164 protein-coding genes and 6 pseudogenes (1 of these 170 only partly in view) are annotated in these 175,130 nt (G+C 58.3%); 77 read left to right on the top strand and 93 right to left on the bottom strand.

The window, feature by feature from the left end; translation table 11 throughout:
• A pseudogene (locus tag ACI77H_RS26135) lies at nucleotides 1-126 on the bottom strand (integrase); the annotation flags it as partial.
• Nucleotides 127-256: 130 nt separating this feature from the next.
• Between ACI77H_RS26135 and ACI77H_RS26130 the strand changes: the two are divergent.
• Together ACI77H_RS26130 and ACI77H_RS26125 are read left to right on the top strand one after the other, a co-directional pair.
• Nucleotides 257-670, top strand: coding sequence for a hypothetical protein (locus ACI77H_RS26130; protein ID WP_407014531.1), 414 nt, complete (start codon nucleotides 257-259; stop codon nucleotides 668-670).
• Between the two features lie 225 nt (nucleotides 671-895).
• Nucleotides 896-1,807 carry a YeeE/YedE thiosulfate transporter family protein gene (locus ACI77H_RS26125; protein WP_407014529.1) on the top strand — a complete coding sequence of 304 codons (912 nt, stop codon included), beginning with the start codon at nucleotides 896-898 and terminating at the stop codon, nucleotides 1,805-1,807.
• 74 nt (nucleotides 1,808-1,881) lie between these two features.
• Here ACI77H_RS26125 and ACI77H_RS26120 read toward each other — a convergent pair whose 3' ends face one another.
• Nucleotides 1,882-2,808, bottom strand: a complete 927-nt coding sequence (locus ACI77H_RS26120) for a LysR substrate-binding domain-containing protein (protein ID WP_407014528.1) — start codon at nucleotides 2,806-2,808, stop codon at nucleotides 1,882-1,884.
• 153 nt (nucleotides 2,809-2,961) lie between these two features.
• Between ACI77H_RS26120 and ACI77H_RS26115 the strand changes: the two genes are divergently transcribed.
• The 3 genes and pseudogenes from ACI77H_RS26115 (at nucleotide 2,962) to ACI77H_RS26105 (ending at nucleotide 5,658) form a co-directional block, all read left to right on the top strand.
• Entirely contained in the window at nucleotides 2,962-4,167 is a 1,206-nt protein-coding gene (locus ACI77H_RS26115) for an MFS transporter (protein WP_407014526.1), read from the top strand.
• 626 nt (nucleotides 4,168-4,793) lie between these two features.
• Nucleotides 4,794-5,109: pseudogene (locus ACI77H_RS26110) on the top strand (DUF3077 domain-containing protein).
• Between the two features lie 180 nt (nucleotides 5,110-5,289).
• The gene (locus ACI77H_RS26105; RefSeq protein ID WP_407014525.1) at nucleotides 5,290-5,658 is read left to right on the top strand and encodes a hypothetical protein; all 369 of its coding nucleotides are present in this window, start codon (nucleotides 5,290-5,292) and stop codon (nucleotides 5,656-5,658) included.
• Nucleotides 5,659-5,763: 105 nt separating this feature from the next.
• On the opposite strand, the gene ACI77H_RS26100 is transcribed toward ACI77H_RS26105, so the two are convergent.
• Together ACI77H_RS26100 and ACI77H_RS26095 are read right to left on the bottom strand one after the other, a co-directional pair.
• A complete protein-coding gene (locus tag ACI77H_RS26100) occupies nucleotides 5,764-6,132 on the bottom strand; it encodes a PH domain-containing protein (protein WP_008025469.1) in 369 nt (122 codons plus the stop codon).
• A 36-nt stretch (nucleotides 6,133-6,168) separates the two neighbouring features.
• Entirely contained in the window at nucleotides 6,169-6,915 is a 747-nt protein-coding gene (locus ACI77H_RS26095) for a hypothetical protein (RefSeq protein ID WP_407014523.1), read from the bottom strand.
• 408 nt (nucleotides 6,916-7,323) lie between these two features.
• Here ACI77H_RS26095 and ACI77H_RS26090 point away from each other — a divergent pair, with 408 nt between their 5' ends.
• The 4 genes from ACI77H_RS26090 to ACI77H_RS26075 are packed head-to-tail and all read left to right on the top strand — an operon-like array spanning nucleotide 7,324 to nucleotide 12,456.
• Complete coding sequence (locus tag ACI77H_RS26090; RefSeq protein WP_407014522.1) at nucleotides 7,324-7,800, top strand: formate dehydrogenase subunit gamma; 477 nt, start codon at nucleotides 7,324-7,326, stop codon at nucleotides 7,798-7,800.
• Complete coding sequence (locus ACI77H_RS26085; RefSeq protein WP_407014520.1) at nucleotides 7,797-9,359, top strand: formate dehydrogenase beta subunit; 1,563 nt, start codon at nucleotides 7,797-7,799, stop codon at nucleotides 9,357-9,359. Before ACI77H_RS26090 ends, ACI77H_RS26085 begins: the two co-directional genes overlap by 4 nt.
• Complete coding sequence (gene fdhF, locus ACI77H_RS26080) at nucleotides 9,356-12,238, top strand: formate dehydrogenase subunit alpha (RefSeq protein WP_407014518.1); 2,883 nt, start codon at nucleotides 9,356-9,358, stop codon at nucleotides 12,236-12,238. Before ACI77H_RS26085 ends, fdhF begins: the two co-directional genes overlap by 4 nt.
• Nucleotides 12,235-12,456 carry a formate dehydrogenase subunit delta gene (locus ACI77H_RS26075; RefSeq protein WP_407014517.1) on the top strand — a complete coding sequence of 74 codons (222 nt, stop codon included), beginning with the start codon at nucleotides 12,235-12,237 and terminating at the stop codon, nucleotides 12,454-12,456. Before fdhF ends, ACI77H_RS26075 begins: the two co-directional genes overlap by 4 nt.
• Nucleotides 12,457-12,633: 177 nt before the next feature.
• Here the strand turns inward: ACI77H_RS26075 and ACI77H_RS26070 are convergent, their stop codons facing one another.
• Nucleotides 12,634-13,086 (bottom strand): hypothetical protein, encoded by a 453-nt coding sequence (locus ACI77H_RS26070; protein ID WP_407014515.1) that lies wholly within the window; start codon nucleotides 13,084-13,086, stop codon nucleotides 12,634-12,636.
• A 184-nt stretch (nucleotides 13,087-13,270) separates the two neighbouring features.
• Here ACI77H_RS26070 and ACI77H_RS26065 point away from each other — a divergent pair, with 184 nt between their 5' ends.
• Nucleotides 13,271-15,187: an alkaline phosphatase D family protein gene (locus ACI77H_RS26065; protein ID WP_407014513.1), complete on the top strand. Its 1,917-nt coding sequence runs from the start codon at nucleotides 13,271-13,273 to the stop codon at nucleotides 15,185-15,187.
• A gap of 85 nt (nucleotides 15,188-15,272) precedes the next feature.
• Here ACI77H_RS26065 and ACI77H_RS26060 read toward each other — a convergent pair whose 3' ends face one another.
• Entirely contained in the window at nucleotides 15,273-16,463 is a 1,191-nt protein-coding gene (locus ACI77H_RS26060) for an aspartate aminotransferase family protein (protein ID WP_407014512.1), read from the bottom strand.
• A 102-nt stretch (nucleotides 16,464-16,565) separates the two neighbouring features.
• Between ACI77H_RS26060 and ACI77H_RS26055 the strand changes: the two are divergent.
• Nucleotides 16,566-17,471 (top strand): annotated as a pseudogene (locus tag ACI77H_RS26055) (LysR family transcriptional regulator).
• Nucleotides 17,472-17,536: 65 nt separating this feature from the next.
• The gene (locus tag ACI77H_RS26050; protein ID WP_407014511.1) at nucleotides 17,537-18,550 is read left to right on the top strand and encodes a diguanylate cyclase domain-containing protein; all 1,014 of its coding nucleotides are present in this window, start codon (nucleotides 17,537-17,539) and stop codon (nucleotides 18,548-18,550) included.
• Nucleotides 18,551-18,566: 16 nt separating this feature from the next.
• Here the strand turns inward: ACI77H_RS26050 and msrA are convergent, their stop codons facing one another.
• Genes msrA through msrB form a run of 3 tightly spaced genes read right to left on the bottom strand, consistent with a single transcriptional unit; the run spans nucleotide 18,567 to nucleotide 21,634 of the window.
• Nucleotides 18,567-19,274: a peptide-methionine (S)-S-oxide reductase MsrA gene (gene msrA, locus ACI77H_RS26045; RefSeq protein WP_407014510.1), complete on the bottom strand. Its 708-nt coding sequence runs from the start codon at nucleotides 19,272-19,274 to the stop codon at nucleotides 18,567-18,569.
• Between the two features lie 31 nt (nucleotides 19,275-19,305).
• The gene (locus ACI77H_RS26040; protein WP_407014508.1) at nucleotides 19,306-21,081 is read right to left on the bottom strand and encodes a cytochrome c biogenesis protein DipZ; all 1,776 of its coding nucleotides are present in this window, start codon (nucleotides 21,079-21,081) and stop codon (nucleotides 19,306-19,308) included.
• A gap of 34 nt (nucleotides 21,082-21,115) precedes the next feature.
• On the bottom strand, nucleotides 21,116-21,634 hold the full coding sequence (gene msrB / locus ACI77H_RS26035) for a peptide-methionine (R)-S-oxide reductase MsrB (RefSeq protein WP_407014506.1): 519 nt from the start codon (nucleotides 21,632-21,634) through the stop codon (nucleotides 21,116-21,118).
• Between the two features lie 150 nt (nucleotides 21,635-21,784).
• Here msrB and ACI77H_RS26030 point away from each other — a divergent pair, with 150 nt between their 5' ends.
• Nucleotides 21,785-22,501: a response regulator transcription factor gene (locus ACI77H_RS26030; RefSeq protein WP_008025429.1), complete on the top strand. Its 717-nt coding sequence runs from the start codon at nucleotides 21,785-21,787 to the stop codon at nucleotides 22,499-22,501.
• Nucleotides 22,498-24,018, top strand: a complete 1,521-nt coding sequence (locus ACI77H_RS26025) for a sensor histidine kinase (protein WP_407014504.1) — start codon at nucleotides 22,498-22,500, stop codon at nucleotides 24,016-24,018. The genes ACI77H_RS26030 and ACI77H_RS26025 overlap by 4 nt, the downstream gene beginning before the upstream one ends.
• 257 nt (nucleotides 24,019-24,275) lie before the next feature.
• Here ACI77H_RS26025 and ACI77H_RS26020 read toward each other — a convergent pair whose 3' ends face one another.
• From ACI77H_RS26020 to ACI77H_RS26005, 4 genes are all read right to left on the bottom strand, one after another.
• On the bottom strand, nucleotides 24,276-25,031 hold the full coding sequence (locus ACI77H_RS26020) for a class II aldolase/adducin family protein (protein WP_407014502.1): 756 nt from the start codon (nucleotides 25,029-25,031) through the stop codon (nucleotides 24,276-24,278).
• The gene (locus ACI77H_RS26015) at nucleotides 25,028-25,978 is read right to left on the bottom strand and encodes a CobW family GTP-binding protein (RefSeq protein ID WP_407014500.1); all 951 of its coding nucleotides are present in this window, start codon (nucleotides 25,976-25,978) and stop codon (nucleotides 25,028-25,030) included. The genes ACI77H_RS26020 and ACI77H_RS26015 overlap by 4 nt, the downstream gene beginning before the upstream one ends.
• Complete coding sequence (locus ACI77H_RS26010; protein WP_407014499.1) at nucleotides 25,975-27,723, bottom strand: amidohydrolase; 1,749 nt, start codon at nucleotides 27,721-27,723, stop codon at nucleotides 25,975-25,977. Before ACI77H_RS26010 ends, ACI77H_RS26015 begins: the two co-directional genes overlap by 4 nt.
• 97 nt (nucleotides 27,724-27,820) lie before the next feature.
• Nucleotides 27,821-29,425, bottom strand: a complete 1,605-nt coding sequence (locus ACI77H_RS26005; protein WP_407014497.1) for a 5-guanidino-2-oxopentanoate decarboxylase — start codon at nucleotides 29,423-29,425, stop codon at nucleotides 27,821-27,823.
• Nucleotides 29,426-29,601: 176 nt separating this feature from the next.
• Between ACI77H_RS26005 and ACI77H_RS26000 the strand changes: the two genes are divergently transcribed.
• The 8 genes from ACI77H_RS26000 (at nucleotide 29,602) to ACI77H_RS25965 (ending at nucleotide 37,833) form a co-directional block, all read left to right on the top strand.
• Nucleotides 29,602-30,507: a LysR substrate-binding domain-containing protein gene (locus ACI77H_RS26000; RefSeq protein WP_407014495.1), complete on the top strand. Its 906-nt coding sequence runs from the start codon at nucleotides 29,602-29,604 to the stop codon at nucleotides 30,505-30,507.
• 188 nt (nucleotides 30,508-30,695) lie between these two features.
• A complete protein-coding gene (locus ACI77H_RS25995) occupies nucleotides 30,696-31,787 on the top strand; it encodes an ABC transporter ATP-binding protein (protein ID WP_407014494.1) in 1,092 nt (363 codons plus the stop codon).
• 89 nt (nucleotides 31,788-31,876) lie between these two features.
• Nucleotides 31,877-32,989 carry an ABC transporter substrate-binding protein gene (locus tag ACI77H_RS25990; RefSeq protein WP_407014492.1) on the top strand — a complete coding sequence of 371 codons (1,113 nt, stop codon included), beginning with the start codon at nucleotides 31,877-31,879 and terminating at the stop codon, nucleotides 32,987-32,989.
• Between the two features lie 10 nt (nucleotides 32,990-32,999).
• Nucleotides 33,000-33,872, top strand: coding sequence for an ABC transporter permease (locus tag ACI77H_RS25985; RefSeq protein WP_407014491.1), 873 nt, complete (start codon nucleotides 33,000-33,002; stop codon nucleotides 33,870-33,872).
• 8 nt (nucleotides 33,873-33,880) lie between these two features.
• Complete coding sequence (locus ACI77H_RS25980) at nucleotides 33,881-34,708, top strand: ABC transporter permease (protein WP_407014490.1); 828 nt, start codon at nucleotides 33,881-33,883, stop codon at nucleotides 34,706-34,708.
• 124 nt (nucleotides 34,709-34,832) lie between these two features.
• Nucleotides 34,833-35,333, top strand: coding sequence for a DUF6622 family protein (locus tag ACI77H_RS25975; protein ID WP_407014489.1), 501 nt, complete (start codon nucleotides 34,833-34,835; stop codon nucleotides 35,331-35,333).
• Nucleotides 35,334-35,476: 143 nt separating this feature from the next.
• Nucleotides 35,477-36,181 carry a hypothetical protein gene (locus ACI77H_RS25970; protein WP_407014487.1) on the top strand — a complete coding sequence of 235 codons (705 nt, stop codon included), beginning with the start codon at nucleotides 35,477-35,479 and terminating at the stop codon, nucleotides 36,179-36,181.
• 221 nt (nucleotides 36,182-36,402) lie between these two features.
• A complete protein-coding gene (locus ACI77H_RS25965) occupies nucleotides 36,403-37,833 on the top strand; it encodes a PLP-dependent aminotransferase family protein (protein ID WP_407014486.1) in 1,431 nt (476 codons plus the stop codon).
• A gap of 33 nt (nucleotides 37,834-37,866) precedes the next feature.
• Here the strand turns inward: ACI77H_RS25965 and ACI77H_RS25960 are convergent, their stop codons facing one another.
• The 10 genes from ACI77H_RS25960 to ACI77H_RS25915 form a co-directional block, all read right to left on the bottom strand.
• Nucleotides 37,867-38,667, bottom strand: a complete 801-nt coding sequence (locus ACI77H_RS25960; RefSeq protein ID WP_407014484.1) for an N-acyl homoserine lactonase family protein — start codon at nucleotides 38,665-38,667, stop codon at nucleotides 37,867-37,869.
• Nucleotides 38,668-38,680: 13 nt separating this feature from the next.
• Nucleotides 38,681-39,640: a diiron oxygenase gene (locus tag ACI77H_RS25955; RefSeq protein WP_407014482.1), complete on the bottom strand. Its 960-nt coding sequence runs from the start codon at nucleotides 39,638-39,640 to the stop codon at nucleotides 38,681-38,683.
• 67 nt (nucleotides 39,641-39,707) lie between these two features.
• Nucleotides 39,708-40,466 carry a TauD/TfdA family dioxygenase gene (locus tag ACI77H_RS25950; RefSeq protein WP_407014480.1) on the bottom strand — a complete coding sequence of 253 codons (759 nt, stop codon included), beginning with the start codon at nucleotides 40,464-40,466 and terminating at the stop codon, nucleotides 39,708-39,710.
• Nucleotides 40,467-40,487: 21 nt separating this feature from the next.
• Complete coding sequence (locus tag ACI77H_RS25945; protein WP_407014478.1) at nucleotides 40,488-41,360, bottom strand: branched-chain amino acid aminotransferase; 873 nt, start codon at nucleotides 41,358-41,360, stop codon at nucleotides 40,488-40,490.
• A gap of 24 nt (nucleotides 41,361-41,384) precedes the next feature.
• Nucleotides 41,385-42,725 (bottom strand): KamA family radical SAM protein, encoded by a 1,341-nt coding sequence (locus tag ACI77H_RS25940; protein ID WP_407014477.1) that lies wholly within the window; start codon nucleotides 42,723-42,725, stop codon nucleotides 41,385-41,387.
• Nucleotides 42,726-42,756: 31 nt separating this feature from the next.
• On the bottom strand, nucleotides 42,757-43,401 hold the full coding sequence (gene yfcF, locus ACI77H_RS25935) for a glutathione transferase (protein ID WP_407014475.1): 645 nt from the start codon (nucleotides 43,399-43,401) through the stop codon (nucleotides 42,757-42,759).
• Between the two features lie 207 nt (nucleotides 43,402-43,608).
• On the bottom strand, nucleotides 43,609-44,076 hold the full coding sequence (locus ACI77H_RS25930) for a cupin domain-containing protein (RefSeq protein ID WP_407014473.1): 468 nt from the start codon (nucleotides 44,074-44,076) through the stop codon (nucleotides 43,609-43,611).
• Between the two features lie 82 nt (nucleotides 44,077-44,158).
• Complete coding sequence (locus ACI77H_RS25925; protein ID WP_191623688.1) at nucleotides 44,159-44,656, bottom strand: RidA family protein; 498 nt, start codon at nucleotides 44,654-44,656, stop codon at nucleotides 44,159-44,161.
• Nucleotides 44,657-44,705: 49 nt separating this feature from the next.
• A complete protein-coding gene (locus ACI77H_RS25920) occupies nucleotides 44,706-45,986 on the bottom strand; it encodes a biotin carboxylase (protein WP_407014472.1) in 1,281 nt (426 codons plus the stop codon).
• A 42-nt stretch (nucleotides 45,987-46,028) separates the two neighbouring features.
• Complete coding sequence (locus ACI77H_RS25915; RefSeq protein ID WP_214380774.1) at nucleotides 46,029-47,129, bottom strand: hypothetical protein; 1,101 nt, start codon at nucleotides 47,127-47,129, stop codon at nucleotides 46,029-46,031.
• Nucleotides 47,130-47,277: 148 nt separating this feature from the next.
• Here ACI77H_RS25915 and ACI77H_RS25910 point away from each other — a divergent pair, with 148 nt between their 5' ends.
• Nucleotides 47,278-48,696, top strand: coding sequence for a PLP-dependent aminotransferase family protein (locus ACI77H_RS25910; protein ID WP_407014470.1), 1,419 nt, complete (start codon nucleotides 47,278-47,280; stop codon nucleotides 48,694-48,696).
• A 192-nt stretch (nucleotides 48,697-48,888) separates the two neighbouring features.
• Here ACI77H_RS25910 and cyoE read toward each other — a convergent pair whose 3' ends face one another.
• The 12 genes from cyoE to ACI77H_RS25850 form a co-directional block, all read right to left on the bottom strand.
• On the bottom strand, nucleotides 48,889-49,776 hold the full coding sequence (gene cyoE, locus ACI77H_RS25905; protein WP_407014469.1) for a heme o synthase: 888 nt from the start codon (nucleotides 49,774-49,776) through the stop codon (nucleotides 48,889-48,891).
• 11 nt (nucleotides 49,777-49,787) lie between these two features.
• On the bottom strand, nucleotides 49,788-50,123 hold the full coding sequence (cyoD, locus tag ACI77H_RS25900) for a cytochrome o ubiquinol oxidase subunit IV (protein WP_008025399.1): 336 nt from the start codon (nucleotides 50,121-50,123) through the stop codon (nucleotides 49,788-49,790).
• Nucleotides 50,124-50,750: a cytochrome o ubiquinol oxidase subunit III gene (locus ACI77H_RS25895; RefSeq protein ID WP_192346092.1), complete on the bottom strand. Its 627-nt coding sequence runs from the start codon at nucleotides 50,748-50,750 to the stop codon at nucleotides 50,124-50,126. It lies immediately after the preceding gene.
• Between the two features lie 3 nt (nucleotides 50,751-50,753).
• Nucleotides 50,754-52,784: a cytochrome o ubiquinol oxidase subunit I gene (gene cyoB / locus ACI77H_RS25890; RefSeq protein WP_407014467.1), complete on the bottom strand. Its 2,031-nt coding sequence runs from the start codon at nucleotides 52,782-52,784 to the stop codon at nucleotides 50,754-50,756.
• 3 nt (nucleotides 52,785-52,787) lie between these two features.
• Entirely contained in the window at nucleotides 52,788-53,732 is a 945-nt protein-coding gene (gene cyoA / locus ACI77H_RS25885) for a ubiquinol oxidase subunit II (RefSeq protein WP_407014466.1), read from the bottom strand.
• Between the two features lie 830 nt (nucleotides 53,733-54,562).
• On the bottom strand, nucleotides 54,563-55,072 hold the full coding sequence (locus tag ACI77H_RS25880) for a disulfide bond formation protein B (protein ID WP_407014465.1): 510 nt from the start codon (nucleotides 55,070-55,072) through the stop codon (nucleotides 54,563-54,565).
• Between the two features lie 235 nt (nucleotides 55,073-55,307).
• Nucleotides 55,308-56,084 (bottom strand): ABC transporter substrate-binding protein, encoded by a 777-nt coding sequence (locus ACI77H_RS25875; protein ID WP_407014464.1) that lies wholly within the window; start codon nucleotides 56,082-56,084, stop codon nucleotides 55,308-55,310.
• Between the two features lie 298 nt (nucleotides 56,085-56,382).
• Entirely contained in the window at nucleotides 56,383-56,835 is a 453-nt protein-coding gene (gene moaE / locus ACI77H_RS25870; RefSeq protein ID WP_150798856.1) for a molybdopterin synthase catalytic subunit MoaE, read from the bottom strand.
• 3 nt (nucleotides 56,836-56,838) lie between these two features.
• Nucleotides 56,839-57,081 carry a molybdopterin converting factor subunit 1 gene (gene moaD / locus ACI77H_RS25865; protein WP_407014462.1) on the bottom strand — a complete coding sequence of 81 codons (243 nt, stop codon included), beginning with the start codon at nucleotides 57,079-57,081 and terminating at the stop codon, nucleotides 56,839-56,841.
• Entirely contained in the window at nucleotides 57,078-57,551 is a 474-nt protein-coding gene (moaC, locus tag ACI77H_RS25860; protein WP_407014461.1) for a cyclic pyranopterin monophosphate synthase MoaC, read from the bottom strand. Before moaC ends, moaD begins: the two co-directional genes overlap by 4 nt.
• Before the next feature lie 228 nt (nucleotides 57,552-57,779).
• Nucleotides 57,780-59,174 (bottom strand): PhoH family protein, encoded by a 1,395-nt coding sequence (locus tag ACI77H_RS25855; protein WP_407014460.1) that lies wholly within the window; start codon nucleotides 59,172-59,174, stop codon nucleotides 57,780-57,782.
• Between the two features lie 336 nt (nucleotides 59,175-59,510).
• On the bottom strand, nucleotides 59,511-60,635 hold the full coding sequence (locus ACI77H_RS25850; protein ID WP_407014458.1) for a polysaccharide deacetylase family protein: 1,125 nt from the start codon (nucleotides 60,633-60,635) through the stop codon (nucleotides 59,511-59,513).
• A 255-nt stretch (nucleotides 60,636-60,890) separates the two neighbouring features.
• Here ACI77H_RS25850 and yaaA point away from each other — a divergent pair, with 255 nt between their 5' ends.
• The 13 genes from yaaA (at nucleotide 60,891) to ACI77H_RS25785 (ending at nucleotide 79,110) form a co-directional block, all read left to right on the top strand.
• On the top strand, nucleotides 60,891-61,670 hold the full coding sequence (yaaA, locus tag ACI77H_RS25845; RefSeq protein WP_407014457.1) for a peroxide stress protein YaaA: 780 nt from the start codon (nucleotides 60,891-60,893) through the stop codon (nucleotides 61,668-61,670).
• A gap of 823 nt (nucleotides 61,671-62,493) precedes the next feature.
• Nucleotides 62,494-63,810, top strand: a complete 1,317-nt coding sequence (locus ACI77H_RS25840; RefSeq protein ID WP_150639249.1) for a nucleotide sugar dehydrogenase — start codon at nucleotides 62,494-62,496, stop codon at nucleotides 63,808-63,810.
• Between the two features lie 122 nt (nucleotides 63,811-63,932).
• Nucleotides 63,933-65,414 carry a mannuronan synthase gene (gene alg8, locus ACI77H_RS25835; protein ID WP_407014456.1) on the top strand — a complete coding sequence of 494 codons (1,482 nt, stop codon included), beginning with the start codon at nucleotides 63,933-63,935 and terminating at the stop codon, nucleotides 65,412-65,414.
• Between the two features lie 36 nt (nucleotides 65,415-65,450).
• Nucleotides 65,451-66,620 carry a PilZ domain-containing protein gene (locus ACI77H_RS25830; RefSeq protein ID WP_407014454.1) on the top strand — a complete coding sequence of 390 codons (1,170 nt, stop codon included), beginning with the start codon at nucleotides 65,451-65,453 and terminating at the stop codon, nucleotides 66,618-66,620.
• A 15-nt stretch (nucleotides 66,621-66,635) separates the two neighbouring features.
• Nucleotides 66,636-68,141 carry an alginate biosynthesis TPR repeat lipoprotein AlgK gene (gene algK, locus ACI77H_RS25825; RefSeq protein ID WP_407014452.1) on the top strand — a complete coding sequence of 502 codons (1,506 nt, stop codon included), beginning with the start codon at nucleotides 66,636-66,638 and terminating at the stop codon, nucleotides 68,139-68,141.
• The gene (locus tag ACI77H_RS25820) at nucleotides 68,138-69,622 is read left to right on the top strand and encodes an alginate export family protein (protein WP_407014451.1); all 1,485 of its coding nucleotides are present in this window, start codon (nucleotides 68,138-68,140) and stop codon (nucleotides 69,620-69,622) included. Before algK ends, ACI77H_RS25820 begins: the two co-directional genes overlap by 4 nt.
• A gap of 26 nt (nucleotides 69,623-69,648) precedes the next feature.
• On the top strand, nucleotides 69,649-71,220 hold the full coding sequence (gene algG / locus ACI77H_RS25815) for a mannuronan 5-epimerase AlgG (RefSeq protein ID WP_407014449.1): 1,572 nt from the start codon (nucleotides 69,649-69,651) through the stop codon (nucleotides 71,218-71,220).
• Between the two features lie 10 nt (nucleotides 71,221-71,230).
• On the top strand, nucleotides 71,231-72,679 hold the full coding sequence (locus ACI77H_RS25810; protein ID WP_407014448.1) for an alginate O-acetyltransferase: 1,449 nt from the start codon (nucleotides 71,231-71,233) through the stop codon (nucleotides 72,677-72,679).
• A 7-nt stretch (nucleotides 72,680-72,686) separates the two neighbouring features.
• A complete protein-coding gene (locus ACI77H_RS25805; protein WP_407014446.1) occupies nucleotides 72,687-73,808 on the top strand; it encodes a mannuronate-specific alginate lyase in 1,122 nt (373 codons plus the stop codon).
• A 213-nt stretch (nucleotides 73,809-74,021) separates the two neighbouring features.
• Entirely contained in the window at nucleotides 74,022-75,587 is a 1,566-nt protein-coding gene (locus ACI77H_RS25800; protein WP_407014444.1) for an MBOAT family O-acyltransferase, read from the top strand.
• Nucleotides 75,588-75,598: 11 nt separating this feature from the next.
• Nucleotides 75,599-76,774: an alginate O-acetyltransferase gene (locus ACI77H_RS25795; RefSeq protein WP_407014442.1), complete on the top strand. Its 1,176-nt coding sequence runs from the start codon at nucleotides 75,599-75,601 to the stop codon at nucleotides 76,772-76,774.
• Nucleotides 76,775-76,791: 17 nt separating this feature from the next.
• Nucleotides 76,792-77,445 (top strand): alginate O-acetyltransferase AlgF, encoded by a 654-nt coding sequence (locus tag ACI77H_RS25790; RefSeq protein ID WP_214380748.1) that lies wholly within the window; start codon nucleotides 76,792-76,794, stop codon nucleotides 77,443-77,445.
• A 213-nt stretch (nucleotides 77,446-77,658) separates the two neighbouring features.
• Entirely contained in the window at nucleotides 77,659-79,110 is a 1,452-nt protein-coding gene (locus ACI77H_RS25785; RefSeq protein ID WP_407014441.1) for a mannose-1-phosphate guanylyltransferase/mannose-6-phosphate isomerase, read from the top strand.
• Nucleotides 79,111-79,181: 71 nt separating this feature from the next.
• Here the strand turns inward: ACI77H_RS25785 and ACI77H_RS25780 are convergent, their stop codons facing one another.
• Together ACI77H_RS25780 and ACI77H_RS25775 are read right to left on the bottom strand one after the other, a co-directional pair.
• On the bottom strand, nucleotides 79,182-81,830 hold the full coding sequence (locus ACI77H_RS25780; RefSeq protein ID WP_407014440.1) for an RHS repeat domain-containing protein: 2,649 nt from the start codon (nucleotides 81,828-81,830) through the stop codon (nucleotides 79,182-79,184).
• Between the two features lie 61 nt (nucleotides 81,831-81,891).
• Nucleotides 81,892-84,735, bottom strand: a complete 2,844-nt coding sequence (locus ACI77H_RS25775; RefSeq protein ID WP_407014439.1) for an RHS repeat domain-containing protein — start codon at nucleotides 84,733-84,735, stop codon at nucleotides 81,892-81,894.
• 160 nt (nucleotides 84,736-84,895) lie between these two features.
• Here ACI77H_RS25775 and ACI77H_RS25770 point away from each other — a divergent pair, with 160 nt between their 5' ends.
• The 3 genes from ACI77H_RS25770 (at nucleotide 84,896) to ACI77H_RS25760 (ending at nucleotide 86,761) form a co-directional block, all read left to right on the top strand.
• Complete coding sequence (locus ACI77H_RS25770; protein WP_407014438.1) at nucleotides 84,896-85,360, top strand: multidrug transporter; 465 nt, start codon at nucleotides 84,896-84,898, stop codon at nucleotides 85,358-85,360.
• Between the two features lie 33 nt (nucleotides 85,361-85,393).
• Entirely contained in the window at nucleotides 85,394-86,218 is an 825-nt protein-coding gene (locus ACI77H_RS25765) for an SDR family oxidoreductase (RefSeq protein ID WP_407014437.1), read from the top strand.
• A gap of 144 nt (nucleotides 86,219-86,362) precedes the next feature.
• Entirely contained in the window at nucleotides 86,363-86,761 is a 399-nt protein-coding gene (locus ACI77H_RS25760) for a DUF4440 domain-containing protein (protein ID WP_407014435.1), read from the top strand.
• A 137-nt stretch (nucleotides 86,762-86,898) separates the two neighbouring features.
• On the opposite strand, the gene ACI77H_RS25755 is transcribed toward ACI77H_RS25760, so the two are convergent.
• From ACI77H_RS25755 to ACI77H_RS25740, 4 genes are read right to left on the bottom strand one after another with little or no spacing between them, the layout of a single operon-like run.
• Nucleotides 86,899-87,747 (bottom strand): efflux RND transporter periplasmic adaptor subunit, encoded by an 849-nt coding sequence (locus ACI77H_RS25755; RefSeq protein WP_407014433.1) that lies wholly within the window; start codon nucleotides 87,745-87,747, stop codon nucleotides 86,899-86,901.
• A 10-nt stretch (nucleotides 87,748-87,757) separates the two neighbouring features.
• The gene (locus ACI77H_RS25750) at nucleotides 87,758-87,958 is read right to left on the bottom strand and encodes a DUF1656 domain-containing protein (RefSeq protein ID WP_192420812.1); all 201 of its coding nucleotides are present in this window, start codon (nucleotides 87,956-87,958) and stop codon (nucleotides 87,758-87,760) included.
• On the bottom strand, nucleotides 87,948-90,140 hold the full coding sequence (locus ACI77H_RS25745) for an FUSC family protein (RefSeq protein WP_407014432.1): 2,193 nt from the start codon (nucleotides 90,138-90,140) through the stop codon (nucleotides 87,948-87,950). Before ACI77H_RS25745 ends, ACI77H_RS25750 begins: the two co-directional genes overlap by 11 nt.
• A 44-nt stretch (nucleotides 90,141-90,184) precedes the next feature.
• Nucleotides 90,185-91,696 carry an efflux transporter outer membrane subunit gene (locus ACI77H_RS25740; RefSeq protein WP_407014430.1) on the bottom strand — a complete coding sequence of 504 codons (1,512 nt, stop codon included), beginning with the start codon at nucleotides 91,694-91,696 and terminating at the stop codon, nucleotides 90,185-90,187.
• A gap of 204 nt (nucleotides 91,697-91,900) precedes the next feature.
• Between ACI77H_RS25740 and ACI77H_RS25735 the strand changes: the two genes are divergently transcribed.
• The 3 genes from ACI77H_RS25735 to ACI77H_RS25725 all read left to right on the top strand — a co-directional run bounded on the left by ACI77H_RS25735 (nucleotide 91,901) and on the right by ACI77H_RS25725 (nucleotide 94,815).
• A complete protein-coding gene (locus ACI77H_RS25735; RefSeq protein WP_407014429.1) occupies nucleotides 91,901-92,869 on the top strand; it encodes a LysR family transcriptional regulator in 969 nt (322 codons plus the stop codon).
• Nucleotides 92,870-93,286: 417 nt separating this feature from the next.
• The gene (locus ACI77H_RS25730; RefSeq protein ID WP_407014427.1) at nucleotides 93,287-93,592 is read left to right on the top strand and encodes a DUF6124 family protein; all 306 of its coding nucleotides are present in this window, start codon (nucleotides 93,287-93,289) and stop codon (nucleotides 93,590-93,592) included.
• 248 nt (nucleotides 93,593-93,840) lie between these two features.
• A complete protein-coding gene (locus ACI77H_RS25725) occupies nucleotides 93,841-94,815 on the top strand; it encodes a 2-hydroxyacid dehydrogenase (RefSeq protein WP_407014425.1) in 975 nt (324 codons plus the stop codon).
• A 38-nt stretch (nucleotides 94,816-94,853) separates the two neighbouring features.
• On the opposite strand, the gene ACI77H_RS25720 is transcribed toward ACI77H_RS25725, so the two are convergent.
• Nucleotides 94,854-95,756: a DMT family transporter gene (locus ACI77H_RS25720; protein WP_407014423.1), complete on the bottom strand. Its 903-nt coding sequence runs from the start codon at nucleotides 95,754-95,756 to the stop codon at nucleotides 94,854-94,856.
• A gap of 136 nt (nucleotides 95,757-95,892) precedes the next feature.
• Here ACI77H_RS25720 and ACI77H_RS25715 point away from each other — a divergent pair, with 136 nt between their 5' ends.
• Complete coding sequence (locus ACI77H_RS25715) at nucleotides 95,893-96,768, top strand: helix-turn-helix domain-containing protein (protein WP_407014422.1); 876 nt, start codon at nucleotides 95,893-95,895, stop codon at nucleotides 96,766-96,768.
• A 123-nt stretch (nucleotides 96,769-96,891) separates the two neighbouring features.
• On the opposite strand, the gene ACI77H_RS25710 is transcribed toward ACI77H_RS25715, so the two are convergent.
• The 8 genes from ACI77H_RS25710 to ACI77H_RS25675 all read right to left on the bottom strand — a co-directional run bounded on the left by ACI77H_RS25710 (nucleotide 96,892) and on the right by ACI77H_RS25675 (nucleotide 105,124).
• Nucleotides 96,892-99,321: a TonB-dependent siderophore receptor gene (locus tag ACI77H_RS25710; protein WP_407014420.1), complete on the bottom strand. Its 2,430-nt coding sequence runs from the start codon at nucleotides 99,319-99,321 to the stop codon at nucleotides 96,892-96,894.
• Between the two features lie 232 nt (nucleotides 99,322-99,553).
• Complete coding sequence (locus tag ACI77H_RS25705) at nucleotides 99,554-100,540, bottom strand: FecR family protein (RefSeq protein WP_407014418.1); 987 nt, start codon at nucleotides 100,538-100,540, stop codon at nucleotides 99,554-99,556.
• The gene (locus ACI77H_RS25700; protein WP_407014417.1) at nucleotides 100,537-101,100 is read right to left on the bottom strand and encodes an RNA polymerase sigma factor; all 564 of its coding nucleotides are present in this window, start codon (nucleotides 101,098-101,100) and stop codon (nucleotides 100,537-100,539) included. Before ACI77H_RS25700 ends, ACI77H_RS25705 begins: the two co-directional genes overlap by 4 nt.
• A gap of 4 nt (nucleotides 101,101-101,104) precedes the next feature.
• Nucleotides 101,105-101,431, bottom strand: coding sequence for a DUF3325 domain-containing protein (locus tag ACI77H_RS25695; RefSeq protein WP_407014416.1), 327 nt, complete (start codon nucleotides 101,429-101,431; stop codon nucleotides 101,105-101,107).
• On the bottom strand, nucleotides 101,432-103,012 hold the full coding sequence (locus ACI77H_RS25690) for a PepSY-associated TM helix domain-containing protein (protein WP_407014415.1): 1,581 nt from the start codon (nucleotides 103,010-103,012) through the stop codon (nucleotides 101,432-101,434).
• On the bottom strand, nucleotides 103,009-103,302 hold the full coding sequence (locus tag ACI77H_RS25685) for a DUF3649 domain-containing protein (protein WP_407014414.1): 294 nt from the start codon (nucleotides 103,300-103,302) through the stop codon (nucleotides 103,009-103,011). Before ACI77H_RS25685 ends, ACI77H_RS25690 begins: the two co-directional genes overlap by 4 nt.
• A gap of 253 nt (nucleotides 103,303-103,555) precedes the next feature.
• Nucleotides 103,556-103,963, bottom strand: coding sequence for an HPF/RaiA family ribosome-associated protein (locus tag ACI77H_RS25680; protein WP_407014413.1), 408 nt, complete (start codon nucleotides 103,961-103,963; stop codon nucleotides 103,556-103,558).
• Between the two features lie 213 nt (nucleotides 103,964-104,176).
• Entirely contained in the window at nucleotides 104,177-105,124 is a 948-nt protein-coding gene (locus tag ACI77H_RS25675; protein WP_407014411.1) for a LysR substrate-binding domain-containing protein, read from the bottom strand.
• A gap of 135 nt (nucleotides 105,125-105,259) precedes the next feature.
• On the opposite strand from ACI77H_RS25675, the gene ACI77H_RS25670 reads away from it, so the two are divergent.
• From ACI77H_RS25670 to ACI77H_RS25660, 3 genes are all read left to right on the top strand, one after another.
• Entirely contained in the window at nucleotides 105,260-106,636 is a 1,377-nt protein-coding gene (locus ACI77H_RS25670; RefSeq protein WP_407014410.1) for an L-serine ammonia-lyase, read from the top strand.
• Nucleotides 106,637-106,699: 63 nt separating this feature from the next.
• The gene (locus tag ACI77H_RS25665) at nucleotides 106,700-108,001 is read left to right on the top strand and encodes an HAAAP family serine/threonine permease (RefSeq protein ID WP_407014409.1); all 1,302 of its coding nucleotides are present in this window, start codon (nucleotides 106,700-106,702) and stop codon (nucleotides 107,999-108,001) included.
• A gap of 218 nt (nucleotides 108,002-108,219) precedes the next feature.
• Entirely contained in the window at nucleotides 108,220-108,537 is a 318-nt protein-coding gene (locus tag ACI77H_RS25660) for a DUF3509 domain-containing protein (protein ID WP_407014408.1), read from the top strand.
• On the opposite strand, the gene ACI77H_RS25655 is transcribed toward ACI77H_RS25660, so the two are convergent.
• On the bottom strand, nucleotides 108,534-109,034 hold the full coding sequence (locus ACI77H_RS25655; protein ID WP_407014407.1) for a phosphate-starvation-inducible protein PsiE: 501 nt from the start codon (nucleotides 109,032-109,034) through the stop codon (nucleotides 108,534-108,536). The two genes, ACI77H_RS25660 and ACI77H_RS25655, sit on opposite strands and share 4 nt — an antisense overlap.
• Before the next feature lie 300 nt (nucleotides 109,035-109,334).
• On the opposite strand from ACI77H_RS25655, the pseudogene ACI77H_RS25650 reads away from it, so the two are divergent.
• Nucleotides 109,335-109,574, top strand: a pseudogene (locus ACI77H_RS25650) (YebG family protein); the annotation flags it as partial.
• Between the two features lie 166 nt (nucleotides 109,575-109,740).
• Here the strand turns inward: ACI77H_RS25650 and ACI77H_RS25645 are convergent.
• Nucleotides 109,741-110,760 carry a Glu/Leu/Phe/Val dehydrogenase dimerization domain-containing protein gene (locus ACI77H_RS25645; protein ID WP_407014406.1) on the bottom strand — a complete coding sequence of 340 codons (1,020 nt, stop codon included), beginning with the start codon at nucleotides 110,758-110,760 and terminating at the stop codon, nucleotides 109,741-109,743.
• A 172-nt stretch (nucleotides 110,761-110,932) separates the two neighbouring features.
• Between ACI77H_RS25645 and ACI77H_RS25640 the strand changes: the two genes are divergently transcribed.
• The 9 genes from ACI77H_RS25640 to ACI77H_RS25600 all read left to right on the top strand — a co-directional run bounded on the left by ACI77H_RS25640 (nucleotide 110,933) and on the right by ACI77H_RS25600 (nucleotide 118,563).
• Entirely contained in the window at nucleotides 110,933-111,736 is an 804-nt protein-coding gene (locus ACI77H_RS25640) for a SirB1 family protein (RefSeq protein WP_407014405.1), read from the top strand.
• Nucleotides 111,737-112,050: 314 nt separating this feature from the next.
• Nucleotides 112,051-112,242, top strand: a complete 192-nt coding sequence (locus ACI77H_RS25635) for a hypothetical protein (RefSeq protein WP_407014404.1) — start codon at nucleotides 112,051-112,053, stop codon at nucleotides 112,240-112,242.
• 88 nt (nucleotides 112,243-112,330) lie between these two features.
• Entirely contained in the window at nucleotides 112,331-113,545 is a 1,215-nt protein-coding gene (locus tag ACI77H_RS25630; RefSeq protein ID WP_407014403.1) for a YcaO-like family protein, read from the top strand.
• 55 nt (nucleotides 113,546-113,600) lie between these two features.
• Entirely contained in the window at nucleotides 113,601-114,203 is a 603-nt protein-coding gene (locus tag ACI77H_RS25625; RefSeq protein ID WP_407014402.1) for a TfuA-like protein, read from the top strand.
• Nucleotides 114,203-114,469: a hypothetical protein gene (locus ACI77H_RS25620; RefSeq protein WP_407014401.1), complete on the top strand. Its 267-nt coding sequence runs from the start codon at nucleotides 114,203-114,205 to the stop codon at nucleotides 114,467-114,469. The genes ACI77H_RS25625 and ACI77H_RS25620 overlap by 1 nt, the downstream gene beginning before the upstream one ends.
• A 514-nt stretch (nucleotides 114,470-114,983) precedes the next feature.
• Complete coding sequence (locus ACI77H_RS25615; protein ID WP_407014400.1) at nucleotides 114,984-115,256, top strand: MoaD/ThiS family protein; 273 nt, start codon at nucleotides 114,984-114,986, stop codon at nucleotides 115,254-115,256.
• 1 nt (nucleotide 115,257) lies between these two features.
• Nucleotides 115,258-116,415, top strand: a complete 1,158-nt coding sequence (gene moeB / locus ACI77H_RS25610) for a molybdopterin-synthase adenylyltransferase MoeB (RefSeq protein WP_407014399.1) — start codon at nucleotides 115,258-115,260, stop codon at nucleotides 116,413-116,415.
• Nucleotides 116,416-116,468: 53 nt separating this feature from the next.
• The gene (locus ACI77H_RS25605; RefSeq protein ID WP_407014398.1) at nucleotides 116,469-117,770 is read left to right on the top strand and encodes an MFS transporter; all 1,302 of its coding nucleotides are present in this window, start codon (nucleotides 116,469-116,471) and stop codon (nucleotides 117,768-117,770) included.
• 16 nt (nucleotides 117,771-117,786) lie between these two features.
• Complete coding sequence (locus tag ACI77H_RS25600) at nucleotides 117,787-118,563, top strand: class I SAM-dependent methyltransferase (RefSeq protein WP_407014397.1); 777 nt, start codon at nucleotides 117,787-117,789, stop codon at nucleotides 118,561-118,563.
• Between the two features lie 213 nt (nucleotides 118,564-118,776).
• Here ACI77H_RS25600 and maiA read toward each other — a convergent pair whose 3' ends face one another.
• From maiA to hmgA, 3 genes are read right to left on the bottom strand one after another with little or no spacing between them, the layout of a single operon-like run.
• Entirely contained in the window at nucleotides 118,777-119,412 is a 636-nt protein-coding gene (maiA, locus tag ACI77H_RS25595) for a maleylacetoacetate isomerase (RefSeq protein WP_407014396.1), read from the bottom strand.
• 12 nt (nucleotides 119,413-119,424) lie between these two features.
• Nucleotides 119,425-120,729, bottom strand: a complete 1,305-nt coding sequence (gene fahA / locus ACI77H_RS25590; RefSeq protein WP_407014395.1) for a fumarylacetoacetase — start codon at nucleotides 120,727-120,729, stop codon at nucleotides 119,425-119,427.
• A gap of 3 nt (nucleotides 120,730-120,732) precedes the next feature.
• Nucleotides 120,733-122,037, bottom strand: coding sequence for a homogentisate 1,2-dioxygenase (gene hmgA / locus ACI77H_RS25585; RefSeq protein ID WP_407014394.1), 1,305 nt, complete (start codon nucleotides 122,035-122,037; stop codon nucleotides 120,733-120,735).
• A gap of 165 nt (nucleotides 122,038-122,202) precedes the next feature.
• On the opposite strand from hmgA, the gene ACI77H_RS25580 reads away from it, so the two are divergent.
• On the top strand, nucleotides 122,203-122,997 hold the full coding sequence (locus ACI77H_RS25580; protein WP_407014393.1) for an IclR family transcriptional regulator: 795 nt from the start codon (nucleotides 122,203-122,205) through the stop codon (nucleotides 122,995-122,997).
• A 25-nt stretch (nucleotides 122,998-123,022) separates the two neighbouring features.
• On the opposite strand, the gene ACI77H_RS25575 is transcribed toward ACI77H_RS25580, so the two are convergent.
• The 4 genes from ACI77H_RS25575 to ACI77H_RS25560 all read right to left on the bottom strand — a co-directional run bounded on the left by ACI77H_RS25575 (nucleotide 123,023) and on the right by ACI77H_RS25560 (nucleotide 129,380).
• Nucleotides 123,023-123,358, bottom strand: coding sequence for a hypothetical protein (locus tag ACI77H_RS25575; RefSeq protein WP_407014537.1), 336 nt, complete (start codon nucleotides 123,356-123,358; stop codon nucleotides 123,023-123,025).
• Between the two features lie 141 nt (nucleotides 123,359-123,499).
• Nucleotides 123,500-126,055 carry a LuxR C-terminal-related transcriptional regulator gene (locus tag ACI77H_RS25570; RefSeq protein ID WP_407014392.1) on the bottom strand — a complete coding sequence of 852 codons (2,556 nt, stop codon included), beginning with the start codon at nucleotides 126,053-126,055 and terminating at the stop codon, nucleotides 123,500-123,502.
• Between the two features lie 140 nt (nucleotides 126,056-126,195).
• Entirely contained in the window at nucleotides 126,196-127,563 is a 1,368-nt protein-coding gene (locus tag ACI77H_RS25565; RefSeq protein ID WP_407014391.1) for a DUF1329 domain-containing protein, read from the bottom strand.
• Between the two features lie 23 nt (nucleotides 127,564-127,586).
• A complete protein-coding gene (locus tag ACI77H_RS25560) occupies nucleotides 127,587-129,380 on the bottom strand; it encodes a DUF1302 domain-containing protein (RefSeq protein WP_407014390.1) in 1,794 nt (597 codons plus the stop codon).
• Nucleotides 129,381-129,967: 587 nt separating this feature from the next.
• On the opposite strand from ACI77H_RS25560, the gene ACI77H_RS25555 reads away from it, so the two are divergent.
• Entirely contained in the window at nucleotides 129,968-130,735 is a 768-nt protein-coding gene (locus ACI77H_RS25555; RefSeq protein WP_407014389.1) for an N-acetylmuramoyl-L-alanine amidase, read from the top strand.
• A gap of 74 nt (nucleotides 130,736-130,809) precedes the next feature.
• Here the strand turns inward: ACI77H_RS25555 and ACI77H_RS25550 are convergent, their stop codons facing one another.
• The 5 genes from ACI77H_RS25550 to ACI77H_RS25530 all read right to left on the bottom strand — a co-directional run bounded on the left by ACI77H_RS25550 (nucleotide 130,810) and on the right by ACI77H_RS25530 (nucleotide 134,864).
• Nucleotides 130,810-131,721, bottom strand: a complete 912-nt coding sequence (locus ACI77H_RS25550; protein WP_407014388.1) for an SDR family oxidoreductase — start codon at nucleotides 131,719-131,721, stop codon at nucleotides 130,810-130,812.
• 264 nt (nucleotides 131,722-131,985) lie between these two features.
• The gene (locus tag ACI77H_RS25545) at nucleotides 131,986-132,888 is read right to left on the bottom strand and encodes an alpha/beta fold hydrolase (RefSeq protein ID WP_407014387.1); all 903 of its coding nucleotides are present in this window, start codon (nucleotides 132,886-132,888) and stop codon (nucleotides 131,986-131,988) included.
• Nucleotides 132,888-133,670, bottom strand: coding sequence for a class II aldolase/adducin family protein (locus tag ACI77H_RS25540; RefSeq protein WP_407014386.1), 783 nt, complete (start codon nucleotides 133,668-133,670; stop codon nucleotides 132,888-132,890). Before ACI77H_RS25540 ends, ACI77H_RS25545 begins: the two co-directional genes overlap by 1 nt.
• A 131-nt stretch (nucleotides 133,671-133,801) precedes the next feature.
• Nucleotides 133,802-134,488, bottom strand: a complete 687-nt coding sequence (locus ACI77H_RS25535) for an LrgB family protein (protein WP_407014385.1) — start codon at nucleotides 134,486-134,488, stop codon at nucleotides 133,802-133,804.
• Nucleotides 134,478-134,864, bottom strand: a complete 387-nt coding sequence (locus ACI77H_RS25530) for a CidA/LrgA family protein (RefSeq protein WP_407014384.1) — start codon at nucleotides 134,862-134,864, stop codon at nucleotides 134,478-134,480. The genes ACI77H_RS25535 and ACI77H_RS25530 overlap by 11 nt, the downstream gene beginning before the upstream one ends.
• A 96-nt stretch (nucleotides 134,865-134,960) precedes the next feature.
• On the opposite strand from ACI77H_RS25530, the gene ACI77H_RS25525 reads away from it, so the two are divergent.
• Nucleotides 134,961-135,857: a LysR family transcriptional regulator gene (locus ACI77H_RS25525; protein ID WP_407014383.1), complete on the top strand. Its 897-nt coding sequence runs from the start codon at nucleotides 134,961-134,963 to the stop codon at nucleotides 135,855-135,857.
• Here the strand turns inward: ACI77H_RS25525 and ACI77H_RS25520 are convergent.
• On the bottom strand, nucleotides 135,838-136,293 hold the full coding sequence (locus ACI77H_RS25520; protein ID WP_407014382.1) for a flavodoxin: 456 nt from the start codon (nucleotides 136,291-136,293) through the stop codon (nucleotides 135,838-135,840). The two genes, ACI77H_RS25525 and ACI77H_RS25520, sit on opposite strands and share 20 nt — an antisense overlap.
• Nucleotides 136,294-136,436: 143 nt before the next feature.
• On the opposite strand from ACI77H_RS25520, the gene ACI77H_RS25515 reads away from it, so the two are divergent.
• Entirely contained in the window at nucleotides 136,437-136,913 is a 477-nt protein-coding gene (locus ACI77H_RS25515; RefSeq protein ID WP_407014381.1) for a PAS domain-containing protein, read from the top strand.
• Between the two features lie 54 nt (nucleotides 136,914-136,967).
• On the top strand, nucleotides 136,968-137,573 hold the full coding sequence (locus ACI77H_RS25510; protein WP_407014380.1) for a hypothetical protein: 606 nt from the start codon (nucleotides 136,968-136,970) through the stop codon (nucleotides 137,571-137,573).
• Nucleotide 137,574: 1 nt separating this feature from the next.
• Here the strand turns inward: ACI77H_RS25510 and ACI77H_RS25505 are convergent, their stop codons facing one another.
• Nucleotides 137,575-138,534: a MerR family transcriptional regulator gene (locus ACI77H_RS25505; RefSeq protein ID WP_407014379.1), complete on the bottom strand. Its 960-nt coding sequence runs from the start codon at nucleotides 138,532-138,534 to the stop codon at nucleotides 137,575-137,577.
• Between the two features lie 210 nt (nucleotides 138,535-138,744).
• Here ACI77H_RS25505 and ACI77H_RS25500 point away from each other — a divergent pair, with 210 nt between their 5' ends.
• From ACI77H_RS25500 to ACI77H_RS25470, 7 genes and pseudogenes are all read left to right on the top strand, one after another.
• Nucleotides 138,745-139,308, top strand: a complete 564-nt coding sequence (locus tag ACI77H_RS25500; RefSeq protein WP_407014378.1) for an antibiotic biosynthesis monooxygenase — start codon at nucleotides 138,745-138,747, stop codon at nucleotides 139,306-139,308.
• Nucleotides 139,309-139,449: 141 nt separating this feature from the next.
• The gene (gene folM / locus ACI77H_RS25495; RefSeq protein WP_407014377.1) at nucleotides 139,450-140,160 is read left to right on the top strand and encodes a dihydromonapterin reductase; all 711 of its coding nucleotides are present in this window, start codon (nucleotides 139,450-139,452) and stop codon (nucleotides 140,158-140,160) included.
• Between the two features lie 21 nt (nucleotides 140,161-140,181).
• A complete protein-coding gene (folE, locus tag ACI77H_RS25490) occupies nucleotides 140,182-140,757 on the top strand; it encodes a GTP cyclohydrolase I FolE (protein ID WP_407014376.1) in 576 nt (191 codons plus the stop codon).
• Between the two features lie 2 nt (nucleotides 140,758-140,759).
• Nucleotides 140,760-141,131, top strand: coding sequence for a dihydroneopterin triphosphate 2'-epimerase (gene folX, locus ACI77H_RS25485; RefSeq protein WP_407014375.1), 372 nt, complete (start codon nucleotides 140,760-140,762; stop codon nucleotides 141,129-141,131).
• A gap of 68 nt (nucleotides 141,132-141,199) precedes the next feature.
• A complete protein-coding gene (locus tag ACI77H_RS25480; RefSeq protein WP_017336573.1) occupies nucleotides 141,200-141,496 on the top strand; it encodes a DUF1244 domain-containing protein in 297 nt (98 codons plus the stop codon).
• The gene (locus ACI77H_RS25475; RefSeq protein ID WP_407014374.1) at nucleotides 141,489-141,827 is read left to right on the top strand and encodes a HopJ type III effector protein; all 339 of its coding nucleotides are present in this window, start codon (nucleotides 141,489-141,491) and stop codon (nucleotides 141,825-141,827) included. Before ACI77H_RS25480 ends, ACI77H_RS25475 begins: the two co-directional genes overlap by 8 nt.
• A gap of 254 nt (nucleotides 141,828-142,081) precedes the next feature.
• A pseudogene (locus ACI77H_RS25470) lies at nucleotides 142,082-143,330 on the top strand (aspartate aminotransferase family protein).
• A 118-nt stretch (nucleotides 143,331-143,448) separates the two neighbouring features.
• Here ACI77H_RS25470 and trxB read toward each other — a convergent pair.
• Nucleotides 143,449-144,411, bottom strand: a complete 963-nt coding sequence (gene trxB, locus ACI77H_RS25465; protein ID WP_150639274.1) for a thioredoxin-disulfide reductase — start codon at nucleotides 144,409-144,411, stop codon at nucleotides 143,449-143,451.
• Between the two features lie 315 nt (nucleotides 144,412-144,726).
• On the opposite strand from trxB, the gene cysZ reads away from it, so the two are divergent.
• Nucleotides 144,727-145,482, top strand: a complete 756-nt coding sequence (gene cysZ, locus ACI77H_RS25460) for a sulfate transporter CysZ (protein WP_407014373.1) — start codon at nucleotides 144,727-144,729, stop codon at nucleotides 145,480-145,482.
• A gap of 17 nt (nucleotides 145,483-145,499) precedes the next feature.
• Here the strand turns inward: cysZ and ACI77H_RS25455 are convergent, their stop codons facing one another.
• From ACI77H_RS25455 to ACI77H_RS25425, 7 genes are read right to left on the bottom strand one after another with little or no spacing between them, the layout of a single operon-like run.
• Nucleotides 145,500-145,874, bottom strand: coding sequence for an EamA family transporter (locus ACI77H_RS25455; protein WP_407014372.1), 375 nt, complete (start codon nucleotides 145,872-145,874; stop codon nucleotides 145,500-145,502).
• Nucleotides 145,874-146,260, bottom strand: a complete 387-nt coding sequence (locus ACI77H_RS25450) for a hypothetical protein (protein WP_407014371.1) — start codon at nucleotides 146,258-146,260, stop codon at nucleotides 145,874-145,876. Before ACI77H_RS25450 ends, ACI77H_RS25455 begins: the two co-directional genes overlap by 1 nt.
• Nucleotides 146,261-146,797 (bottom strand): hypothetical protein, encoded by a 537-nt coding sequence (locus tag ACI77H_RS25445; RefSeq protein ID WP_407014370.1) that lies wholly within the window; start codon nucleotides 146,795-146,797, stop codon nucleotides 146,261-146,263.
• Complete coding sequence (locus ACI77H_RS25440) at nucleotides 146,794-147,459, bottom strand: acetyltransferase (RefSeq protein ID WP_407014369.1); 666 nt, start codon at nucleotides 147,457-147,459, stop codon at nucleotides 146,794-146,796. The genes ACI77H_RS25445 and ACI77H_RS25440 overlap by 4 nt, the downstream gene beginning before the upstream one ends.
• A complete protein-coding gene (locus ACI77H_RS25435; protein WP_407014368.1) occupies nucleotides 147,459-148,091 on the bottom strand; it encodes a class I SAM-dependent methyltransferase in 633 nt (210 codons plus the stop codon). Before ACI77H_RS25435 ends, ACI77H_RS25440 begins: the two co-directional genes overlap by 1 nt.
• On the bottom strand, nucleotides 148,072-149,001 hold the full coding sequence (locus ACI77H_RS25430) for a glycosyltransferase family 2 protein (RefSeq protein ID WP_407014367.1): 930 nt from the start codon (nucleotides 148,999-149,001) through the stop codon (nucleotides 148,072-148,074). The genes ACI77H_RS25435 and ACI77H_RS25430 overlap by 20 nt, the downstream gene beginning before the upstream one ends.
• The gene (locus tag ACI77H_RS25425) at nucleotides 148,998-149,693 is read right to left on the bottom strand and encodes a WbqC family protein (RefSeq protein ID WP_407014366.1); all 696 of its coding nucleotides are present in this window, start codon (nucleotides 149,691-149,693) and stop codon (nucleotides 148,998-149,000) included. The genes ACI77H_RS25430 and ACI77H_RS25425 overlap by 4 nt, the downstream gene beginning before the upstream one ends.
• Nucleotides 149,694-149,981: 288 nt before the next feature.
• Here ACI77H_RS25425 and ACI77H_RS25420 point away from each other — a divergent pair, with 288 nt between their 5' ends.
• Nucleotides 149,982-151,181, top strand: a complete 1,200-nt coding sequence (locus ACI77H_RS25420; protein ID WP_407014365.1) for a glycosyltransferase family 4 protein — start codon at nucleotides 149,982-149,984, stop codon at nucleotides 151,179-151,181.
• A 135-nt stretch (nucleotides 151,182-151,316) separates the two neighbouring features.
• Here ACI77H_RS25420 and ACI77H_RS25415 read toward each other — a convergent pair whose 3' ends face one another.
• From ACI77H_RS25415 to ACI77H_RS25405, 3 genes are all read right to left on the bottom strand, one after another.
• Nucleotides 151,317-152,420 (bottom strand): NADH:flavin oxidoreductase, encoded by a 1,104-nt coding sequence (locus ACI77H_RS25415; RefSeq protein ID WP_407014364.1) that lies wholly within the window; start codon nucleotides 152,418-152,420, stop codon nucleotides 151,317-151,319.
• 143 nt (nucleotides 152,421-152,563) lie between these two features.
• Nucleotides 152,564-153,046 carry a glutathione peroxidase gene (locus ACI77H_RS25410; RefSeq protein ID WP_407014363.1) on the bottom strand — a complete coding sequence of 161 codons (483 nt, stop codon included), beginning with the start codon at nucleotides 153,044-153,046 and terminating at the stop codon, nucleotides 152,564-152,566.
• Between the two features lie 122 nt (nucleotides 153,047-153,168).
• The gene (locus tag ACI77H_RS25405) at nucleotides 153,169-153,654 is read right to left on the bottom strand and encodes a peptidylprolyl isomerase (protein ID WP_045061434.1); all 486 of its coding nucleotides are present in this window, start codon (nucleotides 153,652-153,654) and stop codon (nucleotides 153,169-153,171) included.
• On the opposite strand from ACI77H_RS25405, the gene ACI77H_RS25400 reads away from it, so the two are divergent.
• Genes ACI77H_RS25400 through ACI77H_RS25390 form a run of 3 tightly spaced genes read left to right on the top strand, consistent with a single transcriptional unit; the run spans nucleotide 153,623 to nucleotide 157,027 of the window.
• Entirely contained in the window at nucleotides 153,623-153,961 is a 339-nt protein-coding gene (locus ACI77H_RS25400) for a DUF3565 domain-containing protein (protein WP_407014362.1), read from the top strand. The two genes, ACI77H_RS25405 and ACI77H_RS25400, sit on opposite strands and share 32 nt — an antisense overlap.
• Before the next feature lie 60 nt (nucleotides 153,962-154,021).
• A complete protein-coding gene (pta, locus tag ACI77H_RS25395; protein WP_407014361.1) occupies nucleotides 154,022-156,121 on the top strand; it encodes a phosphate acetyltransferase in 2,100 nt (699 codons plus the stop codon).
• On the top strand, nucleotides 156,122-157,027 hold the full coding sequence (locus ACI77H_RS25390; RefSeq protein ID WP_407014360.1) for an acyltransferase: 906 nt from the start codon (nucleotides 156,122-156,124) through the stop codon (nucleotides 157,025-157,027). It abuts the gene before it with no gap.
• A 245-nt stretch (nucleotides 157,028-157,272) separates the two neighbouring features.
• On the opposite strand, the gene ACI77H_RS25385 is transcribed toward ACI77H_RS25390, so the two are convergent.
• From ACI77H_RS25385 to ACI77H_RS25375, 3 genes are read right to left on the bottom strand one after another with little or no spacing between them, the layout of a single operon-like run.
• Nucleotides 157,273-158,190, bottom strand: a complete 918-nt coding sequence (locus ACI77H_RS25385) for a hypothetical protein (protein WP_407014359.1) — start codon at nucleotides 158,188-158,190, stop codon at nucleotides 157,273-157,275.
• A 3-nt stretch (nucleotides 158,191-158,193) separates the two neighbouring features.
• Nucleotides 158,194-158,778 (bottom strand): 2OG-Fe(II) oxygenase, encoded by a 585-nt coding sequence (locus tag ACI77H_RS25380; protein ID WP_407014358.1) that lies wholly within the window; start codon nucleotides 158,776-158,778, stop codon nucleotides 158,194-158,196.
• On the bottom strand, nucleotides 158,759-159,313 hold the full coding sequence (locus ACI77H_RS25375) for a hypothetical protein (RefSeq protein ID WP_407014357.1): 555 nt from the start codon (nucleotides 159,311-159,313) through the stop codon (nucleotides 158,759-158,761). The genes ACI77H_RS25380 and ACI77H_RS25375 overlap by 20 nt, the downstream gene beginning before the upstream one ends.
• 221 nt (nucleotides 159,314-159,534) lie before the next feature.
• Here ACI77H_RS25375 and ACI77H_RS25370 point away from each other — a divergent pair.
• A pseudogene (locus ACI77H_RS25370) lies at nucleotides 159,535-159,636 on the top strand (acyltransferase); the annotation flags it as partial.
• Between the two features lie 150 nt (nucleotides 159,637-159,786).
• Here ACI77H_RS25370 and cysN read toward each other — a convergent pair.
• The 3 genes from cysN to ACI77H_RS25355 all read right to left on the bottom strand — a co-directional run bounded on the left by cysN (nucleotide 159,787) and on the right by ACI77H_RS25355 (nucleotide 163,624).
• Nucleotides 159,787-161,685, bottom strand: coding sequence for a sulfate adenylyltransferase subunit CysN (gene cysN, locus ACI77H_RS25365; RefSeq protein ID WP_407014356.1), 1,899 nt, complete (start codon nucleotides 161,683-161,685; stop codon nucleotides 159,787-159,789).
• Between the two features lie 9 nt (nucleotides 161,686-161,694).
• A complete protein-coding gene (gene cysD / locus ACI77H_RS25360) occupies nucleotides 161,695-162,612 on the bottom strand; it encodes a sulfate adenylyltransferase subunit CysD (RefSeq protein ID WP_090175435.1) in 918 nt (305 codons plus the stop codon).
• Nucleotides 162,613-162,865: 253 nt separating this feature from the next.
• Nucleotides 162,866-163,624 (bottom strand): Nif3-like dinuclear metal center hexameric protein, encoded by a 759-nt coding sequence (locus ACI77H_RS25355; RefSeq protein ID WP_407014355.1) that lies wholly within the window; start codon nucleotides 163,622-163,624, stop codon nucleotides 162,866-162,868.
• 102 nt (nucleotides 163,625-163,726) lie between these two features.
• On the opposite strand from ACI77H_RS25355, the gene algW reads away from it, so the two are divergent.
• The 3 genes from algW (at nucleotide 163,727) to ACI77H_RS25340 (ending at nucleotide 167,824) form a co-directional block, all read left to right on the top strand.
• Nucleotides 163,727-164,887, top strand: coding sequence for a Do family serine endopeptidase AlgW (gene algW / locus ACI77H_RS25350; protein ID WP_407014354.1), 1,161 nt, complete (start codon nucleotides 163,727-163,729; stop codon nucleotides 164,885-164,887).
• 87 nt (nucleotides 164,888-164,974) lie between these two features.
• Entirely contained in the window at nucleotides 164,975-167,092 is a 2,118-nt protein-coding gene (locus tag ACI77H_RS25345) for a TonB-dependent siderophore receptor (protein WP_407014353.1), read from the top strand.
• Between the two features lie 12 nt (nucleotides 167,093-167,104).
• Nucleotides 167,105-167,824 carry a DUF4198 domain-containing protein gene (locus tag ACI77H_RS25340; protein WP_407014352.1) on the top strand — a complete coding sequence of 240 codons (720 nt, stop codon included), beginning with the start codon at nucleotides 167,105-167,107 and terminating at the stop codon, nucleotides 167,822-167,824.
• Nucleotides 167,825-167,927: 103 nt separating this feature from the next.
• Here ACI77H_RS25340 and hisC read toward each other — a convergent pair whose 3' ends face one another.
• The 10 genes from hisC to ACI77H_RS25290 form a co-directional block, all read right to left on the bottom strand.
• Nucleotides 167,928-168,980 carry a histidinol-phosphate transaminase gene (gene hisC / locus ACI77H_RS25335; protein ID WP_407014351.1) on the bottom strand — a complete coding sequence of 351 codons (1,053 nt, stop codon included), beginning with the start codon at nucleotides 168,978-168,980 and terminating at the stop codon, nucleotides 167,928-167,930.
• Between the two features lie 2 nt (nucleotides 168,981-168,982).
• Nucleotides 168,983-170,320, bottom strand: coding sequence for a histidinol dehydrogenase (hisD, locus tag ACI77H_RS25330; RefSeq protein WP_407014350.1), 1,338 nt, complete (start codon nucleotides 170,318-170,320; stop codon nucleotides 168,983-168,985).
• Between the two features lie 125 nt (nucleotides 170,321-170,445).
• Nucleotides 170,446-171,081 (bottom strand): ATP phosphoribosyltransferase, encoded by a 636-nt coding sequence (gene hisG / locus ACI77H_RS25325; protein ID WP_007942738.1) that lies wholly within the window; start codon nucleotides 171,079-171,081, stop codon nucleotides 170,446-170,448.
• 144 nt (nucleotides 171,082-171,225) lie between these two features.
• The gene (gene murA, locus ACI77H_RS25320; protein WP_150633264.1) at nucleotides 171,226-172,491 is read right to left on the bottom strand and encodes a UDP-N-acetylglucosamine 1-carboxyvinyltransferase; all 1,266 of its coding nucleotides are present in this window, start codon (nucleotides 172,489-172,491) and stop codon (nucleotides 171,226-171,228) included.
• 22 nt (nucleotides 172,492-172,513) lie between these two features.
• The gene (locus ACI77H_RS25315; protein ID WP_131061198.1) at nucleotides 172,514-172,753 is read right to left on the bottom strand and encodes a BolA family protein; all 240 of its coding nucleotides are present in this window, start codon (nucleotides 172,751-172,753) and stop codon (nucleotides 172,514-172,516) included.
• 113 nt (nucleotides 172,754-172,866) lie between these two features.
• Nucleotides 172,867-173,172, bottom strand: a complete 306-nt coding sequence (locus tag ACI77H_RS25310; RefSeq protein ID WP_407014349.1) for a lipid asymmetry maintenance protein MlaB — start codon at nucleotides 173,170-173,172, stop codon at nucleotides 172,867-172,869.
• Nucleotides 173,169-173,810: a phospholipid-binding protein MlaC gene (locus ACI77H_RS25305; RefSeq protein ID WP_407014348.1), complete on the bottom strand. Its 642-nt coding sequence runs from the start codon at nucleotides 173,808-173,810 to the stop codon at nucleotides 173,169-173,171. Before ACI77H_RS25305 ends, ACI77H_RS25310 begins: the two co-directional genes overlap by 4 nt.
• A gap of 11 nt (nucleotides 173,811-173,821) precedes the next feature.
• The gene (gene mlaD / locus ACI77H_RS25300) at nucleotides 173,822-174,289 is read right to left on the bottom strand and encodes an outer membrane lipid asymmetry maintenance protein MlaD (protein ID WP_407014347.1); all 468 of its coding nucleotides are present in this window, start codon (nucleotides 174,287-174,289) and stop codon (nucleotides 173,822-173,824) included.
• Nucleotides 174,289-175,086 carry a lipid asymmetry maintenance ABC transporter permease subunit MlaE gene (mlaE, locus tag ACI77H_RS25295; protein ID WP_407014346.1) on the bottom strand — a complete coding sequence of 266 codons (798 nt, stop codon included), beginning with the start codon at nucleotides 175,084-175,086 and terminating at the stop codon, nucleotides 174,289-174,291. The genes mlaD and mlaE overlap by 1 nt, the downstream gene beginning before the upstream one ends.
• Nucleotides 175,086-175,130, bottom strand: the final stretch of a protein-coding gene (locus tag ACI77H_RS25290; protein ID WP_017336546.1) for an ATP-binding cassette domain-containing protein. The gene runs 765 nt beyond the window's last position; 45 of the gene's 810 nt are visible here — the last part of the coding sequence; the start codon falls outside the window, past its right edge — the gene reads right to left on this strand; its stop codon occupies nucleotides 175,086-175,088. The genes mlaE and ACI77H_RS25290 overlap by 1 nt, the downstream gene beginning before the upstream one ends.

Here is a 175,130-nt window from a genome sequence, read left to right as displayed (position 1 = left end):
TGTCTTCTCAGCAAGGTGGAGTCTTACTCGGATTGCCCAGATATCCCTGACTCGGAGCGGGGCTTTCTGCCCGACAATCTTTCCCTTGCTCCAAGGCTGATGGCTGTATGTAGCAATAGTGTTCATGGCTTGTCCTCCACGTTCAGGGAGGAAAAGGGTGGATCAGTCACAATGAGTGGTGGTCGCTATTCGGCCGGAGGCCATTGCGACGATGCAGTACGATGCACGCCTACCGGTAGATCATTAGGGCTAATCCATGCAATTTCATGGTTTCGTGTTCGGGCATATCGAGGTTGAGATTCACGACCGTACGTATGATCTGCATAACTTCTACCAAGCCAGCGCCATCAATTACGACATCGCGGGTCGGTCGGCAGTACTTAGCTTTACTCGACGGACTGAAGCTTGGGTGCCTACCGGGGAACCACGCAAGATTACTATCAGCTTCCATGAGGTCGACTACTTTTCAGCGAATGGGCGGGATGAAAACCCAGATGACGGCGACGGTAGTGTTGTTCATTCGATTGGTGCGGTGGAGTCCGACGCCGAGACACAAGCCTTCTACCTCACGGATAAGATTCAACCAGATCATCACCTTGTCATGCGCTTCGAGTCTGGTCTGACATTACGATTACAGGCCGTTGAAGCAAGATGCGAAATCGTTTTCTGAGCGGCATAAAACTATAGCCCTCGACGTCTTCTTTGGGTCCGTTTTCTACCCCTCGCAACAGGCAGAAATCGGCCAGGAGCAGTCATTCAACCTCTACGAAACCAGAGGGCGATACAAAGCGACCGTCAGCTTACGACTGTGTCCGATACACAGGTAGCCTGATCGAGGGCTACGCTAATACTTGGTGAGGGCCCGGTCCATCCAAATCAGCGGTGGCGCACGAACATGGTTTTCTCTTTATTGATGGCGTTGGTATTAGCGTTCCTGATTGGCTGGGTTTCGCAGCGCATGGGCATGTGCCTTGTCAAAGCGAGCGAACAATTGCTGGCGGGGCGCCCGACGTTGTTTGTGGCACTGACATCGTGTGGATTGTTCGGGTTGCTGCTGGCCCCGCTCTATCGTTTCTCCGAGGTCAGCCTGCCGCTGTACTCGCCGGGTATTTCCTATCCTTTACTGGTTTCGGGAGGCTTGTTGTTCGGGGTGGCATCGGTGCTGAACAACGGTTGCAGCGTAGGTACGCTGACCAGGTTTGCCTGTGGCAATTTCAATAAACTGTTCACAATGATCGGCTGGGTCCTGGGGATCGTGCTCTGGTATTACATGCGCATGATGCCCGAACAGAAGACCATTTTGATGCCGGAAATTTCCAGCCGCCATTACTGGCTGTTGATCGGTGTAGTGGCGCTGGTGCTGATTTTTTTGGTCTGCATACATGGTAATAAGCACCTGGTTTTCTCCAGCATGCTGCTGGGTGCGTTGACGAGTGCGCTCTATACGTTCGAGCCGTTATGGACACCGAGTGTGTTCTTTTACAATGTTTCGCAGTTGTTCTGGCAAGCCGATATGGCAATCAGCGCCCGGCGTATTGCTGTGTTTGTCATGTTGCTGGCGGGCATGCTGAGTTTTACCGTGTACAGGAAAATGTTCCGTTTCGAGGCCTTTACCCCATCAAAGGCTGGCGTTCATTTGTTGGCGGGTATTTTGATGGGGATTGGGGCTTCGATGATGCTCGGCGGTAACGACTCGCAAATACTGTTGGTGTTTCCAACACTGAGCGTTGCTTCAAGCATTCCAATGGTGTCGATTGCCACAGGCATTCTGGTGTCATTGTGGTGCAAAAAACGCTTTACGAATTGAACACCCTCAAGATGGTTCCGCTTTCGACTCAATAATATAGACAGTGATGACAGACAGAAATCGGCCCAAAGCGGTCATTGGATTTTGCTAGCAGACGGCACCAAACCAGCGGCAAGTGCCTCCAATAATGCACTGACCTTGGGAAGCGCCTGACGGCTCTTTAGCCAAATCAGATTGATCGCCAGGCCATCGGTTGCCAAGTGGGGAAGCACTTCAACCAATGTACCCTCTTCGAGCTGACGTTTGATCAACCATGAAGGTAACTGCGCGATCCCGCATCCCGCCGATACCGCGATCACCAGACCTTCGCCATCTCCCACAACGAACTTTGCGGCTATCGCCCTGCGTTCAATTTCGCCCGGGTGCTTTCCTGAAAAACGCCAAGGGCTAATCGTTCCATCCGCCCAGCCGTAAGCGACGCACTGATGCTGCTCCAGATCGCGATAGGCCACGGGTGTACCGTGCTTACTCAAATATGCGGGAGATGCACAGAAGATATGCCACTCACTGCCCAGGTAACGGTGTTCCAATGCGGCGGGCCAAACGTCCGAACCACCGATGCGTACGACGATGTCGACACCTTCCTCGATAGGGTCGATGAAACGGTCGGAAAACGAAATGTGCGGGAGCAGCAGCGCATGTTCCTGGGAAAATCGCAGAATAACCGGAAGCGCTTGCAGGCGGCCGAATGCACCTGGAAGGTCAATGCGAATCCTGCCACGAGGCTCAGTGTTTTCGGCAAGTAGGGACAGCTCAGCCTCTTCGAGGTCAGCCAGCACACCTGTGCATGTGCGATAGAATGCAACCCCCGCATCAGTCAGTGACAAGCTTCGAGTTGTTCGGTGGAACAACCGAGTCCCAAGCCTGCTCTCTAATCGAGCTATCCCTTTACTGATTGCCGAAGCCGTCAGACTCATCCGCTCGGCAGCGCCTTTGAAGCTCCCGGAGTCGGCGACGCAGACAAATACATCAATGCCCTTTAATCGTTCGGAGGAAAACATGGACGCCCCGCATTCATGAACTGAGTTCTGTCAATCCGATAAAAAACATCATAAATCAGAACACAATTCCCCAGTAAGCTTGATTCGCGCATCAATCAACACTTTGCGACTGACGAACACTATAAAAATAACCTGCTGAACGATGAGGCAAGGATGCTGACCACGCTAAAAAACTATCCGACAACAATAAATTTGCTGCTGTCGGCGTCCCTGATATTGACCCTGGCGCGAGCAATCACCCTGCCCTATCTGGTCATTTACCTTTCCGGCAGTTTCAGTTTGAGCGTCGCCGATATCGGCCTGGTTATTGGCAGCACACTGATCATCGGGTCGTTATTGAGTCTTTACGGTGGCTTTCTGGTCGACAAGATGTCGGGTTACCGGCTGATCCTGGCCTTCAGTGGCGTGTTCACGCTGGGGTTTCTCGGGACGTTTCTGGCTCGCGATCTTTGGCTGTTCTACAGCTGCCTGGTACTGATCAACCTGGCTTATGCGGTCATTGATATCGCGGTTAAATCAGGATTTGGCAGCCTGCTTCCCGTCACTGATCGCAGCGAAGTTTTCTCGATCAAATATACGCTGACCAATATCGGGTATGCCGTCGGCCCGTTTCTTGGCGCCGGGATGGCCAAACTGGATATCAGCTTGCCATTCCTGTTATCAGCCGGGCTTGGAGCAGGATTCATCTTCATCTATTTGGTTTGGGGCAATAGAGACCTGGACGCCACCGATTCAGCTCAGAAACCTATACCGTTTCTGGCCGTGGGAAAACTGTTACTCCAGGATTATCGGTTGGTGTGTTTCACCCTTGGTGGGCTGCTCAGTGCGGTGGTCTTTGGCCAATTTACCGCTTACCTCTCGCAGTATCTGGTGGTCACTACTACGCCAGAATCCACCTACCAGATCATCAGTACCGTTGTGGCGACCAACGCGCTGATGGTGATCGGGTTGCAATATTCCATAGGCAGAAAGATCTCCCACAGACACTTGAATGTATGGTTGGCCGCTGGACTGAGCATGTTCATGTTGGGGTTGGCGGGTTTTGCCCTATCGACCTCTATTCTGCTCTGGGTCATTTCCATGGCCATCTTCACGGTCGGCGAGATCATCGTATTCCCCGCCGAGTACATGTTCATCGACAAAATCGCTCCGGACAACCTGCGCGGCATGTATTACGGAGCACAAAACCTGTCCAACCTCGGCGCGGCGCTGGGGCCGGTGCTTTGCGGAGTCGTATTGGCGACTCGGCCTCCCCACTTCATCTTCTACATGCTGGCGCTCTTCATTGTTGCAGGTGGAATGTTTTACCTCCTGGGAGCTTCCAATTTGAGCGCTACAACGGATACGGATGCTGATTGAAGGGCAGCAATGAGAAAGACGATGAGGAATCAAAAAATCACCTTAAAAATTTCCGCTTTGGGTCCAGGCTGTGTGTGAACGCACTGAATACGTCGAAAACTGAGAGTTGCGTGCGTTGCCTGAGAAACCAGCAGGCGAAAGCGCAAATTGCCCTAGTTCAGCTAGATAGGCGTTCGTAATGCTGTTTGGGTCGCGTCAGCGGCCAAAACAGCCACTCACGGACGATCAAGCGGCTGGTTACACGCCCTGATCGCTTCAAGCAGTCCTGCGATGCCAAAGATGCTCATCATTCGTTTGAGGTTGTAGGCGAGCACATGAAGGCTCATCTCAGTGCTCACAGCGCCCCCATCACGTCTGCCGGCGCTTTTTTTATGCCTGCGGCGTGAGTTATGGCGGCTGTGCGTGGGGCGTCTTCGGGCGTGCCGGTTTCCTTGATTCCCGGTTTTCCACCCTGCGCACAGCTGTCACCCATTCGTGTGGTAACGAACGTGGCAGCTCCCCATATCAAGGAGTCTGATAATGCGCAGCATCAATCCGTACACAATTTGGCTTTCCCCTCTATACAATCCCCAATCGCGTAACACTTCCCCCCTCCCCCATCGCCTCCCCGTTACCGGAGGCGGCCAATGACCAACCAACCCGAACTCAAAACCATCGGCCTGACCCCCGCCATCTATTGCGGCGATCAACCCCTATTCCACGTCACCCGCGACGTCCCGCTCGGCGAAGCGTTGTCCATGGCTTCCGATTTCCTGTTCCTCGCCAAGACGCTCACTGAATGAATATGCTGCCTACGCCAAAGACACTGACCGCCACGCCTGGGCTGCGCATTATTTGACGTTGATGAGTAAGGCACTGGTGGATGATGCTGTGAAGGTGCTGACGCGGGATCGGGATTCTTTGTCGGGGTCCAAGCGGGCGGGGGCGAAGGCTGAGGGGTAGTAGCCGTCAGTCGATAAGGTAGGAAGGCTGTGGGGGCGGGTTGCTTGCGATGGTGGCAGTCGTTCGGTGGTGATGTTGGCTGGTCTGGCGCTATCGCCAGTTCAAGCTGGCTCCTACAGGGGTTGGGGTTGTCTGGAGGGGGGTGTTGGCCCTGATTTTTTTAGCCAAGGAGTGGAGTGAATGATGTTGTTCTACTGGCTGGCTATTAACGGTGCATTTTTTGGGATGTGGGTTTGGGTGGTGCGCTGTCGTGGCACCCTGAATGTGTGGTTGGCGAATCTGGCGGGGTTGGGGTGCGGCAGTATTGTCGGGCTGGTGGTGGAGCAATTGACCCATATCGCCCGCGGGACTTGGACGCCGGACGAGCCATTTATGTTGTATTCGATTATGGCTGGGTTTGGCACGTTGGTTGGGACATGGATGTGGCTTATTGCGAGGCTTGAGCAGCCGGAGGATCTGTTTCTGCGGCATTTGTTTGCCGGGGCGGTGAGTGTTTTTGTTGGCGCGGTTGTGCTTGGGCAGGCTTGGTCGTATTTGGTTTCTGGGTGAGTGCCTTTGGGTTGGTGGTGGCTGGTTTGGCGCTATCGCGAGCAGGCTCGCTCCTACAGGGGTTGTGGGTTAGCCCCGGGGTTTCGGGGCTTTTGAGCATTGGGACTAGAGGAGGTGTTGGGAGATCAGTTTGGAGATTTCTACCATTGATGTCCGGCCGGTGAATTCGAATTTCACTTTGCCCAGTGACGAGAAGTAGATTTCCAGTTCCGAGTCCAGGTCGAACGTACCGGAGGTTTCCACCGAGTACGCGACGATGTTTTTGTAGGGCAGCGAGGTGAAGTCTTTTTTGCTGCCGGTGATGCCCTGGACGTTGACGGCGATGATGCGTTTGTTGGTGAAGACGACGCCGTCGCGCATGGATTTGTACGAGTCGATGACGTGCTCGCCTTCCAGCAACAGTGCACTGACGCGTTCTGCGTATTCTTCGTTTTGCTTGAGTTTGAAGAAGCCTTTGTTGTTGAAGTCGATCATCTGCCCATCCTCCGTTCGAAGAAAAATCCCTGCGGATTACTTCACCACTTTCACGACTCGAATGTTGACGGGGAATCCATCCTGACCAGGCAGTTTCTTCCATCCCACGTACTGATAAACCACTTCGTCATCAATGTACTCACCCCACTCCGGGACTTTGCCACCCAGCACGGCGACGTTCCGGTTAATGCCGCAGCCATCATCAGGACCGACGGTGTAGATCACATAAGGTTTGACGTATTTCGCGGCGCGGAAATTTCCGCCGCAACCAGAATCGACTCTGATCATCAAGGTCTTCAGATTCGCTTCACCATCCGCCTCGGCGTGCCGGTCGAGTTGCCCGATTTCGCCGACGTCGGTGAAGCCCAGAGAGCGAGCGCGCTTGTATGCCGGGGAGGCCAGGTGTTTGGTCTGGGCTTGCGCGAGATACTCGTCCACGTCTTTGCTGTATTCAATTTCGCCCTTGTCCGCGATCTCTTTCGCTATGGGAACGCCGCTCTCACAACGAGCGTATTCGGGGGAGCCAAGGCTTGACTGGGATAGGTAGGAGCGATGTAACTCAAAGGTACTCAGATACGCCTTGATAGCGGGAGTAGCTTCTTTGGGCGTCTGGCGCCCGGCCTGCACCTCGGCCACCACCTGCAGAAATTTCTGGCAATCGGAGAGGTAGCCGTCCCAGGCGTATGTCGGGGTTTCACTCGACAGGCCGGCGAGCGCCGGGGTCATCACGACGGCGAAAGTGATTGCGCAGAACAGGCGCGAGGCTCGAGCGACAGTGGCCATGTGTAGTCCGTTACAAAGTTGATGAAAGTGGCGCAACGCTACTGTTTTGCCGCCTTGCCGTCCACTGGCAGAGAAGGGGAAAGCCGATATTCCCTGCGACGATCCGCTGTGCATGCATCCTGAAACCTCCACGCCGGCCACATTCTTCTAGACTCAATAAGAGGTCGTGGATAGAACCGAACACGTCGCATTGGTGCAGTCAATTCAACAGCCGCGTGGCAATCTGCCTTTTATGCCCTTATTGAGGTGCGGCGAAGACCGTGCCGGGTACAACAAGATGCCCATTCAGGGTGCCCTGGCCACCGGCCTGAAAATGCCACGATACCGTGACGTGGTGTGAGTGCCGCAGCCGACACTTTCGGACGAACGACGACCGCCTGGTTTGTCCGTGACCGTGAGGATTGCTGAATGCCTGATGAGAGTTTGCACCTGCCTTTGGTCAACAGCCTGCTGGAGCGCCACAAAGGCTCTGCGGGTGCACTATTGCCCATCCTTCACGATATTCAGGAACGCATCGGTTACATCCCCGATGTGGCCGTCCCCGAGATTGCTCATGCCCTCAATCTGAGTCAGGCCGAGGTTCGCGGGGTGATCAGCTTTTACCATGACTTCCGTACCTCGCCACCGGCCAAGCATATCCTGCGGCTGTGCCGGGCTGAGTCCTGCAAAAGCCGTGGTGCCGAAGAGCTTGCCGCGCAGTTGCGCGAACGTCTGCAACTGGATGACCACGGCAGCAGCGCCGACGGCAGCATCAGTTTGCGCCCGGTGTATTGCCTCGGTGCCTGCGCCTGTTCGCCCGCTCTGGAGCTGGATGGCCGGGTGCATGCGCGGCTCAGCGCTGAGCGTCTGGATGCCTTGCTCGACGCTTGCCGGGAGGACGCATGATGCCAACTCTGTATCTGCCCACTGATTCGCTGGCCCGTGCCGTGGGTGCCGATGAGGTGGCGGTGGCCCTGATCACTGCGGCCAAGGAACGCAATCGGCCGCTGGAATTGCAGCGCACCAGTTCGCGCGGTCTGTATTGGCTGGAACCGCTGCTGGAAGTGGACAGCCCGCAAGGCCGGATCGGTTTCGGGCCATTGACCGCTGCCGATGTGCCGTCGGTGCTCGATGACTTAAAAGGCGATCCATCCGCTCACCCACTGGCCCTGGGTCTGGTGGAAGAGCTGCCTTATCTCAAATCGCAACAACGCCTGCTGTTCGCCCGCGCCGGCATCACCCGGCCGCTGTCGCTGGACGATTACCGCGCCCATGGCGGTTTCGAGGGTTTAACGAGGGCCGTGAGCGTTGGTGGTGAGCAAACCGCAACGGAAGTGTTCGATTCGGGCCTGCGTGGCCGTGGCGGCGCAGCCTTCCCCGCCGGGATCAAATGGCGCACGGTGCGCGCCACCCAGGCTGAGCAGAAATACATTGTGTGCAACGCAGACGAAGGCGACTCCGGGACCTTCGCCGACCGCATGTTGATGGAAGGCGACCCCTTCCTGCTGATCGAAGGCATGGCGATTGCCGGCATTACCGTCGGCGCCACTTACGGCTACATCTATGTACGCTCGGAATACCCGGACGCCGTCGCCATTTTGCGTCAGGCGCTGAACCTTGCCCGATCCGCCGGTTACCTGGGCGCCAATGTCGGCGGCAGCGGTCAGGCCTTCGATATGGAAGTGCGAGTCGGTGCCGGCGCGTACATCTGCGGTGAGGAAACCGCATTGCTGGATTCCCTCGAAGGCAAGCGCGGGGTTGTCCGCGCCAAGCCGCCGATCCCGGCGTTGAAGGGGCTGTTTGGTCTGCCGACGCTGGTGCACAACGTGCTGACTTTGGCCTCGGTGCCACTGATTCTGGCCAAAGGTGCGCAGTTCTATCGCGATTACGGCATGGGCCGTTCTCTGGGCACCATGCCCTTCCAGTTGGCCGGCAATATCCGCCACGGCGGCCTGGTGGAACGCGCCTTCGGCCTGACCCTGCGCGAACTGGTGGAAGACTACGGCGGCGGCACCGCCAGTGGCCGGCCGCTGAAAGCCGCTCAGGTCGGTGGCCCGCTCGGCGCCTGGGTGCCACCGTCGCAATTCGACACGCCGCTGGACTACGAAGCATTCGCCGGCATCGGCGCGATGGTCGGTCACGGTGGCGTGGTGGTGGCGGACGACACGCTGGACATGGCCCACATGGCGCGCTTCGCCCTGCAATTCTGCGCCGAGGAATCCTGTGGCAAATGCACGCCATGCCGCATCGGCTCGACGCGCGGCGTTGAGGTCATCGATCGCTTGCTGGCCGCGCCAGATCAGGACGGTCGCGATGAACAGGCGATCATCCTCAAGGACCTGTGCGACACGATGCAATACGGTTCGTTGTGCGCCTTGGGCGGCATGGCCCCATTCCCGGTGGCCAGCGCCCTCAAGTACTTCCCCGCCGACTTCGGTCTGCAGCCCTCGGAGGCCGAGCAATGATTACTCTCTTCGACCCGAAAACCGATATCGACCTGGGCACCCCGCACCGCGACAGCGACGTGCAAGTCACCCTGAACATCGACGGCCGCAGCATCAGCGTGCCCGAGGGCACTTCGGTGATGCGCGCCGCCGCGCTGCTCGGCACCACGATTCCGAAACTGTGCGCCACCGACAGCCTCGAAGCCTTCGGTTCCTGCCGCATGTGTCTGGTGGAGATCGACGGCATGCGCGGCTACCCCGCGTCCTGCACCACGCCGGTCACCGAAGGCATGACCGTGCACACGCAGACGCCGAAGCTCGCGACCCTGCGGCGCAACGTCATGGAGTTGTACATCTCCGATCACCCGCTGGACTGCCTGACCTGCTCGGCCAACGGCAATTGCGAGCTGCAAACTGTCGCCGGTCAGGTCGGCCTGCGCGAGGTGCGTTACGGCTATGAAGGCGAGAACCATCTGGACGACAAGAAAGACACGTCCAACCCCTACTTCGACTACGACCCGAGCAAGTGCATCGTCTGCAACCGCTGCGTGCGCGCCTGCGAAGAAACCCAGGGCACCTTTGCGCTGACCATTACCGGGCGTGGCTTTGAGTCCCGCGTGGCTGCCGCCGGTGGCGATAACTTCCTCGATTCGGAATGCGTATCCTGCGGCGCCTGTGTGCAGGCTTGCCCGACCGCGACGCTGATGGAAAAAAGCGTGGTCGAACTGGGTCAGCCGGAGCGCAGCGTGATCACCACCTGCGCCTATTGCGGCGTGGGCTGCTCGTTCCGCGCCGAGATGAAAGGCGACACGCTGGTGCGCATGGTTCCGGACAAGAACGGCCAGGCCAACCATGGCCACTCGTGCGTCAAAGGGCGCTTTGCCTGGGGCTACGCCACTCACCCGGATCGCATCACCAAACCGATGATCCGCAGTCACATCAACGACCCGTGGCAGGAAGTCAGTTGGGATGAAGCGGTGACCTACGCCGCCAGCGAATTCCGTCGGTTGCAGCAAAAATATGGCCGCGACTCCATTGGTGGCATCACCTCCAGCCGCTGCACCAACGAAGAAACCTATCTGGTGCAGAAACTGGTGCGCGCCGCGTTCGGCAACAACAACGTCGACACCTGTGCTCGGGTCTGCCACTCGCCGACCGGTTATGGCTTGAAACAAACCTTGGGCGAGTCCGCCGGCACCCAGAGTTTCGACTCGGTGATGCAGGCCGACGTGATTCTGGTGATGGGCGCCAACCCAAGTGACGCCCACCCGGTGTTCGCCTCGCAGCTCAAACGCCGTTTGCGCGAAGGTGCGCGGCTGATCGTTATCGACCCACGGCGCATTGATCTGGTGGACTCGGTGCATGCCCGCGCCGCGCTGCACCTGGCCCTGCGGCCGGGCACCAACGTCGCCATGCTCAACGCCTTGGCCCATGTGATCATCACCGAAGGCCTGCAAGACCAGGCCTTTATCGACGCCCGTTGCGAGGGCAGCGATTTCGCCCGCTGGAGCGAGTTCGTCAGCCGCGCCGAAAACGCGCCGGAAGTGCTTGGCCCGATCTGCGGTGTACCCGCTGCCGATATCCGTGCGGCGGCCCGTCTGTACGCCAACGGCGGCAACGCAGCGATCTATTACGGCCTGGGTATCACCGAGCACAGCCAGGGCAGCACCGCTGTCATGGGCATCGCCAACCTGGCCATGGCCACCGGCAACATCGGCCGCGAAGGCGTGGGCGTGAACCCGCTGCGTGGACAGAACAACGTGCAGGGTTCCTGCGACATGGGCTCCTTCCCCCACGAGTTACCCGGCTACCGGCACATTTCCAACGAGGTGGTACGGACCCAGTTTGAGCAGGCGTGGAACGTCACCTTGCAACCCGATCCGGGCCTGCGCATTCCGAACATGTTCGAGTCGGCGCTGGCCGGCAGTTTCAAAGGTTTGTATTGCCAGGGCGAGGACATAGCCCAGAGCGATCCGAATACCCAGCACGTCACGGCGGCGCTGTCGGCCATGGAGTGCGTGGTGGTGCAGGACATTTTCCTCAACGAAACCGCCAGGTTCGCCCATGTGTTCCTGCCGGGCGCTTCGTTCCTGGAGAAGGACGGCACCTTCACCAACGCCGAGCGTCGCATCTCGCGGGTACGCAAGGTTATGGATCCGCTGGGCGGCAAGGCCGACTGGGAAGGCACCGTGGCCCTGGCCAACGCCCTCGGCTACCCGATGCACTACAAACACCCATCAGAAATCATGGATGAAATCGCCAGCCTGACGCCGACGTTCACCAACGTCAGCTACGCCGAACTGGACCGCCACGGCAGCCTGCAATGGCCGTGCAACGCCGCCGCACCGGACGGCACGCCGACCATGCACATCGAGCAATTCGTGCGTGGCAAGGGGCGCTTCATGCTCACCGGCTACGTGCCCACCGAGGAGAAGGTCAACAATCGCTATCCGCTGCTGCTGACCACCGGGCGCATCCTCAGCCAGTACAACGTCGGGGCGCAAACCCGGCGCACCGAGAACGTCGCCTGGCATGACGAAGACCGTCTGGAAATCCACCCGACCGACGCCGAAAGCCGTGGCATCAACGAAGGCGACTGGGTCGGCATCGGCAGCCGCGCCGGCCAGACCGTGCTGCGGGCGCGGGTCACCGAACGGGTCGCGCCGGGCGTGGTGTACACCACCTTCCACTTCCCTGAATCGGGGGCCAACGTGATCACCACCGACAACTCCGACTGGGCCACCAACTGTCCGGAGTACAAGGTCACCGCCGTGGAGGTCAGCCGCGTCTACCACCCTTCCGAGTGGCAAAAACGCTATCAGGCCTTCAGCGACGAACAGGACCGCTTGCTCAAGGAGCGCCGTCAGGCCCGTGGCGCTAAAGCGGAGGTGCGCCGATGAGCACTGACAACCTGATCAAGATGGTCAACCAGATCGCCCAGTATTTCGCCACTGAACCGGACCAGAAAGTGGCCGTGCTCGGTGTGCGTAATCATCTGCAGATGTACTGGACGCCGGGCATGCGCAAGGAATTGCTGGCCTGGCAGACGGAACATCACGGGGCGGATTTGCATCCGTTGGCGCAAGCGGCGGTCAGTGGGGCGGGTTGGGAGGCTTAGGTTCGCACGATCCCTTGGGATTGCTCCTTGGCCTGTTGGCTGAAACCTGTAGGAGCAAGCTTGCTCGCGATAGCGCCAGTTCAGTCAGCACCCATGCTGAATGTACTGCCCTCATCGCGAGCAAGCTCGCTCCCACAGGGTTTGTGTAGAGGAATCGGATTCGTATTCACAGGCGGGCTACTCGATCTCGATCGGCCCTCGGGGCCCGGCATCACTGTCCATCCAGTAATCCTCCCCCGTCAGCCGTCGATCACCTTGAATCGTGAAGGTGATCTTTCCCTGCTTGAATTGCAGCGCGCCATCAGTGCGCTTCGCGTTGACCCGCTTACCGTTCACCCAGACCTGCTCCTTGGCATCGATACGAATCGTGGCAATGGTCGCGCCGGCATCGCTCTTCGCGACCCATTGCCCTGCATAAGGCGTCTGGGTGCTTGTGCTGTCCGCCGCTGGGTTGGTAAATCCGGCGTTGGCGTTTTCCGCTTTGCTCTTGTGGATATCGCAGCCCTGAAGTTCGCTCATTTGGGTGCAACCGGACTGCTCAAGTTGCTTGCGGTACTTGTCGTTGATCGCGTACGCCGGGGATTGTGCGGCGATCATAAGCGTCAGGACCGGCAGAATAAGTCTGTTCATGTTGATGATCCTCGAATCCATACCTGTGCACACCGTAAACGGCGTGACACGTTCACTGTAGCCAGCCTTGCGAATTCAGCAGTTGATCACCTCCTCCATCACCCTTGCCACACATTGCACCGCAGGCATCCGCAGCCACCTGCGTTATCATCGCCGACCTGTGCGCCAAGAGTCTTGAACCCGGATGTCCGAATCACTGCCTTTGCCTGACGATTGCACCTCACTGCCAGCGGTCCTGGTCGGCCCCCTGCTGCGGCGGCTGGAGCCTGCGCGGCTGGTGCTGTGGCTCGTAGGAAGCCGGGCGTTGTCGCTGACGTTGCGTCTGCAAGGTGTTGGCGACATTCGCCTCGACGACGGGCAATGCACGATCGTTCCCGTCGGTAGGCATGCCTTCATCCACTTGATCGATGTGCAGCTGGACGCCGCCCTGCCCTGCGACACGCTGATCGAGTACGACCTGCTGATTGATGACGCGATGACGGGCATCGCCGAGTGGGCACCGCATCTGTTGTATGGCGAGGCACGTTGTCCGAATTTTGTTTTGCGCTCGCGGATCGATCAGTTGCTGCATGGCTCCTGCCGCAAACCTCATCACCCAGCGGCCGATGGTTTGCTCTGCGTTGATCGCTTGCTTGCCTCGGAGCATGCAGCAACAGAGCGTCCGGCATTGTTGATGATGAGTGGCGATCAGGTGTACGCCGACGATGTCGCCGGGCCGATGTTACGGGCCATTCATGCCTTGATCGCGCGGCTGGGGTTGTTCGGCGAACACCTCGAAGGCGCGGTGGTCAGCGACAGCGCCAAGCTCTATGAACATGCGGCCAGTTATTACCACCGTGCGGATTTGTTACCGGCGCTGCAGAGCAACGAAACTCTGCGCGAGCGATTTTTCGGCGGTGCGCGCAAGCCGATTTTCACCAGCAGCAGTGCCGACAATCATCTGGTGACGTTTGCGGAAGTCATGGCCATGTACATGCTGGTTTGGTCGCCGACGCCCTGGACGCTGATCACGCCCAAACCGCCAAAATTGATTCCCGAACGTCGAGAGCGTTATGCGCTGGAGCAGACGCGCATCGATGGCTTCAAGGCCGGTCTTGGCGGCGTCGCCCGCGCCTTCGCGCATCTGCCGTGCCTGATGATTTTCGACGACCACGATATTACCGATGACTGGAATCTTTCCGCGCAATGGGAGGAAACGGCCTACGGCCATCCGTTCTCCAAGCGCATCATCGGCAACGCGTTGATCGCCTACATGTTGTGTCAGGGCTGGGGCAACAACCCGGATGCGTTCGGCGCGCTGCTGGAGAAGACGGATGGTTTTAGCGCGACCGGGGACGATGGTTATCTCGACAGCCCGGTGCAGGATGCCTTGATCGATGAGCTGCTGAAGTTTCAGCACTGGCATTACGTGCTGCCGACCCGCCCAGCCATGGTGGTGCTCGACACCCGCACCCGACGCTGGCGCAGTGAGATGACGCTCAAGCAGCCCTCGGGTCTTCTGGATTGGGAAGCCCTGAGTGAGCTGCAACAGGAATTGCTGGATCACCCGTCGGCGATCATCGTTTCGCCGGCACCGGTGTTCGGCGTGAAGCTGATCGAAACCGTGCAACGGGTGTTCAGCTGGTTCGGTTATCCGCTGTTGGTGGACGCCGAAAACTGGATGGCCCATCGCGGCGCAGCGCAGGTGATCCTGAACATTTTCCGACACTCGCGTACACCGGGTAACTACGTGGTGCTGTCGGGCGATGTGCATTATTCCTTCGTCTACGAAGTGCTGATCCGACACCGCAAGGCGGGGCCGAGGATCTGGCAAATTACCAGCAGCGGCATCAAGAACGAGTTTCCACCGGCGCTGCTGGAATGGTTCGACCGGCTCAATCGCTGGCTCTACTCACCGCGCTCACCGCTGAACTGGCTGACCAAACGCCGACGGATGCGCATCGTGCCGCATGTTCCGGAGCATGCCGAGGCGGGTGAGCGGTTGTGGAATTCCGCGGGGATCGGGCAGGTGTTCTTTAATGAGAAAGGACAGCCGCAGGCGATTTATCAACTCAATTCGGATGGGTCGCCGAAGACGCGGATGGTGGCGCCTGAGGCTTAAGATTGACGATGCTCGCTCAAAAATGACCGGCGAGCATCGTCTGCGTTGAGGACGATGAGATACGCGTCGTGATGTGCAGATACCATTACTGCGTCAGAACTGAAGCCGCACCCACCGCCCGACAAACCCCTCTGACAATCATCTCCACCTCGCGCTCATCAATCGTCAGCGGCGGCAGCAAACGGATGGTCTTGCCCCGTGTCACGTTGATCAGCAATCCGTGATCCCGGGCGGCGATCAGGGTCAGGTCGCGAATCGGTTGCTTGAGTTCGATGCCGATCATCAAACCCTGACCGCGAATCGCCAGCACGTTCGGGTCATCGGCCAACTCGGTGCGCAATCTGGCCAGCAGCCGTTCGCCCTGCATTCTGGCGTTTTCCAGCAGGCCTTGTTCTTCGATGATTTCCAGCACGGTGCATCCCACACGACAGGCCAGTGGATTGCCGCCGAAGGTGCTGCCGTGGCTGCCGGGGGTGAAGAGGTTGGCGGCTTTGCCCCGGGCCAGGCAGGCGCCGATGGGGATGCCATTACCTAGGCCTTTGGCCAATGTCATGACGTCCGGAACGATGCCTTCGTGCTGGAACGCAAACCACTGGCCGGTGCGGCCGATGCCGGTCTGGATTTCGTCGAGCATCAGCAACCACCCGCGCCGGTTGCACAGCTCGCGCACGGCTTTGAGGTAACCGGGCGGAGCCAATTGCACACCGCTTTCACCCTGGATCGGTTCCATCAGGATGGCCACGATTCTTGCGCCATGGGCCTGCTGTACCTTGTCCAGCGCCTTGAGATCGCCGAATGGCACTTTGACGAAATCCCCCGGCAGTTCATTGAAACCCAGGCGTACCGCCGGGCCATCGCTGGCGGACAGCGTGCCGAGCGTGCGGCCATGGAAGGCGTTTTCCATGACGACCACCAAGGGCTGTTCGATACCTTTGTGCCAGCCATGCAGACGCGCCAGTTTCAACGCGGTCTCATTGGCTTCGGCACCAGAGTTGTTGAAAAATGCCCGATCCATGCCCGCCAACCGCGTCAGTTTCTGCGCCAGCCGCTGTTGCCAATCGATGCTGTAGAGGTTGGAGGTGTGCAGCAACAGGCCGGCCTGTTCGCTGATGGCGGAGACGATTTTGGGGTGGGAGTGACCGACATTGGTCACCGCCACGCCCGCTACCGCGTCCAGGTATTCACGACCGGCCTGATCCCACAGGCGTGTGCCCAGGCCTTTGCTGAAACTCAGCGCCAGAGGTTGGTAAGTGCTCATCAGGCAGGCGGCGGTCATGACATCAAGCTCCATCAATAGTCGGTGTTTTTGCAGTATGGTTAGCCATCTGAGCTGGATAAACGCTGCAACACTTCAATCATTTTAAATCTGGGCTTGATAATGGATTTGTTCCAGGCAATGACCGTTTACGTAAAAGTGGTGGAAACCGGCAGCATGACCGCGGCCGCTTTTCAGTGCGAAATGTCCACCACCATGGTGGGCAATCATCTGCGGGCACTGGAGCAACGCCTGGGTGTTCGCTTGCTCAACCGTACGACGCGGCGCCAGCGACTGACAGAATTTGGTACCGCGTACTATCAACGCTGTCTCGAAGTACTGGGACTGGTGGCCGACTCCGAACGCCTGGCCGAGCAAGCTCTCGACGAGCCAAGCGGCACGTTGCGCATCACCGCGCCGTTGACATTCGGCACCGAAAAACTGGCCCCGGCGCTGAGCGAATTCGCCCTGCTGTGCCCACGCGTCAAACTGGACGTGGTCCTCACCAACCGGCGCCCGGACCTGCTCGAAAACGGTTTCGACGTGGCGTTTCGCTTGGGCAACATGGAGCAGACCAACCTGATCGCCCGTCCACTTGTTGCGTACACCCTGACGATGTGCGCATCACCGGAATACCTGATACGTCGGGGCAACCCGCAAAGACCTGACGACCTGCGACACCACGACTGCCTTTCCTTTGCCTACCCGGCCGGAGATGACTGGCACTCGGTGGAAAAGGAGTGGCGCTTGGCCGGGCCTGAAGGCGAGGTCGCGGTGGCGGTCAGTGGACCGATGCTGATCAACAGCTCTGCGGGATTGCATTAGGCGGCGCGCACCGGAATGGGCATCGTCCTATTGCCCGATGCATTGGTGGAGCAAGACCTTGAGGACGGAAAACTGGTGGCATTGATGCAGGATTATTTGCCGCCGAGCCGGCCGATGACCTTGATGTACGCCCAGGATCGCTACCGTTTGCCGAAATTACGCAGTTTCGTCGACTTCGCCATGCGGAGATGGGGCAAGCACTAGCCGGCTGAAGGCGCCATCGACTAATCTCGTCGAATGGCGGGTCACTTTAGTCAGGGAGAGCGGTGATGGATGGGGCCTCGGATGTAGAAGCGTTGAAGTTCAATCTGTCGGATTTGAACGAAGACATGCTGCACACCGTTCTGGAACTGGTCAGTGATGGCATCTGGGACTGGAACGCCAATACCGGGTTCGTTTACCGCAACCCCCGCTGGTACGTAATGCTCGGCTATCCGCCTCACTCCCTCGACAACACGGTATTCACTTGGGAATCGGTGATGCATCCCGAGGATTACCCACGGGTCATGGCCGTGTTTGACGACTACCTGAGTCAACGGGCTCCCGGTTATCAAGCCGAGTATCGCTGCCGCAAGCAGGATGGCAGCTATACCTGGATCGAAGACCGCGGCTATGTGCTCGTCCGCAACGCCGACGGTTCGGTGGCTCGCATGGTCGGTGCGCACCGCAGCATCGAAGACAAGAAGCGCCTGTTCGAAGCGCTTGAACGAAAGAATCAGTCCCTCGAAGCCATCGTCGAAGAACGCACCCGAGAGTTATCCCGGGTCAATCAACAACTGCAGATTCAGCTCGAAGAAAACCGCAAACTGGCGGAAACCGACGCACTGACCTCGATCGCCAATCGCCATCGCCTGAGCAAAGCCCTTCCCCTGGAGTGCGATCGCGCCCAGCGTTTCCGTCAGCCGCTGTCGCTGATTGCCATGGACATCGACGACTTCAAGAACATCAACGATCACTACGGTCATGCCTTGGGGGATGCCGCGTTGGTGCAGGTGGTCGAGAGTGTGAAGTGCTGCGTCCGCGAGGGCGATTTACTGGCGCGCTGGGGCGGTGATGAGCTCATCATGGTCCTGCCGAACACCCCGCTGGCCGACGCCAGAACACTTGCCGAAACGATTCGCCATCGCCTCGCAGACTTGCCACCCGTGGGAGACTTTCAACTGACCCTCAGTTTCGGAGTGGCTCAGCGCTTCGACGAAGAACAGCAGACCGGACTGCTGGCCAGGGCGGATCAGGCGTTGTATCGGTCGAAAGTGGCGGGCAAGAATGTGATTTCGGGGTGAGCGTTTTTCTCGCCCCTCACATCCCCGCCTTCACCAACACCGGTTTCTCCTGATACCGCTCCGGATACAACTTTTTCAACTGCGCCACTTTCGGTAGATCGTTGATCACGATGTACGGGTAAGTCGGATGTTCGGTCAGAAAGTCCTGGTGTTCTTCTTCAGCCGGGTAGAAACCGTTGTAGGTTTCCAGTGTGGTGACGATCGGTTTGTTGAACGATTTCGCGGCGTCGAGCTGGGCAATGTAGGCCTGAGCGACATGTTGCTGCTCGCTGTTTTCCGGAAAAATTGCCGAGCGATACTGAGTGCCGCGGTCAGGTCCCTGACGATTGAGTTCAGTCGGGTTGTGAGCCACCGAGAAGTAGATCTGCAGCAAGGTGCCATAGCTGACCTGAGTGGGGTCGAAGGTCACTTCAACCGATTCCGCGTGCCCCGTATTGCCGTCGCTGACCCGCTCGTATTGAGCGGTGTTGGCCGCCCCGCCCGCATATCCGGAAACCGCTTTCTTCACCCCTTTGACATGCTGGAACACACCTTGGACGCCCCAGAAGCAACCGCCGGCAAACACGGCGGTTTCGCTGTGGGCCTGGGTGATTTCGTCGAGGGTGGGCGCGGGGATGATGACCGCGTCTTCGGCAGAACCGAGCGAGAACGCCGAGCATTGGCCGATGACGCCAGCGGCGGCCAGACCCAACAGGGTACGGCGCCAGGTGAACCGGGTTTTCATGAGACTGACTCCTGAATCAGTGAAGTGGCGATCAACCGAACGTAAAGGCATACGCCGAGACACCCGGATCGAGAAATTCGATGCTGAAGGTCCGATCCGTGACAGCGCCGGACTGACGCACCAATTGATACAAACGTTGTTCGGTAACGTTGCCACTGCCATCGGGCGCCACGTCCGTACCGTGGGCATCGTCAGGGGCTTTTCCGTCAATCAGCACTTTGAAGCGCACTGGTTTGCCGTCTGCGCCGGGGCCCAGCACCAGATGCAAATCACGCGCGTGGAAGCGGTAGACAATGCGACCGGCGGGCGCGCTTGAGGTGGCCCGCTCCGGACCGACATGCCACTGGCCGTCCAGGCTCCAGTCGTTGAGCGCCAGTTGCGAGGCCGGGTTATAGGTCGTCACCTTGTCGGGCGCCAGACGGGTTTCGGCGACAAAATGCTCGGCACGCTGGTAGCCGACATAGGTTTCCGGCGACTGCACTTCGTTCATGTCCGGCGCGAGCTGGACACCTTCGGCGCTCGCATTGATCAGCCCGTCCGCCACCTTCGTCGCGCCCGCTTCACGCAGCAGTTGCTGAATGACCCGTTCCGATTCGGCGTACTCGCCTTCGCCAAAGTGGTGATAACGGATGCGCCCCTGGGCGTCGGCAAAATAGTGGGCCGGCCAATACTCGTTGTTGAAAGCCCGCCAGATCTTGAAATCGTTATCGATGGCCACCGGGTAGTTGATACCCAGGTCCTTCATGGCTTTGGTGACGTTGCCAACGTTCCGCTCGAAGGCAAATTCGGGCGCATGGACGCCGATCACCACCAACCCCTGATCGCGGTATTTTTCCGCCCAGGCTTTTACATATGGCAGGGTGCGCAGGCAGTTGATGCAGGAATAAGTCCAGAAATCCACCAGCACTACCTTGCCCTTCAACGACTGTGCGTCGAGTGGTGGCGAGTTAAGCCACTGCACGGCGCCCTCCAGCGGCGGAAGCTGGCCTTCGACTGGCAGTGTGTCCGCTGCTTTGTCAGCCACGCTCATCGCACCGTCAGCAGCCGGAGCCTTCGCCATCATCGCCCCGCTGCCTTTCGGAGTCTTACCGGCCAAACGGCTCACCAGCACCTGCTCAATACCGCTGGTAGTTACCGTGGAAAACCGCGCCAGAATCCCGGTATCAAGCCCCAATGCAATCGCCGCTACACCGGCCAGCATGGCCGCGCCCAAACCTCGACGGACCCACTCGCCAGCACCGATGGAACGCTTCATTGCGGCGAAAACCTTACCGCCCAGCATCAACGCCAGCGCAAGGGAAGTGGCGGCACCGGCGGCGTAGGCCAGCAGCAACAGGGTGGTTGCGATGCTTGCCCCTTGCAGTGCGGCGCCGGTTAATAACAGACCCAGAATTGGCCCGGCACACGGTGCCCAGAGCAGGCCGGTGGCAACACCGATCAGAAACGACGCGCCGGGGCGCGGCAGCGCATCGGCACCCGCCGCTTCCGACAACCGACTGCCAGCCGCCACCAACGGACGCGTCAAGCGTTCGGCCAACTGCGGCAGCACCAACGTCAGCCCGAACAGGGCGACAAACACCAGCGCGAGCCAGCGACCGTACTGATTGAGTTGCACCACCCAACCGCCGCCCACCGCCGCCAATGAGGCGACCAGCGCGAAAGTCAGCGCCATGCCCGCCAGCAGCGGCAAGCCGCTCTTCATGAACGGCTGCCCGGTGCGAGCGAAGACAAACGGCAACACCGGCAGAATGCACGGGCTGACGATCGTCAGCACACCACCGAGATAAGCGAGAACCAGAAGCCACATGGCGTCGACCTGCAGGAAATGAGCGAAAAAGGAATCAAGCCGCCTGCGGCTTGAAGGTCATTGCCAGACCGTTCATGCAATAGCGCAGACCGGTAGGTTTGGGCCCATCGTCGAAGACGTGGCCGAGATGACCGCCACACCGTCGGCAGTGAACCTCTTCGCGCAACACGCCGAAGGATCGGTCCTGACGGCTTGCCACTGCCTTGTCCAGCGGTGCCCAGAAACTCGGCCAACCGGTGCGGCTGTCGAACTTGGTGGCAGAGGAGAACAGCGGCAGATCGCAACCGGCACAGGCAAAGGTCCCATCACGATGCTCATTGTTCAGCGCACTGCTGTAAGCCCGTTCAGTGCCCTCTTCCCGAAGGATTTCGTACTGCTCGTCACTGAGCAGGGCACGCCATTCGCTGTCAGAGTGCGTCACTTCGAAAACCTCCGCCGCGCTGGCCTCGCTGACCAGTGCGGAGCTGGCAGCAAATTTTGGCAATACACCGATCGCCAGGGCTGCAACCCCCAGCCCGCCGCTCGCTACAAGAAATTGTCGTCGTGAAAACATGGCGGTCTCCAAAATCCTAAGTGCCTTTCATGGAACACAGCCTAGGCTTGGGTTGATCGCCAAATCCTCACGGGAAGTTAAACAATTCGTGATAACTCTGGCCCCGGAAAACCCGCACAATGCGCTCATTGCGCCGAAGGATTGAGCTTGATGGAACCGACCAAACGCGTCCTCGTGGTCGAGGACGACCTGCATATCGCCGACCTTATCTGCCTGCATCTTCGTGATGAGCAGTTCGAGGTGGTGCACTGCGCCGATGGCGATGAAGGCATGCGCATGCTGCAGCAAGGAAGCTGGGATGCACTGATCCTCGACCTGATGCTGCCGGGTGTCGACGGCCTGGAAATCTGCCGGCGCGCCCGCGCCATGGCCCGCTACACACCGATCATCATCACCAGCGCGCGCTCGAGTGAAGTGCACCGGATACTGGGCCTGGAACTCGGCGCCGACGACTACCTGGCCAAACCCTTTTCCATGCTCGAACTGGTCGCCCGGGTCAAAGCGCTGTTACGGCGGGTCGACGCCATGGCCCGCAACCTGAAAATGGACGCCGGCAGCCTGATCACGGACGGGCTCGCCATCGATCCGATCACCCGCGATGTGTCCCTTGACGGTCGCCGCCTCGACCTCACGCCACGGGAGTTCGACCTGTTGTATTTCTTCGCCCGCCAACCCGGCAAGGTGTTCTCACGCATGGACCTGCTCAATGCCGTGTGGGGCTACAGCCATGAAGGCTACGAACACACGGTCAACACCCACATCAACCGTCTGCGCGCGAAGATCGAGGCCGATCCGGCACAACCGGTGCGCATCCTCACGGTGTGGGGCCGTGGCTACAAATTCGCGGCCCGGGAGGAACAGCCATGAGGCTGACCCTCACACAGCGGCTGTCGCTGGTGTTCGCCGTGCTGTTGCTGGTGTGCTGCGGCACCTCGGCATGGATGCAGGTGCGCTCCAACCAGATGCATGAACAGGAGGTGGTGCAGGGACTGTCGCGAGATCTGGCCCAACACATTGCCCGCGACACCGTGCTGATGGACACCCAGGGCCTGATGCCAAATGCCGTGCGCGACCTGTTCAGCAAACTGATGCAGGTGAATCCGAGTGTCGAGGTTTACCTGCTCGACAACGAGGGCAAGATCGTCGGCAGCGCGGCGCCAGAGGGCCGAATTCGTCGTGAGCGCATCGACCTCGCGCCGATCCAGCGCCTGCTCAAAGGCGATGCTCTGCCGATTCTCGGCGACGACCCGCGCAGCGTCGATGCGCGCAAGGTGTTCAGCGCCGCGCCGCTTAAAGTTGACGGAAAACCGGCCGGTTATCTCTATGTAGTGCTGCTCGGCGAGGACCACGATCGCCTGGCTGAACGCGGCGCCACCAGTGCAGCGCTCAATACCGCGCTGCTATCGATCGGGTTAGTCGCACTGCTGTGCCTGATTGCCGGTCTGACCGCATTTGCCCTGATTACCCGACCTTTGCGTCGTTTGACCGAGACCGTCAGCCAGTTCGACATAGATGGCGTCCCGGCTACACCACCGGAATCGGCGCCGATGGAAAAGACCGCCAGTCACGATGAAATTGCCATTCTCGACGCCACCTTCCGACAGATGCAGGCGCGCCTCAGTGAACAATGGCGATCACTGACCCGCCAGGACCAGGAACGCCGCGAACTGGTGGCGAACATTTCCCACGACTTGCGCACACCGCTGGCCTCGCTGCACGGCTATCTGGAAACCTTGTCGCTCAAGGACGCCACGTTGTCCCCCGTCGACCGTCGCCGCTACCTCGGCATCGCCCTGGATCAAAGCCGCAAGGTTGGCGGGCTGGCGCAATCGTTGCTGGAACTGGTGCGGCTCGAACACGGCTTCGTGCAACCGGTGCTGGAACGCTTTTCCCTGACCGATCTGGTGCAGGATATTTTCCAGAAATTCGAACTGACGGCGGAAGCGCAGCAAGTGCAACTCAAGGCCAGCTTCGCGCCGTCGGTGTCCGCGGTGTGCGCCGACCTCGGGCTGATCGAGCGGGTGCTGACCAACCTGTTCGACAACGCGCTACGTCATACGCCGCAGGGCGGTGCCGTCGATATCAGTCTGGTGCCGCAGGGCAAGTTTGTGGAAATCACCGTCAGCGACAGCGGCCAAGGGATCGCGGCCGAACTGCGCGAAGGGTTGTTCCTGCGTCCCTTCAACATCGGCGGCGCGCGGCGCGATGGCGGGCTCGGGTTGCGCATCGTGCACCGGATCCTGCAGCTGCATGGCCGCGAAATTCGGCTGGTGGATGCGCCGGGGCAAGGGGCGACGTTCAGTTTTTCGTTGCCGGTGGACGAAGAGACGGCGAATGCACTGGCTGAGCGTTCTATGAACCTGAATACACCGGGACAAGCCTGAGACACCGAGGCGTTTGCATCGCCAACAAGCCGGCTCCTACAGGGATCGGGGCCGTACACAAATATCGCGCGCACCGACATTCACCTGTAGGAGCTGGCTTGCCAGCGAAGGCGGCAGCCGATTCAACAGAAAACTCCGGGCACCGAGGCGCCTGCATCGCCAGCAAGCTGGCTGCTACAGTTCGGTGTTGTGAACACGGTCCGTGTAGGAGCTGGCTTGCCTGCGAAAGCGTCGGCCGATTCAACAGAAGATCTGGATCAATCCCGATAACCCGGCGCCACACGATCCAGCATCCGGATCAACGCCGCCCAAGCCAATTGCATCGCATCCGGGTCATTCAATTCCCCTTCTTCCAGCGGCCGCCCGGGATCGTTGAACTGGCGTTCGGTGTATTCGCACACATCGGCGGATGGCAACACCAACTCCCCCGCCGCCTGCGCCGCCAGTTGTATTTCGCAAGCCTTTTCCAGGTAGTACATTCGCAAGAATGCCTGGCTCACAGTTTCACCGACGGTCAGTAAACCGTGATTGCGCAGCATCAGCACCGGCTTGTCGCCGATGTCCTGCACCAGCCGCTGCTGCTCGCTCATGTCCAGCGCCACGCCTTCATAGTCGTGGTAGGCAACGCGGCCATAGAACTCCATGGAGATCTGGTTCACCGGTAACAACCCGCACTTCAACGCCGCCACGGCACAGCCGGATTTAGTGTGGGTGTGCAGCACGCATTGCGCATCTTCACGCGCGCCGTGAATGGCGCTGTGAATCACGAACCCCGCGGGGTTGACCGAATACGGCGACGGCTCCACGGCGCGCCCGTCCAGACCAATTTTTACCAGATTGGACGCGGTGATTTCTTCGAACATCAGGCCATACGGATTGATCAGAAAATGATGCTCAGGCCCCGGCAGGCGCACGGAGATGTGGGTGAAAATCAGATCGGTCATGCGGAAGTGCGCGATCAATCGATAACAGGCCGCCAGCTCCTCGCGTAAATGTTGTTCGGTCGAATTCATGCTCGTTCGTCCTCGGTGATTTTGCAGGCCTCCAGACCTTGCCCCAACGCATCCCAGCCATCGAAGCCCCGACCAGCAATAAACACCAATCGTGAAGCGTTAGCCAATGCTTCATCGGTGGCGGGCAGAAACTGACTGCGGGTGCCGACATGCTGCAACCAGTGCGCCTTGCCGCCCTGGGCCAACACCACCAATCCCTTTACCCGGAACACATCGCCTGGCAGCGCCTGCAACCAGCTGCGCAGACGCTCGACGTCGAGTGCGTCAGTGCCCTGCCACAACCAACTGCTGAACATGTCGGTGTGATTGTCCTTTGAAACCTGAATCAGTGGTTTCGCCGCACGGGGTTCAAGGTCCAGGTCCGTGTCCAGCCATAACGCGTCCGGCAACTCGGCCTGCACGCTCTCGTGTATCCGCGTGCGCAGCCCCAGGGTGTCGCGCAGGGCCTGCAACTGCTCGGCATCCACCAGATCGGTTTTGTTCAACAACAGCAGATCCGCCGCCCCCACCTGGGCCCTGGCCAGTCGAGCGTATTCACCCTCGAGTTGCAGATGACGCGTGGCGTCGACCACGGTGATGACCATGTCCAGTTGCATCTGGCTGCGCAATTGCGGGTAGGCCAGGGTTTGCACGATGCGCTGTGGATCAGACACGCCGCTGCATTCAATGACGATGCGTTCCAGCCTCGGCTGCAATTGCGCCATGCCGGTCAGTTGCGCCAACAGGTCTTCTTGCACGGTGCAGCAGATGCAGCCGTTTTGCAGGCTGACCACGCTGTCAGTCACTTCGGAAACGATGGCCGCATCGATGTTCAGCTCGCCGAAATCGTTGACGATCACCGCCAGCCGACTGCCTTCGGCGCGGCGCACCATGCGGTTGAGCAAGGTGGTTTTGCCGGCACCGAGAAACCCCGAAACGACGGTCACTGCGATCCGTGGCGTGCTCATTGCGCCTTACCTTCCAGCACTGGTGGTTCACCCTGCCAGACCGATTTCAATCCCGCAGCGGCCAGTGTCGAGTGACGGTCGTAAACCAGTTGCCCTTCGACAAAGGTCAGCAGCACGTTGGTGCGGTGGATGTAGTTGCGCGCCGGCTCGGCGAACAAGTCGCGGTCGATGACGATCAGGTCCGCCGACTTGCCGACTTCGAGGCTGCCGGTGCTGTGCTCCAGGCCCATGGCCACGGCGCCATTGCGGGTGACCACGTTCAATGCCTGTTCGAGGCTGATCGGATCGCCGAAGCAGGCCGGGTCGTCGTTCCACGGGTTCTGGCGGGTGACCATGGTTTCCAGCGCCAGCCATGGGTCGATCGACGCCACTGGCCAATCGGTGCCCATCACCGCAGTGCCACCGGCTTCGAGCACGCCTTTAAAATCGTAGATGCGCTTGAGCCGCTCCTGACCGTAACCCGAGCGTGCACCGCTGGCGAACGGCGTCGGGTACCAGGCGGCCGGCGAGAATTCGGCGATGACATTCAGTTCCTTGAAGCGCGGCAGGTTGCCCGGATGCAGCAAAGTGCTGTGCGCGCATTGATGGCGCACGCCGCTGAAACCGTTGCGCTTGCGGGCTTCGGCCACGGCATCGAGGAACACGTCGGACGCGCCGTCGCCGGTGCAGTGGGCGATCACGCGGATGCCCTTGCTGTCCATGTCCACCACCATGTCGGTGATGTGTTCCGGGGTCAGGTTGAGCTTGCCGCGCCAGCTCGATTCTTGCGGCCACGGGGTCAGAAGATAGGAAGACTTCGGCTCGACCGTGCCGTCGAAGTGGAACTTCACCGCGTTCGCGCTCAGGCGCGCACTGCGGTAGTAGTGACGTTCGCCGCTGAGCAATTCCCAGCGCCGACGTACCGGGAAAATATCGTCCTGCCAACTGATCGCCGCTTCAATGCGCACGGTCAGTTCGCCGCTGTCGTCGAGTTCCTTCAAGGCCTGCAAACGTTGCTCGCAGACGTGCACGTATTTGCTCGCGGTCACGCCACGAGAGCTCTGGAAATGCACACCATCGCGGTAGGCGCGACGCAGCACGCTGACCGGGGTCGGCGGCATGGCGGCGTGGATCATCGCGTAGGCGCCGTCGATCATCAGGCCGGTAGGCTCGCCGGTCAGCTCATCGCGCTCGAAATAACCGTTGCGTGGGTCGGACGTGGTGCCATCGATACCAGCCAGTTCCAGGGCTTTGGAGTTGACCATCATGGTGCCCCACATCCGGTCGAGCAGTGCCACCGGACGGTCCGGCATTACGCTGTCGAGCCAGGCGCGACCCGGCGTCAACCCGGCTTCGCGGAAGGTATAGCGCACCCAGTATTGGCCGTAAATCCAGCCGTCGCCGGGATGGCTGTCGGCATAGGCGAGGATGCTTTCGCGCAGTTGCTCCGGCGTCGGGTCTTCGATGCCGACGTCGAGGTCATCGCTGTAACGCGGCGCCAGCGCCAGGTCTGGGTGGGTGTGCATGTCGTGCAGGCCCGGCATGCAGAACGCGCCTTGCAGATCATGCACCACGGTGTTCGGGCCCTTGAATGCCTGAAGCTCGCCGAGGCTAGCGACACCGATCAACTTGCCGTCGCGGATCGCCACGGCTTCGGCCCACGGGCTCGATGGATCCTGGGTATAGATGCGACCGTTACCGAGGATCAGATCGGCGTATGTCCCTTGCGCGGAATGGGTCGAGAAAAAGTTGTCGGACTCAGCCATGTAAGCCACCTTTTGAGTTCAGTGCGATAGAAAGGTCCGCCGCACTCGGCGCTTCGCGGACCTGATGATTTTTTATTGTTGTTACGAGCGGCGCGCGTTACTGCGCCAGAAACGCCGCAGCGTCGAGTTCGAGCATCACCGGGGTTTGCGTGTTGCCGAGCTGGCCCAGCCACTCACGCAAACCCTGCAGGCTGCGCACAGCGTGATGGGACACATGGCAGCTTTGCGCCAGGGCGACGAAGTCCGGTGTGAGGATGTCGACCCCCAGCAACGGCACTTCGCGGGCGTTCATGTAATCGCGGATTTCGGCATAACTTGTGTTGTTCCACAGCAGCAGGATGACCCCGGCGCCCGCCTCTTTGGCGGCGATCAGTTCGGCACTGGAAAACTGCAAACCACCGTCCCCCACCAACGCCACCACCGGGCGCAACGGCTGTGCCAGTTTGGCGCCGATAGCGGCCGGCAAGGCGTAGCCGAGGGTGCCGTAACCGGTCCCGGCATTGAACCAACTGTTGGGCGTCGGCGCCCGATAACCCAAGGCGCCCTGATACACCGGCTGCGTGGAATCACCGACGATCAACGGCTGCGGCAGGCTGTCTCGAATCGTATCGAGCACGTCCTGCAGGCCATTCTGTTTAGGGCTCCAGCCGGCGTGTTCGAGCGCGTTGACTTGCGTCACGCGCACACTTGCCCAAGTGGGCGCGGCCTCGCGTTGCGGCAATTGCGCAAGCAGCGCCCGCAGACCTTGCTCGGCATCCCCCAGCAGGCCGACGTCCGCCGCTTGCGCGCCGAGCACTTGCATCGGGTCGATGTCGAGGCGAATCAGCGGCGCCTTGAACGCCAACGGGCCGAGGCCGAAGAAGTCATAGTCGGTCTCGCCCAGTTCGGTGCCGACGGCGAGTACCACATCCGCCTCGGCAATCAGCGCGCGACCGTGGGTCGAAGACTGCACGCCATCGAGCAGCAACGGGTGTTCCGGCGGTAGCAGGCCACGGGCATTGGTGGTCAGGGCGACCGGTGCCTGCAAACGTTCGGCGAGCAATGTAAGCGCTGCGCTGGCTCGACGCGCGCCACCACCGGCCAGAATCAACAGGCGCTGCGCGTGGTTGATCAAGGCAACAGCGGCGTCGATGGCAACGGCTGCCGGCGCAGGGGCAACCGGCAAGGCACGCGGACGCACATCGAGATCATCCGCAGACATCTCAAGCACATCCAGCGGGATTTCAATGTGCACCGGCCGCGGCCGAGTGCAACCGAACAGAGCAAAGGCACGCGCCAGCACTTCCGGCAATTGATTCGGGTGCTGCAACGTATGACTGAAGGCGCAGACACCCGCGACCAGCGCGCGTTGATCCGGCAGTTCATGCAGGTAACCGTGGCCGAGGTGTAGGTGCTCGCGACGGTTGGTTGTGGAGATCACCAGCATCGGCACCGAGTCCGCGTAGGCCTGGCCCATCGCGGTGAGGATATTGGTCATGCCGGGACCGGTAATGATGAAGCAGACCCCGGGCTTGCCACTGGCGCGGGCATAACCATCCGCCATGAACCCGGCGCCCTGCTCGTGGCGCGGGCTGACGTGTTTCAGGCGGCTGCCATGCAAACCACGATAAAGCTCGACGGTGTGGACGCCAGGAATGCCGAAGACAGTGTCAACGCCATAACCTTCCAGCAACTGAACGAGCGCCTGGGCACAACGGGGCATGCAGCACCTCTTTGATGATGGGCTGGATTTGCCCAATGACGAGTTGAGCTAGTATTGTTGAACCAACCGATACAACAATCGATTTTTTTTGGCCTGACTGTTCAATTTTTGTCACCTGTAGTGAGTGAGCCACAGGGTCAGCCCACCTCTCTTTCAATTTTTCAGCGGGATAATTTATGCGTTTTCCTTCGATGACAGCCCTTCGCGCCCTGGACGCCGTCGCCCGCCTCGGCAGTGTGTCGGTCGCCGCCCGTGAACTGAACCTGACCCGCAGCGCCATCAGCCACCAGATCAGCAAGCTGGAGGAATGCGTCGGCTTCGCCCTCACCGAGCGCATCGGCCGGGGCATCGGCCTGACGTATCAGGGCGAGCGCTATGCGCGGGAGGTCCACAGGATTCTGTTGAATTTGCTGGATGCGGGTCAGTTGGTGGACGACCAGGAGATTTCCGGGCGGCTGTGCGTCAGTTGCGCGCCGGGGTTTGCCACGTATTGGTTGTGTCACCACATCGGCGCTTTTTTGCGTCAGTACCCGCAAGTGCAATTGCAACTGATCTCACCGCGCACGCCGGACGACATCAATAACCCCGCCGCGGATTTGTTCATCGCCTACGGCATTGGCGACTGGCCGGAAATGGTCGTTGAAGAGATCGTGGCGCTGCGCTTTTTCCCGGTGTGCAGCCCGCGCCTGATCAATGCCTTGAGCGGCCTGAAGAACCCACAGGAACTCAGCGGTTTCCCGCTGCTACACATGACTGACTACTCGGACTGGCGCGTGTGGCTGACCGCAGCTGGTGCTTCGGGGGTGAACGCGGTGAGCGGCATTCTGTTCTCCGACGCGCACTGCGCGCAGTCGGCGTGCATTGCCGGCCAGGGCATCGCCATCGGCGACAACCTGATCAGCGGCGATGCCTTGTCCAAGGGCTTATTGGTGCGCCCGTTCGATATCACCATCGACCTGCACCGCGGCTATTACCTCGCGGCCGACCCGCAAAAAGTCGAACGCGCGGTGGTCCAGGCCTTCAGCAATTGGGTGAAAACCCAACTGCAGTCGTCCCACCAGACCTGGCAAGACACCCTCTGAAATGCTCCTACAAAAACAAATCAATACCGCGTTTCATCAAATGGGAATTGAGTAATACAAGTAACCAATAACGGCAAAATAATTCCATTGATGTAGCGATATTTTTAACAATAATGAGCCCAAAGCCCCTGCCGGATTCGCATCCGTCCTCGCACGCCCTGGGGCAATAAAAAAGAGGAATGTTTATCGTGTCCAGCGGTTCAGCGATTCAGCTCAGTGCACAAGGTATCAGCCAGTATTACGGTCGTTTCGCAGCGCTGGATAACGTCGATCTCGACGTTCGCCAAGGCGAGTTCCTGACGCTGCTGGGTCCATCCGGTTCGGGAAAAACCACCTTGCTGATGATCCTGGCCGGCTTCCTCAGCCCGACCTCGGGCAAGCTGATGGAGCACGGCGTCGATATCATCAGGCGCTCGGCCGAGAAGCGAAATTACGGCATGGTGTTCCAGGGCTATGCACTGTTCCCGCACATGAGCGTTGCCGATAACGTCGCGTACCCGCTGCGCATCCGCAAAGTCGCCGCCGAGGAGCGCCAGCGCCGGGTCAAGCACATCCTCGAAGTGGTCGGGCTTGGCGCGCACATGCACAAGAAACCCGCCGAGCTGTCAGGTGGTCAACAACAGCGCGTGGCAATTGCCCGGGCATTGGTCTTCGAACCGGACCTGTTGTTGCTCGATGAGCCGCTGTCAGCCCTCGACAAAAACCTGCGCGAACAACTGCAAACCGAACTGCAGCGCATCCATCGCCAGGTCGGCACCAGCTTCGTGTTCGTCACCCACGATCAGAACGAAGCCCTGGCGCTGTCGTCGCGCATCGCGATTTTCAACCACGGCAAGCTGACCCAGGTCGACACCCCGGAAAACATCTACAACCGGCCAGAGAGCCGTTTCGTCGCTGAATTCCTCGGCAAGATGAACCTGTTCCCGCTGGTCGAGATGAGCCGCAACGGCCCTACCGCCAGCGGTCGCTGTGGCACCAGCGTGCTGCACGCCCTCGCGCCCAATGCGTTGAGCAACCAGCCGACCGTCCTTGCCGTGCGCCCTGAACACATGGAATTGCACAGCGACTGTCCGGAGCGCGACGGCTACAACGTGATGCCCGCGCAACTCACCGACAAGGTTTACCAAGGCTCCAGCACCCACCTGGCGCTGAAGGTCGGCGCCGATGCATTGCCCGTCAACCTGTCCGTCCCGGGCAATCATCCTGGCGCGCTGATGCCCAGCGGTGCGCCGGTGTGGCTGAGCTGGCCGGTGCAGCAAAGCTTCCTGCTGCAGGCCTGAACGGCCGAAATTTGCGTCACACAGCTCTCTTCCAATGACAACAAAAAGGCCGGAGCCCACGCAGGCACCCGCCGACTGAGGACTTGTCCATGCGCCAGGATCACCAGCAAGACTGCATCGAAGTGCTAATCGAAAAAGCCCGCGGTGGCCAGATCAACCGTCGTACCTTCATGCAGGCCATGGGCCTGTTGGCCGCGGTGCCGCTGGCGTTGCGCAGTGGCATCAGCTGGTCGGCGGACAAGCCGCTGGTGGTCGTCAACTGGGGCGGCGACGCCCTGAACGCGTTCCGTTCGGCGTGGACCGAAACCTTCACCAAGAACACCGGCATCCAGGTGCGCATCGACGGCGCCGGCCCCACTGAAGGCGCAATCCGCTCGCAACTCGCCAGCGGTCAGCCGAGCTGGGACGTGGTCGACGTCGAGAGCTACAGCGCCCTCGTGCTGGGCCGCGAAAAGATCCTGCAATCGCTCGATTACAACGTCATCAAGCGTGATCAAGTGGCACCGGCTCTGTCCTCGGATTTCGGTATCGCCAGCTATCAGTTCAGCTACGTGATGGCCTGGGACAGCAAGAAGTTCGGTGAGAACGGGCCGAAAACCTGGGCCGATTTCTGGGACGTAAAGAAATTCCCCGGCAAGCGCACGTTGTACAAATGGATGAACGGGATGCTCGAAGCGGCGTTGCTCGCCGATGGCGTGCCGGCCGATCAGCTCTACCCACTGGATGTGCCGCGGGCGATGAAAAAGATCGACGAGATCAAACCCCACGTGCTGTCGTTCTGGAGTTCGGGCGCCGAGAGCCAGCAGTTGATGGTCGACGGCGAAGTGTCGGTCGGCGCGATCTGGCATACCCGCGCCAAACTGCTCGCCGAAGACACCGACAACCGCGTGCGCTGGAGCTTCGACAACGGCTTCATCAACTCCAGCAGCTGGGCCGTGCTGCAAGGCAACCCGGCCGGCACGCAGCCGGCCATGCAATTCATCCAGCATGCGTTGCAACCGCAGGGTCAGCTCAAGTTGTTCGAACTGCTGGGCAACGGCCCGTCCAACAGCGCCACCGAAAAGCTGATGTCGGCCGAGCAACTGGAAGCAAACTGCGGGTCTGCCGAGAACCTGAAAAAACAGATCGCCCTGAATGCCCAGTGGTACGCCGACAACTACTCCAAAGCCCTGGAAGAGTATCTGACGCGTCTGTCCAAGTGAGCCATCGATCATGACCCTGACTATGACGTCCACATTGGGCAAACCCAAACCTCGATTCAGTTCGCCGGGACTGGAACGCGGGTTGTTGCTGTTCCCGCTGCCGGTGTTGCTGCTGATTTTCTACGTGCTGCCTTTTCTCGGCGTGGTGGGCTGGAGTTTTTCGATGCCGACACCGGGCATCGAGCAATACCAGCGCATCGCCACGGACCCGGCGATTCACGAAATGCTCTGGCGCACCTTGCGCCTGTGCATGACCGTGAGTTGCCTGGCGTTGCTCATCGGTTATTTGCTGGCGTACTGCTGGGTGTTCAGCCCGCCGTTCTGGCAGCGCGTGGTGGAGATCTGCATCTTCATTCCGTTCTGGATTTCGGTGCTGGTGCGGGCGTTCGGCTGGCTGATCGCGCTGCGCAGCAATGGCGTGCTCAATGAAGGCTTGTTGAGCATGGGGCTGATCGATCAACCGTTGCAGTTGAGTCGCAATGAAATCGGCGTGGTCATCGGCATGCTCCACGTGATGATTCCGTACGCGGTGTTCCCGCTGCTGTCGAGCATGCGCCAACTGGATCAGCGCATTCTCATGGCGTCCCGCGGCCTCGGCGCCGGACCGTTGCGCACGTTCTGGCAAGTGCTGCTGCCACAGACCCTGCCGGGCATGCTCGGCGCGTTCATCATGGTCTTCGTGTTCTGCCTCGGCTTCTTCATCACCCCGGTGCTGTTGGGCGGCGGACAAACCGTGATGATTGCCGAATACGTGTTCCTGCAAATGTTCCAGACCAGTAACTGGGGCCTGGGGGCCGCACTCAGCGTCGTATTGCTGACACTGGTCAGCGCATTGATCTGGGTGCTGATGAAAATCACCCGCGTGAACCGACTGGTCGGCTGAGGTTATTTATGAACACCCATCGCACAAGCCTGAGTACAAGGCTGCTGGCCGTGATCGCCATGGCCTTCATGCTGTTCCCGTTGCTGACGGTCATTCCGGTGTCCTTCACCAGCAAACGCTTCCTGTCGATGCCGCAAGGCAACTGGTCACTGCGCCATTACGAGGCACTGGTCAGCAATCCTGACTGGTTCCACGCCATCAGCCAGAGCCTGACCATCGCGTTCGCCACCAGCGTGATCGCGACGTTGCTCGCGGCCAGTTTCAGCCTCGGCATCTGGTACCTGCGCTCGAAACTGGCCACCGCACTGATCGGCCTGGTGCTGTTGCCGATGGCCATTCCGCCGGTAATTTCGGCGCTGGTGCTGTACTTCATGGAAACCAAACTGGGGCGCTACGCACCGGGCATGGGTTACGACACCCTGACCGGGGTGGTGATTGCCCACGTGATCATGGTGGTGCCGTACGGCGTGGTGACCATGCTGGTGGCCCTCAGCCAGATCGACCGGCGCATTGAACTGGCCTCGCGCAACCTCGGTGCCAGCCTGATGCAAACCACGTTCATGGTGATCCTGCCGAACCTCAAACTGGGAGTCGCCTCCACCGCGCTGCTGGCCTTTGCCCTGTCGTGGGAAGAAGTCGCGGTGACGTTGTTCATCACCAGCGTCAACGTCGACACCCTGCCGAAACGTATCTGGAGCGGCTTGCGCGATAACGTCGACCCGAGTGTGGCCGCTATTTCGGTGCTGCTGATCTCGATCACGCTGCTGGTACTGATTGCCCGGTTGGTGTTGCAACATCTGGCGGACAAACGCGCGCAGAAACTGCTGCATCGTTAACCACCCACTGTAGGAGCTGCAGAAGGTTGCGATCTTTTGATCTTTGAAAATCAAAAGATCGCAGCCTTCAGCAGCTCCTATAACGGTTATTATCCCCGCACATTTTCGGCAAGGACGCTGCGCGATGCTCAACACCCTGCAAAACACCCCGCTCTGGGTTTACGCCATCCTGGCGCTGCTGTGTTACTACGGCATCAAAGCCCTGTCCCCGAGCCGCGAAAGCAAAACCTCGTTGCTGATCGCCCCGCCGATTTTGTTGGGCTGGTCGCTGTATTCGCTGAATCTGACGCTTGATCCGACGTTATCGATCAGTTGCTGGGCGGTTGCCGTCATGGCCGGCAGTTTGGCCGCACTGGTGATGTTTTCGCGCAAGGGTGTCGAGCTGGATCAAGCGCAAACCGGTCTGATCGTGCCGGGCACGGCAAAAACCCTGTTGCTTTATCTGCTGTTTTTTGCAGTCAACTATTACTTTGGCTACCAGGCCGAGGTTCGTCCTGAATACGCCGCGACACTGCAGATGGTGTTGTTTAAGGCTTGTGCATCGGGCTTTGCGAGCGGGTTGTTCTGCGGACGCTCGATCCGGCTCTGCCGTATTTTCCGGACAATGAAGACCGCCGCCCTGTAGGAGCAGCCTGCGGCAGCTCCTACAGGGAACCGAGGTGATCTTTGGGCCGTGACAACGCCGCGCAGGTCCAATAGATTAGGCGGCCTGAAAAGGCCCAGTGCTTTCTCGCCTCAATCCAAGTTAAAAGAAGTAGTGAAATTTCAATGTCCGATTCCAATACCGCTGAATCCGTAGTCACCTTGTCGTCCAAAGCGGAATACGAAAACTCCATCAATCTTTCACAGCACGTGCCCCAGGCCAAGACGATCAGCGAGATGGTCCTGGACGCTTTCCAGTCCACTCGGGAAAGCGACCAGATCCGCGAGCTGCGCGCCGCGATTCGCCAGGCCCACGACAGCTTCGACGACGATAAAGCCTATGAACTGATGGGCGAACTCAAGCAACTCAAGGACGCCGAGGCGGCCGACATCGCGGCCCTCGAAGACCTGAGCAGCAAATTCTCGATCAGCCGCATCCTTTCCAGCTTCAAGGACGATCCGGCGTTTCAAGAGATCGTTTACGGTCTGGCGCTGAAAGTGCTGAACCAGACGCATCAGGCCATCAGCAACCCAAGCAGTGGCAAGAGCAAAACGGCCCGAGCCAAGAAAGATGTCGAAGTGTTCACCATCAGCAAGGACGGCATCAGCGTCACGCTGCCGCTGCGCACGCCGCGTTCGCGCCTGAACGTTGACCGTGAGGCATTGGAATTCCTCGGCTTTACCTTTGTCGGCGAAGGCGATGAAGCGGAACTGGAAAGCGAATCGTTCCTGGACACTAGCGGAACCGAACACGCCGTGAACCGCAAAAACATCATCACCGCGCTTCAGCAGCAGACCGCGTTCGAGGGTTACAGCATCGCCGCGCAATAACTCGCCTCATCAGCAGCGCTCACGGGCGCCACTGACCTAAAAGCCCCGCCATAGAGCGGGGCTTTTTATTGCCCGCGATTCAGGCAAAAGCGCGATTACTCTCTGTGTATCGACGCCAGAAAAAAACTTCCCTTAACCCTTGAGCACCACGGGTCCGCCTGCGGGGAACGTCAACTCACTTTCCAGCCCAAGACCTCAGTGGTGCGATTGCTGAGGTCATCATGCACCCAACCCCCTTGTACCGTCAGTTAGCCAACCACTACCTCGACGCAATCCGCAGCGGCACCTTGAAAACCGGGGAACGCTTCCCTTCCATTCGGCTGATGATGGAGAAACATGCAGTCAGCCTGTCGACCGCCGTGCAGGTGTGCCGGGAGCTTGAGGACTATGGCGTCCTCGAAGCTCGTCCGCGCTCCGGCAACTACATTCGCCAACCGGACACCTTGCCCAAACCGGTTGCGACCACAACGCCTGCGCCCCTTGATACCGGGGTCTACCTCGGCATTCACGAGCAGGTGTCATCGGTGCTCAAAGCCAGTCAGCGCGCGACGATCAAGGTCAACTTCGCCAGCGCCTACTGTGCGCCACAACTCTATCCGTTGAAGACCCTGCAGGATCACATGATCAAAGCGCTGCGTCAGGACCAGCATTTGCTTGGTATGCAAGGCTCGACCTGCGGCAACATCGAGTTGCGTAACATCCTTGCCCGACGAGCGCTGACGACAAAGGCCAACCTGAGCGCCGAGAAAATGGTGATCACCCACGGCGCGACCGAAGCGATCAACCTCGCCCTGCGTGCGGTCACCCACCCCGGCGACACCGTGGCCGTGGAGTCGCCGACCTTTTACGGCCTGCTGCAAATTCTCGAAAGCTTGAACCTGCGCGTGCTGGAAGTCCCGGCAACGGCCCACTCGGGTATCAATCTGTTCGCGCTCGAACAGCTGTTGCAAGGCCCCGAACGGATTCGGGCGCTGATCGTCATTCCCAACCTGCAGAATCCGCTGGGCAGCATCATGCCCGACGCCAACAAGGCGCGGCTGGTGCAATTGTGTGCCGAGCACGGCACCGTGTTGATCGAAGACGACACCTATGGCGACCTGGTGGACACCGAGCTGCCGTTATCCACCCTCAAACACTGGGACCGCACCGATAACGTCATCTACTGCGCATCGCTGAACAAAACCCTGGCACCGGGTGTACGGCTGGGCTGGATCAGCGCCGGGCAGTGGCACGACCGCGTGGAAATGCTCAAGCACACGCAGTCCCGAGGTTGTGAAACGTTGTCGCAACTGGCGGTCAGTGCGTTCATGAAGACACCGTCCTACGAACGTTACCTGCGCCGTTTGAGGAAAACGCTGACGCAACAGCGCCAGCAGATGAGTGCCGCAATCACTCGCTACTTTCCACCGGGCACCCGCATAACCCATCCACAGGGCGGTACTTTGCTATGGGTGGAACTGCCGCCTGAACAGGCGTCCATGGCGTTTTTTCACGCAGCGTTGAAGGTGGGCATCCAGATTTTGCCTGGGGATATCTTCTCCAATGCCCAGCGTTTCAATCACTTCGTGCGTATTGGTTGCGGGGCGCCGTATTCACCGAAAATCGATGAAGCGTTGGCGACCCTCGGCCAACTCCTCAAAAACCAGAGCTGACACGCTCCCTGTAGGAGCGCCGTCCGGCCGCTCCTACAAGGGGTTTGCGTGCAGGCAGATGATGTGCGGATCATCGTTCCAATGCGGGAAACGCTCAGCGATCAACGGGTCATGGCCGGGAATGACGTGGTCTTCGCTGTCAGCCAAACGGTCGATTTCGATAAACGCCTCCAGCGTCTGTGCCAAATCATCAATGATCGGAAACGGACTGCGCTGACGAATGTTCGCCCACAAATGCGCCGCGTCCGACGCCAGGACAATCCACCCACGGTCGGTATTCACCCGCACCACCTGGCTACCCGGCGTGTGGCCGCCCACCGGGTGCAGGGTCACGCCGGGAACTACCTCGACCATGCCGGTATGCAAACGCAAGCGCCCCTCGAACAACGGTGGCAGCGCCGACATCACGTCTTCGACCTCGTAGGTTTTGTTCACCGTACGATGGGCCATTTTCGGGCCGGTACAGAAACGCAGCTCCGCTTCCTGCAAATGCACCGTGGCTTTCGGAAACAGCCCCAGGTTACCGGCGTGGTCCCAGTGCAAATGGGTGAGGATCAGGTTCTCGACCTGCGCCGGATCGATGTCCAGTTGCCGTAGGGAATCTTCCGGCAGGCGATACATCTGACGGTTGCGCCGATCCGCTGTCGCCGGTTGAAAACAGGTGTCGACCACCATCACCTGCTGCTCATTGCGTATGACCCAGAAGTAGTAATCCAGCGGCATCGACGCATTCGGGTCACCGCAGCAAGCGTCGTAAAGAAAATTCTCCCGGGCAGTGCGCTGGGCATTGGCGCCGACACGGATGGCGAACACTTCGTACACAGGAACGGACATATTCACCTCCTGATCAGGCCACTGCAGCGGTTTTCAGAGTCGGACGGAAGTCGAAATCGATCTCGTCGCTAATCCCCAGATCCTGCGCCAGACGATGCAGACCGCTGTAGTCGCGCATGATCGTGGCGTTCTTGTTGCTCTCCCGGGTCTCGGCAATGATCAGTGCCGCATCCTCGACGCCGAGTTGCGTCAGAATCGCCTCCCACATCGAGTAGTCCTGAGCGACAAAAGCACTCAGCGCCACCGACAGCGTTTGTGCGAAAAATGCCCGTTGGGTCGGCTGCATGTTCGCGTACATGACCTTCGCCACCTCCGCGAGAATCTTGCTGTGGGCGTATTCGTCGCGGTTATGCAGCTCTGCCACGCGGCGGTTTTGCGGTTGAATGGTTTGATCGTCCGCCAGCAGATCCAGGTACGCGTTGACGCTGATTTCGGCCACTACTGCGAAGGTAATCGCCGCCAGGTCGCGCTGCCACTGTTCGGGCAATGCTTCACGCAGCGCGGCAAGACGCAGATAGGTCACCGACGGCGGCAGGTCCAGATCCTGATCGAGCGCTCGCTCCTCTTTAGTCCGTTCGATGGCCCGCAGGTGCATGAGCGTGTGGTAGTGCTCGTCGATCAACGTCTGCTGCATCGCCTCGCGAAAATGCCAGTCCTTCTTGCCCAGATACTGGTTGGCGATAACGCTCAGCGCCGGGTTCACGACATGCTCTTCGGCCGTGACCGTACGCAGGTTGTAGCCGATCCAGCCCCAGGTCACCACGGTGCTTTTGAGCTCGTCGCTCAAGGCCTGGAATTTCGGGTGATGGAAAAACGGCACCATGCACTCGGGGTAATCCGGGCGCGTCGGGTCGAACACTTCGCTGACCGAGGCCTTGTCCGGCGCGCAAACGGTGGCCCTTTTGGTCCAGGCCTGATTAAGCCGCACGACCAGTTGATGATCGACTTTGGCGATCTCGATTGCTGTTTGCATAACGCGATACCTGTAGGACGCGTACCCGCCGAGGGGTACGCCGATGGAATAGTGGGCGACGGATGAATCAGGCCAGCCAGTAGCGGGTCAGGTTTCGTGCCGGGTCAGTGTATCGACTGCGGGCGTGGATCATTCGCCAGTTGTCCCAAATCAGCATGCAGCCATCGGGAATCAGCACCGGCGTGTTGTGCTCGATGAAGTATTCCTCGCCTAGCATCGCGAACCTGGCCAGTGGCGACGAGCTGTTCGTCACCTTCGATTGCTGCAAATCCTCCTCGGAAGGGTTCACATCGCCGTAGTGAAACTGGTTGAAGCTGAAGCGGAAAATGTCCCCGTCCTCTGTAGGCGTCAGGATGTACTCCTTGACCCGGCGTTGCGCCGCTTCACCCGGTTTGGCGGTGGCCACGAACTCCACCGGGGTGTCGTCGATCCATTCGCGCAACTCGGGCTCGGTGCGCTCGAGAAACGCCAGAAACTCGATCCCGTCGACCAACCCGGTATGCCCGCCACCGCACGTGGCCTGATGATGACAATGCAACGCCAGATAGCGCGGCGGTGGCCCATAGACCGGCGCTTCGGTGTGCGGGCCGATGCCGTTCATGCTCTGGGAATACGGCAACGCTTCATACCCCGGTTTGCGGGTAATGGCGAACGCCGTCTGCCCGTTGAATTGCGGAATGATCTGACCGAACGCCTGCAGCGTTCCGACGACATCGTAGGCAAATTCGGCGGGGGTCAGCACCGTCCAGCCACGGGACGACAATTCATCATGGCGGTGGCCCAGTGAAACGTAAGGTGTAGACGCAACAATCCCTTGATCTGACATGGTGGTGTTCCTGGCGGTTTATCAGGCGTTAACGGTTGAGGTGTAAGCGGCAATGAATGCGCGACAGGCGTTGCCTGGTCGGTAGCGCTGTTCGTCAATGCTCTGCACGGGGGTGATTTCGGCAGCGGTGCCCGTCAGAAAACACTCATCAAAGTCGCCAAGCTCCGTAGGAAGAATGGTGCGCTCGATCACTTGGTAATCCAGCGCGTTGGCCAATTCGATAACGGTCTGGCGGGTGATGCCATTGAGGAAGCAGTCGGGCAACGGTGTGTGCAGCGTCCGGTCCTTGACGAAGAACACGTTGGCACTCGTGGCTTCGGCGACGTGGCCGCGCCAGTCGAGCATCAGCGCGTCGTGATAGCCGTTGTTCTCCGCATCGTGCTTGCTCAGGGTGGCGATCTGGTAATGCCCGGACGCCTTGGCCTCGAACGGGCTGCTGCTGGGCGGTGGCCGACGCCACTGCGCGGTCTTCATGCGAATACCGCCCATGTGCCCTGCAGGGTCGAAGTAACTCGGCCATTGCCAGCAGGCGATCGCCACGTGAACGCGGTTGAAACGGGCCGAGGTGGAAATCATTTCACTGCCACGCCACGCCACCGGCCGCAGATAACCGTCGACCACGTTGTTGCGTTGCAGCAGTTCATGACTGGCCGCTTCCAGTTCGTCCAGCTCATAGGGAATCGCGAAATCCATCAATTGCGCCGAGCGATACAGCCGCTCGCTGTGTTCGCGCAGTTTGAAGATCTTGCCGTTGTAGACGCGCTCCCCTTCATACACAGTGCTCGCGTAATGCAGGCCATGACTCAGCACGTGCAGTCGCGCCTGGGACCACTCGACGAACTCGCCGTCGAGCCAGATAAAACCTTCTCGCTGATCAAACGGAATACTGCTCATATCCCTATCTCCTGATGAATTTTCCTACGCCGTTTCGAGCAAGACCGCTATCAATTCGGGCGCTGCAACGGGCTCAGGCTGAAAGAAGAACGAGCGCTCGCCAAACGCTGGCCGCAACTCATCGAACCAGGTCGCGTTCGGATCAAAGCGCGCATAGAACGTGCGCAATACCCATTGCGGGTCCCGGGCCTGGAGAAACTGCAACACGAAGACTTTTTCCCCGGCCACGGTCTCGATGCCGTTAATCAGCACCTTGCCGTAGAAGGTGCTCATGGACGGCCCGCGCACGGTGCGCGCAAGCCCGGATACCGTGCGGTAAGCCGCCTGGAAGATCTCGAAGGCCCGCGCCAACGGCATTGCAAAGTAGTGGCTGGGGCCGGTATCGCGCTCGACAAACATGTAATAAGGCACCGCGCCCAGCCGCACCCCCTCGGTCCACAGTTCGGCCCAATCCCCAGGGTTTTCGTTGATGTGGCGGATCACCGGCGCCTGCATGCGCAACGTCGCTCCGGTGGACCGAATGCGCTCGATGGCCTGCCGGGCAATGTCCTGACGAATCTCGACCGGGTGGTTGTAGTGCCCCATGACCGACAGATTTTTCCCGGCCGCGACAATGCGCTTAAACAGATCCAGCAGTTCCGGCGCGTCCTTGTCGCTGACAAATCGCTGCGGCCAGTACGCCACGGACTTGGTGCCGATGCGGATGCTTTTGAGGTGCGGCAGCGCCAGCAGCGGCTCGATGTAACCGGCCAGCGAACGGCTGTTCATGATCATCGGATCGCCGCCGGTGATCAGCACATCCGTGACTTCGGTGTGCACCCGCAAGTAATTCACCAGCTCCTGGGACTCACGCGCATTGAACTTGAGCTCTTCCTCGCCGATGAACTGCGCCCAGCGGAAGCAGAACGTGCAGTAGGCGTGACACGTCTGACCGGCACCGGGGAAAAACAGCACAGTCTCGCGGTACTTGTGCTGAATGCCCGGTAGGACTTTTCCGTCGAGGGTCGCGCCGTTGTGCGTCAGCTGCCCGGCGGGGTGCGGGTTCATGCGCAACCAGATCGCTTCGATCCGCCGCTTGATGGCGACGGCGTCATCCCGTTCGATCAATTGCTTGAGCGACGCATATTCATCCGCCAGCAGCATGTCCTTGTGCGGAAAAGTCATGCGAAAAATCGGATCGTCCGGGATGTTGTTCCAGTCGATCAACGTGCCCAGCACGTATTCATTGGTGCGAAACGGCATGACCCGCGCCACCACCGTCATGGCTTCCTGCAACGCTGGCGTCAGTTTCTGCCAGTACGGTGTGTCGCGAATGGTGCGTGAGTTGTAGGGTTTGTATCTTTCCTGCTCCGACGGTCCCTGCATGGCAGCGCTCCTGGTGATTGCATGGCGTGAGTTACTGGATGGCCGGCGCTACGCGCTCTATGTCCATCCATGCCCGAACGCTGTCGCGATCCCACTGCCGGCGCACATAGGCCGCGAGCCGCTGAGGCACGCGATCGCCATTGGCGAGCAGTCGGTTGAGCATGATTGCCAGGTCGGTGTCGGCAATGCTCCAGTCACCGAACAGGTGATCGGCGCCCTCCTCCAGCAACCGGTCCGCCACGAAGAACAGCCTTGCGACCGCAGCCAAGGCCTCGTCGGACAGCGAGTTGTCTTTCTTGCCGAAGTAGATGAGGTCCGCTGGGCGCTCTTTGCGAATCACCAACAAATCGCTGCGCAGCCAAGCCTGGAGTTGACGGGCGCGAGCGCGCTGTTTGATGTCGAGCGGGAACAGCTTTTTATGCCCCGGCGCTATGTCTTCCAGGTATTCGGCAATCGCCGAAGATTCCGACAGTGCAAAACCGTCGTGAACCAGCGTGGGAATTTTGCAGGTCAGTGATACATCACGATAACTCGCCAGGTAGTTATCGCGAGCCTTCAAATCAACCGTGACAAGATCAAATGAAAGTTGCTTTTCTTTCAACGCCACAAATGCCGACATTGCAAATGCGCTGACAAAATCTGCGCCAACATAGAGTTTCAGCTTCGTACTATCCATAGAACGCTCCCTTGCACTAACCACAATAATCCGTTGCATTGGAATCGATCGTAGTTAGTTGCTCAGGTGCTGAATAGATACAGAAATTATCTGTTTCTACGGATACAGAAATTCAAAACAGCCGTGGCCAACAGAAGCAGCAGAAATGAAAAAGGGAGTCGGCGAATGCGGACTCCCTTGGGTCAGTGACGGGGTTGATTTAGCGTGTCAGACCGTGGCGTCTGCAGCATTGGAGAGCAGCGCCATTTGCGGCATGTTGCTCATGTTCAGCATGGCCAGCGGCTCATTGGTGCTGGTATTGACGAAGCCGTGCCGGGTCCAGGCCGGCACCAACAACACGTCGCCGGGGCTGATGCTCACTGCATCGGCATCGCCCAGGGTCAAGGTGCCGCTGCCGGATTGAATGATGAACAGGTGCCACCATGAATGAGCATGAGCGTTCAGCTCCGTGCCGGGTTTCAACCATTGCATCGACACCGCCATCCCTGGCGTCAGTTTGCAACCTTCGCTGCTGTCATGGTGAGCCAGCGCGACAATGTCCACCTCGCTGGCCGCAAGGCTTTGACGCATATCGGTCAGTTCATCGCCCTTCCACACCCGTGCATTCACCGGCGGACGGGTTAAACTCTGACGAAAGTCCTTATATGAAAAAAACCCACCTTGAATGTTATTCATCCGCACACACCGACTGATTAGCGAGTTAAGTGACCAGACACTAGGTGAACAATTGATCGCTGTAAAGTCGGCGCACTAACACTCACAATACCGAAGGCCGAAGCGCCACAATCATGTCAACTTCCACGGCGGCATTTTTCGGTAATTGATAAACGCCGACCGTGGTTCGAGTATGTTTGCCCGCATCGCCCAGTACATGACTGAAGACATCCGACGCACCGTTGGCAACTTCGCTGAGGTCAACAAAGTCCGCCGTGGACTTCACGTAGACCGTGATACGTATCAGCGACTTTATTTTGTCCAGCGAGCCGATGGCATCGACGATCAGGGCCAGCCCGCGCATTGCACTGATACTGGCGGCCGCTTGCGCATCGCTCAGGCTGAGCTCCAGCCCCACTCTGCCGGGGTACTGGATTTTGCCCGTCATACGTGGCACCAGACCGCTGAGATAGAGCTCATCGTGATGCCGAATCAGCGGCACGTAATGACCGCCCGCGGTGTTCTCGCCGTAGATGTCATAGTCCAGCTCTTTCGCCAGGGCGATAAAGCGCTCATCACAGGTCATTTTTTGCTCGATCATTGAAACAATCCTCTTAACTCAAAAATGCCAAAACGCAGATCCAGGAGACTCAACCCGCGGCTCTCGCAGGGGCCGCCAGGCAGGTGACTTCGACGCGTGACTCGATCGCGTCTGCCAGGCGCAGCAGGTTGTCGCTGAGCTGTGCGTAGTCTTCGCTGAACAACACGATGTGGCCGATAAACGAGGTGTTGTCCTTCACCAGTGCGGTGACCGAATCACTCAGGCGTTTGGCGTACACCGCTTCCACCAGGTCAATGTTCAGCTCCCGGGCCAGGGACTCGATGTCCGGTACGTAGCGCAGCAGTCCACCCGCTGGCGCCCGCAGCAGACGGATGCCGCTATAGCCCCGGGCGACGGGATCGTACGAATCGGTCTTGCCTTCCACCGCCCATCTGACCCAGCGCTCCCACGGATCGAAATCGACGAATGCCAGCCTGGCCAGGTCCCAGATGTGCATGCCGCCGGGGCGCATGTTGGTTTCCACCGCCGACGTCAGGCCGTCGGCGCGCAGGAACACCTCGTTGTGGTACGCGCCGTTATCCAGCGAGACCAACCCGGTCATGTGTCGCCCGGCAGCCGCCAATCTGGCCTGCACGTCAGCCGCCAGCGGTGCCGGCACCACTTGCTGGATTTCCGCGCGATAGGCGCCTTCGGTGGTGGTTTTCTCAGTGACCCACGTGCTGCCCGCGACGAAATCCCAGCTGTATTCCCGGGCGTTCTGGATCAACTCTTCAAGGACGATGCCGCCCTCGCGATACGGCTTGAGTGCCTGCCACGCCTCATCGCATTCGGACGGATGATGGATGACCCGACAGCCTCTGCTCGCCCCTTCGCAGGCCGGTTTGATGAAGGCTTTGCCGCCCATCTCAACCACCCGCTGACGCAGCTCCGCGAGACTGTCGATGCGCACGGAAAACACCGCACGATAATCTTCCGGCGAACGCTCGGCCGCTGCTTCCAGCTTGCGAAAGATTTGTTTATCCAACCCCGCGCGCGCCTCGGCCGGGGTGATGCCGGGCAAGCCGTAATGGCTCGCCAGCGCCGCGCCGAGCAGCACACCACGGTCGGAAAACGGCAGCACGCCGATCAGCTTCCAGTGATCGGCATTCAAGCAACTCACCACCAGTTCGAGGGAGTCACTGACGTCTTCCGGCGCCAGGGACGTGCTGCAGACGTGATCGGCCACCTGGTCGTCATCAGGCTGAATCTTCTCGACCAGCAGGATCAACCGGGCGTCGTAGAGTTTTTTGCAGAGGTTGCGCAGTTTCTGGATATCGTGAACCCGATTGCCGTTGTACCCGACCACTACTACGCATGACGTCGTATTCATGAAGCCTCCGACCTGTGGAGTAAAAAACGCAAACGCGATGACTCAGTCGTGCAGCGACGCGTTGGCTCTGCGGTTGAGCCAGTACCAGGCGAGGATGCCGCCGGCGCCGATAGCGGCCAGTACCAAAGCGCTATAGGGCGGTGGCATGACCCGCATGATCAGCACCGTCAGCCCGGCGCCGACGCCCAGGGACACTTCCTTGACGAACATGTTGTTTTGTTTGACGGAGAAGTAATCGAGGTAGCTGAACGCGCACTCGGCGATAGACAGCAGCGCGACCCAGATCAACGCACCGGCGAGGGTTTCGACGTGGAACGCATCCGGCGACGAGAGCACCGCGAAGCCACCGATGATGATCCCGATGACCGCCACCACCTTGAAGCGCCCGGTGCGTTCGATCAGTTTCATCACCGGCACCTGGGCGAAGACCACCACGGCGCTGTTGAGGATCAGCATCAGGCCATACCAGGCCGGCAGTTCACCGGTTTTGAGCAGGATTGCCTGGGGCAGGATCGAGAACACGCCGAACAGCTTGATGCCCATGATGATCCCGGCAATCACCCACGGCAGTTTGTTGCGCCAGCCGCTGCCATCGTGAGTGACCGGGCTGGCCACCACCGGTTGGGTGGTGAAGGTCGCTCCCATGGCGATGGGCAGGCACAGCAGGACAAAACCTGCGGCGCCGAGGAAAAACAGGGTGGGGGTCAGCAGCGGCGAAAGCAGGATCAACCCCGCCACCAGACTGCCCATGTTCATGGCAACGCGGTTGTAGGCCGCGCCCTCCTTGGTCTGGGCGGCTTCGCTCTTGATCAGGTAACCGGCAATCGCAATGCCGTAGGCGAACAACGCGGCGGCGAACATCACCATGCCCTGGTTGCTGGTGACCGCGAGCAATACCAGACCGAGGGCGGCACACATCAGCGTGACGCTCAGGGAGCGACGGCCCAGCACTAATAACGTCAGCGGCAGTAACAGCAATAACGCGCGATACCCGAGGGCGAGGATGCTGTTGGTGGCAGTGTCGAGCCAGACGTTGGCCTTGCCCAGCACGGCAAACAGCGATACGGCGGTGATGATTCGAATCGTGAACAGGCGAATGTTAATCACCGGTTTGGCGACGGCGACCGTTGTTTGAACACTCATGCAACACCTCTGGAACCAGCGATTGCTCAGGCGTTCAGCGCGAACAATCAGGAAAGTCTGTAAGGTGATGGTAGAGAGAGTCGCTTGTTTTCATCAGAGCAAGTTCGTATAGAATCGAACGAACTTTACTGCCGGAGAGACCAGTAAAATGCAGGTTCAGCGTGCAGTGATCGCCGCCATCGAGTTCCAGCCGGGAGTGCCGCTGGTCCAGCAGATTGTCGATCAATTGTCGGTGGCGATCAGCCAGGGCGGGCTGCCTCACGGCTCGCGGCTGCCGCCAATTCGCGAACTGTCCGAGCTGATGAACGTGGGCAAGTCCACGGTGGTGGATGCGCTGGACCGCTTGCGCGCCAAGGGTCTGGTGGTTTCACGCCAGGGTTCGGGGCATTACGTGCACCGTTCCAGCCTCACGCTCAAGACCGATGCCGGCCCCGACCTGCAACCTCAAGACACACTGAGCGTGGTCCGCCGCGCGGTGCTGCAGGACAACGGCGCCTTGCGCCCTGGTGCCGGTTTCCTGCCGTCCTCGTGGCTGCCGGCAGAAGAATTGTTGAAAGCCGTGCGCGGCACCCTGCGCGCCACCTCCCTGCGCATGGGCGAATACGGCGTCGCCGCCGGTTACTTGCCGTTACGCGAGGCGTTGCGAGTCAAACTGGCGACCTTGGGCATCGAAGTGCCGGTGGACCAGATCATCACCACCGCCAACACCGTGCAGGCCATCGACATGCTGATGCGCCTGCTGGTCAAACCCGGCGACACGGTGCTGCTCGACGACCCCTGCTACTTCACCATGCACACCAACCTGGCCTTGCATGGCGCCCGGGTCATCACCATTCCCCGTGCCGCCGAGGGCATGGACCTGGACGCCTTCGAGCAATTGCTGATTGTCCATCGGCCCGTGCTCTACATGACCAACAACACCCTGCACAACCCGACCGGGCATTCGTTCTCCCCGGCGCAGGTGTATCGACTGCTGGAGTTGAGCCACCGTTATGGTTTTCACATCGTCGAAGACGATTTGTATTGCGATATGCAGCAACGGACCACGCCACGCCTGGCAGCGGGCGGGCTGGACAATGTCAGCTACGTCTCCGGTTTCTCCAAGACCCTGACGGCGAACAGTCGGGTCAGTTATGCAGTGCTTTCACCGCAACTGGCGGCACGGATGGTCACCCTGAAAATGGCCTGCGGCGGCATGACATCGGAACTGGCGGAGCAGATTATCTGCACGATGCTCAGTGACGGCAGCTACGCCAAACACACCCGGCGCACGGTGGATCGGCTTTACGAGTCGAGCAGCCGAGTGAGTCGTTGGTTGGTGGAAGCCGGTTGCTCGGTGTCATCGCTGCCGCATGAAGGGTTGTTTATCTGGACACGATTGCCCGAAGGGCATCATGCCGAAACACTCGCGAGGAAAGGGCTGGATATCGACCTGGTGCTGGCACCCGGCACCCTGCTCAGCAAAGCGCCGGACGCCAGTCACTTTCTGCGTTTCAACGTGGCGCACAGCGATAACCTTCAGGTGCGGGAGCGGTTCGTTCGCCTGCTCGACACACCAAGTAAGTAACTGCCCCCCTCACAACCCTGTGGGAGCGGGCTTGCTCCTACAGGGGTCTGTGTCGTGCTCAAGATGTGGGGCAACGCCGATCCAGCATAGGAGCAAGCTCGCGAATGGGGCGACACGCTCCACCCGAGCACACGCAATAAAAAACCCCGCACTTCTCACGAAGGCGGGGTTTTTCTTTTCAGTATCCGACGCTTAAGGCGCGTACGTCAGCAACAGCTCGGTCGGCACTTTGAAGTCCAGGGACATCATCACGCTCAACGCGGTAATGGTGAAGATCGAGAACACGAACAGCTTGCGTGCCCAGACCGTGTCATCCACTGCCTTGTAGCCGGTCCAGGCCATGTACAACCAGTACATGCCCATGGCCGCGGCGACGGCGAGGTAGCTCATGCCGGCATAGCCGCTGAAGGTCAGCATCAAGGTCGCCACGAGGAAGGCCAGGATGTAGATCAGGATGTGCTTCTTCGCCACTTGAATCCCGCGCTTCACCGGCAGCACCGGAATCGAGGCGGCCAGGTAATCGTTGAAGCGGAAAATCGCGATGGCGTAGGAATGCGGCATCTGCCACAGGCTGAACATCACCAGCAGCGTCAGTGCAGCCATGTCGAAGCTGTTGGTCACAGCCACGTAGCCAATCACCGGTGGCATTGCCCCCGACAGACTGCCCACCAGCGTGCCGTGAACCGACTTGCGCTTGAGGTACAGGCTGTAGAAGCCGACGTAGATGACGAAGCCGATCACTGCGAACAACGCCGCCAACGGGTTGGCCACCTTGTACAACAACGCAACGCCGGCAACACCGAGGATGGTCGCGAAGACCAGGGCCAGTTTCAGGGAGATCAAGCCCTGGACCAGAACCCGGTTCTTGGTGCGTTCCATCTTGATGTCGATGTCGCGGTCGATGCAGTTGTTGAACACGCAACCGGAAGCCACCACCAGGGACGTGCCGATCATGGCGGCCAGGAAAATGGCCAGATCGACATGCCCTTTCGAGGCCAGGAAAAATCCGCCTGCCACTGAAAGCACGTTACCGAAAATGATCCCCGGTTTGGTGATTTGGATAAAGTGCTTCAAGGACATCCGGATTTACCTCAGTGCGCCATCATGTTGGTGTGGATGCTGAACATGATCCACAGCGACAGGCCAACCAGCAGGACGATCACGATCGCGGCGAACACAAACGCAATCACGTTGTTACGCTGCGCGGCCGAACGGTCCAGGTGGAGGAAGTACACCAGGTGCACCAGCACCTGGATCACTGCGAAGGCCAGTACGATCCACAGGGTCAGAGCTTTCGGCAGCGATGGGTACATCACCAGGCCGAAAGGAATGACGGTCAGGATCACCGACAGGATGAAACCGATAGCGTAAGACTTGACGCTGCCGTGGCCGGCGTCGTGGCTATCGTGGGAATGAGCGTTAGCCATTTACATAGTCCCCATCAGATAAACAACGGTGAATACGCAGATCCACACCACGTCCAGGAAGTGCCAGAACAGGCTCAGGCAGCTCAGACGGGTCTTGTTGGTCGCCGTCAGGCCGTTTTTCTGCACCTGATACATCATGATCGCCATCCAGATCAGACCGCTGGTCACGTGCAGACCGTGGGTGCCGACCAGGGTGAAGAACCCGGACAGGAAGCCGCTGCGGCTAGGACCGAAGCCCTCGGAGATCAGCATGTGGAACTCGTTGATCTCCATGCCGATGAAGCCGGCACCGAACATGAAGGTCAGGGCCAGCCAGCCCAGGACCTGGTTCTTCTTGCCCTTGAACAACGCCAGCATGGCGAAGCCGTAGGTGATCGAGCTGAACAGCAGCAGAGCGGTTTCGCCCAGTACGTATGGCAGCTCGAAGATGTCGTGGCCCGACGGGCCACCCGCTACGTTGTTAACCAGTACCGCGTACGCCGCGAAGATCGATGCAAACAGGATGCAGTCGGTCATCAGGTAGAGCCAGAAACCGAATACGGTCATCTCGCCCGAGTCGTGGTGATGGTCATCGTGCCCATGTCCATCGACATGGGTGTGTCCAGCATTGGTCACTAAGTTCGACATGGTTTAAGCCTGTTCCAACGAGGTTTCAACACGGGTGGCGGTGGCTGGAACTTTCCCGGCCGCTACCAGACGCTTGTGCTGCTCGGCTTCGATGCGCTCGATCACGTCGACCGGCACCATATAGCCTTGATCATCACGTGCAGCGTGGATCACGAAGTACACCACGGTGCCGATCAGGCCAAATGCAGCCAACCACCAGATGTGCCAGATCATCGCGAAACCGAACACGGTCAACAGAGCACCCATGACCACACCGGTCGCGGTGTTGTTTGGCATGTGGATCGGTTCGTACTTGGCCGGAGCCTGGTACGCGGTACCGTTTTCCTTGGCTTCGGTGAACGGATCGATGGTTTCTGCTTTTGGCAGCACAGCGAAGTTGTAGAACGGTGGTGGCGACGAGGTCGACCACTCCAGCGTGTGGGCATTCCACGGGTCGCCGTGTTCGCACATGTTTTCTGGCTTGTTGCGATCACGCACGCTGACGTACAGCTGAATCAGCTGGCAAGCGATGCCGACGGCGATCATCACCGCACCGAACATGGCGACGTACAGGTACGGCACCCACTCAGGGTTGGTGGTGGCGTTCAGACGACGGGTCATGCCCATGAAGCCCAGTACGTAGAGCGGCATGAACGCGACGAAGAAGCCGGTGATCCAGAACCAGAACGCTGCCTTGCCCCAACCTTCGTGCAGCTTGAAGCCGAACGCTTTAGGGAAGTAGAAGCCGAAGCCGGCGATGTAGCCGAATACCGCGCCGCCGATGATCACGTTATGGAAGTGCGCGATCACGAACAGGCTGTTGTGCAGCACGAAGTCAGCACCCGGGATGGCCAGCAGTACGCCGGTCATGCCGCCGATGGCGAAGGTCACCATGAAGCCCAGGGTCCACAGAACCTGGCTGGTGAAACGCAGACGGCCCTGGTAGATGGTGAACAGCCAGTTGAATAGCTTCACCCCCGTCGGGATCGAAATCAGCATCGTCGCCAGACCGAAGAAGGCGTTAACGCTGGCACCCGAACCCATGGTGAAGAAGTGGTGCAGCCAGACCATGAAGCCCAGGATCGAGATCGCGCCCGAGGCGTAGACCATCGAGTGGTGGCCGAACAGACGCTTGCCGGTGAAGGTCGAGATGACTTCGGAGAAGATCCCGAACGCCGGCAGAATCAGGATGTAAACCTCGGGGTGACCCCAGGCCCAGAACAGGTTGACGTACATCATCGGATTGCCACCAAGTTCATTGGTGAAGATGTGGAAATCCATGTAACGGTCAAGCGTCAGCAGTGCCAGGGTAGCGGTCAGGATCGGGAACGAAGCCACGATCAGGACGTTGGCCCAGGTGCAGGTCCAGGTGAAGATCGGCATGTCCATCAGCTTCATGCCAGGGGTACGCATTTTCAGCACGGTGGCGAGGAAGTTGACCCCCGTCAGCGTCGTACCCAACCCGGATAGCTGTAGCGCCCAGATGTAGTAATCCATCCCCACGCCAGGGCTGTATTGCAGGCCCGACAGCGGCGGATAGGCAACCCAACCGGTCTTGGCGAATTCGCCGACGCCCAGGGACAGGTTGATCAGCACTACGCCGGAGACCAGCAGCCAGAAGCTCAGGGAGTTCAGGAACGGGTAGGCAACGTCACGGGCGCCGATCTGCAGCGGCACTGCAAGGTTCATCAGGCCGGTGAAGAATGGCATCGCCATGAAGATGATCATGATCACACCGTGAGCGGTGAAGATCTGGTCATAGTGTTCAGGCGGCAGGTAGCCAGGTGAACCCTCGGTGGCCATGGCCAACTGAGTCCGCATCATGATGGCGTCGGCAAAACCGCGCAGCAGCATGACCATGGCAACGATGATGTACATCACGCCGATTTTTTTGTGATCGACCGAGGTCAACCACTCGGTCCACAAATAGGTCCACTTCTTGAAGTAGGTGATTGCAGCGAACAGCGCCAGACCACCGCACGCGATCATGGCGATGGTAATCATCACGATCGGTTCGTGGAACGGGACCGCTTCCCAACTTAATTTACCAAACATCGTTTACTCCTCTGCCCCGGCAGCTGAATGCGAACTCATGTCCATCCCTTCCATGGCGGCCACTTCGTGCTCTTTCTTCTCGTGGTGCATCGGCTTGCCCGGTTTCATGCCTTCGTACTTGTCGACGATGATCTGGAACAGGTTCGGCGTGACCGAGGAGTAGAGCTCGACTGGGTTGTTCTGGCTTGGCTTGGAAAGGGCTTCGTATTCAGCTTTTTCAAGCTGTTTAGGTGCCTTTTTGACTTCGCTGACCCAGGCGTCGAAATCTTCCTGGGAAGTGGCGATAGCTTTGAACTTCATGCCGGTGAAACCCGCGCCGCTGTAGTTGGCGGAGATACCGTCCATTTCAGCGTTCTGGTTGGCGATCAAGTGCAGTTTGGTCTGCATGCCGGCCATCGCGTAGATCTGGCCGCCCAGCGCCGGGATGAAGAACGAGTTCATTACGGAGTCCGAAGTCACCTTGAAGTTGATCGGCGTATTTGCCGGGAACACGATCTTGTTGACGGTGGCGATGCCTTGCTCCGGATAGATGAACATCCACTTCCAGTCCAGCGCGACCACTTCAATGGTGATCGGCTTGACGTCGGAGACCAGCGGCTTGTAAGGGTCCAGTGCGTGGGTCGACTTGTAGGTGACATAACCCAGGGCAATGATGATCAGCACGGGAACAGCCCACACCGCGATTTCGATCTTGGTGGAGTGCGACCACTTCGGCGTATACACGGCGTCGGTGTTGGACGCGCGGTATTTCCAGGCGAACAGGAAGGTCATGACGATGACCGGAACCACGACCAACAGCATCAGCAGCGTTGCGGTGATGATCAGGTTTCGCTCGTCCAGGCCAACCTGGCCCTTGGGATCGAGCAAGGTCATGTTGCAGCCTGACAGCAACAACGTGCCGATCAGCGGCAATAAGCCTAGTAGTCTGGGGTACCTGTTTTTACTCATCTCACGACCTCTAAAGCAGCTTGCGCAATGCAGTTGGGTTTTGATCGCCAACACTTCACCCTGCCAAGGGTTGGCATTTTCTTGGATTGAATAAGGGCTGCCCGTCGCGCGTCAGACGCTGCTCGACAAATCCTGGGCAAGCGGTGAGTTCTTATTCGAATTCGTGGTCAAAGGCCTTGTTACAGACCAATTCCATTTGGTGCGGATAGTTGGAAGGCACCGACACCAGAGGCGTCGCATGAAGCCATCCGGCCTCTCGACGTCCTATTGCTGCTCAAGCACCTGAAGCAGGGTGAGCAGTGCCGGGAATTCAGTGAGGGCGATTGTAGATATGTAACGATTCATAAACCATGTCTCATCCCGAAATAATTTTTATCCATTCCAGCAACAATCATTAACGGTTTTCGCAAAAGTGCGGCATCTTATCGAAATTCATTCTCAACAAAAACACCAAAATAAGTAGGGCTACCACGCGCAGTTCAGACAGTATCGAAGGTTCTGCCTCTTCCCTTCACCCTGCCCAAGCCCCCATGTGACAAGGGCTCTGGCAATTTGCCAAGGCCTGTTAAAACTGCCTGTTTCTGGTCGGGAGCAATAAAGCCTGCCGCGAATTCAGAAGACCAATTTCATTGCGTGGGCACGCACCAATCCGGCTCGTTGAAACGCCTTGCGACACTCGCGCTGTGACAACATGTCGCACATGCGCCGCACCCGTTCTTGTCGCGCATCAAGGTCTTTTTTTACCCACACCCTGAAACGCAAAAAGCCCCGGCTCTCTCAACGAGGGCCGGGGCGTTTTCAGGTGTTATGCAGCGATGCGGCGAATGACCTCAGCGCAATGCCTTGCGGTTGCGCGAGGTGAGCAACGGCACCAGCACCACCACCAGGACAAAGGCGATCAGCGCCCATTGCGCCAGCGACAGACCGAGGATCGGCGGGTACGGCGTGGAGCAGAAACCGTCGACCTGGAAGCCCAGCGGGAAAATCTTCGCCAGCGGCAGACCGTCGACAATCGGTTGCAACACGTCGATGCCGCAGCTGACCGCCGGGTAGAACTGGGTATAGACGTGATGCCCGGCGACGGCGACGCCTGCCAGGGCGCAGATCACCACCAGGGTTTCAAACACCGTGATGCTGCGGCGGGTACGCATTGCCGCACCGATGAACGCGAAGACCGCGATCAGCAGCAAGGCATAGCGTTGCAGGATGCACAGCGGGCACGGTGCCTCGCCCAGCACAATCTGCATGTACAGCGCGCCACCGATCAACGCCAGGCAGATGATGCCCAAAAGCACCAGATAGCGCCGCTCACGGCCCAGCCGCATCATTTCCTCGCTCATTGCGTTTCCCTTCTAGATATCGATTGACCGGAAGTCTACACGCTGGCCCAGACCTTGGAGAGCCCGGGGCGCATGGAATAGATGTCGGGAAATAAACGATAAGGTGGTTAAGAAGGGATTAAATCCAGGCTATTCCCAGAGATTTTCATGATCACGCGACCGAATCGCCAGCAGGCTGGCTCCCACTCTGGAATGCATTCAACTGTGGGAGCCAGACTGATGGCGATGCGATTGCTCAGTCGCCGTAGATATCGGATTTGAAGTACTTATCCGAAATCTTCTGATACTCGCCGCTGGCGCGAATGCCGTCGATGGCCGTGTTCAGTTGGCTGACCAACTCGGTGTTGCCCTTGCGCACCGCAATCCCGGCGCCCTCGCCCACATATTTCGGGTCCTTGAGCTCTGGCCCGACAAAGGCGTAACCCTTGCCGCGCGGCATCGACAGGAAGTCGCTGAGCGGGATGGTGTCGGCAAAAATAGCGTCGAGGCGACCCGCCGCCAGGTCCATGTAAATCTCTTCGTTGTTGCCGTAACGCTTGACGTTGATGCCCTTGGGTTCAAACACCTCGGTGGCGTAACGATCGGTGGTGGTCGCACGCTGTACGCCGATGGTTTTGCCTTTGAGGCTGGCGTACTGGTCATCCACCACCGCACCTTCCTTCATGACCAGTCGCGAGGAGGTGAAATAGTACTTGTGGGTGAAGTCCACCGACTTCTTGCGGTCTTCGTTGATGGTCATGGACGACAGCGCCAGGTCGATTTTCTTCACTTTCAGGGAAGGAATCAGACCGTCGAACTCACCTTCGACCCAAACGCACTTGACCTGCATCTGCGCGCACAGGGCATTGCCGATGTCGTAGTCGAAACCGACGATTTCGCCTTTGTCGGTTTTCGACGCAAACGGCGGGTACGCCGCTTCGATACCGATGCGCAGGGTTTTCTCGGCGGCGAACAAAGTGCTGCACGCCAACAGGCTCAGGGCCAGACCGGTGATGAGGGGGAATTTCTTCATGTTCGTTCTCTCGCGGGTTGTTGTTGGTTTGGCAAGACAGAAGAAAGAGCAGAAACAGGGGACGCCTTTTTTTGTACTTATAATTCCATACTGGACTTTTATGTATAGCACGTCAATTGGGGGAAATCGCCAAGCGATGGTCGGGGGGGGGGCTCAGTCGATATTAAGTGTTGCGGGTGGCCTCATCGCGGGCAAGCCCGCTCCCACAGGTGTTGTGGCGTTCACGTGATGTGTGCACGGCGCTATACCTGTAGGAGTGGGCTTGCCCGCGAAGACTGACTCGAGGAAGCCGTAGGAGTCACTGCTTCCAGCGATCCGCCGCCGCATGATCACTGTCACGCCCTTCCACCCAACGCGCGCCGTCACGGGTGTTCTCTTTCTTCCAGAACGGTGCGCGGGTTTTCAGGTAGTCCATGACAAAGGCGCAGGCATCGAACGCGGCCTGGCGGTGCGCGCTGGCGGCGCCGACGAAGACGATCGGCTCACCCGGTTCCAGGGCGCCGATCCGATGCAGCACTTCCAGCTTGAGCAATGGCCAGCGCTGTTCGGCCTCAGTGGCGATCTTGCCCAGGGCCTTTTCGGTCATGCCTGGATAGTGCTCCAGGAACATCCCGGCCACGTCGAGCCCGTCATTGAAGTCGCGCACGTAACCGACAAAACTCACCACCGCACCGACGCCAACATTGGCGGCGTGCATGGCGTTGACTTCCGCCCCCGGATCGAACGCCGTGGACTGCACGCGAATCGCCATGGTTCAGCCCCCGGTCACGGTCGGAAAAAACGCCACTTCATCGCCGTCACTCACCGGCTCGTCGAGCTGGCAGAGGTCTTCGTTGCGGGCGCACATCAGGTTCTGCTCACTCAACACATCGGCGCCTTCACGCTTGGACAGCAGCGCACGAACGTCATCGACCGTGGCGAAGTCACCTTCGACCTTCACCGAGTCCATGCCCAGTGCTTCTCTATAACGAGCGAAAAACTTCACGGTGACGTTCATGGCTGATCCGCCTGGTAATGACCGCTCTTGCCGCCCAGCTTCTCCAGCAACCGCACGCTCTCGATGGTCATGCCACGATCCACGGCCTTGCACATGTCATAAATCGTCAACGCCGCGACACTGGCCGCGGTCAGCGCTTCCATCTCGACGCCGGTCTGCCCGGACAACTTGCAGCGCGCGACGATACGTACGCAGTCGTCGCCTTCGGCGCTCAGTTCGACCTTGACGCCGGTGAGCAGCAACGGATGGCACAGAGGGATCAGATCGCTGGTTTTCTTCGCTGCCTGAATGCCGGCGATGCGTGCCACGGCAAACACATCACCCTTGGGGTGACCGCCGCTGACAATCATTTGCAGGGTTTCGGGCAGCATGCGCACCAGCGCTTGGGCCGTGGCTTCACGGAACGTCACGTCTTTTTCGGTGACGTCGACCATGTTGGCGCGACCTTGGGAATCGAGATGAGTCAGCACAGGGTTACTCCTGATCAAGAGCCTCGATTGTAAACCTGCGGGTCAAATTTCCGCACGATTGATTACTGGATCATTCACAACCTTGCAAGAGCCGGCTTGCTGGCGATGGCAGCCTTAAGATCAACGCAAGGCTCAAGGCCCTATCGCCAGCAAGCTGGCTCCTACGGGGTTTTGTGTAGGGCATAAAAAACCGGGCGGCTTTGAGGCCGCCCGGTTCTTGTGAGGCAGTTACAAATGCGATTCCGCGTATTCAGCCAGAATCGAACGTGGCACCCCTTGCAGGGTGATGTGGACGCCGTTCGGGAAATCCTTGAAGCGTTCAGTCAGGTACGTCAGCCCGGAACTGGTCGCGGACAGGTAAGGGGTGTCGATCTGCGCCAGGTTGCCCAGGCACACCACTTTGGAACCGGCGCCCGCACGGGTGATGATGGTTTTCATCTGGTGCGGCGTGAGGTTCTGGCATTCGTCGATCAAAATCAGGCTCTGCTGGAAGCTGCGACCCCGGATGTAGTTGAGGGATTTGAACTGCAACGGCACTTTGCTGAGGATGTAATCGACGCTGCCATGGGTGTTTTCGTCATCCATGTGCAAGGCTTCAAGGTTGTCGGTGATGGCGCCCAGCCAAGGCTCCATTTTTTCCGCTTCGGTGCCGGGCAGGAAGCCGATCTCCTGGTCCAGGCCCTGCACGCTGCGCGTCGCGATGATCCGGCGGTAGCGTTTGCTGACCATGGTCTGCTCGATCGCCGCCGCCAGTGCGAGGATGGTTTTCCCGGAACCCGCCGCGCCCGACAGGTTGACCAGGTGAATGTCCGGATCAAGCAAGGCGTACAGCGCCAGGCTCTGATAGATGTCACGCGGTTTCAGGCCCCAGGCTTCCTGGTGCAACAGGGGTTCCTGATGCAGGTCGAGAATCAGCAGCTTGTCTTCGTCGATTTCCTTGATCCAGCCGACAAAACCCTGCTCATCAATGATGAACTCGTTGATGTGCACGGCCGGCAGATTGTCGATCATCTTCACCTGGTGCCAGGTGCGACCGTGATCCTGACGGGTTTCGACATCCTTCACGCGGTCCCAGAAGGAGCCGTCCATGTTGTGGTAGCCGTTGGGCAGCAGCGAAACGTCGTCAACCAGTTGGTCGGTGCTGTAATCCTCGGCCGCGATCCCGCAGGCACGGGCCTTGAGGCGCATGTTGATGTCTTTGGTGACCAGCACCACGGGCAGCTTTGGCGCGCGCGCGTGCAAGTCGATCAACTGGTTGATGATGATGTTGTCGTTCAGGTGTTCGGGAAGAATGATGTTCGGTTCGGCACGTTTGCTCATCAGAATTGACAGCAAACCTTTTGGCCCACTTTTGCCACGCTGGATCGGCACACCCAGTTCAACGTCTTCAGGGCTGGCCTCGCCCAGCGTCTTGTCGATCAGGCGAATCGCCTGACGGCATTCCGCAGCGACGCTGTGGTGCCCGCTCTTGAGCTTGTCCAGCTCTTCAAGCACGGTCATCGGGATCGCTACATGGTGTTCTTCGAAGTTCAGCAGGGCGTTTGGATCGTGAATCAATACGTTGGTATCGAGTACATAAAGGATTGGCTGGTTGGAGGAAGAACTACGTCCGTGATCATCCATACTCGGTCACCTTTGTGGGAGCCATTCGACGCAATACCTTGGCGGTGCTGCGCCTCGAAGTGACTGCCGAATTCACCTGCAAGGGATCAAGTGAACTGCACACAAACTGGGGTCTTGGGAGACGCCACCTGTGTTGCAGGTTTCGGCGGTCTGTCTTCGTAATACTCCAAAACCTGTGACAGAAAAAAGCACTTTGACGCTTTTTTGAAGTTTATTTTTCAGAGTGACGAATAGCCCTTGGCGTGCAGGCAATGTGCCGTTAAAGTCGGAAGTCCGCCTGCACTGAATTCTCTTTCAAAATCGCCTTTCCCCCAATGTTTACGGGCTTTCCCGTTTTCAGCGAAACGCATCCTGACAATCTTCCCAACCGATCCCGCTGGACGCCGTTTGCGTCACAAGCCAGGGCATCGCCGTTTTTACCCCATCCTGCTTAATGTTGAAGTTGATCACCCCGTGCCGCCACAACAGCATCAGGGTCAACACGCGCTGCGCGCTCTGGCTGGCCTTGAGCTTGCCGGCGCCGTCCTGGGCGTCGATGTCCCACAGCGCCACTTGCAGGCCCTGGGCTCTGAAGAAGCCTTGCGCATCCGAACGCCGCTGGCCATCGGGCGGACGAAACAGCGGCACGTAGTTTTCCGGCAATTTGCTTTTGACCAGTTCGGCGCTGCGCCGTACCGAGTCCTGCCAGTCCTGCCAATGGCTGTGGGAACGGAACTCCCAGCCTTGCACGCCGATGCACTGCGCCGAGTAAGTGGCCTGCAGGTCGGCCCCTGAACGCTCGGCCAGACGCGCTTGAATATCCTTGCCCAGGACGAAAAACGTGCCCGTCATGTTGGCCTTGCGCAGGTACTCGGCGACCCACGCCGTGTTGTCCGGCGTGGCATTGGCGGCGCTGTCGAAGGTCAACAGGAACAGCCGGTCATGCATCTGCTCGCCGTTGCGCTCGTGGTCGCCGAAACGATCGACTTCGCTGCTGGTTTGCGGAAACAGCGCGGCCTTGCGCAACTGTTCGTCGAGGTACTGCGCATGGAACAGTCGGCTCGGCTCGGCCCACTTGATGTAGTAGCTGTCCGCGCTGACCTGAAACTTGGCGGCTTGCTGGCGCAGGGTGTCCATGTCTTCGACCAGGAAACAGAAGGAGGCATCCTGATCGCAGCTCTGTTGAGCGAAGTTGTAATTGGTCAGCAGGCGTTGCCACAGGCGCTGGCGCAGGCGGTTGACCGAATCCGGGTTGATCGTGCGCAGGCCCAGGCGCTGGGCCAGGCTCGCGTCATCCAGCGATTCGCTGGCCAACAGCACGCGAGCGAACATCAGAATCTCTGCCCGCGACGCGACGTCGAACAACGTGGGGTTGCTGAGCTGCTCTGGCCAAGTGCTGCGATCAAGCGTCGCCACATCGCCCGGCGCCGCCATGGCACCGAAACTCAACAGCCACGCCGAAAAAAGAAAAACGATACGCAATGGGATGTCTCCATAACAAAACCCGCGCGGCACTATAGCTGATCCCGCGTGAGCCACGACCTCCTGTCGGAGCGAGCTTGCTCGCGAAGGCGGTGTATCAGTCGGCATCATCGGCAACTGACACACCGCCTTCGCGGGCAAGCCCGCTCCCACAGGGTTTTGTGTAATACCGCCGATCATCACCTATGGCTTTGATAGCTGGAGTCAGCACGGACAACCCCCTAGAATCGCCCGACGATTAAAGGAGACGACTTCATGCTGATGGTGATTTCCCCCGCCAAGACCCTCGATTACGAAACGCCGCCGGCGACCCAGCGCTTCACCCAGCCGCAATACCTCGACCATTCCCAGGAGCTGATCCTGCAATTGCGCGACCTGACGCCGGCGCAGATCAGCGAGTTGATGCATGTCTCCGACAAGATCGGCGGGCTCAATGCCGCGCGTTTCGGCAGTTGGACGCCGGCGTTCACGCCTGAAAACGCCAAACAGGCACTGCTGGCGTTCAAGGGTGACGTTTATACCGGACTCAACGCACAAACCTTCAGCGAAGCCGATTTTGATTACGCCCAACAGCACCTGCGCATGTTGTCCGGCCTGTATGGCCTGTTGCGCCCACTGGACCTGATGCAGCCGTATCGCCTGGAAATGGGCACCAAATTGCCCAACGCCCGTGGCAAGGACCTGTATGCCTTCTGGGGCACGCGCATCAGCGAATGGTTGAACGAGGCCCTGGCCGATCAAGGCGATGATGTGCTGCTGAACCTGGCGTCCAACGAGTACTTCTCGGCGGTCAAACGCAGCGCCCTGAATGCCCGCATCATCAATACCGACTTCAAGGACCTGAAAAACGGTCAGTACAAGATCATCAGCTTCTACGCGAAAAAAGCCCGCGGCATGATGAGCCGCTTCGTCATCGAAGAACGCATCAACGACCCTGTGGCGCTCAAGCAGTTTGACGTTCAGGGTTATCGATACAGCGCCGAGCAGTCTAAACCGGACAATCTGGTGTTCCTGCGCGATCACGCCCCCGAGTAATGCACCCGATCGGCGCATGACCTTGAAGCCGGTCGTGCGCCGACGCCCGATCGTCCAACAATCCCCCGCCCATTTCGCCAGTTATCTGGCGCCAATTTACAGCCAGTCAAAATCCTAACTTTAGTTTCACTCGACTTTCGTCATTTTTTTCAGTGGTGGCACTAAAAAATTTTATCCGTAGTGGCACAAGACTATCTAACCCGACGATAACCCTATGTATCAAGGGTGAAACAGCCGTTGCTATCAATATGAAAGCAGTGCCATCTTTTTCAATATTTCAAGAAATTTCAGAATTCACGATGGGCGGACCGGAACTATGTCCAAATGCGTAGCTCCTACAACCGGTACCGATTATCTCTGAGCATGTACGAGATAACTTACGCAGATAAGAGATTCACGCAGCGAAGTTGTCACAATAACTTCGGCTAACTAATCCCTGATTTGGACAACATCTGAAGGACAGGAGATAACGCATCACTACTATCCCCTACACGGCCAAGGCTGCGCCCCTATAAACGTGCTCTCCTGAGCACCCAACCGCTTGATTGACGGGCTTGAGGCCTGGCATTGAGCGCGCAAGACCTTTGCACGAAGGACCTCGACCAGAGGACTTGGCTGCATAACAGGGCAAGTCATAACAATAAGGCCTAGTTACGCACACCTTGAGTGCACTTATTTAGACACTCGGAATTTAGTATGCCTGCACACGGCATTGCGGCGTCTGTCGCCCAAACTTCCGAGTGCAATATGACCGCTGAACCCCCTTAACTCCGGCCATGTAATGGCCTGTGAATACAGTTTTGATTAACGAGAGGTAAATGCGATGCGCATCAGCATATTTGGTTTGGGTTACGTCGGTGCAGTATGTGCCGGTTGCCTGTCTGCACGGGGCCATGACGTCGTTGGCGTCGATGTCGCCAAAGACAAGATCGATATGATCAACGCCGGCAAATCGCCGATCGTTGAACCGGGTCTGGGCGAACTGCTGGCCAAGGGTATCGAAACCGGCCGCCTGCGCGGTACGACCGACTTCGCGGAAGCGATTCGCGCCACCGACCTGTCGATGATCTGCGTCGGTACGCCGAGCAAGAAGAACGGCGATCTGGAACTGAACTACATCGAAGCCGTGTGCCGCGAGATCGGTTTTGTCCTGCGTGACAAGACCACCCGCCACACCATCGTGGTCCGCAGCACCGTTTTGCCGGGCACCGTCGCAAACGTTGTCATCCCGATTCTCGAAGACTGCTCTGGCAAGAAAGCCGGTGTTGATTTCGGCGTCGCCGTCAACCCTGAGTTCCTGCGTGAAAGCACCGCGATCGCCGACTACGACTTGCCACCGATGACCGTCATCGGCGAATTCGACAAGGCCTCCGGCGACGTTCTGCAATCGCTGTACGAAGAGCTCGACGCGCCGATCATCCGCAAGGACATCGCCGTTGCCGAGATGATCAAGTACACCTGCAACGTGTGGCACGCCACCAAGGTGACCTTCGCCAACGAGATCGGCAACATCGCCAAGGCGTGCGGCGTCGATGGTCGTGAAGTGATGGAAGTGGTCTGCCAGGACAAGACATTGAACCTGTCCCAGTACTACATGCGCCCAGGCTTCGCGTTCGGCGGTTCCTGCCTGCCGAAAGACGTGCGGGCCCTGACATACCGCGCCGGCGCCCTCGACGTGGAATCGCCGCTGCTGAACTCGCTGATGCGCAGCAACGAATCCCAGGTGCAGAACGCCTTCGATATCGTTTCCAGCCACGACAAACGCAAAGTCGCCCTGCTGGGCCTGAGCTTCAAGGCCGGCACCGATGACCTGCGCGAAAGCCCGCTGGTTGATCTGGCAGAAATGCTGATCGGCAAAGGCTACGACCTGAGCATTTACGACGCCAACGTCGAATACGCCCGCGTTCACGGTGCGAACAAGGATTACATCGAGTCGAAGATTCCTCACGTCTCGTCCTTGCTCAATTCCGACTTCGACGAAGTGATCAACAACTCCGACGTGATCATCCTCGGCAACCGTGACGAGAAATTCCGCGCCCTGGCGCAGAACGCTCCACACGGCAAGCAAGTGATCGACCTGGTCGGCTTCATGTCGCAAGCCACCAGCGTGAGTGGCCGGACTGAAGGCATCTGCTGGTAACAAGCGGCTTCGGGAGGGTTTGCGGTGTTCCCCAAGCCTGCAAACCCTCCCGGCTTTTTCGCCTGCCTTAACCCCATCGGGCCACCCCACAGGCTCGCCCGAGATCGAGACGGATGCAGATTATGCACAGGCTAAAGCACGGCCTACTTCAGGCCGCCGGTTGGCTGTTTTACTTAAGTATTCTGATGGGCATCGCCATGGCGTTGCCTGCGACTACGTTCGATTCCGAGTCGAAGGATTTCATCTTCCTGATCGGCTTCATCGGGATCTGGCGCTATTCGATGGGTGCCACGCACTTCCTGCGCGGCATGCTGTTTCTGTACGTGGTCTACCCGCACCTGCGGCGCAAAGTGCGCAAGCTGGGTAAAGCGGCAGACCCGTCCCATGTGTTTTTGATGGTCACCAGTTTTCGTATCGACGCGCTGACCACTGCCCAGGTCTATGCCTCGGTGATTCGCGAAGCGATCGACTGCGGTCTGCCGACCACCATGGTCTGCTCCATCGTGGAAATGTCCGATGAGAAGCTGGTGAAAAGCCTTTGGGCCAAGATGAATCCACCGGATCGGGTCAAGCTCGACTTCGTGCGCATTCCCGGCACCGGCAAGCGTGATGGCCTGGCTTACGGTTTCCGCGCCATCTCCCGCCACCTGCCGGACGACCGTGCCGTGGTTGCGGTGATCGATGGCGACACCGTGCTCGCCGAAGGCGTCGTGCTCAAGACCGTGCCGTGGTTCCAGTTGTTCAGCAACGTCGGCGGCCTGACCACTAACGAGTTCTGCGAAGTGCGCGGCGGCTACATCATGAGCGAGTGGCACAAGCTGCGCTTCGCCCAGCGCCACATCAACATGTGCTCGATGGCCCTGTCCAAACGCGTACTGACCATGACCGGCCGGATGTCGGTGTTCCGCGCAACGGTCGTGACCGACCCGGACTTCATCGCCGACGTGGAAAGCGACTCGCTGCAACACTGGCGCCTGGGCCGCTTCAAGTTCCTCACCGGTGACGACAAGTCGAGTTGGTTCAGCCTGATGCGCCTGGGTTACGACACGTTCTACGTGCCGGACGCGGCGATCCACACCGTGGAACACCCGCCGGAAAAAAGCTTCATCAAGGCCAGCCGCAAACTGATGTTCCGCTGGTACGGCAACAACCTGCGCCAGAACGCCCGCGCCCTGGGCCTGGGTGTTAAACGCCTCGGCCTGTTCACCTCGGTGGTGCTGTTCGATCAGCGCGTGTCGATGTGGACCTCGCTGCTGGGCCTGACGGTCGCGATCATCGCGTCCTTCAAGTACGGCACCGCGTTCATCCTGGTGTACCTGCTGTGGATCGGCATCACCCGCCTGATCCTGACCCTGCTGCTGTCCTGCTCCGGTCACCGGATCGGCCCGGCTTACCCGGCGATTCTCTATTACAACCAGATCGTCGGCGCGCTGGTGAAGATCTACGTGTTCTTCCGCCTCGACCAACAATCCTGGACTCGCCAGGACACCAAACTGACCCGTGATCTCGCCAGCTTTCAACGTTGGTTCAACACTTGGTCGTCTCGGACCATGACCTTCTCCGCCGGCAGCATTTTTGTCGCCGTGCTGCTGATGATGGTCTGACCGCCCCCTTATTGAATTAACCAGGAAATCGCCCCTATGAATACCGCCGTCAACGCCAACGTAGTGCATGAATCCGAAGCCCAGCGCCAACACGCCCGAGTGAAAATCCCGGCCAAGCTGCGTTTCTTCGGTCCGGACCGGACACCGGTTGAAGCCCGGGTCCTCGACCTCTCCGCCGGCGGCCTGGCGTTCAACGCCGGCCAGCTGCCGCTGAAGATCGGCGATGTGCACAAGGCTCGCCTGCAGTTCGTCATCGATAACCTCGGCCTGGCCATGGACGTGGAGTTGCAAGTGCGCTCCTTCGACCGCCAGACCGGTCGTGTCGGCTGCCAGTTCCAGAACCTCGAACCGCAGGACATCTCGACCCTGCGCCATCTGATCACCTCACACTTGGCCGGCGACATCGTCAGCATGGGTGAAGTGCTGGCGACCCTGCAGCGCGACAACTTCACCAAGGCGCGCAAGGTCAAGGACGGCGGCCACGGCATGACCGCGTTCGGTCGTCTGCGTGCAGTGACCTTCAGCCTGGGGATTTTCCTCGTCGGCCTGACGGCGTTCGGTTTCATTTTCAAATCGGTGTACGGCATGTACTTCGTCAGCCACGCGCAGGCCGGTCTGGTCAGCGTGCCGGGCATGAACATCACCATGCCGCGCGACGGCACCGTGCAGAGCCTGATCAAAGCTGACGGCGTTGCCGCCAAAGGCGCGCCGCTCGCCACGTTCAGCACCAGCATGCTCGACGTACTCAAGGGCCATCTGGACGACAATCAACTGCAACCGGCCAAGGTTGAAGAACTGTTCGGCAAGCAAATGACCGGCACCCTGACCTCGCCGTGCGATTGCACCGTGGCCCAGCAACTGGTCGCCAACGGTCAGTACGCCAGCAAGGGCGATGTGATCTTCCAACTGGTGCCGCGTAACAGCGAAGCCAACGTCGAAGCGCGCTTCTCCTATCGCCAGTTCGGCGACGTACTGCCAGGCAGTTCGGTGCGCTTCCAGATCGCCGGTGAAGACAAATCCCGCACCGGCAAGATTGTCAGCAGCACCAGCCTGAAAAGCGCCGACCTGTCCTCCGACATCCGCGTGCTGATCCAGCCTGACGAGCCGCTGGACAGCAAATTTGCTGGCCGCCCGGTTGAAGTGAACAGCGACCGTGGTCCGAACCTGAACTGGCTGATCGATAAAGCCATGGCTTCCGGTCTTTAAGTCGAGGACATGCCTGTGACCATTATCAGTCTCTTGAAAACACCGCAAACCCTGTGGGAGCGGGCTTGCTCGCGAAGGGAACAACGCGGTCTGCCTGATGCACCGCAGCGCCTGCTTCGCGAGCAAGCCCGCTCCCACATGGGTTACGCGTTCTGTTCGCTGGCGCTGGCCGTGAGCCTGGCCGGTTGTGCCGGCCTGCCCGACCAGCGCCTGGCCAATGAAGCCCTCAAGCGCGGCGACACCACGCTGGCGCAGCAGAACTACAAGCAACTGGCTGATCTGGGCTACAGCGAGGCCCAAGTAGGCCTCGCCGACATCCAGGTCGACAGCCGCGACCCGGCGCAGATCAAGCAGGCCGAGGCGACTTACCGCGCCGCGGCCGACGTTTCGCCGCGCGCTCAGGCTCGCCTGGGTCGCTTGCTGGTGGCCAAACCCGGTTCCACCGAAGCCGAACAGCACGAAGCCGAAACCCTGTTGAAAAAAGCTTCGGCCAATGGCGAAGGCAATACGCTGATTCCGCTGGCCATGCTGTACCTGCAATACCCGCACAGCTTCCCCAACGTCAACGCGCAACAGCAGATCAGCCAGTGGCGCGCCGAAGGCAAACCGGAAGCGGGTCTGGCCCAGGTGCTGCTCTATCGCACCCAGGGCACTTACGACCAGCACCTGGACGAAGTCGTCACCATCTGCAAAGCCGCGTTGAACACCACCGACATCTGCTACGTCGAGCTGGCCACGGTTTACCAGAAACAAGGCAAACCGGAACAGCAGGCCGAGCTGATCAAGCAGATGCAAGCGGCGCATACCCGCGGCACCGTTTCCGCTCAGCGCGTGGACAGCGTCGCTCGTGTGCTCGGTGATGCAAGCCTGGGCAAGACCGACGAGAAAACCGCTCAGTCGCTGCTCGAAGACATCGCCCCCGGCTATCCCGCTTCGTGGGTCAGCCTGGCGCAATTGCTCTACGACTTCCCGGAACTCGGCGACGTCGACACGATGATGAAGTACCTGGACAACGGCCGCGCCGCTGACCAGCCGCGCGCCGAACTGTTGCTCGGCAAGCTGTACTACGAAGGCAAATGGGTGCCGGCCGACGCGAAAGTCGCCGAAGAACATTTCCAGAAAGCCGTCGGCAAGGAAGTCGCCGCCGATTATTACCTCGGCCAGATCTATCGCCGTGGTTACCTGGGCAAGGTCTATTCGCAGAAGGCACTGGATCACTTGCTGACCGCTGCGCGCAACGGCCAGAACAGCGCCGACTTCGCCATCGCCCAACTGTTTTCCCAAGGCAAGGGCACCAAGCCCGACCCGCTTAACGCTTATGTCTTCAGCCAATTGGCCAAGGCCCAGAACACTCCGCAAGCCACCGAACTTGCGCAAACACTCGAAGCCCAACTGCCGCCTGCCCAGCTGGCCGAGGCCCAACGCCTGTTGAAACAAGAACAGGCCGTTCGTGGTGCCTTGAGCCAGAACACGCTGGAACTGCATGCCCTGCAAGAAGAAGACGGCGAGGAATCCCTATGAAGTTGAATCCATTCGTGAAGGCCGGCATTGGCCTGTCATTCGCCCTCTTGTGGTCGTGCCCAACCCTGGCGGCCCTGACCGAAACCCAGAACTACGGTCTCGACGTGAAAGTCACCGGCCAGTCCGAAGACGACCGTGACCTCGGCACCGCCAGTGGCGGCGACGTCAGCGGCGTCGGTCTCGACTTGCGTCCATGGGTCTATGGCGAAAGCGGCGCGTGGAGCGCCTACGCCATGGGTCAGGCCGTGACGTCGACCGACATCATCGAAACCGACACCTTGCAGCAGTCCGACAACGACGGCACCCAGACCACCGACAACGGTGATCGCAAGACCAAGAAAAACTACTTGGCGATGCGCGAATTCTGGGTCGGCTACAGCGGCCTCACGCCGTATCCGGGCGAGCAGTTGAAGCTCGGTCGCCAACGCCTGCGCAACGACGACGGACAATGGCGCGACACCAACATCGAAGCCCTGAACTGGACCTTCGACACCACCCTGTTACGCGCCAACGTCGGTGTCGCCGAACGCTTCAGCGAATACCGCACCGACCTGAAGGAACTGGCACCGAAAGACAAGGATCGCCTGCACCTCTACGCCGATGCGGCGTACCAGTGGACGCCGGGCAACTGGGTCGGCATTCGCGGTCATCACACCCACGATGACGGCAAACTCGACTACCCGGAACCGGGCGTGGCCGGCGACTCGCTGGACAAGAAACAGAACGGCGACATCAGCTGGCTCGGCCTCACCGCTGACAGTGACGCCTATAACTACCGCAACACCAACACCGTCAATTACTGGGGCAGCGTCACCGGCATGAGCGGCGACACCGACACGGTGAATCAGCTCAACGCCGACGGCTCCCGCCCGACCGAAGCCAAGAGCGGTGAAGACCTCAACGGCTGGGCCACCGACATCGGTGTGCGCCTGCGCCTCGACCCGCAATGGCAAGTCGGTGCAGCCTATGCCCGCGCCAGCGCCGATTACGAACAGAACGGCCTGGAAAGCAACCGCTCGAACTACACCGGTACGCGCTCGCGGGTTCACCGTTTCGGCGAAGCGTTCCGTGGCGAAATGAACAACATGCAGACCGCTACGTTGTTCGGTTCGTGGATGCTCAACGACGAATACGACGCCAGCGTGATCTACCACAAGTTCTGGCGCGTCGACGGCAACAAGCCAGTCGGCAGCAACGGCATCAACGCCGTCGAGAACGACACCGACCCAACCGGCGCGATTCTGTCCAGCACGTCCCTGCCGCTGGAAGATGGCAGCAAAGACCTCGGCCAGGAAATGGACCTCGTGGTCACCAAGTACTTCAAGCAAGGCCTGTTGCCTGCCGCATTGAGCCAGTCGATCGACGAACCGTCGGCCCTCGTGCGCTTGCGTGGCGGCGTGTTCAAGCCGGGCGATGCCTATGGCAAAGAAGTCGACTCGTACATGCACCGCGCGTTTATCGACGTGATCTGGCGCTTCTGATGCGAACCGCTAAGGGAGTTCCTGACATGAACAGTCCGAAGAGAGGCTCGTTGACCTTGCTGGCCGGCGCGATGCTGCTGGCAAGCTCGGCTGCCTTCGCCACTGTGGAACCGGTCAAGCCGCCCACCACGGCCAAGGAATTACAGCAGGCCAAGACCTACACCGTCAGCAGCGCCCCGACCGCGCCGCTGGATCTGGAAAAACCGAAACTGCCGGACACCTCCGGCTACACCGCCGAAGCCATCGCCGCGAAAGTCGTGCGTACCAAGGCCGGCAAAATCAGCGTGCGTCGGATGATGCAGGAAAACGCCCTGAAGGACTTCATCGGTGGCGATAACAAAATGGCCGAGTGGGTAGTGCGTCAGCACGGCATCCCGCAGGCGATTTTCATCGACGACGGCTACATGAACCTCAAGGACCTGGCGAAGAAGCTGCCCAAGCAGTACTTCAGCGAAACCTCGCCGGGGGTGTTCCTGGCGAAGTTACCGATTGTTGTCGGTGAGAAAGGCATCCTCGAAATCGACAAGCAGACCCAGGAATTGCGCCTGTCCCAAGAGGCCGGTTCGTTCCTGGTCAACGACGGTCAGCTGTTTGTGCGTGACACCAAAATCACTGGCTGGAGTGAGAAGGCAAACGGCCCGGCGGCTTTCAAGTCACCGAAGGAATTCCGTCCGTTCCTGCTGTCCTGGGGCGGTACCCAGACCTACATCGCCAACAGCAAGATCGCCAGTTTCGGTTACGCCAACAGCAAGTCCTATGGCGTGAGTATTTCCCAGTACACGCCGAACATGGCCAAGGTGCTCAAGCGCCCTGAACCGAGCGGCTGGATCGTCGGCTCCGAGTTCTCGGACATGTGGTATGGCTTCTACTGCTACGAAACCCGCGACTTCGTGGTCAAGGGCAACACCTACAAAGACAACATCGTCTACGGCATCGACCCGCATGACCGTTCCCACGGTCTGATCATCGCTGACAACACCGTCTACGGGACCAAGAAGAAGCACGGGATCATCATCTCCCGTGAGGTCAATGACAGCTTCATCTTCAACAACCGCAGCTACGACAACAAGCTTTCGGGCCTGGTGATCGACCGTAACAGCGTCAACAACCTGATCGCCTACAACGAGATCTACAAGAACCACACGGACGGCATCACCCTCTACGAGAGTGCCGACAACCTGTTGTGGGGCAACAAGGTGATCAGCAACAAGCGTCACGGCATTCGTATTCGTAACAGCGTGAACATCCGCCTCTACGAAAATCTGGCCATGGCCAACGGACTGACCGGCGTTTACGGCCACATCAAGGACCTGAGCGACACCGACCGCGACATCAAGCTCGACCCGTTCGACGCCCAGGTGTCGCTGATCATCGTTGGCGGCGAACTCGCCGGTAACGGCAGCGGCCCGCTGTCCATCGACTCGCCGCTGAGTGTCGAGTTGTATCGCGTGTCCATGCTCGCCCCAACCAAATCCAGCGGCATCAGCTTCAACGGGATTCTCGGCGAGCGTCAGGATGAAATTCTCGACCTGCTGGTGCGCCAGCAGAAAGCCGTGCTGATCGACCCTGTCGAACGCCAGACCGAAATGCGGGACTGAGGATAATTTTATGCACCCACACTTGATCAAATTACTCAGCTTGTCGGCCCTGACCGCCGGCATTCTCGCAGCCAGCGCTGGCGTCCGTGCCGATGAAGTCAAAGCACCGGCATTCAGCGCCGAACCGTGCTGCAACCTGTGCCCCGAAGCCCACGACGCGAAGAACTACACCACGCGTTATCAGCAAAACTTCACCACGCTGGTGCAGGCTCAGGGCGATTGGCTGTTCCGTACGCAAGAAGACTTGCGCACCGAATTCGACACCACCCCGGCCGGCTACAAACGCATGAAAGAACTGCACGATGCGTTCAAGAGCAAAGGCGTGGAGCTCGTTGTTGTTTACCAACCCACGCGTGGCCTGGTGAACCGCAACAAGCTCAATCCGGAAGACAAGGCCAAGTTCGATTTCGACAAGGCGCTGAAGAACTACAAGACCATGCTCGGCCGTTTCGCCGCCATGGGTTACGTGGTGCCGGACCTGTCGCCGCTGACCAATGAATCACTGCCCGACACCCTGCCCGCCCACGACTTCTACTTCCGTGGCGACCAGCACTGGACGCCGTATGGCGCGCAGCGCACGGCGAAAATCGTCGGCGAGAAAATCAAGCAATTGCCTGCATTTGCCGACGTGCCCAAGCGCGAATTCGAGAGCCATAAGTCGGGTCGCATGGGCAAGACCGGAACGTTACACAACATGGCCGGTCAACTCTGTGGCACCAGCTACGCGATCCAGTACATGGATCAATTCACCACCGAGCCAAAAGGCGAAGCAGCGGACGGCGATCTGTTCAGTGACTCCGGCAATCCGGAGATCACCCTGGTCGGCACCAGCCACAGTGGCAAGAACTACAACTTCGCCGGTTTCCTCGAAGAGGCCATCGGCGCCGACATCCTCAACGTGGCGTTCCCCGGCGGTGGCCTGGAAGGTTCGATGCTGCAGTACCTGGGCAGCGAAGAGTTCCAGACCAAGCCGCCGAAGATTCTGATCTGGGAATTCTCGCCGCTCTATCGCCTCGACCAGGAAACCATCTACCGCCAGATGATGGCGTTGCTGGACAACGGCTGCGAAGGAAAGGATGCACAGATGAGCGGCAGTGCCACGTTGAAACCGGGCAAGAACGAATTGATGGTCAACAGCAAGAACCTGAACTTGCAGAACAGCAGTCACCAGGTTGACATCCGTTTCGCCGATCCGTCGGTGAAAACCCTGCAAGCCACCCTCTGGTACATGAACGGTCGCCACGAGGACATCAAGATCGAGAAACCGGAAACCTCCGACACCGACGGGCGTTTCGCCTTTGAGTTACGCACGGACGAAGACTGGGCCTCGCAGAATCTGCTGGCCGTCGAAGTCCAGGGCCCTGAAGCAGGTGCCGCGCCACAGAAAGTCGAAGCGAAAATCTGCAAACGCAACGTGTTCCCAGGCGCCGAGCAACGCACCGCTCAGGCCGGGCAATGAGGCAATTATGCAAACCCGAACTTTGAAAAGATTATTGGCGCCCTCCCTGCTGACGCTGGCCATGTTCGCCGGCGCCACGCAGGCCGCCGCGCCCCTGCGTCCACCCCAGGGCTACTTTGCGCCGATTGAAAAAGTCAAAACCGGCGACAGCAAAGATGGCTGTGACGCGATGCCGACGCCGTACACCGGCTCGCTGCAATTTCGCAGCAAGTACGAAGGCTCCGACAAGGCCCGTTCGACCCTGAACGAGGCATCGGAAAAAGCCTTCCGCGACACCACCGCCGACATCACCAAGATTGAGCGCGGCACCAGCAAGCGCGTGATGCAGTTCATGCGCGATGGTCGCCCGGAACAGCTCGAATGCACGCTGAACTGGCTGACCGCGTGGGCCAAGGCCGATGCGCTGATGTCCAAGGACTTCAACCACACCGGCAAGTCCATGCGCAAATGGGCGCTGGGCAGCATGGCGTCTTCGTACCTGCGCCTGAAGTTCTCCGACTCGCATCCGCTGGCCAACCATCAGCAAGAGTCGCAGTTGATTGAAGCCTGGTTCAGCAAAATGGCGGATCAGGTGGTCAGCGATTGGGACAACCTGCCGCTGGAAAAAACCAACAACCACTCGTACTGGTCCGCCTGGTCGGTGATGGCGACGTCCATCGCCACCAACCGCCGCGACCTGTTCGACTGGTCGGTGAAGGAATTCAAGGTCGCCGCCAATCAAATCGACGCCCAGGGTTTCCTGCCCAACGAACTCAAGCGCCAGCAACGCGCCCTCGCCTATCACAACTACGCCCTGCCGCCGCTGGCGATGATCGCCAGTTTTGCGCAGGTCAACGGTGTGGATTTGCGTCAGGAAAACAACGGTGCGTTGAAACGCCTGGGTGACCAAGTGCTGGCTGGCGTTAAAGACCCGGACATCTTCGAGAAAAAGAACGGCAAGGAACAGGACATGACCGACCTCAAGGTCGACTCGAAATTCGCCTGGCTCGAACCGTTCTGCACGCTCTACACCTGTTCACCGGATGTGCTCGAGAAAAAACACGAGATGCAGCCGTTCAAGACTTTCCGCCTCGGGGGTGACCTGACCAAGGTCTACGACCCGGCCAACGAGAAAGGCAAAGGTTCTTAGGCAAACATATAACCCTGTGGGAGCGGGCTTGCCCGCGATAGCGGTGGGTCAGTCGACATCAAAGTTGAATGTCAGACCGCAATCGCGGGCAAGCCCGCTCCCACAGGGTCGGTGTCAAGTTTGAGTTTTTGTGTGTTACGCCCCCCGGTTTTTCGTGGGGGGGTTTGGGGGGGCTGCGGCCCTTGACTGTTGGTTAAACATGGAGAGACCGGGATGGTATTTTCATCCAACGTGTTCCTGTTTTTGTTCCTGCCGATCTTTCTCGGCATGTACTACTTGAGCGGAATACGCTATCGCAACCTGCTGCTGCTGCTCGCCAGCTACGTGTTCTATGCCTGGTGGCGCGTGGACTTCCTTGCGCTGTTCGCCGCTGTCACGCTATGGAACTACTGGATCGGCCTCAAAGTCGGCGCCGCTGGCGTTCGGACCAAACCGGCACAACGCTGGTTGCTCCTGGGCGTGGCCGTCGATCTGTGCATCCTTGGCTACTTCAAGTACGCCAACTTCGGCGTCGACAGCATCAACGCGATGATGACCTCGGTCGGTCTGTCGCCGTTCATCCTGACTCACGTGCTGCTGCCGATCGGGATCTCGTTCTACATCTTCGAGTCCATCAGCTACATCATCGACGTCTATCGCGGCGACACGCCGGCAACGCGCAACCTGATCGACTTTGCGGCGTTCGTGGCGATCTTCCCGCACTTGATCGCCGGCCCGGTGTTGCGTTTTCGCGACCTCGCCGACCAGTTCAACAACCGCACCCACACCCTCGACAAGTTCTCCGAAGGTGCCACGCGGTTCATGCAGGGTTTCATCAAGAAGGTCTTCATCGCCGACACCCTCGCGGTGGTCGCCGACCATTGCTTCGCCTTGCAGAACCCGACCACGGGCGATGCCTGGCTCGGCGCACTGGCGTACACCGCGCAGTTGTATTTCGACTTCTCCGGTTACAGCGACATGGCCATCGGCCTGGGCTTGATGATGGGTTTCCGCTTCATGGAAAACTTCAAGCAGCCGTACATCAGCCAGTCGATCACCGAGTTCTGGCGGCGCTGGCACATCAGCCTGTCCACCTGGCTGCGTGACTACCTGTACATCACGCTGGGTGGTAACCGCAAAGGCACGCTGATGACCTATCGCAACCTGTTCCTGACCATGCTGCTCGGTGGTCTGTGGCACGGCGCGAACATCACCTACATCGTCTGGGGTGCATGGCACGGCATGTGGCTGGCAATTGAAAAAGCCCTGGGCCTGAACACCTCGCCGCGCAGCATCAACCCGATCCGCTGGGCGCTGACTTTCCTGCTCGTGGTCATGGGCTGGGTGATCTTCCGCTCGGAAAACCTGCACGTCGCCGGCCGTATGTACGGCGCGATGTTCAGCTTCGGCGAATGGTCGTTGTCGGAACTCAACGCGGCCAGCCTCACCGGCCTGCAAGTCGCGACTCTGGTGGTGGCTTACATGACCCTGGCGTTCTTCGGCATTCGTGATTTCTACAGCAACCTGCCACCGGAAAAGACCAAGCCTGCCGTCAACGTCGAGGCCGATGGCCCGGCCACTGCGACGCCTGGAATGATCAAAGCCGTACCGGGCGATAACTCGGCCAGCATCCACGAACCGGGTTACACCGTTGGCGTTGAAGCCACCGTGCAACCGGCCTACTGGACCGCTGACTGGTCCCGTTACGTGATGCGCACGCTGGTACTGGTGCTGTTTATCGCCTCGATTTTCAAACTCTCGGCGCAAAGCTTCTCGCCGTTCCTTTACTTCCAGTTCTGAGGGATCTGACCATGACCCGCTCATTACGCATCTTCTATATCAGCCTGTTTATGGTGACCTTGCTGGTCCTGGGCCTGTGGTCGACGCGCAGCTTCTTCGGCTTCAGCACCCACGCCGACGCGACAGTGCTCAATGGCCGCTGGGCCAAGGCTGTCGAAACGCACTACGACGACGAGTTCCCGATCAAGCGCCTGGGCACCAACCTCTGGGCCGCGCTGGATTTCAAACTGTTCAACGAAGGTCGTCCGGGCGTCGTGCTCGGTCGCGATCAGTGGTTGTACAGCGATGAGGAATTCAACCCGATCGTCAACGAAGAGTTGAACCTGCAAGGTAACTACGCACTCGTAGAAGGCGTGCGCCAAGAGTTGAAAGCCAAGGGCGTGAAACTGGTGATGGCGATTGTGCCGGCCAAGACTCGTCTGTATCCGGAACACCTGGGTGAGGTGAAGCCTTCGAGCATTCACGCCAACCTTTATGAAGACTTCCACGCTCGTGTGGCGGCCAACAAAATCATCGCGCCCGACCTGCTCGTCCCGCTGCAAAAGGGCAAGCTCAACGGTCAGCAAGTGTTCCTGCGCACCGACACCCACTGGACGCCGGAAGGCGCGCAAATTGCCGCCGAGACCCTGGCCAAGACCATCGCCGAGAAAACTCCACTCAGCGGCGAGCCTCAGCGCTTCGTCACCGAGCCGGCAGAGAAAGTGACCCACAAGGGTGACCTGCGTTTGTTCCTGCCGCTCGATCCGCTGTTCGAAAACCTGATGCCGGCGACCGAGCCGTTGCAGAAACGCAACACCGTGGTGGCCGACGATCAGGCGAGCGGTGATGACGCGCTGTTCGCCAACACTGAAGTGCCGGTGGCCCTGATCGGCACCAGCTACAGCGCCAACCCGAACTGGAACTTCGTCGGTGCGCTGAAACAAGCGCTGCACAGCGACGTGGTCAATTACGCCGAAGACGGCCATGGCCCGATTCAGCCGATGCTCAGCTACCTGAAAAGCGATGCCTTCAAGAACAGCCCGCCACAGGTGCTGATCTGGGAGTTTCCTGAACGTTATCTGCCTGTGAACAACGAAATCGGCGACGCCGACCCGCAGTGGGTCGCAGAGCTCAAAGAAGCCGGCGCCCGCCAACAAAACGTAGCCGCAAACACTAAATCCGAGACGCCCGACCGGGCGCAAAACTGAAAGAGAGAGGTACTTCCATGACTTTCACTACTACTCCTCGCCGTCTCGCCAAGACCTTCGCACTCGTTGCAGGCATGAGCGTGTTGTCGATGTCCGCCTTCGCTGGCGACGCCGCGCTCTACGGCCCGACCGCACCGAAAGGCTCGAGCTTCGTGCGGGTCTACAACGCCGGTAACGCTGAAGTCAGCGCCACCGTCGGCAGCACCAACCTGGCCGAAGTCGCGCCGCTGTCCAGCACCGACTTCAGCTTCATGCCGGGCGGCGACTACAGCGCCAAGGTCGGCAGCCAGACCCTGCCGGTGAAACTGGCCGGCGATCACTATTACACCCTGGTCAACAACGCCAGCGGCGCGCCGCAACTGATCGAAGAGCCGCCGTTCAAGAACAAGCAGAAATCCCTGGTTCGCGTACAGAACCTGAGCGACAAGGCCCTGACCCTGAAAACCGCTGACGGCAAGACCGAAGTGGTGCCATCCGTGGCCGCCAAGGGCCGTGGCGAGCGTGAAATCAACCCGGTCAAAGTCAGCCTGGCCCTATACGATGGCGCCACGAAAGTGGGCGACGTGAAGCCGGTTGCCCTGGAACGCGGTGAAGCGGCGGTGCTGTACGTCACCGGCAACGGCAGCAGCCTGTCGCCAGTCTGGGTAAAACGCCCGGTTTCGACGCGCTAAACATTTTGCCTGACTGACGCATCCCCCTGTGGGAGCGGGCTTGCTCGCGAATACGGTTTCACATTCAACGAAGATGTTGACTGACCCACCGCTTTCGCGAGCAAGCCCGCTCCCACCCTGAACCGGGATGTCAGTCCGGACACGGAATAAGAACAAGAGTGAAACGACAGAACGCAGTAGCTCTGACCCATACGATTTTCAAGGAGTAACAACATGATTCCGGTGATCTTGTCAGGTGGTAGTGGCTCACGTCTTTGGCCGCTTTCCCGTAAGCAGTTCCCCAAGCAATTCCTCGCCCTGACCGGCGAACACACGCTGTTCCAGCAAACCCTGGAACGCCTGGTGTTCGAAGGCATGGACACCCCGATCGTGGTCTGCAACAAAGACCACCGCTTTATCGTCAACGAGCAGCTGAGCAACCGTAAGCTGGAAACCCAGCGCATCCTGATGGAACCGTTCGGCCGCAACACCGCGCCGGCCGTGGCCCTGACCGCGATGATGCTGATCAACGAAGGTCGCGACGAGCTGATGCTGGTGCTGCCGGCTGACCACGTACTGGAAGACCAGAAAGCCCTGCAACGCGCCCTGGCCCTGGCCACCGTTGCCGCCGAAAACGGCGAAATGGTGCTGTTCGGTGTGCCGGCGACCAAACCGGAAACCGGCTACGGCTACATCAAGTCGACCAACGACTCGCTGCTGCCGGAAGGCGTCAGCCGTGTCTCGCACTTCGTTGAAAAACCCGACGTGAAACGCGCCACCGAGTTCGTCCAGTCCGGCGGTTATTTCTGGAACAGCGGCATGTTCCTGTTCCGCGCCAGCCGCTTCCTCGAAGAGCTGAAAAAACACGATCCGGACATCTACGACACCTGCCTGCTGACCCTTGAGCGCAGCGAACAGGACGCCGACACGGTCACCATCGACGAAGCCACCTTCGCCTGCTGCCCGGACAATTCCATCGATTACTCGGTCATGGAAAAAACCCAGCGCGCCTGCGTCGTACCACTCACCGCAGGCTGGAGCGATGTCGGTTGCTGGGCGTCGCTGTGGGAAGTGAATGACAAAGACGTCAACGGCAACGTCACCAAAGGCGACGTGGTCATTCAGGACAGCAAAAACTGCATGATCCACGGCAACGGCAAACTGGTGTCGGTAATCGGCCTGGAAAACATCGTGGTCGTCGAAACCAAGGACGCCATGATGATCGCCCACAAGGACTCGGTCCAAGGCGTGAAACAGATGGTCAACACCCTCAACGAACAGGGCCGCAGCGAAACCCAGAACCACTGCGAAGTCTATCGTCCGTGGGGCTCCTACGACTCGGTCGACATGGGCGGGCGCTTCCAGGTCAAGCACATCTCGGTCAAACCGGGCGCGTGCCTGTCGCTACAAATGCACCACCACCGCGCCGAACACTGGATCGTGGTCAGCGGCACAGCTGAAGTGACCTGCGACGAGAATGTGTTCCTGCTGTGTGAGAACCAGTCGACCTACATTCCGATTGCCTCGGTTCACCGTTTGCGTAACCCGGGCAAGATTCCACTCGAGATTATCGAGGTGCAATCGGGTAGTTATCTGGGTGAGGACGATATCGAGCGGTTTGAAGATATCTATGGTCGGTCTACGCCGATCGAGCGTGGCGTTTCGGTGAAAACCATCGCGCAGTAAGTAGTTGGTAAAAACAAGCCCCCGTCCAGACCACTGCGTTCCCTATCCGCAGTGGGTTGGATGGGGGCTTTTTACTTACCAAGAGAAATACCTCGATCCATCTGAGTCTTCAAACTGACCACCGAATTTTTTTTAATTTCAGGTGGTTTCCTTTTAGTAGAAATAACAATTTCATAAGCACCTACAGGCTTAACTGCCACTAAAAAATCAAGATCCTTACCATTCGGCTCTATTGTTACACCCGTAGCGAGCAAGCCAAAATCCAGCATGACCTGTGTTGTGGACTTTCCATTCGGAGTTTGAAAAAAAGCTTCCATCAGCTCAGGGCTATTATTTTCAAGTCCTCGCGTCTTATCCAAAGTGATTTGATTTTTAACTTTAGACCTTCGAATAAAACTTGGAAGCTCACCGAAATTACTATTTCTTGCTGCTGCCACCCTATACTGCTTTCTGAAAATGTCGTTGGCGAAAATCTTGCCAGAATCTGGAAATTTATAGTTTTGTTTAAACTCCCACTCGTGCCCCTTCACCTCATTAAAATACTTGCTGACTCTTTCTTTATCAGGGTCTTTGATTTTCGGCTCAGTCATTACAATTGTCTTCAATACAACTTTATGGGTAAACTTTTTATCTACAAGTTCCGCTCTGCCTTGAGAGCGCTCATCTGCTAAAGCCAACTGTTCAGCCAAATCTTTAACACGGTAGGACACAACCTCGATTTCGTTGGGTTTTTCCAAATCAACTCCGCCTAGGGCGCCTGTAGTTTCTTGCACCTCAAGGCCTTCTCCTAATATAGGAGCAAGTCCAAGCTCATCCCGAAAAACAGACGGTCGATTTCTGACCATGCAAAATAAATTCAAGTCATACAGATCCCCCGCCGGATCGGGATTCAACCATCGCTGCAACCACGGCATGTAATACCTGAACCCATAGCAATAAAGCCCTGTCGCGTCCCGCTCCTTCCCCGAATACCGCACGGTTTTGTAACTGACCTGCACCGCTTCGCCATTACTCCACGCCGTGCCGCCAAACGGGTAATACCGTTCCTGGGTGATGACGTTGGCGTCCTGATTCAGCTCCAGCGTGCTCGAGCCCAGATGATCCGTCAGGCTGTAGCGCTGCTGATTGTTGGTGATCTCATTTGGTTTTCCCGCCTCCCAGTGCAGCACCCGCACACTGCCGCGCCCGGTCGCTACGTCGATAACGTGCAGCACTTCGCCAGTGCCGCTGTGGGTGTGGATTTCCAGAGCGGGCAGATAGAGCGTTTCGATGACCACGGTTTGGGCATTGGTTTGAAGCGAACGGATTTTGCGCACGCGCAGGCCGTCAGCCCCGTAAACGTAACGCTCGCTGTCGCTTTCGGCACCGTCGCGCTCCGCCGGCCGGACTTCGCACAATTGATTGCGCAGATCCCAACTGAGCGTCTGTCCCGGTTGCAGCTTCAGCAGGTTGCCATTGGCATCGAAGTTGTTGCGGAAGTCGCCCTCACCCGGCTCGATACCATCGCGCACCGGCAGGCAGCGGTTGCTGTGGGCATCCGCAACCAGTCGATGGCCGTGGTTTTGCGGGCCGACGTGGGTCAGTTCGAGCAGGTTGTTACCGGTGTCATAACGGTAGGTCTGGCGGTAGTTGCCGGGCATGGCGGGGTCCGCCGTCATCGCCGATGACGGGCCATGCCTGACCGAGCCGGCCTCCCAGCCTGTGGCCTCGATCAGCCGGTAAAGCGTGTCATAAAAATAATGGCTGACCGGTTCGATGCGCTGATTGGCGAAGTAGCGGATCGGCAGCGCGGCGTCTTCGATGCTTCGCACATTGCCGACCGGGTCGTAGGTATAACGCAGGTCCTGCAACGGATCAGCCTGACCGAGTCGGGACAGCAGGCGTTGCAGGCGTCCGTCTTCGGCGGCGTATTCGAGGGTGGTGATCACGCCATTGCCGGCGACTTCCCTCTCGACCTGGCCGTGGGCGTTGTAGGTGATGGCGCTGACCATCGGCAGGTGTTGGGGCGCGTTGCTCAGACGCAAATCCACGGCGCGCAACTGACCGCCCACGGTCTGGCTGAAGCGTTGTTCGTTACCTTGTGCATCGGTTCGCGACAGCAGATCTCCCGGTGGGTTGAAACGTGAATTCGTTGAAAAAGACTGCACGCTCTCGCCAAAACGCCGCGCTTGCTCAAGTACCGTGCCGGTCAATCCGTAGTCGTTAAACAGCAGAACACCGGCAGTATCTTCGTGGCTGAGCAGTCGGCCGCACTGGTTGTGACCGGCCAACGCCGGATCGTTGGCCGCATAAGTCAGACGCTCCGCACAAACCGCTTCGTCCTCTTTGGCTTGCTCAAACAACGCACTCAATCGCAGCTGATCGTCGTAGTGCATCCAGCGCTGCGAACCCCGGCCGTCCCAGGATTGAACCGGTTGACCCGCCTCGCCGAACACGCTCACGCGCAAACCTGCATCGACACTGACGGTGCACAGAGCCGTGCCGGAGAGGCCATGAATCATGCGCAGGTTGGCAGGCGCTGAAGCCTCCTGAAACAGGCGCGAATCCCAGTGCGCGACCGCCCTTCCCGCCAAGTCATGGGTTGTGCGTTCGACATGCGCTTCTGCCGTGTCACCGGCCCCGGCGCGGTAATAATCCACTGAGCGTAAGGCCAGACCACGCGGATCAATGGCCATCAGCTTTGGGGTATGGCGATGCGTTATCTGTTGTTGAAATTGCATAGCTCGTAACCCGGTAACTTTGAAAAAATAACGCTAAAAACTCGCTGAGCAACAAATAAAACTAAACTCCGGGCCAATACACTTGTGTTTGATACTGGAAATGTTTCGGATCATCCGGATCAAAGTCAGGGGCTCTTGACACTTCTCCTTCCCCACGCTTTTTATAAAAATCATCTGCACGATAGACATCCGAATATTCAAAATCTGCAACAAGCGGAGATTTCGGATCGCCGGGGACTGCATGTCCCATTGGAATACGCTCTGAAACAAAGGTACTCGATAGATCCACCCCTGATTGCTTTAAAAATTTCAAAGTGTGCATTTTTTGCTCCATATGCGGCTTATAATGCCCGCTCTTATTTTCAATAAATGCAATCTTCCCTTTGTAAATCGTCATCATTCCTGCATCAAGTACTCTGCCACCGGAAAAACCGCTGGAGTGATGAAATTCATTTACTTTATGTTGAAAGATGAGTAATTGCTTTTCATTCGGAGAGTCTGGATTCCATCCAAGCACATAAGCCATCTGAGTAGTTTTCCAATTAGCCGCCGAGGTAGTGCTTCGGGTCTCCCGGGTAATTGTTCTGCCTCTCAGCGTCCCCTCAGCAGAAGAAGTCAGAAGTAGCCCATCTGCTGTATGAAGCCGCTTGTTACGCACGGAAACCACATAGGATTTACGCTCTTCCGCAGAAAAATACTTTACGCCTCTGAATTGATGTGAGCGATCCGTTATACGTGATGGATCAGACAACACTTCCGTCGCTGTCCTGACATCGCGCTTACTCCCCAGCATTGGATGAACAAGTGCTGTAGGGCGTGTTTCAGAAAATAGCGTGGAGCGGAGGTTGGAAATCGCGATTCGCCATTTTTCGCTACTCGGGCCGTAACGACTTGTATTACCAGCAGGAGAGTCCGCGTCCCCACCAGACAAACCAAAACGATCCGTATGATTCACCGGATTACTCATCAACATGGCATAAAAATTAAGGCCGTCAATGTCTCCCGCCGGATCCGGATTCAACCAACGCTGTAACCACGCCACGTAATACCGAAACCCATAACAATAAAGCCCCGTCGCATCCCGCTCTTTCCCCGAATATCGAATCGTTTTACGACTCGCCTCAACTTCCCCCCTCCCGGCAAACCAGGCGGTAGTGCCAAACGGGTGATACCGTTCCTGACTAATCGCGTCACCGTCGTTGTCGAGCTCCAGGGTGCAGGAGCCCAAATGATCACCCAGGCAAAACCGGTATTGATCATTGGCACTGCCCTTCGGTGGCGCCGTTTCCCAGTGCAGGACCTGCACACTGCTGCGTCCGGCCTGGACGGTGATCACATGGAGCACTTCGCCCGTGCCGCTGCGGGTACGCAGTTCCAGGTTCGGCAAATAACGCACTTCAGCAATCACCGTTCGAGCATTGGTCTGCGTCGAGCGGACTTTGCGCACCCGCATGCCGTCTGCACCATAGACGTAGCGCTCACTGTCGTTCGGGGCGCCGTCACGCTCAACTGGCCGCACTTCGCACAACTGGTTACGCAGGTCCCAGCTCAAGGTTTGTCCCGGTTTCAGCTTCAGCAGATTGCCGTTGGCGTCGAAGCCCCGGCGAAAGTCCTCTTCGCCTGGCTCCACGCCCTCGACCACTGGCAGGCAACAGTTGCTGGAAGGCGCGGCGACCAGACGATGCGCATGGTTTTGCGGCCCCTCGTGGGTGAGTTCCAACAGGTTGCCGCCTAGATCGTAGCGATAGGTCTGGCGGTAATTGCCTCGCGGGGCAGGGTCATCAAACGACGAAAATTGCGGACCTTTATTCGCGCCGCCGGCCTCCCAGCCCTTCGCGCAGTTCAACTGATCAAGGCTGTCATAGGCATACAGGTTGACCGGATCGATACGCTGGTTGGCGAAGTAGCGCACGGGCACGGCGGCGTCTTCGATGCGCAGCACGTTGCCCTTGGGGTCGTATCCATAACGGGAATCTTGCAGGACATCATTGCCGCGCCTGGCGTGCAAGCGACTCAGGCGAGCGTCTTCCTCGGCGTATTCAAGCGTGGTGATCACGCTGTTGCCCGCCACTTCCCGCGCGGTCTGGCCATGGGCGTTGTACTGGATGGCACTGACCAGTGTTTTCGGCGCGGTGTCGTTCTGTAGTTGCAGTCGAACCTCGCGCAACTGGCCGGCGACGGTGTGGCTGAAAAACTGACGGTTGCCTTGGGCGTCGGTCTGTTCAACGGCCTCGCCCAGCGGGTTGAAGTGTGAGCGAGTGGTCGCGCCAGGCCCCGGTTCCAGCGCTGTATCGCGCTCGCTCACGGGCTCTGGCCAATCGGGAGATGCCAGCGAGCGAAGAAAGTGCCGAGTCTGCTCAAGCAACCCGCCCGACAGTCCAAACGTCGAAAACAGCAGCGTGCCTGCCGGCTCATCATGACGGATCAATCGGCCGCACTGATTGTGGTCGGCGAACGCAGGAGCGTTGGCGGCATAAGTCAGACGCTCCGCGCAAACCGCCTCGCCATTCGCGGCGTGCTCGAACAGCGCAGTCAATCGCCGCTGATGGTCGTAAAGCATCCAGCGCTGCGAACCCCGACCGTCCCAAGTGTGAACGGGTTGACCCGCTTGGCCGAACAGACTCAAGCGCAGACCGGCATCGACACTGACGGTGCACAAGGCCGTGCCGCTCAGACTGTGGATCGTACTCAGGTTGGCCGGGGCCATCGCCTCCTGGAACAGACGCGGGTCCCGTTGGGCAACCGCCCGCCCCGCCGGGTCATAAACGGTGTGGTTAATCCACCTTTCGCAAGGCTCATCTACGGCGGCACGGTAATAGTCCACCGAACGTACCGCCAACCCGCGCGGTTCAGCGACCGCCAGTTTGGGAGTGTTGCGGTGTATGGCCGATAAACGGGACAGCATCGCGCACCTTCAGGCTGGTTTTCACTAGCTAATGCTGAAAACCCAAGGCTGGCTACTGTCACAAATTACAGGTTCGACAAACGGTCGCCCTCACCACGCCCATCGCCAAGCACACCCGCCCTTAGGTAGGATGAGCCTCTCTTCTGCGAGGTTGTGCGACATGTTCATCGGCGTCCTGTTGGTTATCACCTGGCTGATCCTGTTGCTGCGTTACCCGTCCAAGGCCCTGCCCGTTTCTGTGGCGGCCGCCATCGGATTGGGGCTGGTAGCCACGTGGGTGATCTGGCTGGACAATCGCGAGGTCAAGCAATTGGCACGCCTTGAATTGCGCATCACTTACGCGCCGCAACAGTGTCCGGCCGATCGCCCGTTGCAACTGAAGATGAACAACGGCAACGACGTGCCGCTGACCGAACTGCGCTGGCGTATCGCTGCCTATGCACCGGGCGATACGGTCAACCTCGCCGACAATCAATACGCCGCACCGCGTTATCGCGGCCCTGGCGAACTGCAAGCCGGGGCGAACTGGGAAGATTGCCTGCCCATGCCGCCCTTGCGTCCCGGCTATCGCCCGCAAACCCTTGAGTTTCGTGCCGAGCGTTTGCAGGGCAGTTTCTCCGACTGATGCCCCTTCTCACTTCTGCACAAGGACCGCGCCATGCCCGTTGCGTTGATTACCGGTTGTTCCAGCGGCATTGGCCGCGCTCTGGCCGATGCCTTTAAAGGTGCCGGTTATGAAGTCTGGGCCAGCGCCCGCAAGGCTGAAGACGTCGCCACGTTGACGGCGGCCGGGTTCACCGCCGTGCAACTGGACGTCAACGATGGCGCGGCACTTGAAGCGTTGGCCGGCCAGATTAACCAGCAACACGGCGGTCTCGATGTGTTGATCAACAACGCCGGTTATGGCGCCATGGGACCGTTGCTCGACGGTGGCGTGCCAGCCATGCAGCGGCAGTTTGAAACCAATGTGTTTGCGATTGTCGGCGTGACGCGCGCGCTGTTCCCGGTGCTGCGCCGGGCCAAAGGGTTGGTGGTGAATATCGGCAGTGTGTCTGGGGTTTTGGTCACGCCGTTTGCCGGTGCCTACTGCGCCTCGAAAGCCGCTGTGCACGCCTTGAGCGATGCGTTGCGCATGGAACTGGCGCCGTTCGGCGTGCGAGTCATGGAGGTGCAACCGGGCGCCATCGCATCCAGTTTTGCCAAAAATGCCGGGGCGGAGGCGGAACAATTGATCAGCGAACAGTCACCGTGGTTTCCGCTGCGCGAAGGCATCCGTGCGCGGGCCAAGGCGTCTCAGGACAACCCGACGCCGGCCAGTGAGTTTGCCGCCGGTTTGCTCAAGGCTGTGCAACAGGGCAAACCGCCACGACTGATTCGCTTGGGCAATGGCAGCCGCGCATTGCCGTTGTTGGCCGGGTTGTTGCCCAAAGGGTTGCTGGAGTCAGGGCTGATGAAGCGGTTCGGGTTGAACGGGCAACTTTGAGACCGAGTCGCCCCAATCGCGGGCAAGCCCGCTCCCACAGGGATCTTCCGTGTGCATGCAATCTATGTCATCCAACAGAACCTGTGGGAGCGGGCTTGCCCGCGAAGGCGTCAGAACAGACTCCACAGAATTTCAGGAAAAAACATGACCGACTACACCGAATACTTTGACGAAGTGATCCAGGCCCATGTGGCCATCGAGCAATGGCTGGCCGAAGAACGGGATGCCACTGAACTCGAACATCTGCTGACACGTTTTTCGCCGCAGTTTTCCATGGTCTCGCCGTTGGGCCGGGTCCTCGATTTTGCGGCGTTGAACGAGTTGTTCACGCTGGCGGGCGGCAAGAAACTCGGGTTCCGGATCGAGCTCAGCGAGTTGCGTGGCCTCGCGTTACATGACGGCGGCGCAACCGTGAGTTACCGCGAGCAACAGACCGATGCCACCGGCCTGCACTCCGATCGCCGCTCGACCGTGGTGTTCGAGAAACAGGCCGATGGCAAGGTGCTTTGGCGGCATTTGCATGAGACGTTCTGCAAGGAGTGAGACCGAGTCGCGCCCATCGCCGGCAAGCCGTTCTCGCTCCCACAGTAGATTGGCGGTGTTGCACGAATCAGCGTTCGAACGCGGTCAATGTGGGAGTGAGACCGGCTTGCCGGCGATGGGCGCGACTCGGTCTGAAGTCAATTGACCACCACCGTGCACGTAATCCCCGCCGCCAACAGCACCCCCTCCGGCACTTCATCAATGTGAATCCGCACCGGCACGCGCTGCGCCAGGCGCACCCAGTTGAAGGTCGGGTTCACGTCGGCGATCAGCTCGCGGCTTTCCGGGTTGTCGCGGTCGTAGATGCCGCGGGAAATACTCTCCACATGCCCCTTGAGCACTTCGCCGCTCATCAATTGCATGTCGGCCTTATCACCAACGCGCACGTGGGGCAGTTTGGTTTCTTCGAAGAAGCCGTAGACCCAGAACGAGTTCATGTCGACCACGGCCATTTTCGCTTCGCCGATGCGTGCGTAGTCGCCGCGATGCACGTTGAGGTTGGTCACGTAACCGTCCACCGCCGCACGCACTTCGGTGCGTTTGAGGTTGAGTTCGGCGGCTTCCAGTTGCGCTTGTGCGTGCTGGTAATCGGCGAGGGCCGAGTCGGCGATATTGCTCGCGTCGTCGCGGTTTTCCCTGGAGATCACCAGGGCATCCATGTCGGCGCGGCGATGGGCGTTGACCTTGCGCATCTCCCACGTCGACTTGCGTGAAGCCACCAGCGCCTGCGCCTGCTTGACCGCGATGCGGTAGTGCTCGGGGTCGATGCGCATCAGCAGATCGCCCTTTTTCACCTGTTGGTTGTCGCGCACCGGCACGTCCACCACTTCACCGGTGACGTCGGCGGCGACGTTGATGATGTCGGCGCGCACCCGGCCGTCGCGGGTCCACGGCGTGTCCATGTAATGCACCCACAGGGTCCGGCCGATCCATAGCGCGAGGGCCAGCACCAGCAGGGTGGCGAGCAGGCTGAATAGCTTTTTCATCAGGTCGTTCTCAACGGTAGACAGTCAGCGCCAAAGCGCCGAACAGACAAGTAAACAGACTCAGGCGCAGCAGCGCCGGGTGCCAGAAAAAACGGTACAGGTCGAACCCGGACAGGAACCGGTCCAGCGCCCAGGCCAGCACCGCGGCGATGAAAAACATCAGCGTCATGGTCGGCATGTACACACCGTGGAAGGCAATTTCACGAGGCATGTTCAAGTCCTTGAGGCGTGGTCGTTGCATAGGCTGCAAGCGGCGATTGCGGGTCCAGCAATGAGGTGCGGATGAAATGCAGGTAGCTCTTCACCCGGCGCAACGCCGAGGTGTCGAAGTGCGGCGCGAAGGGTTCGTCGGTGGCTTGCACGCGGCTGATCGCATGGTCGACCGCGATCAGGCAACGTTGCAGATTGCTCTGGCCCGGTTGCAGAAACAGCCGCACCAGCGAACGCCCCATCACGCGGATGGCCTGGCGCCACGGCTGCGATTCGGCGTACGCCGGATGCACCGGCAAAATCGCCTGTTCCTTGCGCAACTCGATGATCGCGTGGCCGACCTCCAGCACCACGAACATCCAGCGCAGCAAGTCCCGTTGCACCTGCGGCTGACCGGCGGCGAGACCATAGGCCTGGTGCAGCAAATCCCGCGTGCGACTTTCGAAACTCGACGCCAGGCCTTTGAGTTTTCCGCTGATCGCATACACCACTTGCCCGCGCAGATCCTGCTCCAATCGACGCCATAACCAGCGGCTGTTCGGCGGCAGGATGATCGCGCCGGCGGCGGCGCACACCAGCATGCCGAGCACCATGGCGATGTAGTCGTTGATGAAGGCGTAAGGGTTGTAGACGGTGAGGTTGTCCGGCACCGAACCGGTGCTGAAGAAGATCAGCAAACCGAGGCCGACACCGGCGTATTGCGGGCGCGAGGTGAGGAACGAACCGAGCACGATCACTGGCGCGAGCATCACGCACAGCAAGGGAAAACCGTCGATCCTGGGGAAGATGAAAAACATCTCGACGAAGCCGATCAGCGCCCCGAGGAAAGTCCCGCAAGCCATCTGGAACGCCATGCGTTTCGGGTTCGGCGTCGCCGCCGACAGGCCCACCGTCGCAGCGGCAATCAGGGTCATGGTCGCGCCACTCGGCCATGCGGTGGCCACCCAATAACTGCCCAACACCACCAGAATGAATGCCGCGCGAATCCCCGAAGCGGCGGACGCCATCCAGTTGGTTTGCGGGGTGAAAGGCTCGTCCCACTGCTCCCGCGCATGGCTGTGATCGGCCAGGGACGCGTGGGTCTGTGCGTAACCGTGCAGGTCGTCGACGAAGCGATAGAGCAACTCATACGCGGTATGAAAATCGAGCCGCTCGGCGTCGCTCGGCTGGCGCTCCTCAAAGGTCGCCCGCAAGCTGCGCACCCGCGCCGGCAGCGCTTCTTTATAGGCGCTGAGCGCACTCACCAAACGGGCCGCGTCGGGGCTGGTCAGGGCACGACCGCTGAAACCGTCAAGCACCTCGGCGAGGTCCTGCAAGCCCGGTTTGATCGCCGCGACCACGTGATCAGCGCCGCTGCTGCGCAAGCGTTCAAGCAGTTGGTGCAGGGCATTGAACCGGGTGGTAATACCCATGAACTCGCTGTTCAAGCGACTGAGCCGACCGTTGCGCCGACGCATGTGCGGGTCTTCAAACACGGTGACGCTGCGCAGCCCTTCCAGGCCGACCGCCTCGGCGATGAAGCGCACGTTGCTCGCTTCAAAAGCGTCCCGTTTGCTGCGACCGCGCAAGCCGTCGGTGACAAACAGCGCGAACACGCCGAAGCGCTGATACAAGGCGTTGCGCATCGCCGCGCTGGCGGTTTGCGGCAGGATCGCGGCGCTGACCACGGTGGCGCAGAGAATCCCCAGGGAGATTTCCAGCACCCGCCAGACCGCCGCCATGAACGCGCCGTCCGGGTGCGCCAGCGCCGGCAAACCGACCATCGCAGCGGTGTACCCGGCCAGCACAAAACCGTAGGCGCGAAAGTTGCGATAACGCGCCGCACCGGCCGAGCAGATGCCGACCCAGATCGCCAGCGAACCGAGGAACAACTCGGTGTTTTGGGCAAACAACGCAATCAGCGCGACCATCACCGCCGACCCGGTCAAGGTACCGAGGAAGCGATAAAAACTCTTGGCAAACACCTGACCGCTTTGCGGTTGCATGACGATAAACACGGTGATCATCGCCGTGCGCGGTTGCGGCAACTCCAGACGCATGGCCAGCCACAGGGTCAGGAACGCAGCGAACAGCACCTTGAAAATGTAGACCCAGGTCACGCCGTCGCTGCGTGCCCAGTCATAGAAACCCCGGCGCCATTCAAGGGAATACAGCCAGCGCAGAGGTGCGGGCAAGGGAGTCATCAGATCCTGCTTAGTCATATTCAGTTAAGACACAGGTTTTGTGTTCAATTCAGGAGGCTCTTCAGAGTGGCCGGGGTTTTCGGTGCGGCGGTCTGGCTGTCTTTCGGCACATCGTTGCCCGCACCGAGCCCACCGCCGAGCGCCGTCACCAGTTCGGCATGCGCACTCAGCCGCGCAGCCTGAACCTGTTGCTGAACCTGCTGCTGTTTGAACAACAAGGTCTGGGCATTGAGCACGTTGAGGTAATCGGTGAGCCCGCGCTGATAAGCGATCATCGCGATGTCGTAGGTCTTCTGCGCGGTGGCCACCGATTCGGCGGCGAAGGTTTGCTGCTTGTCCATGGATTCGCGGCGGATCAGTTGGTCAGAGATGTTTTTCAGCGCATTGACCAGCGTCTGGTTGTACTTGGCCACGGCGATGTCATAGCCGGCCGATGCTTCACCCAGCTCGGCACGCAAACGGCCGCCGTCGAAGATCGGCAACGAGATCGCGGGGCCGACGCTGTAGTTGAGTTTCTTGCCGGTCAGAAACTCCAACGCACCGCCGCCGGTGGCCATGTAGCCGAGGCTGCCGACCAGATCGACGTTGGGGTAGAAACCGGCGTGGGCGACATCGATGCCCCGCGCCTGAGCCGCCACTTGCCAGCGGCTGGCGACCACGTCGGGACGTTGACCGAGCAATTGCGCGGGCAGCGACGATGGCAGTTTCAGCGTTGCGCCCAATGCCAGCGTAGGTCGCTGCAATTGTGCACCGTCCCCCGGGCCTTTGCCGGCGAGCGCAGCAAGCTGATTGCGGCTGAGGGCGATTTCTTCGTCCAGCGCATCAATCTGCCGGTGGGTTTCCGGCAGCGGCGTTTCGGCCTGGCTGACTTCGAAGTGAGTGCCGATGCCGCCGTTCAGGCGTTTCTGTGCGAGGTCGAGAATTTGCTGCTGCTGTTGCAGGGTCGCCGCGACGATGTCCCGTTGCGCGTAATGCAGCGACAGTTCGATGTAGGCGCGCACGATGTTGTTCTGCAGTTCGAGCTGGGCCAGGCGCGCTTCGGCGGCGCTCATGTGCGCCATGTCCACGGCGCGCTCGGTGGCGTTGCTTTCACGGCCCCAGAGGTCGAGGGCGTAGCTGAAACCCAACGCGGCGTTGTTATCCCACGTCGTCGAGTTGGCCAGGTCGCCCGGCCCGTAGAACTGATCGGTGGGCCAGTTGTGGCGCTTGAGGGTGGACTCGCCATTGATCTGCAATGACTCGGCGGACTCGGCAATACCGGCCATGGATTTGGCCTGACGCACCCGCGCTGCCGCCATGGCCATGGTCGGGCTGCCTTGCAGGGCGAGGTCGATCCAGCGGCTCAGTTGCGGGTCGCCGTAGGCTTGCCACCATTGCGCGTCGGGCCAGTGAGCGTCCTGCGAGGCGCTCCGGATGGCGTCGTCGGTGGCCAATGAATTGGCCTCCAGTGCCTTGCCCTGCGGGGCAATACCGGCGGTTCCGATGCAGCCGCTGATTGCCAGGGTTAAAGCCAAAACACTGAGCGTCTGAAGCGCTCTGCTGATGCGACGCGGCACTGCTGCAAATTCCTGAAATAAAGGAGGCTGTAAGAGCCAGCTTGCTGGCTCCTACAAGGGCGACCAATTCTAGGGCTGGGGTCAGATGGCGATAAGCTGGGAATCCTGTGAATCTTTGTTACCGTTAACGCGATAATCCCTTGGTCGGGGTCTCAGACTCTGAAACTTCGTGTCACAATTTGCCATCGCACCCGAGAGCACCCCATGGACACTTTGCAAAACATGCGCGCCTTCAGTTACGTGGCCGAGGCGGGCAGTTTCACCGCTGCCGCCGTGCAACTCGACACCACCACGGCCAACGTCTCGCGCGCGGTCTCCAACCTGGAAGCCCACCTGCAAACCCGCCTGCTCAACCGCACCACGCGGCGCATCGCCCTGACCGAGGCCGGCAAGCGCTATCTGTTGCGCTGCGAGCAGATCCTGGCGTACGTCGAAGAAGCCGAAGCCGAGGCCAGCGATGCCCACGCCCGCCCGGCCGGGCAACTCAAGGTGCACACGATGACCGGCATCGGTCAGCACTTCGTGATCGACGCCATCGCGCGCTACCGCAAGACGCACCCCGACGTGACGTTCGACCTGACCCTGGCCAACCGTGTGCCGGACTTGCTCGACGAGGGTTACGACGTGTCGATCGTCCTGGCCAGCGAGCTGCCGGACTCGGGCTTCGTCTCCCAGCGTCTGGGCATCACCTACAGCATCGTTTGCGCCTCGCCGGCCTATGTGAAAGCCAACGGCTGCGCGCACAAGCCCAGCGATTTGCTGAACCATGCGTGCCTGCGCCTGGTGAGCCCGGTGATCCCGCTGGAGAAATGGACCTTCGACGGCCCGGAAGGCCAGGAAATGGTCACCATCAACAGCTCGCCGTTTCTGGTGAACTCCGCCGATGCGATGAAAACCGCGATCACCAGCGGCATGGGTGTTGGTGTGTTGCCGGTTTACGCAGCCATCGAAGGCTTGCGCAACGGCACGCTGGTGCGGGTGATGCCGAACTACCGCTCGCAGGAATTGAACCTGTATGCGATCTATCCGTCGCGGCAGTACCTGGATGCGAAGATCAAAACCTGGGTCGAGTACCTGCGCGGGTCGTTGCCGGAGATATTGGCCGCGCATCAGGCGGAACTGGCAGCGTATGAGTTGAGCGGGAGCCTGGGTGGGGCGCGATTGGCGAATTGATCCCCCTTGTGGGAGCGGGCTTGCTCGCGAAGGCGTTGTGTCAGCCAACATCTGAGCTGAATGACACGCCGCCTTCGCGAGCAAGCCCGCTCCCACAAAGGGTGTGGTGTCCTAGGACGTTTCCGACGCGGTCTGTCGGTTGTCGGGTGGGACGTGAGATGGGTAGGCTTGGGGGGTCGCTGACGAATCAGCGACCGGGCCTGGAAACCTGACGAATTAGAGCTAATCAGTACTCCCCATGACATACTGCGGCGCTTTTTTGCCTGCAGTTCTGCGTTATGGCGGCTGTGCGTGGGAGACCTTCGGGTCTGCCAAGGGTTTAGCTCTCTTACCTTGCGTTTCCAGCCCACGCCCAGCTGCCACCCATTCGCCTGGAAACCGAGAAAGTGGCAGTTCCATAACATAAGGAGCTTGACCATGATCAAACCATCACCCAATCCACCCGATGCAGAAATCACCGCCCCCCAACACTCATTCACCCTGAAAGCCTCGATCCCGCCCCACACCCCCAGCCATCTATTCGTCGTCGCCCCCAACATCAACACCGAAACCCTCCTGGTCCACGCCAGCGAATCCCTCGCCTCGGCCAGCGTCATGGCCAGCGACCTCGCCGGATTTCTGGACGGCCCCCATCGCAACACCCTGCTGGGCATTCAACAGGCGATCATGCTGGGCGAACTGGCCGTCAATCGCGCACTGGATAACGTCGACCCGCAGGATTAGGCAATCCGCGCCTGACACCCGCAATCTGTAGGATTGCCGGCTTGCCGGCGATCACTGCAACACGGTATGCCTGACCCACCGCCATCGCTGGCAAGCCAGCTCCTACAAATTCGCGTACGAAGCACCCTTTGCGCATCCCCCATCCAACCGGGAAAATGCGTGCATCCGCCCTTTGCGGGCCTCGCACAACGTCGGGGAAGAATGTTAGCGTGCTTGGCATTCTCCACGCCCGACGAGCCCGCCTCTCCATGAAAAAGACCGTCCTCGCTTTCAGCCGCATCACGCCCGCCATGATCGAACGCCTCAAGCAGGATTTCGACGTCATCGTGCCTGACCCGAAAAAAGGCGACATCAACGCCCAATTCAGCGAAGCCCTGCCCCATGCCCACGGTTTGATTGGCGTGGGTCGCAAGCTCGGTCGCGCACAACTGGAGAACGCCGGCAACCTGGAAGTGGTGTCCAGCGTCTCGGTCGGCTACGACAACTACGACGTCGCGTACTTCAACGAACGCGGGATCATGCTCACCAACACGCCGGACGTGCTGACCGAAAGCACCGCCGACCTGGCCTTCGCCCTGATCATGAGCAGCGCCCGCCGTGTCGCCGAACTCGATGCCTGGACCAAGGCCGGTCAGTGGCAAGCCACCGTCGGCGCACCGCTGTTCGGCACCGATGTCTATGGCAAAACCCTGGGCATCGTCGGCATGGGCAACATCGGCGCCGCCATCGCCCGGCGTGGTCGGCTCGGTTTCAACATGCCGATTATCTACAGCGGCAACAGCCGCAAAACGGCACTTGAGCAAGAGCTCGGTGCACAGTTCCGCAGCCTGGATGAGTTGCTGGCCGAAGCCGATTTCGTCTGCCTGGTGGTGCCGCTCAGCGAAAAGACCAAACACCTGATCAGCCGCCGTGAGCTGGCGCTGATGAAGTCGGACGCGATTCTGATCAACATTTCTCGCGGCCCGGTGGTGGACGAGCCGGCGCTGATCGAAGCGCTGCAAAACAACCAGATCCGTGGCGCCGGGCTGGATGTCTACGAGAAAGAACCGCTGGCCGAATCGCCGCTGTTCCAATTGAAAAACGCAGTGACTTTGCCGCACATCGGCTCGGCCACCAACGAAACCCGCGAAGCCATGGCCAACCGCGCCCTGGCCAACCTGCGCAGCGCCCTGTTGGGTGAACGACCGCAAGACCTGGTGAACCCGCAAGTCTGGAAAGGCTGACCGACACGGGCAGACGTTGTTAACGTCTGCCCGTCCAATTACGCCAACTTGCCATTCCCCTGCACCATCGGCGCCTTGGGTTTGCGAAACACCAGCACGTTGCCCAGCATCACCAACACCAGGCCCGCCAGCGCCGGGGTGGTCCATTGGTAGCCTTCGGCAAACGCCGACACATTGAGTGCCACCACCGGGAACAACACGGTGCAATAGGCAGCGCGCTCCGGCCCCATGCGCCCGACCAGCGTCAGGTACGCGGTGAAGCCGATCACCGAACCCGGAATGACCAGGTACAGCAGCGAGCCGATGTAACGCGCATTCCATTCCATCTCGAACGGAATACCTTTGACCAGGCACCACACCGACAGCATCGCCGCGCCATAGGCCATGCCCCAGGCGTTGGTGGTCAACGGTTTGAGCCCGGCCTTCTGTTGCAGGCTCGACAGCATATTGCCCGCCGAGAAACACAGCGTGCCGAGCAGCGCCAGGCCCAAGCCCAGCAGGGTTTCCGGGCTGGCGGTGTGGCCGGCCAGTTCCGGCGAGAACAGCAGGCCCAACCCGAACAAACCGAGCGCGCCACCCAACAGAACGTTGCGGGCGATCTTCTGGCCGAAGAACACCCGCGCGTTCAGAGCGTTCCACAGCGTGGCGGTGGAAAACACCACGGCCACCAGGCCACTGGGAATCCACTGGCTGGCGGTCAGGAAACACATGAAGTTGATGCAAAACAGGCACAGGCCTTGCGCCAGGCAAATCAGGTGCCCGCGACGGTTCATCACTTGCAGCTTGCGGCTGAGCAACAGCATCACAAACAGCAGCAGCGCGGCGAGGCCGAAGCGATAAACGATCGACACCGGAATGGCCACCACGCCCAGCTGCCATTTCAAGGCAATCCAGGTGGTGCCCCAGATCAGCACGGTCAGCAAGTACAGCGAAAGGTTCATGACAAGGACTCCTCAATAGGTGGCCAGTGTCCTGCGCCAAACTTTTTCGCACTTGCATAAACTTGCGCTTTTGTCGGCGCAGTGGCTGGCAGGCCAACGTCTACGGAGTAGGATGCGAAGCGTTGGAGAAACGATCATGCCCGCACTGGAATCACTGCAAGTCTTTCAAGCCCTTAACCGTTCGCCCAATGCTCGCCTGGAGCACAGCGCCGAGCTCGGTGACGGTATGGCTGCAGCCTTGTGGAGCAACCATCACGACGCCCAGGATTACGAGGCGCCGAGCCACCACACCTTGTCCTGCTATATCGCCGGTGGCACTGGCACCTTTCGCCGCGACCAGCCCGGCACCAAGGGCGGCCCGGACAAATTGTGCATCCTGCCGGCTGACCATCAGTCAGGCTGGGTGATCAACGGCGACATTCGCCTGGCTCATCTGTATTTCAGCCCCGAACAGTTCGCCCTCGGCTGCGTCACACTGCTCGACCGCGAACCTCGCGAATTGCAGTTGCGCCAAGGGACTTTTCTCGACGACCCGCAGCAAGCCCAGCGTTTTCGCCAGATGCTCACGCTCAACTGGGCTGAGCCCGGCGAACGCCTGCTGACCAGCAGCCTAGCCCATGAAATGCTCAGCCACGTGTTGCTCGGCCAGGTCGGGATGCGCGAGGGCTTGCGGCTCAAGGGCGGATTGGCGGCGCACCAGCGGCGGCAACTGGTCGAGTTCATCGACCATCAGTTGGCCGAAGCCATCAGCCTCGGGCAGTTGGCGGGGTTGTGCGCGCTGTCGGAGTATCACTTTGCGCGGATGTTCCGAGAGAGCTTTGGCTTGCCGCCGCATCAGTATGTGTTGGCGCGACGACTGAGCCGGGCGCGGGAACTGTTGCGTTCGACCTCGCAGCCGCTGGGGGAGATTGCCTTGGCGTGCGGGTTTGCCAGTGCCAGTCATTTCACCAATCGGTTCAGGCAGGCTTTAGGTGGGACGCCTGGCGAATATCGGCAGGCGTTTTTGCGCTGACCGGGAAGCCGCCATCGCTGGCAAGCCAGCTCCCACAGGTGTTGCGGCGGACCCGATTTTAGTGGTCGACACATACCCTGTGGGAGCTGGCTTGCCAGCGATGAACGATAACGCGGTCTGTGATCAGAACTCCAAAGTGCTGGACAACGAAACCTGCCGCGAATCCCCCATCGACACAAAGAAGCGGCTCGCCGCCGACGTGTAGTAAGTGCGGTCAAACAGGTTCTTCACGTTGAGCTGGAACTTGACCTTCTGCCCCTCGACTTTGGTGTCGTAGGTGGCGAACGCATCGGCCACGGTGTAGCTCGGCAGGTCGAAATCGTTCACGGCGTTACCCGCCCGCTCACCGACATACCGCGCGCCCGCGCCGACTCTGAACTGATCGCCACCGACGATAGTGCCGAAGTCATAGACCGCCGACAGCGAGCCGGTGTTCTTCGCCACGTTTTGCAGTTTTTTGCCTTTGTAGTCCGGGTCTTCGGTGACTTCGGCATCGGTGTAGGCATAGCTGCCGATCATGCTCCAGCGATCGCTGAGCTGGCCGGTCAAATCCACTTCCAGCCCTCGGGAGCGCACTTCGCCGGCGGCGCTGTAGAGGGTCACCGGACCTTCGGCATTGGCCACCAGTACGTTGCGTTTCTTGATGTCGAACAGCGCGACGTTACCCGTCACACGCCCCGGAATGTCCAGCTTCACCCCCACTTCCCAGGACTTGGCTTCTTCCGGCGCGATGCTGCCGTCGAGCACGGTGCTGCTGCCACTCAACGGGGCGATGGTCGAGTTCGGTTTGAACGATTCGGTGTAGCTGCCGTAGAACGACAACGCGTCGGTGTAGCGATACACCAGCCCCGCGCGTGGCACCCATTTCTGGCCATTGCTGTCGGTGTTGGCCTTGAATGGCACGCCTTTGCCAGCGTACTGGTCGTACTCCTGAAAACGGCCGCCGGCCACCAAAATCCACTGGTCGGTGAGGTGGATCGAGTCCTGCAGGAACAGCGAATCGCTGCGCAGTTGATCGGTCTGCGCGCTGTCGGCCGGGCTGACGGTGGTGCCGGCGACTTCACGACCGTAGACCGGGTTGAGGTAGCTGAAGGTGGTCAGGCTTTTCTGGCGGATCAGGTCTTCGCGGTAGATCTTGCGGTACTCGTCATCGACGCCGAACACCAGGTCATGCTGCATGCCCAGCACATCAACCTTGCCTTCGAGGCTGGCGGTGGTAAAGCGGTCGGTGCTGATCGCGTTTTGGGTGCCGTCCATGCTGCGGGTCAGCGTGCCTTTTTTGGTGTCGATGGCGGTAACGCGCACCTGGCTGGCGTCGTAGGTTTCACGGTTCCAGCTGTAGCCGAAGTGCGCTGTCCAGTTGTCGTTGAGCTCGTGGTCGGCTTCGAAGTGATACAGGTCCGAGCGCCCTTCCATGTTGTTGAACGGCTCGTCGAGGCGACGGTCGCGGGAGATGTCCAGCGGATGGTTGTCACGCGGGTCGATCAGCGTGCCACGGTCGAACGGGGTCAGGAATTCACGGTGTTCGTAGGCGAACAACAGCTTGGTGCTTTCGCCAAACCAGGCCAGCGACGGCGCCACCAGCGTCTCGCGGTGGGTGCCGAAGTTGCGCCAGTAATCTTCGTCTTCGTGGTCCAGCACCATGCGGTACGCCAGCCCGGAATCACCGAGCGCGCCGGTGCTGTCGAAGCTGCCGCCGCTGCCGTTTTTGCCGTCGCCGTAGGTCGAGCCGCGCACGGTCAATGCGTTGTACTGCTCGAGTTCAGGCTTCTTGCTGACCATGTTGACCACGCCACCCGGGTCCTGAATGCCGTAGAGCAACGAGGCCGGCCCCTTGAGCACTTCAACCCGATCAACCGTGGCGTTGAGGCCACGGCCCTGAATCACCGGCATGCCGTCGCGCATGATCGAGCCGTTGCGATTGTCGCCAAAGCCGCGAGTCATCACCGAATCCTGGGTGCTGCCCAGCGTGTTGCCCTGGGTGATGCCGCTGACGTTGGCCAGCGCATCATCGAGATTGCGTGGCGCCTGATCGCGAATGACCTGGGCCGGGATGACGTTGACAGTCTGGGGGATTTCCTGGAGCAACGCCGAGGAGCGCATCACCGAACTGGTGGGCGGCGGCTGGTAGCTCATGGTTTGATCCATCACCGAGGTGATGGTGGTCGCGCCGAGGTTCAAGGCGCCTTCGGTGGGCTGCGGTTCCAGCGCCAGGGTGTGAGCATCGGTGCGACGGAAGGTCAAACCCGAACCGCTGAGCAACCGCTGGATCGCCTGTTCGGCGCTCATCTGCCCGCTGACCGCTGGCGCGGTAAGGCCGTACGGTGCTTCGTCGGTGTAGACCACGCTGATGCCGGTGATCCGGCTGAAGTCGCTCAAGGCCTGGGGCAGCGGTTTGGCGGCCATTGCGAAACTGAACTGCGTGCGTTGCTGCGGCGTGCCCGTTTCAGCGGCCAATGCCACGCTCAGTGGCAACAACGCCAACGCCGAAATGCTCAGTGCCGAGGCACCCAACCACTGTTTGACCGAACCCGATTTTGCCCTGGACTTCATTGCTCATGACCTGTGTAGAACCGCTACGGAATGCGAATGACTCGCAGTTTCAGTCACTACACGGATGGGGCCCGGGTTTACCTCACCATTATTTTGAAAATATTTTTTATCGGTAGGGAGGTGTTGTCTGAACCGACGCCTTCGTCGGAACGCCGCCCGGAGCAAACCCGCTCCCACATTTGGAATGCATTCCCCTGTGGGAGCGGGCTTTCCCGCAAAGGGGCCAGAGGCTTCAACGCAAAATAATCAGATGCCCCACCGAGTGCTGCTCAAACCCCATCACCCCCTGCAACGAACTCAACACCGCCTGCGGATCCTTGCTCGGAAAACTGCCACTGACCCGCCGCGCCGCCAGCTCATCGTTGAACAGCACAATCCGCCCAGGGTAGTAACGGCGCAAATCCTGCACCACGTCGGCCAGCGGCGCCTTGTAGTAATTGAGCCAGCCCTGGCGCCACGCCAACTGCGCTTCGCTGTCCACGGCCTGCAGTTTTTGCGCCGTACCTTCGCCGTAAGCCACCTGCTGGCCGGCGCTCAGAATCTGCTGCTCGGAATGCTGGTCCGCCGTCACGCCGACCCGGCCGGACAACACCGTCACTTGTGCGCCGTGAGGTTGCAAACGCACTTCAAACTGCGTCCCCAGCACCCGCGCCTGGCCCTTTTCGGCCTCAACCACAAACGGCTCGCCGGTGTGCGTCACGCTGAAAAAACCGGCGCCGCGACGCAACTGCACGTGGCGCTCGCCGCGACTGAAATCCACGGCGATGGCGCTGTCGGCATCCAGCGTGACCTGCGATTGATCCGCCAGCGTGACGGTGCGAACTTCCCCCGGTGCCGACACATAATCAGCGCCAAGATCATCGACCCAGCGCATCCGCTGCCAGCCTGAACCGAGGCTGATCATCAACAACAGGCACGCCGCCATCGCCAGCGCACCGGACCAGCGCCGAACGCTGCTGCGCCGCGAGCGATTCATCGCATTGAGGTAACCCTGCAAAGCAAACGCGTCTTCGTCGGCCAGCGTCCGCGCCGGGCCTTCGCTCAACTCCCACACCACTTGCGCCTGGGCATACGCCTCGGCATGCGCGGGGTCGGCCTGCAACCAATGGCTGAAGGTGGCCTGGTCGCCGCTGCTCGGCTGGTCATGCAACAGGCTCAGCCAGGCGAAAGCGGCCTGTTCCTGAGCGGGCGTCGGGGTGACGCGTTCGGTGTGATTCACGGTGCTTTCCCTGGCGTGCGCGGTTCGGGGTCCCGCAGGCTGGCCTTGCAGGCTTCGAGGGCGCGCATCATATGTTTTTCCACGGCGCTTTGGGACAACCCCATGGCCTTGGCGATCTCGGCGTATTTGCGGCCGTGGATGCGATTGAGCAAGAAGATCTGCCGCGTGCGCTCGGGCAACGCGCGCAACGCCGCTTCGACATGACGTAAATCGTTGCCGGCCTCCAGCGCGGCTTGCGGTTCACTGCCGTGGCTGTCCGGTTGATCCGGCAGCCAACCTTCGTTGACCCGAACCCGCGCGCCTTCGCTGCGCAGATGGTCGATGGCAATGTTGCCGGCGCAGCGCAACAGGTAGGTGCTGAGTTCTTCGACCTGCACCAGCGGCCGGCGCCAGAAGCGCAAAAACAAATCCTGCACCAGGTCCGCCGCCGTGGCCCGGCACCCGACGCGACGGTTCACTAACGCTTCCATCTGCGAACGCTGGGACAGGAACACCTGGAGGAAATGCGCACGCGCTCCGCGAGGTTCGTCGTCATGGGAATCCGGAGGGCTGCTGATCATCGGGTCAGTACTGCGCAAACGCGGCAACGGGGCTGACGAGCAGGCTCAGCGCGGCCATCAACAGCGCCAGGCGCGGGCGATACGGCATCAACAGCACCAGTAGCAGCGCGCTGAGCATCAACACCGCACACCATTCCACCAGGCCAAGTCCCCAGCCGGTCGAAGACACCGCCGCCCACAGCGACAGGACCAGCAACAGCCAGCCACCGAGTTTTAACAACCGGCGACGAGGGACCGGCGGTTTGCCACCCAACAGTTCGGCGTGATGCCGGTCCATCGATAAACACAGTGCGGTGAAACCGCCGTAACAGAGCAAAAGCGACAGCAACATTCAGTTCGCCTCGCGCTCAAGGGTGATGGCTCGCGCCCGCGTTCGGGTGGCGATTGCGGACTGTCCGGAGCGCTGCATCTTCCACGCCGCCCAGGCGAAAAATACACCGCTGCCCAGGCACGTCAGGTCGAAACCGGCCATCGCCCAATCGCCCTGCACCAGCGTGTTACCCAAGTGAAACGGCGTGGTCAGGGCGCTCAACAACGGCACCGCACCAAACAGCAACGCCGCCAGCGCCAACTGCTCGACCCACGCCGCACGGCCACGCCGGACCACGGCATGCAGCACGCTCAGGCCCCAGACGATGAAGAAGCTGTTCACTTCCCACTCCGCACGCCCGGCCATGTCCACCGGCAATACGCGGTTGGCCCAGAAGAACGCGGCCACGGCGACCATCAGCCCGGACATGCTGGCGATGTTCAGCACTTCCACCAGCCGCAACTCGAATGGCATCACAGCGCTTTTCGCGTGCTTGAGCTGACGCTTGCCGAGCCAGATCACCAGCCCGGTGCCGATCATTGCGGTGCCGGCCAAGCCGCAAATAAAGTACAACCAACGCAGCACCGGGTCCGCGAAACGGCCCATGTGCAACCCATAGAAACTGCCGGCAATCGCCCTCGGCAGCGATTGTTCCGGCGTCGTGTCGAGCAACTGTCCGGTCACGCCGTTGAACGTCACCGCGCTGCCGAAGTCATGCACCACGCGGTCCGCGCCGTCACGCACGAGCACCACCGAGGCATTCGCATCGCCCGGATTGTTCACGGTGAGCCGCCCGACCTGCCCGCCCGCCCACTGCTCGCGCACCTTTTCCAGCAGCGGCCCCAGTGGCGCCAACTGCGCCGGTTTGTCCGCGCGTTCGGGTGTGGTGGACGCCGGAAACACCTCATCGAAAAACGCCCGGGCATTACCGTTGTACGAGGCCAGGATGCTGGCCGGCATCACCATCGACATGAAAATCACCAGGCTGCTGTAAGTGATCATCAGGTGAAACGGCAGCACCAGCACGCCCACCGCGTTGTGCCCGTCGAGCCAGGAGCGCTGGCCCTTGCGCGGGCGGAAGGTGAAGAAGTCCTTGAAGATTTTCTTGTGGGTGATGATCCCGCTGATCAGCGCGACGAACATCACCATGGCGGCGATGGTCGACAACCAGCGGCCCCACGGATAGGGCATTTGCAGTTGGAAGTGGAAGCGGTAGAAGAACTCGCCCCCCGTGGTTTCGCGGCCCTGCACTTCGGCGCCGGTTTGCGGGTCGAGGAGTTTTTCCGTGAACTGGCCGCGTTCGCCAAGCTTGGCCGGGGTTTGCTGCCAGCGAACCGACAGGCCAGGGTCGCGGGCATCGGGCAGGTCGATGAGCCAGCGCGAGGCACCGGCGGCGTGTTGCTGAAGATAGTTTTGCGCCACGCTCAGGCTGGCTTCGGAAGTCACCGAACGCGCACGGATTTCCGGCTGCATCCAGTGGCTGATCTCGTCCTTGAAATACGCGAGTGTGCCGGTCAGGAAAATCGAAAACAGCAACCAACCGAAGATCAACCCGGCCCAGGTGTGCAGCCACGCCATGGCCTGACGAAAGCCCTCTTTCATGAGAGCCCCATCCAGTACGCGAGCCCCGACACCGCCGCCAGCACCAGGCTCGGTACGATCAAGCCGAGCCAGGCCTGCCACGCACTGCGACAGGCAAAACACCAGATCACCGCGCACAGGTAGGCCAGAAATGAGGTCATCATCCCGGTCACCACGGCGTCGGCACGGGCCATGGGCACCCACAGCGTCAGGCTGACACTGGCGAGCGCCGCGACGATATAGCCGCCTGCCACGGCAGCGAGCACTCGCGACGCGACGGCCAATCGATAGGAAACGGGGAGCACTTTCATGTTTCGACCTTGAAACGGGTGAGGCCACGAGAACGTCAGGAGGCCGACAAGGTCGCAATATTAATGATAAATATTCTCATACGCAAAAAGATCCGGCTTTTCCTGCGCGTTGGTTCAATGATGCCTGGAGGCCAACATCATTGTGGCGAGGGTATTCATCCACCTGAAGCGTTCACCAAACCCTGAAACAAGAACGGGCCTGCATAAGCAGGCCCGTTTTCAGTGGTGGAAAGATAAAAATGTAAATCAGGCGTCAGCCGTTCTGTGCAGCCTGTTCGTTCTCGAGAAACTCGTCTTCAAGCAGCGCATCAGCGGTGGACCTCTCGAACGGCACTACAGCGGCACGTGGTTTGCCCCGCAGTTTGCCGAACAGATGCTCCAGCGCATGTTCGAGTTTTTCCGCCGCACCGTCGATCGCTTGCTCCAGGGTGTCGGCCTTATGGGTGACAGAAATCGGTTGGTGGCCTTTTGGCCGCGCCTCCAGCTGGCAGCGCAAATCGTGGGGACCGGGCTTGTCGCCGTTCTCGTCCCGCAAGTGGACCTCGACGCGGGTCAGGTCCTCTTCATAACGTTCGAGCGTGCTCTCAATGGTAGTACGTACCCACTCCTCCAGTCGGATGCTGCTTTGAATATGGTTATCACTGTTGACTTGGATTTGCATAGTTCATCCCTTATTTCAGCTAGCTCGCGAGAGGCCCTTCGGCTAGCCCTTGGGCGTCATCACCGTGACCTCTTAACTACACAATCGGTCTGTGCGCCGAACATTTCAACCCCTGAAAAAAGATAAATTTTCATTCGCAAAAAAAGCCGGACAAGCAGCAAAAGCGCTGTTAAGGTCGGGAGTTGGGTCGCTTCACTTCTTTGTCATAATTACTCACATCTGCCGCTCCGCCAGCGGGTGCAGGCTTCGAAAAATGCCCGCCTCTTCCACCAGCCAGTCATGCACCGCACGCACGCCCGGATGGCTCAGCGCCCCCGGCGCATACAGCAGCACATAGCGTTTGTGATTGGGCACCGCCAGCCCGAACGGCACAATCAACGTCCCGCGCTCCAGCTCGTCGTTCAGCAACGTGCGCCGCGCAATCGCAACGCCCATGCCGGCAATCGCCGCTTCGATGGTCAGGTGGTTGCGATTGAACGTATGCCCGCGCCGTACGTCAGCGCCTTCGAAGCCGATGGCATTGAGGTAGAACTCCCATTCTGCGTACTCGTAACTGCCGCGCCAGGCCGTAATGTCGTGCAGCAACGGGAAGTGCGACAGGTCTGCCGGACCGTGCAGCGGCGGCCGCCCGCGCAACAGGCTCGGCGCGCACACCGGGAAGATCTGCTCGTCGAGCAAGGTGGTGGATAACAAGCCGGGGTAACTGCCATCGTAAAGGTCGATGGCCAGGTCAAAATCGCCCTCGTGCAACGGCACGCTGCTGTCCTCGGCCACCAGGCGCAACTGAATGTCCGGAAAACGCTGCTGCAAGCGCGGCAGACGCGGGGTCAGCCATTTGCTCAGGAATGAGGGAATCGAGCGCAGGCGCAAAATCCCGCTGATCATTCCCGCGTCCAGTCGTCGCAATTCGGCGTCGATGCTGCCGTACGCCTCGTTGACCGTAATGGCCAGTCGCTGGCCTTGCGCGCTCAACTCCACACCCCGGGCACGGCGGTGGAACAGTCGAAACCCCAGCCGTTCTTCCAGTTGTCGGATTTGCTGACTGACCGCCCCCGGCGTGATGTGCAGTTCTTCGGCGCAACGGGTGAACGACAAGTGCCGCGCGGCACAGGAAAACACGTGCAGCCAGACGTAAGTCTGGGCATGCAATTGGCGACTCATTGTTTAGTCCTGCTAAAGGCTGTCTTAGGAAGTTTCGTTGGTCACGTAGGACCGAGGTAGGCAGTATCGCCGACATTGCGCTTGTCCTACAAAAATGGCAGCGATTTCTCTTCCATTGCTTGTATAGGCTTTAGCATGGCTATCAGTGTTTTTGATCTTTTCAAAGTCGGCATCGGTCCGTCCAGTTCTCATACCGTCGGCCCGATGCGAGCCGCCGCGACCTTCGCCCAGACACTGATTGAGCAGAATCTGCTCGATGCCGTCCGCCGGGTAGAAATCCGCCTGTACGGCTCCCTTTCCGCCACCGGCATCGGCCACGCCACCGACCGCGCCTGCGTCATGGGCCTGATGGGCGAATGGCCGGACAGCATCGACCCGAACAGCATCGACAGCCGCATCAATACGTTGCTCAAGACCGGCGAACTGACGCTGGCCGGCAAAACCACCATCACCTTCAACTGGCAACGCGATCTCCTGCTGCTCGACGAGAGCCTGCCCTACCACCCCAACGCCATGTCGCTGACCGCCTTCGGCGAAACCGGCGAATTGTCAGAGCAAACGTATTACTCGATCGGCGGCGGTTTCATCATCGAAGCGGCCGAAGCCGAGTCCGGCATCGCACCGACCAGCGACGTGGTGCTGCCGTACGATTTCTCCAGCGCCGCAGAATTGCTCAAGCTCTGCAATCAGCATGGGCTGCGGGTTTCCGAGTTGATGATGGCCAATGAACGGGCCTGGCGCAGCGAAGCCGAGATCCGTCAGGGTTTACTGCACATCTGGTCGGTGATGCGCGAGTGCGTCGAGCAGGGGTTGCGTCACGAAGGCATCCTGCCCGGCGGTCTGAATGTTCCGCGCCGTGCAGCGAAATTGCACCGCAGTCTGTTGGAAATCGGCAAGCCGAACGTCATCACTTCGACGCTGTCGGCGATGGAGTGGGTGAATCTGTTTGCCCTCGCCGTGAACGAAGAAAACGCCGCCGGCGGACGGATGGTCACCGCGCCTACCAACGGCGCGGCCGGGATCATTCCCGCCGTCTTGCACTACTACATGAAATTCAATCCGGATGCTTCGGACGATGACGTGGTCGCGTTCTTTTTGGGCGCGGCGGCCGTAGGCATTCTCTGCAAGAAAAACGCCTCGATCTCCGGTGCCGAAGTCGGCTGTCAGGGCGAAGTCGGTTCGGCCTGCGCCATGGCCGCCGCCGGTCTGGCCGACGTGCTTGGGGCCACGCCCGAACAACTGGAAAACGCCGCCGAAATCGGCCTGGAACACAACCTCGGCCTGACCTGCGACCCGGTCGGCGGCCTGGTACAAGTGCCGTGCATCGAGCGCAACGCCATCGCGGCGGTGAAGGCGATCAACTCCACGCAAATGGCCCTGCGCGGCGACGGCAAACACTTCATTTCCCTGGACCGGGTGATCCGCACCATGCGCGATACCGGCGCCGACATGCATGACAAATACAAAGAGACTTCACGGGGTGGCCTGGCTGTCAGCTGGGTGGAGTGCTGAGGAGCATTCCCGACCGCCCGCAACACGTGAGCCCGAGCAAGAATAATAACGAGGCCAATAACGATGACCGATGTACGTACACCTGCTGCCGATAATCCTGCTGTAGACCTGACACGCAATACAGAAACAGCCCACAAAGGCTGGAGTAAATTCGACACCACCTGGATGCTTGGCCTCTACGGCACGGCGATCGGCGCCGGCACGCTGTTCCTGCCGATCAACGCCGGCGTGGGTGGCTTTTGGCCGCTGCTGATCCTGGCGGTGCTGGCGTTCCCGATGACCTTCTTCGCCCACCGCGGTTTGACCCGCTTCGTGCTGTCCGGACGCTCCGGGGACATCACCGAAGTGGTGGAAGAACACTTCGGCATCGGTGCCGGCAAGCTGATCACGCTGCTGTATTTTTTCGCCATCTTCCCGATTCTGCTGGTGTACAGCGTGGCGCTGACCAACACCCTCAGCAGTTTCATGGAGCATCAGTTGCACATCGCCCCGCCACCGCGCGCGGTGCTGTCGCTGGGACTGATCCTTGGGCTGATGGCGATTGTCCGCTGCGGCCAGGGCGTCATCGTCAAATGCATGAGCGTGCTGGTTTACCCGTTTGTCGCGGCGTTGCTGCTGCTCGGTGTCAGCCTGATCCCGAACTGGAACGGCGCATTCTTTGCCACCGCCGGTGAAGGCATGCCGATGCCGCTGTTCTTCAAGACGCTGTGGCTGGCGATCCCGGTGATGGTGTTTTCGTTCAACCATTCGCCGATCATCTCCGCCTTCGCTGTCGATCAGAAGCAGCGCTACGGCGAGCAGGCCGAGCGCAAGAGCAGCGGCATCCTCGCCATCGCCCACGCGATGATGGTGGTAACGGTGATGTTCTTCTGCTTCAGCTGCGTGCTGGCTTTGTCCCCGGCTGATCTGGCGGCGGCGAAGGCGCAGAACATCTCGATCCTGTCGTACCTGGCCAACCACTTCCAGACCCCGGTCATTGCTTATGCCGCGCCGCTGATTGCGCTGGTGGCGATCACCAAATCCTTCCTCGGCCATTACATCGGCGCCAGCGAAGGCTTTCAGGGCCTGATCGTGAAAAGCCTGCGCGGTCGTGGCCGGGCGATGTCATCGAGCTGGCTGAACCGCATCACTGCACTGTTCATGATCCTCAGCTGCTGGGCCGTGGCGACCTTCAACCCGAGCATCCTCGGCATGATCGAAACCCTCGGCGGGCCGATCATCGCGTGCCTGTTGTTCCTGATGCCGATGTACGCCATCCGCCGAGTACCGGCCTTGCGCCAGTACTCGGGTCAGGCGTCGAACGTGTTCGTGGTGTTGATCGGTCTGATTGCACTGTCTGCGATCATCTACTCATTCATGCCCTGAAACGGGCAGGCAAACAGAAGGCGGGCCAGGGTGCCCGCCTTCTTTTTGCCGCGTCTATTGTTCGACAATTTTTCCGGCATGCCCCTTGCTACTCCTCTTGCGAGGCAAAAAAGGAGTTTTGAAAACCTCAGCGAGCGACATGCCGATGGTCCGGTGTTGCGAACCAACCCGATCATGGCCGGTCAACAACTGCACGTTCAATCAGGCGGTGACGCATCATGGACAACCCTTTTCAGCTCATTACCGATGCCTTTGCACCGGATTACCAGATCAACCTGAGCATTCAGGGGCTGGACGGCAGCATCATGCTGACCCTCTCCAACAGCGGCCGCGTCGTGGCCAAGCGAATGATCAGCGCCGAACAACGCAATGACCCCAAGCGCCTCAAACGCCTGGTACAAAGTATTCAATTCGGCATCGCCATCGAACAGGGTCACAGCGCAATGACCATCCTCGAAGCCATGAAAGACGGCGACAATCGTACCCCGCCGCCGCCCTCGGCCAAAGGCCACGCGCGCCCCGCCATGCGGCTTTAAATCTCGCCTTTCTCCACTTCGGAATGTTCTCCGGAACCCGCACCGGTCTTGCGTTGCGGGTGTTCGATCTTCACCGAAGGGAATTGCGACGAAGCGTAACGCACCACCAGAATCGCAAACGCCAGCAGCAAAATCCCGCCGCATAGGTAAATAATGCCCAGGTCCGGTGGATTGTGGTGCGAGACGTTGGAGATAAGCAGTCGCGTCAGCGCGGTGATCGCAACGTAGATCAGGAAGCGCACCGGCATGTGATTGGTCTTGAAGTAAATCCCGACCATCGCGCCCAGTTCGAGGTAGATGAACAGCAGCAAGATGTCATCGATCTTGATGTGCCCCTCTTCGATCATCCCCAGAAATTCCATCACTGCCGCCCAAGCGGTCACCGCACCGATGGCGAACAACGCCAGGTAGTGGAAGGTCTCGACGAACAGATTGCCCAGGGACTCGGCCAGTTGGTGCACGTTCTGCCGCAGGTTCTCGGCCCAGTTGATTTTCACGATGATTCTTCCTTAGCTCGGTTCGAGCGGATGATGCGGGTTGGACGTGACGGTTGTTCTGCATGCAGAAAAAAGGCCAGAGGCGCCTGCGACATAATGGCGATGTGCTCTAAAACGCGCTCCGTGGCGTTTGGTCGCACCTGCTCGCGATGGGCGCGCCACGGTTTAAATGACAAACCCTCATTTCGGTCTACATTAAAAAGCCACTACCCAAAGCGCAGGGATTCGCTTATCCTTTTCCCTGTATATAAATACAGTGGTCGAAACAGACAACTATCGTGAAGGCATGTGAGGTGGTGAATGGCCGTCGAAGTGGTATACCGCAGCAGCCGAGATCTGGAGCGCTTGTTCATGGATAAAGCCGAAGCTGACCGTCATGACAAAATGCTCGAACTGGCCGAATTGCTGGCTGAAGTGCTGCAAAAAGCTGTTCCGTCCCTGACCGAGCAGCAAGTGGAAGAAGCCGGGATCTACATGGCGAAGAATCGCGATGTGTTCGCCAAGGCGTTCAAGAGTCAGCCAGACGCGTTGTCCGAGCTGCTGAGCGCGCCTGTTGAAGTCGTTGAGCAGGTTGAAGTGGCTGAAACAGCTGAGCCGAGCAAGCCAGCCAAAGCGGCTAAAACGCCGAAGTAAGCAACACCCGAATTGAATAGGCCCTGAGTCGAATGGCTCAGGGCCTTTTTCATGCCTGTCATTAAGGTGTGGTTCAGCGGTACAACACCTTCTCCGCCAATTCGTCCGCGACTCTGGCCGGCGAACGTTTCTCCGCCTGAGCGTGGGCGAACACTTCGGTCAGGCGTGAGCTGATTTTCGACAGGTGTGCGGTGATGGTCGTCAGCTCTTCGCCACGGTGTTTGAGCGACACGTAGATCAGCCCGCCGGAATTGATCACGTAATCCGGCGCATACAAAATTCCGCGCCGTTCCAGTTGATCGGCAACATCCAGATGGGTCAGCTGGTTGTTCGCGGAGCCGGCCACTGCCGAGCAGCGCAGTTGCGTCACGCTGTGACTGTTGAGCACTCCGCCAAGGCCGCACGGCGCAAGTATGTCACACGGCGTGCTGAGCAGCGCATCGTTGGCGATCGGGTGAGCGCCCAATTGCTCCATCGCCAATTGCACCTTGCCGTGATCGATGTCGCTGACCAGCAATTCCGCACCGGCAGCGTGCAGTTGTTCAGCGAGGGCAAAACCGACATTGCCCAGGCCTTGAATGGCCACGCGCAGGCCTTCGAGGTTGTCGCTGCCCAGTCGGGCCATGGCCGTGGCACGAATGCCGGTGAACACGCCCATCGCCGCGTGCGGCGCCGGGTCGCCCGCCGAGGTGGTGCTGGTGACGTGCTGGGTCTGTTGGGCAATGCAATCCATGTCCGCCACCGAGGTACCGCTGTCGATGGCGGTGATGTAGCGCCCGTCAAGCTGATTGATGCAGCGCCCGAACGCTTCGAACAGCGCGCCGCGGTTTTCCACATGGATCGGTCGAACAATCACCGCCACGCCGCCACCCTGAGCCAGGCCGGCCAGCGCCGCCTTGTAACTCATGCCTTGTGCCAGACGAATGGCATCCTCGACCGCGGACTCGTCGCTGGGGTAGGCAAGGTAACGACACCCCCCCAGGGCAGGCCCCAGACGGCTGTTATGAATGGCAATGACCGCCTTCAACCCGGTGACCGGGTCGACGCTCAGATGCAGCGATTCAAGGCGAGTGCTTTGCATGAGAGCGAACATCGTAAGGGCTCCCGAATCACTTCTTGTAGTCGCCAGTATAGGCGTGCGCCCAAAATTTGCAGAAGCGCACCGGAATAAGCGACGCCGCCATGCAGGCTTTCGGACATAACCTGCGCGACACTGGACGAATGCCGCAGGGGAGGCTAAAACGAGGCATGTCACGGAGATTTTGATGACGCCCCGCCAACGCTTTTTCGACTGCCTGCAACGATCACCGCCCACGCTGTTCGAAGCGGCGCTGTGGATTGCCGCCGAACACGATAAAGAGGTGGACCCGCTGGCGGTACTGGCGAATTTCAAGGACCTGCAACAGCGCGTCAGTTCTGGCTTGCCGATGTTGCCGGTGAGCGAGCTGGCCCAGCCGCTGTTGCGACGCCTGAATGATCTGGGATTCGCCCAGGACGATTTCACCCCCTTGCGCCCGCAAGTGGCCTTGCTCGACAAAGTACTGGAGCGCCGGCGTGGGCAACCCCTCGCACTGGGGCTGATTGCCCTGGAACTGGCCAGATGCCTGGAAATCCCTTTGGTCGGGGTCAACTTCCCAGGGCATTTCCTGCTGCGGGTTCCGGGCGCCGATCACCTGCTGGACCCTTGCGGCGGTCGTCGGTTGTACCCCAACGATTGCCGGGAACTGCTGCACCGCCAATACGGCCCGAACATGAAACTCAGCGCCGAGCATTTGCTGACGGCCGAGCCGGTGCAGATGCTCCAGCGCTTGTCCCGCAACCTGCGCCAGTTGCACCTGTCCCACGATGACTACATCGGTGCGTTGATCGACGCCGAGCGCGTGCTGGAACTGGGCAACGCCAATGCCTCCGATTACCTGGCCCGGGCCAGCCTTTACCAGCGACTGGACTGCCCGAACGCCGAGCGATTCGATCTGGAGCATGCATTGCTGCTCAGCGACGACCCGATCCAGCGGATTCGGTTGACTGAACGGCTGGGGCATTTGCCGCCTAATTCTGTCGTCCATTAAACATTATTAAACCATTGATCAATTCAAACTGATAAACACGATTCACTTTCGCGTTTATTTGAAAAAATAAAAAAATAATTTCAGATAAAAATATCTCTGCGACATCACCCTTTAGAAAATAAAAAAATACATCTACGAGCAATTAGAACCTGAAAAAGGCGCTTGTAGGAATCCCCCTTCAATCCTGCAGGAAACCTCTTATAGAATTACAAAATCTATCCGACATAACGTCTGAGGAAATTGCACGCAGACAAAAAATCACTGTATTGACACTTAATGATTAGAGAATTAATTTCAAATGGCGCGCACATCCCATGAAAGACAACGAAAAGGAATCAAATATGAATACCGACATATCCAAAGAAACATTTGAACTGAGCGTAGATACTGAAACTGCGGAGAAATTTGCCACACTGCTCAATGATGAAAGTCTTATGCATGCAGGGTTTGTGGCGCATCAGTCTAACAGTGACACTATTGGCTTGGAGGACGCATCTAAAAACTGATGCAACGTGAGAGAGAGGGCCCCTCTCTCACAACCAGCACATACCACTCACACTAAACATTAAGATCCTGAAGAGGGCGGTAGTAAGAATGCACAGATTAAGCTCCAGCCTACGACAACGTAGCGCGTTAGAAACAATCAAGATTGCCGAAGCTATAGCTCCAAGCTTAGGTATCACTCGAGTAACAGATACAACTTGGCTTGATCGAATAGGAATTCCCGTCTACGCGAGTATTAGGCCAGCAGCAAAAAGCGGTTCACTTTGTGTAAATGCGGGAAAGGGTCTAATAGAAGAGGAGGCAAAAATTGGTGCATACATGGAAGCAATTGAGTTTAGCCTCGCAGAATATGGAAATTCACCAATAGTTGCTCTAAAAAGCACGCCAACTCAATTGGTAGAAAGTCATACCGGCAAAGTCGATTTCGTTGATTTTTGCGTTAATTATGGATTGAAAGCCAATCCCGAAAAGCTGTTGATGGTTGTCGAAGCCGAAGAACTCGTCAATGGTGGAACAGCATTAGTTCCAGCTGGATTAGTGTTTATACCTTATACACAAAATCAAGGACAAAAACTCTTTGGACAAAGCTCAAATGGCTTAGCATCAGGAAACGACTTATTGGAAGCATCGGTGCATGGATTATGCGAGCTCATCGAGCGCGACATTCAAGCATTTGACATGATTGAAAATACATCCAACTTTTTAGAAATAGACACATTCTCTCAAGCCATTGAAAACTTAATTTCAAAAATAAAAAACGCCGAGCTAGATATAGTTGTAAGACATACGGACAATTTTTTCGGCCTTCCGTATTTTCAGGCCTTCATTATGGAAGCCTTTCCTGGCGCACCTATTTCAATCGCTACCGGTACAGGCTGCCATCCGATCAAGGAAGTAGCACTTATTAGAGCAATTAGTGAAGCAGCTCAAAGTAGACTCAGCCATATACATGGAGGCAGAGATGACATCATACAGAGAGTAGAATATTTCAAGAGAGCCGGTCGAAATAAAGAAATAGAAGCAATCAATCTTCTTCGTCAAAAAGCCCACGACCAATCGAATACTATTAAATACTCAACAATAAAAGATCACGAAAAAAACATCACTTCATTAGCAGACGCTTGGAGAATATTAGCGACAGCGGTAAAAAAAGTCGGAGTTAAATCGATACTACGAGTAACACTCACTCAGCCCAACGATTTAATTCAAGTGGTAAGAATAATAGCACCAAAACTTGAATCTTTCGATAAAGATCTAAAACGAATTGGACCAAGGCTACTAAAATATGCCAAGAACAAACTTTGACAAATGCTCGGTTTTCATTGGACCCACTGCGCACGGGATTGACTCGAAATTGTTAATGGAGAGCGAGACAATTAACATCCGCCCACCAATCAAGAGAGGGGACATCACAAAACTAATAGATAAGTATGATCCAGGGAGCATTGCGATTGTGGATGGGACATTCCATGCCTATCCCGCAGTAGGTCACGCTGAACTACTCGACGCGTTAAAGAAAGGTTGGAGAATATGGGGACTTTCGTCAATGGGTGCAATTAGAGCATGTGAAATGTCAAATTATGGCCTTAAAGGATATGGAAAAGTTTATGAATTATTCCAGCAAAATAAAGAATATTCCGATGACGAAGTCACATTGCTGCACGAAAAAGCCCATCCATATATACCGCTAAGTGAACCCATGATCCACATTCGAAGCCTACTTGATCATGCCGTAAATAAAAACTCAATAAACAACCTTGTAGCTGAAAAAATAACTCATCAAATGAAAAATCAATGGTACGGACTTAGAACACTAAACTCGCTAAGCGAAATGTTACTGCAAGAGGATTGTGACAACGCAGCGACCAGTAAACTTATTGAAAACTTTGATCAATTCAGAATAAAAACTCACGATGCAATTGACTTTATTACGAGCAAGCCTTGGCTTGATAGGAGAACTTAATGACCCCTTCTGAAGTCATAAATGCAATTGGAGGCATCCCATTCATAAACATATCATTCGATGGCTCCAAACTACTAACATTAGCGGCAGTTGTGAGAAGCAACGCTGACAATAAAAAACGTAAACTCTCGCAATATTTCAACCCAACCATTGCGTATGAAATTTATCAAGACAAATCAGTTGAAATGCCAAAGCCTCTTCCTCACAGAGCACTTTACAATGGAGAGATACTCGCTTTATCACACGCAAAAAAAAAGAATAATTGAAACAATCCCCGAATGGCGAGAACTATTAGCCATACCATTAATAGTAAAAAAACTCAGTACCAATCAGCCAAGTTCAAGCAATCCTAAAATACCACAGACTATTTATTTAGGAGAGAGCGTTTTTTCCACGGAGATCGTGCTTGAGGAAACTTACATACATGAACTGTCTCACGTTTGGTGCAGCCTCATAACGGAAATCTACGACTTTCAGAAACCTAGTTGCCCCAGCATTTATAGCCTTCCCTCTGGAACATCTGGAAAAGATATTCGTGGAATATTATTAGCAAGCCTATTTTCCGCGACCGCTATAATCTACCACTTAAAACTAACTGAAAACCCGAAACGAGAACACCACCTAAAAAGAACACTTACCTTGTTTAATTATTTTCGCGGCACCCTTCAAACATTACAAGACTCGCCACACCTCTCAGAAACCGGGAGTTTAGTTACGCAAAACTTATCTGAACTATCATCAATCTTAGCCACCCACACAATATTACAAAGGCTATAACTCATGCACACAATCACAATCCCTAGACAACTAAGAAGATTCTCAAATCAAACGATAGAACATTTATCTTCTGAAGATACATTAGAGGGTATCTATAGAGAACTCATAGCATTATATCCGAAGCTTCTGGGGCCTATGTTTACCGCCGAGGGAAAACTCCAGTATTTTGTAGGAGTTTTTATTGATGGAAAGCCGCCGACCCTAGTATCGAAAAAGGAAGTTATATTAAAAAACGACGCAGAAATAGTGTTCATAAACGCTGTTGCCGGGGGCTAATATGATCGAGTTAGACGAACAAGACATTTTGAGATATGCGAGGCAGCTGACTCTTAACGAAATTGGCATCACAGGGCAGATCGCAATAAAAAACGCGCGGGTTCTTGTTATTGGTGCAGGGGGACTAGGCTGCCCCGTTCTCCTATATTTGACGGCAGCTGGTGTTGGAACTATCGAGATTGTAGATCATGATGTTGTTGATGAAAGCAACCTCCAACGCCAGGTTCTCTATACTACAATAGATATTGGACGATCAAAAACTTCCGCGGCGAAAATCAGACTGGAAGCACTCAACCCCCATGTAAAAATCATCGAACACAACTTTGAAATTAACAAAGACAACACCATGCCTTTATTTTCGAATTACGACATTGCCGTAGATGCGACGGATAACTTCGCCACCAAGTTTCTTATAAATGATGCATGCTTCTTTTCAAAAATTCCTATGATATATGCATCAATCAGCCAATTCGAGGGGCAACTGAGTGTATTCAATTATTTAGATCCAGAGACAGATACAATCGGGCCGAACTACCGCGACTTGTTCCCATCTCCTCCTCCGGCACACCTTACCGAAAGCTGCAAAGAAGCTGGAGTTATTGGAGTTCTACCAGGATTACTTGGATGCTTCCAAGCAAACGAAACCCTCAAAATAATTGTAAAAATGGGGAAACCATTATCTGGAAAAGTACTACTTATAGACGCGCTCACTATGCAAAACCGCTCCATGCTAATTGAAAATAGAGCTGACAACCCACTTAGAAACATGACTTTCTCTTCAAACACACTAAACGAGCTTTCATTCGCACAAAATACGTCTAATAGCCCCAGCATTTCGGCTTTCGAATTCAACAATTGGATTCTCAGAAACGAGATTTTTCAACTGATCGACGTGAGAGAAAAGTCTGAATCAGCAGAGTTTTCCCTAGGAGGTGTCCTATTACCACTAATTGAACTTCCAGATCGGATTTCGGAGATTCGCTCTAACATGCCTTTAGTTTTTTACTGTAAATCAGGTCTAAGAAGCCGGCAAGCCGTTTCATTAGTAAAAGAAGCATTCCCTGAAGCTATAGCCTTAAGTCTTGAGAATGGGCTAGATGCTTATGTAGCAAGCGGCTACATTTGCGCTGTTAACAACAAAAAAAACAGAACAACATAAAAATTCGCTTGCTTGCAAGCATCAATTGCGGCTTTACAGGGGGGGTCCAGAAAATGTATAAATTTAATATTCTAAACCATTTTGTGGTAGGTACGCTTGGACCGAATTTGTGGCGATTTCAACTTAGCTTTTTTATCCTGACTTTGGGCATACGCGCAAACCAACTTGCAATTGCGTGGTGGACGTTACAAGAGACAAATTGCGCAGCATGCTTTTCGGCGATGGTCGCCTGCGCCATCAGCGCAGAGATACTTGCAAAACCTTTATTAGGATGGGTCGCCGATCGTTATTGCAAAATACAAGTAATATTAATCGGTAATATTCTAAGTGCTGGCTCCGTTTTGGCGCTGCTAACTTTATCGCTACTGAATGAGTTCAACGCGATCGCTGTCGGTTCTTTAATGGTTATCGGAAGTATCGTCATAGGCGTACGAGACCCAATCCAGTCAAGTATTATCCCTTCCCTGGTTGACAAAGAGCAAGTTCCTCTTGCCTTCAGATCGAAAGCGATAATGTCTTCGCTCGCCACACTCATCGGCCCTGTTATTGCAGGAGGATTGATCTCGGGCCTAGGAATCAGTATGGCGCTCGGCGTTGATTTGCTTGCAATAGTGCTGGCAGCGCGATTAGTGAGCTCAGCTGTCGTCAAACAAAGCGCTTCAAACTTGATGACTGAAAGCAGGATTAGTCTGATTCTTTCAGGTTTTAGAATTGCGTATCGAATAAAAATTGAATTTTATTTATCAATCTTAGCCATGATCGTAAATTTCGCATTATTTCCTTTTTTCGCAATTTTAGTCCCGCTGTACGTAAAAGATATACTATCGTTGCCTGTTTGGTATGTCGGCCTATTAGACTCTGCGTTCGGATTAGGCATATTAGTTGGAAGTTATTACTTTATAGGTTGGCTGGAAAATAAAGTCCCGCGAGATGTCTGTATTTCCGTTGGTTTTTCACTACTGGGATGTAACCTCCTCATTACCGGCCTACTCAATTCCCCTTGGTTGCTACCCATAGTTTTTTTCTGTGGAGGCGTAGGTTTAATGTTAGTCAACGTACACGCATCAACTGTCAGAACATTAGCAACACCTCAGCAATATCGAAATAGAATGAGTGCTACCGTAGCGTTTTTTTCGGCGCTTGCCAGCCCGATAGGAAGCATTGTGGTTGGGCTATATACTGAAAAAACAAACCTGAATCTCACTATAATCTTATTCGGGGGTCTAATATCCACTCTCTCTATGATTGTCTTCCTCATCCCACAGTTTAAATTAGTGATGAGGACTTCCAACAAAAAACTAGACGAAGTTTACAGGGAGATATATCCCACTGCCTTCCACGACACCGCGCATTGAACGACGGACTTCTTAAGTGAAAAAAAATATCGATATTACAAAAGAATATGACTCAATTTATGAGAAGCTCTCTGCCACGACTTTACTTCAAGACATCTTAAAAAAAGCTTTTGACGCTGACTACATTCAGGAAATCAATCAATTTTCCTTTCTGAAAAGAAAGGATCTTAATCAGATCCATGACGCTCTTTCAATTATTCCATCACCTTTATTAGGACTGGAACTTGGATGTGGCACAGGAGAACTTACATCTGAGCTAGCTCGCATCCATAATGGAAAATGGTTTGGCTTAGACATCTCATCAACTGCTATAAAACTAGCCAATCAGCGAATTCAAAAAACCTACACTTCTTTTAGCGTCAATTTCGCCATTGGCCACTTCGAGTCGATACCGCTCCCGCTATCCAGCATCGACTGCATTATAGCCATAGATTCCATACAACATTCGGCACCCTATATAGTATCAGCCTTTGAAATAAATCGGGTTCTCAAGCCTGGCGGATATCTAATATTCAGTAACTGGATTAAAAGAGCGCCCACCTCTCAACTAATACTTGAGGATCCTCTCTATGTAGAACTAATCAAAAATAATTTTATAATACTCACTACCATTGACACCGATCCGAATTTGGCAAAGCAGATAGAAGTGTACTCTGAAATATATAGGAGAAAATTGGATGTCGAGCGTATCCTGGGACGTCATTTTTTGGAAAATTTAATTCGTGAGGGGCATCACATTCTGATATCGCGAAACAGCATCCAGAGAGCACTCACTATAGCTCGAAAACAATAGCACCCTACCTTTTCCAATAAAGCGTCTGACAAGGTCATCCACCAGCGAACCCAGTGCCAGACCGTACTGAACACCGGCCCGAACGCAGCTTTTTCCAAACCCGGGTGCGGTAAGCCATCCATTGCTCGCGATTCAGGCGACGCGGTTTAACAGGTAAACCGCATCATCGTTCATCGCGGGCAAGCCCGCTCCCACAGGGATATGCGTGAGGCCTCAAGGAGTGTCAGGCTGGTTTGCCGGATGCGCTTTGATGAACGCCGGATGCGCGGCTGCCAGCGCCGCCACTCGCCGAATCCGTGGATACGCTTCCAGCGAAATATTGAATCGCTCAGCGGCGTACAACTGCGGAATCAAGTACACATCCGCCAGCCCCGGTTCATCGCCAAAGCAATAACCTTCATCACCAATCAACTGCTCTACCGTCGCCAGCCCCTGGCTGATCCAGTGCCCGATCCACTCGATCACCTGCGGTTCATCGTGCCCCAACTGCCGCAGTTTGTTGAGCACGCTGACGTTGTGCAGCGGATGCACGTCGCAACCAATCACCGCCGCCACACTGCGTTCATGCGCACGAGCCACGAGGTCTTTGGACAGCAACGGCACCTGTGGATAACGTTCCTCCAGGTACTCGATGATCGCCGGTGACTGAATCAGCAACTCGCCTTCGTCGGTCCGCAAGGCCGGCACCCGGCCTTGTGGGTTGATGACCAGATACGCTGGCTGGCGATGTTCGCCACCTGGCGGCGCGATCAGGTTGATCGGAAGCGCCCGGTAATCCAGGCCCTTCAACGCCAATGCGATCCGCACCCGGTACGACGAGGTCGAACGGTAGTAGGTATAGAGTTCCATGACCCGTTCCTCTTAACGCGCCGGCAGCACTTTGCCGCGGCATTCGCCGAAACCGATGGAGGCAAAACCATCGCGACTGCAACGGGCACGCAGAATGATTTCGTCGCCGTCCTCAAGGAATTTACGCACTTCACCGGAAGCCAGCTCGATCGGTTTTTTGCCGCCCTCGGTGATTTCCAGCAGGCTGCCGAACTGACCGTTTTCCGGCCCCGACAAGGTGCCCGAACCGAACAGGTCACCGGCCTGCAACTGGCAGCCGTTGACGCTGTGGTGCGCGACCAATTGCGCCACGGTCCAGTACATGTGTTGGGTGTTACTCAGGGTCAAGCGATGGGCCGGAATGTTCTGCTCGCGCATGGCTTCGGTCAGCAGCAGCACTTCCAGTTCGATGTCGAAGGCGCCCGCGGCTTGATCGCGTTTGTCGAACAGGTAGGGCAGCGGCTGCGGATCGCCTTCCGGACGCGCCGGTTGCGCACGGCGGAACGGCTCCAGCGCTTCGGCTGTCACGACCCATGGCGAGATGCTGGTGATAAAACTCTTCGACAGGAACGGCCCCAGAGGCTGGTACTCCCACGCCTGGATATCCCGCGCCGACCAGTCGTTGAGCAGGCAGAACCCGGCGATGTGATCGGCGGCATCACCGATGGCAATCGGGTCGCCCATCTCGTTGCCCTGGCCAATCCAGATACCCAGTTCCAGTTCGTAATCCAGCCGTGCGCACGGGCCGAAGGTCGGCTCGGTCGAACCGGCCGGCAGCGTCTGGCCTTTCGGCCGGCGAACGTCGGTGCCGGACGGGCGAATGGTCGATGCGCGACCGTGATAACCAATCGGCACGTACTTGTAGTTCGGCAGCAGCGGGTTGTCGGGACGGAACAGTTTGCCAACGTTTTGCGCGTGCTCGATGCCGACATAGAAGTCGGTGTAATCGTTGATTTTTGCCGGCAGGTGCATCTCGCAGTTTGCCGCCAGCGGCAGTAGTTTTGCGCTTTGGGCTTCGATCTTGCCGTGCAGGGTGCTGCCTTCCTGGAACAGTTCGATCAAGCGTTCACGCAGGGCCACACGAGCCTCGCGGCCCAGCTCGAAAAAGGCATTGAGCTGGCCACCACGGGTAGCTTCGACGGCAGTTTTCGCCGCGCCATCGAACAGGCCAGCCTCCAGCGCGGCTTCCAGATCAAAGATGTGTTCGCCAATCGCCACGCCACTACGCGGCGCGGCGCCCTTCACGCTGAACACACCCAACGGCAGGTTTTGCAGGGGAAAATCGGCATGGCCGTTGGCGGAGGCAACCCAGCTACGAGTAATGGAAGTCTGAGTCATGGGTTATCTCCGGGTCGGGTCGAAAGTGGCGGGCAGCGTGGCCCAGCAGGCATCGTAGTTGGTTTGCAGTTGCGGGTAATCGAGGGCGAATTGGCTTGGGCGCAGCACCTGGCTGGTCTCGAACATGAAGGCCATGGTGTTGTCGATTTTCGCCGGGGCGAGGTCGGCGTTGACCGCTTTGGTGCAGGTTTCACCGTCCGGGCCGTGGGCGCTCATGCAGCTGTGCAGCGACGCGCCACCGGGCACGAAGCCTTCGGCCTTGGCGTCGTATTCGCCCTTGATCAGGCCCATGAATTCGTTCATCAGGTTGCGGTGGAACCACGGTGGCCGGAAGGTTTTTTCGGCGACCATCCAGCGTGGCGGGAAGATCACGAAGTCCAGATTGGCCAGGCCGTGGACGCTGGTCGGCGAGGTCAGGACGGTGAAAATCGACGGATCCGGGTGGTCGAAACTGACCGTGCCGATGGTGTTGAAACGGCGCAGGTCATATTTGTACGGCACGTTGTTGCCATGCCAGGCGACCACGTTGAGCGGCGAGTGATCGAGTTCGCAGCCCCACAACTGGCCGAGGAATTTTTGCACCAGAGTGGTCGGTTGTTTGAGGTTTTCGTAATGGGCGACCGGGCTCAGGAAGTCTCGCGGATTGGCCAGACCGTTGCTGCCGATAGGGCCCAGATCCGGCAGGCGCAGTGGCGCGCCGTGGTTCTCGGCGATATAGCCGCGCGCTTGCGGGTCGAGCAGTTCGACGCGAAATTTCAGACCGCGTGGCAGCACGGCGATTTCCAGCGGCTCCAATTCCAGCACGCCCAGTTCGGTGGCGATGCGCAGGCGACCCAGTTCAGGCACCAGCAACAGTTCGCCATCGGCGTTGAAGAACACGCGCTCCATGGAGCGGTTGGCGCGGTAGCTGTAGATGCTGATACCGGCCGGTTTGTCTGCACCCGAGTTGGCGGCCATGCTCACCAGGCCGTCGATGAAATCGGTGGGTTCAGTCGGAATGTCCAACGGGTTCCAACGCAGGCGATTAGGGGTGACTTCACCCAACGGACCGCCGGCCAGTTGCCGATCCAGTTTGACGAACGCCGGGTGATTGGCCGACGGCTGAATGCGGTACATCCAGGTCCGCCGTGCCTCGGCGCGAGCCATGGTGAACGCGGTGCCGGAGAACAGTTCGGTGTAGAGGCCATACGGGGCTTTTTGCGGGGAGTTCTGGCCGACGGGCAGTGCGCCGGGCAACGCTTCACTGCTGAATTCGTTGCCGAAGCCGGACTGATAAGCCAGCGCGGGCGCCGTTGAATCGAGGTTCATGGAGCCTCCTGAACAGGGAGTAGGCAATGGCCTGTCGCTCTGTTGCAGAGGTCGCGGCACGCCTGGGTTATTTTTATCGTAATTCAATTACGCATAACGTAATTTGATTGGTATTGACCGTCAAGCTATAAAGACGCCCATTCGTCCCGGGATCAGACCGCCTCCATGGAAACGCCGCGCAGCAACGATAAACAGAAAGTCCGCTCGGCCGAGGTCGGTACCGACATCCTCAAGGCATTGGCCGAGTTATCGCCATCGACGTCACTGTCGCGTCTGGCCGAGCATGTGCAGATGCCGGCGAGCAAGGTTCACCGCTATTTGCAGGCATTGATCGCCAGCGGTTTTGCCGAACAGAACAGCGCCACCAACCACTACGGCCTGGGCCGCGAAGCGCTGCGTGTGGGGCTGGCAGCACTCAACAGTATGGACGTGCTGAAAGTCGCCGCCCTGCCCCTGGCCGAACTGCGCGATGAGTTGAATGAAACGTGTTTTCTGGCGGTGTGGGGCAATCAGGGCGCGACCGTGGTGCATATCGAACCGGCGGTGCGCGCGGTGACCGTGGTCACGCAATTGGGCTCGGTATTGCCGTTGCTCAGTTCCTCCACCGGCCTGGTGTTTGGCGCGTTCCTGCCAAAACGCGAAACCGTAGAGTTGCGCGAGCAGGAACTGCACAAGGCCAATGCCCATGCGCTAGCGGACGATCAGGCCTATACAACCTTGTGCGAACAGATCCGTGATCGCGGCTTGCATCATGTGCATGGCTTGTTGATGCCCGGCGTCGATGCGTTGTCAGCCCCGGTGTTCAACGCAGTCGGGAATGTGGTGGCCGTCATGACCATCGTTGGCCCGGCGTCACTGTTTCACGCCGACGAAAACGGCCCGGCGGCGCAGCGATTGCTGGCGGCGACGCGGGCCGTGAGTTGGCGAATGGGATATGAGCCATCCGCTTTCACTGGTTAATCAAGTTGATCGCCTACTGGATCGATTACTTGTTTCGGTAGGACTCGACCACAACACGACCTGCTTTATTAAGGTTGATGATATCCAATTCGCTCACTCGATCATCTTTATCAAAAGTCCATCGCTTGAAAAATATACCTGCGTATTCATCGTTGAACGCCGGCAGCTCATTCTCTTGCACTTTCTCCATGATCGCCCAGCTCAAGCTTTCGGAGTAATCAACCACCTGCTTTCCTTCGTCGTTGACCACTACCGAATTCAGGTAGGTTTCATCGGCATTGATCACAATACTCATATCACCGAAAACCTCAGCCAGTTTTTTACTGACTTCTTCCAACAAATAATTCTTCACAATCAGCATCCTTTCTATAAATAGGGGATCGGCCAAATTACATTCAAAAAGATAAATACAAATTGACGGGCCGACGCCCACTTTATAAAACATTCCAACAACACAAGTAACTCTAAAACTTGTATGCATTCGTAAATATATAACCACCACTCAAACAACGATACCCAGCACTTTTGCCTTAGCCACCGCTTGAGTTCTACGCGCAACGCCCAACTTTCCGTTAATCCGTCGCGCATGGGTTTTAACTGTATGTAACGATATAAACAATAGATCGGCTATTTGTTGATTGGAGTTCCCCTGGGCAACCAACTCAAGGACTTCTATTTCACGTTGACTTAACCGGTTCTGGACCAAAGCCGCCGGTTCAGGGGTCAGCCCTGAATCAGTACGACCCATCGCCTCTGGCAAGCGAGGCTGGCGTAATTGAAAGTCGCGAAGAACCTGTTGAAGGTTGCAACGCTCGACTATTGCCAGACCTTCCTGCAACGACTGGCGAGCAGCAGGCGTTTCGCCCGTCAACCAGGCGACTTCTGCCAGCGCCAGCTGCAATTGCGCTTGCAGCCCTGCCATTCCCCGTTGTTGCGCCCAGTGCAACTGGGTCTCTAGCTGCACCAGCGGGGTTTGCGCCTGCCCCCGATACACCTCGGTCAGCACCAACAGGAATTCGAGGCCGGGAATCAGCTCCAGCGTCGCCGGCGGCGCCTGACGCGCATGGGCACCGTGATAGTGGCGCAGCACCCGCGTCAGGGCTTCATGGGCCAGATCCGCACGGCCCTGCTGTAGCCAGAAATGGCAGCTGAATTGCAACAGAACACTGCGGTAGACCGTGTCTGGAATCCGCCGCTGTTGCATCAACCGTTCAGCGTCACGCAGCAGAACAAACGCCTGGGCGTAGTCCTGGCGATTGGCAGCCAGTTGCGCGAGGCCGAGGAAACCATAAAGCACGCGTTTGTCCTGGCTGCGCAGGCAGATTTGCAGGCCGCTTTCGAAATACGCGGCCGCTTGCGTTTCTTGCCCCTGACACAGGCTCAAACGTCCGCGACGCAAGGCAATCCGCCCCAACAGCGGTTGGGCCAGCGGTTGCTGCTGGACGAGCAGGCCATGCATGTTGGCCAGCAGATTTTCCGCCCGGCCGGATGCGCCACGCTGTTCAAGCAATTGCGCATGATCAAGTTCCAGCAACCCTTCGAACACCAGCGAACCTTGCGCTCGTGCCAGGCACAACGCCTCACGGTTGATAGCCTGCGCCACGTCGAGTTCGCCCCGGAGCAGCGCTTGCTGGGTCAGCCCTGACAGGCACATCAGTCGAGCGGTCCAGAGCGTGGGGTCGAGTTCGTCGAGCGCCTCCAGCAAATGTGCGCGCGAAGGCCCCATGCGCCCCTGCAAATGCAGCAGCCAACCCTGCATCGCTTGCCAACGTGCAATCAACTGCCGCTGATGCAACGCCGACGGCTGAGGGGCGAAACGTGACAAATGCTCGATACACTCACCCGCCTGCTCGAACCGCCCGGCAAACAGCAACGCCGCAGTGATCAGCCCCACCAGTTGCGGCGAGCCGAGCATCAGCTCTTCGCCTTTTTGCTCATGCAAACGCAACAACAGCACCACGGTCTGCTCCTCGAACAGGTGCTCGAAACTGAAATGCTGCAACAGACTGACCGCGACCTCGAACTCCTCAGCCAGCAAGGCTTGTTCAAACGCGGCTTTCCAGTCCAGCTCGGCGGCGAACCATTGGCAGGCGCGACGATGCCAGGAACGTCCCGCCGGCCATTGCTCTTCGCGCATCAATTGCGTGAGGGGGGTGAAAATCTGCAGCCAGTCTGTCGAGTCCTGCCAGGGCTCGATGAAGCAGCCCAACGCCTGCAACGTGCTCAGGCATTGGGCGCCCTCGCCTGCACCGAACAGGTGGTCGCACAACCGGGCATTGAACCGCTGCAGGTGGGCCAACACCCGCCAGGCTTCCGCCAACTCTGGGGTCAGCATGCCGAACAGTTCGTGTTCGAGGTAATCGTGCAGGGTGTCCGGGCGACCGTGCAGCGACTCGTTGCGCGACCAGTCGCATTTTTGCAGCAGCGCTATCCGCACGCCTGCGCACCAGCCACCGCTGAGTTCGATGATCCGGCTGGCACGCTTCGCCGCCTGCTCCGGTTCCAGGTGATGCAGCAGTCGGGCAATTTCCGTTTGAGTGAAGGCCAGCGTCGCGCGCTCGCAGTCGTACAGTTCATCCGCGAGCAACAAGCGTGGCCAATTGCATTGCGGGCGGCGCCGACCACTTAGCCACCAGGTAATCATCGGGCTGCTGATGGCCAGCAACCGGTCGAGTAACAGGTCCAGCTCCGGGTTGGGCGTGCGGCAATAGTCGTCGAGACACAGCCAGGTCGGCGTCTGCCATTGAGCCAGCGATGACAGCAAGGTGGTTTCGTCCGCCGAGGCCAATCCCAACGCCTGGGCCAGCCGCTGCCGAAAATCGGCAGCCTTCATCGGCTCCCCCGCCAACGGCAACCAACGGACCCGGCACTGCTCGGGCGCCTGCAACAGGCACTCGATGAGCAGCGCACTCTTGCCACTGCCGGCCGGCGCACAGAGCAATTTCACACGCGCGGTCGAGGCCAGTAACGGCTCGATCAGCCGCTCGCGAGACTGATGATGGGAAGACAAACGGGGCAGGAGTCCAGGACGGTCCAGACACGGGGTCATGGCGGTCATAGTGGTGCGCCTTTTTATAATTGTGGCGCCACCCTAGCCCTCTCCACATGGCTTGTTGAAGAAGTATTCAACACACTGATCGACACCTATAAAAAAGGTGACCGCAAAGTCACCTTTTTCTGTAAGAGCTGTAGGAATGATTACCTCACCCCTGTACTCCGCAGCGCTGCAGGCGTGTAGTCACCTGCTTTGGCATCGATACCGAATTCAAAGCTGCGCTTCTCCTCGTTCTTCATTCCCAGTGCGATGTAGCGACCGGCGATCAAGTCATACAGCGCTTCAACGGTGTAGGCCGGAACCTGGTGATCGTAGTAGAACTGGGCATGACCTTCCGCGACGCGCCACAGTTGACCGCGACCGTCGTAGTGGTCGGCCAGCGCCACCTGCCAGCTGTCTTCGTCGATGTACATGTGACGCTTGGCGTACACGTGCCGCTCATTGGGCTTGACCGTGGCGACGATCTCCCAGACCCGGTGCAACTCGTAGCGCGTCAGGTCCTGATTGATATGCCCGGCCTTGATCACATCGGTGTACTTGAGGTTGGGCGAGTCGAGCTTGTAGCTGTTGTAAGGGATGTACATTTCCTTCTTGCCGATCAGCTTCCAGTCGTAGCGATCCGGTGCCCCGGAAAACATGTCGAAGTTGTCCGTGGTGCGCAACCCGTCGGACGAGGTGCCGACGCCGTCATAGGCCACTTGCGGTGCACGCCGTACACGACGCTGGCCAGCGTTGTAGATCCAGGCCTTGCGCGGTTCCTTGACCTGATCGAGGGTCTCGTGAACCAGCAGCACGTTGCCCGCCAACCGCGCCGGCGCCGTGACTTCCTGCTTGAAGTAGCTGAGGACGTTTTCGTCGCTGCCCGGTTTCAAGTCACCCAACAGCGAAGGCACCGCGACCTCATCCTTGAAGCGGATCACCGTGAAGTCGCCATTGGACTGCGGCGTGGCCTGGGTGATGGTGCGACGCAAATTACCGCCGTGATAACGGGTGACGTGGTTCCAGATGACTTCGACGCCGTTCTTCGGAATCGGAAATGCGTAGTAGCGATTGCCGGTGAAATTGGCCAGGCCATTGCCGTCGTTGATCGGCGTCACGTTCAGCGCGCTGCGCTTGGCCGACTCGTAAATGTCCGGTGGCAAGGCCACGGTACGGTGGGTCGGGTAGACCGGGATTTTGTAGGTCTCCGGGTAGCGTTTGAACATCGCGATCTGACCGTCGGAGAGCTTGTCCTTGTACTTGTCGACGGTGGCCGCGGTGATGGTAAACAGCGGTTTTTCATTGGCGAACGGGTCGGCGAGGAAACCTTTGCTGTCCACCGCGCCGGCGTTTTTTGGAAGGCCGCCGGTCCAGGCCGGAATCGAGCCATCGGCATTGCCGGCCTTCTCGGCGCCCAACGGCGTCAGGCTGGTGCCGAGTTTATTGGCTTCTTCCGGCGACACGGCGGCCATTACATCGACGGCCAACAGGCTCAGGGCCAGAACGCTGCATTGCAGAATCATCTTGCGCATTGAAATCATCCTTCTCAGCCAGATCAGAAGTTCACGCCAAAGCTCAGCGCCAGGAAGTCGCGATCTTCCAGAGTGTTGTAGTCACCACCGAAGAAATCGGTGTAACTGAGGCTCGCGGTGTAGGTGTTGCGATAGTCCGCATCGACGCCGACGCTGATGGCCTTGGCGCCTTCGTTGAACAGCCCGTTGGGACCGTAACCGGCAACGTCATGGGACCACGACAGGTTGGGTTTGAAATTGATCCCGGCGATGACGTTGTTGTAATCAAGGATCGCGCGGGCGCGGTAGCCCCAGGACGTCGAAGTGACGAAACCGTCGGTATCACCGTGGAAACCGTACTGCCCGTAGACCGAATCGCGGCCGTAACGCAGCTTGCTTTTGTCCTCCAGCCCGCCAACGTGGACAACGGCTGCCTCACCCACCAGGGTCAGACGGTCGGCCCCGGCGACTTGATCGATGAAGTGCGTCAGGGTGCTCTGGATTTGCGTCACTTCCTTGCGGCGATAGCCTTTGTTGTCCGCGCCGGGCGTCGTGGCGATCGGCGAGGCCGCGCCGCCGGCAATCGGGTTAAGCAAGGCCAGTGTCAGGTCGGTGCTGTTGACCTGCACCGGTGCGTTGGGGCGATAGCTGATCTCGCCGGTCCATGCGGTGCCGGTCGGCAAGGTGGTGGAGAAGCTCGCGCCGTAGAGGCGGATGTCTTCCGGGTACTCGAGGTAGTACTGACCGCGACCGAGCATCACGCTTTGGGCCAAGGCCGAACCGGTGCCGGGTGCAACGGCGTTGGCGGTGCCGACGATGGCCGGAATCCGTGCCAGCGTCCCCGGCCCGGCGGTGGTGGTGCCGACATTCGGCGTGCGGCTGTGGTAGTTCATGAAGTACAGGCCGTACTCGGTGTCGTCGCCCAGCCAGCGCAACGCCGTACCCCATTGCCCGGAGTCGCGGGCGTCGCGGTCGCCGCCACGGGGAACAATGACCCCTTCCTTGCCGACCTGAAAGCCTTGGCCAAAGGCCGCAGCGATCGGTTGCAAAGGTGCAATCGCCGGGCTGGCAACGGTGTATCCGGTGGTGCAGCCGTCTGCCGCCACGTCCCCCCCGAAGAAGGTGCCGCAGTTGTCGAGAACGGTCTGATCCCACTCCAGTTGATAGAACCCTTCCACCGTCAGTTTGTCGGTCAGCCCCTGGGAGGCGAACAGCATGTTCACCGGAATCAGGCCTTCCTTGATCTCTGCGCCAGGACGGCGGAACGCGGAAACGTCGACCGGGTTGATGCTGTTGATCGAGTTGCCGATGAAGGTACTTTCACCCCAACTGACCACCTGTTTACCGGCGCGCACGGTGCCCGGCAGATCGGCGATGGAATAGTTGTGATAGACAAACGCATCGAGGATCTGCGCGCCGGCAGACTTGGAACCCTCTTTGCGATTGTGATCGCTGATCGGCTTGAACTCGCGGTCTTCGTCCTTCAATTCGAAGTCGTACCAATACTTGCCACGGACAAACACGCCGGTATCGCCGTACTTCAGTTCGAGGTCGTGAATGCCCTTGAAGATCTTCGAGTAGGTTTCGCCCTTCTTGAAGTTCAGACGCCCATCGTCACCGGTCGACGCCTGGCCGGTCCCGCCGTTGACGGTGCCCACCAGCGATTTATCGGCATCGCGCATGCCCCAGCTCGCGCCGACGGACAACGAGGAGTCGAATGTCCCCTCGATTTCGCCAATGTTGAATGAAACGGCCTGCGCCTGGGCACAGCAACCCAAGGCAACCGCAGCGGCCAGCGCCTGCGGCGTGAAGATGGCGCGCATTGTTGTTTTTGTCATGCGTCTTCCCCGGTGAGTGACAGAAGGCCACACCCTACTGCCGAAGGTCGGGAGCGATAAGCGCACCAAGGAGGTATTCGTTGTGTACCTCTAAAGGATGAATGGCCTTGCGGCGAACGGACATGCGCGAGGTATGGATGAAGTGGATGGAGGCTCATCATCCTGATGCATGAACGCAAGACTGTTGCTCAGACTGCAACACTGCATGTCCGTAATCGCTATTTTTCCTTTGGGCTCAAGTGCTTATTCTTGCCGGGCTTTCAAGGCAAACCGCCTGACAGCACACAGCGATGGCGTGTGATCAGTCCGTGCCATTAGCGACAGATTTCTGATGAATCGAAGCTTTCGACTCATCGCCCCGTGTTCACTGACGTTGATTTGTAGCTCCTTGATCCAACGTCTTACTTTGGCCGCTGCGTTTGCAGCGGCCTTTTTTATGGGCGATGGTTTTAAACACCTACATCACTTTCAGAAAGTGACTACACCAACCTGTAAACATACGAAATGCCGAATGATTAAAACTTTAGAGCGTCGCACTCTTTTGTAAGAGCGCGCCCACTAAAATTTATTCATCACGAGCACTCCACATGAAACCTATTAATTACAACACGTATCGTTCCATAAAAGGCTACAACGGCCGAATTCGCTTTCTGACGTTTCACTACACCGCCGCCAATTTCTCCAGTTCTGTCAACACACTGACGGGGCCGAGTGTCAGCGCCCACTATTTGATTCCTGACATAACGGACCAGAGTTATCTGAATGCGGGTTTTACCGAGCAAGAAACCTTCAACCTTGTCGATGAGAACAATCGCTCATGGCACGCTGGCGTAAGTCTTTGGGGCAATCGCAGCAATTTGAACGACACAGCCATTGGTGTAGAAATCGTCAACCTTGCTTCTTTTAAAGACGGGGCATTCACTTTTCCGCCCTATCACCCAGAACAAGTGGCAGCGATTGAAGCACTAGCACTCAATATCCTGCAACGTTACCCGGATATCAGGCCAACCCACGTTCTAGGCCATTCTGATATTGCGCCAGGCCGCAAGAGCGACCCGGGACCGCAATTTCCCTGGCACGCACTTTATTTGAAAGGTGTCGGCGCCTGGTTCGATGACACCACTCAAAATATCTTCCAGGAACGCTATATCGAAAGCGGGATTCCGGCCCGAGACGAATTGCTCAAATTATTCAAGACATACGGGTACGACGTTAGCGGTGCTTCAACCGAACAAGGCTTCACCCAACTTGTCAGGGCATTTCAGTTACACTTTCGCCAGGAAAATTACGACGGAGTCATGGACGCGCAAACAGCAGCGAATCTGGCGGCGCTGGTGAGCAAGTATTTCCCCTGATTGCCCAAACCAGCCAGAACCAGGTTTGAACATCACAACCAGCAAGGCCATCGACGATGGCCTTGCTGACGTCATTAGAGTGAATACTTCTGCAAATTGCCCATCATTTCCTTCAACGCTTCGATGTTGTCCTTCGGATGCGCGGCGCCTTCGAAGTCGCAGATCTGCTGCCAGTGCGCCGCGACATCTTCCGGTGAAAACCCGACCCGCGGATCAAACCCGGCGCCCAGGCTGCGTTCCCAGCGCACCTTGCCCATCCAGCCGCCACCGACTTCAAACAGCCCCGAAGTTTCCTCGCAGTTTTCGCTGGCGAGGTACACCACCAGCGGGCTGACCAGTTCCGGTTTGAGTTGTTCGAACACTTGCGGCGGGATCAGGCCTTCGGTCATGCGGGTGCCGCCGGTTGGGGCGATGGCGTTGACCAGGATGTTGTTTTTGCGACCTTCGATGGCCAGGGTGCGGGTCAGGCCGTAGAGGCCGAGTTTGGCCATGCCGTAGTTGGACTGGCCGAAGTTGCCGTAAATCCCCGAGGTCGATGCCGTGAAGATCACGCGACCATAGTTTTGCTCGCGCATATGGGGCCAGGCGGCGCGGGTGACTTTGTAGGCGCCTTCGACGTGAACGCGATAGACCAGGTCCCAATCGGCATCGTCCATTTTGTGGAAGGTCTTGTCCCGCAGGATCCCGGCGTTGTTGACCACCACGTCGACACGGCCGAAAACGTCTAAGGCGTTCTGGACGATTTTGTCGCCGTCGGTGACGGAGTCATGGTTGGCCTCGGCGATGCCGCCGGCCTCACGGATTTGCGCCACAACACGGTCTGCTGCCGAAGCGTTTGCACCTTCGCCTTGCGCCGAGCCACCGAGATCGTTGACCAGCACCCTTGCGCCCTGTTTCGCGAACAACAGCGCATGAGCGCGGCCCAGGCCACCACCGGCCCCCGTGATGATCACGACTTTATCTTCGAAGCGCACAGACTCATTCATTAGGGGGACTCCAGCAGGCCAGGGGACAATGAGTCCGAGTGTCAGGCAAGGCGCTGCGGGTCACAATGAAAACGAGGGACGCTGAATGGTGCGCGATAAGGCGGGGGGATGATGAATTCGCGGACCGCGTCACGGCCCATCGCCGACAAGCCGGCGCCTACAGGACCACACAAAACTACTGTAGGAGCTGGCTTGCCAGCGATGGCAATCTGACGGGCACCACAAGTCTCAAGGACGTCTTCGCCGGCAAGATTGCGGCGGTGTCTACGAGCACGCCACTTTCAGCGGCGGTGCAATCAACCGGTCGCGAAACGCCAGATAGTGCTTGAGCACCTGCGCCGGCGCTTCGGTTTGCGGGTAATGGCCGATGTCGGGCAACAGGACCGTATCGGGGTTCGGGATCAGCTCCCGATAGCGTTCGACCATGTGCCTGCCGGAGATCGGATCGACCTCGCCATCGATCACCCGCAACGGCACGTCACCGCGCTGCATGGCACTCACCCAACGCTCGCGCTGAACTCGACGCTCGGGGATGTAGGCAATCAATTTGTGCATGATCCGTGGCCCGTGATTGCTGTCGACCAGGCTCCAGAAGTCATCCATCTCACTCTCGGTTGGACGCGAGTGCGGGCCGAAGATCTGACGGAAACTCTTCACCAGCGCCTCACGGGAAAACGCGCGACCGATCATCCAGCCCAACGGGCTGAGCAACAGTTTTTGCATCAGTACCGGACGATGGGTTTCAGGAAACAGGCCGCCATTGAGGAACACGCAACTGGCGAGATGAATGCGCGCCTCGTAATGCCGGGCCAACAGTTCCTGAGCCACGCTGTCACCATAATCGTGAGCGAGCACGTGCACCGGTTGCTCGACGTTCAAATGGGCCAGCAACGCCTGTTGCAGTTCGGCCTGCTCCAACAGGCTGTATTCATGATCCATCGGTTTGGCTGAATCGCCGAAGCCAAGCATGTCGCAAGCAATCAGCCGATAGCGCTGGGCCAACGGCTGCCACAGGTAATGCCAGTCCCAACTGGCGGTCGGGAAACCATGAATGAGCAACAGCGGCTCACCCTGCCCCGCCGTCCAGTAACGAATAGTCTGGCCACGAAAGACGAACGTCTGGCCGCGTTTGCGCCAGGCACTCAGAGGGATCTCGGCGAGAGGCATTAGAGTTTATATCCCGCGTCTTGTTTATCGAGTTTGCGCAACAGCGCTGGCCAGGCCAGTGCGCCGCCCATCCCTTGAGCACTTTTGGTGACGCCGGCGATCATCGCCTTGGCGCCTGCCAGAATCTGCGGTTCGATGGCAATCAGTTCAGCACCACCGCTCTGCGCCAACACCTGGATATCGCAGGCGCGCTGGAAGGTGAACATCATCAGGAACGTGTCAGCGATGGTGCCGCCGCAGGTCAGCAGCCCGTGGTTGTGCAGCATCAGGAAATTGTTTTCACCGAGGTCGGCTTGCAAACGTGCCTTCTCTTCGTGGTTCAGCGCAACGCCTTCATACGCGTGATACGCCAGGCTCGACAGGACAAACAGCGACTGTTGGCTGATCGGCAAAATGCCTTGTTTCTGCGCCGACACCGCGACGCCTGCCGCCGTGTGCGTGTGCAATACACAGACAACATCGTGCCGCACTTCGTGCACGGCGCTGTGGATGGTGTAACCCGCCGGGTTGATCTCGTAAGGACTGTCCATCAGCTTGTTGCCGGCCTGATCGACCTTGACCAGGCTCGACGCGGTAATCTCGTGGAACATCAACCCGAACGGGTTGATCAGGAAATCTTCAGTGCCGGGTACTTTGGCGGAAATGTGCGTGAAGATCAGATCATCCCAGCCATGCAGGGCGACCAGGCGATAACAGGCCGCCAGATCGACGCGGGTCTGCCACTCGGCGGCACTGACCTGGTCTTTGACACTGTGGGGCGATTGGACGGGGGCTACGCTCACGGCAAGGAACTCCTGTTCTTATAGTTTTGCTCACGTGTAGCAGTCTAGTCAGCCCCCCGGGTTCGTGTAGTTGCATTGGCAGCCAGCTTGATGGCCTAGCGAGTCAGTGGGCCAAGTAGCTTGGATCCATGTCAAAGTACCGCCGCCAGCAAAGGTGCAGCGCACAGATTCAGCAACCCCGTCAGCACCATGACCAGCCCCGCGACCGAGCCTTCCTCCCCTCCTATTTCATGCGCCCGGCTGACCCCGGCACCGTGAGCGCCGACGCCAAATAGTGCCCCCCGAGCCAAGGCGCTGCGCAACGGCAACCACTTGAGCAAAATGCCGCCAAGCATCGCGCCAAACACACCGGTGAACATCACGAACACCGCCGTCAGTTCCGGCACGCCACCCAGATCGTGAGCCAGGGGCATGGCAAACGGCGTGGTGATCGAACGCGGCACCAGCGACATCGTCACCGCGCTATCCAGTGCCAGCGCTTTCGCGAGGCCAAACGAGCTGCCGATGGACGCCGCACTCCCCGCCAGCATCCCCAACAACAACGCCGACCAATGCCGCATCAGCCTCTGTCGCTGCTGCCAGATCGGCACCGCGAAGGCGACGGTGACCGGCCCCAGCATCAGCATCAGCCAATGGGTGTTGCTGGCGTATTCGGCGTATGCGGTATGCAGTGGCACGGCGAGCGCCAACAGCAGGGCCGGAACCAAAATCAGCGGCGACAACAAGTAGCGGCCGGTGCGGCGATAGATCCAGCGGCTGAACAAATAGGCCAACAGCGTGAAGGCCAGCCAGAACACCGGCATCAGTTCAAGCTTCACGGGACCTCCTCCACCGCACCACCAGCTCTACGGTAGCCGCCGTGACCAGCATCACCATCAGCGTACTGACGCCGATCACCAGCAGAATCCGCCAACCATCGCTGCGCAACAGCGCGCCGTAATCGAGCAAGCTCATCAACGCCGGAATAAAGAACAACAGCATCTCGGCCATCAACAGGCCAGCGCCCATTTGCAACGCGGCCGGTTTGACCAGCCCCAGCGCAAACGCCAGCAGCAACAACAGCATGCCGATGACACCACCGGGAATCGGCCAGCCAAACCAGAGGGTCATTTCGCAGCCGAGCAAGTAAATGGCCAGCAACACGGCTAATTCGGTTGTCAGTCGAGCCAGGTATTTCAGGGTGGATGCGTGCATGTCTTCAGTCCTCACAGGCGTCCATTTTACGGAGCGGGCTGCTATCGCCGAAGCGAATTGTTAGACTCAAAGCCATTCCAAATTGGAATCAGGCAGATGGAATTCAAACAGCTACGCAGCTTCGTCGAAGTCATGCATCGAGGGGGCTTTACCCAGGCCGCCAAGTCCCTGCACATCAGCCAATCAGCCGTGAGCAAGCAAGTCGCTCAGTTGGAACAGAGCCTCGGCACACCGCTGCTCGAACGGCTGGGTTCACAGCTACGCTTGACCGCCGCTGGCAGCGTGGTTTTGCAGCGGGCCGAAGGCATGCTGCGACTGCGCTCCGAACTGCTCAGCGAGCTGGATGACCTGAGCCAACTGGCCCGTGGCGAATTGCGTCTGGGTTTGCCGCTGCTGGGCAGCGACGCACTGTTTGCCGGGCTGTTTGCCGAGTACCGGCGACGCTATCCCAACATCAGCATTCAGTTGATCGAAGGCGGCAGCCTGAACATCGAGCAAGCCGTGTTGAGCGGTGAACTGGAACTGGGTGGCAGCCTGCTGACAAAAGACCCGCAGTTCGCCTTTCAACCCTTTTGTGACGAACCCCTGGATGCCCTGCTACCGGTCGATCATCCGCTGGCGGCGAAAACGGTGATCGGGTTGGAGGAATTGGCCGACACACCCTTTCTGCTGTATCAACGCAGTTTCGTCCTCAACGACCGATTGCTGCAGGCCTGCCAGCAGTTGGGCTTTACGCCGAAGGAAGGCGGGCGCAGCGGTCAGGCGGACTTTCTTGCGGCGCTGGTGGCCGCTGGCCAAGGCGTGGTGTTATTGCCGCGAGTGGTGGCTCGCGGGCTGGTTCGGCCAGGCGTGGTGCGCCTGACCCTGAACGCGCCGAGCTCTCTGCGCTGGGACATTGCCTTCATCTGGCGTCAGGGCGCGTACCTGTCAAAAGCGGCGCAAGCCTGGCTCGCCTTGCTGCGCGAATGGCCGGTCAACCCCGCAGAGCAGTGACGAGTTCCGCCAGCCAGGGTTCGGCATCGGTTTCCGGGGTGACGCTTTCGCTAGCGTCCAGGCGTAACATCGGCTGCACTTCGCGGATGCCCAGTTCAGCGAACAGCTCGCGCATCAGTTCACCGCCGCCACAGAACGTATCGCCGTAGCTCGCATCGCCCAAACCGATCACGGCCCCCGGCAAACCACGCCAGGCGGCCGGCAATTGGTCGCGAACGGCGAAATACAACGGTTGTAGATTGTCCGGCAGTTCACCCATGCCCGTGGTCGACGTCACTGCCAGAAACGCTTCGGGGCCAAACGCCTGAACATCGGCAAGGCTTGCGCGCGGGTTGTAAAAGGTCTCGAAGCCCGCGGTTTTCAAAATATTCGCAGCGTGGCGAGCGACTTCTTCAGCCGTGCCGTACACCGAGCCCGAAAAAATGGCGACTTTCATCAATCTGATCCTGAAGCTGAGTAAAAAGATGAGGGATATTAACAGCCGCAGCAAAAAAGCTGCGATTGGCTCTCATTAAGCATTGAAGGCCGCTAGAGTTCTTTTAGAATGCTGCGCTCAATCAATCTGGAAAGGATTCTCCGATGATCAACGCACAACTGCTGCAAATGGTGATAAACGCGTCCAACGACGGCATCGTGATCGCCGAAAAAGAAGGTGAACAGGACAACATCCTGATTTACGTCAACCCGGCGTTCGAACGCATGACCGGATACACCAGCGAAGAAGCCCTCTACCAGGATTGCCGCTTTCTGCAATCAGGTGACCGCGATCAGGAAACCCTGCCCTTGATCCGCGATGCTTTGAGCCGTGGCGGCTCCTGTCGGGAAATCCTGCGCAACTACCGCAAGGACGGCACGCCTTTCTGGAACGAGCTGTCGCTTTCGACGGTGAAAAACCCGAGCGACGGTCAGACTTATTTTATCGGCGTGCAAAAAGACGTCACCGTACAGGTCAAGGCCCAGCAGCGGGTAGCTCAGCTTGAAGCACAAGTGGCGGAGCTCCAGGCCGAGCTCGCTGCGCTCAAACCGACGAACGGCGCAAACAAAACTACTAATTAATTGTCATTAACTACAATCACCGATGACTTTGTAACTTTTTCTTTCGAGCCAATCATGCAGCGCGACGCACTCCTGACCCAGGATGAGCTGGATTTTATCCAGACCATGCAACACAACCCGCAACTCAATGTGCGGGATGCGACGTCGAGTCTGCTTGTAAATGGTGGTTCGCAAATCCGTGACTTGCTCACGCGCCTTGCTGCTCATGAACAAGTCACGATCCAGGCCAACTTCGAAAATCAGCAAATGACCTTCCCGCTGCATCTGGTGGAAGACGAGTTTCATGCACTGCATTTACGTCTCGGCGTCCCCAGCATTTATGAAGACGGGCCGTCGGTCCGCCCATGGCGCCTGGTTCTCGAAGAACCGGTCGCCCTGGAAAATGCAGGTGGTCAACCCGGCACGATGTGGGTGCATGAAGTGTCGTTCAAAGGGGTTTTGCTGGAAGTTCGCAACAAGACCAAACCACCCAAGCATTTCGCGTTGTGGTTCAGCCCATCCGGCTACGAACGTATCGCGTTGCGCGGCACCTTCGAGAAAGAAACCGAGAACGGCTTCTATGCCTATCAGTTGAGTCAGAGCGACAAGGACGAAACAGAGCGCCTGCGCCAGTACATCCTTCAGCAGCATCGACTGACCCATCCGACCCTGCATCTGTGATTCAGGTATCCAGGCTACCGGCCAGGAACTGTTTCAGGCGCTGACGCATCAGCATTCCTTCGTTTCCCAGGCAGCCAATGGACGACCCGTCCAGGCTCTCCTGCACCAGTTCCGACGCATCACCGGCCAGCATCAACTGGCAATCCAGGCTCATCGCCAGACGATTCAATCGTCGTGGCAATTCGTTGGTCGGCGCGTGATTGGAAACCAGCACCAACGCCCGGGGCTTGATCCTTTCGCAGACCAGCGCCAGTTCATCGAAGGGCTGACCGATCGCCAGCAGTTGAATGGCCGAATCGACACTGCTCAAAAACAGCGCCGTGACCAACAGCTCGAGCTCACGACATTGATCGTTCAGGGGACATACAATCACGCGCCGGGGTTGCATGACGCGCACCAGCAGCAGCCGCTGTAACACCCGTGAACGCAAAAAAGCGTCCAGAAATAGCCACTCGCTGGCCTGACCGAACGCTTCATGACGTTGCAACAATTGCTTCCAGAGTGGCATCAGGATGGCCTGAAACACCACGGCCAGCGGGTAACTGGAAAAGATCTGTCCATAAACCTGCTCCAGCTGCACCTCATCGAATACACTCACCGCCGCTTTGACCTGTTCCTGCCACTGCGCGTAGTCGGCCTGCACCAGTTCATTGGGGATGATGTGCGACAGCGCCTGAAGCGGCGCGGTCTTGGCCAATATCTTGCTGACCTTGCTGACGGCGACGCCACGTTCGATCCAGCCAAGGATACTGCGGACCCGCTCGATATCGGTCATTGTGTACAGGCGATGCCCGCTTTCGGTGCGCATCGGCTGTATCAGACCATAACGGCGCTCCCACGCCCGCAAGGTGACCGGATTGACACCCGTCAACCGCGCCACTTCACGGATCGGAAACAGTTCATCCTGCTCAAGGGGGAGCACAGGCTGAAAACCAGTGGCATCGTCAATCATGACAGGCATAGGGTAGTCACCGTCCTTGTGTAAATTGGATCCCATTCTACCTCTCTTGCCCCATCACCATTCAACACATTGATGGGCGACGATTGTAGCGGCATAACCTGTAGAATCCGGAATAATCCTTGCTTGTTCCGAGACGCAGCCCATCACCCCGGCGCTGCGCCTGGCGAAACTCCTATCCGGAGTGACGCGATTTTCATACGGAGATACACGATGTCTACCTCACCCGTCACGCTGATGGTTGCGCGCCGCGTCGCCGATGGGCGTTATCAGGACCTGATGGCCTGGTTGCGCGAAGGCGAACAACTGGCCACCGATTTCCAGGGTTATCTCGGCTCGGGCGTGCTGGCCCCGCCGCCCGACGATGACGAATTCCAGATCATTTTCCGCTTCGCCAACGAGCAAACCATGCACGCGTGGGAGCATTCGGCTTCGCGTACCGCGTGGCTTGCACGCGGTAGCGACTTGTTTGCGCATAAGACGGAACATCGTGTGAGCGGCATCGAAGGCTGGTTCGGCGCGGCCGGCCAACGTCCACCGCGCTGGAAACAGGCCGTGGCGATCTGGCTGGCGTTCTTCCCGGTGTCGTTGCTGTTCAACTTTGTGCTCGGGCCGTTGCTCGGCGAAATGAGCCTGCTGCCTCGGGTATTCATCAGCACGCTGTGCCTGACACCGCTGATGGTCTACTTCTTTATTCCGCTGTCGACCCGGATTCTGGCCAACTGGCTGAACAGCACGCCAATACGTCCATTGTCCGCCGAACCCCAAAACCGCTGATACCCCTGCTCGCGATAGCGGTGTAACAGCCAACAACGATGTTGAATATTACGGCCCCATCGCGAGCAAGCTCGCTCCCACAATAGGTGAACGCGGCCGCTCGCTGGTATAGTTTTGCTCTTACCGCGACGCGAGCCGTTCATGACTTCTTCATCCGCCCCGATCCTCATCACCGGTGCCGGCCAGCGTGTCGGCCTGCATTGCGCGCAGCGATTGCTCGAAGACGGCCACGCGGTGATTTTCAGCTATCGCACTGAACGCCCCGGCGTGCAGGCATTGCGTGATCTGGGGGCGACGGCAATCTTCGCTGACTTCTCCAGCGAAGGCGGGATTCTCGCTTTCATCAGCGAACTGAAAACCCACGCCGACTGTCTGCGGGCCATCATCCACAACGCTTCCCAATGGCTGGCCGAAACGCCTGACACCGATGCCGCAGCGTTTACCGACATGTTCAACGTGCACATGCTGGCGCCCTACCTGATCAACCTGCACTGTGCGAACTTGTTGCAACGTTCGACCCCGGCGGACATCGTGCACATCAGCGATGACGTCACGCGCAAGGGCAGCAGCAAACACATCGGCTACTGTGCCAGCAAAGCCGGGCTCGACAGCCTGACCCTGTCCTTCGCAGCGAAGTACGCGCCAGACATCAAGGTCAACGGCATCGCCCCCGCCCTGCTACTGTTCAATCCTGACGACGATGCGGCGTACCGCGCCAAGGCTTTGGCCAAATCCGCATTGGGTATCGAACCCGGCAGCGAAGTGATCTACCAGAGTCTGCGTTATTTGCTCGACAACCCTTATGTCACCGGCACCACCTTGACCGTCAACGGCGGACGGCACCTCAAATAAGTTGCCCCGTGAGGATATTTCATGACGTTATCCCGGCCCCAGAATGCCCTGTCCCAGAACTACCGCGAGATCCTCATCGGCCTTGGTGAAAACCCCGACCGCGAAGGCCTGCTCGATACGCCGGCGCGTGCGGCCAAAGCCATGCAGTACCTGTGTCATGGTTACGAGCAAAGTGTCGAAGAGATCGTCAACGGCGCGTTGTTCGCCTCCGACAATGATGAAATGATCATTGTCGACAACATCGAGCTGTACTCACTCTGTGAACATCACTTGCTGCCCTTCATTGGCAAGGCGCATGTGGCTTATATTCCAACGGGTAAAGTGCTGGGCCTGTCGAAGATTGCGCGGTTGGTGGACATGTTCGCCCGGCGCCTGCAAATCCAGGAAAACCTCACCCGGCAAATCGCCGACGCAGTGCAGCAAGTGACCGACGCCGCCGGTGTCGCGGTGGTCATCGAAGCCAGGCACATGTGCATGATGATGCGCGGCGTCGAGAAACAGAATTCGACCATGAACACCTCGGTGATGCTCGGCGCCTTCCGCGAGTCGAGCAACACCCGCCAGGAGTTTCTGCAATTGATTGGACGGAGCAAGTAGCAATGCCACAACTTCAACCAGGAATGGCACGTATCCGGGTCAAGGACCTGTGCCTGCGGACGTTCATCGGGATCAACGAGGATGAAATCCTTAACAAGCAGGACGTGCTGATCAACCTGACGATCCTGTATGCAGCCCAGGAAGCGGTGCGTGACAACGACATCGATCACGCACTGAATTACCGGACCATCACCAAAGCGATCATCGCTCACGTGGAAGGCAATCGCTTTGCCCTGCTCGAACGCCTGACCCAGGAAATTCTCGATCTGGTCATGGCGAATCCGTCGGTGTTGTACGCCGAGGTCGAAGTCGACAAGCCCCACGCGCTGCGTTTCGCCGAGTCGGTGTCGATCACCCTGGCCGCAAGCCGCTGACCGCGTCTGGCGTATCGTGCGCCAGACTTTTATCATCCGCGCCACGATTCGATTGCACAGAGCCCGCCATGAACGATCAACAACGCCTCGAACTTGAAGCCGCCGCCTTCCGCCGGCTGGTCGCGCATCTGGACAGCCGCAAGGATGTGCAGAACATCGACCTGATGAACCTCTCGGGTTTCTGCCGCAACTGCCTGTCCAAGTGGTACAAGGCCGCGGCTGACGAACGCCAGATCGAGGTCAGCCTCGACGACGCCCGCGAAGTCGTCTACGGGATGCCGTACGCCGAGTGGAAAGCCCAATACCAGCAAGAAGCCAGCGCCGAGCAACAAGCGGCGTTCGCCAAAGGAAAACCCAATGAGTGATTTGAACACCCTGCGCGCCAGCCTCAAGAGCGGCGAACACGCCTTTGCCGACACCCTGGCCTTCATCGCCGCCGGCTATGACTACCAGCCACAGGCGTTCAACAACGGCGGCGTGGAAAATGCGGCCGGGCAGAACGAAGGTTCGTGCAAAACCCTGGGTCTGGCGCTGCTGGAAGGGTTGAGTGATGAAGAGGCGCTGCTGGCGTTTGGCGAGCATTACCGCGCCGTCGTGGCCACACCCGCTGGCAGCGATCACGGCAACATCCGTGCGTTGATTACTCACGGTTTGGCCGGCGTGAAATTCACTCAACAACCACTGACCCGCCGCTGATTTCTGAATGACACCAACCCTGTAGGAGCCGGCTTGCCGGCGATGGGTCCCTCGACTCGTGCATCGCCTTCGAAGACGCCATCGCCGGCAAGCCGGCTCCTACAAGGGGTCTGCGTTGTTTCGAAGTATTTTGCACAACGCTCAGAGCACATCCCGACTTTTAAGATTGACCCGGCAACTTTATTTCGTTTGCCGGGCAGCACTGCTCGCGGCTTAGATAAAAAGAAGCATCCCTTCTTCAGAGTCGGTCATCCATGAGCAGCGAATCCATCAGCCAGTCGATCAACATCGTGCACCCCGTCACTCTCAGCCATGGCAAAAATGCCGAGGTCTGGGACACCGAGGGCAAACGCTACATCGACTTTGTCGGCGGCATCGGCGTGCTGAACCTCGGCCATTGCCACCCGCGCATCGTCGAGGCCATTCGCGAACAGGCCACCCGGCTGACGCACTACGCGTTCAACGCCGCCCCACACGTGCCCTACCTCGAACTCATGGAGCGTCTGGCCGCGTTCATTCCGGTGGATTACCCGGTCAGCGGCATGCTCACCAACAGCGGCGCGGAAGCGGCGGAGAACGCCCTGAAGATCGTCCGTGGCGCGACCGGCCGCACGGCTGTCATCGCTTTCGACGGCGCCTTCCACGGTCGCACCCTCGCCACCCTCAACCTCAATGGCAAAGTCGCGCCTTACAAACAGAAGGTCGGCGTGCTGCCCGGCCCGGTGTTCCACTTGCCGTACCCGAGCAAAGACAACGGCGTGACCTGCGCCGAAGCGTTGAAGGCGATGGATCGGCTGTTCAGCGTCGAGATCGATGTCGACGACGTGGCGTGTTTTATCGTCGAGCCGGTGCAGGGCGAAGCGGGCTTCCTGGCGATGGACGTGGCGTTCGCTCAGGCCTTGCGCAAGTTCTGTGATGAAAAGAACATCCTGCTGATCGCCGATGAAATCCAGTCCGGTTTCGGCCGCACCGGCCAGCGGTTTGCGTTCTCGCGACTGGGTATCGAACCCGACCTGATCCTGCTGGCCAAAAGCATCGCCGGCGGTGTACCGCTGGGCGCGGTGGTGGGACGCAAGTCACTGCTCGACACCTTGCCCAAGGGCGGGCTGGGCGGCACTTACTCGGGCAATCCGATCGCTTGCGCCGCGGCGTTGGCGACGCTGGATGAATTGACCGACGCCAACCTGCACGCGTGGGGCGCGCAACAGGAAGAAGCGATTGTCAGTCGCTACGACGCCTGGCGCGCGAACAAGGTTTCCCTTTCTCGGACGCCTGACCGGCGTTGGTGCAATGCGCGGCATCGAACTGGCCCATGCCGACGGCACACCGGCTCCGGCGCAGTTGACGCAATTGCTGGCCCTGGCGCGCGAGTCGGGTTTGCTGCTGATGCCCAGCGGCAAGTCGCGCCACATCATTCGGCTGCTGGCGCCGTTGACCACCGAGGCCACCATACTGGAGGAAGGTCTGGACATCCTCGAGGCATGCCTGAAGAAACTAGTCTGAATTTAATGCCCATGCAGTCCCTGTGGGAGCTACCAGACTAGCTCCCACAAGGGGGGTGAACGCACTTTCCGTGGGCAAAAAAAAACCGGCCGAAGCCGGTTTTTTCATTTCAACGGTCTCAGAACTTGGCGTTCTGCAGATCGTCGAGGTAACGCTCGGCATCCAGTGCCGCCATGCAGCCAGCGCCGGCCGAGGTGATCGCCTGGCGGTAAACGTGGTCAGCCACGTCGCCGGCCGCGAAGATGCCTTCGATGTTAGTCGCGGTAGCGTTGCCTTCACGGCCGCCCTGCACCACCAGATAGCCGTCTTTCAACGTCAGTTGGCCTTCGAACAACGAGGTGTTCGGGGTGTGGCCGATGGCAATGAACACGCCGTCGACTTTCAGCTCGTCGAAGCTGCCGTCGTTGTTCTTCAGGCGAGCACCGGTCACGCCCATGTTGTCGCCCAGGACTTCGTCCAGGTTCGAGTTCAGCTTCAGGATAATCTTGCCTTCGGCAACGCGAGCATTGAGCTTGTCGATCAGGATCTTCTCGGCGCGGAAAGTTTCGCGACGGTGGATCAGGGTCACCGTGCTGGCGATGTTGGCCAGGTACAGCGCCTCTTCGACAGCGGTGTTACCGCCACCGACCACGGCCACAGGCTTGTTGCGGTAGAAGAAACCGTCGCAGGTCGCACAGGCCGAAACGCCTTTGCCCATGAACGCTTCTTCTGATGGCAGGCCCAGGTAGCGAGCGCTGGCGCCGGTAGCGATGATCAGGGCGTCGCAGGTGTAAGTCGCACTGTCGCCGGTCAGGGTGTACGGCTTGGCAGCGAAGTCCACGGCATTGATGTGATCGAAAACGATCTCGGTTTCAAAGCGCTCGGCGTGCTCACGCATCCGTTCCATCAACGCCGGGCCGGTCAGGCCGTGGACATCGCCCGGCCAGTTGTCGACTTCAGTGGTGGTGGTCAGTTGACCGCCGGCCTGCATGCCGGTAATCAGCAAAGGTTTGAGGTTGGCACGGGCGGCATAGACCGCGGCGCTGTAACCGGCAGGGCCGGAACCGAGAATAATCACTCGCGAATGACGGACTTCAGACATGACATGCTCCTGTTGACCGGCCCGGAACACCTGGCGCGGAACGCCGGGTTGCCGGCGGGAATAAAAAAGGACCGTTGAAAGCACTTGGGGAAGGCTTGAGCTCGACAGTCCTGTAAAAAGAATGGGTGCAGCGTATCGAGGGGGCGAAGATTAAGGAAATACGGATTAACAATCCAGCTCATAGGTGGCCTCTATCCGGTCACGCTGAATATAAAGACCCCTTTGTTACAGTTAATGTCGATCCCGCCGTCGCGCTTTCGTCCGCAAGGCAAAGCCGGTAAGGTCGGCGCGTTTCCCCTCTGCTCGGAGCACGATATGCCCGCCCCTGTTCTGTCCGGCCCGCAATACCTGCGCGAAGGCCTCAAGCTGGTCCTCAGCCCCAGCCTGCGTTTGTTCGTGTTGCTGCCGCTGGCGATCAATCTGGTGCTGTTCGTCGGATTGATCTATCTGGCCGGCCATCAATTCAGCCTGTGGGTCGACACGCTGATGCCGTCCCTGCCCGACTGGCTGAGTTTTCTCAGTTACGTGCTCTGGCCGATTTTCGTGGTGCTGGTGGTGTTGATGGTGTTTTTCACCTTCACCATGCTGGCCAACGTCATCGCCGCACCGTTCAACGGCTTCCTCGCGGAGAAGGTCGAAGTGGTGGTGCGCGGCACCGATGACTTTCCGGCCTTCAGCTGGGGCGAACTGATCGCCATGATCCCGCGCACCCTCGCTCGGGAAATGCGCAAACTGGGCTACTTCCTGCCGCGGGCGATCGGGTTGTTCATCCTCTCGTTCATCCCGGTGGTGAACATCATCGCTGCACCGCTGTGGCTGCTGTTCGGGGTGTGGATGATGGCGATCCAATACATCGACTACCCGGCGGACAACCACAAGCTGGGCTGGAACGAGATGCTCGCCTGGCTGCGCGAGAAGCGCTGGCAGAGCATGAGTTTTGGCGGCAGTGTTTACCTGGTGCTGCTGATTCCGGTGGTCAACATCCTGATGATGCCGGCGGCGGTGGCGGGTGCGACGTTGTTCTGGGTGCGCGAGCGTGGAGTAGAAAACCTCACTGCCAAACCTCGTTAGGGACTTGCTTTTCGTTGTTATCCACGCGCGGCAATAACTGTGCCCAGAATAATAAGGCCAACGCCCATTGATTTCTGGAGTGTCATTGGCTCACTTAGAATCCAACCACTTAAAAGCAAAACGACAACGAAGTTCAAGCTCATAAATGGATAGGCGTGACTAAGATCAAACTTGGTCATCGCCGCCATCCAGGCTAACGATGCTAAAAATCCCGCTGCGAACCCTGAAACAATCGCTGGATCCAAAAACAGCAAAAAAAGAAATTTAATTTTTTGAGGCGTGTCAGAGGGGAATGCACCGTAGTGAGAGATTCGCCATTTAAGAATAATTTGCCCATAGACGGTCAGCAGGATGGTTGCAAATATATACATATAATCGAATATACGAGCCATCAGCCTCTCTCCAGTACAGCCAGGCCAAAGCCGGTTTTACCATAGCTATTACCGTTATAAAGCATGTACCGACTTCCCTTATGATCAAACACAAACGGGTATTCGATCATCTCGCTATCCCAGCCTTCTGATGAAACATCGATAGCGGCATCCTCCAGCGCCAATCGCCATTGCTTGCCTTCGTCAGTGGTTGCGTAGCCGATACGATAGGTTTCCCCGGCTCCGCTGCGATAGGAGAACCACATCTCCAATCCACCCAGATGGTTTTTTGCGACGGTTGGGCGCGAAAACGCTTGAGCGACTCCAAGTTCGAAGGGGATTGCCAAGCCGTTACGCTTCCAGTTTTGGCCATCAAGGGAATGCGCCGAGTTGATCACATGAATCATTTACCCGTTACCCGAATCCCAAGTACGGGTCGATCCATACCACATGTCATATCCGCCGTTTCCGTCTTCACGCACCCACGGGTAAGAAAGGCTTACAGGATCGTCTTTATCAGCGCTCATGAACGGATTTTTGCTATCAAGCGTCAGCATAGTATCCGCATTGACAACTAACCTGCCGACATCCCCCCTCCAATGCTGATCAATTGGCGCCTGCCACCCCATGAAAAGCATGTATTGCACGCCACCCACCGTGTAGCAGTTACCAATGCTTATACCATCAGCGTAAAAACTGCCTTTCGGTCCATGCTCCATGAAAGGTGAAGGGTGTTCTTTGATGACTTTTCGTTTTTCAATATCGATATCCACAGCCCCAACGGAGGAGCGGTTATCAGAATCCCGACCACTGAAAAATATCCGAAAGACATCATCGTGCAGATGTACCGGTAACGGGTTGGCGGCATGAGATAATAACTTGGGATGACGCGCATCACCCTCGACAAAAAATAATTGCCCGAGCTTTTTCCATGTCGACTTCATAGTTTTCTCAGCTTGCTGCTCGGAACTTTAGAGCGCTCAGTCGCCGTGCCGATAAATACACCCTCCTGTTCAGCGTTTGCTAACAGCAGTGCACCCGCACCAACGACGCACTTGTCCTCGACCGTTATATGATCACGAAGAGTCGCATTAACCCCGATAAAACACTGCTCGCCGATATGCACACCACCAGAAACCACTACTTGGGATGCGATAAACGTATGATCCTGTATCGTAGAGTGGTGACCAATATGGTTACCGCTCCACAAAGTAATATTATTGCCAATATTAACGAATGGCTGAATGGTATTATCTTCAAGAATAAAACAATTGTCGCCAATCCGGCCTTCATTGAGCACCGTGGCATGACTGCTTATGTAACTAGCAAGCGTGTAGCCGAGTGCCTTGGCTGCAAGATATTTTTCTTTGCGCACTGCATTGAGCTTCGAGTAGCTCAGGGCAATAAACAGCTCGTGACTGTGCGTTGGATAGTGCTCGGCTACGTCTTCGAATGCAACTACTGGTAGACCACAGAAAGTAGGCGCCTCGATATAACTACCGTCCACAGTGAAAGCAACAACCTCATAAGTGGAGTCTGTACTAAAGTAAAAGTGGGCCAACTGCGCAATATCGCCAGAGCCGAAAATCACTAATTTTTTTCTCATCACATTTTCCTTACAAGAATAGTGAATTCGTACAACCCATAATCGTGCAGAAGGGCTACATGACGAGAGTAACGCCGTTTGCATAAATCAAATAACAGGCAAGGATCGGCGTAGTACAGATCATCTCGCTTCTTATCTTCGTCAGAGTAGGAGGTGAGGCAATTAAAAGAGAACCCCAGACGACTTGTTCGATCCAGAACATCCAGTGTTTTTTCAAGATAGCTCAGCCACTCGTCGTCTGAACGACCCAGGCGAACATTAAAAATACCACTTGCGACGCCATAGTCAGCGACAGAGTCGGGCTCGGACCCGGCAATGAATCGAATACCGGACAGTTTTGCGTAACGCTGTTCGGCGGCCTGAATCATCTCTTTTGAAACATCTATACCAAGATATGAAAATTTCTGAGGCTTGTTATTTAAGTAGTCAACCAGCGCACCGTAGCCACATCCCAGATCATTGACAGTACAGTCCTGCGGCCCATCGATTACTTTGCAGAGTTGCTCGAAACGCAGCGCCTGGCCCTGTTCACCATTCCAGTCCACCCCATTCGGTGTCTCGCCATGCAGTGCAAGCTTGCTCGAGTAGTAGCTCGCTACTTCATCAAGGAGCTCAGTTTTGTCGCTGTGCATAAATCTGCCTCACGATAGTGTAGGGGCGCTGTTTTGACTCGGAAAATATCTTGGAAAGATAGATCCCCACGACACCGATAAACGAAATTATCATACCGCCAAGTAGCCAGATAGAGGCCATGACCGACGTCCAGCCGTTCATTGGCTTTGCGAGAAACATCCAGTTGGCTGTCAAATAAACAATATAAAGTAGTGCAAAAAACGAAATAGACACACCTATATAAAAAATACCAATCAATGGCGCATTGCTGAACGATGTTACCGAATTCACCAATATAGACATCTTTCTTCTGAGTGTATAAGTCGTCTGACTGGTATTGCTCTTTTTGACCGTCTGCGGCTGCTGTTCAAACCCGGTAATATGCCAAAGACCGGCAATAAATATCTCTCGTTCCTTATGGCGTAGTAAAGCGTCCACGTAGCGACGAGTCATTAATCTTGCAGTGACAATATTCTCTGGCAGGGCGAGTCCAGTCAGGGCTTGAAAGAAACGATAGAACCACCGGCCGCTCCATCGCTCAAACCAGCCGCCTTTGCGCTGCTCCTGCACTCCGTAAACAACATCACAGGCGGTCTGATTGATTTGCTGGTCAAAGTTGAGCAAGCACTCCGGCTCTTCTTCCAGATCGCTGTCAATCAGGAATATTTTTTCTCCTTTTGCGTGGGAGAGCCCCGTCATCATGGCCTTATGATGGCCGAAATTACGGGAGAGATCGATAAGTACGACATGATGGTCTCGCTCAGTGAGCGAGATGGCGATATCAAGACTGTTATCGGGAGATCCATCATACACCAGCAGGATCTCATAATCATCCCCTGCAAGCGTCATCGCGACAGCACTCACGCGCGAATGAAACTCCTCTATGTAAGAGGCTGACTGATAAAGAGTGGCTACGATTGAGAGTTTCATGGAGCAACGTGCCTCATCTGGCGATAAACGTCTTTTCCACAATTAAAAAGCAGATCAAGGACCGTGACACCATGGGCAAATTCGCCCCATAACTGCGAATACTCCGGATAACCTGAGTAGTCGAACCAGGTTAACTTTATATTCATCGCTTCAAAGATAGCTTCATCAACGTAGTCCTTGGCAGAAGGTCCAGAGATGTACTCGCTCCCTCCCGCCTGTGCACAAAGATCGGCAAGGCGTTCCGTTTTACCGTCGATCAACTCATAATCCGATGAACGACTAATAATCGTCTTGATTTCCAGGAAATCGCAAATAGCTTGAATAAATCGCTGATTAAGCTCTGAAATATGGGTGTAACGCTCATTCAGATAAAGCGGTTCAAGCCATTGTGCTATTTCATTGAAGTGCGGAGCGCGACTGTAATTTTGAACCAGAGACTTCCAATGTGACGCGGCCCACTCAACACCATCTATCTCAGTTTCCCTGATTTTCTGATGATACTTTCCTTTCACTAAAACTGGCACTGTCAACCATTGCACACCTTGCGGTGTTTTAATCTGATTACGATTTCGCCAATCACGCCGAGTATATTGCATGTCATCATAGAGGATAAACTCATCCACTGATGCGATCATGTCAAAATACCCTTTCCAAGGGATGTAGTTAGATTGAAGTATCGCGACTTTTTTCAACGTACTGTTCCCTGGCCACAGTGGATCTTCATTGAGAGATGTAGTTGTGAATTAGGGCGAACACATATCGCACAGCAATATCACTACACAATTTTTAAGACTGTCATATTAATCTGCAAAGGGTGGAAGCGTCACCCTTTTCATGGTTTTTTGCCTCAGCAAACGCTCAAACGAGTTTACGCTTTGGGGACGAGACACTCGTCCAATGTCCATCCTGAGTCGGACGGCCAAATGGCATTCAATGCTCATCCCGTCACAAATCCATCATCAAAACGCCACAACGCCGACATGGCCTCAGCCGACACTGAGGTCATGACGACAGCTCTGCATATCACCCTGATCACCGAAACCTACCCTCCCGAAATCAACGGCGTGGCCAATACCCTTGGCCGCTTGTGCGACGGTCTGCGCGCGCGCGGGCATCAGGTGGAACTGGTGCGGCCACGGCAGGGTTGCGATCAGCAGCTGGGCAGCGACGATGAATTGCTGCTGTGCCGGGGCTGGCCGCTGCCGGGGTATCCGGGTTTGCAATGGGGTCAGTCGTCGATGCACAAGCTGTTGCGACGCTGGAAGCGCCAGCGCCCGGACGTGCTGTACATCGCCACGGAAGGGCCATTGGGATTGTCCGCTTTGCGTGCAGCACGGCGCCTGGGGATCTCGGTGGTCAGCGGCTTCCACACCAATTTCCAGCAGTATTCCAATCAGTACGGGCTCGGCTTGCTCACGCGTCTGCTGACCCACTACCTGCGCTGGTTTCACAATCGTTCGACCCTGACTCTGGTGCCGAGTGTCAGCCAGCGCCTGGAGCTGGAGCGCCGGCATTTCGAGCGGTTGGCATTGCTGTCGCGCGGGGTCGACAGCCAGCTGTTTCACCCGACTAAACGGCTGCAAGCGTTGCGTGATCAATGGGGCTTGGGTGAGAAGGACATTGCCGTCATTCACGTAGGACGCCTGGCACCGGAGAAAAATCTTGGTTTGCTCAAGCGCTGTTTCGACAGACTGAAAACGACTTATCCACAGCGAAACCTAAAACTGATCATCGTCGGTGACGGTCCGCAACGAGTGGCTCTGGAGCAGGAATTGCCCGAGGCGATTTTCTGCGGTGCACAGCGCGGCGAAGCCTTGGCCAGCCACTATGCGTCAGGGGATGTGTTTTTGTTTCCGAGCATGACCGAAACCTTCGGCAATGTGGTGCTTGAGGCACTCGCGTCAGGGTTGGGCGTGGTGGCCTACGATCAGGCGGCAGCGGCTCAGCATATTCGCCATGGCTACAACGGCGTGCTGGCGATGCCGGGAGATGAGGAAGCGTTCAACGATGCCGCGACCTGGTTGTTGGAGAAGCGCGAAACCTTGCGTTGCGTGAGGCTGAATGCGCGACAGCATGCGAGTCGCCAGGGTTGGGCGGCGATTATCGAGCAGTTCGAGGGGCAGTTGCGGGGGGCTTGTGTTGGGGAGGTGGTGGTGCCGAATGCACCGACCGTACCTTGAGATCTTTGGTGATATTGAATCAGTCTTCGCGGGCAAGCCCGCTCCCACAGTGTTCGAGGTGAGCACAAACCATGTGTCCGCCACAAAATCCTGTGGGAGCGGGCTTGCCCGCGATGAGGCCAGTGAAGGCGCCGCTTAAACCAGCGTCATCAACGCTTCACGGCTGAACGGCAGGATGTCGCCCTCACGCCCGTCACGCACTTTCTGCGCCCAGTCCGGGTCCACCAGCAGCGCACGCCCTACCGCTACCAGATCGAACTCGTCGTTGTTCAAACGCTCCAGCAGTTTTTCCAGGCTGGCCGGCTGCGCGATCTTGTCGGTGTTGACCATAAACTGCAGGAACTCGCCATCCAGGCCGACGCTGCCGACGGTGATGGTCGGCTTGCCGGTGAGCTTGCGGGCCCAGCCGGCCAGGTTCAGTTCGGAACCGTCGAACTCCGGCTCCCAGAAACGGCGTGTCGAGCAGTGGAAAATGTCCACGCCGGCCTCGGACAACGGCTTGAGGAATTCGCCCAAGGCCTCCGGAGTTTGCACCAGACGCGCGGTGTAATCCTGCTGCTTCCACTGCGAGAAACGGAAGATGATCGGAAAACCTTCACCGACTGCCGCACGCACAGCCTGGATCAGTTCGATGGCGAAACGCGAACGGTTGGCCAGGTCGCCGCCGTATTCGTCGCTGCGCTGATTGGTGCCTTCCCAGAAGAACTGGTCCACGAGGTAGCCGTGGGCGCCGTGGATTTCCACGCCATCCATGCCGATGCTCTGGGCATCCTTGGCGGCCTGGGCAAACGCGGCGATTACGTCCTGGATGTCTTGCTTGGTCATGCCGTGAACCACGACCTGGCCGTCCTTCAATTTTTCCGACGGACCGTAACCCGGCACGCTCGCGTCCGGCTCGGTGCCAATGCGACGCACGCTGCCGACATGCCACAGTTGCGGCACGATCTTGCCGCCTTCTGCGTGTACCGCGTCCACGACTTTCTTCCAGCCGGCCAGCGCGGCTTCACCGTAGAAATGCGGCACGTTCGGGTAGCCGTTGGAGGCCTTGTGGCCGACGGTGGTGCCCTCGGTGATGATCAAGCCAACGCCAGCGGCGGCGCGACGACGGTAGTACTCGATCACTTTGGAATTGGGCACGCCACCCGGCGAGAACGAACGGGTCATCGGCGCCATGACGACACGGGTCGGCAGTTCAAGGGTGCCGAGGTGGAACGGTTTGAACAGGGCTTTGACAGGCATGGGACGCTCCACGGGAATAGACTTTATGACGGCGATAATATGGAGAGTCCGTCGCAATGAACAGCACTATTGATTTCCGTGATTAAGATCTAAAAGTCACACGAAACTGTAGGAGTCGGCTTGCCGGCTCCTACAGTAGAGAATCAGCTCAGGGCTTTTTCGATCGCCTGAATGACACTCGGATCATCCGGCGCCGTGCGCGGCGAGAATCGCGCCAATACGCGACCGTCCTTGCCGAGCAGGAATTTTTCGAAGTTCCAGGTGATGTCACCCGGAAACTCGGCACCCTCGCCCGCCAGCAGGCGATACAACTGATGACGCTCGTGACCGTTGACTTCCAGCTTGCTGGACAACGGAAAGGTCACGCCATAGTTGAGGCTGCAGAACTCCTGGATCTCTTGCTCGGTGCCTGGTTCCTGCCCGGCAAACTGGTTGCACGGCAAGCCCAGCACGCTGAAACCCTTACCTTTGTATTGCTGGTAGAGGTTTTCCAGCGCCGCGTATTGTGGGGTCAGGCCACATTTGGAGGCGACGTTGACCACCAGCACGACGTTCCCTTTGAAGGGCGCCAGCGGAAGCTCCTGACCATCCAGGGCTGTCAAATTAAGGTCGTGAAAAGCACTCATGACGAACTCCAAATTCCCGTGTTCTTCTCGAAACAGCCTCTTGGCGGTGTCACCAGGGACAGCCGCGGACTAAAAAGGCGCCCTCGGGCGCCTCTCCAGTTATCTGAGCTTAGCGCAGAAAATCAGTGGTGATGGCCACCTTCGCCATGGACGTGACCATGAGCGACTTCTTCCTGGCTGGCATCGCGGATGTCGATGATCTTGACCTGGAAATTCAGGCGCTGACCGGCCAACGGGTGATTGCCGTCGACGGTGACATCGTCGCCGTCCAGATCACGAATGGTGACGATCTGCATCTGGCCGTCCGGCGCGGAAGCGTGGAACTGCATGCCCACTTCCAGTTCGTCAACGCCTTCGAACATGCTGCGGCTCAAAGTGCTGACCAGTTCAGCAGCGTACTCGCCGTAAGCATCTTCAGGTTCAACGGCTACGGTCAGCTCGTCGCCGACTGCTTTGCCTTCCAGAGCCTTCTCCAGGCCCGGGATGATGTTGCCTGCACCTTGCAGGTAGACCAGCGGCGCGCCGCCGGCGGAGCTGTCGATGACCTCACCAGCGTCGTTGGTCAGGGTATAGTCGATGGAGACAGCCTTATTGGCGGCGATCAGCATGGGGCGAGACCTTTTGCATAAGAATTTAGAAAGACCAAGTTTAGCGAAGCAATCGTCCGAAAGCGAACACAACCCGGACAGACGGAACGCGGCGCAAGCCTCAACGGTCACCGGTTTTCATCAGGACGAGGACGGGCATTGGGTGGCCGAGCTTTCCTGTGGCCACACGCAACACCTGCGCCACCAGCCGCCGTGGCAATCACGCGCCTGGGTCATGGACCCACTGCAGCGCCATGAAAAAATAGGTCAACCCTTTGATTGCGGGTGGTGCGCACAGGGCTCGGTTAGCGATAACCTTGGCGACTGAATTTCGGTAGATCGTCAGCTATAGATGATCACCTTTGTCATGCTCCTTTAGAGAATCCGCATGCAAACTTTTTTTATCGCACCCACCGATTTTGGTGTGGGTCTGACCTCCATCAGCCTCGGGCTGGTGCGCACCCTCGAGCGCGCCGGCCTCAAGGTCGGCTTTTTCAAACCGATCGCCCAGCCCCATCCGGGCGACACCGGGCCTGAGCGCTCCACCGAACTGGTGGCGCGCACCCACGGTTTGAAACCGCCGCAACCGCTGGGTCTGGCACACGTCGAGCGCATGCTGGGCGACGGCCAGCTTGACGAGTTGCTCGAAGAAATCATCACCCTTTATCAGCAAGCGGCCATCGGCAAGGACGTGCTGATCGTCGAAGGCATGGTCCCGACCCGCAGCGCCAGTTACGCCGCACGGGTTAACCTGCATTTGGCCAAGAGCCTCGACGCCGACGTGATCCTGGTCTCGGCGCCGGAAAACGAAGTGCTGACCGAGCTCTCCGGCCGCGTGGAATTGCAGGCGCAATTGTTTGGCGGTCCGAAAGACCCGAAAGTCCTCGGCGTAATCCTCAACAAGGTCAAGACCGAGGAAAGCATGGAGGCCTTCGCCTCGCGCCTGAAAGAGCATTCGCCGTTGCTGCGCAGCGGCGATTTCAAACTGCTCGGCTGCATCCCGTTCCAGCCGGAACTCAACGCCCCCCGCACCCGCGACGTCGCCGACCTGATGGGCGCGCAGATTCTCAACGCCGGGGATTACGAAACCCGGCGCATGACCAAAATCATCATCTGCGCGCGCACCATGCGCAACACCGTGGAGCTGCTCAAGCCCGGCGTGCTGGTGGTGACACCCGGTGATCGCGACGACATCATCCTCGCCGTCAGCCTCGCAGCCATGAACGGCGTGCCATTGGCCGGCCTGTTGTTGACCAGCGACACCCTGCCCGACCCGCGCATCATGGACTTGTGCCGTGGCGCGTTGCAGGCCGGTTTGCCGGTGTTGTCGGTGAGCACCGGTTCCTACGAGACCGCCAACCAGTTGAATGGTTTGAACAAGGAAATCCCGATCGACGACCGCGAGCGGGCGGAGATCATCACCGACTTCGTCGCCAGCCATCTCGATGCCAACTGGCTGCACCAGCGCTGCGGCACGCCACGGGAAATGCGCCTGTCGCCCGCGGTGTTCCGTTATCAATTGATCCAGCGCGCCCAGGCCGCCAACAAGCGCATCGTGTTGCCCGAAGGCAGCGAGCCGCTGACCGTGCAAGCGGCAGCGATTTGTCAGGCGCGCGGCATTGCCCGTTGCGTGTTGCTGGCGAAACCGGCGGACGTCGAAGCCGTGGCCCGTGCCCACGATATCGAGCTGCCGCCGGGCCTGGAAATCCTCGACCCGGACCTGATCCGCGAACGCTACGTCGAGCCAATGGTTGCGCTGCGCAAAAGCAAAAGCCTCAACGCGCCGATGGCCGAGCAGCAACTGGAAGACACCGTGGTGATCGGCACGATGATGCTGGCGCTGGATGAAGTCGACGGCCTGGTGTCCGGGGTCATTCACTCCACCGCCAACACCATCCGCCCGGCCTTGCAGCTGATTAAAACCGCACCGGGCTGCACCCTGGTGTCATCGGTGTTCTTCATGCTGTTCCCCGAAGAAGTGCTGGTCTACGGCGACTGCGTGATGAACCCGCACCCGAGCGCCAGCGAACTGGCCGAGATCGCCCTGCAAAGCGCCGACTCGGCTGCGGCATTTGGCATCACGCCACGGGTGGCGATGATCAGTTACTCCAGCGGCGAATCGGCCAGCGGCGAAGAAGTCGAGAAGGTCCGTGAAGCGACGCTGCTCGCCCACGAACAACAGCACTCGCTGCTGATCGACGGTCCGTTGCAATACGACGCCGCCGCCAACGAAACCGTCGCCCGGCAACTGGCGCCAAACAGTCAGGTCGCCGGACGCGCCACCGTGTTCGTGTTCCCCGACCTGAACACCGGCAACACCACCCACAAAGCCGTGCAACGCAGCGCCAATTGCGTCAGCCTCGGGCCGATGCTGCAAGGTCTGCGCAAACCGGTGAATGATTTGCCGCGCGGCGCGCAAGTCGACGACATCGTCTACACCATCGCGTTGACCGCGATTCAAGCTGCCAACCGACCTATGGATCTTTAAATGCTGGATTTTCTACCTGCCGTCGTGCGCGGCGTCATTGCCTCATTGTTGCTGGCACTGAATACGATTCTTCTCTGCTCGTTTCTGTTCTGCGTGGCGATCTTCAAGGTGCTGCCCTTCGCCCTCACTCAGCGTTTCACGCGCTGGTTGATGAGCCACACCCATGAAGCCTGGATCAGCAACAACAAGGCCTGGATGAACCTGGTCTGCCGCACTCGCTGGCACCTCAGCGGCCTCGAAGGGCTGGACTATCAGCACTCATACCTGATCACCAGCAACCACCAGAGCTGGGTCGACATCATGGTGCTGCAATACGTGCTCAACCGTCGTATCCAGCCGCTGAAGTTCTTTCTCAAACAGGAGCTGATCTGGGTGCCGGTGATTGGTCTGGCCTGGTGGACGTTGGGCTTTCCGTTCATGAAGCGCTATTCCAAGGCCTACCTGGAAAAGCACCCGGAGAAGAAAGGCAAGGACCTGGAAACCACCCGCAAGACTTGCGACAAGTTCCGCAATAACCCGGTGGGGATTTTCAACTTCGTCGAAGGCACGCGGTTTACTGAAGGCAAGCATGCCCAGCAGAAATCCCCGTTCAAGTACCTGCTTAAACCCAAGGCAGGCGGCATTGCGTTTGTGCTGGACGCGATGGGTGAGCAGCTGGAGTCGATCGTCAACGTGACCATTCACTATCCGGGTGGGCGTCCGGGTTACTGGGATTTGCTGTGCGGGAACGTTGCGGACGTGGTGGTGCATTTTCAGGAGCTGAAGATTCCACCGCAGTTCATCGGCAAGAATTACGACCAGGATGGCGAGTATCGGTTGCAGTTCCAGGGCTGGATCAATCAGTTGTGGGAAGACAAGGATGCGTTGCTGGGGCAGATGCATCGGGAGTATCCAGCCAAACACTGACCTACTGTGGGAGCCAGCCTGCTGGCGATAGCGGGTTCACATTCAGCAGATTTATTGCCTGATTCACCGCAATCGCTAGCAGGCTAGCTCCCACAGTTGACCGAGTTGACCCACAAAAAAAACCGCCAATGATCACTCATCGGCGGGTTTTTCATCGGGAATTTTGGTAGTTACCGATTGTGCTGCTTAATCTGGCGCCCAACTTGTGAACAGCTGAGCAATATCTAGTTTATAAATGTGGCCCACTAAACATAACCATCACTTCCGCCCGAACAACAACCGTACCCATCGCCATTATCGTCAGCCCCCCTACTTCCATCACCAAAATCAAGTGGACCAATGGTAACAACCGGGATTATGTCAGGACGGGGGGCGGGTATGACAGGCACTGCATGGGGATAATAACTGCTGCCAATGCCGCCACTACTACCCCCAGTCTCAACCTCTGTTACTTCTACTTCTACTTCTGACACGCCCCCTACCTCTACCTCTGCCTCTGCCTCTGCCTTTTCCCCGACATCGATATTACCAATGGTTTCATTGGAAACAGCCATAGTAACTGCCCGTAACTCTCCTGTTTCAGGTATCCAATAACAGCCAAGCATTTGATTGACATACTCGTCTCTTAGCGTATTGCTATGAACGATTTGCCTGTCGGGGGCGCAGGAATAATCAAGATAACTGTCCATTGGATTGTCTTTAAAAAAGTTTGCAGCGTTTGTCGCGATTTTTTTAATTGTTTCCGAGTCAACAACTGAAGCCAACCCGGAGATGATGGTAACTATGGCTAAACCAGCAACAAGCGCAGGGGCGGCCCCACCTAGAATTGCCATTGTAGCAATCACACCAGCGACATTCCCAACAAGACTAATAACATCACCCGCCTTGATCTCGGCCCCATCTCTGATATCTACCCCAATCTTAAGAAACGTAATTGTTCCCGCCACAATGTTCGCCGGCATGCTAACGATCGGAACATAAGGCCCTGCAAGTTTTGTCACTGAGGTCACACTTGCTATTACAGCGCCAGTTTGAGCCGACTGATTCAACAGCACCATTCCAGTCCCGTTAACCAGAAACTGATCTGCCACCGCAGTCGCGCCCGAGCCGACGGTTACACCATCATTAACAACACTTACAAATAATACGGCTTTCCCTGCCATAACTTACTCCTTGATAACAGTTTTAAAGGCAAGCGTCATTCTTACTTGATCACACTTAACCGAAGGAGATCTCGCAGCATGTGGAATGCGCCCATCGAAAATCACCACCCGTCGTGATTTAGGAAGCACAGACTTGATGGTGTTCTCTTTCTCATCATCATAGAAAACAAGCTCCCCTCCCCAAGAGGTCGGCCAATGTTCATTACAGAAAATGATTACCGTCAGCCCGGGGTGCGTTTTGTTATCCCGGTGAATAATCGTGTCTTGACCAAACGTCTGCCCATTTGCATAAACGCCCAACAAGGTAATGTTGAAGTCATGTAATTTTGACAACCTCTCCCAAAACCCAACCAGAAAACGCCATGATTCGTTACTGCCCAGTTCCTCTACGCAAGACTGCCGATCAGGGCGGCCTTTACCGGCAATAAAAACATGCCAGCAAGGTCTAATAAAAGGAAGCTCCTCATAATTTGGCCAGTTGTATCTCCAGACCGCGCCTTTGAGCTGAAGGTTTATGCTCTCCTCTTCACTTCGGGTCAAGAACTCGTCAATTACAAATATTTTGTTATCAATCCGATCGATTTTCACGCGCTATCCTTTTTGCTAAAAGCCTATTCCAAACACCATTCTTAAAAAGCACAAACAGCAAATACAGAAAACCAATACCCAATGTAACAATCAAAAAATAATTTACAGAATTGCTATATTGCGCCCACTCCAGTATATCTTTCCGACTTATTAACAACCCTAGCTCATCATCATACACCCCCCAAATAAATCTCTTACTCCGATCCGGCTCAACAGCGACCCATAGCTTTCGCGACTTGCTAAAATCCAAGTGTTTAACAGCACGAGTAGACGCTTCGATAACATATTCATACGCTTCATCATCTGGCCCAATCCTGAGATACAAATTTGACGTAGTTTTTGAAACCTCCGAAATACTTCTATATACAAAAGCGCTTTTCAAAACTACTTTTTTTGGAACCAGAGGAATTTCTACAATCCTCCCAAAATAATGAAATGAGATAACAGAAAAATAGAACAAAATAATTATCAAAAAAACAATTTCAAAAGTACTAAGCACATGCCCATCAGGAATGGATAATATTTTATTTCGCACACCATAATTCCTCGATCGCCAACATAAGCAATTCTAATTCACATGTATATTCTTCATATAAAGCTGACAATCAAGCGCATCTACTCTGCCAACAACACTATTCCCATTTTCGAATTAATAAAACTTACCCATTTCCGATATTCGTGTAGTCCAAATCCGATAGCGTCAATGATGCTGGCAGTTCACAGCCATGTCAGAACTCCCGGGGCTTGGCCGGCCTGAATGGCGAGTATCGGTTGCAGTTCCAGGGCTGGATCAATCAGTTGTGGGAAGACAAGGATGCGTTGCTGGGGCAGATGCATCGGGAGTATCCAGACACCTAAGATCAAAAGATCGTAGCCTTCGGCAGCTCCTACAGGTGTATACCAATCCCCTGTAGGAGCTGCCGAAGGCTGCGATCTTGGCGATTCAAAGGACACAAAAAAACCCGCCGATGATCACTCATCGGCGGGTTTTTTATTGACGGCTAACGCTTAGATCGCGCCGCGGCTACGCAACAGATCCAGCACTTGCTTGACGCTTTCTTCCAGCGACAGCGACTGGGTGTCGACCACGAGGTCGGCATTCAGCGGTACGTCGTACGGGAAGGATTCGCCCGGAATGTTATCGCCGCCAGCGGCGTACAAACCTTGCGGATCACGCTCGGCACAGACCGTTGGCGAGGCCTGGACGTAGACCGTCAGCAGACGCTCCTTGCCAATCAGTTCCCTGGCCTGCTCACGACCTTCGGCACTCGGTGCGACGAACGCAGCGAGGGTCAGCAGACCGGCTTCGTTGAACTGACGTGCAACGTGCGCGGCACGACGCCAGTTCTCGGTACGCCCGGCGCGATCCTGTGGCAGACCTTTGTTCAGGTCATGACGCAGGTTCTGGCCATCGAGCACAAACACCGCGCGGCCCAGGTCGAACAACTTGCGTTCAACCGCATAAGCCAGGGTGCTTTTGCCCGCGCCCGACAAACCGCTGAACAACACGGTGGCCGGCTGCTGACCGAAACGCTGAGCGCGTTCTTCGGTGGCAACGTGCGCCAGTTTGCCGTGGTGCGTGCTGCTGCCATGCGCCAACGGCTGAGCGATGATCATGCCGGCCGCAACGGTGCCATTGGTCAAGCGATCAATGACGATGAACGAACCGGTGGTGCGGTTGCTCGCGTAACCGTCCAGCGCGATGGCGGCATCGAGGCTGATCTTGACCCGACCGATCTCGTTCAACTGCAACGCGCTGGCCGGACCTTCTTCCAGGGTGTTCACGTCAACGCGGTTGACGATGCTGGTGATCGAACCCGGCACGTACGTCGTGGCGCGTTTGATGTCGTATTTCTTGCCCGGCAGCATCGGTTCTTCGGCCATCCACACCAGCATGGCGTCGAAGGCGTCAGTCACTTGCGGCAGGTTGTCGGCGTGCACCAGCAAGTCGCCGCGAGAGATGTCGATCTCGTCTTCCATGGTCAGCGTCACCGCTTGACCCGGGCCTGCGTGTTCCAGTTCACCTTCGAAGGTGACGATGGATTTCACGCGGCTGCTCTTGCCCGACGGCAGCACCACGACTTCATCGCCCTTGTGCACGACGCCGCTGGCCAGGGTGCCGGCGAAACCACGGAAGTTCAGGTTCGGACGGTTGACGTACTGCACCGGGAAACGCAGGTCGGTGTAGTTACGGTCGTTGGCGATCTCGACGGTCTCGAGAATTTCCATCAGCGACTGGCCGGTGTACCACGGCGAGCGCTCGGACTTGTTCACCACGTTGTCGCCTTTCAGTGCCGACATCGGCACGAAGGCCATGGTGGTCGGCTTGAACGCGATGCCGTCGGCGAACTTCAGGTAATCGGCCTTGATCGACTCGAACACGCTTTCGTCGAAGCCGTTGAGGTCCATCTTGTTGATGGCGACCACGATGTGCTTGATGCCCAGCAACGAGGCGATGAAGCTGTGGCGACGGGTCTGGGTCTGCACGCCGTAACGGGCATCGACCAAGATGATCGCCAGGTCACAGGTGGACGCACCGGTGGCCATGTTGCGGGTGTACTGCTCATGGCCAGGGGTGTCGGCGATGATGAATTTGCGCTTGGCGGTGGAGAAGTAGCGGTAGGCGACATCAATGGTGATGCCCTGCTCACGCTCGGCCTGCAGGCCGTCGACCAGCAACGCCAGGTCGATGTCTTCGCCGGTGGTGCCGACTTTTTTCGAGTCGCGGGTAATGGCTTCCAGGTGATCTTCGTAGATCATCTTGGAGTCGTGCAGCAGGCGCCCGATCAGGGTGCTCTTGCCGTCGTCGACGTTGCCACAGGTCAGAAAGCGCAGCATTTCCTTGCGTTCGTGCTGGCCCAGGTAGGCGAGGATGTCCTCGCTGATCAAATCAGATACGTGCGACATGACAACCCCTTAGAAATAACCCTGACGTTTCTTTTCTTCCATCGAGCCTGCGCCATCGTGGTCGATGACCCGGCCCTGGCGTTCGGAAGTTCGCGTCAGGAGCATTTCCTGAATGATGTCGGTCAGGCTGGTGGCCTCGGACTCGACCGCACCGGTCAGCGGGTAGTCACCCAGTGTGCGGAAACGGACTTTCTTCTTGACGATGCGCGCCTTGTCTTCGTCGCTCAGGTGATTGAGCAGGCGTTCGTCGTCGATCATGATCCAGGTGCCATTCATCTCGATGACGTCGCGCTCGGCGGCGAAATACAGCGGCACGATCGGGATGCCTTCGAGGTAGATGTACTGCCAGATGTCCAGTTCGGTCCAGTTCGACAACGGGAACACACGAATGGATTCGCCCTTGTTGACGTTGCCGTTGTAGACGTTCCACAACTCGGGACGCTGGTTTTTCGGGTCCCAGCGGTGCTTGGTATCGCGGAAGGAATACACGCGCTCTTTGGCACGGGATTTTTCTTCATCGCGACGAGCACCACCGAAAGCGGCGTCGAAACCGTACTTGTCGAGGGCCTGCTTGAGGCCTTCGGTTTTCATGATATCGGTGTGTTTGGCACTGCCGTGGGTCAGCGGGTTAATGCCCTGCGCGACGCCATCGGGGTTGACGTGAACGATCAGGTCCAGGCCCAGTTCTTCGACCATGCGGTCGCGGAACGCATACATTTCCTTGAACTTCCACCGGGTGTCGACGTGCATCACCGGGAACGGCAGCTTGCCCGGGAAGAATGCCTTGCGCGCAAGGTGCAGCATCACGGCGGAATCTTTACCGACGGAGTACAGCATCACCGGGTTATCGAACTCGGCGGCGACCTCGCGGATGATGTGGATGCTTTCGGCCTCCAGCTGTTTCAGATGCGTCAGTTTGTCGACCATGGCTACTCACGAAAACGATCTTATGGACGGCCAGCGGGCCGTGTTCGAGCGAGGAATCCTAGCACAGCGACCTCTTCTAATCAGGACGCCAGCTAGATCGAAAGGGTATATGAATATACCCCCTCGTTTGGGCTACGCGGCCCCCTGTGGGAGCGGGCTTGCTCGCGAATGCGGACTCACATTCAACATTGATGTCGATTGACACACCGCTTTCGCGAGCGAGCCCGCTCCCACATTTTGATCAACGGTGATCTCAAATCGGATTCGGGCAATCGATGAAGATGTGCTCCAGCGCAAACCGTCGTGCCAGGTAATCCCCCAGCGCCTGCACACCGTAGCGCTCGGTGGCGTGGTGACCGGCGGCGATGAAGCTGATGTCGTTTTCCCGGGCGCTGTGGAAGGTTTGCTCGGACGCCTCGCCGCTGAGGTACAGATCGACGCCCGCCAAAACCGCCTGATCGATATAACCCTGGCCGCCACCGGTGCACCAACCGACCCGACGAATCATCTCGCTGCCCTCGATCAGCAACGGCTCGCGGCCCATGACCTCCTGCACGCGGCGGGCAAAATCACGCGGCGTCAGCGGTTCGTTCAACGAGCCGACCAGACCGACAATCTTCAGGTTATCCGGATCCAGCGGCCCTTCGACGGTGATGTCCAACTGACGGGCGAGCTGCACGTTGTTGCCGACTTCCGGGTGCAGGTCCAACGGCAGGTGATAGGACAGCAGGCTGATGTCGTGCTTGAGCAGGGTTTTCAACCGACGCTGCTTCATGCCGGTGATGCACGAGTTCTCGCCCTTCCAGAAATAGCCGTGATGCACCAGCACCAGATCGGCCTGTGCTTCGACCGCCGCATCCAGCAACGCCTGGCTGGCGGTAACGCCGCTGACGATGCGCATCACCTGCGGCCGACCTTCGACCTGTAACCCGTTGGGGCAATAATCGGCAATCTTTGCGCTGTTCAGGTAACGGTCGGCTTCTTCGACCAGGGTGTTCAGGGCGACGGCCATAAAAGACTCCTAAATATCCCGTTCAGAGGCGCGCGCGGCCTCGTATAATGCGCGACATTATGGGCGGTCTCTAACCGCCTGCAACCTCTCAGGACGTGCTTAATGCTCAAGGCGCTGCGTTTTTCCGGCTGGCCGCTGTTGGCCGGCGTGCTTATCGCTCTGTTGATCATCCAGCGTTACCCGCAGTGGGTCGGGCTCCCGAGCCTCGACGTCAACCTGCAGCAAGCCCCGCAAACCACCACCATGCAACAGGGTCCGGTGTCCTATGCCGACGCGGTGACCACGGCGGCGCCGTCGGTGGTGAACCTGTACACCACCAAAGTCGTCAACAAGCCAAACCATCCGTTGTTCGAAGACCCGCAGTTCCGCCGCTTCTTCGGCGACAACTCGCCTAAGCAGAAGCGCATGGAATCGAGCCTCGGCTCCGGCGTGATCATGAGCCCCGAAGGTTACCTGCTGACCAACAACCACGTGACCAGCGGCGCCGACCAGATAGTCGTGGCGTTGAAGGACGGGCGTGAAACCCTGGCCCGCGTGATCGGCAGCGACCCGGAAACCGACCTCGCGGTTCTGAAGATCGATCTGAAAAACCTGCCGTCGATCACCGTCGGCCGCTCGGACAACATCCGCATCGGCGACGTCGCGCTGGCCATCGGCAACCCGTTCGGCGTCGGCCAGACCGTGACCATGGGCATCATCAGCGCCACAGGCCGTAACCAGCTGGGCCTGAACAACTACGAAGACTTCATCCAGACCGACGCCGCGATCAACCCCGGCAACTCCGGCGGCGCGCTGGTGGACGCCAACGGCAACCTGACCGGGATCAACACGGCGATTTTCTCCAAGTCCGGCGGTTCGCAAGGCATCGGTTTCGCGATCCCGGTCAAACTGGCGATGGAAGTGATGAAGTCGATCATCGAACACGGCCAGGTGATTCGCGGCTGGCTCGGTATCGAAGTGCAGCCGTTGAGCCAGGAGCTGGCTGATTCGTTCGGCCTGTCGGGACGTCCGGGCATTGTGGTCGCGGGAATTTTCCGTGACGGTCCGGCGCAGAAGGCCGGCCTGCAACTGGGCGATGTGATTCTTGCCATCGACGGCGAACCGGCCGGTGATGGTCGTCGCTCGATGAACCAGGTGGCGCGGATCAAGCCGACCGACAAAGTCACGATTCAGGTGATGCGCAACGGCAAGGAGCTCAAGCTCACCGCTGAAATCGGCTTGCGCCCGCCCCCGGCGCCCGCGAAGGAAAAAGAAGAGGAGTAAGCGCTAGCCCGAGGCATTCGGGCTAACAGCAGACATTCTCATTAGACATGTTATATTGTTTCAATATCACTATTGGAACAACATAACATGTCGTCTCGAACAATGGTTTCTGTGGCAGGTCTTGCCTTTGGCCTGCTCGCAGATCCGGTCTTCGCCGAAGACTCCAGCCCGCTCGAACTGGACGCCATCAGCGTCACCTCCGACTACGAATCACCCACCGGCCCGGTCAAAGGCTACCGTGCGACCCGCTCCGCCAGCGCGACCAAAACCGACACGGCCCTTCGCGACATCCCCCAATCCATCAGCGTGATTCCCGCCAGCGTGCTCAAGGACCTCGGCAGCAGCAGCGTTGAGCGCGCATTGGATTTTGCCGGCGGCGTGTCGAAGCAAAACAATTTCGGTGGCCTGACGCTCTACGAATACAGCGTGCGTGGCTTCACCACCTCCGAATTCTACAAGGACGGCTACAGCGCCAACCGTGGTTACCCGAGCACACCGGACGTGGCCAACATCGAGCGCATCGAAGTGCTCAAAGGTCCGGCCGCCAGCCTCTACGGCCGTGGTGATCCGGGTGGGACGGTGAACATCGTCACCAAGAAACCGCAGCCAGAAACCTTCACCGTGTTGCAGACCAGCGCCGGCAGTCGGGACCGTTATCGCACCGCGCTGGACGTCAACACACCGCTGGATGACGACGGCAATCTGTTGTCTCGCGTCAACCTGGCGGTCGAGGACAACCACAGTTTTCGCGATCACGTTCAGAGCCAGCGCGTGTTCATCGCGCCCTCCTTCAGTTGGCAACTGAACCCTGACACGCAGTTGCTGGTGGAGAGCGAATTCGTCCGTCACCGCTCGACGTTCGACCGTGGCATCGTCGCCCCGAACAACACGTGGAGCGGCGTCTCGCGCTCGACCTTCCTCGGCGAACCCAATGACGGCGACATCGACAACCACAACAACAACAACAACAACAGTCTGCAGGCCGCGCTTGAACATCAGCTCAACGATGGTTGGAAGCTGCGTCTGGCCAGCCATTACAAAGAAGGCAAACTCCGGGGCTTCGCCTCCGAGACGCGGCCGCTGAATGCCAACGGGCACACGGTCAATCGACGCTACCGCGAGCGTGACAATGATTGGCACGACAGCATCACCCAGCTCGAATTGCGGGGTCTGTTCGACCTCGGGAGCTGGCAGCACGAACTGCTGATCGGCAGCGAATACGAGAACTACCGCAAGAACGAACGGGTGACCACGATTGCCGGCGGTGCCTACGCCATCGACATTTATCAGCCGGTCTACGGCCAACCGAAGCCCAACGGCGCTCGCTCAGGCACGGACTTTTTCGAGCATGTCGAAAGCCAGGCGCTGAACGTGCAGGACCAGATTGTCTTCACCGACAAACTCCGCGGCTTGCTCGGTGCGCGCATCGAACATTTCCAGCAAAGCATCGACGATCACACGCGCGGGGCGACCAGTCGCCAGAACCACGATGCGCTGACTCAACGGGCCGGCTTGCTCTACCAACTGACGCCTGAAGTCGGTGTGTTCGCCAACGCCTCCACCTCGTTCAAACCGAACAACGGCCTGGACGCTGCCGGCAAATCCTTCGATCCGGAAGAAGGTGTCGGCTATGAAGTCGGGATCAAGAGCGAGCTGTTCGACAATCGCCTGAGCAGCACCCTCGGCGCTTTTCGGATCGACAAGGAAAACGTGCTGGCCCTCGATCCGGGCACCGACACCAGTCGCGCCATGGGCAAGGCGCGCAGCCAGGGTTTTGACCTGCAAGTCACCGGACAAGTGAGCGACGCCGTGCGGGTGATCGGTGCGTTTGCCTACATCAACGCCGAAGTCACCAAGGGCGACAAGGTCATTCCGGCCGGTAGCCGCATCCTTGGCGTCGCCAGGCGCAGCGGCAGCCTGCTGGGGGTTTATGAATTCCAGGAGGGCCGTTTGCGCGGTTCAGACCTCGGCGCGGCATTTACCTATGTCGGCGATCGCTCGGGTGAAGCCGGCGCTGATTTTGAACTGCCGGCTTACCACACCGTTGACCTGCTGGCCCATTACAAGGCCAGCGACAACGTCACCGTGGGCCTGAACCTGAACAACCTTTTCGACGAGAAATACTTCGAGCGCTCTTACAGCAACTACTGGGTCAATCCCGGCGAGCCGCGCAATTTCACCGTCAGCCTGACACTCAAACTGTAAAAGGACGTCACCATGCACCCTCTCAAACCCTTGGCACTGCTCGGTTTGCTCTTCGCCACTGAGGTCTCCGCCCATGGCCTGTGGACCGAACAACGCCGCGGCAACATCGAAGTGGTTTACGGCCACGGCGCCGAGGACAACGCCTTCAAACCGGAAAAGATCAGCGGCGCCTGGGCCTATGACGTCAGCGGCAAAATGATCCCGGTGACCGTGCAACGCCTCGCTGACCACGCACGCCTGCAACCGCTGAAACCGCCGGCCGTCATGGCCGTGGCGCTGGACAATGGAATGTGGTCACAGACTGCCGATAAAAAGTGGATCAACCAAGGACGCCGCAAAGTACCGGGCGCAATCGAGTCGACCCAGACGTTCAAGTACAGTCTGGCGATCTACCAACCGGGGGCGAAATTGCCGTCGCTTGATCAGATGAAACTGCTGATTTTGCCGGAGGTTGATCCGCTGACGGTCGGCCCGGGCAAATCGTTGCCGGTGCGCGTGCTATTGGATGGCAAACCGGTGGCGGGGGTGAAGTTGACAGGCGATTACCGCAGCGCGCCGAATACGTTGAGCACCGAAACAGACGCGCAAGGGCGGGCTCAGGTGTTGGTGCGTAATGAAGGGTTGAATGTGATTGCGGCGCAGTTGGAAGTCCCGGTGAAGGACAGCGCTGACGTGAATAGTCGGGGATTGTTCAGTTCGCTGACGTTTCTGGGCGAGCCGCATCACGAGTAAGGCTGGAGGTCGGCGGTGCTTCATTCGCGAGCAAGCCCGCTCCCACAATAGATCCGTGTCGTACACAAATCCAATGTGGGGGCGGGCTTGCTCGCGAAGTGATTTACAGGTCGCCGAGCCCGTCGATCAGTGCCTGGTTCTGCTCAGGCGTGCCGATGGAAATCCGCAGGAACTGCGCAATCCGCGCTTGCTTGAAGTGCCGAACGATCACGCCCTGCTCGCGCAACTTCGCCGCCAGCCCCGCTGCATCGTGCTGCGGATGACGGGCGAAAATGAAGTTCGCCGCCGACGGCAGCACTTCAAAGCCTTTCGCCTGCAATTGCGCGATGACCCATTCACGGTTTTCGATCACCAGACGGCAGGTCTTGTCGAAGTACTCACGGTCCTCGAACGCTGCCGCAGCACCGACATTTGCCATGCGATCCAGCGGATAGGAGTTGAAGCTGTTCTTGATCCGCTCCAGCGCCTCGATCAGGTCCGGATGCCCCACCGCCAGACCGACCCGCAGACCGGCCAGCGAACGGGACTTGGACAAGGTTTGAGTCACCAGCAAATTCGGATATCGGTCCACCAGACTGATCGCCGTCTCGCCTCCAAAGTCGATGTAAGCCTCATCCACCACGACCACCGAATCCGGGCTGGCCTTGAGGATTTGCTCGACCGCGTCCAGCGCCAGCAGGCAACCGGTCGGGGCGTTCGGGTTCGGGAAGATGATCCCGCCGTTCGGCTTGGCGTAATCCGTCGGGTTGATCTGGAACTGTTCGTCCAGCGGCACCGCGTCGAACGTGATGCCATATAGCCCGCAGTAGACCGGGTAGAAGCTGTAGCTGATGTCCGGGAACAGCAACGGTTTATCGTGTTGCAGCAAACCGTGAAAGATGTGCGCCAGGACTTCATCGGAACCGTTGCCGAGGAACACCTGACTGCCCTGCACGCCGTAATACCTGGCGACGGCTTGCTTGAGCACATCACTGTTCGGGTCCGGGTACAGACGCAGGTTGTCATTCAGTTCGGCCTGCATCGCCGCCAAGGCTTTGGGCGACGGGCCGTACGGGTTTTCATTGGTGTTGAGCTTCACCAGTTTCGTCAACTTCGGCTGCTCGCCCGGCACGTAAGGCACCAGATTCTTGACGAAGGGGCTCCAGAATTTACTCATGTTCAGTTCCCCTGCCCTTGTGGAAAATCTTCGTCAACGATGCGGTATTCGGCGCTGCGAGCGTGGGCGGTCAGCGACTCGCCACGGGCCAGCACGGAAGCGGTCTTGCCCAGTTCCGACGCACCCTGCTCGGAGCAGAAGATGATCGACGAGCGTTTCTGGAAGTCATAAACACCCAGCGGCGAGGAGAAACGCGCAGTGCCGGAAGTCGGCAATACGTGGTTCGGACCCGCGCAGTAATCGCCCAAGGCCTCGGACGTGTGACGGCCCATGAAGATTGCGCCAGCGTGGCGGATTTGCGGCAACCACGCTTGCGGATCGGCGACCGACAACTCCAGGTGCTCCGGTGCGATGCGGTTGGCCACTTCGATGGCTTGTTCCATATCGCGCACCTGAATCAGCGCACCACGGCCATTGATCGAGGTTTCAATGATCTCGGCGCGCTCCATGGTCGGCAACAGTTTGGCGATGCTGGCGGCGACCTTGTCGAGGAACCCGGCGTCCGGGCTGACCAGAATCGCCTGGGCATCTTCGTCATGCTCGGCCTGAGAGAACAAGTCCATCGCGATCCAGTCCGGATCGGTCTGGCCGTCGCAGACCACGAGGATTTCCGACGGGCCGGCGATCATGTCGATGCCGACCTGGCCGAACACGTGACGCTTGGCGGTGGCGACATAGATGTTGCCCGGGCCGACCACTTTGTCGACCTTCGGCACGCTTTCGGTGCCATAAGCCAACGCGGCAACGGCTTGGGCTCCGCCAATGGTGAAGACACGGTCGACGCCGGCGATGCAGGCTGCGGCCAACACCAGTTCGTTGATTTCACCGCGCGGGGTCGGCACCACCATGACCACTTCGGTCACGCCCGCCACTTTGGCCGGGATCGCGTTCATCAGTACGGACGACGGATACGACGCTTTACCGCCCGGGACATAAAGACCGGCGCGATCCAGCGGCGTGACCTTCTGGCCCAGCACGGTGCCATCGGCCTCGGTGTAGCTCCAGGAATCCTGTTTCTGCTTTTCGTGGTAACTGCGTACGCGGGCGGCGGCTTTTTCCAGCGCTTCACGCTGCGGCACGGTGATCCGGGTCAGCGCCAGTTCCAGGCGCTCACGCGGCAGGATCAAGTCGGCCATCGAGGCGACTTGCAGGCCATCGAACTTCTGGGTGAATTCCACCAGCGCCGCATCGCCACGCTCGCGCACGGCCTTGATGATGTCCAGCACCCGCTGATTGACCGAGTCGTCAGACACACTTTCCCAGCTCAGCAGATGATCCAGATGATGTGCGAAATCCGGGTCAGCAGCGTTGAGTCGGCGAATTGCAGTCGGTGCGGTCATAGCGAGAGCCTCATAGGAATGGCAAAAACTCAGGCGCCCTAACTTAGCAGTCGTTTCCGCTTGGGCACCTGAGATTCTGGCTATGAGGCGGATAGACGGGCGCGACTCAAGGTCGCGCAGGTGAATCAGCCGCGGTGTCGAGACTCCACTGCCTTGCGCAGGGTGTCGATCAACGCCTGGATACGGGCGTGCTGCATTTTCATCGAAGCTTTGTTGACGATCAGCCGGGAGCTGATGTCGGCAATGAAATCCTGGGGCTCCAGGCCATTGGCACGCAGGGTGTTGCCGGTGTCGACCACGTCGATGATCTTGTCCGCCAGACCGATCAGCGGCGCCAGTTCCATCGAGCCATACAGCTTGATGATGTCGACCTGACGGCCCTGTTCGGCGTAGTAGCGTTTGGCAACGTTGACGAACTTGGTCGCCACCCGCAACCGGCCCTTGGGCTCGACGTCGCCGACACGGCCAGCGGTCATCAGCTTGCAGAGGGCAATTCGCAGGTCCAGTGGTTCGTACAAACCCTGGCCGCCATATTCCATCAACACATCTTTACCGGCGACGCCCAGGTCAGCGGCACCATGCTCGACGTAAGTCGGCACATCAGTGGCGCGCACGATCAGCAGACGTACGTCGGGCTGGGTCGTGGGGATGATCAGCTTGCGGCTCTTGTCCGGATTCTCGGTCGGCACGATGCCCGCTTCAGCCAGAAGCGGCAGGGTGTCGTCAAGGATGCGGCCCTTGGACAGTGCGATGGTCAACATGGGAAACGTCAGTCCTTATCAGGCTACTGATGCCCGGTCGCAAATGGCGCCGGACACACATCGAGGGCTCTCTCAATAATGAAAAGACGCCCCCGACTTGAAACGAATTCAACGGGCACATCCTTATGCCCATGCAGCAAAAAACTAGCCCGGTACGCGGCGGATCTTGGCGCCGAGCATCTGCAGTTTCTCTTCGATGCACTCGTAACCACGGTCGATGTGGTAGATGCGGTCGATCAGGGTGTCCCCTTCAGCGATCAGTGCCGAGATCACCAGGCTGGCCGAGGCACGCAGGTCGGTGGCCATGACTGGCGCGCCTTTCAGCTTCTCGGTACCGGTGACGATGGCGGTGTTGCCTTCGACCTGGATCTTGGCGCCCATGCGGTGCAGTTCGTAAACGTGCATGAAGCGGTTTTCGAAGATCGTCTCGATCACGGCACCGGTGCCTTCGGCAATGGCGTTGAGCGAGATGAACTGCGCTTGCATGTCGGTCGGGAACGCCGGGTACGGAGCGGTACGCACGTTGACGGCTTTTGGCCGCTTGCCGTGCATGTTCAGCTCGATCCAGTCTTCGCCCGAGGTGATTTCGGCGCCGGCTTCACGGAGTTTTTCCAGAACGGCTTCGAGGATCGTCGGATCGGTGTCCTTGACCTTCACACGACCGCCGGTAACAGCGGCGGCGACCAGGTAAGTGCCGGTTTCGATACGGTCCGGCATCACTTTGTAAGTGGTCGGGTGCAGACGCTCGACGCCATCGATGGTGATGGTGTCGGTGCCGGCGCCAGTGATCTTGGCACCCATGGCGATCAGGAAGTTCGCCAGGTCGATGACTTCCGGCTCGCGAGCGGCGTTGGCCAGCACGCTGCGGCCCTTGGCCAGAGCAGCGGCCATCATGATGTTTTCGGTACCGGTCACACTGACGGTGTCGAAGAAGAAGTGCGCGCCGCGCAGGCCGCCTTCAGGCGCCTTGGCCTTGATGTAGCCGCCTTCGACGTCGATGACCGCGCCCATGGCTTCAAGACCACGGATGTGCAGGTCCACCGGACGCGAACCGATGGCGCAACCGCCAGGCAGTGCGACTTCGGCTTCACCAAAGCGGGCAACCATCGGACCCAGCACCAGGATCGACGCACGCATGGTTTTAACCAGTTCGTACGGAGCGATCAGGGTCTTGATGGTGCGCGGGTCGATTTCGACGCTGAGTTTCTCGTCGATCACCGGCTCGATGCCCATGCGACCGAACAGCTCGATCATGGTGGTGATGTCGTGCAGGTGCGGCAGGTTGGCAACCGTCACTGGGCCATCGCACAGCAGGGTTGCAGCCAGGATCGGCAGGGCAGAGTTCTTTGCCCCGGAGATGCGGATCTCGCCATCAAGACGAGCGCCACCGGTAATAATCAATTTATCCATAAGAATCTCGACGCCCTTGGGCTCAGGTGCGCTCGGCCCAGGCCGCGCTGCTGAAAAATTTCATAGTGACCGCATGGATGCTGCCATCGGTGATCCATGGGTTCAAATGGGCATAGATCTGCTGCTGACGCTTCACCGGGCTCAACGCCGCCAGTTCATCGCTAATCACGTTCAGCTGGAAATTGCAGCCTTCGCCCTCAACTTCTACGTGCGTTCCGGGCAGCTTTCCTTCAAGGAAGCTCTTCACTTCTACGGCCTGCATGCTCAACCTCAATCGGCGCCCTGTGCGCGCGGGTCGGACATCATACAAAAAAGCCCCGCGCCTGCGAACCCCGCTAAGCAGGACTCTGACGGGGGGCTTCTCTGTCGATGCGGTTAGGGATGCGCCAACAGCTCGGTCAATTCGCTGACCTGAGCGATTTCGCGCATGTCTTCGGGCATCGCGCGGATGCTCAACGCCTTGCCGGCCTCCTGCGCATCCCGGATGAAACACAGCAGCAACGACAAGCCGACACTGCTGGACTTCAACACCGCCGAGCAATCCACCACCAGTGTGGCGGCCTTGCTGGCCTTGATCAGCGCCTGTCCCTGCTTGCGCAGGCCGGGACCGGTGCGGTAATCCAGCATGCCGCTGAGCATCAGCTCACCGGATTCGCTCATGCGAATGGCCGATACACTCATTGGGACTGCTTCTCGCTGGCTTCCTTGGCTTTGGCGACTTCACCGGCCCAACCATTGATGGTCTTGTCCAGGTCGTTGCCATTGCGCTGCATCGCATCAGCGAACTGGTCGCGGAACAGCTTGCCAATATTGATGCCGTTGATGATCACGTTACGCAACTTCCACTCGCCGTCGATCTTTTCCAGTGTGTAAGACACCGGATAGATCGCGCCGTTGCTGCCTTTGACCGTCATGCCAACGCTGGTGCGGTCTCCCGACTCATCCTTGGCAGGGTCGACGACGATGCCCTGGTTGTTGTACTCCAGCAAGGCGTTGCCATAGAACTGGAACAGGCCTTTCTTGAAGTTTTCTTCGAAGGTCTTCATTTGCGCAGGCGTGGCCTTGCGCGAATATTTGACCGTCATGATGCTCTTGGAAATACCCTCGGCATCCACGACAGGGCCGACGATGGTGTTCAGCGCCGTGTAAAAGTCCTGCGGGTCCTGCTTGTACTTCTCTTTGTTGGCCGACAGATCCGCCAGCAACCGGGTCGTGGTGTCCTGTACCAGTTCGTGCGCGGAAGGCGCCGCCACGGCGTTAGCCATCAACGGCAGGGCCGCGAGTAGTACCAAAAGGCCACGTCGCAAGGTAGAGATCATTCAAAAGCTCCTCATTTGGCGTCTTTGCTAACGGTATTGAGCAGGAATTTACCGATCAGGTCCTCGAGCACCAGCGACGACTGGGTGTCGTGGATGACACCACCATCCTTGAGCAAGCCTTCTTCGCCGCCCACGCTGATACCGATGTATTTTTCGCCCAACAGGCCAGCCGTCAGGATAGATGCAGTGGAGTCGTTCGGCAGGTTATCTACGCGCTTTTCCAGCTGCATCGTCACTCGACCGGTGAAACTGTCGCGGTCCAGATCGATCGCCGTGACCTTGCCGATGGTCACACCGGCCATGGTCACTTTAGCTCTGACCGTCAAACCGGCGATATTGTCGAAATACGCATAAAGTTTATAAGTATCGGTGGTTGCGCTCGGGGACAGGCCACTGACCCGCAACGCCAGCAACAGCAAAGCCAGGATGCCAGCCAGCAAGAAAAGGCCGACACCGATTTCCAGGGTGCGGTTTTGCATCAGAAATCTCCAAACATCAAGGCGGTCAGAATAAAGTCCAGGCCGAGTACAGCCAACGAGGCATACACAACGGTCTTGGTAGTGGCACGACTGATCCCCTCGGATGTGGGCTCGCAGTCATAGCCTTGGAATACGGCGATCCAGGTCACGACAAAAGCGAAGACAACGCTTTTGATAATGCCGTTCAGCACATCGTCGGCAAAGGTCACGCTGTTTTGCATGTTCGACCAGTAGGAACCTTCATAGACACCCAGCCAGTCGACGGCCACCCACGAACCACCCCAGATACCCACCACGCTGAAAATCATCGCCAGCACCGGCAGGGAAATGAAGCCGGCCCAAAGGCGCGGGGCAATGATGTATTTGAGCGGGTCGACACCAATCATTTCCAGACTGGACAACTGCTCGGTGGACTTCATGTTACCGATTTCAGCCGTCAGGGCCGAACCGGCGCGCCCGGCGAACAACAACGCCGTGACCACTGGGCCCAATTCACGCAGCAACGTCAGCGCAACCATCTGCCCCACCGCCTGCTCCGAACCATAGCTGGACAGGATGTTGAACCCCTGCAGCGCCAGCACCATGCCGATGAACACCCCGGAGACCACGATGATCACCAGGGACATCACGCCCACCGAATGCAGCTGCCTGATCAGCAGGCCAAAACCGCCACCGATGCCACCGCGGCCGAGCAAGGCATGGAACAGGAAGATCGCCGAACGGCCGAACACCGCCATGACGTCGATGCCGCCGTGACCGAAACGACGCACGCGTTCTAATAGTGAAATCTTGCGCATCAACGCTTCCCCAGAAGATCTGCGCGGTAGTCCGTCGCTGGAAA

Origin of the sequence: Pseudomonas sp. O230, assembly GCF_045447035.1 — a bacterium.
Lineage (GTDB): Bacteria > Pseudomonadota > Gammaproteobacteria > Pseudomonadales > Pseudomonadaceae > Aquipseudomonas.
The sequence above is the reverse complement of the archived record's forward strand: the minus strand, read 5'-3'. Positions and strand labels throughout refer to the sequence as shown.

Excerpts from the sequence above, each read along its gene's own strand:
- ACI77H_RS26130 (WP_407014531.1), top strand. The coding sequence starts at position 257 with ATGCAATTTCATGGTTTCGTGTTCGGGCATATCGAGGTTGAGATTCAC.
- ACI77H_RS26125 (WP_407014529.1), top strand. The coding sequence starts at position 896 with ATGGTTTTCTCTTTATTGATGGCGTTGGTATTAGCGTTCCTGATTGGC.
- ACI77H_RS26120 (WP_407014528.1), bottom strand. The coding sequence starts at position 2,808 with ATGTTTTCCTCCGAACGATTAAAGGGCATTGATGTATTTGTCTGCGTC.
- ACI77H_RS26115 (WP_407014526.1), top strand. The coding sequence starts at position 2,962 with ATGCTGACCACGCTAAAAAACTATCCGACAACAATAAATTTGCTGCTG.
- ACI77H_RS26105 (WP_407014525.1), top strand. The coding sequence starts at position 5,290 with ATGATGTTGTTCTACTGGCTGGCTATTAACGGTGCATTTTTTGGGATG.
- ACI77H_RS26100 (WP_008025469.1), bottom strand. The coding sequence starts at position 6,132 with ATGATCGACTTCAACAACAAAGGCTTCTTCAAACTCAAGCAAAACGAA.
- ACI77H_RS26095 (WP_407014523.1), bottom strand. The coding sequence starts at position 6,915 with ATGGCCACTGTCGCTCGAGCCTCGCGCCTGTTCTGCGCAATCACTTTC.
- ACI77H_RS26090 (WP_407014522.1), top strand. The coding sequence starts at position 7,324 with ATGCCTGATGAGAGTTTGCACCTGCCTTTGGTCAACAGCCTGCTGGAG.
- ACI77H_RS26085 (WP_407014520.1), top strand. The coding sequence starts at position 7,797 with ATGATGCCAACTCTGTATCTGCCCACTGATTCGCTGGCCCGTGCCGTG.
- fdhF (WP_407014518.1), top strand. The coding sequence starts at position 9,356 with ATGATTACTCTCTTCGACCCGAAAACCGATATCGACCTGGGCACCCCG.
- ACI77H_RS26075 (WP_407014517.1), top strand. The coding sequence starts at position 12,235 with ATGAGCACTGACAACCTGATCAAGATGGTCAACCAGATCGCCCAGTAT.
- ACI77H_RS26070 (WP_407014515.1), bottom strand. The coding sequence starts at position 13,086 with ATGAACAGACTTATTCTGCCGGTCCTGACGCTTATGATCGCCGCACAA.
- ACI77H_RS26065 (WP_407014513.1), top strand. The coding sequence starts at position 13,271 with ATGTCCGAATCACTGCCTTTGCCTGACGATTGCACCTCACTGCCAGCG.
- ACI77H_RS26060 (WP_407014512.1), bottom strand. The coding sequence starts at position 16,463 with ATGACCGCCGCCTGCCTGATGAGCACTTACCAACCTCTGGCGCTGAGT.
- ACI77H_RS26050 (WP_407014511.1), top strand. The coding sequence starts at position 17,537 with ATGGATGGGGCCTCGGATGTAGAAGCGTTGAAGTTCAATCTGTCGGAT.
- msrA (WP_407014510.1), bottom strand. The coding sequence starts at position 19,274 with ATGAAAACCCGGTTCACCTGGCGCCGTACCCTGTTGGGTCTGGCCGCC.
- ACI77H_RS26040 (WP_407014508.1), bottom strand. The coding sequence starts at position 21,081 with ATGTGGCTTCTGGTTCTCGCTTATCTCGGTGGTGTGCTGACGATCGTC.
- msrB (WP_407014506.1), bottom strand. The coding sequence starts at position 21,634 with ATGTTTTCACGACGACAATTTCTTGTAGCGAGCGGCGGGCTGGGGGTT.
- ACI77H_RS26030 (WP_008025429.1), top strand. The coding sequence starts at position 21,785 with ATGGAACCGACCAAACGCGTCCTCGTGGTCGAGGACGACCTGCATATC.
- ACI77H_RS26025 (WP_407014504.1), top strand. The coding sequence starts at position 22,498 with ATGAGGCTGACCCTCACACAGCGGCTGTCGCTGGTGTTCGCCGTGCTG.
- ACI77H_RS26020 (WP_407014502.1), bottom strand. The coding sequence starts at position 25,031 with ATGAATTCGACCGAACAACATTTACGCGAGGAGCTGGCGGCCTGTTAT.
- ACI77H_RS26015 (WP_407014500.1), bottom strand. The coding sequence starts at position 25,978 with ATGAGCACGCCACGGATCGCAGTGACCGTCGTTTCGGGGTTTCTCGGT.
- ACI77H_RS26010 (WP_407014499.1), bottom strand. The coding sequence starts at position 27,723 with ATGGCTGAGTCCGACAACTTTTTCTCGACCCATTCCGCGCAAGGGACA.
- ACI77H_RS26005 (WP_407014497.1), bottom strand. The coding sequence starts at position 29,425 with ATGCCCCGTTGTGCCCAGGCGCTCGTTCAGTTGCTGGAAGGTTATGGC.
- ACI77H_RS26000 (WP_407014495.1), top strand. The coding sequence starts at position 29,602 with ATGCGTTTTCCTTCGATGACAGCCCTTCGCGCCCTGGACGCCGTCGCC.
- ACI77H_RS25990 (WP_407014492.1), top strand. The coding sequence starts at position 31,877 with ATGCGCCAGGATCACCAGCAAGACTGCATCGAAGTGCTAATCGAAAAA.
- ACI77H_RS25985 (WP_407014491.1), top strand. The coding sequence starts at position 33,000 with ATGACCCTGACTATGACGTCCACATTGGGCAAACCCAAACCTCGATTC.
- ACI77H_RS25980 (WP_407014490.1), top strand. The coding sequence starts at position 33,881 with ATGAACACCCATCGCACAAGCCTGAGTACAAGGCTGCTGGCCGTGATC.
- ACI77H_RS25975 (WP_407014489.1), top strand. The coding sequence starts at position 34,833 with ATGCTCAACACCCTGCAAAACACCCCGCTCTGGGTTTACGCCATCCTG.
- ACI77H_RS25970 (WP_407014487.1), top strand. The coding sequence starts at position 35,477 with ATGTCCGATTCCAATACCGCTGAATCCGTAGTCACCTTGTCGTCCAAA.
- ACI77H_RS25965 (WP_407014486.1), top strand. The coding sequence starts at position 36,403 with ATGCACCCAACCCCCTTGTACCGTCAGTTAGCCAACCACTACCTCGAC.
- ACI77H_RS25960 (WP_407014484.1), bottom strand. The coding sequence starts at position 38,667 with ATGTCCGTTCCTGTGTACGAAGTGTTCGCCATCCGTGTCGGCGCCAAT.
- ACI77H_RS25955 (WP_407014482.1), bottom strand. The coding sequence starts at position 39,640 with ATGCAAACAGCAATCGAGATCGCCAAAGTCGATCATCAACTGGTCGTG.
- ACI77H_RS25950 (WP_407014480.1), bottom strand. The coding sequence starts at position 40,466 with ATGTCAGATCAAGGGATTGTTGCGTCTACACCTTACGTTTCACTGGGC.
- ACI77H_RS25945 (WP_407014478.1), bottom strand. The coding sequence starts at position 41,360 with ATGAGCAGTATTCCGTTTGATCAGCGAGAAGGTTTTATCTGGCTCGAC.
- ACI77H_RS25940 (WP_407014477.1), bottom strand. The coding sequence starts at position 42,725 with ATGCAGGGACCGTCGGAGCAGGAAAGATACAAACCCTACAACTCACGC.
- yfcF (WP_407014475.1), bottom strand. The coding sequence starts at position 43,401 with ATGGATAGTACGAAGCTGAAACTCTATGTTGGCGCAGATTTTGTCAGC.
- ACI77H_RS25930 (WP_407014473.1), bottom strand. The coding sequence starts at position 44,076 with ATGAATAACATTCAAGGTGGGTTTTTTTCATATAAGGACTTTCGTCAG.
- ACI77H_RS25925 (WP_191623688.1), bottom strand. The coding sequence starts at position 44,656 with ATGATCGAGCAAAAAATGACCTGTGATGAGCGCTTTATCGCCCTGGCG.
- ACI77H_RS25920 (WP_407014472.1), bottom strand. The coding sequence starts at position 45,986 with ATGAATACGACGTCATGCGTAGTAGTGGTCGGGTACAACGGCAATCGG.
- ACI77H_RS25915 (WP_214380774.1), bottom strand. The coding sequence starts at position 47,129 with ATGAGTGTTCAAACAACGGTCGCCGTCGCCAAACCGGTGATTAACATT.
- ACI77H_RS25910 (WP_407014470.1), top strand. The coding sequence starts at position 47,278 with ATGCAGGTTCAGCGTGCAGTGATCGCCGCCATCGAGTTCCAGCCGGGA.
- cyoE (WP_407014469.1), bottom strand. The coding sequence starts at position 49,776 with ATGTCCTTGAAGCACTTTATCCAAATCACCAAACCGGGGATCATTTTC.
- cyoD (WP_008025399.1), bottom strand. The coding sequence starts at position 50,123 with ATGGCTAACGCTCATTCCCACGATAGCCACGACGCCGGCCACGGCAGC.
- ACI77H_RS25895 (WP_192346092.1), bottom strand. The coding sequence starts at position 50,750 with ATGTCGAACTTAGTGACCAATGCTGGACACACCCATGTCGATGGACAT.
- cyoB (WP_407014467.1), bottom strand. The coding sequence starts at position 52,784 with ATGTTTGGTAAATTAAGTTGGGAAGCGGTCCCGTTCCACGAACCGATC.
- cyoA (WP_407014466.1), bottom strand. The coding sequence starts at position 53,732 with ATGAGTAAAAACAGGTACCCCAGACTACTAGGCTTATTGCCGCTGATC.
- ACI77H_RS25880 (WP_407014465.1), bottom strand. The coding sequence starts at position 55,072 with ATGAGCGAGGAAATGATGCGGCTGGGCCGTGAGCGGCGCTATCTGGTG.
- ACI77H_RS25875 (WP_407014464.1), bottom strand. The coding sequence starts at position 56,084 with ATGAAGAAATTCCCCCTCATCACCGGTCTGGCCCTGAGCCTGTTGGCG.
- moaE (WP_150798856.1), bottom strand. The coding sequence starts at position 56,835 with ATGGCGATTCGCGTGCAGTCCACGGCGTTCGATCCGGGGGCGGAAGTC.
- moaD (WP_407014462.1), bottom strand. The coding sequence starts at position 57,081 with ATGAACGTCACCGTGAAGTTTTTCGCTCGTTATAGAGAAGCACTGGGC.
- ACI77H_RS25855 (WP_407014460.1), bottom strand. The coding sequence starts at position 59,174 with ATGGATGATCACGGACGTAGTTCTTCCTCCAACCAGCCAATCCTTTAT.
- yaaA (WP_407014457.1), top strand. The coding sequence starts at position 60,891 with ATGCTGATGGTGATTTCCCCCGCCAAGACCCTCGATTACGAAACGCCG.
- ACI77H_RS25840 (WP_150639249.1), top strand. The coding sequence starts at position 62,494 with ATGCGCATCAGCATATTTGGTTTGGGTTACGTCGGTGCAGTATGTGCC.
- alg8 (WP_407014456.1), top strand. The coding sequence starts at position 63,933 with ATGCACAGGCTAAAGCACGGCCTACTTCAGGCCGCCGGTTGGCTGTTT.
- ACI77H_RS25830 (WP_407014454.1), top strand. The coding sequence starts at position 65,451 with ATGAATACCGCCGTCAACGCCAACGTAGTGCATGAATCCGAAGCCCAG.
- ACI77H_RS25820 (WP_407014451.1), top strand. The coding sequence starts at position 68,138 with ATGAAGTTGAATCCATTCGTGAAGGCCGGCATTGGCCTGTCATTCGCC.
- algG (WP_407014449.1), top strand. The coding sequence starts at position 69,649 with ATGAACAGTCCGAAGAGAGGCTCGTTGACCTTGCTGGCCGGCGCGATG.
- ACI77H_RS25810 (WP_407014448.1), top strand. The coding sequence starts at position 71,231 with ATGCACCCACACTTGATCAAATTACTCAGCTTGTCGGCCCTGACCGCC.
- ACI77H_RS25805 (WP_407014446.1), top strand. The coding sequence starts at position 72,687 with ATGCAAACCCGAACTTTGAAAAGATTATTGGCGCCCTCCCTGCTGACG.
- ACI77H_RS25800 (WP_407014444.1), top strand. The coding sequence starts at position 74,022 with ATGGTATTTTCATCCAACGTGTTCCTGTTTTTGTTCCTGCCGATCTTT.
- ACI77H_RS25795 (WP_407014442.1), top strand. The coding sequence starts at position 75,599 with ATGACCCGCTCATTACGCATCTTCTATATCAGCCTGTTTATGGTGACC.
- ACI77H_RS25790 (WP_214380748.1), top strand. The coding sequence starts at position 76,792 with ATGACTTTCACTACTACTCCTCGCCGTCTCGCCAAGACCTTCGCACTC.
- ACI77H_RS25785 (WP_407014441.1), top strand. The coding sequence starts at position 77,659 with ATGATTCCGGTGATCTTGTCAGGTGGTAGTGGCTCACGTCTTTGGCCG.
- ACI77H_RS25780 (WP_407014440.1), bottom strand. The coding sequence starts at position 81,830 with ATGCAATTTCAACAACAGATAACGCATCGCCATACCCCAAAGCTGATG.
- ACI77H_RS25775 (WP_407014439.1), bottom strand. The coding sequence starts at position 84,735 with ATGCTGTCCCGTTTATCGGCCATACACCGCAACACTCCCAAACTGGCG.
- ACI77H_RS25770 (WP_407014438.1), top strand. The coding sequence starts at position 84,896 with ATGTTCATCGGCGTCCTGTTGGTTATCACCTGGCTGATCCTGTTGCTG.
- ACI77H_RS25765 (WP_407014437.1), top strand. The coding sequence starts at position 85,394 with ATGCCCGTTGCGTTGATTACCGGTTGTTCCAGCGGCATTGGCCGCGCT.
- ACI77H_RS25760 (WP_407014435.1), top strand. The coding sequence starts at position 86,363 with ATGACCGACTACACCGAATACTTTGACGAAGTGATCCAGGCCCATGTG.
- ACI77H_RS25755 (WP_407014433.1), bottom strand. The coding sequence starts at position 87,747 with ATGAAAAAGCTATTCAGCCTGCTCGCCACCCTGCTGGTGCTGGCCCTC.
- ACI77H_RS25750 (WP_192420812.1), bottom strand. The coding sequence starts at position 87,958 with ATGCCTCGTGAAATTGCCTTCCACGGTGTGTACATGCCGACCATGACG.
- ACI77H_RS25745 (WP_407014432.1), bottom strand. The coding sequence starts at position 90,140 with ATGACTCCCTTGCCCGCACCTCTGCGCTGGCTGTATTCCCTTGAATGG.
- ACI77H_RS25735 (WP_407014429.1), top strand. The coding sequence starts at position 91,901 with ATGGACACTTTGCAAAACATGCGCGCCTTCAGTTACGTGGCCGAGGCG.
- ACI77H_RS25730 (WP_407014427.1), top strand. The coding sequence starts at position 93,287 with ATGATCAAACCATCACCCAATCCACCCGATGCAGAAATCACCGCCCCC.
- ACI77H_RS25725 (WP_407014425.1), top strand. The coding sequence starts at position 93,841 with ATGAAAAAGACCGTCCTCGCTTTCAGCCGCATCACGCCCGCCATGATC.
- ACI77H_RS25720 (WP_407014423.1), bottom strand. The coding sequence starts at position 95,756 with ATGAACCTTTCGCTGTACTTGCTGACCGTGCTGATCTGGGGCACCACC.
- ACI77H_RS25715 (WP_407014422.1), top strand. The coding sequence starts at position 95,893 with ATGCCCGCACTGGAATCACTGCAAGTCTTTCAAGCCCTTAACCGTTCG.
- ACI77H_RS25710 (WP_407014420.1), bottom strand. The coding sequence starts at position 99,321 with ATGAAGTCCAGGGCAAAATCGGGTTCGGTCAAACAGTGGTTGGGTGCC.
- ACI77H_RS25700 (WP_407014417.1), bottom strand. The coding sequence starts at position 101,100 with ATGATCAGCAGCCCTCCGGATTCCCATGACGACGAACCTCGCGGAGCG.
- ACI77H_RS25695 (WP_407014416.1), bottom strand. The coding sequence starts at position 101,431 with ATGTTGCTGTCGCTTTTGCTCTGTTACGGCGGTTTCACCGCACTGTGT.
- ACI77H_RS25690 (WP_407014415.1), bottom strand. The coding sequence starts at position 103,012 with ATGAAAGAGGGCTTTCGTCAGGCCATGGCGTGGCTGCACACCTGGGCC.
- ACI77H_RS25685 (WP_407014414.1), bottom strand. The coding sequence starts at position 103,302 with ATGAAAGTGCTCCCCGTTTCCTATCGATTGGCCGTCGCGTCGCGAGTG.
- ACI77H_RS25680 (WP_407014413.1), bottom strand. The coding sequence starts at position 103,963 with ATGCAAATCCAAGTCAACAGTGATAACCATATTCAAAGCAGCATCCGA.
- ACI77H_RS25675 (WP_407014411.1), bottom strand. The coding sequence starts at position 105,124 with ATGAGTCGCCAATTGCATGCCCAGACTTACGTCTGGCTGCACGTGTTT.
- ACI77H_RS25670 (WP_407014410.1), top strand. The coding sequence starts at position 105,260 with ATGGCTATCAGTGTTTTTGATCTTTTCAAAGTCGGCATCGGTCCGTCC.
- ACI77H_RS25665 (WP_407014409.1), top strand. The coding sequence starts at position 106,700 with ATGACCGATGTACGTACACCTGCTGCCGATAATCCTGCTGTAGACCTG.
- ACI77H_RS25660 (WP_407014408.1), top strand. The coding sequence starts at position 108,220 with ATGGACAACCCTTTTCAGCTCATTACCGATGCCTTTGCACCGGATTAC.
- ACI77H_RS25645 (WP_407014406.1), bottom strand. The coding sequence starts at position 110,760 with ATGTTCGCTCTCATGCAAAGCACTCGCCTTGAATCGCTGCATCTGAGC.
- ACI77H_RS25640 (WP_407014405.1), top strand. The coding sequence starts at position 110,933 with ATGACGCCCCGCCAACGCTTTTTCGACTGCCTGCAACGATCACCGCCC.
- ACI77H_RS25635 (WP_407014404.1), top strand. The coding sequence starts at position 112,051 with ATGAAAGACAACGAAAAGGAATCAAATATGAATACCGACATATCCAAA.
- ACI77H_RS25630 (WP_407014403.1), top strand. The coding sequence starts at position 112,331 with ATGCACAGATTAAGCTCCAGCCTACGACAACGTAGCGCGTTAGAAACA.
- ACI77H_RS25625 (WP_407014402.1), top strand. The coding sequence starts at position 113,601 with ATGGAGAGCGAGACAATTAACATCCGCCCACCAATCAAGAGAGGGGAC.
- ACI77H_RS25620 (WP_407014401.1), top strand. The coding sequence starts at position 114,203 with ATGACCCCTTCTGAAGTCATAAATGCAATTGGAGGCATCCCATTCATA.
- ACI77H_RS25615 (WP_407014400.1), top strand. The coding sequence starts at position 114,984 with ATGCACACAATCACAATCCCTAGACAACTAAGAAGATTCTCAAATCAA.
- moeB (WP_407014399.1), top strand. The coding sequence starts at position 115,258 with ATGATCGAGTTAGACGAACAAGACATTTTGAGATATGCGAGGCAGCTG.
- ACI77H_RS25605 (WP_407014398.1), top strand. The coding sequence starts at position 116,469 with ATGTATAAATTTAATATTCTAAACCATTTTGTGGTAGGTACGCTTGGA.
- maiA (WP_407014396.1), bottom strand. The coding sequence starts at position 119,412 with ATGGAACTCTATACCTACTACCGTTCGACCTCGTCGTACCGGGTGCGG.
- fahA (WP_407014395.1), bottom strand. The coding sequence starts at position 120,729 with ATGACTCAGACTTCCATTACTCGTAGCTGGGTTGCCTCCGCCAACGGC.
- hmgA (WP_407014394.1), bottom strand. The coding sequence starts at position 122,037 with ATGAACCTCGATTCAACGGCGCCCGCGCTGGCTTATCAGTCCGGCTTC.
- ACI77H_RS25580 (WP_407014393.1), top strand. The coding sequence starts at position 122,203 with ATGGAAACGCCGCGCAGCAACGATAAACAGAAAGTCCGCTCGGCCGAG.
- ACI77H_RS25575 (WP_407014537.1), bottom strand. The coding sequence starts at position 123,358 with ATGCTGATTGTGAAGAATTATTTGTTGGAAGAAGTCAGTAAAAAACTG.
- ACI77H_RS25570 (WP_407014392.1), bottom strand. The coding sequence starts at position 126,055 with ATGACCGCCATGACCCCGTGTCTGGACCGTCCTGGACTCCTGCCCCGT.
- ACI77H_RS25565 (WP_407014391.1), bottom strand. The coding sequence starts at position 127,563 with ATGCGCAAGATGATTCTGCAATGCAGCGTTCTGGCCCTGAGCCTGTTG.
- ACI77H_RS25560 (WP_407014390.1), bottom strand. The coding sequence starts at position 129,380 with ATGACAAAAACAACAATGCGCGCCATCTTCACGCCGCAGGCGCTGGCC.
- ACI77H_RS25555 (WP_407014389.1), top strand. The coding sequence starts at position 129,968 with ATGAAACCTATTAATTACAACACGTATCGTTCCATAAAAGGCTACAAC.
- ACI77H_RS25550 (WP_407014388.1), bottom strand. The coding sequence starts at position 131,721 with ATGAATGAGTCTGTGCGCTTCGAAGATAAAGTCGTGATCATCACGGGG.
- ACI77H_RS25545 (WP_407014387.1), bottom strand. The coding sequence starts at position 132,888 with ATGCCTCTCGCCGAGATCCCTCTGAGTGCCTGGCGCAAACGCGGCCAG.
- ACI77H_RS25530 (WP_407014384.1), bottom strand. The coding sequence starts at position 134,864 with ATGCACGCATCCACCCTGAAATACCTGGCTCGACTGACAACCGAATTA.
- ACI77H_RS25525 (WP_407014383.1), top strand. The coding sequence starts at position 134,961 with ATGGAATTCAAACAGCTACGCAGCTTCGTCGAAGTCATGCATCGAGGG.
- ACI77H_RS25520 (WP_407014382.1), bottom strand. The coding sequence starts at position 136,293 with ATGAAAGTCGCCATTTTTTCGGGCTCGGTGTACGGCACGGCTGAAGAA.
- ACI77H_RS25515 (WP_407014381.1), top strand. The coding sequence starts at position 136,437 with ATGATCAACGCACAACTGCTGCAAATGGTGATAAACGCGTCCAACGAC.
- ACI77H_RS25510 (WP_407014380.1), top strand. The coding sequence starts at position 136,968 with ATGCAGCGCGACGCACTCCTGACCCAGGATGAGCTGGATTTTATCCAG.
- ACI77H_RS25505 (WP_407014379.1), bottom strand. The coding sequence starts at position 138,534 with ATGCCTGTCATGATTGACGATGCCACTGGTTTTCAGCCTGTGCTCCCC.
- ACI77H_RS25500 (WP_407014378.1), top strand. The coding sequence starts at position 138,745 with ATGTCTACCTCACCCGTCACGCTGATGGTTGCGCGCCGCGTCGCCGAT.
- folM (WP_407014377.1), top strand. The coding sequence starts at position 139,450 with ATGACTTCTTCATCCGCCCCGATCCTCATCACCGGTGCCGGCCAGCGT.
- folE (WP_407014376.1), top strand. The coding sequence starts at position 140,182 with ATGACGTTATCCCGGCCCCAGAATGCCCTGTCCCAGAACTACCGCGAG.
- folX (WP_407014375.1), top strand. The coding sequence starts at position 140,760 with ATGCCACAACTTCAACCAGGAATGGCACGTATCCGGGTCAAGGACCTG.
- ACI77H_RS25480 (WP_017336573.1), top strand. The coding sequence starts at position 141,200 with ATGAACGATCAACAACGCCTCGAACTTGAAGCCGCCGCCTTCCGCCGG.
- ACI77H_RS25475 (WP_407014374.1), top strand. The coding sequence starts at position 141,489 with ATGAGTGATTTGAACACCCTGCGCGCCAGCCTCAAGAGCGGCGAACAC.
- trxB (WP_150639274.1), bottom strand. The coding sequence starts at position 144,411 with ATGTCTGAAGTCCGTCATTCGCGAGTGATTATTCTCGGTTCCGGCCCT.
- cysZ (WP_407014373.1), top strand. The coding sequence starts at position 144,727 with ATGCCCGCCCCTGTTCTGTCCGGCCCGCAATACCTGCGCGAAGGCCTC.
- ACI77H_RS25455 (WP_407014372.1), bottom strand. The coding sequence starts at position 145,874 with ATGGCTCGTATATTCGATTATATGTATATATTTGCAACCATCCTGCTG.
- ACI77H_RS25450 (WP_407014371.1), bottom strand. The coding sequence starts at position 146,260 with ATGATTCATGTGATCAACTCGGCGCATTCCCTTGATGGCCAAAACTGG.
- ACI77H_RS25445 (WP_407014370.1), bottom strand. The coding sequence starts at position 146,797 with ATGAAGTCGACATGGAAAAAGCTCGGGCAATTATTTTTTGTCGAGGGT.
- ACI77H_RS25440 (WP_407014369.1), bottom strand. The coding sequence starts at position 147,459 with ATGAGAAAAAAATTAGTGATTTTCGGCTCTGGCGATATTGCGCAGTTG.
- ACI77H_RS25435 (WP_407014368.1), bottom strand. The coding sequence starts at position 148,091 with ATGCACAGCGACAAAACTGAGCTCCTTGATGAAGTAGCGAGCTACTAC.
- ACI77H_RS25430 (WP_407014367.1), bottom strand. The coding sequence starts at position 149,001 with ATGAAACTCTCAATCGTAGCCACTCTTTATCAGTCAGCCTCTTACATA.
- ACI77H_RS25420 (WP_407014365.1), top strand. The coding sequence starts at position 149,982 with ATGGCCTCAGCCGACACTGAGGTCATGACGACAGCTCTGCATATCACC.
- ACI77H_RS25415 (WP_407014364.1), bottom strand. The coding sequence starts at position 152,420 with ATGCCTGTCAAAGCCCTGTTCAAACCGTTCCACCTCGGCACCCTTGAA.
- ACI77H_RS25410 (WP_407014363.1), bottom strand. The coding sequence starts at position 153,046 with ATGAGTGCTTTTCACGACCTTAATTTGACAGCCCTGGATGGTCAGGAG.
- ACI77H_RS25400 (WP_407014362.1), top strand. The coding sequence starts at position 153,623 with ATGGAGACAGCCTTATTGGCGGCGATCAGCATGGGGCGAGACCTTTTG.
- ACI77H_RS25405 (WP_045061434.1), bottom strand. The coding sequence starts at position 153,654 with ATGCTGATCGCCGCCAATAAGGCTGTCTCCATCGACTATACCCTGACC.
- pta (WP_407014361.1), top strand. The coding sequence starts at position 154,022 with ATGCAAACTTTTTTTATCGCACCCACCGATTTTGGTGTGGGTCTGACC.
- ACI77H_RS25390 (WP_407014360.1), top strand. The coding sequence starts at position 156,122 with ATGCTGGATTTTCTACCTGCCGTCGTGCGCGGCGTCATTGCCTCATTG.
- ACI77H_RS25385 (WP_407014359.1), bottom strand. The coding sequence starts at position 158,190 with ATGGCAGGGAAAGCCGTATTATTTGTAAGTGTTGTTAATGATGGTGTA.
- cysN (WP_407014356.1), bottom strand. The coding sequence starts at position 161,685 with ATGTCGCACGTATCTGATTTGATCAGCGAGGACATCCTCGCCTACCTG.
- cysD (WP_090175435.1), bottom strand. The coding sequence starts at position 162,612 with ATGGTCGACAAACTGACGCATCTGAAACAGCTGGAGGCCGAAAGCATC.
- ACI77H_RS25355 (WP_407014355.1), bottom strand. The coding sequence starts at position 163,624 with ATGGCCGTCGCCCTGAACACCCTGGTCGAAGAAGCCGACCGTTACCTG.
- algW (WP_407014354.1), top strand. The coding sequence starts at position 163,727 with ATGCTCAAGGCGCTGCGTTTTTCCGGCTGGCCGCTGTTGGCCGGCGTG.
- ACI77H_RS25345 (WP_407014353.1), top strand. The coding sequence starts at position 164,975 with ATGTCGTCTCGAACAATGGTTTCTGTGGCAGGTCTTGCCTTTGGCCTG.
- ACI77H_RS25340 (WP_407014352.1), top strand. The coding sequence starts at position 167,105 with ATGCACCCTCTCAAACCCTTGGCACTGCTCGGTTTGCTCTTCGCCACT.
- hisC (WP_407014351.1), bottom strand. The coding sequence starts at position 168,980 with ATGAGTAAATTCTGGAGCCCCTTCGTCAAGAATCTGGTGCCTTACGTG.
- hisD (WP_407014350.1), bottom strand. The coding sequence starts at position 170,320 with ATGACCGCACCGACTGCAATTCGCCGACTCAACGCTGCTGACCCGGAT.
- hisG (WP_007942738.1), bottom strand. The coding sequence starts at position 171,081 with ATGTTGACCATCGCACTGTCCAAGGGCCGCATCCTTGACGACACCCTG.
- murA (WP_150633264.1), bottom strand. The coding sequence starts at position 172,491 with ATGGATAAATTGATTATTACCGGTGGCGCTCGTCTTGATGGCGAGATC.
- ACI77H_RS25315 (WP_131061198.1), bottom strand. The coding sequence starts at position 172,753 with ATGCAGGCCGTAGAAGTGAAGAGCTTCCTTGAAGGAAAGCTGCCCGGA.
- ACI77H_RS25310 (WP_407014349.1), bottom strand. The coding sequence starts at position 173,172 with ATGAGTGTATCGGCCATTCGCATGAGCGAATCCGGTGAGCTGATGCTC.
- ACI77H_RS25305 (WP_407014348.1), bottom strand. The coding sequence starts at position 173,810 with ATGATCTCTACCTTGCGACGTGGCCTTTTGGTACTACTCGCGGCCCTG.
- mlaD (WP_407014347.1), bottom strand. The coding sequence starts at position 174,289 with ATGCAAAACCGCACCCTGGAAATCGGTGTCGGCCTTTTCTTGCTGGCT.
- mlaE (WP_407014346.1), bottom strand. The coding sequence starts at position 175,086 with ATGCGCAAGATTTCACTATTAGAACGCGTGCGTCGTTTCGGTCACGGC.